Raw genomic sequence first — 168,929 nt, forward strand, 5'->3', positions numbered from 1 at the left:
CGTAATTCTTCCTTAAACCATTGTAGAGCATCATGATCAATTGAAATTTTCATCTTTGCTCCTCCTGGTTTACGCAAATTCTTTTTTTCCTAATCGCTGTTTTACAAAAATGACAAAAATAATTAAAGCTATTAATCCTGAAATGGCACTACCTGTAAATAAAATACGGTAACCAAACACTTGTGAAACAATTCCAAGTAAAATCGCACCTAATCCAATACCTAAATCAAACGCGGTAAAGAATGAAGCATTAGCAACTCCTCTTTTACTCGGAGCAACAATTGTAAGCATTGCTGCTTGCAAAGCAGGCTGTGCTGAACCGAATCCAACACCGTATAATGCCGCTGCAATAACTACACCCATTACACTATTTGAAATAGTTAAAACAACTATAGCTAAAATGGTAATACATAGTGCCGGGAGTATGATAAATACTTCTCCATATTTATCTAATAATTTACCTGAAATTGGCCTTACAATTGTTAAGGCAATTGCATATACAAGAAAGAATGTACCAGGATTCACATCAATTGATGATGCAAATAACGGTAAAAACGTTGTAATTCCTCCATATGCAAATGATAGAAAGAAAACAACAATCGTAATTGATAAAACGGATTTTTCAAACAGCTGAATTTTCCCATTTTCTTTTTGTGGTGTAAACGGCATTTTCGTGATTAATGATAATGCGACTGCCATAAAAGATAAAATCGTAGCTAAAAGGAATAGACCATGAAATGAATAATTTTGCACAACCCATAATCCAATCATCGGGCCGATTGCCATTGCAATTGTCATCGCCATTCCATACCAGCCCATTCCTTCTCCGCGGCGTGAATCTGGAATAATATCAGTTATTGCTGTTCCAACAGCTGTTGTAGAAACTGCCCATGTTACCCCATGAATAACACGTAAAACCACTAAGATTATAATAGTTGATGCTAAATTATAGGAAAACATTGTTAGTCCAAAAAAGATAAGACCCCAAATAATAAAAGATTTCCTGCCATATTTATCTAACATACCTCCAATAATCGGGCGTATTACAACTGCGGCTATCGTAAACATTCCCATCATCAGTCCAACTTGCGATTCATTCCCACCTATTTCTTTAATAAAGAGCGGGAGCGTTGGAACAAGCAAATAAAACCCTGTAAATAAAAATAACATCGCGATAGTCATTTGGATAAATGATTTCGTCCATAATCGTTCCATTAAAATACCTCCATAAACACGTAAAATATTACGATCAACACATCCATTGTATATGCTTCATATTCCTTTTCCCTCCGCTATTAGACGTATCTTTTCGTAATAAATGGTCCACCATCAATTCACATTGGTCTTACGACTTTGTACGTATGTTCTTTTCGAAAGTCCTAGATATATGTACCTTTATACGTGTTAAATGAATATACTACTTTATCATTGCAACTTAGGAGTGTGATTGTTTTCATGTGGGTATCACCAAGAATAACCGTCGTTGTCCCATCAGTTCCCTCAGTGCATGTGCCTGCCGTCCATACAGCCAGTTCAGATGTTGGTATCGAGCTCCCCGCTTCCTGGCAACAATATCAGCTCCCTGGCCAAGTAAGTCCGTCATTTTGGCATCAAGGCGCACATCCTGGTAGTACTACCTTTTATAACCCCAGTTATGCTCCATTACCTCCGACTCAAGTCTTTTATCATTTTCCATCAATTTATTTTCAAAATTTCTATGGTACTTTTAACATTTAAAAATAATATTACTCTTTATAATACAAAAAGCACCAAAGAAACCGTTTTTCCCGGTACCTTTGGTGCTTTTAAAACGCATTATTTATTGTCCATTATTGGAAGGAGCCTCTCCTGTATTCCCGCCAGTAGTTGGTGGGGTTGGAGTTTCTTGGCCACCTCCAGTGGTTGGTGGATTTGGAGTTCCTTGACCACCTCCAGTGGTTGGCGGATTTGGAGTTCCTTGGCCACCTCCAGTAGTTGGTGGGGTTGGAGTTCCTTGACCACCTCCAGTAGCTGGTGGGGTTGGAGTTCCTTGACCACTTCCAGTAGCTGGTGGGGTTGGAGTTCCTTGGCCACCTCCAGTAGTTGGTGGATTTGGAGTTCCTTGACCATTTCCATTGTTTTGTTCATTTTGCTTATTCTGTTCCTCTTGTTTCTTTTGCTCTTCTTGCTTCTTAAGTTCATCTTGCTTCTTTTGCTCTTCTTGTTTCTTAAGTTCTTCCTGTTTCTTTAATTCCTCTTGATTTTTCTCTTCTTCAGTTTTTGGCTGTTGGTCTTGTTTTGGTTGTTTCGTTGTATCCGGTACGCTCGTATTTGGAGATGAATCACGTTTTTCACCTTTTATACGGAGCTCATCACCCTCTTTAATAACACTACTTGGCATTTTAAATTGTGATGTATCTGTAGCTAACTCACCCATCATTTCTTTGAAAATCAACTGTGCAATTTTCGTATTTTTACTACTAATATAATCGTCTTTACTATCTTTCATATATCCAGTCCATACTGCCATCGTATACTGCGGTGTATATCCTGCAAACCAACTATCCCGAGTTGCACTTTCTGGAATGTTGTATTTCGCTATTTGTTCTGAAGCATAGTTTGTTGTACCTGTTTTACCCGCGATATCTAAAGAACCTACATTTGCAGATGTACCAGTACCTGATGTAACTACAGAACGAAGCATATCAGTAATCATATATGCTGTAGAATCCGCCATAACTTGTTTTGGTTTTTGTCCAAAACTTTGTGACTTGCCATCTGGATAAACTACTTTCTTAACAAAATGCGGTTTCGTATATTTACCATCATTACCAAATGCCGCATAAGCACCCGCTATTTCAGTTGGTGATACTTCGTTTGTACCAATCGCTGTAGATTCTGTCGGTGCTTTATTAAATGTAATACCTAGTTTCTCAGAGAAGTCTTTCGATTTATTAATTCCCACTTCTTTTGCAGTTTTAATCGCTGGAATATTACGTGACATTTTTAATGCATCACGCATTGTAATTGGTCCTAAATGATTTCTATCTGCATTTCGAACTTCTTGACCACTTGAATACTTAAATGGAGAGTCATCAATTTGATGATAGGTAGCCCATTTTAAATACTCAATAGCAGGAGCGTAATCAAAGATTGGCTTCATTGTAGAACCAGCTGCACGATCTAATTCGATTGCCATATTATGCCCTTTAAATACTGCTTTATTCTCACCACGCCCACTACCTATAGCACGTACTTCACCTGTTTTCGTATCCATAAATGTGAATGCACCTTGAAATTTATCATTTGGGTAATTAATAATATTTGTATTTAAAATATTATCAGCCAATTTCTGTGCTTTTGGATCCAACGTTGTATAAATTTCTAAACCATCAGAACCAATATTAGCATCTGGTAATTCTTTTTCTACTTCTTTCACAACCGCATCCATAAATGCAGGATATGGCATTGTTTGTTCAGTTACAGTCTTAAGCCCATCTGTTACTGGAACTTTTGACGCTTCTTCCATTTCTGCCTTTGTAATATAACCATGTCGATTCATTAAGTTTAGTACAGTATTTCTTCTTTCTGTTGCCCTTTCGACATTTTCTTTTTTCGTTGGATCATAGTTATTCGGTGCTTTCGGCAAACCGGCAAGCATCGCAACTTCTGGTAATGTTAAATCTTTCAATTCTTTACCATAGTAGTTTTGCGCTGCTGTTGCGATTCCATATGAACGGTTACCTAAATTAATTTTATTTAAATACATCTCTAATATTTCATGTTTTGAATATTGTTGTTCTAGCTTATACGCTAAATATATTTCCTGAACCTTACGCTTTGACGTTTTTTCCATCGATAAGAAGTAATTTTTAATAACTTGCTGCGTTATCGTACTTCCACCTTGAGAGCCATAATCTCCTTTAAGACTAACTAAAACCGCACGTGCAGTACCCTTAAAGTCTACCCCGCTATGCTCGTAAAAACGTGCGTCTTCTGTCGCTAAAAATGCATTTTCTACTAATTTAGGAATTTGATCATACGTAACATTCGTTCGCTTTTCTTTCCCATATTCATATACCAAATTCCCGTCTTTATCATAAATTTTTGAGGATAACGGATTAACAAGTTTTGATTTCTCAAGTTTTGGCGCATCCTTTATCATAACGAAAAAGGTAGCAACCCCTGCCACTAAACCTACAATACCAAGTAGTAAACAACTGATTAAAAATTTACGAAAAAACGATGTTTTACCTTTTGGTTTTGTTTTTTTAGAAGCTGGCTGTTTTTTCTTTTGAACTTGTCGTCGCTCCTCTCGAGAACGATAATTTTCTGACATGTTACTTTCTCCTGCCTTTCAATTCTCCCGTTGATTTACATGAAATATTGAGGTCACCTTCACAAATATACTTATATTTAGAAAGTTTATTAACCGGAAGCATTCAATATTTTCCCAATTCACAGATTATAAATTTTAGAATACTTCTTATACAAACTATATTCACCTCTATTTTTTTCTAATAATACTGCCCCTTAAAGCATAGAATGTAAGAAGTGAATTTTTAATACCTCGTATAAATAATATACCTTTTTTTCAAATGGTCAATATTTTCTTATTTATAAATCAAAGGTGAAATAAAAATAGCACAACTATATGTACTTCGTGTGAACTTCCTTATAATTACGTATAACGAACATTTAATATCTTACATATAAGTATAATACCCCTTTAATTATAAGGATTTCAATACCACAGTCCCCTTGCCTACAAGAAAACATCTTAAATGAAAAGTAAGGAGTTGCGTAATGATGAAATTATCTCCCGTTATATCAAGAAATATAGTTGCCGTTGGCTATAACCCTTTTTCAATGATTTTAAGAATCCAACTAAAGAACAGTATGTATGATTTCTTTAACGTACCAGAAAGCATTTACACCGGTTTATTAAACGCACACTCTAAAAGTTATTATCATAATACCTTTATTAAAAATTCTTACCGCTATACTAAAATTTAAACTTGATTGGCATACAAAAAAGAAAGGCGAATCAAATCCCCTTTCTTTTTTGTATGTTTCCACTCGCAATTTACCTTCTATTTCTTTTATTAATTTCATCGTACGCTTGAACTTGTCTTTTAAGTCGCCTATCGGCTTTTTTATCATGTACAACAAGAACTGCGTGTATCGCTCCTGGAACCCAAAAAATCAAGGTTAAAATGAAATTAATAATCGCTTGAAACGGCTTTCCGCAAAATAAAACAGCTACCGGTGGAAGTAGAATTGCTAATAAGTACATCATGTCTGAAAAACTCCTTAATGTTTATTTTTCAATTCTTACCCATCCATCTCCTACACTATCAAACCTATGAAATCATGTTATTTCTAAAAGCGTATATAAGAACTCATCATTACAAAATCACATATAATAGTATAACTAAATGAGGAGCCTCTCACTAACGTTAACAAGCTATTTTCACCTGTTCGTTTATATGTATATTCTACGCCAATATGAAAAAGCCTACAAAAAGAATTATCACATCAATCTTGTCCTACTTCTAAAGTTGAAATACTCCAAACTTCATTTAAATGAGTATTTCATTGCCTTTTCTTAGATTCCACTCGTTGTTCCTCTACTATTTCAGTTAATCCAATTGCTGAAATTACAGTACCTATTGCCTGTATCCAAATACCTATTAGCCCTATTATACGTTGATCTTCTTTATCTATATTACTGTCTTCATTTCCCTTTTCTTCTTTTGATATATTGTGAATACCTTCATATGCTTGTAATCCTGCACCTAAACTTTGCATTGAATTCCCTAATACAATAATCCACTGTATTCCATTTATCTCATTCAATGCTACTTCTACTCCTAAAAAAGCTCCAATTGATTGCAAACTATTCCCAGTAATTATAAGAAAATCATTTTCTTTCATTTGTTCATTTAGATTCAAATACGCTCCTATTACATTCGAAATATTACCTAAAGCTAATAACTCAATCCCCGTTTTCGCTAGCGCTTTATTTTTATTATCTATAGTTACATCTTGCTTCTCACATTTATCTTCATCTTTCGCATCAATAGTTGCTATAATTTGCAATATATATCCGAGGGCTTGTAATGAACTCCCTACAATAACAAGATCCGACTCAATCTTTTCTTCTCCTGCAAACCCTCTAGTTGTTCCAATAGCTGCTATAAGATTTCCTCCTACTTGAAACCATGCCCCTGTCAATTCTAAATCGCGTAGGTTCATTTTCCATCACCTATATTAAAATTTTCTAGTACATTCTAAATAAACAAATATCACCTTTAATTCATTATTTTATTTTTCATATGTAATTTTGTGCATCACATAATGTACTAATAATAAAAAAGAGCACCTTTCCGGTGCTCTTTTTTAGCAAGGAGTTTCTCGATGAAGATGTAATAAGCAAATGCTTCTTATATACTTCAATATATGCTTGTCCTTTAAAACTGTGAATACAATATTTAATACCTATCTGAACAATAACTCTATGCCGGACATGTCAATGAATCTCCGTTTTTATCTATTGTTATATTTAATATATAATGAATTGCTTTATGTGACCACATTGCAGGTGTAGGAGATTCTTTTACATATTGAGGTGCACATGAATGAAGCATTGGAGAACTAATACTTCCACCAGGATCTAATGCCACTACAGCCAAGCCATTTGGCAGTTCCATCGCCATAGATTGAGTGATACCTTCAATAGCAAACTTCGAAGCACAATATGGCGCAAGTTCAGCCTCGCCTTCTCTTCCCCAACTAGAGCTCATATTAATAATAATTCCTTCTTTCCTAGCTATCATCGCCGGGACGAACGCCCTTATGACATTTACTACCCCGTTCACATTTACACTCATTACACTTTCAAATTCTTGAGCGGTAATTTTCCAAAGTGGTGCATTTTGATTAACAATCGATGCATTATTTATTAACAGATCGGGAGCCCTATATCTATTAAGAATATAACTTGCCCATTTACTAACTTGGTGAGAATCTGAAACATCAATTATTTGAAAATCATGTGTAGCACCGTAATATTTATTAAGCTCTTCAATTTTATCTTTCGAACGTCCACACCCAACTATGTTCCAGCCCAATTCATGAAACCTATCAACCATTGCACGTCCTAACCCTTGCGTTACTCCAGTAATAATTACAAGTTTTCCAATGTCGTTTCGCTCCAATTTCCTCTCCTCCTTTCAATTTATATTACTCTTTTCATTCTTATTCAACCTCTCACTTAAGTATCAATTCATTTCATACTTTAGAAGTATTTTTGATATTACATATTACAAACAAAAAGAGTAACCATCATAGTTACTCTTTTTGTTTGTATCGTTATTATTTTAAAATTGTATCTTCTCTTTCCTACATTTCTCACATCGATAAATATAGGCTCCACCTTAATGAAAGTATATTTATGTTTACATTTCGATTTTTCAAATACTTTTCAATCCACTTTTTCAACTTAACAGAGCCCATCTCTATCAAAGAATTTCCACCTAGTCTTGTAACATACTTTTATTTAAATTCTCAATCTCATTTTGCAACTTTTTAAATTGCTCAAAATGCATTGTTATAGATTGAATACTATTCCTTTCAACATTTTGCTTCACTAATAAAACGCCTGTATCGTGAAAAATCGCTTCAAGTTCTTTCCTTATAGATACTTTCGTAATATATGCTGTTTTAATTGCCGATAAAATTGCTATTTCATTAAACTTTAATTTTATTTCATTAGGACAAAATGCTTTTTCGATCAATGTAACATCATTACTATAAATAAAAGCAACAAGTTTACTTGATTCTGCATCTGTTAAATCCACTATTTTTATAACATTATCCATTACATTTCGCCTCCTTTAATTCTATATATATTAATTATCCGAATTTATTCTTTTTAAAATTCAACTCTTCGTTAATTTTAACATACTTTTTGCTCGATTGATTAAACAAAGCTTCAAACATTTTTCTATTCCGGAATATTTGTCAAATGAACCAATTAGACTATACCTTCATATAGTAATGCAAACAATTACTTATAAAGTAGGTGAAAATTATGCCCTCAATTGTTGGGAATTTAGTTGTACAAAATAGTAACGGATCTTTTAACTTAGGTGATTTCTACAACGTTTCTCCAAAAGAGAATACGAAAGCTTATAACGGCTCTGGCGCGTCTAACGTTGGTTTCGTAGTGAACACTTTTAGTGGGGTTAGCGCGACTAATACATTTGATTCTGATCTAGCAGATCAAAACCAAGTTGGTACAGCCTAGCCTAACCAGATCTGTAATCATTTTTGTATAACATTTTAAAATTTGTCTATACTATACTCAGGCTGATACACAGCTATCGTCGATTTTTTGAGTGCCAATCTTTTTCTCCCTTTCCCTGGGACTAAGCAGCTAGCTTGCAGCTAGCTGCTTTTTCATTTAGTTCTTCACCTCTTCAAAAAAATTAGGATTTTACAGGTAGCCTGACTAACAGCCCAATTATGAGGTGTAAATCTAATTGTCCGCAAATAGCTGGCTAAATTAAAGAAGCTAAACTTCAAAATTCAGCTTCTTTTAAGTTATATCAATTATGTCCCTTGTAGAAAATATATATGTTTTATAAAATGCATCTGTACATTTTACAATTTGTTGAATTGGATTTATATGAACCACTGTCATATAACTCGTAAGTATGTATCCTTCTTCAAAATATGTCACTAACATCTCTTCTTCAGACAATAATGAAGTTAATAATTTGTCTGAAATACTTTCTTTCGCTTCATTCGTTATTAGCGGTCTTTGAACTTTTAATTTCTCTCCAATAATTTTTCTCATACTTAATAATTGTTCCGACATTACTGTAAACGGAACCCACTCTCTTCCTTTTTCCTGTATCTTTACATAATTCATTTTCTTTACTCCTCAATTTTCTACATCTATCTATTCATAAAAATAGAAACTTTACTTCTAAATACACTTCATCCATCTCTTATTTATATGTAGCGTAGCTTTCTAATTCAAAACTATTTATGCATTTGTAAAAATCCCCACCCCAAAAGAACGTTTGTTCTAATTATACACGAACGAACGTTCTTTCGGAAGTGCAACATGTAAATTTTCAAACAAAATGCAACTTTAATCTATGAAGTTTATTCATACTTATTGATTACTTCCTTTTATTAATCAAATTTCTTTGCACTTCCTATCACATCATAGAATACGTGCAGCAACAATAAAAGCGACTCCACCTAATGTGAAGTCGCTTTTATTGAACTAATTATATTTCTAATTTTACTTTTCTATCCTAACTAACGTTCTTTCTGGAATACAAATTTCAGCTACATCTCATTAACCATCCTTCAACAAAAGCATATATTTTTATTATGAACGAACCACAAAGCTTTAGAAACTTATGATGTAAAACAATTCATTCCTCATAAGTTTCATATATATCGACAATTACTACCATTTATCCCGCTATTTGCAGGCAGTAAGACTCACACTGATGAATGTTTCACTTTCTTTATTGAATAAGCTTGGGTTGCATTATAATATGTAATTCTCTCTCTGTTTCTGTTTTTTTCGGATTTCGATAGTATTCCAGTTTATATTCTAATACTTCATACTCAACCATCCCAATCTTTATCTCTTTTGTTTCTTTTAATACAGCTAATAGAACGCTTATATTTTCATTAGATGATTCAAAAATTTTCCCTCCGCCTTCTCTCTTAAAAATAACTTTCATATATTCTCCTCCAAGTTAATTTAATAATCTAGTAAATATAAAAATATTCATCCTATTTTAATAAATAATTTATATCATCATTAAGAACATCCTTTTGTAATAAATGTTCAACATGTCACTTCCTATAAAGTTAATTTATACTCCAATAAATATGATATGTACCCTTCTTTAAATTATGTCCCCTATTCAATTTCTAAGAAAATATATTTAGTTTATATTTAACAAAATTAATTAACTAAAACATTATCATTTCAACATTTTGCGAAGTAATTGCTTATTCCTTTTTATTTACACCAAAATTTTCTATTGTAATTCTTAATATTTAAATGTAATATTGTATTGTCTTACTATCTATTTATAACTCACACACTAACGAGAAAAGGGAACTCTATATGAGTTCCCTTTTCTATTGAAAATTAAAAAACAGAAATATAGCACTATGCTAAATCTCTGTTTTTCTTCTAAACCTTACTTCTCATCTAAGAATTTAAATGTATCTTTAAATTCATTATCTGTTACTTTAATATCCGCTTCTTTCAATAGATCATTGATTACTTGTTGTTTCCATTTACCTGTCGTATCTTGTAGTCTTTGTTGTTCTAAATCTTTTCGAATCGTATCTTTCACTTCATCAAATGGTTTCAATTCTTTTTTATCCGTCACCTTTATTATATGATAACCATATGATGTTTTTATTGGCTCACTTACTTGTCCTGCATCTAATTTATATGCAGCTTCCTCAAATTCTTTCACAGTTTGACCAGGGGCAAAACCAGCTATTTCTCCGCCCTGTTCCTTTGAACCAGTATCTTCTGAATATTGTTTCGCTAGAGCAGTAAAATCTTCACCATTATTTATTTTCTCTTTTACTTCTTTCGCAGTTTTTTCATCTTTCACTAAAATGTGACTTACCTTCATTTCTGGTTTATGGCTATCTTTCACATCTTTATCTGTGACAGTCGCTTTAATCGCTTTTTCAAGTGCAATTTCTGGCTTCATTCTCTCTTTTAATTCATCTTCATTTTTTAATCCTACTTGCTCTAAAGCCACTTTAAACTTGTCACCCATTTGTTCCTTCGCTGCGTCTACTTGTTTTTTAGCTTCTTCATCTGAAACTTCATATTTATCTAGCAATGCCTTATTTAACATCATTTGAGATAAAGTACTTTTTCCATATGTTTGCCTTAATTCTTTACTTAACTCTTTCTCTGTCACGTTTCCTACTTTTGATGTTGCAACATTTTCTGAGGAACCACACGCAGACAATGTTAGTGCCACACATGTAATAATAGTTCCCATAAATAGCTTTTTCTTTTTCAATTCAAATACCTCACTTTGATAAATGTATATTAGGAACTATACAGTGGTATTGTGAAATTAATGTGTTTTCCACAAGTATTTCTCTTCATGCCAGAGACAAGCTTTATTAAATACAAAAGCCGGCATAAAGCCGACTTTTTAACATCATTTAATCTGCACATGTTCTTCTTTGATCCATTTGTTCCCACCTATATCTATATATCCATCTTGACGATTCCAAATACGATAAGGGACCTTCCCATCAACCGCACCTGTATCATTCCCGTTTGGTCCATCGTACGTTCTAATTTCATATCCAGGTGTGTATTTTGAATATGCATAAAACCATTGTACATTAAAATGTTCTAACTTAGCCCACTGTTGTTCACCGCCTAAACAAATCATATCTTTTTCGCCACCTCCCCAATAACCTTTAAAGATTAAATATGGGATTTTTTTCGTAAGTCTTCCTGTAAACTGTGGATTCGCAGGATTTTCATATAAATTAATACCGTATCCATCATTATATTTTGAAACTGCAATACCAATTCCATTTGGTTGCTTACTATCTCCAATACTAGATTGATTTGTTTGATTTGAACCAATAAACCAAGAAAGATTTTTATTCCCAATTAATTGATTTAAATCACATTTTCCAATACCAGGAACATTTCCTGAATCAGTATATTGCCAAATATCACAAGGATATGCTGGTTTATTCCCTCCGTAACGAGGAATCCAAATAAAATCAGCATCAATATTGCGAGCTCCAAATGATACATACGTGTGATGTCCTACATATAAACCAATTTTTTTTGCACCTAATCGGCGTAATTCATCAATAAATGCTTGAGTCCCGCCTTGCATATCTACCATTGTTTGAACTTCTACATCTGCCACCCAAAATTTGGCGTTTTTATCGCCACGATTCCAAAAATCTTGCGCTTCTTTTTTTGCATCTGAAATAGATATAAAACGGCAAAATGCATAATTCCCAAATGGAATGCTACGTTTCTTCATTTCTTCCACATAACCTTGATACATAAAATCGACCGTATTTGAACCATCTTGAACTCTAGCAATAACTAAATCTAGCTGAGACGCTGCAATATCCCAATTAATATTTCCATTCCATTTCGAAATATCTACAATATAACCCATTACTAATCAACTCCTTTTTATTATCTTATTCAAAGCTTGTATTATTGCTAGACCCATATGCCTAATAGCAAGCTTCTATAAGACAAGTAAATATATTTTCATCATTTTTTAAAACTAAATAATTTCTTTTTATCCGTAATAAACAAGTTCTTCTTTTTTGCATTTGTAAACGATAGACTTGCGTTTATTTCATACTAAATATTGGGATAAAACTATAAATACTGTGCATACTATATATAAGCAATTTTTGCTTATACTCATGAATGACCTCCAAGATTTTTCAATCTCCCTGTAAAAAGGCAGCTAACTAATAAAAGCTGCCTTTTATTAGTTCCTTTATGTACAAGAAAAAGACATTTTCGATTCAGGAAAATGTCTTTTCACATTTTAATAATACAATTTTGGTGTTATATCCTTATTTTCTATATTCCCTTCAATAACAAATCGTACATCATCATTGCTTGTAACGCAGCTTGTAGAGAATAAAATAGGGATATCGCACACAACGTCGTTCATTACATCATGAAATACATTGGCAGCAACACCTGTAAACGTTTGGCAAAGATTTGAGATATCATCGTTAAAAAATTGAATAACTTTCGCAGCAAAAACTGGAAAAATAACATTCGCTCCACCTGGTAGCTGTGGCTGTACAACAACTTGTTGAAAATAAGGATTGTTTTCTAGCGCTACTTGAAATAAATGTGCAATTTCAAATGCATCTAGTGGACATGGAAGCGGATTTACAATCACACTTTCTTCGTTACTAACAACAACTGTTACACTTACATTTCCAAATTGTACGAAAGGTTTAAGAAGCGTAGCTAATGCTATCGCTTTTTCATCACTCATAGCTTGTACTAAAATAATAAAGTTCCCACCAACTGGAATAAGCGGACCCACTGTTACAGTCGGATCAGCGCCTATAGAATTTTTAAGCTCATTAAAATACGTAATCCACGGTGGTAAAAGCTCAACTTGTACATTTTCTTCCATTCTTTCATTCTACCTTCTTATACAATTATCTTTACCATAATATGTAATTGTCTTCAAATTGCATAAGGCATTTATATTATTTTCTTACGTTCACTATTTATAATAATAAATCAATTTAAGAAAAGTATGCTATGTTTCTTTCCTAACTTCAAGTATTATGCTGGAATGAGATTCCGTGTACCAATACGGCATCTATAATAAGCAACTACACTAAATTTACATATTATATTTATATGTCTTCATAATCAAAAGAAGATTAACACATAAACCTTCTATAATAAGGAGCTGATTTCGTGAAAAAAAAACCTATCGTATTCAAAGTTCCCCCAAACTCAAAATTAAAAGTTACATTCTTCGGTCCTTGCGAAGAAGTAATTACAAACGTATCTTTCATTAATCAACTACTCACCCCAAACTGCCATACCATATCTCAATATCCTGACTTTAAGAAATACGTAACTGAAGTACGATCATTGTCAAATTGTTAATCGTATAATTTCGTACTTTTTTATAATGAATACTACGTCAAAAAAGAAATAGATGGAGCCGAATCTTTCAAAAGATTCAGCTCTTATTTTCATTTCACATAAACATAGCTTCATTAGAAAACTAAAATAACTCATTAATTGCTTATTTGTTGATATTTTGTTGATTTTTTACACGTTTTAATGAGATGAGCATATATTATCGTATGGTGATCATCCACTCATAAAACCTATCTTTCTTTTGAGCATACTTTTATGTATGCTCTTTTTTTATTCTTCGCTTAATAGCTTATTTTATTAAAATCCCCGTTTATTTATGTATATCGACATCCAATATTTCTAAAGATAATTTTCTAATTATACATTTACCACAATGCTATAAATATAAGTTTAATAATTTATCTGTAGCTATATTTTCAATATCACTTAAATCAATAAAATATTGAAGTTGCCACAGTTGACTCTTCTTAGCTTGATTACTAACAGGCTTATCCCAAATAGGGTAAACCCTCATAGCCATTTTCCCTTTTTGATTTTGAGTTTTTAATATTTTTTCTTTTAGAAGAATCTCTTTTGGAAAAATAAATTGTCCTAGTTTACTTTCCGCTATACAAGTGATAACTAAAAGGTTAGGAGCCGAATCATAAGAAAATGCCTGGTTGCTCATGGAGGCATTCTTCTCCCAAAAAGAAACAAATTGTCCAATCTTATTAGGCGTAATTTTTGATACCCTAAATCGTATGCTTCTATTATTTAGCTGAAATACCCACCCTGCATATTCTGAATTTTGCTTTTCTTCTTTTCGTCTAGTAATTAATAGATTATTAGGCTTGTAAATCATTTCATCTAGTTTTTCAATTATATTACTAAAATTTGTCATGTAAACGCACCTTTTTTATTTTTCAGTATACCAAGAACATTCGTTCTTGCATATCAAACTTAAACAAATGATGGCTTTGAATAGTCTTTCAAAGATTATTTGATCTACTCCATCCATAACTTCAAATTTACTTTTATAGTATTTATTACATTACCCTTCCAATTTATTGTATTTTTCATTATTATATTAATATATCAACAAAAAACGAGGTACATATTACATGAATCCATCCAAAATTGACTTCGGCTCCATAGAGCAACCTTTCTTCCTATTAGTTTTATATCTTATCGCAATTCTTTTAACACTCGGCATTACATTTAGTATATGTCATTCCCTTTTACTAAATTTAAATGCACCGAGATGGATAGCAAAACTGTTAGCTATCGTATTAACTCTAGGTGTTGCTTATCAAGTATTTACGAACTTATTTTAATATATTACCATCTAAACAACTTTAACTAAAAGGCCCTACCATAAGGTAGAGCCTTACAAAAAAAGATAGTCCATAAATAGTTATAACTTCTCTTTTATTTTATTGGAGATGGGAATCTTGCAGCCTCAAAATGAGAACCATCTTCAGTACTACTAATAACCCCATCTATACTACTTTGTGCAAAAATCTCGACAATATCACCTGCATGTAATTGAAGTATTGTTGAAACACTTACGACATTACCGAAATTTATTGGACCAAAAAAGTCGTTATCTATAGCAATTGCCGCATTTCCATTCACTCGAACTTCTACACGCGCTCTATAATTTAAATTTGTATCGTTCGGAAAGAAACCAATCGTTCCAATTACGGAATAAACGCCTCTAGTCTTCGGAGTAAACTCTGATGTTGCCGGGTTATATTCATTCGCTAAATCAAATTGTTCATTTTGAAATAATACTTTAACAAAAGTATTGGCTGGAAGGTTTTGATCAACTGTATTTACAGCTCTAAAAGCGGATGCTCTTACAAGGTTATTCTCCTTATAATCGCAAGAACAGTCATCACTTCTTTTACCGCACTTATTATAATGATCACTTCTTTTTTTACAGCAATCATGATTTTTCTTTTTGTAACTCTCACAATTCTTACAATAGTAATAACAAGACATATATAGCGCTCCTTTCTACTCTATTACTGCATACTATGCAAGCTAGATTTGAAAAGTTTAGACTAATTGTTGCTATTACAAAAAATAAGAATGCTCCTCCATAAGGCAGAGCGATTAGAAAGTATAGCTTTTAAAAACAAAGCACTCATATAATATTACGGTTATATCAGTAATATAAATTATCTAGTTTCATCAACTCGGATTTTCAGAAAAAAACTCCTCCGTTCGATTTTATTATTATTAAATAGATTATATTGTTCAGTGAAATATGTAATATTTCATATTTTATTATTTTAATATCCTTTTATTACCGGTAAGGTGATAACAATCGCTTAAATCCCCTTTAAAATCAACAATATCCCCTATACCAAATATTTTTCTACTCTCTAGTATTATTTTTAAACATTATATTCAAATATTATTATTGTAAATTATTGACCTGTACAAACGTAAAATTTTTGTGTATTCTATGGACAAGGAGTAAGGTAAGAGTTACTCTTTGCCATTTTAGGAAAGGCCCTGTTGGAGACAACAGGGCCTTTTTTCATGAACTAAATCGGTAAGATCCCCTTACCAGTAAGCTTTCTTTACCTAAACATCATGCATTTCTTTTTGCATACACCGCTACTCTTCTTCGACTGTTTCGTTTACAATCATCAGACACTATTTAACAGTACATAGTTCATTTATCCAGCGCTTTCAAAACAGCTTGTACACCGTTAAAATACTTCATGCACTACAAATAAATTATCCGTTCTTGTACAGGGTGAGTATAAATTTTGGAATGTCCTGATATTAAATTACTTACAAGGTTTCATACCACTTATACTTTTGGAGACGGGAATCTTGCAGCTTCAAAATGCGTACTATCTTCTACATTACTAATAACTCCAGCTACGCTACTTTGTGCAAAAATCTCGACTAAATCCCCTGCACTCAATTGAATTATGGATGAAACAGCTACAACATTAGCAAAGTTTATTGGACCAAAAAAATCATTATCTATTTCATAGACACCATTTATCAAACACTCCATGTTTCTTCACCCCTTGAATATTTTTTAAATAAAAATACATACTATTTTCAAGCCGTCGTATCCACGGCTAGTACTTCTTTCTTTTGTTACAGTAGTAAGCAGGCAGGTTCTTCACCTATCTGCTTTCTCTGTATATTTTTTTAGATATCGAAAATACTACCTACAAGCTGTTTGAACTAGCAGCTTCACTCTTCTTGTAATGGGAAAGCAATTTATCACAATTAGCTAACTCATTCAACTCACAGGCAGACAACCAAAATTGTTGTCTGCTTTTTGTATGGAATTTTTCATTTTGCATATACTACTTTTGAGCCTGTTTACCAACGCAAGCCATTTTGGTGTTTTGAATTCCGACTAAGCTTTTATGTTGCACAGATTATTACATCTTTGACAACACTGGTTAAAAGCGCGTTTTCTGGTTATTCGTAGTTCTAGTCCAGAATAATTTTCCTCCTATAAAGGACAGCAGGTACGACTGCTCGTCCTTTTTTATTGCCCCAAATACTTTTGTAACAATTCCAACGCTTCATTAATGCTCCCATTTAAATCATCAAGTTCAGCATCTTCTGGACAATCCTGCAAAATCACTACCGCTCGACTTATAACATCTTGTAACTTTTCGATATCGATAGAAGTTGTAATAATTCCCTCTTGTTCTTGCGGATCAGCTTTGCCGTAGCCATTGTGCATGGACATCAGGTTTTCTAGCATCTAGCTCACCTCCTTAAAAAATGCAGGATTTTCCTTTCCATTATCGAATTAGTAATGTTTGAAAAGGGGGTGTAATATGGCAGAAATTAAAGTAGGACTTACACAATTTCTAGACTTCACACTGAAAAGTAGTGCAGCTAAAACAAACTTTGTAAAAAATCTAAAATCTCAACCGGAATACCAACCAGCTTTTGATTACTGGAAACAATTACGAGACACTGTTATTAAATTTCATCAAAACGAACTACCTTTTGAATGTTTCGAAACATTAGTGCAAACGGTTGATCAGAAGAAAAAGCAAAACTACATTGATGTCATAAAACAGTACAAAAAATTTATTAAAAACAAAGACGTCTCTTGGTTCGATCCAGGTAAATCACATTGGATATCAGATGATTTAATCGTCCGCTCATCACCTGAACTCGGCTTGCTCATTAATGATGAGCCGCATCTTATCAAGCTGTTTTTCAAAGGAAAAAAAGAGCGAATTGATAAATACAACATCAACTCAACGCTGACATTATTAAACGAATCAACATTTTCAAATGAACATAACGATGTGAATTATACGGTTCTTAACATCCAAAAGAACAGAATGTATACGAATAACTCTATTAATAATGATCATTTAATAGCGCTTGAATCAGAAGCTAACCAGCTTTGTTATATATGGAATAAGATGTAAAGGGTACTATTCATCTCTTTCAATACCTTTTTCATGCATAATTTGGGCACAATTTTCACAGATCCTATCAGTTTCGTTTAATTGAAGCTCACCTTCTTGTTCCTCACAAACAATGCAGGGTGGGCGTTTTTTCGAAAATAGTTTCTTTAACCATTTCCGCATCCTAACTCACCTCCTCCGAAAGAGTGATATAATGAGCTCTTTCCACTAAATCAGCGTTAACACCCTGGCTTTTTAACCGATGAAGAAGTTCTTCGTTTTTTAGAACATGCAAAAGAAAGCCGTTATTATATCGCTTATCTTCTTGCTATTACATGTGGAATGCGTAAAGGTGAAATCTTAGGTTTACAATGGAAAGACATTGATTTTGAGAGACGAACGTTATCTGTTAACCGTTCCCTCTCTCACATTACAAAGGGATTCCATGAACTAAAAACCTCTTCAGGAAAGAGATTGCTGATTTTGCCTGACATTACTTTAATAGCACTAAATGACCATCTGCAAAAAATCTCTGAGGAAAAAGAGCGATATGGTGAAGACTATAATGACTACAATTGGGTCTGCCGTTTCAGAAGTTTGACACAGCTCTGGAAAAAGCTTATAAAGAAAAGTGAGGTTCCTGATATTCGGTTCCATGATCTAAGGCATACCCATGCAACATTAATGTTGAAACAAGGTATACATCCGAAGATTGTGAGTGAGCAATTAGGACATAACAGAGTAGGTATCACACTGGACACCTATTCACATGATGTACCAGGACTTCAGGAAACTGCGGTAGATCAATTTGCAAACGAATTATTCGGAAAGAAAAAACTCTTGTTAGAAGTTTTCGTTTCTGGGCAAAAACACCGCCTAAATAACCCCAAATATTATAAGTGAAAAAGGAGCAACAAAACATGAGAGAAATCAAGTCTGACAAGGAATTCAAAGACATCATCGCAAGCGAGGAGCCAGTAGTTGTTAAGTTCTTTACTACATGGTGCCCAGATTGTGTACGTATGGACAATTTTATCGGAGATGTAATGGAAGAGTTTAATAAGTTTGAATGGTATTCTATTAATAAAGATGAGTTCCCAAGTATTGCTGAAGAGTATCAAGTAATGGGCATTCCAAGCCTACTTGTATATCAAAATGGCGAAAAGCTAGGTCACTTACATAGTGCAAATGCAAAAACTGAAGAGCAAGTTACTGAGTTTTTAGAAGCGTACTAAGAAACGAAAACCCTCTGAAAAAATATTTTTCAGAGGGTTTTAATCTTTTTTCACAATTATCTTTCGTAGTTGTTTCGTCATTTCTTTAGAAGTGTAATATACGGTTTCCTCATGACCAATGTACATAATTACACTCCTATCCCCTTCATCTCCAAGGTAAAGATGTATACCGTTTGTATCACCACTTTCATATGTAATTAATACATCGTATTGTGGTTTTTCGCCGCTTCGCTTTTGTTTTTTCGTGTTATTAAATAGATTATTAATCCCTTTGATTATTTGTTTGTCTTCTATACACATAAAATAATTTTCATTTAATCCACCGTATCCTTTAAAAGTGGATATTGATATTTTAGAAATATTTTGTTTCTTCACGTTTTTATCATTTGATGAATTACATCCAGTCATTATAAGAAAAATACATAGTAAGAAAAGTATGCGTTTCTTCATCCTCCTACCCTCCTATCTCTTACATTGTAAATGAATCCCAATTTCATTCATACCCTTACTTTGTACTTTTCAACATATTTTTCCTTAACGAAACTTTGTTATCCCCTTCTTAAAAAGCTATAAAACGTCAACAATGTTTGTATAGACCCACACGAGTTTCGTTTGATACTCTATGTATAGAAAGAAATTCCTTGTAGAAAGGCGAGTGATTAAAATGGATTCTCTTTCTCATAAAGAAGCTGATAAAGGTGCTATTGTCAGCATTATAGCTTACATATTTTTATCCTCTATGAAAATCATCATCAGTTATATTACCCTCTCTAGCGCATTACGTGCTGATGGTTTGAATAACTTAACGGATATTGGTGCTTCTTTAGCAATATTAATCGGCCTAAAAATTTCTCGTAAGCCTCGTGACCCAGATCATCCATATGGGCATTCGCGTGCAGAACAAATCGCATCACTTGTTGCTTCCTTTATTATGGCAACGGTCGGATTAGAAGTTGTGATTAGTGCAATTCAATCGTTTTTAAATCCGAAACAAGCAGCGCCTAATGTACTCGCTGCATGGGTTGCTTTATTTTCTGCCGTCGTAATGTATTTCGTATATAAATATACGAAAAAGATTGCGATTCAAACAAAGAGTAAGTCGTTAGAAGCCGCTGCAAAAGATAATTTATCAGATGCTCTCGTAAGTATTGGTACAGTAATAGGTATTGTCGGATCACAGTTCAAAATGCCTATTTTAGACCCTATTGCCGCTTTAATTGTCGGTCTTATTATTTGTAAGACTGCGTGGGAAATTTTCGTAGAAGCTTCTCATATGTTAACGGATGGAATTGATCCTGAAAAAATGGATGAATACGCTGATGCCATCGGGCATATTTTCGGTGTAGAACATATTGTAGATATTCGTGCTCGTATGTATGGGAATCAAACGTATGTAGATATTACAATTGAAGTAGATGCTCGAATGGATGTTAGCGAAAGCCATTGTATTACTGACAATATTGAAGATATGCTTCGAAAGAAATTCGGAATTTACCATGCTCATATTCATGTGGAGCCCATGCAAAAAGAACCTATTATGACATAGGTTCTTTTTTAATGAACGCCTTATGAAATATAACACATAAAACGAGCCAGCTACCGCCCGCTGCCCATCCGGCTAATATGTCAGATGGATAGTGCACGCCAAGATAAATTCGGCTAACTGAAATAGATAATACAACGAAGCTTGCTATAAAAATAATCAGCAACTTTTTATGCAATGAAATACGATCTTCTGTAATGGTGACATATGCAATAAATCCTAAAAAAGCAGTAGCATTCATCGTATGACCGCTCGGAAAGCTATATCCAGTTGCTGTAACAAGCTGCGTCACATCAGGTCGTGCTCGTTCATACCATAGTTTGAGCATACTGTTCAAATAACGTGATCCGTAATAATTAATTGTTAGAAGTAATGCACTTAATATTTTTTTTCTAAGAAGAAAATACATTACAAGTATAATGAGTAACGGGAAATATATTCTTTTTGAACCGATAAAGGACACCCAAGTAAAATAGGTTGTCAAATAATCGTTTCGGAAACTTTGAATAAAGTGTGCGACTACATTATCAAATTTTTCAATACAAGCGGTATGATACGAAAGTGATAGTGCGACAAAACAAATGAGTAGTGTACAACTTAACAAGTATAAATGTCGGTATCGTTTCACATACATAACCTCACTATGCAAAAAAATGGAGCGGTTGTTTTAGTTTTCCTCTCCATTTCTTTTTTATGCATAGTTTATTAAAAAATATTATTGTTAATTTTTTGCTGCATCGTTGGAATATCTTCACTTGTTACCGAAAAGCGAATAACCTTCTCATCAAGATCTAGCGCTTCTGCGAATAAACCAGCTAATCCACGTGATTTTCTATCTACTTCCATAATAATTTCCAATCGGTCGTGGGCACTTGGCAAAATTAATAATTCTAATTCATCTAATTTCCCATAATACTCTCCGGAAACTGGAATAAACTCAAATTCTTGCGCGAATGGAACTTGCTTACGTAATCGATACGGTAATTCTTCGCATTCTATATGACGCGCTTTAAAACCTAATTGTTTTACACTATCTAATACACTGTTCAATAGCGCATTCGGCAACACTTGAATATAATCACGGTCACTTGGATCAATACTACGTTTAATATCAAGGCCTGTATGAACCCAAACCGTTTTCATTCCAAGTGTTAGTGGTGCTTCAATTGGCATTAAAAATGAAAATGGAATTTCCACTTTTTCATTTGGCTCTATAGAAAATGGATCTGTTAAACGAACTCGCTCTAAATCATACGTTGTCGTTACTTTTTTATCATCTACTTCTCTTACATATGACGTCGACAACGTTAAGTAAATGCTTTCAATTTGTTGGCTAACTGAACCTCCAGTTATATGAACCTTCCCTACTATCTCTTCTCCAACTATATACTCATCTTTTTCAAGAACAGTATCTACTTTTGCACTACCAATACCAACGCTTGCTAAAAACTTTTGAAACATGGAGTCTCCATCCTTTCTAAAGCGTAAGCTACATCTTTTTTCAAATCTTGTACATTTTCATAGTATGGCGCTTTTATTTGTAACATTCGCATTAGCATGGCGCGATTATATTCTTCCAGCACTAACTCTTCATACCAAGGTTTTTCCTTTTTTTCAGTCGATTCATAGCCAGCATACAATAAAAATAATACGAAATGACCGAGCGCATAAAAATCGCTACGAAAGTGAACTTCTCGCATCAAAGCTTGTTCACCTTCATAAGTTGTAGCTCGCTCATCACCCTCACCTTTCAATTTAGCCAATCCAAAATCAATAATACTAATCTGATTTTCTTTCATTAATATGTTTGGAATGCGTAAATCTCGGTGAATAATACCTTTACTATGAAAATACGAAACAATTCCTAGTACTTCATATAAAATTTCAAAAACTTCACGTTCATCATATACTTGCCCACCTAAGAAAATATAATCTTCGAAATTTTCTCCCGGCATATAATCCATCACAAAAAAGTTCTTTTTCTCCCATATGAAATGATCATGTAGACTAGGAATTGACGCATGATTTAATGTTTGTAAAATCACTTTCTCTTGCTCAAATGATTTTCTACCAGACTCATATCTTTGTTTACTTTGTCTTAATTGTTTTAAGACTTTATATTTATTTATTTGTAAATCATTAACGACATATGTAACCCCATAACTGCCCATTCCAATTACTGATTCAATCTTATAACGCTCTGCAACGATTGTATTTTTTCGCAGTGGTCTATCAAATAAAGCTAGTATACGACACCATTTCATCAGCTACTTGAAAAGAAGCTACGGCTTTTACGTTTTCTTTTATAATGCTGATGCCCATAACCAGATGAACGTCGTTTATTATCGCTACTTGAATACGAGCGCCCTCTATGACGATAATCACTACTTGAATACGAACGATGTTTTTTCTTTCCTAATAAAGAATCGATAATTTTTTTGAACATCCCTTCACCTCTTGTATAAAATTCCCTTTTAATTATACCAACAATTCTTGTCTATATTTGTGACAAGTTTGTAAAGAGTAAAAAACGACGAGTTAAGCCCGCCGTTACTTTCAATCTTCCTCTTCATCAAAAACTTCATCAATCATGCATTTCTCTAATAAATACTCAAATGTAATATCTGCCAGGTCCTCAATTTCTTCTCTTTTTGGAACGTACCCTCTTTCAATTAGTCGCTCATAAAAAAACTCCGCAATCTCTTCCGTGTCAATTACGACTTCAATTTCCTTCATGAGCATCACTCCTTTATTTCTGTTTTATGAAAAAATCTCAAAATTATGTATATGAGATTAGAAAAATAGTTTTTCTTTTTTTATAAGTCATATCATGTAGGTAAAGGGCATACGATGTTAGTACAAGCTATCCAAAGGGGGAAATAATAATGGAATACCAATACGAAGTAGAGCAAACAAAAGAAGAGTTCATGCATGAAGATCAATGGGCAGACTCTCTTATTAAATGGCTTTTTATTTTTTTAATAATTGTAGGCATACCTTATACTGCATATGTTGTTGTTCAATTTATTCTCTCTTTCTAGTTAACTATTTTTTCTCTGTCAATTTAACTAAATAATTTTGAACAACATCCATAACAATTTTATATTCTTCATCTTTAAATGTATCGAATAATAAATGATAATCATTATAAATATCTAATAACCCATCAATAATTTCTTGGCGATTCGTCTTTACACTTACTTTTTTCGAATTGTTAATTGACTTCAATTTTCCTAAATCCAATTTATTCATACCAGCTTTATCTTGTTTCATTTTCTTCAAAATTGCATTTGCCGTTTGTGCATTGGCAAGTAATGTTAAATCCGATTCATCAGCTTCTAACCATTCACCATCAGTAATTCGTGACAATTCATATATTGTATCTTCCCATGCATCATTTTTATATCTCCATACTTCTGTACGAAAACCAACAATACGAAAAACATCTTTATCATATCCAGTTACTTGCACGAGATCACCAAACGTAAAGTTATAATTTAATTCAATCCACTCTGTGTCGCCCTTTTTCATTTCTTGCTCTGTTACATGCTGCAAAGTTTGTTCTACATAAAATCCATCGTGATTATTTACTTCGTATACGTAAACTCCATCTAAAATCTTCATATTTGTAATTTTTCCAACGGTTCCATATAGCGTAATCACGACTATGTCCCCTACGTTATATTTAGGTTGTTTTTTCCTTGCCATCTATATCTCTCCTTTTTTAAACGTCGTGATTTTGATAACAGTATATGCAACCTACATAAAAACGCTTATCACAGAAGCTTATATTCATAAATTTTTTCAATAAAAAAGTAGAATTTGTATATAACTCAAAAAAGCTAGTATTTAAACTAGCTTTCATTTTCCTAAAACTTCATATCGTTATCTCTCTTGTATATATAAATCCCATGCTTCATCAAATATAGACATACTTTCTAGCATTCCACTTAACTCTAAGTATGAACTAATTACATCATAGTCTTCAGATTGCTTCGGAAAACTTAAATCATCATACATCGCCTCTGCTAAATCTGATATTTCATTTTTAAATAAAGCTGCACGGTGCTTCATCATATAATGGTAAAATGTCTTTTTCAAAAATATTCCCTACCTTTCTAACTCGGGTACATTATACAAGGCGAAAAAGAAAAAAACCAGCATAAAAGCTGGTTAAAAGTCGAAATAGTTCCTTTTTAATAAACGTGGTCTTCCCATCAACTCTTCGAATGTTAGTTGTTTTGGCAAATCTTTCGTATAAATTAAAAACAACTGATCTTCAATTTCTTTTACAGTATGGTCTGATTGATAGTCCATTCCACATGAGGAACAGGTAATACATGGTGTCTTTTGGATTTCAATGGCTTTCGTACCATCTGGTAACTCCCAATATACAGTATTCAAGCTTTCTGTCGCTTCTGTACTGTCACACCACATACAATTCATACTGCGTCACCCTCATTTTTTTTGTCATCATCTAACTTTGCCATTTGCGCTTGATATTTTTTATCTTTTAATTGATCACGCTTATCACGTTTATCTTTTAAAGAAGCATGCGTTTCATTGACTTCATAATCTTTACGGCGATTCATACGTTGTAAATCATCTGGAACAAGATTAAATTTCTTATCACTCATCAATCCTGCAACACCGATATCAGAACGTTTCTCTTCATAGGTCGGATAAATTTCTTTAAAGTAGCCTTCTGCTCTTCCTGGGATATAGTTTTCTGGTTCTGGATACGTTGTAATAACCCCTTCAAAGTTACGAAGAACAACTTTATCCGCACTTTGTGAAATTAAATAGTTTGGCTGAAGCGCAATTTTTCCGCCTCCGCCCGGTGCATCGACAACGAAAGTTGGTACTGCGTAACCAGACGTATGTCCACGTAAGCCTTCAATAATTTCTAATCCTTTAGAAACTGGCGCACGGAAATGACCGATACCTTCTGATAAATCACATTGGTAAATATAGTATGGACGAACACGAATTTTCACTAAATCATGCATAAGTTTTTTCATAATTGGAACGCTGTCATTAATTCCAGCTAAAATTACAGCTTGATTTCCAATTGGAACACCTGCATTTGCAAGCATTTCACATGCTAGTTTCGATTCTTCTGTAATCTCAATAGAAGTATTAAAATGCGTATTTAACCATACTGGATGGTATTTTTTAATTATGTTACACAGGTTTTCTGTAATACGCTGTGGGAATACAACTGGTGCTCTCGTTCCGATACGAATAATTTCAACATGCGGGATTGCTCGTAAATTCTTTAATACATATTCTAAAATTTTATCATTAATTAGAAGTCCATCACCGCCAGAAATTAAAACGTCACGTACTTGTGGTGTTTCACTAATGTAAGCAATCGCATCATCTAATTGCTTTTTCGGTACGCCCATTCCAATTTGTCCACTAAAACGACGACGTGTACAGTAACGACAATACATAGAACATTGATTCGTTACTAAAAATAGTACGCGGTCTGGATAACGATGCGTTAATCCTGGAACTGGTGAATCTTCATCTTCATGAAGAGGATCTTCTAAATCATATTTTGTTTTATATAACTCTTCCGAAATCGGTACTGATTGCATCCGAATCGGACAGCGTGGGTCATCAGGATTCATTAGCCAAGCATAGTACGGTGTAATGTTTAACGGGATCGTTTTCGTTGAAATTTTAACGCCTTCTTCTTCTTCAGGTGTTAAGTTAATTACTTTCTTTAAATCATCTAAAGTTTTGATCGTATTCGTTAATTGCCAAACCCAATCATTCCATTGTTCTTCTGTAACATTTTTCCATAATTCAATATCCTTCCAGTGACGATTTGGTTTGTATACATCATGTAACATTGCTATTCCCCCTTTTTATACGCTCATCCTTTATATAAGCAATAATTATGCCAACTTCATATTCTTGATAAGTAAATGCGAGAAATACCCTATTATATAAGAGAATAAATATTTTTAAGTGCTGTACTAAAACGATATTTACTATCATATTCATTACTTGTTATATATGTAAACGCTCTTTTATTGGTGCAAACACACAAAAACCGCCGATTATTCGGCGGTTTTGTCGTACTTACTCAGTTTATATTGAAGCGTTTGACGCGGAATACCTAACATTTTTGCTGCTTGCAAAATATTCCCTTCCGTTTCAATTAACGCTTGATCTATTAATTCCTTTTCCGTTTGATGCAGAGCTTCCCTAAGCGGTAATATACTTTTCTTCTTCGGAAGTTTCTCTTTCCAAAATATTCGTGGTAAACAATTTGCTGTTAACGAATTTCCTTCCGTAATAATGACAGCATGTTCAATCGTATGTTTTAACTCACGAACATTTCCAGGCCATTGATAAGCTTGTAATCGTTCTTTCGCGTCCTTATCAATTTGAAGTACACCCTTTTTATAACTTTTATTATATTCTTTCAAAAAGTAAGACGCTAATAACAGTACATCCTCAGTTCTTTCGCGAAGCGGCGGGATATATAATGAAAACACATTTAATCGATAGTATAAATCAGTGCGAATTTTATTTTCTCTTAAACATACTTCTGGAGGCTGATTCATTGCAGTAATAACGCGAACATCTACTTTTCTCGTCTTATTATCACCAATTCGGCGAATAACTCCATCTTCTAATACACGTAGCATCTTTGCTTGTAAATCGAGTGGCATTGAATTCAGTTCATCTAAAAACAATGTTCCTCCATCTACAAGTTCAAATAATCCTGCTCGTTCAATTGCCCCTGTATAGCTTCCTTTTGTAGTTCCAAACAATAAGCTTTCTAATAGCGACTCTGGCAAAGCTGCGCAGTTTTGTGCAATAAATGGCTTATTTTTCCGTTTAGAAGCTTCATGAATCGCTTGCACAAATAGCTCTTTCCCTGTTCCTGTTTCACCATATATTAAAACATTTGCATCAGTTGGGGCTACTTTTTGAGCTAACTCTTTCGTCTGTTTAAAGCGGGAATCATTTGTCACAATAGTCTCGAATGCAACATGTTTTTTCACCATTTTTTTGCTAGTCGACCGTTTTATTTTCGATTGTAAATCTACGATTGTGTCAGTAAGCGTTTGAATTGTAGAATAATCTTTCGCAATTTCAACAGCACCGGCAATATTTCCATCTATAAAAATAGGTAGCGTCGTATTTACCGTACAAACGTCTTCCCCATTTAAATTTTGATAATGCTGAACTTGATGTACAATTGGTTTTTTCGTATGTAACACTTTCATTAGCGTACTCGTTTCCCTAGATAATGAAGGGAATGCTTCTAATAAATGTTTTCCTAACACATTCTCAATTTTCGATCCATCATGTTTTGCAGCAACTGTATTATAAAAGATTGTAATACCATTTTCATCCACTGCATGTATTGCCTCATCAATACTGCCCAAAATCGCTTCAATGACTTCTTGTGTCGAAACTGCTAGCAATGTCATCCCCCCTCTTGCCGAAAATCCGGCAAATACATGCCGGATTTTCGGCATTCCTCTGTGCGATTATAAGCATGACGATTCCGTTCTATTATTTTGATGAAATTTGTATATATTTCTATTGCTTATTTATGGTTAAGTGAAACTTTAATCAGTGGGGCTTTATTCATCCCCACTGATTATTAACCCGACTCCCACCTAACTTCTTTGCTTTACAGCCGAATTTTGAGGCGGGAGTCTTACTGCTTTCGAATAGCTGGATAAATCTTTCACCCATATATTCATATCTTCCAACTTATCAAAAATGTAGCAATTATTCGCGAGCCTTCCCGTATATGTATAGCCTAATTGATGAAAGGCTGCATTCATACCGAAAGATAGCGAGCGAGCAATTGTATAGGAACAAAAAATAGATTTTTCTTGGAGCTCTTCCTCCAATTTAATTAACAGACTTTTCATGAAACCATGTTTTCGATATTCAGGTAATGTAGCACAATTCGTTAATTCTGCATTACCTTCTTTCACGTTCATTTCAGCAGATGCTGTACTAATAATTTTCCCTTCGAATTCATAAACATAGTAAATTGTATCGTCTTCCTTCATCGTCTGCTTTACATAACTCGCTTCATTTAAAGGTGTCGGATAAACCTCAAATACTTTTCCAAAAACATTTGCTAATTCTTCCGCGTCCTCTTCTATCGCTTTTCTTAACACAAATTCCTCTGGAACTATTTTTTCTTTCACTTCTTTTGCTTTTACACCACTTAAAATGGTATCTTCCTCAGTCCAATGAATACTATTTCGTCTTTCATCATTATGATATTTCACGAAGAAATGCGCATCGTGTCCTTGAAAATAATGAGGTATCGTTGCTTCCAGTAAGAAACCGAAAGAGAGCCATGTTGAAACATGCTCTCCCTTTCCTTTAATAATACATTTAGTGAAAGAATGTTTCTCTGCTAATTCATCGATTGTTTGTATAATACGTTCAACATTTCCTGTATAGTGATCAACTCTAACACGTTTATTAAAATAATCTAAAACACCTTCTACTGTGTAATGCTTTGTCTGTTCACTAAAAGATTCATAGTATTTCATTTCTTCACCTCACACCAATCTAGTAATGTAAATGCAATTATTTTTGCGGCAGCAATCATTTTATCAACTTCTATATATTCGTTTGGATAATGTGCCACTTTCGTCTCTCCTGGACCAAATACTATCGTTGGTACGTTAGCGATTTGTGTGAACAAACCGCCATCTGTTCCCCATGGCGAAGCTTCTATAATCGGTTCGTTCCCTTCGATTTCAACAAAGTTATGTTGAAGCGTTGTAATAAGTGGGTGATTTTCTTCTAGTTCACCAGGAACCCATCTTGCTCCAAACCATTCTACTTCTACAGGATTTTTTACAAACCAACTATCCACATCTTTTAATTCACCAATCCAGCCTTCAAACTCTTCTTTTGCTGCCTCTATAGTCTCATTCGGCGCAATACCACATCTTCCTTCTAAAATTAATGAATCGGGAACAGAACTTGGCCAGCTTCCCCCTTCAATTTTCCCAACGTTAATTGGAATTGGAATCGGAATCCCCTTAAATAACGGATCTGTAATTCGACCATTTCTCTTCTCTTCTAATTTTCTCAAATGATCTACAACAAACATACTTTTTTCAATTGCACTTACTCCTTCATACCGTGTACCACCGTGTGCTGCTTTTCCCTTTATATGTAGACGAAACCACATTGACCCTTGTTGTTTCGGAAAAAACTTCATATTAGTCGGCTCAGGAATAATAACGCCATCTGCCTTATATCCTCGTAAAATAGCAGCTAATGTTCCTGCCCCCCCGCTCTCTTCTTCTATTACACTTTGAAAATGTATATCACCTTTTAGTTCAATACCAGATTCAATAATCGCTTCCATCGCAAGCATAAGTGAGACATTGCCGCCTTTCATATCTGTTGTTCCACGTCCATATATGCGGTTTCCTATTTTCTCTCCACTATATGGATGATGGTCCCACTGATTTACATCCCCTTCTGGCACGACGTCAATATGCCCATTTAAAATCATAGATTTCCCTTCGCCACTTCCTTTTAAAGTCGCTACAATGTTCGGGCTATCTGTAAAGCTTGTACGAGGTGATACGAAATAAGGGTGATCTTTCATTTCATTAAAAGCAGGCTCCCAAATATCAAGGTCTAGACCTAACTCACGCAACTTTTCAATAACAATTGCCTGCGCACCACTTTCATCACCAGATACGCTCTTTTCTTGAATTAATCGTGTTAAAAATTTTACACTCTCTTCTTCATGACTCTCAATATAATCACAAACCTGTTTTTTTAATTGCTCCATATATTACAACTCCCCTCATTCAATTACTAGTAAATTTGAGCTTATATGAAAATCAGCTGTCGTATGTCGTTTTACATCTTCTACAGTGTACGGACTCATTAATTCTTGTAAGACAAGTCCTCTTGGAGTCACTTCCATGACAGCCATGTCTGTAATAATTAAATCTACACATTTTTTCGAAGTTAATGGCAATGTACATTCCGAAACAATCTTTGCATTTCCGTATTTATCAACATGATTCATCACAACAACGACCCGCTTCGCTTTTTGTGCTAAATCCATCGCTCCTCCAATACCTGGAACGCGTTTTCCTGGTACAATCCAGTTCGCTAAATCACCATTTTCACTTACTTGTAACGAACCAAGTATCGTAACATCAAGTAATCCTTTTCGAATCATGCCAAATGCTATGCAGCTATCGAAATAACTTGCTCCTGTAATAAGAGATGTTGGTAAACCAGCTGCGTTACATAAATTCTCATCTTCATTCCCTTTACTTGGCGTTGGTCCCATACCAACAATACCGTTTTCCGCATGAAACATAACATTCATATCTTCCGGCAAATGATTCGGGACAAGCGATGGAATCCCAATACCTAAATTTACAAGCATACCATTTTGAATTTCTTTCGCTGCACGTCTTGCAATCTTATCTCTTACTTCTACGCCCATACCCATTTCCAATTCACTCCTTCCGATGGCACGATATAATTTACAAATACACCTGGGACGACAATTTCTTCTGGATCTAAACTTCCAAGTGGAACAATTTCTTCTGCTTCTACAATCGTTATGTCACCAGCCATAGCTACGTGTGGATTCATATTACGAGCGCTTTTATCAAATACAAGATTGCCAAACGGATCCGCTTTTTTCGCATATACAATTGCGACTTCAGCCGTTAAAGCTGTTTCAACTAAATATGTCTTTCCATTCATTTCAACTGTACGTTTTCCTTCTTCTACAATCGTATCAACACCAACGTCAACTAAAATACCACCAAGTCCTACACCACCAGCGCGAATACGCTCTGCTAGTGTTCCTTGCGGAGAAAATTCAATTTGCAATCTTCCTTCATTTAATTGTCTTCCCGCATTTGGATTTGACCCAATATGAGAAGTAACTAAAGATTTAACCCTTTCATTCGTAACAAGACGACCGATTCCTACATCAGGAAATCCAGTATCATTTCCTATTAAATTTAAATTTGTAATGCCTTTATCTAAAACAGCTTGAATTAAAGATGGAGGAGATCCGATCCCTCCAAATCCCCCAAACATTAATGTCATATCATCATGGAACAAAGACATTACTTCCTCTATTTCTTTTAATTTATCGAATGTATTTGTAATAGTTGTCATGCGATACTATGCCCTCCTTTTTGCATCATCTCTTCCACGCTCTTTACAAAAATTGAAAGTAATTCATCTAACTCGGAATATGTAGTTGTCATTGGTGGTGCAACAAGCAGTGCACTATCCTCTTTTCCTGCTTGCCCTGAAACAGCTTGGTATAAGAGCAGTCCATTTTTAGCCGCAACTGAAATAAGCTCCGATGCTTTTGTAAACGGTTGCAATTCTATTCCAATTAGCAACCCTTTTCCACGCACATCGGCAATGATTGTCGATTGTTGCTGAACTTTCTGTAACCCTTTTATTAAATACTCTCCCTTTTCCGCTGTTTTTTCAGGTAAATTATGTTTCTCCATATATTCAATAACAGCTAAAGCCGTTGCTGCAGACAATGGATTTGCACTTAGCGTATGCCCGCTCATAACAGAGCGTGTTCCTCGTAAAATCGGCTCCATAACGCGGTCACTTACAATTGCTGCTGCCATCGGTGTATAACCCGCTCCTAGCCCCTTACCAAGGGTCATAATATCCGGCTCTACACCCCAGTGCTCCATCGCAAACCATGCGCCAGTACGACCAAGTCCAGTCATTACTTCATCCGCAATAAATAAAATATCGTAATGACTACAAATATCTTTAATTACTTTATAGTATTCTTTCGGCGGGACAATCGCGCCTCCAGCAGCTCCGATAATCGGTTCAGCAATAAAAGCTGCAATATGCTCTGCACCAATTCGATCAATCGCTCTTTCTAGTTCAGTCGCACAAGAAAGTTGACATGTTGGATATACCTTTTGTACAGGACATCTGAAACAATATGGAGCTGGAATAGTCGGATAATCTTCCAAAATAGAAACGAAACGTTGTCTGCGCAGTGGATGCCCAGACATAGATAAAGCTCCCATTGTAATCCCGTGATAGCTCATCCACCGTGACAAAATTTTATGTTTCCCTTGAATGCCACGCTCCTGAAAATGCTGAATTGCGATTTTCATAGCTGTTTCATTTGCTTCTGTACCACTATTCACAAAAAAGCTCCAGTTCAAATCTCCTACACATAAATCACTTAACTTCTTCGCTAATTTTTCAGCTGGTTCACTCGTAAACTGTGATCTATAAACGAAAGCGATCTCCTCTGCCTGTTTTTTAATAACTTCTGCTATCTCTGCTACGCCATGTCCAATACCTGCCGTAATCGCTCCAGACGAACCATCAAAATATTTATTTCCGTTTTGATCATACAAATACACACCTTTTCCATGTGAAATCATCGGATACGGCTGACCAACAAGTGGTTTAATTAAGTAATCGCGCATAGCGCTCCCCCATTTCTCCAATTTGTATATGTATATGAAGAAAATTGACGTTTCTTTCATAAAAAAGAATCCTCTGCAAAAGCAGTGAATTTATCAAAAAACTATTATAAAATATACAAATGAGTGCTAAACATTATTTTAAAAACAGAAAATTCAGAACTTAAAACGAAGACCAACCCTTACCTGTACGCTTAAATACCCCTCCCTGATTAAGATAACAACAAATTGAATATTTTTTTAACATAATATCAGCTTCCCTCAATTGCTGACATTGTGTAAACTTCGACGGAACTCCCATTATTCTCCTTCCTATTATCCTACTTTATATTGCATATTTTCAAACAAAATTCGACATTTTACTTCGCCTCATTTATCGTAACTATTACTTAACAAATAGTACCACCTGTTTAGAACAATAAAAAAAGAACCGATTAACCACATTAATCAGTTCGGCACGACGCTCTTTTATCGGTATTACCTTATCCAACGCATCACTAAAATTAATAGAAATACTCATAATGCAAATCCATAATTCGTCCCACAGCCTATAACACCAAATCCTCCATAACTTCATTCCCAATAACTATTGGGATATCCACATCCCAAGGGTTCCACCCCTTCCATCAAAGTCAAACTACCTTTCCTTTATAATTTATGTAGGACAATTATCGATTTGTATGTGTGTTTGCCTATAAATAAAAAAATCCCCATTTTAACTTTTCCTTCTAGAAAGGCAAGTTTTTTGCATAACCTCTTTCTAGCTTCGCATATATTTGTAATGATGATAAAGGAGGAATGTTCATGACTCAATCCGAAATTGAAAAATACGGACACGAAGCTGCACGTTACGAACAGCTCGCTCGTTACTATCAATATAGCAATCCTAAAAGATATGTAGAACTCTATATGAAATACCATGATGCAATTACAAAACTTGTACAAGCATATGAAAAGAGAGATTCACAAGAAGCGACTTTACCGTCACATATGAGAATCTTCCACACAGCTCCCCATACACCAGCAGTTGATATTATAGTAAACGGACAAAAGGTTATTAAAAATATTTCTTTTAAACAATTCAGTCCTTATTTATCATTAGTGCAAGGTAAATACCGTATTGATATTGTCCCTGTTGGAAACGAAACTCCAATATTCTCAGCATTAGTACCAATAATGGGGAATCACACTTATACCCTTGCAGCGGTCAATAGCGATAATCATCTCCAATTACAACCTATTCTTGATAATACTCATTTACCATCTGGTCAAGCAAAAATACGGTTTGCACATTTTTCACCAGACACTCCAGTTGTAAATGTAAATTTAAAAGATGGGGATCATTTATTTGAAAATGTACTCTTTAAACAAATAACAGATTTTTTACAAGTTAGCCCTGGTACAGCAGATATTGAAGTTTCACTTGCTGATACAAAAAAAGTACTATTAACTATTCCAAAATTCAACGTTGAACCAAATACAATTTACACAATTTCAATAGTAGGTTATTCAACTAAGGATCCAAAATTAGAAACCGTTATACTTACAAATTAAAACAGTCTACACCATTCGTATGGTGTAGACTGTTTACTTTTGAAACGTAATTTGAAATTCTGTCCAATCGTTATTCGAACGACACAATATGGATCCGTTATGCTTTTCTACAATTTGTTTACATACAAATAGTCCAATACCAGTACCTAACTTTTTAGTAGTTACAAATGGCTCAAAAATGGTTTCTACATTTTCTGCTGGAATAATCGGCCCATTATTTTTAATAACAATGCGAACATCTTGATCCTCTTCAAATACATCAATGATAATTTTCCGCTCTTCTTTCCTTGATTCCAGAGCATCAATCGAATTCATCAAAATATTTAAAACTACTTGCTTCACTTCACTCCGGTAACCAACGAGCGGAATTTGGTACGGCAAATTTTTTTCAATCGAAACATTTGCATTCACCAAACTCGGATACAAAAACTGTATAATATCTTGAAACAAATCATTCAGCCAAAATCGTTCAGATTCATTCCACATTTCTTTTTTCGATACAAGTAAAAATTGCGAAATCCTAAAATTCAATTGATCTAATTCATGCGAAATAATATCTAAATACGATAGATTAGGATGGTCCGTCTTCAATAACTTTACAAATCCCATAATTGATGTTAGTGGATTACGAAATTCATGCACAAAACTAGCCGACATTTGCCCTAAAATCGTAAGCCTTTCTTTATGTGTTTCATTTATATATTGCTGTTTTTCTTCTAAATTCTTCGATATAATTTCTGAGTATTTTAAAACGGTATAATAAATTAATTTGTCAAAACAAGTATGTATTTTGGCCATAATCGGTTTCAGTTCACGGGCGCTTACATCCAATTCGCACATTGCCTCAAAAAGTTCATTTCTTCCCACATTTGCATTGTAAACAAAATCTCCAATATTCGCATCTGCACCTGCACGCTCAATAGCCATTTTCTCACATAATGGTTGAAGATAATTAATGTCTTTATCTTCCATAACAAGTTCGATAATTAACTCTAATAAATTTTCTCCATTTTGAACAACTTCTTGTTTAAATGGATCTTTTTCGGAAATTATCATTTTGTTTTTCCAGTTCTCTACGAATTGGTGCCTGTTGTTTTTCAAGTGCGAACAAAATACTTCTTTAATATCCTTATCGATTGGAAAAACCTCCATTCACTCCATTTCCATACGACGAATACCCTTTATATTTCGAATATTAACACAAAAAACCCATTTCGTTAATAGATTTTTGTCACATTTTGTTAATTTCTGTTGATAAAATTTATTTTTCCTTTCTTATTTAAATAAGTTGTATTCATATATCCCTTTTCCCTTCTCATTTTTTTAATTATTTTCCTGTTCAAAACTACTTTTTTTGCATCCTTTTTAATTCTTGCGTACAATAAGAAGTGAAAGGTGTGAAAAATATGGTAAATAAAAATGTGGAAGACTATCTCCAAGAAGGCATATATGGCCAAAAGCAAAACAAACCAGAAGAACGTAATATGTACTTAACTACATTACGTGAGCGTATAGAAATCGCTTTAACAATCGGTCAAGTAATGCAAAGTAATGTGTATACAGAAGTAACAGGTAGCATGCGTTCTTCTCAATCATTACAACTATTCCTAAATGGTAGCATTGCTTACCCACATTTATCAAAATACATTAAATTAGCAAATGAAAAAAATGTACCTTTTACAATTGTTCAAAATAAAGGCACAGCAACGCCAATCGGTTTAGTACTATCTCATAGCACTGCTGTAGATAAAGAACATATTTATGTCGAAGATGATATTTTCAAACAAGAAATGAAGTAAAATAAAAGGTACGCCTGATTAAAAAGGTGTACCTTTTATTTTTTAATACATATTAATTTCATTTCTGTCATTTCTTCTATTGCATATTTAATCCCTTCACGGCCTGTGCCACTCTCTTTCACACCGCCATAAGGCATATGATCTACTCTGAACGTTGGAATATCATTAATCATGACACCACCGACTTCTAATTCATCAATTGCACGCATTGCTTTACATAGATTGTTTGTAAATACACCTGCTTGTAATCCATAACGTGAATTATTTACTTGTTCTAAAGCCTCATCAAATTCTTTAAATGTATTTACAGTCATAAGTGGACCGAATACTTCTTGGCACTGAACAGATACATACTCTGGAACATTTGTTAATACAGTTGGTTCAAAAATCCTTGCATCACGTTTGTTACCACCGTATACAACATTAGCTCCTTCCTTAACTGCCTCTTCCACCCATGAATTTATACGTTCTACATCATTTTTTGAAATAAGTGCCGATACATCTGTCTCTTCATGAAGCGGGTCTCCTACTACAACGTTTTCCATTGCTTTCATTAATTTTGTAATAAACTCATCCATTTTGCGTTCATGCACAAAAACACGTTGTACTGAAATACAAACTTGTCCATTATTCACAAACGCGCCCCATTTTACACGTTCAATTATTTCGTCTGTCAATTCAACATCTTCATCAATAATTACTGCAGCGTTCGATCCTAATTCTAACGTCACTCGTTTCAACCCAGCTTTTTCCTTAATTCCAATACCTACTTTCGGACTTCCTGTAAAAGTAATACTAGCAACGTTCTCATCTTTTACTAATGCCTCACCTACAACAGATCCAGGTCCAGAAATTATATTGAAAGCTCCCTTTGGTAAACCAGATTCTTCAAATAATTCTACCAATGCATAAGACGAAAGTGGCGTTTGATCGGCAGGCTTTAGCACAATAGTATTTCCAGCCGCAATTGCTGGGCCTACTTTATGTGCTACTAAATTAAGTGGAAAATTAAACGGTGTAATAGCACCAATAACCCCAATTGGTTGTCGAATTGTATACGCTATACGACCGTCTGCTCCTGGCGCAGCATCTAATGGTAGCGTCTCACCATATATTCGCTTCGCTTCTTCAGCTGCAAACTTATATGTTTGAACAGTGCGATCTACTTCTCCCCGTGCAGCACGAATTGGTTTTGCAGCTTCTTTTGCGATAATCTCTGCAAACTCTTCTCTTCTCTCATCCATTTTTTGTGCAACCTTTTCTAAAATAGTTGCACGGTCGTATGCAGATAATTTTTTCATTTCTTTCATTGCATTTTTAGCCGAAACTATTGCTTCCTTAACGTCATCTTCTGTACCTTGCGCAATTTCCGCTAATGTTTCTTCAGAATATGGTGCATATAATGGTTTATACGTCTCTACTGATTTCCATACCCCATTTATATATAAATGCTTTTTCATAGTGGTTCTCCTTCCAAATATATGTATACAATAATACATTTCATTTATTTCACCTGGTGAAAGGTCTGACTTATGTAATTGTATCATAGCCCTAATACAGCAAAAAACATTTTTCTCAAAAAAAACTCTGCTACAAAGCAGAGTTTACGAACTAATTTGTTCTTGGAGCGAAATCTTTTTTTCATCTCCTACAATAACAATCGATTCTGAAGGTTTCGTTACTTCTAACCTCTTAATATAGTGTCCATCTAATTCTTTCACACAAAACTTATAATTTTCAATTTCAATGGTATCACCTTCGGAAATCTCAATATTTTTTGTTAGGATCCAACCGCCGATCGTATCGACATCATCGTCGTCAATAGTCAAACCTAATAATGCATTCACTTCACTAACAAGTACTTTTCCTTCTAAAATTGTTTTCGTGTCACTAACTTGTTGAATTTCCGGCTGTTCATCAGTATCAAACTCATCTTGAATATCCCCTACAATTTCTTCTAAAATATCTTCAACGGTTACAAGACCTGATGTACCACCATATTCATCAATTAATATAGCGATATGTGTCCTTTCTCTTTGCATTTTTAAAAATAGATCATGAATTGGGATAGATTCAATAACTAAAATAATTGGCCTAATATATTGCTCCACTGTCTTTTCACTAACAACTCGATGCTTCACAAAATCTGTAAATATATCTTTAAAATTTACAAAGCCTATTACATGGTCCTTATCACCATCAACAACCGGATACCTCGTATATTTTTCATGGGACATTTTTTGTAAAGCCTCTTCAGCAGGCATTTCTTTATTTAAAATATTCATCTCTGTTCGTGGTACCATTATTTCTTTCGCAATCCGATCATCAAATTCAAATATTTTATTCACATACTTATATTCAGATTGATTAATCTCACCATTTTTATAACTTTCTGAAACTAACAACCGCAATTCTTCTTCTGAATGCACTTCATCATGCCCTTTTGGTGGTTTCAACCCAAAAAACTTTGTAATTAACCGAGCTGATCCATTTAAAAGCCAAATGAATGGGAATGCAATACGATAAAACAAAATGAGTGGCTTAGCAACAAAGAAACTCACTTGTTCTGCTTTTTGAATCGCGAATGTTTTTGGAGCTAACTCTCCTACTACCACATGGAAAAATGTGATAAACAAAAACACTAAAATTATAGCGAAACTGTCTGCGAGTTGAGTAGGGACGTTCCAATTTGCAAACAACACATCAAACATGTGCTTTAGCGCAGGTTTACCAGACCACCCAATCCCAAGAGCTGTAACAGTTATTCCTAATTGACAAACTGATAAATATTCGTCTAAGTTTGTAATGATTGTTTTGACAGATATTGCACGATTATTTCCTTCTGCAATTAAATAGTCAATTCGTGAACTCCTCACTTTAACAATTGCAAATTCTGCTGCAACGAAAAATGCCGTTAAGGCAATTAAAACAATCACTATACTTATACTATATATGTCCAAATACTTTTCCTTACTTACAGTGTAAGCAAGGAAGCCACCTCCTACTTAAATTTATTCAAGTGAAGTAAGCATTCTGATACTCTAATAAAATTCTACATTAGTAACCACCTTTTTATATATTATATGCATACATAAAAAAGATATTTATAATTATGATAATCTAATTAGCTTATTATCGTCAAACTATAATAAGCCCAATTTTCCGATAACTGAAAATGATTTATATAGATCGTATGTGCTAAACAGCTAAACTTCGTGAAAAAACACTTTCTTTGCCGATTCCACACTTCTTTTGTCACACCTGAAGGGAACTTGCTACATAACTAGAAATCATTCAACAGGATATATATAGGAGGGATTATTTTGGAATATAAAACACCATTTATCGCAAAGAAATTAGGTGTTAGCCCAAAGGCTGTTGTCCGGATTGCACAACAATTAAATCTTACGATAAAAAAAAATAAATATGGTCATTTTATTTTCACACAAGGTGATTTAGATCTAATGTTAGAATACCATCGTTCTCAAATGGACCAGCCTCAAAACTCTCAAACTACTCAAAAAACATCTTCAAATGATGTAGAAAAATTAAAAACTCAAGTAAACACAATTGTTCAAAACACATCATCGAATGATTTTGAGCAATTAACAGCTCAATTAACCACAATTACGAGAAGACTAGATCGAATGGAAGAACAAATGCAAGATAAAGCAAATGATGTCGTTACATACCAACTTTTACAACATCGCCGCGAAATAGAGGAAATGTTAGAACGTATTCAAAAACTAGAAGCTGCCCTAAAAAAAGAAGAACCAATATACATTACTCCTGATGCAAAACCAACATATGAAAGAGAAAAGAAACCGAAGCGTCGTAAAATGATTTTTAGTATATTTGGACTATAAAATTTTAGACCCTTATTACAAAAATAAGGGTCTACTTTTTCGTATGAAGAAAGATGACTGTAATATGACACCCTTCTTCATACTATACATATTCATATATTTTCATTTTGTTAACATAATATTTTTACTGTATTCTGCAATAAGTACCTGCGCATGAGCATTCCCTTGAATAATATCACGGAATTCTTTCAAAGAATACAGATGTGTAGCCCCTTTTCGAGCATGAATTCGCACTGGTACACCTTGTAAAGTATCATGAAACTGGAATGGACTATCTATCGGTTCAATTGGAAAACCGAGTGTAAGTAAATACATATACATTCTTTTTGTAACTGCTGCAATATACCATTCGGCTTTTGTCTCTAACGCATGTATAAATAAAATAGCTGCCAGCCTTTTGAAATGTCCTCTCCCCCGAGACGTTTTCGCAATACTTAACTTTCCTATTTCATACACATTTTTCAAATCTTTCACTAAATCATTTTTAGAAAACGGATAGAAAAACTCAGAATTTGATTGTTCAGGTACTGCAAACTTAATACATTCTACTGTACCAATATGATGTTCATCTTCTATTAATAAAAATCGTGATGGATTTAAATTACGTTCTACAAACATTAAGTTTCTTTCTTCACAAAAATCTCCCCACAGTTGCTCGAACCAAAAATGTTCTTCCTTTGTTTGAACACGCTGGAACATATTTAACCGCCTTTCCCATCGCCGCTCTGTTTTTGATAACGCTTTCACTTACTATCATATAAGAACAAATCTTCGTATGCAACTAAAAATATTTATGTCTTATTATATTCTGCAAATTGAATTAAATTCCTATTTCACACTCTTTTCCCCCGCATGTACCATTTCTTACTTTCTTATACAATCATACATACAAAGAAAGTTAATTGCTCTAATGAAAGCTGTTTATCATTTCAAGTTCGCCCCATGTTACGCTTCTTTCCTTATGGCATATAATTCTTCTTAACCTAAAGAAATCCTTCATTAAAAAGGATTCCTTTTACATTTTATTACTTTTTAACCATTTCTCAAAAATTTGAATCATCCCATGCTTCCCAGCCAACTTCTCTTCTCCCTGTTTCGTTTTATATGGATATAGTTGTAAAAATACTCCACAACCAGATTCAATTTTTTTACTATGCATATGGCTACCTGGATATACACAAACCACTTCATAAATCGCTCTTCGCTTAAAAATTCGTTTACCATTCTGTTCTTCTACATACTTAATAGACCAGTATTTATACATTTGCTCAGTTGCTTTCGTATTACCGACAGGCTGAAAAATATTGTACATAGGGCTGTATTTCACTTCGATAATAATAGAAGATTTATATACATGCTTCTCTTCTGCCTTTACATAACAATCTAAACGAATATCCGGCTTCTTTGTGTCCTCTCCGTTATAAAAATTACTTCCTTTGCTTAGTGCAATAAGAGGGTGTGTTTCAATTAAATCATTAAACGCGACGTGCACTTTTATATCATCTCGATGTAAAATCACTGTCGTTCCATCTTGTAATCCGTCTAAATAAAAATGTTCTTGTATTTGTTCACGGATAGGATTCTTATCTTCAAATCCGATTTGTTCTAATATAGAAATAACGATAAAAAAAGCGTAATACTCATACACTAAAAACGTTGGTTTATATACGAATAATAAAGATGGCGGTTGCTCCGTATGTTGCGGTAACAATTCTAAATGGTGGATTAATTGTTGATGTGGTATAGATAAAGTGCTCGAATTAATGGTAGCTGTTTCAGAAACTTCCCTCCAAAATGGAGAATACAATAAATTTCGAAAGTATTGCACACTTTCATATACGATATGAGCTAATATTTTATATTCTTGTATTTTCACAGAACTTTTCCGTAAATCTGCTTCTTTCAATAAATGTAGATTTCTATATTTTTGTTTTTCCCTATCCGTCACGGATCCATTTCGTTCAATCGTTTTCATAATTGTTTTAACAGCTTGAAATTCGTCTGACTTTTTCTTCTTTTCTCCTTCTAGTATTTCAATAGTTTTACGTAAAAAACTTTCTGCTTCAAGTAAATAATAATAGAATTGCATCGTTTTAAATTTAAGAAATGCATTTTCAATACTATTTTTTTGCTCCTTAAATTTACGGTTGTAATATTTCGCATAAAGCTTTCTTTCTGTCATAATGGCAGTTTTTCTCGTTGTCTTCCGCTCTTTCGTTTCCCAATCATATTCGTGTACAAATTCCGCATTCGATTCTACTTTCTTAAAAATTTGTTTTATTCTTTTCATTTTTTGTGGCAACTTTCTTAACAATACCAAATAAGAAGAATCTTCAATATCGCTAAGTGCTGAGAAAGTTTTCTTGTAATAACCTCTATCTAAAATTAACTCATTTAAAATTGACTTTACATAATCTTGAATCATTTCAAATTGGTCATCAAAAAAGTTTTTAGGAACAACTTGAAACGCACCATAATAAGTTTTATCTTCTATACGCACTTCAAAATGATATAAGCCACAGCGCCAAGGGTAAAAAAATTCAGTTTTTCCATGTTCATACACTAATACTCTTTGTTTTTTTTCATTTAATTCATATTGTGACTCTTTTATATTCTTTTGTCCCTCATATACTTTATTCCATATGAATGTAATATCCATTGGATTTTGATAATGGAAATGCAATTTCAGTGGTTTTAATTCCTGTACTTTATAAATACATTGAACTAATGCTGTAGTAGACGTACAAAGCCGGTTTAAAAGGATAAAATCGCCTTTCCCCTCAGTACCAATAATTAGCTTCAATACAAACGGGAGCGTTTCTTTCGTATCGACGATTGCTGTTTCATAACGCTCCTCATTTTGCATAGCCATACAGCTCCAGTTCTCTACGCTTTTGTCTTATATAAGCTAAAGAATGTTCAAATGTAGATACACGATTTGCAAGCGGAGACTGTAAAAGTGGTATCAATGTCGCTCCCCTTTTTGCTTCTTCAGAAAGTAGAGAGCCCACTGTCATTTCTGTCCCCCTTAATTTCGTTAATACACGCTGCTTTATTTGCAAATCAAAACCTTCTTCCCTGCTAATCATATAGGATTGATTATTTTGGAACGGTATATTTTGCAAATACGTAGCGATTGCGCTTGCACATCGGAAAGAAATTCCTTTTGATATATCGTGTGATGATAATACATCATGTAACTTATCCAATAACTCTAATTCCTCTTCAGTATACACTTCGATCATCTCTTTATTCCTAAACCAATTGAGTCGAAATTCTCCCGTTGTTACTTTCAACGGGGGTTGCTGAACAACTTTCTCATGTTCTATACTCATCTCGCAAAACGGAATTTTTTGTAATGTAATCAAATTTGTTCGATCTAATAATCGATCGGAAAGCTCTTTCGTCGTTTCATCAAAATTTACAGTGCCTACGAAAATAATATTCTCACCAATTTCCACTGAAGGTGGAATTTGATTTTCTATTTCTTGTACTTTCTCATACAAACTCAAAATACGATTTTTCTTTTCAAGTTGAAGAACGGATAGAAACGGAGTAAACCAATGCTCAATATGTGACATGTTCATTTCATCGAACACAATTATATACAATTGATTCGGATTTTCTTTAGCCTTTAACAATGTCCGAACTAACTTCGTTTCACTTTCAATAAAATTACCATTCGGATGAAGGTAACCGAGAATATCATGTGGTTCTTGATACGATGGTGAAATCGGAATCCAAATTAATTCTTCCCCATAACGTAACCCAAGTGATTCTGCATAAGCTTGCACAAAGCGTGATTTCCCAACACCTGGTATACCACCAACAATTGTTAACATATTGGTTTTAATACTAATGTGAAAATTATATATATCTGTATCATCCAAATATAACCCTTTATTACGAACCATACTTTGTACATACTGCAAAAAAGAGGATTCACGCTCATCCCATTCCCAGTCATCCTTTTGCATTTTAATATCTTCTACTTCAACTAACTTACCTTCTTCAGCAATTCGTTTATTTAGTTGGTCATACACATTTTCACTTACAAAATATAAATGATCATCTACTGCTATTTCTACATGTTTCATCCAATCGTTTATTTCAATATATTTGCATTCTTTTCTTTGCTCAAAATATGAAATTGAACTTATTGATGATTTTAACGATAAATTTCCATATAGCCTTCCTTCATGCCACAATAATTCTGGAGGCTCAAAGTCTTTTGGTAATTTAGGCATAAGAAATGATAAATAACCGTTGCTTAACTTCCGTTCCAAAGACGCTCTCTTTTTATAATTTGAGACCTTTGGTGAAGGAATCAATTTATATGAAGATGCTATTTCCCGAGGCTCTTCTGTGCATATTAATTCCAGAAATAAATTTCCACGATCATAATAAAGACGAAACATAACCAGTTGCTTTTCTAATTTATGCTTCTTTAAATCAGTAAAGATTTTTTCATTCTTTTTATTACTGCATAATCCTTCAAACAAATATTTTCCAGTCGGAAATAACTCTTGTAAAGTTAAAGGTATTGAAGAAAGACATTGTACAAAGAAATTTTCTCCATTCTTCTCTCCCTCAGCTTTTGCAAACTTCCCAATAAACCTCATATAATACATTCGCTTTATAAAACTTGGATGAAGAGCTTTATGTAATTTCAACGTAGTCACCTTCTTTTTTTCATACTATTCTTATTGTATGAACTACAATCTAAAACTAGAAATAAAAAACCTGACGTCATCCGTCAGGTTCAAAATTAAAACGTATATTAATGAGAAGGAAATGCTTTTTTTTCTTGTAAAATGGCATTATGAGCGATTTTCATTTTAGCAAGTACGTACCGTAATCGATCTTCGGCATTTTCATCTTTATTTTGCTGCAAACTCGCCAAATTCTCTACAGAACTCGCTAAATTTTCAATCACGCCTCGAAGTTCAGGATGATGATTAAAAAAAGATTCTTGTACTAATACTTTCCTTAAATCACTAGCTAAATCCATAATTCTAGACAACTGTTCTTTTTCTTCCATTTTCATCCCTCCTGAATATCTTATGTATTAAATATTCTCTAGACAAGGAAAAAAGCCCTTTAAATTAAAAGGACTTTTACATTTTTATAGTTCCTGTCAGTAACATATAAAGTGATGTAATAGCTGCGATAACAATTGCCCACATCACATATCGCTCTTTGCCTGCAAAACAACGATTCCCTTTTTCTTTTCTTGCAAACATATACACGAGAATCCCAATACCATATACGATTGAAACAAGCAATAAATTCTTTAAACCAGCTGCATAAATTAACCATACAGAGTATAGGGAAGCAATTAATGCTAACAATCCATTTTTTACTCTCGCAACTTTCAGCTCTTTCGTGATGACTAATTTCAATTGAAATAGCGCTGATAATAAGTACGGCAGTAATATAGATGTTGACGCAATAAAATACATAATTTGATATGTCGATTGTGAAAACAGAACGATTATAAATATAGTTTGGGCAACGATATTTGAAATCCACAATGCCATATGCGGCGTTTGTTTCTTATTTGTTTTCGTAAAGACTTTCGGAAACACGCCGTCTTTTCCTGCTACGTGAGAAATTTCAGAAACAAGTAAAAACCAGCCAATTAATGTACCTACAAGTGACGCAACTAATCCAATATTAATTGCCATTGCACCCCATGGCCCAACAACATGTTCTAATACATGTCCCATTGAAGGAGTCTCTAATACTGAAAGTTCTTTTCTTGTCATGGCTCCCATTGACAGAACAGAAATTAAAATATAAATAGACATTACTAAAATAAGTCCAAGTACTGTCGCTTTTCCAACGTCTCTACTATTTTTAGCTCTTCCTGATAATACAACTGCTCCTTCAACCCCAATGAACACCCAAAGGGTTACAAGCATTGTATTTTTCACTTGACCTAGTACAGAGGAAACTGAGATAGTTCCTTCGCCCCAAAAGTCATGTGTAAATGTATCCCAGCGAAACGCTGTTACCATCACGACAATAAATAATAAGATCGGGACTAATTTCCCAATCGTTGCGATAACATTCATAATGGAAGCTTCACGAATTCCAAATAAAATTAGAAAATGCAATGTCCATAATAAAAGTGATGCACCTACGATTGACGCAACATTATTTCCGCCTTTAAAAATTGGGAAGAAGTAACCTAATGTACTAAACAGTAACATAATTGTTGCAACATTTCCTAAAATCCCTGCTAGCCAGTATCCCCAAGCACTGTTAAAACCAATATATTCACCGAATCCAGCTCGTGCATAACTATAAATTCCGCCCTCAAGCTCCGGTTTTTGTCTTGCTAACGTTTGATATACGAGCGCAAGTGGAATCATTCCCATTGCTGTAATACACCAACCAATTATCGTTGCACCACTATTTGCTCCTACTGCTAAATCATGCGGTAAACTAAAAACACCGCCACCAACCATCGTTCCAACTACTAATGCGATTAACGGAAAAAATCCTAACTTCTTTTCTATTTGTACCACCCCATCTGTCATTCTAGGTGTTATGTTCGTTCAACTATTAAAGTCACCTTTTTCTCTAATAGACGTTTCTCTTATATTTTTTCAGGAAAACATTACTTATTCTAAAAGAAAATGAAGAAAAATGGAATACTTTTTTGAAAAAATGTATAAGTATGCACAAAAAAACCGTTCATTTTGTAATGAACGGTCATTTCATACATATAAAATTGTATATTTATTGTAAAATTAACGAAGTAACTTCTCTTTTTGTAAAAATTGTTTTGCGACTTCTTCGCTACTTTTCCCATTCACATTTACTTCATAATTCATTTTTCTCATTTCTTCATCTGTAATCTTTCCAGATAATTTATTTAATACTTTTTCGAGTTCAGGATATTTCTGTAACGTCTCTTTTCTTAATAATGGTGCTCCTTGATAAGGCGGGAATAGTCCTTTATCATCTTTTAGCACTTTAAGCCCATATTGCTCCAATTCACTATCTGTTGAATATGCATCGATTACGTTAACATCTCCCGATTGTATTGCACTATAGCGCAGTTTCGGTTCCATCGTTTTAACATTTGAAAACTTATAGTTATATAATTTTTGCATTCCTTTATAACCATCTTCACGATCAGCAAATTCTAATGTAAATCCTACTTTAGCTTCCTGTGCAATTTTTCCTAAATCAGAAATTGTATTTATGTTATTTTGATCTGCTATTTTTTTCGGCATGGCTAGTGCGTATGTATTGTTATACTCCATTGGCTTTAACATAACCATATTATATTTCTTTTCCATTCCAATACGAGCTTGTTCATATACTTCATCACGATTTGTACTTTTCGGTTCTTCTTTCACGAAAGTAGATAAAGCTGTACCTGAAAATTCCGGGTATATATCTACTTCACCTGATTTTAACGCTTCAAATACAAATGCTGTTTTTCCAAGGCCCGGCTTTAATTCCACTTGTAAATCTGTATCCTGTTCAATAAGTTGCTTGTACATTTGAATTAATATTTCTGGTTCAGATCCAAGTTTACCAGCAATAACTATGTCTTTCTTTTCGGTATTCCAAAGAAATGGAGCAGCTATCATTACTACAACTATACATATCGTCAATATAACGCGCTTAGAAGAGCGTTTCGGGCTCTCAAGTATACGAAGTACTATATCAAAGAATAAAGCGAGTAACGCAGCTGGTACGGCCCCTAAAATGATAAGCGCATGGTCATTTCGATCTATGCCTAATAATATGAGCTTACCAAGCCCACCAGCGCCTATTAAAGCAGCTAATGTAGCCGTTCCAACAATTAATACCATCGCTGTACGAATACCAGCCATAATAATTGGCAATGCGAGCGGAAGCTCTACCTTCCATAATCTTTTCCAGCTATTCATCCCCATAGCTCTCGCCGCTTCTATAAGTGATTCATCTAATTCCCGTATTCCTGTATATGTATTTCGTAAAATAGGTAATAGTGCATACACAACTAATGCGATTATAGCTGGCAGTTTTCCAATTCCTACTAACGGAATTAATAGTCCAAGTAAAGCAAGTGAGGGCACTGTCTGCATAACAGCAGAAGTCCCTATAATAAATTCAGCCATTCGTTCTTTTCTCGTTAATATAATGCCGAGCGGCACTGCAATAATTACTGCAAAAAATAGTGAAATAAGCGATATTTGTAAATGCTCACTTAATGCACTTAGCAATTCTACTTTTCGTTCTTGGAACGTTTGAATAAAATCAGTCACTGTTTAGCCTCTTTCCTTCATTTGTTCAACAATGTAATTGACAATATGACGACTTGTTAACGCTCCAACATATTGACCATGCTCTTCAACCGGCACTGACTCTTCAGTTTGTAAGCGGACTAGTGCTTCTTGTAATGACGAATGTAAAGATAAAGCATTCCCTTCAACTCGTATCCCCTCGTCTAGCGGCAATAGCTCTTCTATACTCTTCCCCTCATACCAAGGTCGTCCACGATTTCCAATGAACTCCTCTACAAACTCATTTTTCGGGTTATGTATAATTCCTTCTGGTGTATCTAATTGAACAACTTTTCCTTCTTTCATTACACAAATACGATCACCAAGTGATAAAGCCTCTTGCATATCGTGCGTTACGAACACGATTGTTTTTTGAATCTTTTTTTGCAATTGTACGATATCCTTCTGAAGCTGCTCCCTACTTAACGGATCTAACGCACTAAATGGTTCGTCCATAAGTACAATTTTCGGGTTTGCGGCTAATGCCCGTACGACACCAACACGTTGTTTCTGCCCTCCCGACAATTCATCTGGCATGCGATCACGATATACATCTGGATCGAGCCCAACCATCTGTAGCAAGTCATCGACACGTGCTTTTATTTCCTTTTTGGTCCATTTTCTCATTTCAGGGACAACTGCAATATTTTCAGCAATTGTCATATGTGGAAACAGCGCAATCTGCTGCAACACGTACCCTATATTCCAACGTAGTTCGTTTATGTTATATTGTTGAATATCTTTTCCATCGATTAAAATTGATCCTTCCGTCGTTTCAATTAAACGGTTAATCATCTTCATTGTCGTTGTTTTCCCGCAACCACTCGGACCAATGAGAACAAAAAATTCTCCTTTTTTAATTTCTAAATGCAATGAATCCACTGCTTTTGTGCCATCTTCATACGCTTTTGACACATGATTAAATTGAATCACAGACACAACTCCTTTCATGTTGTTTCCTTTATTTTGATGGAATATAGCATTCATTTCAAATGATACGCTTTATTATACAAAAAAAGAGCTCTCATTTGAGCTCTAACGGTCGAACAATATTGTTTTCATAATTGCAGCATATTCACGCACATACGCTTTTTTCTTAGAGCGTCTCGGTGTTTCAGCAGCCAAAGCTTCCATCTTTATCCCTAAATGCTTTGCAATTATTTTCGTTCGATATAAATGATACGTATTACTTACAACTACCGCATGCTTTACATCATATAAATCCATACTAAACTTTAAATTTTCATACGTATTTGTAGAGCGGTCTTCCATTAAAATACGATTCTCATCTATACCATGTACCATTAAATAGTTTCTCATACTGTGAGCTTCCGGTATATCTTCATCTTCCCCTTGACCACCTGAAACAATTACTTTCACCTCAGGGTGAGCATGTAAATATTCCAACGCTATATCCAAACGATTTTGAAGAGATAAAGACGGTCTATCTCCAAATAACTTTGCACCTAATATAAGAACGTATGGAGAGTGATTACTCAATTTTTCACGAGCAACTTTATTCATTCGAAACGTCATATAAATGATGTATAGCGGAGGTAGTAATAAGATTATAAGCAATATCCATTTGTTCATAAATAAGTTAGCACTCCCTTTCTTTTTATTATATAGAAAAAGAAAAGGAGGCAGAAGTATTTTTTAAACAATTGATTTAGTAGACACATTCGCTTCCATTTTACGTTTTGAAATTACATAATAAAAAGCAATCCCTAATGATAGGATCAATATACAGCTTAGTACGTAAAACAGGATCATTACCCCTGCTTTAGATACGCCTGCCGTAAACAACATTAATAATACAATTCGAATTCCTGTACCAATTAATCGAAATAAGCTGTCCACACGTCCCATTACTTCATTTGGGATTTCTTCCATCATCAATACATTTCTCGCCACTCTTGTTCCAGCATTTCCAATCGCATGAAAAATCGCAAGTCCATATAATAACATAATGGAAGGCTCAATAATCATTGCGGTAATTGAAATTACATAAATAACCATCGTCATAACGATTGAAATTTCTATTTTGACATATTTCATCATGATTGGAATACTTATTCCTGCAAGAACCGCTCCGACACCGTACATCATACCTTCAATTGCGTATACAGAGGCACTAGCTTTGAGTATATCTGAAATATATACTGGGATTAAATAATTTGCCATCATGACACCGATAAACGGCATATAAGTCGCTAGTAAAAACCAAAATAACTTAGGGCGCTTTTTCATAAAGTGAATTCCTTCGAACAATTGCTTCTTAAATGTTACTTTCCGTTTTACTTCTTTTTTCTTTACATACGGTATACATAAGAAAAGAAAAAATGCTCCTACAAAAGTTAACATATCCACTAAAAAGATCCATTTCAAAGAAATAATCTCAATTAAAAAGCTAGCAGCCGCTCCTGAAATAACTTGCGTTAATTGTCCTTGTATCTCCATCGTGCCACTTAAACTTTTATAATGTTCAGATTGAAATATTTCTTGGTTGAATGCAAAAATTGTAGGATAGAATAATAGATAATAGAAAGAACCTGCTATATAAATAATGATGTAATGAATAGAATTGTATGATTGCCCAGCAAATCCCCAAATAGCCATCATTCCTATAATCGCTATCCCAATACCTTCGTTACATAACAACAAAGATTTTCTTGAAAAACGATCTATACTTTGCCCAATAAATGGCGTTAATAAAAACATTATGAGAGTCGCAACGATAGAAACATAACCAAACGTTGTCTCTCCTCCACTTTCCTTAATTAACAACCACGGAATCGTTATCATAACAATCCCGGAACCAATAGCGGATAAACTATTGGCTCCTAGAATGTAATACAAGCGAGAATCATGATAAAGAGAGGACATATCACTCAACTCCTAATTGTTTTTTCACCTCTTTATATACGCTCATATATGCTTTTAATTCTTTAACTAAATCATGAATTAATGGTTTTGCATCTTCTCCAAGTTCACTATCTTGCACATGTAATCCATCAAGCACGACTTGTTTTGGAATTGCGTTTGCGTAAACACCTCTAGCGACAGTGCGCATACTATTTAATGCGTTTATTCCCCCTTTACCTCCTCCAGCAACTGCTAGTAATGCGACGGGCTTATGGATGAATTCACTGCTACTTAAGTAATCTAACGAATTTTTCAGCGCTCCGCTCATCGCATTATGATATTCTGGTGTACATAGTACTACACCGTCTGCTGCTTTCACTAAAGCTTTTAATTTTTTAACTGCTTCCAATTCACGTTGTGATTCTTCCCCATTATATAAAGGCAATTCCGCTACTGCTAAATCGTATAACTCCCCTTCAAATTGCTCTGCAATATATTTTGCCACGACGCGAGTTCTACCGAATTTTCTTGGTGTACCGTTAATAACGACTAGTTTCATAATTATTTCTCCCCTTTGTTTTCAAGTTATATTTATATATTATCAGAAATTTCTATACAAAATACAGTAAAAAGGGGTAATAGCTTTCATAAAATAGTATGAGAAATAAAAAAGAACTCATACTTTCGTATGAGTTTCACAAAACTAATATTCCCTATTTTTTCACAACCTCATGTCCACCGAATTGATTACGAAGTGCAGAAACCACTTTTCCGTGGAATGTATCATCTTCTTGTGAACGGTAGCGCATAAATAATGACATTGCGATTACTGGTGCTGCAGCTTGTAATTCAAGCGCAGTTTCAACAGTCCATCTCCCTTCTCCTGAAGAGTTCATTACACCTTTAATACCATCAAGTTTCGGATCATCTGCAAATGCCTTTTCAGTTAAGTCCATTAACCAACCACGGATAACTGATCCATTTGCCCATACTTTTGCAACATCTTCATAATTGAAATCAAAATCACTTTTATCTAACACTTCAAATCCTTCAGCGATTGCTTGCATCATTCCATATTCAATACCGTTATGAACCATTTTTAAGAAATGGCCACTTCCAACGCGGCCTGCATAAGAATAACCGTTTTCTACTGCTAAGTCTTTAAATAAAGGTTCTAGTTGATCATAAATTTCTTTTTCTCCACCAACCATTAAGCACGCACCGTATCTAGCTCCTTCCACACCGCCTGATGTACCAATATCTACGTAATGTAAGCCAAAGCTTTTCGCTTCTTCAGCACGACGCAACGTATCCTTATAGAATGAATTTCCACCTTCAATAACGATATCGCCTTCCTCTAATAATGGATATACATCTTTTAGTACTGACTCGACAACTTCTCCTGCAGGTACCATTACCCAAATTGTACGAGGTGCTTCTAGTTCAGCAATCATTTCTTTTAACGTATGACGAGCAGTAATCCCTAATTCCCCTGCCTTTTCAACAAGCTCATTATTTACATCGTATACAACTACTTCATGCTTGTCTTCATGTAAGTGTTCAGCTAATGGGAATCCCATTTTTCCTAATCCAATTAAACCTAGTTTCATATTAATCAATCTCCCATTCTATACAAATATATTTAATAACGAAATTAGCCCAAGTGCTACAACAGATAATATTGTCTCCATTGCAGTCCATGTTAATAATGTTTCTTTCACAGTCATTCCGAAATACTCTTTAATCATCCAAAATCCAGAATCATTTACATGCGATAAAATTAATGACCCTGCACCTGTTGAAAGTGCCAGTAACTCTACATTAACTCCTGGTGTACTTGCTGCAATCGGTGCTACTATTCCTGCTGCTGTCATCATGGAAACAGTAGCAGAGCCCGTCGCGATTCGGATAAGTGCAGCAATTCCCCAACCTAATAATATCGGTGAAATATGCGATTCTTTCGCCATCTCCGCAATTGTAGTTCCGATCCCAGAATCTAATAACACTTTATTAAATGCGCCGCCTGCACCGATAACTAACAGTATGTTTGCAATTGGGCCTAAACAATCATTTGTAACTTGTAAGACTTTGTCTTTAGAAAACCCTTTTGCATAGCCAAGACTAAAGAAAGAATATATCGTTGCAATTAATAATGCCACTATTGGATCTCCAATAAAATGCAATACTTGTGCAAGTTGGCTTGTTTTATTTAATGCTACTTCCGCTATCGATGCACCTAGCATAAGAAATACTGGAAGTAAAATAGTAAACAATGTATTTCCGAAGCTAGGAAGTTCCTTCTTCTTATCTCTTTCAATAAATTGCTCCGCTATATCTAACGGTACTTCTTTATGTATACGAGCACCAATCCATTTCCCGTAAAGCGGACCTGCAATTATTGCAGTTGGAAGTCCGACAATTAATGCATACAAAATTGTCTTCCCTACATCTGCTTTAAATATCCCTACCGCTGCCATAGCTGCTGGATGCGGTGGAACAAGTCCGTGTACAACCGAAAGACCTGCTACTAGCGGAATACCGATTGTAATAAGTGATACCCCTGTTTCTAACGCAATTGTAAATACTAACGGAATTAATAGTACAAATCCAACTTGGAAAAATACCGGAATCCCTACTATAAATGCAACGAACATCATTGCCCAGTGAACACGCTTTTTCCCAAAACGTCCAATTAATGTGTTAGCAATTCGTTCAGCACCGCCAGACTCAGCCATCATTTTTCCAAGCATTGTTCCTAAAGCTAAAACAATCGCCAAAAACCCTAACGTATTACCAAGACCTAATTTAATAGAATCGATAATCCCTGGATGTTGTGGTGAAGTTCCAATTAAGGGCATCCCCATTGCTAGCCCTACACCGATTGCTGTTAAAATTAACGCGACAAATGGATGCCATTTTACTACCGTAATTAGTAAAAGTAATATGACAACAGCCGCTAGTACGATTCCAACTACCATTTCTCCCAATCCCCCTATTGTTTACGTTGGAAAGCAGCTATACAATCAAATTCTTCTTTCAAACGATTGTAAAGTCGTTCATACATATAAAACATCTCTAAATATAAAGCCGTATTTTCTTTATTCGGTACATGGTGATGGACAATATCAATCCAATCCTTCACCTCTTCAAGCGAATCAATTTTCCCAATTGCATACAAAGCAAGTGCCGCTGCCCCAAGCGCAGATGCTTCATGACTTTCTGGAACAAGTAATTCTTTCCCCATCATGTCAGATAACATTTGTCTCCAAAATGCAGATTTCGCAAAGCCTCCTGAAACACGTATTTCAGTAAGTGGCCCTGTACAATCTCGAATGGCAAGTGCTACTGAATACACACTCATACAAACACCTTCCATAACTGCTCGTATAAAATGTTCTCGTTTATGCTGAAGGTTTATGCCGAAGAATGTACCACGAGCATTTGCATTCCAGTAAGGTGCACGTTCCCCAGATAAAAACGGTAAAAATAGCAATCCTTCTGCTCCAGCTGGTACACTTTCTGCATACTTAATTAATAAATCATAAGGATCAATCCCAAGCTTCCTTGCAACTTCTTGCTCTGGACTACCGAATTCATCACGTAGCCATCTTAATAAAATCCCGCCATTATTCGTCGGTCCACCGATTACCCAGTGCTCATCTGTTAATGCGTAACAAAAAGTTCTTCCTTTTTCATCTGTATTAACACTTGATGAAATTGTTCGAACCGCACCACTTGTCCCAATCGTAATTGCAGCTGAGCCAGGTGATATAGCACCGACACCTACATTTGCAAGAACACCATCACTTGCACCAATAACAACTGGAGTATCCTCACAAATCCCCATCTTTTGTGCTAATTCCGGCTTCATTCCCGATAAAATATATGTAGTTGGTACAGGTGTTGATAATTGTTCTGGTGACATATTTAACATAGTTAAAACATCTTCATCCCAGTTTAATGTCTCTAAATTAAATAACCCTGTAGCAGATGCGATAGAATAATCAACTACATAGCGTGAGAACAGTTGATAAATGACATACTCTTTAATAGAAATAAATTTATGAGCAGTTCTGAATAAATCCGTTTCTTCTTCTTTCATCCACAGTAATTTAGAAAGTGGTGACATCGGATGAATTGGTGTACCAGTTCTTCTATAAATGTCATGACCATTCATTTGTTGTAAGAGCTTTTCTGATTGTTTTGTGCTTCGATTATCTGCCCAAATGATAGAGCGCGTTAACGGCGCACCGTTTTCATCTACTGCAATTAAGGCATGCATTGCTGTACTAATCCCGATAGAAGAAATATCTTCCGGTAATACATTACCCCTCTCAATGGCAACGCTTACAGTTTTGTATACAGCAGCACATATTACATCAGGATCTTGCTCCGCCCATCCGACGTTCGGTTGAATGATTGGATAATCAATTGCATGTGAAGCAACGACTTTTCCTTTTTCAGTGAATACAACCGTCTTCGTACTAGTGGTACCGATGTCAATCCCGATTACTCTCCCCCTTGTTTCCATGCGAACCTTCCCTTCGTTTCTAGCAAAATTAGATCTAGTAAACCGTTTACATGAATTAGTATATAAAATATTTTTTCATAAATCAAGTTTTACAAAGAAAATTTTTTTCATCATTAAATGCAAACCTCTCATTCCATTTCACTTACATACTACATTTAGCTTTTCCGTGCGGTAAAGTTGCGTTATATTCGTTACGCAACACACTCTTTTTCTTTCATTAACAACACATACATAGTCCTCCACACGTTCTACTCATTTGCATGAAAAAGGAGCTAAAAAGCAATATTCATTATTAGGGGGCACGTGACATCACCATCAAGCTAAGAAAAGCAACTACCTCCACAATGGGAATTTTGTGCATTTTGCTCTTTTTTATTGTTTTAGGTTCCTTAGACCTTTTATCTTGATAGACATAGAGCGCGGGTCCCTACTATCACTTTGTTAACTTGTAAATATATGTTCCATACTATAAAATCTAATAGTATTTATATTTTTCAGAAAAATAAAACAATAATACGAACTTTATTGTATAATGTTGTAAAAAGATGTCGGAGGGATTTAATGTTAAATAAAATATCTCAATTCACAATAAAGCTTTCATCGATTCTTTTATCACTCTTACTATTATTAAATTTACCTTATTTATTTATCACTCAACAAGGATTTACCTTTCAACCAATTCATTTTTTTAATCAGATCGTTACTATGTTAAAACAGGTTTTCTCCCCTGAATCATTAGTAGTTATAGGATCAGACCCGAAATTTGGTAGTTTCAAAAAAATACCATTATTTCCAACTGTTTTAGAACCTTACATATATTCATTTACTGTATTATTTTTAGCCTTTTTTCTTGCGCTCTTTATATCATCTAGTATGGCATTTTTTTATTTTTTAGCAAAAGATTATATAAAAAAATGGATAAACCGATTTGTGTTTATATTAGAAGCTGTCCCTGATATGATGATGATGATTTGTTTGCAAATGTTTTTCATATGGGTACTTCAGAAATTCGGGGAATCTCCTGTCACCATTATTTCTTTTAATGAAAATCGAGCTTATTTACTCCCTATTTTATCTTTAGCGGTCTTACCTACATTACAAATGTTTCGGATGATGGTGTTATACATAAAAGAAGAACATAGAAAACAATATGTAGAGGTTGCATATGGAAAAGGCCTTTCATCAAGTTATATACTGAGGATTCATTTATTCAAAAATATATCTATCCACTTCTTCCACCATTTAAAAACAATTTTTGTTTTCTTACTTTCTAACTTGTTCATTTTAGAATTTGTTTTTAATATGCAAGGCATTATTCAATTTTTATTTAGGAAGGCGTTTATTTCACCTCCTGCTGCATTTATCATACTTGTCATGATTATTTTACCGTTTTATACCCTTTTCCAAATAATCTCTTTTATGATGAACAGATGGCAACAGCAATTGAAAGGAGTAGCTCTATGAAATCTATTTGGAAATCCAAACGCTTTTTAATCGGTTTTACTTATCTTTTCATACTTATTTCAGCTAGCTTTATTTATAGTTGGTTCTTTAAAGATAACATCCCAAAACCTCCTCAGTTACTTTACAATGACAATAACGAATTACTTGGAAAGGCCCCCTTTCCACCATCGTTAATGCCTCCTTTTGGAACTGATCGTTTTGGAGAGTCTGTTTTCTTACAAATTGTAGAAGGAGCAAAATTCACCATTTTATTTGCCGTAGCAATTAGCTTCCTTCGAATTTTATGCGGAACATGTATAGGAATCTTCTTAAGTTTATATGCTCCAAAATTCAAGAGATTTTTCCAGTCATGCTCAGAAGTTTTTTATTACATCCCAACTCTATTTATCGCTTTCATACTCATCACGCCCGTTAATATTGTAATCATATCAAATGCTGATAGATTAGATCCAAATATTTCATTTATGTTTTATCAAGTACTCGTACTTATTTTCGTCGCTCTGCCTACACTTTCTTTATATATATCCTCAGAGGTTGATGAATTTATGAAACGGGATTACATTTCAAGTTCACAATTAATGGGTGCTAGCCGTTTTCATATTATAAAAAAACACTTACGAGTCTTATTGCTTGACCGCATATTTGTGTTATTTATGGAACATATTGTCCAAACACTCATACTCATTATCCATTTAGCGTTGCTTGACATTGTAATTGGCGGGGTACAAATGCGAGAAATGAATCAAGGTGAATACAAACCTGTTTCTCTATCTAATGACTGGGCAGGCCTTATTGGATTAAATCGTTATGAAATGAATCTTTCATGGTGGATTATTTTTTATACTCTCGTTTCATTCTTTATTACGATTCTTTTTATTAAGCTTATGACAATCGGGATTCAAGATGCACTGAAAGCAAGAGATTCGCAAGTTGTAGCAATTCAATCCGTTCCAGATCATAAAAAATTTGTTAAACATAAAGATTCTTTTTCGTTTGCAAATAAATTGAACCTTTAATCATTTCTCATCAATCGGGCATTAATCGGCATTGATATTAGTGGAATATAAAGAAGATGATCCCTGTTGGAATACAGGGATCATCTTCTGAATGCCGTCTAACTTTTTTTAATGTCCTTTGCTAGACTCATGCTTTTTATATTTAAAGTGAATTATTTGCAATCACAATTATGCTGTTTAAAATCGATTACCATACGTCCTTGAATTCTACCTTGTTCCATTTCTTCGAATACACCTTGTACTTCATCTAAAGGACAAGTTTGAACAACCGGCACTACTTTTCCTTCTGCACCGAACATAAATGCCTCCTCTAGATCCTTACGAGTACCTACTAGAGAGCCAACTACTTCAATTCCGTCTAGTACAAGTCGGGGAATGTTTAAATCCATAGTTTCTACTGGTAAACCTACCGCAACTACTTTACCGCAGGCACGTACTGCATCAACCGCTGAGTTGAATGCTACTTTAGAAACGGCTGTTACTACAGCAGCATATGCCCCACCAAACTCCTCTTGAACAATCTTATCAGCTGTACCTTGAGTAATTGGGTTGATAGTCATATCGGCACCAACCTCTTTTGCCAAGGCTAATTTGTCGTCATTAATATCTACTGCAATTACCTTTGCACCAAATACATTTTTAGCATATTGGATCGCTAGGTTACCCAATCCACCACAACCATAGATTACGATAGGTTGACCAGGTTTAATGTCTGATACTTTAATAGCTTTATATGTAGTTACGCCTGCACATGTAATAGATGATGCTTGAGCAGGATCTAATCCTTCTGGTACTTTCACTGCATAATCAGCTGTAACGATACATTGTTCCGCCATACCACCATCTACTGAATAACCAGCATTTTTAACTTCACGACAGAATGTTTCTCTACCAGTTACGCAATATTCACAACGTCCACAAGATTGGAACATCCATGCAATACTTACACGGTCACCAAGCTTAAGTGAAGTAACATCATCAGCAAGTTTAGTAACAATACCTACACCCTCATGGCCAAGAATACGACCGTCCGTGTTCCCAAAATCATGATTTGCAACGTGTAAATCAGTGTGGCAAACTCCACAATACTCTACATCTACTAACGCTTCGCCTGAGCGTAACGGACGTAATTCTTTTTCAATCACTTCGATGTTCGATTTGCTGTTTTTATTAACCACTACTGCTTTCATATGTGATCTCCCCTTTAGTGTTTTAGAGTTTTAGTGAGTTCATCTCACAACTACTGTCCTCACTATTTCGGCTAATTATTGCACCAAATTTAAATGTTCAATCATCATTACAGGTTCATCATAACATGGGATTTTATAAACAAATTGCGAAATATTGAACAATATTTGAATTATTACTCAAATGTTTTTTTGATTTTATATGCAAAGAATATAGAGGTTTTAAAAATGAATATAAGTAAGTGGTATATTTCTCTGCGCAATTAGAACAACTAGATTTCAAGGATACATCAACAGACTATTCACCAATATAAAAAGCCCTTCATTTGAAGGGCTTTTTATATTCGCTTCATCGAAATTGTTTCACGTATACTTTGTAAATTTTGCAACGTTTCTTCTTGGCGTTGTAATGATAAACCAACGTATAAAGTATCTAACAAACTTAACTGCGCTAATCTTGATGAACTTGCTTCTGTACGAAATTCAGTCTCACGCGTCGAAGTATATAACGTTATATGAGCAAGTTGGCTTAATGCCGATTTTTGATAGCTCGTAATCGCAATAATTTTGGCTCCTCTTGTTTTCGCTACTTCTAATGCTTCAAGTAATCCTTTATTACTGCCCGAATGAGAAATTGCAATGACCACTGCTTCTTTTGTCAGCAAGCCAGCTCCCATAATTTGAAAATGAGAATCCGTATGAGCAATACAAGAAATACCCGTTCTCATAAACTTATGATAAGCATCCATCGCAATAATACCCGACCCACCATTTCCATAAAACTCAATTCGTTTCGCTTCATTCAGCGTATTTACTGCCTGTTCCAACCCGTTATCATTTAACAAATGCAATGTATCTTGCAGTCCTGTAATATGTGAATGAAAAACTTTTTTAGCAACAGTGACCATATTATCTTCTACCGATACTTCCTCATGAATATTTTGCATCGGGGTATGTACAATCTCACGAGCTAATGTAATTTTCAAGTCTTGAAACCCTTGAAAACCTAGGTGTTTGCATAAGCGGAATATCGTTGCTTCGGAACTATTCGTAACTTCCGCTAATTCCGTAATCGATTTATGTACAACATCTTGTGGATGTTTCAAAATATGTTCGGCAATACTTCGTAATTTCGGTGATAAACCATTTACCGAAGCCTGAATCTTTCCAATCCCACTTTTTGTACCAGGCATAGCGTATCTTCCCCTTCCATAGTAGCTTTATCCCGTATTAACGGGCAGTAAGACCCCCACCTCAAAATTCGGCGAATGCAAGAGAGTTAGGTGGGAGATCCACTGCCCGTAAAAGCCCGATTGGTTCAACTAATAATCAGTGAGGATGGACAACCCCCACTGATTATAGTTTCACTTTATTGTACCTAATTATTGAAAGAAGAAAAACCTCTATTTGGCGCATCACTATACATTTTATTTGCTCCTATGTATTCTACCGTAACATATGACACAATTATTCATACTTATTTCTAGTTTTCCCCATGCTTTACTGCGTATAATGCAGCTTGTGTGCGGTCATCTACTTCCAATTTAGCCAATACGTTAGAAACATGTGTTTTAACCGTTTGTTCTGTAATATAAAGCTCCGCTGCAATTTCCTTATTACTTCTTCCTTTCGCAATTTCACGAAGTACTTCTTGCTCCCTTTTCGTTAACATAGAAAAAGGATTTTCTTTTTCTTTCTTGACTGCTGGTCGCCCTAATAACGCAGGTGTTACCTTTGGATGAAAATTCGCAGTTCCTTGATATACCGCAACAATTGACGCAACGAGTTGATCTGGCTGCACCTCTTTTAATTGATAACCATCTGCCCCAGCTTCTAATGCTGGTAAAACGTAATCTTGTTCTGAAAAACTACTGAGCATAAGAATTTTTATTGTTTCATCATATTGTTTTATACGTTTTGTCGCTTCAATACCGTCCATTATAGGCATTGATATATCCATTAATACTACATCTGGCCTTTCTGTTTGGACAAATGTTAATGCTTCTTCACCATTTCCTGCTTCCCCAATAATTTCAAATTCTTCTCTCGTCTTCAAAAAGAATATGAGTCCCCTTCGAACGATATGATGATCTTCTACAAGTAATAATTTAATTTTCACTGACGTTCTCCCTCTCAAACTGGTAATTGAATTTCTATCTTTGTCCCCTTTTCCGGTTCTGCTTTTATTCGAAAAATTCCCCTCATTAATTCAATTCGTTCTTTCATACTTTTCAAACCAAGTGCTGACTCTCTTACTTGATCCTGTATAAATCCTATTCCGTTATCTTCTATGTAAAAGTGCAGCTTATTATCTTCAATCCTTAAATGAACACATACTTTTTCACACGAAGCATGCTTTTTACAATTATGTAATGCCTCTTGGCTTATACGCCATAAAACTTCTTCTATTTCATCTTCAATTAAAACCATTCCATCAATTCGAACTTCCACTTGAATCCCTAACAGTTTTCCATAATTTTGAATCGCTTCTGCTAAACCTTTTTCTAATCCTTCAGGTCTTAATTGCCAAATTAATAACGTCATCTCTTGTAATGCTTCCTGTGATAATTCTCCAATATAACTTAACATCTCTTGCAAATCTCTATCTTGCGTCATATTTAGAGTCCCTTTCGCTGTTAGCATAATTGAAAATAACAATTGTTTAACGGAATCATGTAGGTCACGTGCCAATCGATTTCTTTCAGCTACAACTACGTATTTACGTTCTTTTTCCACTAACTGCATACGTTGTATTGTCGTTCCAATTTGAAACGCAATTGATTCTAATAATGCTAATTCTTCCTCTGAAAAATGTGTTTTTTGAGGCGAGGCCACATTTAATAGACCGAATTTCTCTGATCCAGCTCGCAGAGGAATTGTCGCATGATGTGTAACGTCTTCTGTTTCACCCCAATTACATTCAATCGCATCTTCAATACGTTTACATTCAATAATATTTGTCGCTTTTTCCAATCTCCCATTCACAAAACGTTCTACGCACCAACAGTCACCTTCACACATCGGTTTTTTTTCTTGCCATGTAAGAGCTGGCGGTAAGTTTTTGTCTACAAGCATACGATGCTTTCCTCTTTCATCAATAAAGAATATCCACCCTGTTTGTAAATTCATAACTTGTAATAATGTATGTAGTACTTTTTCTAACATTTCCTGCAAGTTTGTTGCTTCATTTAGTAATTCAGCAATTTCTTTTAATGCTTCTAAACGATGCATCTCTTTTTCTTCAAAGTTCATTCTCATCACCAATTACTATTATAACATTAAGAAATTTCTAAATTCCACAAACAAAAAAGAGCACAATTCTCGCTACAGAATTGCGCCCAGGTGCAACAGTTACTTTTTTAGGAGAGATTATTTAATCCCATAAAGCTCATCGAAATCTATCGATCTACAAACCCGAATTGTAAATATACTTTCCAATCACGCCTCACGAACTGACCTTGGATCTCCAATCAACTAATTTTCTTTACCTGTCTGGCAAAAACTGATTTCCATGGGTGTCCTGTAATTTTTCAGTGGTAACGAACATGTTCGCTGCTGGCATTTGTACTTGATTTTTATGGAATATATACATTAGTTCAAACCTTACTTGCCTTGAGGTTTCAAAATAATCTTCTGGCCTAATCAAACCTGTAATACAAAATTCATATCCAACATATTTAAGGTTAGGATTTAAGTCTGTAACACCAACATATTTAAATGGTTCAACAACCTCATCTTCTACTCTATAAAGACTTGGAGCCAACTTTTCATTACACATAACACAGACCTCTTCTAACAATTCCTTAACCCTTATAGGATCTTCCTGATAACTTACAGTAATCCGTTCAATTACTCGCATCCATCCTTTATTAAAATTTTGTATCGTTCTAATCTCTCCGTGTGGTATGGTAAGGAGTTTTCCTGACCATTCACGAATTTGCATAAAACGAATACTAATTTCCTCAATAGTTCCTGAATTTGTCCCGTTAAAAGTAACAAAATCGCCAACACGAAACTCTTTGTCCGCTAATCTTGCAAAGCCTAATATGACATCTTTTAGCATCTGTTGTGCAGCAAAACCAATGACAACTCCCGCTATCCCTGCACCTGCAATAATACTTTTTATATCTACAAATTGACTAATTAAATATATGATCAGACTGATGATAATTATATATCTAAAAATAGATCGAATTACACTTTGAATCGTCTGCTCTACCTCTTCATCAAAAAAGCTTGATTTTCTAAAAAACCAATCAATAATGCGGTTTATGACAAAAGAAATAATCATAAGAACTAAAGCAAATAGTAAAAACCTTAAAAGTAAAAACTCCCTTACATAATTAAAAAACTCTTCAGTATACGTTAATAAACTCATCCATCCACTTCCTTACTAATGAAAAATTCATACAGCGCTGCTTTATTGTAAATACGTATTTATCATCTCAACACTTGTTTTCGGAACATCTTTTATTCTGATCTTAAATCGTACTTTCTTAACTATGTATTTGTATTCATTGTTCATCTTCAACAATATAACCCTTTAATCAATCTTTCAACTTCAGATGTCCTTTTCTATTTACTATAACCCTTTTTAATCCCCTAAAGGGAGATTACAACAGAAATTTTTATAAACGACTTTCTTTTAAGTCCGCAATACTCACGTCGTTAAAAGGAATATATTCACATAGCACCGAATATTTCATTTGATACTTTTATTCTCACGGAGGTTACAAACAATGGGATATATCGAAGAACTAAGAGAAGCTGTTGGATCAAGACCACTCAACTTAGCAGGAGTTGCTGTAGCTGTTTTCAATGAACAAAGACAAATATTACTACAACAAAGACGAAATGGCATTTGGGGTGTTCCTGGAGGCTTTGTGGAGCTTGGTGAATCAACAGAAGAAGCTGGAAGACGAGAAGTACTTGAAGAAACAGGTATTGAAATTGGTACCCTTCAGTTAATAAGTGTATTTTCAGGTAAAGAATTTTTTGTGAAATTACCGAACGGAGATGAATTTTACCCTATAACAATCGCTTACCTTTGCAAAGACATTACAGGCGGCTTGTTAAAAGCTGATGGAGTCGAATCATTACATGTACAATTTTTTGATTTAAACCAACTACCAGAAAAAATTAGTCCTTTCATAAAAAAACTAATTCAGCAACAACTCATCTCAATTTAAACGTAAAAAAAGAGACCTTTTTGAAGGCCTCTTTTTTCACTTCACTTCTGCATTTAAACAAGATTTAAAATGTCCAAGTGCATATTCATGTCCTTGCGCATTAAAAGATGCTACTGCTTTTTCATAAACCACAATTTGAAACCCTTTATTATAAGCATCTACTGCCGTATGAAGAACACAGATGTCGGTACATACACCTACAAGATGAACTTCTTCTATTCCTCGTTCTCTTAGCTTCATTTCTAGATTTGTTCCTGCAAAAGCACTGTAACGTGTTTTGTCCATATAGTATATATTTTCTGCATCTTTATGTTTTTCATATACATCTTGCAATTCTCCGTATAAATCTCTTCCCATTGTGCCTGCTATGTTATGTGGTGGAAATAGCTTCGTTTCAGGATGGTGTGTATCTTTTTCTTCATGTTTATCGATAGCGAACACTACATAATCCCCATTTTCGATATATTGCTTCGTTATATGTACAAGTTCTCGCTCGATTTCTTGACCTGGTTTCCCACAAGTTAAAGCACCTTTTTCAGCTACAAAATCATATGTATAATCAATATTTATAAGAGCTCGTTTCATTACTACTATCTCTCCTTCTTCTGTTTCACAATAAACAATAGAAAAATTTGTTTTACGACATCATATGCTTTATTCGACATTTCAAATGAAATACCTACATTTTTCTTATAAAAACTTATCTTAAACCTAGTTTATCATAGTACAGGTAAACGATGACGCAACATACAATTCTCATGAATTTTATAATTCAGCGTAATTTGAATAATCTCTTGTATAGTAAACCAGATTACTGAAATCATCATACTAAAAAAGACAATAAGAACGAATCGCTTCACATCTTCAACCACTTCCTCTTCCGTAGTAGTAAAGAGTAATTTCCTTACTACTCATTCGTACTAGAAAGTATAACAAATTATTCTCTATGACTTAATTCAATCCAAATTAAAAAGTACACTACTTTTTTGAGTAATGTACTTTACATTCATATTATGACGCAGGCTTCGTTTCAAACGTCGCTTGATTAAAGCTAATGACTTTTCCTTTTGGGTCATTGTTTTCAAACTGAGCTGCAGTAATCGTATGACTACCTGTCTCAAGCGTCTTTTCTTTTAATTGTACTGTTGTCTGTGTTGTACTAGTTACTTGGTGTTTATCTGCAAATATTTGATCTACAAATACAAATGTTTCTTTATCATTTTGAAAATTGGAAAGTTCTAATTCGACTTGCTGAATTAAAGTATCCTTTTTTATGAATACAGTTGGTATATTGCCATTTTCAGAAGTACCATCTGGAGTAGTTACTTTTACTTTCCCGTCTCCGATTGGCACTGCTCCTTCAGGAAATACGACCATATTCTCATCACTTGCATTTACAACTTGTTCTTCCTGGTTTGACTGTGCATCTTCTTTTTCCTTTGGAACACCACAGCCTACTAATAACAATACAGACAATCCAGTGATTATGAATTTCTTCAAAATTCATCCCCCCTGTTATTTCATTATAATTTATTATACAAAAATAACTTCTTAATTTTAAAACTAGTTTTTAACACTTTCATGAACAAATATTAGCTTGCTCACGATTACTGTACCATACTTTCATTTTAAGAACATTAATTTTTTTAAAGAAATAAATAGTAATTCCACTCTATTCATCATTTTAGCCCAATTCACTAAAGAAATATCCATTCAAAATAAAAAGACATTGTCATTTCAATGTCTTTTCTACATAACATTTAGAAAATAAATGTTGTAATTTCATCAACTTCTTTTCGAGAAAGTTTCTTCGGCTTATCTTTCGGAAACCCGAGTGAAATTACCATATTAATTTGTTTTTGAGGCTCAATTTGTAAATATTGTCGCAGTTCATCTTGAGCTAATAATACAGGTCCTGTCATTGGACAAGTGCCAAGTCCTCTCGCATGTGCAGCCAACATTAAGTTTTGTGCTGCTAGACAGCTACTCTTAATTCCTTCCTCTTCCCATACTGAATCAGGAACGAAGGCAATTGGATCAAATATCTTTTCACGAAATTTCGACTCGTACGGCGTTGCTAAACATACGATTAACACTGGCGCCTCCGAAAAAGCAGTTGCATAAGGTCCAAATGAACGTGTTAATAACTTACCTGCTTTTTCTTCTCCATTTTCTGCTGCTTTTGCCGCAAGTTTATGTAATGCATCCCATGTCATTTGTTCAATTTCTTTAATTTTCTCTCTGTTCATAATGACCAAGAACTCCCACGTTTGTGAGTTCGTATCACTCGGTGCATAACGAGCACAATCAATAATTTCTTTTATATCACTAGTGGGTACTTCTTGTTCTGTAAACTTTCTAACACTTCGTCTACCGTGAATTACTTCTTTAAAATCTTCATAATTCATATATTAAATCCCCTTTTTACAGCGTTTTCAAAACTTGTCCTATGGTTGAATTATATCATGAAAAAAAGCTGGGGGAATACCAGCTTTTTCCCTCATTATTAATTTGTCACTTTAAACAAACTAATACTTTCTTCATATGCAGCTTGTAGTTTTTTCGTAATTGGTCCTCTTTCGCCGCTTCCAAACTTCTCATCACCAATTTGAACAACAGGGAATATTTCAAGTGGTGTCGCTGTAAAGAAACATTCGTCAGCCTCGTATACTTCTTGCAATGAGAATTCACGCTCTTCTACTTCAATATGTAAAGCTTTCGCTAATGTAATAACGTAGCGACGAGTAATGCCGTGTAGAATGAAATTATCGGCCGGATGTGTAATTAATTTATTATTTTTCACCATAAAGAAATTCGAATGACACCCTTCTGTTACAACTCCATCTCGTACTAATATCGCTTCTTGATACCCTTGCTCGTTTATTTTATTTTTAATCATGATATTAGGTAGAAGGTTCAAAGATTTTATATGACAAAACTTCCAGCGTATATCCTCTTCTACAGTAACCTTTATTCCTTGTTCCATAGTAGCGATAGGTCTTGGAAACGAAACAATATTCGCAAAATATGTTGGCTGTAAATCTTTTTCATACACATGATTTCGAGCTTGAGCTCCACGTGATATTTGAAGATACACATTCCCATCCTCTTGAAATTGATTTCTTTCAATCATTTGATGAAGTTCTTCAACTAACTCTTCCTTTGTAAACGGCGGAACAATATTTATTTCCCTCATAGATTTAAAAAAGCGTTCCAAATGTAAGTCTAATAAATGAGGCTTCCCATCGTATAGCCTAAATACTTCATATATGCCATCACCAAATTGGAGTCCTCGCTCTTCTAACGCAACCATCGGCTGTTCTTCTTTCGTATTTACAATTCTTCCGTTAAATAAAATCCAATCTTTATGAGTAGCTTTCATTCCTTCCCACTCCTTTATTCCATGATTGGTTTTATTGTACAACTTATCCATACTTAAAAGAAGGAATTTTCTGTATTTAATTAAACAAAAAAGTACATCACCTATTTAAAGTGATGCACTCAACCATTATGCCCTCCTAATTGAAAGTGATTATCAATAATATTTAAAAGAGTAATGCATACCTTACATATTGCCAATGCATATATCAGAAAACTTTTTTAAATACATATAATTCAGACGCTATTCCCCATTCGAAATACATATATATCCGTCTTTAACCCTCATTTTTTCATTCGAAACATTTGAAAAATCAATGACCATAAGAAAGTAATTATTATTCCATTCAACAAATAACATAAGTAATACAAAAACATGTCTCCATCTCAGCAATAAGATGGGGACATGTTCAATTATACTTTTCAATATTGATTATATTTAATATATGATGGATCATTATACACCCACTGATTTCCACCAAGGTTCAACCAACCGTTTTGATTAATATATACTAAATAAGATTCCGGATTATTTAATTTACGAATAACTGAAGAAGATGTTGATGGACCACTTCTTAAATTCACATTTGTTCCTTGTATATATGCAACACCAATTGCGCTTCCATCACTATTGCTCGCCTTTACAAAATTAATGTACGAAGGGTCATTATACACCCATTGTCCATTTCCTAAGTCTAACCATCCGTTACTTTCCTGATATACGACATACGATTCTGGGGAGTTTAGTTGACGAATAACTGAAGAAGACGTTGATGGGCCACTTCTTAAATTCACATTTTTCCCAAGTATATAGGCAATGCCCTTCGTTTGTGGAGTTGGCTCTGGGTTTGGAGGTTGTGGATTTGGAGGATTCGGATTTGGAGCTACTCCAAAAATAGCTGCTATTCCGTTTGCATATGCTTGGCTTAAATCTTCAATAAATTGTGGGTTTTTCAATAAATTAGCATCAAACGTTGTATCAATAAAGGCAGTCTCTGTTAAAATTGCATCCATTGCAGTCTCCCTTAGTACCGCATAATTTGCTTTTTTTGCTCCTCGATCACGAAGGCCGTATTTTGTTAATACAGGATTGACTGCTGCATGCATCTTTTGTTGCTTTTCATATGCGGAACTACTATTAGATAGCGCATTGTAAATATAACTTTCAAATCCAGTGCCACCACCACTATTAATGTGAAATGAGATAAAATAATCTGCACCAAATGAATTAGCAATATTAGCACGTTCTGATAAAGAGATAAACACATCACTATCACGTGTCATTTTAATATTGATTGGATAATTTGCAGATAAAATATCTCGCACACGTCTAGCAATTTGAAGTGTTAACTCTTTTTCCACTAACCCATTACCAACAGCACCAGAATCATATCCACCATGCCCTGCGTCTATAACAAGTTTCATATATCTTTTTCGTTCCTTTCTTTATTGTAATAAGCTTTCATTTCTACTCGTCCTATTTTATGTTAATTGTACAAGTTCCGTTACAAGTACAAATAAAAAACCCCCTTATGTAAGGCGGTTTCTATCACTTTTTTTTAACCAATTTAAAATGAATATGTATGATTGATAGTGGATGTAACGTACGCAAAATAAAAGAAGCAAAAGAAATATTCCAACACCGCTATATAGCAAACCAAACTTCAAAAAGATGTTCAAAAGAGGCGGGAAATGAGATGCGTTTTGTAATACAAATAACATGCAAAACAAAATTACAAACACAGGTATATATTGTAATTCATACGGCCTTCTCTTCTTATACATTCTTTTTCGAATGAAAATCTGGCATAACTCTGCTACAATAAAGCAACTTCCAACTAATACAAGACCAGAAGTTATTGTCATACGTCCACCTACCTTATATTCATTTCATCAAGTCATCAATATTCACTATATTTTTTTTACACATATTCCATTTTCTTCAATAAAGCCAGATCCCTCTATGAAAGATTTAGCTTGTTCCGTAAACATCTCTTGCAATACTTTTATTTCTTTCACATTTCTCTGTTTCATCATTTCTTCAAATGTAAAATACGTATTTGTCCCGTATCCATAACCTTGATAATCAAAATGAATAATTAATTGTGACAAAATAGCACTCTCTTCTTGAACGCTATAATCTATTACACCAATATATGTATCATCAACTTTTACACAATACTGAACCTTTTTCTCATCTAAGCTGTGCGAACGAAACATTTCTTTAACAACGCTTTCATTTTCTACATTTACTTTCTCAAACGTAATCATATGTTGTCCATCCTTTTACTATTATTGTATCAATAATAAATGCAATTTATGAAAAAAACCTTAAGATCGAATGCGACCTTAAGGTTTTTTTATTAAACTAAGCTATACGCACGCTTTGTTTCTTCGTGGAACGTATTCGTATCGTATTTATGCTCAACATAAATTTGATGCCATACCATAAACGCAAGTACAGTCCAAATTTTACGGCTATAATCACCTTTATCTGCACAATGTGCTTCCAGTAAGTTTAACACATACTGTTTTTCGATTAAATGCTCAGTTTTGCTTTCTTTAATAATATTTACAGCCCAATCGTGCATTTCATCTTTTAACCAGTGACGAATTGGTACTGGGAATCCAAGCTTTTTACGATCTAACACGTGATCCGGAACAATTCCACGAGCAGCTTCACGTAATATAGCTTTCGTTGTTCCGTTTGCAATTTTAAATTCTGTCGGAATTTTAGATGCAACGTCAAATACTTCTTTATCTAAGAACGGTACACGAAGTTCTAATGAATTTGCCATCGTCATTTTATCAGCTTTTAATAAAATATCGCCGCGTAACCATGTGAACATATCAATGTACTGCATTTTACTTACATCATCATAATCTTTAATTTCGTTATACAATGGTTTCGTGATATCCATATAGTTAACACTTTCATCGTAATACTTCATTAATTCAGCTTTCTCTTCTTCACGGAAGATTTTCGCATTTCCATAGTAACGCTCTTCGATTGGCGTACATCCACGCTCTAAGAAGCTTTTTCCTTTAAACCCTTCTTTAAGAGCACCACTTAATGCCTTTAGAACGCTCTTTCCTGGGCTAGGAATGTAAGAGAACATTTTTAAAGAGTTTGGCTCACGATAAATGTTATATCCACCAAATAGCTCGTCTGCACCTTCACCAGAAAGAACAACCGTTACATGTTTACGCGCTTCTTTCGCAACGAAATACAATGGTACAGCTGCTGGATCCGCTAAAGGATCATCCATATGCCAAATAATTTTTGGGAACTCATCCATAAATTCTTGCGCTGTAATGAATACGTTATGGTTTTTAACTCCTAATTTCTCAGCAGTTTCTTTCGCAACATCAACTTCACTGAAACCGCGTTGTTCGAAACCAATAGAGAATGTTAATAGATTTGGATTCATTTCTCTTGCGATAGAAGCAATAATAGATGAATCGATACCACCAGATAAGAAAGAACCTACTGGTACATCACTACGCATATGTACTTTTACAGAATCGTATAATACATCACGAATTGCTTGGATATGCTCCTCTTTCGTTGCGCTTGAAGCGTTGAAATAAGGATTCCAGTAGCGATGGATTTCCATCTCTTTACCGATTTCTTTTACGAAGTAATGACCAGGCTCAATTTTGTTAACATCAATTGTTAATGTTTCTGGCTCTGGACCATATTGGTACGTAAAGTAGTGTTGTAGTGACTTTGGGTTTACCCCTTTGTCTTCCATTACATGCATAATACTTTTCTTCTCAGATGCGAAGAATGTAGTATCACCTTGTTGTGCGATGTATAAAGGCTTAATACCGAAGTGGTCACGTGCACCGAAAAGTTTCTTTTCTTCACGATCCCAAATCATAAATGCGAACATACCACGAAGGTAGTCTACACATTTTTCTTTCATATGTGCATACAATGCAATAATAACTTCTGTATCAGATTGTGTAGCAAAAGTTGCACCTTTTTCAAGTAACATTTCACGTAGTTCTACATAATTGTAAATTTCACCATTAAAAATAATTACATATCGATCATTTTCATAAGTTAGCGGCTGATGTCCTGCCTCTAAGTCAATGATACTTAAACGGCGGAAGCCAAATTGTACATGTTCATCACGAAAATATCCTTCGTCATCTGGACCGCGGTGGAAAATCATCGTGTTCATATTTTCAAATTGATGTTTTTCTGTTTCTGAAAACTCTCTAGGGTTTTCACATAAACATCCTACAAAACCACACATACTTCTTACCCTCTTTCAGTTTTCATTCTGTCTCAATACTACTATATCAACCCTATTTATACTAGCATAATCAACTGAATATGGCGACCAAAAACTATAAAAAACTCACTCCATTTCACATTTTTAACATTTTTTTATGAAAACATGAAAACTAGGCACTCACCTTTCTCCGCTTTTGTCATATGATATTGCAAATTGATTTCTAGGAGGGAATACCATGAGTGAAGAAAAAAAAGATTCTTCTCGCCCACCGGTTCGTAATTATTTAAAACAAATTGATGATTTTTTCGAACAAACACCTCTTCGTGGCGTAATTGCTGATTTAAATCATTTTTTCCAAAAAGGAAACCGTTTATTAACATTCCCAGTAGATTTATACGAAGTTGATGACGAACTCGTCGTTACAGCCGAACTACCAGGTATACAAAAAGAACAAATTCAAATTGAAATACAAAGCGAGTACTTAAAAGTCTCTGTAAAAGAAGATATACTTGAAGAGACAGAAGAAGAACAAACATCTCATAACTATTATCGCCGAGAACGTTCCATTTCGGAAGCGTCAAGAATTATTAAGTTACCATATTTAATTAATAAAAAAGCAGCGAAAGCTTCTTATCAAAACGGTGTATTAGAAATTCGTGCAACAAAATTGCCACAACAGCATGACATTTTATCCATAGACTAAAAGACAAAAAAGAAGGGTGCTTAGCACCCTTCTTTTTAATCCACTAATCGCTTCATATCACGTATAATATCTTCGTATGGCGTATTACTAATGCCACTATATTTTTTCATTACTTTTCCATTTTGATCAATTAAATAAAAAGATGTACCGTGCATTACTTGCCCATTCTCTGGCTTATCTACAAGCGATTGGAAGTTATCTTTTGAAAACTTTGTAATATCCTCCAGTGAATAACCCGTTAACAAGTTCCAATTACTTGTATCTTCTGTAAACTTTTGAATGAATGCTTTCAAATTTTCTGGTTTATCAAGGTCAGGATCTACACTAAACGAAACAAACTGAACGTCTAATTTCTCTTCCTTCGCCATTTTCTGTAATTTCGCCATATTAGCAGTCATTGGCGGACAAACCGTTTGACAGTTTGTAAACATGAAATCAGCTACCCAAACTTTCCCTTTTAAATCTTTTGTACCAAAAGGCTTTCCTTCTTGATTTGTAAATTGGAAAGTTTCTAAATCCCAGTTTAACGGTTTACGTAATTTTGAACCTGAACTGCTACAACCTGCAAGTACAAAGAGACAAAATACAACCATAAGACCAATTAACTTTTGATAATGCTTCATTATTAAACCTCTTTTCTCTTTCCTTAATTTATGTAAGTTATGTACATCATAACAAAAGTAAATACTATGAGAAAATTGTTTACTTCATTTGTTCACGAAATCGTACGAATTTACGTATGTTACTTCTTTATTTCAAGCTAATTACTAGACAAAATATATTTTACTACAATTATTTCTCTAACCATTATTTGCGAAACGAAGTTCATTGTTAAATTTGTAAATAAATCTCCCTATTTTTTTACAATTACTTAAACATTAATCCATGTTAAACACTGTATTCCTTAACAACATTTCGGTACAATACAACTACAACGATTTTAAATGAGGTGATGTTCATGGCAAAGCGCTATGAAAATATGGATAATGCAAGTACAAAAAAATCAATTCGCTCCTTCTTACGCTGGCGTAAAGAGAGAAAGCATAGCAAAAAAGATTTTTCTTTTCTAATAGAACAATCACCTGTTAAACAAAGTAAATTTCTGCTAAATAACTTAAAAAAAACGACTGTCACATGGATTGGTCATTCAACTTTCCTCATTCAAACGAACGGCTTGAATATTTTAACAGACCCAGTATGGGCTAATAAATTAAAGTTAGTTCCACGACTTACTGAGCCAGGGCTCACTATAAAAGAACTACCTAAAATCGATATCGTTCTTATTTCACACGGTCATTATGATCATTTAGACTTTTCATCTCTTCGCCAACTAAACGATGATATTTTATACCTTGTTCCTATTGGCCTAAAAAAATTATTTACTCGTAAAAAATTCACCAATGTAGAAGAATATAACTGGTGGGAAAGTACAACAATTGATGAAGTCTCTTTTCACTTCGTACCTGCCCAGCACTGGACGAGAAGAACATTATTTGATATGAACACCTCTCACTGGGGAGGATGGATCATTGATAGTATGACTTCTTCAGAAACCATTTATTTTTGTGGTGATAGTGGTTATTTCCAAGGATTTAAAGAGATCGGCAAACGTTTTTCAATCGATATTGCACTTATGCCAATTGGTGCCTATGAACCAGAATGGTTTATGAAAGTGTCTCACGTTTCACCAGAAGAAGCTGTGCAAGCCTATCTAGATATAAAAGCTACACATTTCATTCCAATGCACTACGGTACTTTTGCTTTAGCAGATGAAACACCAAGGGAAGCAGTGACACGACTACGAAATAACTGGAATTTACGAATGCTACCGTGGGAACAACTACATGTTCTCTTTTTAGGCCAAACTTTCACTTATAGCCCTATTGTCCCAGATAAAGAACCAGTAAAAATTGCAGAAACCTCTCATGTATAATAGAACTAATTTTTCCGAGTAATTTATCATATACTTTAAAAAATCGAAAAGGGTGTTTTCCATGAAAGATTATTTACAGACTCGCTATATAATTAGCGGTAGCGCCTGTCTGGCCCTTCTCATTTCTTATTTTCTGTCCTGAAATGATAAAAAAGCTACTTGAAAATTCATTTCAAGTAGCCTTTTTATTACTCTGCTAAATACATAAAACCAATTGCTCCTGGTCCTGTATGAGTACTGATAACTGGTGTTGTATAGAAAATCTCTGATTGAGTGAATCCATTCACTTTTTCAACAACAGCTTTTACACTTTCTGCTAAAGGAATTGCTTTAGCATGTGGAATCGCAACAGCTTTCACCACTTTTCCAGCAGTATCTTCCTCGAATATTTTAGCCAATGTTTTTACAATCTGCCCTTGGCTACGTACTTTCGTTACCGGATTATATACGCCGCCTTCTAAACTTGCGATTGGTTTAATATTAAGTAAAGAACCAATAAGTGCTTTACCTTTACCAATGCGCCCACCTTTTACTAAGTTTTCTAATGTATCTACAATTACGTATAAACGAGTATTTTTTCTCACTTCATCAATACGTTTTAAAATAGCTTCTAATGAGCTTCCTTCTCTTGCCATTTTAGCAGCCTCAATTACTTGATATGCTAATGCATGGCTAATGAATTGAGAGTCAACAACCGTTACTTTCGTATCTGTCATTGATGCAGCACTATTTGCTGTTGCAACTGTGCCACTCATTCCACCTGTCATATGAATGGAAAGTACTTCACTTCCATCTTCCCCTAACTTTTCATACATTTCTACAAATGTACCCATAGCTGGTTGTGATGTTTTTGGTAATTCTTCTGATTTCATCATTTCTTCAATAAATTCATCCGGCTGCAAATCTACTCGATCTAAGTATGTTTGTCCATTTACAGAAATAGATAATGGTAAAACATGAATATCATACTTCTCAATTATATCTTTTGATAAATCTGCCGTTGAATCTGTTACAATTTTAATTTTTTGCATATTATATTCTTCCCTTTCCAATACGCTCTCCCTGTTATTATACTAGCATTCCCGATGCTTTCAACAATTTCGAATAAATTTCACCAAATTAATTATATTTTTATACCTAAAATGAAAAAGACAGAGCTTACCTAACTCTGTCCCTGCTGTGTATTATGCATTCTTTTCAAGAGTATTTGTCTTATATACATTTGAATAATCATTCCACTTCAAACAACTTTGTAAATATTCACGGAAAGAGTACGAGAATCTTGGGTTTTTATGTTTTTGGATTTTTGCAATAAACAATTGAAGACGAGACTGAATTAGAAACGCTAATGGATGCTGTGTTTGTAGGACAGGGATTTCAAATATTTTAATACAATTCCCTGTTGCATGAGTGAAATAAAAACTTTTCGTAATCACAATATCAATCCTCTTTTTCGTTGGATTTTTGAACTTCCTCCACTTTATTCTTTAACACGTTTTTTAGTGTAGGTTTCCTATGAATACTAAAATATCCTTAAGCTGCCCCATTTAGAAGTTAATACTTCATTTATATCCACCTAATTCGAACCCTGTCCTATATATCCTTTGAGACGGGAGTCTTATTATCCATATATAGCTTGATAACTTCAGTATAAACTTATAAAAGTGAAAAGTTTGTCTAAATTTTGGAGATTCTATAATTTTTTCCTTCTATATATTGTATACAATTATAGCTAGAGTATAACAAATAAATTAAAAAGTGCCTTTATAACGAGGCACTTTTCGACTGTATTTCTTCTTCTCTTTTCTGTTTTCGTTTACTAACTATCTTTGATAAAGCGATACTAATTTCATAAATACAAATAAGCGGTACCGCTACTAAACTATGTGATAAAAAATCTGGCGGCGATATACACGATGCAATTATAATCAACACGACATAAGCATATCTTCTTATTTTCTGAAGAAATTCTGCCGTTAGAAGACCTATACTCGTTAAAAACATAACAACTACAGGTAATTCAAATATAACAGCAAACGGAACTGTTAAATTTAATACGAAATGAAAATATTTTTCCGTTGTAAACATCGTATTAAACATCTCATTACCAATTGTAGTTAGGAAATGAAATAAAAATGGCATGACGATAAAATAACCGAAAGATAGGCCTGCTATAAATAATATAGACAATACCGGTATATACATTAATGTCATTTTTTGTTCATTGGGATGTAAACCTGGTTTTACAAATAACCAAATTTGTATCGCAGCAAAAGGAATTGTACAAACGATAGCAAATACTGTAGCAATCGAGAAAAAAATCCACAACACATCACTTGGACCGAGAACAGTTAATTTCATTGGTAAATCTTTTACAAGCCAAAAATAAATATCCTTCGTAAAAGTAAATCCAATAATTAAAAATAATACAAAGGATAATACTGTATATATTACTCGTTTGCGAAGCTCAACAATATGTTCTACTACGCTCATTTCTCGATCTTCCATCTCGTTCACCACACTTTATTTATCCATTCCGAGAAAAACTTCATCATATTCTTTTATTTATTTTTTTCTTTCTCTTGAAATGCCTCATCAGTCAATTCTTTTGTTGATTTTTTAAATTCCTTTAACGTTTCCCCTAAAGCTTTCCCAATTTCCGGTAACTTTTTTGGGCCAAATAAAATTAACACTGCTACTAAAATTAAAATTAACCCTGGAAAGCCAATATTTGAAAACATTTCCCCATCCCCTTCATTAGTAGATTTCTTGTCCTACTATTCCATAAGTTCATTTTGTCAAAAAATTTTGTAAACGTCAATGTATCCGTTGTCTTTTGTCAAAAAAATTCAAAAATAAAATCAATTATACAAATATCATTTTCTATTCCTTTTGTATATGATATGGTTAAGGAAAATGTAACTTATCTTAATACAGTGAAAGGGATTAACATTATGACGCAAAAAATTACAAGAATGACCCAATTTGTAAAAGAAGAAATTGCGAATGCAATTACCCATGGTATCGGTGCCATTTTAAGCATCCCTGCCTTAATCATATTAATTATTCATGCTTCCAAACATGGTACAGCATCTGCTGTTGTTGGCTTTACCGTTTATGGCGTAAGCATGTTCCTGCTGTATTTATTTTCTACATTGCTACATAGTATTCATCATCCAAAAGTAGAAAAATTATTTACCATTTTAGATCACTCCGCCATCTATTTATTAATTGCCGGCACGTATACACCATTTCTACTCATTACACTGCGTGGCCCGCTCGGTTGGACTTTACTCGCAATTATTTGGACCCTTGCGATTGGTGGAATTATTTTCAAAATTTTCTTTGTTCGTCGCTTTATTAAAACGTCAACATTATGTTATATCATTATGGGTTGGCTCATCATCGTTGCTATTAAACCCCTTTATGAAAATTTAACCGGTCACGGCTTCTCACTACTATTAATAGGTGGCATTTTGTATTCTGTCGGAGCTATATTCTTCCTTTGGGAAAAGCTTCCGTTCAATCATGCCATTTGGCATCTCTTCGTACTAGGCGGTAGTACAATGATGTTTTTCTGCGTACTGTTTTATGTCTTACCCGCAGCATAAAAAAAGTTTCAGCTTGTTTAAGCTGAAACTTTTTTTATTACTTATGTAATTGAGATGCAATAATATCTTTTGTATGCTGGGTTAACTCTTTAGCATCCATACTTGCATATTCTTCAGGTGTAATTGGCTTAGAAATTGTTAATGTTGCATGAGCTGGTTTCATACGATTTCCATTAGCCTCAAACATCTTATATGTACCATCTAAAGTTACTGGTAATATAGATACACCAGATTTTACAGCAAGGTGAAAACTCCCTGCTTTAAAATCACCGATTTCGCCACCCTTACTTCTCGTTCCCTCTGGAAAAATTACGATAGAATGTCCGTTCTTTAACAATTCAATTCCATCTTTAATTGCCTTAAGAGATTGACGGCGATCGCTGCGGTCCATGAACACACAATTCATTAGTTCCATCCATGTTGGTACAACCGGAAACTTTTTAATTTCCGCTTTTGAAACGAATCCAATTGGCTTATTTAAGTAACCTAGTAAAACAGGAATATCCATATTACTTTGATGATTACTTACAACTAGCACCGGCTTGTCTTTCGGAACATTTTCAAGTCCCTTTACTTCTACAGTCGATCCAGTTACACGCACCATTTTCTTACCAAACCAGTTTGTTGTTTTATACACAACACTATCTTTTTCTTGCGGTGACATCGTATTTGCTTTTCTTTTAATACGCCACAACCTTGGTGTAATCGCAATTACGATTAAAATTAAATAAAAGATTTTAAAAAACGTTTGAATCATACAGAACCCCCACCTATTATCATTCCGACCTTCATTATACTAGACAAACGAAGGAAAAAGAAGAAAAAATGTCCAAACAACAAGTGTTTGGACATTTTGAAGTTTTCTATATTAGAAACGTTTTGCTAATTCGCGTGCATTTACAATTGCTGCTTCTTTAATGTCTTGTGCTTTTTCAGGATTTGCATTCATTCCCTCAACTGCAATGTATTCAGTATCATTTACACCGATGAATCCTAATACTGTTTTCAAGTGATTGCGACCGAAGTCCACAGCTGCGTATGCTCCTTCAGAATAAACGCCACCTGTAGCTTGAATATGAAGTGCTTTTTTGCCTTCTAATAGGCCAACTGGACCATTTTCAGTATATTTGAATGTTTTACCTGCGATTGCTAAGTTATCTAAGTATGCTTTCACTACTGGTGGATAGCTAAAGTTCCACATTGGAGTTACGAATACATAACGATCTGCATGCATAAATGTTTCTAGGTTTGTGTTCATTGCTGCAACTTTTTGTTGTTGAACTTCCGTTAAAGTTTCAAAACCTTCACCTGCTGCAAATTTACCCCAAGCAGCAAATACATCTGCATCAATTGCTGGTACAGTAGTATTGAATAAATCAATTGTTACAACTTCGTCTTGTGGATGTTCGTTTTTATATGCTTCGATGAAAGCTTCTCCTACTGCCATACCGAAAGAACCTTCTGCTGAATTTGGATTTGCTGTAATAAATAGTACTTTTGTCATTGTATTCTCTCCCTTTTACACTTTATCTTTAATTTGAGATTTATATTTAGAAAGTAAATAACTTACCTTACGTAAGTATGATACAAAAAGTTGTACGTAATGTCAATAAAAATAGCTACTTTTTTTTCGTAAGTTAATAAGTTATATCGCTTTATTTTACTTTCGTATATAAATATTAAGATTTTATCAACATAAAAAACTACCTCCATATTATATGGAGGTAGCCTTCATCAATTATTATTTTTGAAAAACATGTTTCACTTTTTCAGCTGGAATATTACTTCCACCTCTACCTTTTACGTCTTCAATCATCATTGTAATGACCATTTCAGGTGAATTTAAATCAAACGCAGCGAACCAACCTAGTTCTTTTCCTTCTGCCTCTTTTGATACTTTTAATTCTGCTGTTCCTGTTTTACCAGCAAGGGTCATACCATCAATTTTCGCAATTTTCCCCGTACCATCTGGATCGTTAATTACTTTCGTTAAAGCCGTTTTCAATATATCTTGAGTTCCTTTAGAAATCACATTTTCTTTCCAGGCCTTTGGTTGTTTATCTGTTTTAATAAGATATGGCGACGGAATCGTTCCATCATTTACAATCGGTGCATACGTTAAAGCTAAATGAAGAGGAGTCATTAAGACTTGTCCTTGTCCATATCCTGTATCTGCCATTTGGATATCATTTTTTATGCCATCATTTGCGATTTTAGAAGCTGGGAATCCGTATTCAATTGGTAATTTCTCATCAAATCCGAATTTTTTCGCCTCAGCCATGAATTTATCTTTTCCAATTTTCAAAGCTTCTTGTGCGAAATAAATATTATCCGAGTATTTCATTGCCTTATCAAAATCAATCGGATTTGCATCTTTTACACGTGTTACGTAATAATTGCCCCAAGAAGAATCTTTCGTCCATTTCAGTCCTTCAATTTTCAATTCTTCTTTTGGATCGATTGTTTTTGTTTCAAGTCCAATTGCACCTGTAATCGGCTTAAATACAGAACCCGGAACCGATAATTGTGTAAATCGATTCGTCATTGGTTTTTTCGGGTCATTATTCCAAGCTTCACGTTGAGCTTTTGATGTCCCTCTCGCAATAAGATTAGGATCGTATGCCGGACTACTTACAAGTGCAATTGTTTCTCCACTTTTCGGATTAATTGCTGCACTTGAACCAGCTTCGCCCTTCATTTCATTATACGTTTTTTCTTGAACAGCACTATCGATAGTTAAAGTTATATTTTCTCCATCAGCAGCGTCTGTTTTTGCCAAGTTTTTAATTTCTTTTCCTTGTGCATCTTCTACAAAGACACGGCCACCTTTTTTACCGTGTAGCTTTTCTTCTAATACTTGCTCTAATCCAGCCTTACCAACTGGATCATCGGCTTGATAGCCTTTCTTTTGAAGTGTTTTTAAATCTTCAGCATTTACCTTTCCGATATAACCAGTTAGATGAGCTGCCGCTTCCCCTAACGGATATGTACGAACATTTACTGGTTTTGTTGAAACACCTGGTAAATCAATGTACGTATTTTGTGTTACCCCTTCAGGCAATATTCCAATTGGTACGAGATACCCTGGTTTTACCCATTTAGCAGCTAGTTTTTGATCAATTTCTTCTACAGACATATTCAACAACTTCGCTACCGTTTCTTTCGTTTGGGGAGCAGCATCCCCTAATTTTTCTGGAATCATTCCGATTTCAGAAGCTTTACCATTCGTCGCAAGACCTTTTCCATTACGATCGTAAACTTCACCACGTTTTGGTTGTGTTGTCTGCATACGCACTTTACTATCTTTTGTCATGCCTGGGAAAATAAAATCAGGAGTCCAATCAATTTTCCAAGATTCTTTATCTCCATCTTTCTCTTTCACCATTTTTGCTTCATGGCCAAAAGAGATATTACCACCAACTGTATCCATACTTACTTTAAAAGGAACAGGGCCTTCATCTTTTTTATCTTCTTTTACTTCCCCTGTTTCTACCTTTAAGTCTTTCACTTCGATACCAGAATAAATCTTTTCATATTTCTCAGTAAACTCTTTCTTTGAAATATCTTTTTTTGCATTTTCTGATAGTTGGTCATACATATCTGCAAATTTTTGTTTATTCCATGCTTTTACATATGTATCAAACGCTTCTTGTGGTTTTTCTTCTTTACCACATCCAACTAACATGAATGTTAGGCAAAGAAAAAGAATCCCCCATATTTTTCTCAACTGATTCTCCTCCTCTTTCTATATTAATACTTTTGAAAATTTCAGCATTTTTCACATGCTACCTTTCATTATAGCACTACCGAATCACATCTATAAAGATACATCTAATAATACAAATAAAAAGGTTGATGTGAATATTCACATCAACCTCTCTCCTATTGTTGCTTCTCATATATATGGTAATAGTACGTATACGGATTTTTTTCATCCGTAACACCCTGCTCGACAAAAACTTCTTTCCAATTCGTCATATCCATTTCTGGAAAGAACGTATCTCCGTCAAAAGCATGATGAATCTTTGTTATATATAATTTCTCCACATACGGTAAGAACAGATCGTAAATTTGCGCCCCGCCAAAAATAAAGATTTCTTCTTCATTTTTACACAGTTCAAACACTTCTTCCACAGTATGAGCAACTTCGCAACCTTCTACATGATAATCACCGTTACGCGTTACAATAATATTACGTCTTCCAGGCAACGGTCTACCGATCGCTTCATAGTTCTTTCTTCCCATAATCAGCGGGTGACCCATTGTCGTTTTCTTCACGTACTGTAATTCACTTGGCAAATGCCAAGGTAGTTTATTATCTTTACCAATTACTCTATTTTCGTCCATTGCGACCATAAATGAAATAATCATCTTTTCATCTCCTCTACAATTATACTGCAACTGGTGCTTTAATTGCTGGATGTGGCTCATATCCTTCTATTGTTAAATCGTCCATTTCAAAATCAAACACAGATTTCACATCTGGATTTAATGTAAGTTTAGGGAACGGACGTGGTTCACGTGCCAACTGCTTTTCTACTTGTTCAAAATGATTTGTATAAATATGTGCATCACCAATTGTATGAACAAACTCTCCTACTTCAAGACCACATTCATGTGCAATTAAATGTGTTAAAAGTGAATAGCTTGCAATGTTAAATGGAATTCCAAGGAAAATGTCACCGCTTCTTTGATATAACTGACAAGAAAGCTTTCCATCTGCTACATAAAATTGGAATAGCGTATGACAAGGCGGTAAAGCCATACTTGGTACATCTTCAGGATTCCAAGCAGAAACAATTAATCGACGTGAATCTGGTGTTTTCTTAATCATTTCAATTACATCTTTTAGTTGATCAAGTGTCTCGCCAGCTGTCGTTTTCCAAGCACGCCACTGCTTTCCGTATACGTCTCCTAAATAACCATATTTATTCGAAAAATCATCATCTTCTAGAACGTTCTTTTTAAACAATTCCATTTGCTCATCGTATTGCTTCTTAAATTCCTCATCTTGTTGAGAGCGAAGACCGAAATCTGTCATATCGGGACCATTATATTCGTCACTGTCTACCCAGCTTTTAAACGCCCATTCATTCCAAATATTATTATTATGTTGCAATAAATAACGAATATTTGTATCACCTTTCATAAACCAAAGTAATTCACTTGCTACAAGGCGAAATGGGACTCTCTTTGTCGTTAATAAAGGAAATCCTTTACTTAGATCGAAACGCATTTGGTATCCAAATACAGATACAGTACCCGTTCCCGTACGATCTTCTTTCTTCGTACCGTGCTCCATTACATGACGGCATAAATTTAAGTATTCATATTCAGCATGTTTCATATGTAGGAAAACCTTCTTTCAATCTTATATGCAATTTATCATAACATGAAAAACAGCGAATTTAATAATCTTGATAAATAAAAATCATTTCAGTAATTCTTACAAAATTATTAACTTTCCATATTTAAAAAGGTTTTCATTTTCTATTACCGAAAGTATAGTGCGGTAGGACAAAATTTATATTTGGAGGTTAGAAGTATGTCTAAAATTGAAACTCCTGTTTTAAGTACGTTACAACATAAGGTTGAGAAGATGATGAAGGATTTACACGTTCCTGGCGCTGCTGTAGCTGTTATAAAAGATGGTGAGGTCATTATTTCAGAAGGTTTCGGCTATCGTAACATAGAGAAAAAAGAGGCTGTTACTCCGCAGACACGATTCGCAATCGGTTCCGCAACGAAAGCATTCGGTACACTTTCATTAAGCTTATTAGCACAGCAAAAAAAGTTTAACTGGGATACTTCTGTCCAAACTTACGTACCTAACTTCTCTTTATCCGATATGCTCGCTAACTCGCAAGTTACAGGACGAGATTTAGCTTCTCATCGTACTGGGGTAAGTCGTCACGATGCTCTTTGGTACAGTTCTTCCTTAACTCGAAAAAATCTTGTTGAAAAAATAAAACATTTATCACTTGATGCACCGTTTCGCACAGCATTTCTTTATAACAACTTAATGTATGCGACAATTAGTTATATTGCGGAAAACATTACGAATCAAACATGGGAGCAATACGTTACAGAACATATTTTAGAACCATTAAATATGAGGCATACAAACTTCTCTGTTACAGACTCACAAAATACAGATGATTATGCATTACCTTACGCTGAAGAAAATGGTGAAATGAAAGAAATTCCATTCCGAAATATTGATACAGTTGGAGCAGCTGGATGTATTAACTCTACTATTGAAGATATGGCAAAATGGGTTCTGCTTCATTTAAACGAAGGAAAAACAGAAAATCATGATTTGATTTCTACTGAATTACTCCAAGAAATGTATACACCGCATACTCCAATCCCGGATCAGCCAATGTTATCAACAAGTGATTCTCCATTAAATAGCTATGGACTCGGTTGGTTTATTAGCGCTTATCGCGGTTATAAACTGATTCATCACGGCGGTAATATTGATGGATTCTCTGCACTTGCGTCATTCATGCCAAATGAAAACATCGGTATTATCGTGCTAACAAATTCCGGACAAACCTTACTTCCTACTTATATTACAAAACATATTTACGACGAACTTCTCGGACTAGAATTTATCGACTGGCATAATCGCGCTGTAGAAGATAGTGAAAAAATGAAAGAAATGATGAAAGAGACAAATGAATCACTTCCTGAAGCAATAAATGGGACTATCCCTTCTCATAAATTAGATGACTACGCCGGAACTTTTGAGCACCCTGCTTATGGAACACTGAAAATATACAAACAAGATGATTCCTTACATGTACAATTCATGGATACGGAAATTAAACTACAGCACCATCATTACGACATCTTCTCAGCATCAATTAGTTTATTCCAAATGAAAATGGGGCTTTTATTCGCTTATGATATGAATGTAAATGGTGAATTCCCGACTCTTCAATTACATGTACCTACAATGTTAAGTACTCAACCTCTTACATTTACGAAAATTAAATAGTTAATTTAATAGAGGGAAGCTTGCGCTTCCCTCTATTATTTTGGAATTAGAAATCCATCCGTAAACCGATAATTCTATTATTCAATTGAATGAATAAATTAAGGCTAGCCCAAATACTAACTTATTAATCAAAAACAACTTAATGAAAAAGCTATCCATTAATTGTTATATAATCTCAAGGAAATAACTTTTTTATTATCGATTTACTGAATATGGAAGAACATCAGAGTTATTGGTGCGTTTATTTTTCTTATCTCTCCAAATAAATTTTTTCAAACACATAAACACAGTTACTGAAATAGCGACTCCAACTGTAACATCTGAAGCAAAATGAGCTCCTACCATATTACGACTCATTGGTACTAGTATCATCCATAAAAGAATGAGAATCCAAACACCTATTTTTTTTCTTTTTAGTGAGGCGAAATATTCTGGTAACAAGCTAAACCAAATGATTAACGCTGCATTAGCACTATGGCCTGAAGGGAACGACATAAACTCATCACTTTTGGCGATTCCTTGAGGTATAAACCATTTTGAAAATCCTTCAAACGATCCAATAGAAATCATATGACGATAACGTTCTCTACCCCATCCTAATTTTATTAGATTGAATGTAATTAATACAATAACTACACTTAATAATCCAATTAATGCAATGTCTCTCAATCTTGTATCATCATATTTACTCCACGATTTAGAAATCATATAACAAGCTATAATAAAGCAAATCATAAAAATTGGAATTAAAAATTTTGAAATGGTTAAATAATGTACTAGCATAAATGACGCTATAAAAGCGAATAAAAGAGTGATTACTCCATAGCCAATTCCAGATAGATAATACCCTCTTGAACTTTTATTCTTTCTAGTTTTAAATAAATACATACTAGAAAATAAGGCAATAAGCATCGCTGGAATTTCTCCTATAGCTTGTAAAAAAAGAGCGATTTTATTAGTTGGTTCATATAGACTATTGGATATTTGTAAGTCTGTAAATGCAAAGATACATAGTAAAATAGCGAAGCTGGAAATTAATATCACTTTTCTATTTTTCATCAATTCTCCTACTTTCCACTATGTTTTAATATAAAATTCCCCATTTCAATTGCTAAATCTTCACTTTGAGGATAGACACCTACGTTATCTCCATAAGCGTGCCCCAATCCTCGATAAAGAACTGTTTCAGTATCAACTCCTTTTTTAGTTAATTTAGCTGCATACGCTAAACATTCTATCATTAAAAAATCATGCTCTCCTACCGTAATAAATGTACTTGGATAGTCTGGAGATACATCAACATATGGACTTAAATACTTAGAATTAATTTCTTTCGTACCAAGTACTTCTGACATACCTCCAGCCATTGAATGCATAATAGTAAGCATTTTTTCTAATCCTTTTCTATACTTAGGAGCAATTTCATATTTGTCTATACTCCAAGAATAAAATTCATCTTCATAGTCACACATATTAAGTGTAGGGTATAGAAGTAGTTGTCCCTTAACAAGATTTCTACCATCTTCCATATCTCTAGTAGTACAATACTGCGTTAAGTTACCTCCTGCACTATCACCAGCAACAAAGATATTATTCTTATCACCGCCTAATGTGTCAGCATTCTCATAAATCCACTTTATAGTAGTGTAACAATCTGTATGCCCAGTTGGAAAAGGATTTTCTGGAGCTAATCGATAATCCACCGAAACGGCTAGTATATCTATTTTCTCTACTATCAATTTCACAAGCTCTTCTACCACATCTGGTGATCCTGCCATGAATCCGCCACCATGAATAAAGTATAAAATTGGTGCATTCTCTCGTTTAGAACTACTGTTATAAATTCTTATCGGAATATCAAATCCATCTTCTGCTTGAACAGTTTTATGCATAATATTAATGTCTTTAGTGACAATGGGAACACTTTTAATACCATTAAATTGTTTTCGCATATTCTTTACTGATTTTTCAGAAGCATCCATTTTCATCATATTTTTAGGCATAAACCTCATTACATTCATTTGAACCTTTGTGTCCTTATAAAGACGTGGATCCATAGCCCCTTTTTCATCACAATCTGGTATGTTTTTTACTACAACTTTTGCCCCCTGTACGTTGATAGTTTCTTGTTTTTTTTGAATTTTTTCTAAAAGGTCTAAGTCATACTTTCTAGTCATCCAGTATTCATCCTCTCTTATTTTAAGCGCTTTCATTTATTCGGATTATATAAATCCCATTTGAATCTTACTTCATCTGCTATCACTAAATTAAAAACGTTCCATGTACAAAATGTAACATGGAACGTTTTTTTATTGTTGTTCATATTTGATTCAATTATTGTCATTTTTTGATATAATTTTCTTTCTATACTGTAATGGTGTATATCCATATTTGTCTTTAAACTGTGAAATAAACGATTTTACATTTGGAAATCCGTGTTTTACTGCTATATCTTGTATAGAATTTGTACTTCTAATAATATCTTCATAAGCTTTATAGAGCCTGTATCTCGTTAAAAAAGTGGTGAAATTTGATCCGAACGATTTTTTGAACATACGAGAAAAATGTTCTTCACTTACAAAAAAGTGTTTAGCCACATCCTTCAGTTTAAGTTCTTCACCATAATGTTTATAAATATACGTAATCATTTCTTTCTGTTTATTTCCAAGTTGATAATTATTGTCTATACTCTCTCCATCTTTGCAATATCGCAATAGAATATACACAATTTCATAAATTAGACTATTAATTTTTATGTAACTTAAATCATCAGAATTTGTGACTAACTCCTTTAATTCATAAAATATTTGCTGGAGGTTAGTTTTCTGAACAACTGATTCCTTTATATTGAATTTATATTTATCAAAATCTCTATTTACCTCTTTAAGAAATTCATAAGAAATAATTAACATCATTACTGCACAACTTGTATTTTCAACTTTTTCGAATTCATGAACATCGCCACTATTTACAAAAATAAATTCACCAGCGGATACTTTCTTTTTTTGCCCATTCTCATACAAGACAACTTCTCCATATACGACTAGGCTAATTTCAATACTTCTATGCCAGTGAGGGGGAATATAATGGTGAAAATCAGCCGGAAACCTTGCACTATCTATATATTCAACCATTCCTGGAATTCTATCACGTAATTTTATTTCTTCATATTTTCCTTGCCTGACTTTCAATTGTCCACCCCCTTTTTATATTATAAAGTAGACGTCCGAATAATGATTCATTTCAATAGGACCACCTATAACCTTCACTTTATTACCAGCAAGAAACTTTGCTATCCAAAATTCAATATGATGAATACCTGCTCAAAGTTTATTTATATTAAGAATGTGCCGCCTGTACTACTTGCACAATTTCCCCTGGCGTATTCACCATATAATCTGGCGCGTCTCCTTTTACCGTCTCAATTACATCATACCCCCACGAAACCCAAATGACATTCACACCAGCTTTTTTACAAGCTGCAATATCACGTTGTTCATCACCGACATACAACATATCTTGTTCTGTTAGATTTTTCGACTTTAAAAATCTTTTTATCATTTTATCTTTACCAAACAAATTTTTAGAACAATACACTTCTTGAATATTTTCTATGCCATTATTGGATAAAAATGCCCTAATATGCTCTTCTGAGTTCGAAGATATAACCGCAATCCCGTAGCCTTTTTTATGTAATTCATCTAATACATCCTTCATCCCATGGAATAAAACGAGATCTTTTATGGCAGGTTGATATAATTTGTAAAATTCTAATGCTAATATAGGTAGTTTATAAAGTGGTACATCAAGCTTTTTACATCTCTCAGACATAGTTAATTTTCGTAAAGGCTCAATCTCTTCCTCACTAACTGTCTTATATCCATGCTTTTCAGCAAGTTGATTATAAATTGGTACAAATATATTTTGTGAATCTACTAATGTGCCATCAAAGTCAAAAACAATGTATTTTTGCATTCCCATACTCCCTTTGTTTTTTTCCTAAACCTATGCTATTCAACAACATAAATGCCTTACCCTTTCATACACATAAAAAAAGAACAAGATTTTCTCTTGTTCTCATTAAGACAACCATTTCGGCGGTACATTCGTATTCCAATAAATATTTCCTAACTCGTGGTGTCCTGAGTATCCATCATCAAAACGATGATAATGGAAATTAAAATAATATCCATCTTGCGGTGGATGATCTCTCCTCACATGAAATCGCAGTAAGTCATTTCCTGATTTCGTGTCATAAACATGAAAAATTTTTTCATTATTTCCGCCAGCTGGTCTTTGGGAAATTGCTAATGATTGTAACGATTCTTCTGGCACATCATTGGCAAGTTCCGCGATTGCCTCTTCAATTTTAGGTAATACAACATCTTTAAATTCATCTTCAATTACAGGCCCAATTTTAGAGCCGAATTTTTGCATAGATTGCTTCTCTGCTTCTTGCATCGCATAGTTAACAAAAGTATCGGTGGTTAACCTGTCATTCGCTTCTTCATATGTATAGGACGTACTCTCCAAATTTTGTTGCCCAGCTGTGCTCGTAGGCTTGTCCGCAGCTTTGGCATTATCAAGCAATATGGAAGGAGGCGTCACTAAACCAAATGTAAATACGGTAATTAATGCGACTAAGGTTTTTCTAAACCAATTTGGCATTTATGTTCCCTCCCCTTTCACTCATTATATTTTATATAACGGTTGTTTCTTCTATTATACAAAATGATTGTAATTTTTGCACTTTACAATTTTGTTAACGTTCACATATTTTTCACTTGAATATGAAATTGTAAGATTTCATACACTATAAATACAACAACAATGAGGAGGCGATCAGATGACTTTAGATGTCGTGTACTCCGCCGCAAGCATACTCCTTTTAGTATATTTTATTTATCAGTGTGTTACAGACTAGAAAAAGAGCCATTTCCGGCTCTTTTTCTATGGTAAAAATACAATCCAACCAATCCATACTATAAAAATAATCCCGGCAATTACAGCTGGTAATAAATAAAAATGAGAAAGTATAACTATTCCATACAAAAGTATTACTGGAAGTAATAAATAGCGATCTGCCTTCCATCTTAACAATAGTAATTTGCCTTCATCACAATATAAATGAAGAAACATTTTTTTCGTAAATTCATTCCAATAATCGCGTGCATAACGGGAAATTGCAACTAACGTAAATACGAGGATAATAGCTGCAATCCACCTCGGACTCATCATAATACTTACCGTGCTTATACATACAATTTGAATATAAAATATTCGTGCACTACTTGTACGGAAAAATTCTTTCAAAAAAGATTCAACGATACGCGAATCAGCTTTTTTCCCTAAAATTCTTTTAGAATGTGGAAACATCCACGGTTTTTTATTCGAACTGCTCGGCTTAGCAGCATGGCCACCGACTTGCATAATACCGCTCGTCCAACGCATACTTTCTTCTTTTTCTTTCTCAACTTCTTTAAAAAAGGAATTTTTATAATTCATCTTTACTTTTACTAATACTATAGCTAGGAAAACTGCTAAACCGATAAATAGTATTGAATAAAATGGATTTTTATAAGTAAAAAATAGACTCATTCCAAAAAAGGATAAGCTCATAGAAAATATTACATTTTTTATAATCCATAAAACCCATCGTTTCCCGACACGTATATTTATAAATCTCGTCAACAACGACAACATAAATCGAAATACAGTAAAGAATGTCCAAAATAATACGATTTGTATCTTTGTCACTCCGATACTTTTCATTAACACTGGTAACATAACAACTACTACCATTACATTCGTTATCGCTATTCGAATAAATGTATATATCATGCCATACTGAATTAATTTTCGCATATGAGTTGGATACGAAATTAAAAATAAACTATCTGCTTGTTCAAAAAACGAGCGTACACCTCTTGAATATGTTACAAGATAAAATGCGAGTAAGCCTAATCCGAAATACACCGTCTCTTCCATCGATAATGTTTCCATCCATAGTGATCGATAATAGATTCCCATAAACATAAGTGCTGGAATAATAATATATAACGCAACTGTCCAATCTGTTACCGAACGTATGGACTTCCATTTCCGCTCAAGTTCATGGCGTAATCTTTTATAAAATTGTTTTTTAATCATGCTGTTCACGCCTTACGATTACATCAAAACAGTCTAATAATGAACTCCCCGGTATTTTCGCTAACGTTTGAATAGCCTCTAGATGTCCATCTGCAACTAATGTACCTTGTGAAATGAGCAAAAATCTCTCACAAATTCTTTCAGCAGTATCCAATACGTGCGTACAAAGTAAAATTCCTACCCCGCGCTCTTTTTCTTTATATAAATAACTTAAAAACTCTTTCGTAGCTACTGGATCTAATCCGATAAAAGGTTCGTCAATTATATAAAAATCTGGCTTAGTTAAAAACGCCAATATAAGCATCGATTTTTGTTTCATCCCTTTTGAAAACTTTGATAAATACTCATGCTTATGCTTATCCATTCGAAACATATGTAATAATTCTTCAGCTTCCCTTTCCCAGCTTCCTACTTCATTCTCACGGGCAGCCATTAATAATTCAATATGTTCCCAGAGCGTCAAATAATCATAATATGTTGGATGTTCCGGCACATATGCATATGGGTTTTTCTTTTCACCAAATGATATTTCACCATTCATATTTACAAGTAAGCCTAGCATCGTTTTAATCGTCGTACTTTTCCCGGCACCATTTGCGCCAATAAGAGCAACTAATTCACCTTTTTCAATTGAAAAAGCAATATCATGAATTGTTTTTTCACCTATTTCATATCCAGCTGAGCGGATATTTACCTTCAACATACATTCCCCTTCTTTCCATTTCCAATATAATCAAGGAAAAGAATAACATATAGCTATCTATATATCATTATAAAATATTTGTTTTCATAGCAGGAAAAAACATTTTTTAACAGAATATTAAATGTTTGATTACATTTTATTGGAGTGAATAATATGTCTTTTCAAATTCGTGAAGCGACGATAGATGATATAGATGCACTTTGTTCTTTAACGAAAGAATTAAAAGGTTCCTCTATTTCCTATGAAGATATGAACAACCGATTGCAATTCGTACACATGAGTCCTTTTGATTTTTTATATGTTTATGAGGAAGAAGAAACTATATTTGGATTACTTGGGTTTCGTATACGCGAAAATTTAGAAGATGTAACTCGTTATGGAGAAATTTCAATTATTAGCGTCGATTCTACAATACGGCGGAAAGGCATTGGACAAGTGTTAATGGATTATGCAGAACAATTAGCAAAGAAGCATAATTGCATTGGAACATGGCTAGTTAGCGGAACAAAAAGAGAGGAAGCACATCCTTTTTACAAAAAATTAGGTTATGAAGTAAATGGATATCGATTTGTAAAACATTTTTAAATTGAAAGGAATAAAACTATGACAAATATTGAAGCAATTTTCATTGATCGTGACGGTACAATTGGTGGTGACACTACAATACATTATCCAGGTTCTTTTACATTGTTTCCTTTTACAAAAGAGTCCTTACAAAAACTAAAAGCTAAAAATATAAAGATTTTCTCTTTCACAAACCAACCAGGTATCGCAGATGGAATAGCGACCGTAGCTGATTTTGTACAAGAATTAAAAAGTTTCGGCTTTGATGATATTTACATATGTCCTCACAAACACGGTGCTGGTTGTGAATGCCGTAAACCAAGTACAGGTATGCTGTTGCAAGCAGCTGAAAAACACGGGCTTGATTTAACAAAATGCGCTGTAATTGGTGATCGCTGGACTGATATTGTTGCAGGAGCAACAGTAAATGCGACAACGATATTAGTACGAACAGGCGCTGGATATGACGCTTTACATACGTACCGAGACAAATGGGCACATATTGATCCAAAATACATTGCAGAAGACTTTGAAGATGCTACAAATTGGATTTTAAATCAACTCTAATACAAGTTAAAAGAGACATTTTCAAAATGAAAACGTCTCTTTTAATCTTATTATTTTTTTAAAACGTTAACTCATAGTGGAAATAACGATTATCTCTCAAATAACCATTTTCAGCGTATAATCGCTGTGCTGATAAATTATCAATCTCTGTTTGTAATTTTACACCTTTTGCTCCATTTTCTAATGCGAATTCTCTCGCAGCTTCTAATAATTTTTTACCTGTTCCGGCTCCGCGCTTCGCCTTTTGTACAAACAGATCATTTAAAATCCATAATTCTTTCATCGAAATGGAAGAAAATGATGGATATAGTTGCATGAACCCAATATATTCACCGTCTTCAACTGCCACGAAAATAACGGATTCTTTTCTCTCCATTCGATTTTGTAAAAATACTTTTGCACCTTCTAAATCGGAATCTTGTCGGTAAAACATACGATAGTTATTAAAAACTGCTGCTAGTCCATCTAAATCTGCAATTGTTGCCTCATATATTCTCATTTTACTCCATTCCCCTTCCAATACTGTCTCATTATATCTGTTGCCCATTTAGGCTGTTGTATTTCTTCTTTCGGCATAAACTCTTTCATTATTGGCTTTATATCCAATATAGGGGTTCCATCAATAGCATCTAGTCCCTCCACAATAATTGATTTACCTTCTCTTTTTATCACCTGTACAATTGTCACACCTATGCGATTCGGACGATTTTTCCCGCGCTGTGCAAAAATGCCTACTTTAGGATAATCATTATTATTTCTAGGATGTCTAGCAAAATATTGAATTTGTTCATCAGTTACTTTATGAAAATAAAAAACAACTTCAATATGAGAAAAATCTTCAATCCCTTGTATACTTTCCTCTGTATACATTTCAGTTAAAGTAATACAGGATCTTACTTCTCCCCACTCATCATCTTTTATTTCCTTTCTGTCATTATGTACAAATGCGATTGCTTGAACTGAAAACATACGCATCCCCCCTTAAATGTAACCACTTACATTATAAAATATTTTCTGAATGTTTTCCAGATACACGAACTAAGTTTACATAATATAATTATAATCTATTTCTCAAAGCGAAATTTACTGCTTCAATTGCATGTATATGAGTTGTATCAAATATCGGAACTGATACGTCTTCTTGCTTTATTAATAACCCTATTTCTGTACAACCTAATATGATTCCCTGCACTCCTTGTTGCACTAACTCTTCTATAACACTTTTATAATACATTCTAGATTGAGATGTTATTTTTCCTAAACATAATTCTGTATATATTACTTCATTTATCTTTTCTCTATTTTTTTCTGATGGTACTATTACTTTGATATCATTCTCTACTATACGTGACTTATAGAAATCTTGCTCCATTGTATATTTGGTTCCAAGTAGACCAACCGTTTGAATACCTTTTCTATTAATTTCTTTTGCAGTTGCATCAGCAATATGTAATACTGGAATGTTAATATTCTCCTTTATTTTCTCAACCACTTTGTGCATTGTATTTGTGCAAATAATTATAAAGTCTGCTCCCCCCTTCTGCAATGAATACGCCGCGTTCCCTAATATTTCTCCTGCTCCATCCCAATCTCCGCTAGACTGGAATCGTTCAATCTCTTCAAAATCTACACTATTAATCAGGCATTTTGCTGAATGTAATCCTCCTAATCTACTTTTTATTTCTTCATTTAGAATTCGATAATATTCCGAAGTTGATTCCCAACTCATACCACCTATAAGTCCTATCGTTTTCACAATTAACACCTCTTCAATATTTTTTTACGGACATAATAACAATAAATCATTGTATGTTTTTTACAGAATGAAACAAGACTTTATAACAAATACAAAGTCTTGTTTCTATCCATAATCCCACTTCATTATTGATTTATACTCTATTTCATTTCCAAGGAAATTTTTATTGAATTTTCAGAAATTATTTATTGGATTTTTCGGAAAAAGATTCATAATGATAATTAAAACACTCTCGATATAACTGTTTGATTTCATCATAAGAAGGGACTCGTGGATTGTTTCCTGGGCTACCACTTACAATTGCATCTGTCGCCATTTTAGAAATAGCATTTTCAAACTCAATTTCATCAATTCCATATTCTTTTAAATTTGGAATGCAAAGATCAAAACAAAGTTTCTTTATTTCAGCAAGCGTGTAATTCGCTACTTCTTCCTCAGAATATGAGTAAAGATCTTTGTTTAAATTGCGTCCAATCTCGGCTAACCTTTTCACTGCACTTGTTTTTGTGAACTCTAAAACTGTAGGTAATAGTATGGCGTTCGATATACCATGTGGTACATGAAATAGTGCACCTACTGGTCTTGACATACCATGAACTAACGTAACTGATGCATTTGAGAATGCAATTCCAGCTTGTAATGAAGCGATCATCATTGCTTCCCTTGCTTCCATATTATCTCCATCTTCATATGCAATACGTAAATATTTCATAATACTTTCAATAGCCGAAAGAGAAAGTACATCTGTAAGTGGTTGTGAAAATTTAGAAATATATGCTTCAATTGCATGGCATAATGCATCTATACCTGTCGCTGCCGTAATATGAGGTGGTACCGAACTTGTTAATATCGGGTCAATAATCGCTACTTGCGGGGTAAAACTCGGATGCTTCATCATCATTTTTACATCTGTTTTTTTATTCGTAATTACTGCTACACTTGTTACTTCTGACCCAGTACCTGAAGTTGTTGGAATTGCAATGAGTGGTAGTGGATCATTTTCTATTTCAACATCTTTTTGGACGTAATACTCAATTGCTCCACCATTAGTATGTAACACCGCTACTGCTTTCGCAGCATCAATACAACTTCCACCACCAATACCGATAATAAAATCACACTTTCCTTCTTTACAAATCGTTAACGCTTCTAATACGTGTAAATTTGTAGGCTCAGCATTCACTTTGTTATATGTAATAACAGTAATACCTTTCTTATTTAGCTGTTTTATGCACCTTTCAACATACCCTAATTTCTCCATAATTGTATCAGTAACTATAAAAGCTCTTTTCCCAAACTTCTTTGATTGTTCCCCCAGCTTTTCAATCGAATTTCTTCCATATAGTACAGACTTCGGCATACGAAACTCAGCAACTTCTTGCAAGTACTCCACCCCTTCTTCCCCTTATTAATGTTTTAGTTTATAAAATATCAACTAAATAAATCTTTACAATTCATATAGTATCTATTTTTAATAAATTCCTGTAATAGTATAGAATGCGATAACTAAAAACACAGCAAGCGTTTTCAAAACTGTAATAGCAAATATATCTTTATATGACTGTTTATGTGTTAAACCTGTTACTGTAAGAATAGTAATAATAGCCCCGTTATGTGGTAATGTATCCATTCCTCCTGATGCCATTGATACGATACGGTGCATAACTTCTAATGGAATATCAAATTGATTGGCTGCTGCAATAAATTTATCCCCCATCGCACTTAAAACAATCCCCATTCCGCCTGATGCTGACCCAGTAATACCAGCCAAAATATTCGTCGTTACTGCTCCATTTACTAATGGATTCGTGAAAGTTGCAGAGATGCTATCTCTCATAATTGCAAAGCCTGGAAGTGCTGCAATAACACCACCAAATCCAAACTCAGCTCCTGTATTCATTGTTGCAAGTAGCGCTCCACCAATACTTGTATTCAATCCAGCTTGAAATCCAGTTACTACTCGTTTCCAATATAATAAAAGCGTTGTTAAAATCCCTATTATAAGTGCCAATTCTACAGACCAAATTCCAACTACCGCACTTAATTCAACTTTTCCAAATGCTTTCATACCAATAGTTGAGAAATCAAAGCCATTCGGATACCACTTCGGTATCATGATTGTGAAAACTTTATTCATTACACCTACTAAAATAAGTGGTACAAATGCAATTACTTGCTGTACTCTTGTAATTTCAATACTGCTTAGTACCGGCATATCTTTTTGTTCTAATTGCAAAGATGCTGCCATTTCAGTATTCCCATCGTTAAAACCAAAATACCCTTCACCTGCTGCTTTTGCCTTCTTACGCCTACTCTCTAAATATAATAAACCTAACGTGAGAACAAAAATTGCCCCTACAATACCAAGTATCGGTGCAGCATAAATGTCCGTTTTAAAAAATGTTGTAGGTATTACATTTTGAATTTGTGGTGATCCAGGAAGCGCATCCATTGTAAACGTTACTGCTCCAAGGACAATCGTTCCAGGTATTAAGCGCTTTGGAATATTAGCTTGTCGAAAAAGCTTAGCTGCAAACGGAAATATAGCAAATACCACTACATATACACTAACACCACTATACGTTAAAATAGCACCCATTAAAACAATCGCTAAAATCGTACGTTTTTCTCCAACCAACTCTACAATCGTCTTTGCAATAGAATCAGCAATTCCTGACATTTCTACTACTTTCCCAAAAATTGCTCCAAGTAAAAACACCGGGAAATATAGTTTAATAAACCCTACCATTTTCTCCATAAAAATATTAGAAAAGAAAGGTAATACAAAACTAGGTTCTGTCAAAAATACCGCAAATAATGCAAAAATCGGTGCAAATAAAATAACAGAAAACCCTCTATACGCTACAAACATAAGTAAGCTAAGTGCTAATAATATAATAACTAGCTCCAATTATATCCCTCCTTTAAACTGAAAATTCAATCTTTTGTTGATAAACTTCTACTAATCTTTCATTTCTGACATCCCTCCTCTAATTCATACAAATTTTTCATACTAAAATGTCTAATTATACATATTCGATTACATATGAAAAATCCCTTTAAACAAAAACGATTTCATCGTCATACGTTATAAAGGGATTGTTAGTCTCTATTTTTATTTTTTTATTAAACTATTTTCTATACAAAAATGGTGTAGTTCTTCTATATCCTTCGCTATATGAGTCGCACTAACTTCAATCAACTCATTTTCACTACCATAGCCATATAAAACACCAATTGAAGCAATTCCATTATGATTTGCACCTATTATATCGTGCTTTCTATCTCCAATCATGACAACTTCCTCTTTATTAAGTCCTTCATTCTGTTGTAAAATATGAGCAATTATTTCTTCTTTTTTTATTCTCGTTCCATTTAAATTACTTCCAATGATATCTTCAAAATAATTCGTTAGTTGAAAATGCTCTATTACTTGTCTAGCAAAAATAGTAGGCTTTGAAGTAGCTATAAATAAACGATTTCCGGTATCTTTTAATTGTTTTAGGAGATTTGGAATACCCTCGTATACACTATTCTCCAACAACCCACGTTGCTTTAAATACTCCCTGAAATAAAAAACAGCTCGTTCAACTTCTCCTTCATTCATATTATATCTCTCTACGAATGATTGCTGAATAGGAGGACCAATAAATGAATCTAACTCACTTACATGTAATTCTTCAATTCCAACCTTTTCTAGCGCGTACAAAACTGAATTTACAATCCCCTTTTTAGGATCCGTTACTGTTCCATCTAAATCAAATAAAAATGTTGTATACATATTTAATCCCCCACTCATCCTACTTTACATGTAATACTGAAGGTTTTTTACTACTCTACCTCTACTATACTATCATTATTTATTTTTCGAAAAATTACTTTTTCTATGTTACATAGTTTCAGTTACAAAATACGGATAGATATGATAAAGTAAAAAAGTTACAATTAATTCAATAGAAACTGGTGAAACAAATGTCAATTACATTAATTTTTATAATGGCTTTCACAATTGTCATCCACGCAGTCGAAACTAGTTCTTATAGTATTCGCTTAGCTGGCGTCCGATTAAAAAAGATTGCCGTTTCCTTATCTGTCGTAGGAATAGTATTACTCATTTCAAGAACATCAAACTTGCTACAAGCCTTTTTAATTGGCGGTATTGTCGATGAAGCAAAACTAGATTCTTCTATTGATTTAGAGCATATTATACGTCTCGTTTTATTATCTGCTTCTGTCGGTACATTGCTCGCGATTATACTTTATCCAACTTTGACAAAGCTATTTGGATATGTCATTCAAAACTTTGAAACAGATGGTTCATTCATTCGAATGATGAAAACAAATAACATTCAAAAATTAAAGTACACAAAAAAATATGTACGCTTCCCTAAATTCGAAATGATTCATCGCATGAGGATCGGTGGTATCCCAAAGCGTATTATGCTTATTAACATGTTTGCTACTGCCATTTATACAGCGGGTGTCCTTTCAGCCCTTTACGCTTCCTTTTTAAACCCAGATTACGCAACAAATGCAAGTACAGCTTCCGGCCTTGTTAATGGTTTTGCTACTATTTTATTAACAGTACTACTCGATCCACGCATTGCTTTATTAACAGAGCGAGCTTTACAATCAGAAAAGGGTGCTGAAGCAATGAGTAAAATGTATGGTTGGCTAATGATTTCTAGACTTCTCGGCACCTTATTAGCGCAACTTTTATTTGTACCAGGTGCTTACTGGATTTTATGGATTATTGAGCTTATGCATTAATTCACTCTCTAAAAAAAGTAGGTGTAATATCAAATGACTATTAAAACCGAACAAGATATTATCCAATTGATACAAAATGATCCGTGGATGATGAATGTATTACAAATGGCAAAATCACTAGGGCTACCTGATTGGTGGATTTGCGCCGGGTTTGTTCGTTCTAAAATTTGGGATACTTTACATAACTACGAAGTACGAACAGCTACACCAGATGTTGATGTCATCTATTTTGATCAATTACATAAAGATGAGACATACGAACAATCGTTAGAAACGAAACTAATGAATATTGATACTACTATCCCTTGGTCAGTAAAGAATCAAGCTCGTATGCATGTGGTGAATAACATACCACCATATTCTTCTTCTATTGATGCTATTTCTAAATTTCCCGAAACAGCAACCGCTTTAGGAGTTACGCTTGACGAACAGAACAATGTCATATTAACGTCTCCATGCGGAATTGAAGATGTGCTTTCATTACAAGTGAAACCTACACTTCATTTTCTTGAAACGAAAGAACGAATACATATGTACAAAAAAAGAGTTATGAAAAAGAATTGGCAAAGCAAATGGCCTAACATTACAATCACTTATCCAGAAATTTAAAAAGGGTGCTTCTCATTATTAGAAGCACCCTTTCTTTTTTTATTTCAAAAAATCAATGACTGTTTCAGCGAATCGATCTGCTTCTTCACAATGTGGCGTATGACCACTCTCTTCAAACACGATATACTTACCATTTCGAGCATCTCGATTAAATACTTCAATTTGCTTTTCACACGTTACTACATCATATTTCCCTACAATTAGCAGCATAGGATTTTTCACTTCTTGCAGTTTTAATAGAAATGATTTATAAATCTCTCCCTCATCTTTTAATCTTCTAAAGTGAATCTCTGAACGTCTTGCAAATTCTCCCCACTCTTCATCACTATATAAATTATAGTCAGTTTTATCCTCCTTATTTTCATAAATCTCCATTCGTTTTTCTTCTAATTCACCACTTAATGTTATATAGGCCTCTAATAACTCTTCTGGACTAGCATTACTTTCTGAAAAATCTAGGCATTCTTTCGCCTCTTTTTCTTTTCCATACCTCTTCAATAGCTGTGCTGTCTTTTGCAATAAAGCTCTACTTGTTAATGAAAAATCAAAAGTTGGCCCTTCAAATATTATTTTCTCTATTGAATTTGGATATGTCGCCGCATATAACAATGCTAAATATCCACCGAAAGAATGTCCAATTACAGACCATTTCTCAATTCTTAATACTTTTCTTAGTTCCTCACAGTCTTCAATTAGATCATTTAGTCCAAAAGGTTCTTCTTCGGTAATTACTTCTGAACGACAAACCCCTCTTTGATCTATCATAGTTACATATAAGGAGTTTTTTAATCGTTCCGCTTGATGAAATGAAAACTCATAACAACTTTCACCTGGACCACCGAGCAAGTATAATACTGGTTTATTTTTAGGGTTTCCATGTGTTTCAACGTATAGCTTTTCCCCTCTAATGTTCATGTATTTCCCAAATTCAATCAAATTCGTCTTTATGATCATCACCTCATTTTTCACTGAATATTATAACATTTCACTTTAAATAATCCCTATTACATTTAAAAAGACGATAATTATTGCAAGTGGCGCTACAAATCGAAGTAAAAACACCCAACAAGTAAATACTTTCTTTCCGTAATTTCCACCTACAAAAAATTCAGCTTCTAACACTTTCTTTTCCATTTTGAATGATACGAAAATACTAATAAATAATGCTCCGAGCGGCATTAATATATTACTAGATAAGAAGTCTATCGCATCAAAAATGTTCTTCCCAAAAATCGTAATATCACTCCATACTCCAAATGATAAAGCAGATGGTATACCTATTAGGAAAATGCAGAAACCGATGATCCATGATAGTTTATTTCTTCTTTCTTGTTCACCATTTGCTAATGCTGAAACAACCGTCTCTAGTAGAGAAAATGCCGATGTTAATGTGGCAAATGTAAATAGCGCAAGAAATACTGTTAAGAACAATCCTCCTAATGGGATTTGACTAAATACAGATGGTAATACGATAAATAGTAAGCCTGGTCCTTCTGTCGGCTCCATTCCTAATGAAAATACTGCCGGGAATATAGCAAGTCCTGCAAATAAAGAAACGAATAAATTCAATCCAACAATTGTTATTGCTGATTTTGGTAAACTTTCTTTTTTATTTAAATACGAGCTATACGTAACCATAATTGAAATTCCGATACTAATCGCAAAGAATGATTGACCCATTGCGAACAAAATACTTTCTGAAGTAATCTTTGAAAAATCTGGTTGTAAGAAAAACTTCACACCTTGCATCGCATTATCAAGTGTTAATGAACGAATAATAAGAGCGACAAATAATACGAACAATGCTGGTAGCATATATTTACTTGCCTTTTCAATTCCGTTTTGTACACCTTTTGATACAACCCATATCGTTATGAACATAAAAGCGAAATGGCCCATAATAGCCCAAACGGGATTTCCAATTGTTTCAGTAAATAACGAACCGTAATTTTGTCCTGGAGTAATAAGTTGTCCTGTTACTCCTCGGAAGAAATAAATTAAAACCCAGCCACCTACAACGCTATAAAAAGATAACAATATAAAACAAGTTCCAACGCCAAGACGTCCAATCCAGTGCCATCCTGTATTTGGTGCGATACTTTTAAATGCTCCAACTGCTTGTTTCTGTGTACTGCGTCCAATCATAAATTCAGCTATAAGTAGCGGTAGTCCAATTAATACAGTAAATAATATAAAGATTAAAAAGAATGCTCCTCCCCCGCTCTTTCCAGCGATATAAGGAAACTTCCATATTGCGCCAAGTCCAATTGCTGATCCTGCTGCTGCCATTATAAAACCTAATTTCGAAGTCCATTGCTCCGTCTGTTTCATCTTATTTTCCTCCTAATTAAATCTTTTTATATAAATAATTAAATTTTATAAACCTATCCAAATAAACCCTCCATTTCTTTTTCTATAAAATAAAAAATGGCCCAGCATCTCTTTATATAAAGAGACGCTAAGCCATTTGCTTAACGCGGTACCACCCTTATTGATTCCATTATGAATCCACCTTAGTAGTAATCGTTTGATTACAAACCTAATATCGAAGGTTAACCGTTAAGATTTACTAAGAATGTGATTCCGTTCCACCTTACTGCTCCTAGGCGAGTTCAGGATGTCATTTGACTATGTCGCACCAACCCATAGCTCTCTGCACAAATACATGACCTTACTACTCCTATTCAACACATTTTAATATTTAGAATATATTTTCTTTTGAAATTAATATGAAGTATATCGGTTATATTTGTTACTGTCAAGGTATATATTAATTTTTTGCCGAAAAGGTTTTTTATAAACTTTCAATGTAAAAATGGAAGAACAGTGAAAAAGAATCTTCGCGATAATCGCGAAGATTCTTTTTTATGGTGTAAGACGTGTACAATCTCTCGGAAAAGCACTTGCCTCCCGTACGTTTGTTAGTTCTAAAAGTTTATATACGATTCTTTCTAATCCAATCCCAAATCCACCATGCGGCGGACATCCGTAACGAAACGTATTTAAATAAGATTGGAATTTTTCCGGATGCAATCCTTTTTCTTTAAAAGAATCAAGTAACATATCATAGTTATGAATTCGCTCCGCACCTGAAGTTATTTCTAGCCCTTTATACAATAAGTCAAATGAATCTGTAATAGCTGGATTCTCTTTATTTGGCATCGTATACATCGGCCGTGCTTCTTTCGGATAATGTGTGATGAAGACAAAATCGCTATTATATGTTTCTTGTACATATTTCCCTAGTAACTTTTCACCTTCTGTATCTAAATCCCCAATCGGCGATTCTTTCCGGTACTTCCTTTTCAAAATTTCTTGTGCTTCTGATAATGTAATTTTAGGTATTTCAGTAATAACAGGCATTGTAATTTGTAATAGCTGCAATTCTTTTTCACACTTTTCTCCTACTTGTTGAAACATATATCGTAAAACATCTGTTTCTAATTGCATCACTTCATAAAAATCATTTATAAATCCAAGCTCTACATCTAACGATATATATTCATTTAAATGTCGTGAAGAGTTATGATGTTCAGCCCGGTACACAGGAGCAATTTCAAAAACACGTTCGAGTCCTCCCGCTACCATCATTTGTTTATAAAATTGTGGTGATTGAGCTAAATACGCTTCTTTTTGGAAATATGGAAGCTTAAAAACATTTGCTCCTCCTTCTGCCCCTTGTGAGACAATTTTCGGAGTAAATACACGTGTGAAATCGTTCTCTATTAGAAATTCACTAAAGCTTTGAACGAGTGTCGATTTCACTTTAAAAATCGCCGCGATTCGCTCATGTCTTAATGATAATACCCGCTCATTCAACAGTTGATCTAAGCCAACTTGTAGCTTCTTTTTATTTATTTCAAATGGAAGTGGTTCTGCACCATTTAAAACTTTCACCTTACGTGCAAGTATTTCAACACCTAATTCTGTTTTCGGTGTCTCTACTATTTCTCCAAGTATTTGGACGACACTTTCAACATCTACTCTATATCCAGCTAACTCGTTTTCTAATACACATTGAATAACTCCCGTTCGGTCCCTTAATAATAAAAAACTAACATTCCCTAGATGACGAATCTTTTTTACCCACCCTTGTAGTAATACAACCTTTCCGCTATGCTCCGTACATTCTCGTGTGAGTGAACGCTTCATTATTTGATCCATTATATTTCCCTCCACTAATTTTATTTTTATTTACGTTATTGTTATTGTCATCATCATCATCCACGGTCACTCACCTCCTTTCAAAGAATACAAAAATCCGCCCCTATAATAGGGACGGATTTTTCCGCGGTACCACCCAAATTGTCATAATGACCATCTTAGTCCTGATAACGGTAGGTACCGTTTGCTTTTACTAATAATCACGTTCAAAGCAACACTCACAGGTGTCTTTCCATCATGCGGTATCGCAATCTTTCCAGCAGCCGATTGCTCTCTGTAGACCCTTGCATCATGTACTTTTCCTAATCATCACTTTTTATATTTACAGAGTATTCTATCTCTTTATTTTATAAAACGCAAGCGTTTTTAGAAAAATATTGCGATTTCTCACTATACAGACCCCTTCTAAAGATATGTAATACGAACATTGAACTCTATACAATTATCATTTGATAGCTTAGAAATATTTTATCCTTCTCAAATTCTTTCAATTGAACTTTTTCCATTTTATTACATAAAATCCACATTTCCCACGCATATTATTATTAAAGTTTTATCGGAGGTGTACATATGAAAAAAACAATTAGTTTCTTTCTCCTATTATTATGCTTAGTTGTAGTTAATGAAGCATATGCCTATTCACCAAAATCTTTACCAATCTCTCAAAATTCTGATCAATGGCAAGTGAATATTGATGAAGTGAAAAAAACGAGTGGAAAATTGTTGCAACCTAAAAAAGGTGTATTTCAAACATATCATTTCTCTGTAAAAAATCTTGGGAAAAATGAAGTGTATAATGTACAAGTTGAAGCTTTTCGGAATGAACCAAATACGAAAACAAAGTATGAACTCTTTTCCAGAAAAGAAGGTCGTCTAGCAAGTGAAAAAACTGGATTTGAACATGCTAATTTTCCTGTTTCCACAAAGGCAGATGAAATTGACGTTATGATTACTTGGCAAGAACATCCTTTCCAATCCATGCGAAACGGTCAAAAAGTTGAATCTAGAAAATTTAAAGAGCATTTTGTTTTTAAAGAAGAAGTAAAGTAAACTCATCAACCTTTGTTCGTAAGTCGATATATGTCCATTATCGCTGATATAATTTAATTTACTAGTACCAGTCCTCGAACAAATTAAAAACGTCGTGGCTTATAAATGCCACGACGTTTTATATTAATTCGTACTAATTCCTCTCGCTGTCCAAATTCGATCAATTTCAGCTGCGTGTTGTCCGCCGTATAAAAGAGCATCTGCTTGCTTAATCGCTTTCGCTCCATCACGGAATTTCGCATTTGGCGTTAATGACCAATGTGATTGTAAAATAATTTTTGTTGCTACATCCCGTCCAAAAGCTTGCGCCATTTCATATTGACCTTGAGCCCATATTTCCCCGTCATTATGCACTTCATTCGTTATATCTTTCGGATATACTTTATTCGTATCTAATCGGCGTAAGCACGTTGGATCTGAAGTAGAATAAGCTGTCGCATCCCATTCTCCAATGCAAGCTTTCCCGTATCCTGTCGTCGATACCGCATCTTCATAAGTAGCACCTAAGAAATCTCCAAATCCTTCTCCCATCGCTCCGCCTTCTGGGGAACTACCGAAGCCAGGTACTTGGTTATCTTGAATCGAATGTCCATATTCATGCGCGATAATGCCAGCATCTTCTGCATCATCTACTCCGCCAGTACCGAAAGTTAAAGCTTTCGTTGATGGAGAATAGAATGAATTATCGTCAGTTGTACCATTTACATTCACTTTAATCGAACGTTTATTAATATTTTGAAAGCCTAATCCTTGAATGTAACGCTGTAATGTATCAATATGATAATACGACATAACATCTTCAAAGCTATCATTTGCACGTGTATAGTTAAATTGTAAGTTTGTAGATTTCGTCTTCGCTTTTGATGAAATTGTTACATACTCCCCAATTAAAAACCCACTACCATCTAAACCTTTTAGAGTAACGGTTTTCAATTGATTCGTTAGAGCTGTTGAATCTGCATCTTTATTATCCTTTAACCCTGCTAAACTACCACTTGATACGACAGGATTAGGTAAAAATACTTTCCCTGTTCCTTCTGCTTTTCGGTTTATATCAACCTTTTTAATTAACTTTCCATTTTCCGCGTCAATAAATGTTTCCCATGCTCCGAAAGGTTTATTCGAATGGACTAAAACTTTGTATACTGGGATAGCTACTCCATCCTCAATAATATATCCAAATTCTTTCTCTGTAGGAGCCCATAGATTTTGCTCACTTTCTCCTCCAACATACGCCATTGATTTTTGTTCAGCATCTTTTTCACTAATCTTATTCGCTATTTCTTTCACACTTTGAACCGCCTGGTAATCAGACACAGCAAGTACTCCTTGTCCCTGTCCATTAATAGTAACTGTTATTTGTTTAGAAAATACAGGAGCACCATTGACTACTTGTTGGAATCTAACATATGAAGCTACTGACGTTTCTGTTGTAGAAATATATTGTAAGTCTGAAAGGTCTGCCTTCAATCCATATTCCGTAGCATGTCCTTTTAAATATTCAATTGCTTTTTTCTGTGGTGAATAAGCTTCTAGCTTTACTTGCTGTTGTTTTTCCAGTGCTGAAACAGTAGAAATTGTCCCCATTACTAATGGCACAGTCATTGCCATTGCCACCATTTTTTTGTTTAACATAGAACCACTCCCCCTAATAAATTGAAACCTTTACCCCATTCCTATAAGGCTATTTACTGTCCACAAGTAACGAAATAAAGTGAATCTACGAGTAATTCTATACGAGCAATTCTATTACCTTTACATTTAAGGTGAGTGAAATTTTCTCAATATTTATGTGTAAAATGAGAAAAATACTGTATAAATATATTTTCTTAACTTTATACTTTTTAAAATTATGTATTAAAAAATCGATATTTTTTACCTAACGGTAGGTTTAAAATAAAAATAATTCATGATATGTTTTATGAAAGGAGGCGTTACAATGAGTAAAAGTGAAGAAACACTCTCTTCAATAACAGAGGCAAGTTACCGTTTATTCGCTGAGAATGGTATTGCTAAAACAACTAACTTATTCGATGATTGCCGAGGACGTTGGTATCGCCAAGCCATCTATTTATTATTACTTTAAATCTAAAGATGCTTTAATCGAAAGTATTTTTAATGAATTATGCGAAGCGATGCAGTTCTCCTCATTCTTTCGTACAGAAGAATTTACGAAAAAGAATTTCATTGAGAAATGTATTGAAATTGGCTTTAAAATGATAGACGAACAACAGAAAGATCCTTATTTTAATCGTGTATTACAAGAATATGTATTACTATCTTCAAGAAACGATATGTACAAAGATCGATTACTAACTGTACAAACAGAATATTTAAACGGATTTGAATCACTCCTAACAAAAGCAAATGAACTTCAACTCATCCAAAATAAAAATCTAGTTTCAAAAGCTCATATGTTGGCATTAGTACTTGATAATATCGGAAACTTCATGATGTTTGATGTAAATATGAATTATAAACAAATATGGATTGAAGCTGTCCACAACATATTCGAAAAAAGTGATTCATATGAAAACTAAAAAACGAATTATCGGCTTAGATTTTGCTAGAGCGTGGGCGATGCTTGGAATGTTACTAGTTAATTTCATGGTGATAACAGGGGCGGAAGGAAATGGACCTCCTCTGTTAAAAACCTTTATGTCACTTTTTGAAGGTAGAGCTTCTGCCTTGTTTGTTATACTTGCTGGGATTGGCATAACTTTAATGACTAAATCATCTGTCGCTAGCCAAAAGAAAATAAAAATCAATACCAGCCGAATATTGATTTGGAAACGATCACTATTCTTATTTATTTTAGGATTATTATTGTATGTAATGGAATGGACGGGAGATATTTTACACTACTACGGCGTTTACCTTTTCATCGCTGCATTACTAATTACTGTACGAAGAACTATGTTAATATGGCTTTCTATCATTATTTTACTTACTGCACAATATCTCCAACTTACTTTCAACGCCTTCGAAGGATGGGGAGGCACAATTCCATTTATAAACTATATAGACTTTTGGACCTTTAAAGGATTTCTTCGCAACTTACTTTTTAATGGCTATCACCCTATTTTTCCTTGGTTTTCATTCTTCTTAATCGGTATGATAATTGGCAGATTAGATCTTCATAATAGGAAAATTAGACATAGATTTCTCTTACTCGGTATAACAGTAACGATAATTATAGAGCTGTTGTCCAAAGCATTAACTCACCTTTTTATCCCATACATTGGTGAGGAAGCATCTACATTTTTGTTTAATACAGGCCCTATTTTACCAAATATGTTATACGTCGCATCTGCTGCAGGATCCGCTATTGCTATATTAATAATTTGCCTCCATCTTACTGAAAAATATGAAGAGAATTGGTTTATTACATCCATTGTACAAACCGGCCAATTAACATTAACTCATTATGTAAGTCATGTATTTATCGGTATTGGGATATTGATTCTATTAAATAGAATGGAACATCAAACACTATTATTCGTTTTACTATTTGCTACTGGATTTTTCATTTTCAGTGTTTTATTTAGCGTGTTATGGAGAAAGAAATTTTCTAGAGGCCCTATCGAATGGATTATGAGAAAATTGGCCGGATAAAGTGAAACTTTAATCAGTGGGGGTTTTGTCCATCTCCCACTGATTATTAACCCTCACCAATCGGGCTTTTACGGGCAGCCCGACTCTCACCTCGCATTCGCCGAATTTTGAGGTGGGAGTATTACTGCCCATAAATAGCGGAATAATCTCCTAGCATGCAAAAAGGAAGTTGGAATGATTCCAACTTCCTTTTTTCTTTAATTAGCCGCGTTTAATTTAATTCGCACTTTTGTCTCACCTAAAGAAAGTTCATCGTCCTCATTCGTTAAGTGACCAAATGTAAATTGCTTGACGAGTAAGTTTTCTTCCAATAAACCTTTATGATTCGTTAACGTTTGCTGTAGTTCTTCTTCTGTATCAAGAATTACATCCACTCGTAAATTAACCGGTAAATTCAACTGCTTACGATATTCTTGAACTGCACGAATAAATTCACGTGCTACTCCTTCTTGTAACAATTCCTCAGTTACATTCGTATCTAACATAACCGTATATTGTCCGTTAGTCGTATTTGAGAATCCTGATTTCGCAACTTTCTCTACTAATACATCTTCAGCCGTGACGATTACTTCTTCCCCTGCTGTTGCTTCATATACTGTTTTCTCTGTTGATACAAAATTTTGTACTTCTTCTTGTGATAATTGTTTTAACCACCCGTTTACTGCATTCACATTTTTACCAAACTTCGGTCCCGCTGTTTTAAAATTCAACTTTAATTGATATGATGTGTATTTCGATTCATCCAGTTCAACATGGAATGCTTTCACATTTAGCTCATCCATTACGATATCACGATAAGATTCCCAATCGATATCATTTTCGTTATGCTCAAGTAATACCAGCTCTGCTAACGGCTGTTTTACTTTTAATGAATGTTGATTACGATTACTTCTTCCAAGTTCAACAACTTGTAAAACAGCATCCATTTCTGCTTCTAACTCAGGCTGGATAAGTGATTCGTCTACAACCGGATAATCTGCTAAATGAACGCTGCTTCCTTCTAAATTCAGATGAATATCCTCCGCTACAAACGGTGTAAATGGTGCGATTAATTTACTAATTGTTACAAGCACTTCATGAAGTGTTTCATACGCAGCTGCTTTTTCAGGATTCATACCAGATTCCCAAAAACGATTGCGTGAACGTCTTACATACCAGTTACTCACTTCATCTACAAGAGCAGCAATTTCACGAGCTGCATTCGTAAATTGATAATCATCAAGTGCAGTTCTTACCTTTCTCGTTGTGCTATGCAATCTTGATAACACCCATTCATCTAATTTCGTACGTTTAATTTCATACTTTTCTTTCGGATTATATTCATCTAAACTTGCATATAAAACATAGAAGCTATACACATTGACTAACGTATCTACAAATTTAGATTTCGCTTCTTGTACTGTTCTTTCAGAAAATCGTTTCGCATTCCACGGCGCACTATCAACGAGTAGAGCCCACCTTAAAGCGTCAGCACCAAACTTCTCTACTAAATCAACAGGATCTAGTGCATTCCCTTTACTTTTAGACATTTTCTGTCCTTCTTCATCTAGAACATGCCCTAATGATAATACTCGTTTATATGGTACTTTCCCTGTATATAGTGCTGATACCGCTAATAAACTATAAAACCAGCCGCGTGTTTGATCAATTCCCTCCGCAATTACATCTGCTGGAAACTGTTCTTCAAATAACGCTTTATTTTCAAACGGGTAATGATATTGCGCAAAAGGCATGGAACCACTATCAAACCAAACATCAATTACTTCTGGTGTTCGATTCATTGTACTTCCGCATTTCCCGCAGCACACTTGTACTTCATCTACATATGGCTTATGCAATTCTAAATCTTCAGGTGTTTCTTTTGTACTATGCTTTCTTAATTCAGCAATACTTTTCGGTGAAAATTGATGATCACAACTTTCACATTCCCATACGTTTAACGGTGTTCCCCAATATCTATTTCGGCTAATATTCCAGTCCACCATATTTTCTAAAAACTTACCAAAGCGTCCGTACTTCATATGATCTGGATACCACGTGACAGAATCATTATTTTGTAAAAATGTTTCTTTAATCTCAGTAGTGCGGATTAACCAGCTTTCTCCTGCATAATAAAGTAACGGTGAATCACAGCGCCAACAGTGTGGATAGCTATGCTCATATTTTTCTTTATGATATAGTAAACCTTCCTTCGCTAAATAACGAACGATATCAACGTCACAATCTTTTACAAATTTCCCTTTCAAAAATGGTACTGCTTCTGTATACTCACCTTTTTCATCTACAACATGTAAGAACGATAACCCTTCACTTTGAACGACTTTATAATCGTCCTCCCCATATGCTGGAGCGATATGAACGAGTCCTGTACCACTATCTGCAGTTACAAAATCTGCTGCAATTACGTGGTACCCATTTGTAACTTCCTTCATCGGAAACGGTGCTGTATATGAAATATTTAATAATTCTTCTCCTTTATGAACAGAGACTACTTCATAATCTTCTTTTAGCACTTCTTGCACACGATCTTTTGCAACAATGTATACATACCCTTCTTGTTTCACTTTAACGTATTCCATATTTGGATGTACGGCAAGTGCAACATTTGCGGGGAGTGTCCACGGTGTTGTCGTCCATCCAAGGAAATATTCATTTTCACTATCTTTCACTTTAAACTTAACTGTCGCGCTTAAATCTTTCACTGTTTTATACCCTTGTGCAACTTCATGTGAACTAAGAGATGTTTGACAGCTTGGACAGTACGGTGAAACTCTATGCCCTTTATATAACAAACCTTTTTCATGAATCGTCCCTAAAATATTCCATACACTTTCGATATATGGATTCTCTAGAGTAACATACGGATCATCCATATCTACCCAATATCCAATGCTCTCCGTGAATTCACGCCACTGCTTCTCATATGTGAATACACTCTCTTTACACTTTTGAATAAATGGTTCAATTCCGTACTCTTCGATTTCATGTTTACCTGAAATACCAAGCTGTTTTTCTACGCCTAATTCTACAGGTAATCCATGTGTATCCCATCCGGCTTTTCTTAAAACTTTATATCCAGCCATCGTTTTATATCTCGCTACTAAATCTTTAATTGCCCGCCCAAGTGCATGGCCGACGTGTGGTAATCCGTTCGCAGTTGGTGGCCCTTCATAAAACACAAAAGATTGTGCACCTTCTCGATTCTGAATTGATTGCTCGAAAATACTTTGTTCGTTCCACTGCTTACGAATACGTGTTTCTCTCCCTACAGCTGACTCTTTTACATCTACTTTTTTCATGTACAATCACTCCTTTGAATTTTTTAAAAGCACACAAAAAACCCGTCCCTATGAAGTAGGGACGGGTTTACCCGCGTTACCACCCTAATTCTATTAGCTTTTCACTAATAGCACTTAGCAACGTACTAACATACGCGTTCTTTGTAACGGTAGACATCCGTCCGAGCTTACTTTATTCAGCCACGGCTCCTCGGAGATGATTTTCAAATAACGTCTGCACACCGGATTTCAGCAATACACCGGCTCTCTGGGGAACAGCTCACTATTTTACTCTTTCTCGTCTTCAGATTTGTATACTTTATTAAAAGTTATTTTATGTCATTCAACAATTAATTGTCAACCAATTCAAAACATATTTTTATTTATACCCTCTTGCTCTATTCTTATACAATTACTTTTCAAATTCTCGCAATCCAGCTAAATCTTCATCTTCCTCTGCAAGTTCAGCGAAAAATCCTGTTTCATCTTCACGAAGCACAATTTCAAGTTCATCTCTTGCCTCTTCATTTCTGTTTAATAATGTTAAATAACAAGCATGATCATATCTTGCTAACAAGTTAGTAGCATCAATTGCTAATATTTCACTTGTTATTTTTTCTGCCTTTGTCGTTTGCCCATCTCTATGATACGAAGATGCTAAAGCTAGAAGAATTGCCGTTTCATTTGGATGATGTATAGAAGCATCTTCTAATAAATAAATCGCATCCTCATACCTCTCTTGACTTTGATATACTTCTGCTAAAGCAAGGAATCCTCTACTTACAAATGGTATTTTCTCAATTAATTGCAAGTAAATTTTTTCGGCTTTTCTCCCTTCTCCGGTCTTACATAATACATTCGCTTGTAAAAGAAGAGTATCATAATCATCCGGTAGCTCTCGAACCATTTGTTTCGTTAATTCAAAAGCATCTCGTAACATAGCTTCTTCTTCACACTCAATGAAAAGATTTACAAGTTGCTTCGCTACGTCATAATCCCACTTATTTTCTAACGATGTTTGTAAAATCTCTATCGCTTCTTTATTCATCGCCGCATTCTCATAAAATATTGCGAAACGCTGCGCTACCATACTATTTTTTGGGTTTAACTTCAAGGAGATTTCAAATAAATCAATAATAACTGTAATCATTGAAATTTCCTGCGCACGATTTTTCATGCGATAAAATGCTCTTGTAAATATAGATTTTTTCGGTTGCTCATTTTGCTGCCTTTCTACTAATCTTTCGGCAACCGCAGTAGCTGCATACATAAATGCTGTACTTCTTTCTGCTTTTTTCACCTTTAGCGTATGAAGTACGTCTCGTATTTGGGATAATTTTTTATGTTGTTCCATTGCTTTTACGTACACACCAAATATACGTTCACTTTCCAAATCTTTATGCATTACTTTCAGCGCAACTTCGATTGCTTCTGCACTCTGCTTTTTAACTAGCACTTTCGCATAATGATATAGTACTTCCACATGCTCTTCATCTATTTTCATTGCATATTCGATATATTCTTTTTCTTTATCTATGTCATTCATCGCGCCAAACACGTATGCAATCGCATCTAAACGCCATGTTTCAGGAACTTCTTCCGCTAATTTTTCTAATTCAACTAGCAATTCTTCCTGAAGATTCATTTCTAATGAAAGCTGCGCTAAATATTCCATATTTATATGCATTGGTTCTTCTTTCATCGCCTGGACCATATGATTTTGTTCTTTGGAACGATTCTCTTCTTTTTCGTATATTTCAGCAAGCTGCAAATGTACACCTAAGAAATTCTTATCCATTTCTAAACATGTTTCATACGCATGCTTCGCTTCTTGAAATTGTCCTAACGCCATGAATGTTTCACCGATACGGAAATACGGCAATGAATCTTGTTTTTTCTTAAGTGCATCATTATACCGTTTTATCGCCTGATCATACTGTCCAATAGATTCATATAAAACACCAGCGTAACAACCGTATTCAATTACATCCGCTTTTTCTTTTTCTAACGTTCTTAAAAATGCTATGCCTCGTTGTACAAAAGCTGTGTCTTTTATTCGATTTACATACTCATCCAACACGCTCGCTATATTAGCGTATACTCTTCGTATACCATTCTCTAATTTAGAAAGTGCAAGTTTTAACTCTTTTTCATCCTCGCCTAATGCAATTTCAGCATCCCATAGCACCATGCCAGCATTCATAAGGAAATCTTGATTGTCTTCAAATTGCTTATTGATACTAACAAGATAGTTTTTTGCATCCTTATATTGTTCTTTTGCCATATAAACTTGAATTAAACCGAAATGGGAATATACATCTTCATTATTTTCTTCTAAAGAACGCTTATATATAGTTTCCGCTTCTTCAAGTTCATCATTTTGAAAATGCACATCTCCTAAACGAACATATAAAGATGCCTGATCTTCACAATTTTGAATTCCTTGTAATAGAATTTCCTTCGTACTTTTCTCATCATCCAAATCTGATTCATAGATTTCCGAAAGCTTCGTATATAAATACGCTGCCGTTTTATCTAATTGAATCGCTACTTTAAGTCCTTTTACCGCCAAATAAACTTTCCCTAAATGCTGAGCACATCTTGCACGTTCATACCATATGTGAGCTTCATACTTATATTCTTTTAGTAAATCATTAAAGAATCCATATGCTTCTTCATATCGTTCTAAATCTATTAAAATTAAACCGTGATTTACAAGTGTAAACCTTTCTGGGCTACGTTCTATAGCTGTTAAAGAATACTCTAGCCCCTTTTCGGATTGATCCATATACATGTATGATAATGCTAAGAAACTCCACGCAACTGGTTGATCTGCATCCAATTGTAATGATGAACGAAAACTAGCAATCGCTTCTGCATAATTATCTTGCTCAAAAGAATAACGTCCATTTATAAAATGATACAACGCTTGATTGCTTTTCTTCTCCACACTTTGAAGCATATGTCCTGCTTTTTCCATATCTTGCAGACGAATAAAACACTGTGCACTATGCAATTTCACAAAGTCAGAGCTCGGAAACTTTTCCATTAATTTTTCTATACAAAACTGAATAAAATCTTTATCTACTTCAGCATCTAAATGTTTAATCGTATATAGCCAAGTGTTTGGATTTTCACTTGTTTCTTTTAAAAATAGTACTAACTTTTCAATTCCCTCTTTATCTTGCTCAGCTAAATGATCTGTAAGAGAAAAGATTGTTTTATAATAAGTGTGTTCTTCCTCATTTAAAAATGAAAGTTGTTCCATTCTATCTTTTGGTATAAACGTAATAGCTAAACAATCTGTATAACGATATTTTTCTTGCAACTTATCATATTCCACAAGAATCGGTTCCAAGAAATTCGGATCTTGAATATAAAAAGCTTGCAGTACATCGTCATAACCAGAAAGCACTTGTACATGGGAAGCGTGCTCAATATCTATACTTAATAAAACGGGAATACCTTGATTGAGTAACTTCTTATAATTTTCCTCATTCCCTTGAAAATAACGATATTCGTAACCTTGCTCTTCTATATATGTAACTGTATCTGAAAACTTAGAACCTGTTACATCAAAAATATGTTGTGCAATTTCATCTTGCGTACGTTTTTCTCCCCATACCCCTAACATCATTTCCAAACTAGTCGGAACGCAATAGTTATCCTTTTGTACAACCGGAACTATCGGTAAGCGCACCTTTTTTCCATCAGGATTTTTTTCTATATGATGATATAGAGAATTTTTTAAACTCTTTTCACTTTTCAATAGTGCTTGCAAATCGTGAATATTATTCATCTTATAAAATGCTTCTGCACGTAAATGTATAAAATAAGTTGTATATGCATGATGCGGAAGCATATGATTAATTTTATCTATTACCACTAACATTTCTTCATAGCGCTCTAAATCTAATAAATATTTTACTTTTTCAAAATAGAAATATGGTACTTGAGGGAACTTTGCAATCGCATCATTAATGAGTTGTAATGCTCGCTGCTGTTCACCTTTATATGCATATAATTGCGCTAATAAGTACGTAGCTAACTCTTCACAATCTTTATGCTGCTGACCGGATAAAAGTTGTTCCTCTGCTTTCTCCCACTCACCAGTCTGTATAAATAAGTAACCCCATTTATCAAAAACTGCACGCGTACTATGCTTTTCCGCCTTTTGCATATAGGCATAAGCCTCTTCATTGCGCTTCATATCTAACAAACATCTAACTAACGTAAAATATGCTTTCGTTAAAACATCCGCATCAGTTTCCTCTTCATTTACCTCTTCCAAAGAATCTTTTAATAATTGTTCAGCATCAAGGATTTTACGCTCATCAATTAACTCATCACAATATAAAGAGAGCGTTCTCATATTTGGGAATTTTTTATACGTATAACGAATTAAAAAAGAGCTATATTGATGCATCAACCCTTCATCAGCAAGACGAATTAACGTATCAAACTCCTTGGGTGACGAGACGTTAGAAAGCCAGTTCTTCACGTATGATAACTTATTCGTTTCTTTTATATGTGCAATTTCATTATTTATCTCATGTAATCCATCTACAAATCTCTTTTCTTTCAAACAAATTTCTAATTGTTTAAAATCTAGCATGCATTCACCTCAAATTATTATTTATACTGCCATTTGCAAGCAGTATTCTAACCTACTTGCTTAGATTTTACACATCATATAGTATGCATTCAACTAAAACCTCATATAATGAACGATATTATTTAATATTATTCAAGTTTATAACTAAATATCTTAAAACGATACTTTTTCTCGTTATATTGTTTAATTTGACGAAATAACATGTATTATTCGAAGATGGGTTTTATCTTCTTTTTTGAGGCTTCATTCAGTGAATGAAATTATATCAACGATTTCCTGAATATATCTATCGTAACTCAAAAAATATCAATGACTCGACAAGATATATCGATTTACCGACAAAAACGCCAATCATCCTCTCTACAAATATTTTAATTGATTTCGCAACAAAATTATAGAGTTCTTACACTTCGTATCATATAACTCCTTATAGTTAAGAGGTTTATTCAAAAAAGCAAAAAAACAAACCGAATAAATGATTCATCCGGTTTGTCTTTTTGTTTCTATATTACACTTTATTTTGTATATATCATTCACAGTTCATTACCAAAGTAACGTATATAATTGTCATTATACATTAAGTGGATTCTTTCCATTTCTTTTTACATCTCCTCAGGAGCCTCCACCCCAAGTAAACGTAATCCTTCTTTTAATACAACCGTCACAGCATAAGCTAATGCGAGTCTACTCTCTTTCTCTTCGTTCTCTTCTAATATACGAACATTACCGTAATATTTATTGAACGCTTGTGCTACATCTAATACGTATTTTGAAATAATAGATGGCTCATTTTTGTTGAAGGCCGCTTCAATTACTTGCGGGAATTTGTTGAGTAATTTTACTACACTCCAGCTATAATCATCTTTTAATGCAAAAGTACACGTTTCAAATTCGACACTTTCTTTTCTTAAAATAGAGCAAGCACGCGCGTGTGTATATTGTACGTACGGTCCTGTTTCTCCTTCAAATTTCAACATATTTTCTAATGAGAATTCGATATTATGCATACGCTCATTTTTCAAATCGTGGAAAATGACTGCCCCAACACCGACTTGTTTTGCCACTTCTTCTTTTTGTTTTAAATTAGGGTTTTTCTCTTCAATATTTTGTTTCGCAAGTGCAACAGCTTCTTCTAGCACTTCTTCTAATAAAATAATTCTGCCCTTTCGTGTCGACATTTTCTTACCATCTTTTAATATGAACCCGAACGGTACATGTTCCATACCATCGACCCAGTCATAACCCAGCTTTTTTAATACAGTGAAAAATTGATTGAAATGTAAGCTTTGTTCTGGGCCTACAACATATAACGCTTTATCAAATTCGTATGTGTTTTGACGATACAAAGCCGCTGTTAAATCACGTGTTGCGTAAATAGTTGCACCATCTGATTTTCTAATTAAACATGGCGGCATACCTTCTTCTTCTAAATTAACGACTAATGCCCCTTCTGATTCTTCCAGTAAGTCGTGCTCTTCTAAAATCCCAATAAAATCTTCCATTTTATCGTTATAGAAAGCTTCTCCTTGAAAGTTTGTAAATTCCACACCGAGAAGTTCATAAATACGAGAAAATTCTTTTAAAGACTCATGACGGAACCAATTCCAAAGTTCGACTGCTTCTTCATTTCCTTCTTCTAGTTTTTTAAACCATGATCGTCCTTCTTCTTCTAGTTCTTTGTTCTCTTTTACTTCTTCATGAAACTGAACATATAACTTAAATAACTCACGTATCGGATCCTCTTTAACTACTTCTTCATTTCCCCATTTTTTATATGCGGTAATTAACTTTCCAAACTGTGTTCCCCAATCGCCAATATAATTGATTCCTACAACTTCATATCCACATTTTTCAGCGATATGTTTCAGCGAATTTCCAATCATTGTAGAACGTAAATGCCCCATTGAAAAAGGTTTCGCGATATTAGGCGAAGAATAATCGATTACTACCGTTTTTTCACATCCAAAGTGGTTTTGACCGTACTCTTTTTTCTCCGCTAAAATCGTTTTTAATACTGCGTCAATTACAGTTTCACGATTGAAAAATACATTTACATAAGGACCAACAGCTTCTACTTTCGTAAAGAACGGATCATTTAATTTCTCTGCAATTTCCTTCGCGATAATGGCTGGTGATTTTTTATATTGCTTCGCAAGTGAAAAACACGGGAACGCTGCATCACCGAATTCATCTTGTTTTGGTGTTTCGATTAAATCTAAAATTTGATTTTGCGTTAATTCGTTCGTAATAATATTTGATAAGCTCTTCGCAAACTGCGTTTTATATTCCATACTGTAACCTCCTTATTTTTTAAAACACAAAAAACTCGTCTCTAAAAAAGAGACGAGTTTTAACCCGTGGTACCACCCTTGTTGTTCATTCCGAACCACTTTCCCGTTTATAACGAGGACAGGGGGCCTCGGCTTACTCTACTATTCATTCAAGAAGCATCTCCGAAGTGCGCTTCATCTTTTTCTTCCGCACTAGGCTCACACCATCCCTAGCTCGCTTTCCTTCTGAAAAAGACTACTCTCTTCATCACAGACGGTATATTTAATTAATTATTGCTTATTATACATCTTTTCAAACAATTAGCAAGGGGCAATTACACCAAAATGAAACTTTGCACTTTTTCTTTTGTATACGTGAAAATTGTGTTTTTCAAATCTAGAACTACGGAAATGATCTTTCAGAACGACACGCTTTCTCGCCACACGCTTCGCTTCCACAATTGTTTCATCAGTAATATCATGATACAAAGCAAAGTGTTTTAACCCTTTAATTCCATCTGATTCTATGACAGTTTCTTCAAACATCGGATCAAGGTAAACAACATCATAGCTACTATCTTCACATTGTGTTAAAAATGCGAAATGCTCGGTTTGTTTTACATCGATTCTTTGCATTGCCTCATCAATTTCAGAAACGGATGAAGCCCAAGTTTTTAAACCACTTTTCATGATATAAGCCATATATTCATTTCCTTCAAGTCCTGTTACTTTTCCACTTTCACCAACAATATAGCTAGCTACAATACTATCTGATGCCATACCGAGCGTACAATCTAATACCGTCATTCCATTTTCTAATTTAGCAGCTTGTACAAACGGATCGTGTTCTCCGCGCATTAACCTTTTCACACGAAACATTGCTGAGTTTGGATGAAAGAAAAAAGACTCTTCCGTACCTTTTGGATAAATAGCTAATCGGTTCTTCCCTGCGACAAGCACATCTTGTTCATACTGCTCATGCAGTTTGTGCACAGGTATATCATTACGTAAAACGAAAGAACAATTTAATTCTTCCGCTACCTTATTTGCATAAGCCGTCATTTCTTTATTTGTTCTTCCTGCTGTTGTTACTATCATTTTTTCACCTCTATATAAAGAAAAGAGGGAGATTCACTCTCCCCCTACTTTAGCAATTCTTTTCGAAAGCTTGTTCTAAGTTTGTAATAATTTCGTCCATAGTTGCACCTTCAATTTCATGACGGTGAATGAAGTGAACAACTTCTTTTCCTTTTAGTAATGCCATAGATGGTGAAGATGGAGGAATTTCTCCGAAGTATTCACGCATTTTTGCAGTAGCATCTTTATCTTGACCTGCAAATACAGTTACAAGATGCTCAGGTTGTTTTTCAGCACGAACAACCGCTTGACCAGCTGATGGGCGTGCTAAGCCAGCTGCACAACCACAAACAGAGTTTACAACTACTAAAGTTGTACCTGTTGCGTTTTCCATAAATTCTGTAACAGCTTCTTCTGTAGTTAACTCTTCAAATCCAGAACGCACTAATTCTTGGCGCATTGGAATTACCATTTGGCGCATATATTCTTCATAAGCATTTGACATCTTGTAATCTCTCCTTCAACTTTCATTCCAAATTCATCATATCACGCTCTATTAATAGGTGCAAAAGAAAGATAATGATGATTTCATTTTTTTGTAGGGATTTCACAAACCCCTTCACGGCAATGTCCAACTGGGGCAAGTTTTCTATTGTTAGCGATATATTCGTATACTTTACTTCCAAATCCGAGTACGATAGATAGTTTTATAAAAGGCACTGCAAACCAATAAGATGGGACAGCCTTTGCTAATACGTTAATGCTATGAATTCCGTCATACCACTTATTATTTTTTAAAATATACAATCTTTGTTCCATCTTACTTTGTAATGCCTGAGAAAGTTCATACTTCTCAACTACATCTTCATCGCGAAATGAAACAAATTTCATCTTACCCTTTTTATCTAATTTTTTCGTACGCTCTGCAACTGCTGTACACATCGGACACCAACTATCATAGAAAACAATCATAAACTATTCCCCTTTACGAGACTCCGTCATTTGCTTCCATACTGATCCTTTTGCTTCTTCGCCGCCTTCAATACGTTCTAAAGCTAAACGCGCTTGCATCGCCACTTCAAACTCTGGATCATCTTGCGCTGCTTTTAATGCTGGAATTGCACTTTCATCACCAAGTTCAAATAAGAACATTGCCGCACGCCAACGTACTAATTTACTTGAATCTTTCAGAGATTTAATCATAACGAACATCGCTGCTGGGTCACCTACGTCCGATAAGCAATCTCCCGCTGTACGGCGAACACTTACAGAACGATCTAATAACGCTTTATATAATAACGGCAATACTCCATCACCTTTTACCATACCTAAATAAGCTGTTGCTAAACGGCGGATTGATACTTTCTCATCGTCTAGCACCATTTTCAATACCGTCATATCCTCTTCCGTTGGATCCATTTGTTCTAAAGCTGCAAAACGGTTTTTCCAGTCAGAATCTTTCATCATCGCTTCTGTTACTTTATATGGCTCACGCTTTTGAATCGTTACTTCAACAGCACCTGCTTGATCTAATAATTCTTTAACCGTTTGATTTACACGTTCTTCTGAATAAGCAGCAACAATTTCTTCTACTACTTCTTTCCCGATTTCTTCAAAATTACCGTAACGTGTACTTTGTTCTACCCATTTACGCTCTTTCACAACGTTAGGTGCAGACATTTGCACTTTCATAATTGATTCTTTAAAACGATCAGGTAAGCCAACACGCTCTTCTGTCGTTCCATCTGTTAACTTCACTTGCATCGGAATTGTAAAGAACATTTGAACAAACACTTTTACTTCTCCAAAATGAGAAAGTTGCTGTTCTTCACTTTCTTCTACTACTTCTTCTCCAAATACAGCACGTACCTGTTGTAATAAAACTTTCCAGTCATACTTCGCATTTCGTTCAACTGCTAAAAAGTCTGCTACATGATACACACCTTTAATGCCTTCAATTTTCAAAATTTCTTGCACTTGCACTGGTGCGTGTTCTTTATTTTCATTTGTATAATTATTACGTGCCCCTGATGGTAATACTTCATTCAAAATAACTTTCATTGTATTTGGACTTGGCGTCGGTTCAATTGCTTTAATTTTCACGTAAAATAACTCTCCTTTATTGCTTGTTCTTAGCTGTATTGTAACATGTTATCACTCTATACTCCTACTCGGATGCTTAATTTTACTAATTCCTTTTCTACATTTTATAGAAGTTTAATTATTTCTATTTTCACCTATTCGTTCGAAACTATAGTTAAAAGTCTAATTGACAATAACCCAAAAAGGTATTAACCTTAACTCATAAAATGACCTCGGTCATTTTATGAACGAAGTCATTTAAGTGTGGAGGGATAACAAATGAATAATGTCATAATTATTGGTGGTGGTATTGCTGGTCTTTGCGCAGCAATCTCCTTACAAAAAACAGGATTAAATGTAAAAGTGTATGACAAAAATATTGAACCTACTGTTGCTGGTGCAGGTATTATCATTGCCCCAAATGCAATGCAGGCACTTGAACCATACGGAATTTCTGAGCAAATAAAAAAATTAGGGAACGAAAGTGACGGTTTTAACCTTGTGTCAGAAAAAGGATCTATATTAAGTAAATTGACCATTCCAACTTGTTATCCAAAAATGGACTCCATTCATAGAAAAGATTTACATCAATTGCTTCTTTCAGCACTACAAAAAGGTACTGTCGAATGGGGAAAAGAATGCGTAAAAATAGACCAAAATGAAGAAAACGCCTTAAAAATATTATTTCAAGATGGTAGTGAAGCACTCGGTAATATACTCATTGCTGCTGATGGTATTCATTCTGTCGTTCGAAAACAAGTAACACAAAGCGATGGTTATCGTTATGCCGGATATACGTGTTGGCGCGGCGTAACTCCAGCTCATAATCTTTCTTTAACAAATGATTTTATTGAAACTTGGGGAACAAACGGTAGATTTGGTATCGTCCCTCTTCCCAACAACGAAGTATACTGGTATGCGCTCATAAACGCTAAAGCTAGAGATCCAAAATACAAAACTTACACAACAGCAGATTTATATAATCATTTCAAAAATTACCATAGTCCTATCCCAGATATTTTAAACAATGCATCAGACGTTACTATGATTCATCGTGATATTGTAGACATCAATCCAATGAAACAATTTTTTGACAAACGCATCGTCTTTATTGGGGATGCTGCCCATGCACTTACACCTAATTTAGGTCAAGGAGCTTGTCAGGCAATTGAAGATGCTATTATATTGGCTGAATGTATCAAAAGAAACGCCCACTATCGTCAAGCATTTATAGAATACGAACAAAAAAGACGAGCACGAATTGAAATAATCTCAAATACTGCGTGGAAAGTTGGAAAAATGGCGCAAATAGAGAGTAAACCTTTAGCTATACTAAGAAACCAAGTAATGAAACGTATCCCAAAATGGGTTTCTGAAAAACAAGCTCATGAACTATACAGTTTTCATTTATAACAAAAAACTATAACGAAAAGTGGCGAAAAGTATGAACAGAATTCTTTCTATCCTTCTTTCAACTGCATTAATTATTAATTTACTTGGGTGTACTTCTTCTCCTTCAAATAAAGAAGTTTCAAAACTAGCATTGAAAACAGATGAAATAACAGATGTAAAGTTGTTAAATGTGAAGGAAAATAATACAGTAAAAGCCGAAACAAATAATAAAGGGTTTATTGTACAAATGCTTAAGTCTATTCAAGCAGGTACACCTAAAGAGGTTTCTTTAATTAAACAAACTATGGAATCCGTATCAAGTAAAATGGAAATTGTATATGAAGATCAATCTATAAAAACTTTATTAATTTTGGTAAATGATGACGATACAATTACAATAATGGAAAACTCTAACCCTACATCCACAAAGGGCGTTCAAATACAACACGACCCAAACACTCCCATGATTGTATTAAACTTCATTAAACAGTAAATTTGTTTATGAAATACAATTTCGTTTGAGATTATCTAATAAACAGATATAATTGTTTGTGTTAGGAGTAGATTATATGCTTAGAGAAACGAGAAAAAAAGAATTAAAAGAACTTATATTCCTAAAAGCAGTACAACTCTTTCAAGAACGTGGGTACGAAAATGTAACGGTTCAAGATATTACTACTGCATGCGGGATTGCAAAAGGAACTTTCTTCAACTACTTTCCGAAAAAAGAAAACATATTATTATTTTTAGGTGATTCTCAAATTGAACTATGGAATGAAAGTTTAAAAACATATGCAAATGTGGAACATCCGAAAGAGCGAATCAAACTTGTTTTAGGAGATTTACTGGATCGATTTACTGGACATGGTGAATTAATGAAGCATGCCGTCTTTGAAATTATTAAATCTAACTACTTAGTAGAAAATGAGTTAAAAAGTATACACCAGCTACAAGAAAGTTTGTCTTCTATTATTACAGAAGCGAAAGAGACAGGAACATTACACAGTCCATGGGATACAAATATCATCACTTCTACTATTATGAGTACTTATTTTTATACACTAATGTCCCACTCGCTATTACATGCTAATGAAACAAGTGCGAAAAATATACTTAATCAACAGTTGGATATTGTTTGGGAAGGTATCAATCAAAAATAAAAGAGGGCTCTGCTACAAAGCCCTCTTTTATTTTAATACTCCTTATTTCTTATGCGATGCCCCCTCCCGCCTTCTCTCTAAAAATGTAATACTCTCAGTCACAACTTCAGTTCTATATACTCTCTTTCCTTGCTCATCATCATAATTACTCGTATGAATACGCCCGGTAATCCCAACAAGTGAGCCCTTCATACAATATTCTGTTACATTTTCAGCCGATCTTCTCCATACGACACAATTTATAAAATCAACTTGTTGTTCACCTAAACTATTTCGAAATCCTCTATTCACTGCAACACATATTCGTGCATACGCGACTCCTTGTTTTGTGTAGTATAATTCTGGCTCCTTTGTCAATCTACCGATTAATACAACTCGATTCATCATAAGTTATACCACCTCACATGTTTTTCTTCATTGTAAAGAAAAATATTTGAAGGATAAAATGTGCAAAATGATATGTTTGTAAGTAAAAAATATTACTTTATATCTTATAAAAATAAAAAAGAAACCCTACATATTTCAAATATGTAGGGTTTCCAAAAACATTATACTTCACTGCAAGATATGTAATACCCTCCGCAAGCCATCTTTATTTCAACATGGTACAATACATTTTCTAAGTAGAAAGCGATTGGTTTTACTTTACTCTCAAATGTTAATTGTTCATTACATTCAGCCGCATATCTTTCAATAGCTAAACAAATGACTTCTACTGATGGATATGTTAAAGCTTCATCTAGTTCTATGAAAAAACTTTTAGAAAATAGTTTTTTCATAATCCCTTTTTTCTCTTTCATCATATTCCATCTCCCTTCAATTCAAGTCGCCAACATCCATATTTTCAATTTATCTTTGAAAATAAAAAAATCCTGCACATTTCATGCAGGATTTTTTTATTAGTCATTTTTCGTAAAGTAAGAAACAAAACGAAGAATTTCCAAGTATAACCATACTAGAGTCATCATTAGACCCATTGCACTGTACCATTCCATATATTTTGGAGCTTGGCTACGTGCACCACTTTCGATTAAATCGAAATCTAGTAATAAATTTAATGCAGCAACTACGATAACAACTGCACTAATGATAATACCAATTGTACCACCCTGGTGAATATACGGAACAGTTACACCGAACATGTTTAGTAAGAATACGATTAAATACATAACCATAATTCCCATTGTCGCCGCAATTACACCTGTACGGAATTTATCAGTTACTTTTACTACGCGCGTTGCATATAAAACTAACATCGCAAATAGAATAGAAATTGTTAGTAATACAGCGTTTAAAACGATAGTATCGCCAAATTTCATTGTATAAACCGCTGAAATACTCCCTAACACTACCCCTTCTACCGCTGCATAGATTGGCGCACCGATAGGTGCTATACGCGGGAAGAAGATAGACGCAAACGCAACGATTGCCGCAATAACTAAAGCACCAATTAATACTGGCATCTTCATCGTACCTTGCGTCATCTGTATGTATGAATAGACAGACGTTGCAAGCAGCAAGATAAGCATGATAAACGTTTTGCCTACTGTTCCGCCAATAGTCATCGCAGAAGCATTTGCTCCTTCTTTACGGAATGCCTCTTTTTTCAACATTGGATTAGATGTTCTCATTTTTACCCTCCTAAAATAGGTTCTACCAATAGTGTAAAGTTTTTCTCTTTACTTTTCAATATATGCAGCTTGTTTTTATTTTAATCCTTCAACGATGTCGGATAGTTCACTCCATCTTTCCATCATTTTTTCTAGCTCTTCTTCAGTTTTCTGCTGTGCTTCAGATAATTCTTGTGCCTTTGTGAAGTCAGATCCAACTTTCGCAAGTTCTTCCCCAATTGACTCAATTTTCTCTTCTAGTTCTGCAATTGTATCTTCAATTGTTTCCCATTCACGCTGCTCATTGTAAGAAAGTTTACGCTTACGTTGTTGTTTCGGAGCTTCTTCTACTACTTTTTTCTCTTTCTGAACTTCTGCTTTCTCAATAAGTTCTTTCGTCTTTTCCATTTCTAAATAGTCCGTATAACTACCTAGGAATTCACGCACTTCGCCCTCGCCACTAAAGATGAACAATTCATCTACTACTTTATCTAAGAAGTAACGGTCATGCGATACAGTTAAAACGACACCTGGGAAATCTTCTAAATAATCTTCTAGCACTGTTAATGTTTGTGTGTCTAAATCATTCGTAGGTTCATCAAGTAATAGTACGTTTGGTTCTCCCATTAAAATACGTAATAAATATAAACGTCTTCTTTCACCACCAGATAGTTTACCAAGCGGTGTACCATGTGAATGCGTCGGGAATAAGAAACGTTCTAACATTTGAGATGCACCAATGACTTTTCCATCTGTTGTATGAATGACTTCCGCAATTTCTTTAATATATTCAATCATACGCTGATTTAAATTCATCTCTTCATTTTCTTGCGTATAATAAGCAACCTTTACAGTTTGTCCAACTTCAATTTCACCACTATCAGGAGATAGTTTGCCTGCGAGCATATTTAATAGAGAAGATTTTCCGCTTCCATTCGCTCCAATAATCCCGATACGATCGCCTGGTTTCACAATATGGTTAAAATTATGTAGTACCGTCTTTTCGCCAAATTTTTTCGTTACATCTTTTAACTCAAGTACTTTCTTTCCTAGACGACTTCCACTTAGTGCAATATCAACTGACTGTTTTGCAGCTGGTCCTTCTTGTCCCTTCAGCTCATCAAAACGCTGAATACGCGCCTTTTGTTTCGTAGAACGGGCTTTTGCACCACGGCGAATCCAAGCAAGTTCACGACGATATAAATTTTGGCGTTTTGATTCTTGTGCCGATTCTTGCTCTTCACGAAGTGCTTTCGCTTCTAAAAATGTACTATAGTTTCCTTCGTAGCTATATAGTTTACCGTTATCTAATTCAAAAATACGGTTTGTCACACGATCTAAGAAATAACGATCATGGGTTACAAGTAATACCGCACCTGTATATCTTGCTAAATATTCTTCCAACCATTCAACTGTCTCATGGTCAAGATGGTTCGTAGGCTCATCCAAAATTAATAAATCAGGTGTTTCAATAAAACATTGTGCCATTGCGATACGTTTTTTCTGTCCACCAGATAAATTTCCAACAGTTGCAGTGAAATCTGTAATTCCTAATTTCGTTAAAAGAGATTTCGCATTTGCATTTGCTTCCCATGCACTCATTGCATCCATACGTTGCTGCACTGCAAATAATTGTTCCTGTACTTTTTCATTACTTGGATCTTTTTCGATATTTAATAGTGCTTTTTCATAATCACGAAGAAGACGAATTAAAGGTGTATCACCATGGAACACTTGCTCTAATACTGTTAGTTTTTCATCAAACTCTGGTTGCTGTGATAAATAACTAATTGTATAACCACGTGAATGCGTCATATCACCTGTATCAGGAGTTTCTAACCCTGCAATAATTTTTAATAATGTCGATTTACCAGTACCGTTTACACCAATAATTCCGACACGTTGTCCTTCTGTAATACTACATGATAGTCCATCAAATAACGGTTTTTCTCCGTATGATTTCGATAAGTTCTCCACAGTTAACATTTTCATATTTGTGCATTCCACTCTTTCATAAATTGTTCAATAAACTGTTCCATATAACGATGACGAACTTCAGCCTCTTGTTTTGCCGCGTTCGTATTCATTAAGTCTTTTAATTTTAAAAGTTTTTCATAAAAATGATTTAAAGATGGATCGTTATTTTTTCGGTATTCATCTTTCGTCATCACTTCTCGAGGAGGAATAGTTGGATCATACATTAATCTCCCTTTCGCTCCTCCGTATGCAAATGTACGAGCTATTCCAATTGCACCAAGAGCATCTAAACGATCCGCATCTTGAACAATTTTCCCTTCCAATGATTCTACTTTACCACCATGTCCACCCTTAAAAGACATATTCATAATAATGTGAAGAATATGTTTACTTTCCACTTCTTCAACATGTAACTCGTCTAACCAATCAGAAACTTTTTTCATTCCTGCGTCTTCACTCTCATTTAACTTCTCATCTGCTACATCGTGAAGTAATGATGCCATTTCAATTATAAAACGATTTCCCCCTTCTTGCTCGGATAAAGAAATCGCCAATTTATGTACGCGTTCAATATGATACCAATCATGCCCACTCGCATCTTTTTCTAAAATATGCTTTACGAAATTTATTGTTTTTTGTATTTGTTCTTGTTTTATCATTTTATCTTCACCCAATTACTTATTGTAACACGCCCGCATTTTTTCATCACATATTTTCTTGTCGGCCCATACACTAGGTGGTAGGCATCATTATGAAGGAGGAATAAACATGTTCTATAATAATCAACCGCAACCGCCTTACCCACAACAACCTTTTTCCCCTCAACATCAGGAACAAAGATATACTGAACAATATGGGGAGCAAGAAACACAACATCAAGAGCCCCAATACGAGCAAAATCCATACGCAACACCGCAAAATCAAGGGGATGAATATCCTCAAAACCCTTATGACACACGTCCAAATTATGAATATCCTCACAATCCATACGTAGCACAACCTAGCCAAGAACCTCAATTTCAAGGTAATCCATATGGGACGCAACAACAATATCAACAAAATCCATATCAACAACAAACGTATCAACCAAACTATGACCCACGTGTCTCACCGCCAGCACCGCCAACTATCGATCCTACACAACCGCAAATTTTACCGCCTGGGCCAACACTCGATATTACGCAGCCACAAATTTTACCACCAGGACCTACACTCGATATTACACAGCCACAAATTTTACCACCAGGACCTATTACAGAACCAACGCAACAACAAATTCAACAAGTTGTCGGTACACAATTTTTACCTTTACAGAAACCTGTACTTGATTTCGTAAAACCTTGGGTAGATTACGGTTTAAATGAAGCGAAACATACATCACACAAACATGCTTTAACAGAAGTTGCTGCGATTATGTTCTTAGTTGGTAAAGGATTCAACCCAACGATTGCTCATTATATTGTAGAATCTTGGGAGAAGAATGAACAGTTTTAGAATTGTTTATTTAAAAAAACATAAAAACTTCAAAAATGCCAAATCCCTTGATAGTCAAAGGATTTGGCATTTTTAAGTTTCTAGAAAAATCCGCTAAATATAAGGGGAAATTAAAAGTCATGAATCCGGTACAATACTGTTTCCACGCCCAAGGAACTGCCAAATGAAATAACGTGTCTAACTTTTTGGCGTCTATTGGCCTTTTCTAATCCCTTATATTAGTGCTCGCTATTAAGACCTTTTCCTTCTAGGTCCTACAATTAATTTGATTGCTGTTCTTTCTTGATTATCGATAGTAACCTCTTGAAACGCTGGAACAAGAACCAAATCAATTCCACTTGGAGCGACAAAACCTCTTGCAATCGCAATCGCTTTAACCGCTTGATTTAAAGAACCAGCCCCAATCACTTGGATTTCCACCTTGCCACTTGTTCTTAGTACACCTGCTATTGCACCTGCAACTGAATTTGGACTTGATTTTGAAGATACCTTTAATATATTTTCCATGTAAGTTGCTCCCTCTATTATTTAATCGCTCTTTTGTTACGGTTTTACATATTTTAACGTATCTTTAACTACTATTCACACCAAAAGCAAACAATGCTTCCTATGTACATGAATTCGATACCTTTCGCCTTCTTCCTGCCCAACTGCATAAATAAAAAACGACGACTAAAGACTCTAATATACAAACATTTAAATAGGGGACATTCGCTAAACGACAATATCATTTCACCTGAAAATAATAATGTTGCTTTTTCAAGTGCAATTAGTATAATAAGCGTTTTCTCAATACTTCAATCTATTTAGAACTTCAGTTCATTTTTCTACCAAATTATTAATCTTTTCTTCTTCAAAAATCGTTACAGATATTATTCTAATACTATATTTCATCATTTGAGTGCTTTATATTCCAAATCTACCACCTTATACAGGACAAGCATACACGCCACTAGTAGTTCATTTACATAGACTACTATGTGTCTTAAATTTATTAATAATAGGAGGTACTATATTGGGTTCATACTATCGTTCTTCAAGTTCGTATAAAAGATGTTCATGCCACTCTTCTTCTAGCTCATCTAAAAAATGTTCATGCCACGATTCATATAAACCGTCAAAGCCAGCTTACGGCACTTTCTGGCAAACTGAGTTTATAACTGTTCCTTTTGGCGGTTCTTTTCCATTTAATCACGTTGGCCCTTTGGCAGGAGGAGTTTCCTTACTAAATCCAACTACTATACAATTTAGTAAAGCTGGTGATTATAGAATTTCTTTCATTTCAAGTATTAACACTACTTTAAATCCTGTATTTCCACATATTCCAGTCATAACTATATTTTTAAATAACAATCCACTTGCTAATAGTCAAGGTGATTTCGCTTTTCAAATGAATACTTCATCAAATAACGAATGCCTTCAACTAGTTGGCGAAACTATTGTTACGGTACCAGCTAATGCAGCTCTTCAACTTAGAAATAATAGTGGTTTTAATCATCAAAGTATTGTAACTTGTGATAATGGTATAAATTCAGTTGAATTAACCGTTACAAAACTAAGTTAATACTATTAACTCACATTCAGATGCTATTTCAGCATCTTTTTTTATTTCATAACGTTTTTTGATCCCTATCGTCCCCTTATAAACGTAAACTCTCATTTCACTTTTCTATTCATCTAATAAACATGAAAAGGTGCCGAAATCCTTCTACCACAAGAATTCGGCACTTTTTTTATTAAAACCTATTCATTCTTTCCTACTTCTCCACATAAACCGACTTAACTATCGTACGATTATAAGGTTGTCCTTCCTTATTCATCCCTTTTATATCAATTGTAACGTTATATACACCCGGCTGTTCTATATTTTTCAAAGCACCTGTAAATATATTTGCATTAATATTTTGCGATTCATTTGATTCAGAAACTAACTTTCCATCTTTATTAATTACTCTTACTGTTACTGAAAGATCCCCTTTCATTTCTGGAGCTGTAGGTGATTTTTTGAGTTTATATTCTGCTTTATTTACTTTAACTTTTGCCGGCATTTGAAGGACGAACGGAGCATCTTTTTTGTAATCGGTTATGATTAAATATGCATCTTTCGGCTGCTTCGCCATCATTTTAACTTGCCATTCTCCTGCTTCCATTTTATCAAATTTAAATGTTCTTATAGTCGCTCCTTTAAAGAGAGATTCACCTTCACCAGTAGATACAGCACTATCTTTATTTGTATAAACTTTTCCTTTTGGAGATATTAGTTGTATTTCTACATCCGAAGAAGCTGTTAAAATAGAGACTACCCCTTCTGCTTTTTTATCAACTGCGACAGTTTGCCCTACCCACTGATTTTGTGACAACTCTCCTCCTAAAATAGCTTGATTAGAAGTTTTGTTTAATTGTTCTACCTTTTCCTCTGAACTATTACTCGGGGCTAATAAAGCCGGTACTGGTACATTTGCTGTCCGTAAATATGGTTCAATTCGTGCGAAAACAGCTGAACCTTTTCGTATATTATCATGATCAAATCGTGAATCCGTAAATAAATGTGTTCCATATGGTAACTTAGCACTCCATTCGTTCACTAATCCATCATTAGAACCGTATGATGACAAATACAACCCGCCCATAGATAATGCTGAAAAAACAGGTCCCCAGCTTGTCCCAGTAGCCGTATAGTAACGGTTTAATTTAGCTGCAGGATTATTATCTATTGTAGAACGAAACTTTGCCATTTCACCTATTTGCAATGAATATGTCCCATCATCTTTTTGACCTAATATAGAGGCAAGCCATCCTGCCCACCAACTATATGATAAATCCGCTAAATTTGATCCGTAATGCGGAGTGGCAAGCGTAATAACATTTCCAACAAATCGATTCGCTCCATATCCAACTAACGCAGCTTGTGTATCGATACCACCTTTACTATGAGCTACAACATTTACTTTTTTACCAAAATGACTATAAATTTCTTCAAGTTTTTGTGCTAACAATTTTCCATTGTCCCATTGGCTAGCTGACCCTTTCCCCGCAGCATCGTATAATTGAATAAATACAGTTTGATAGCCTGCTTTCAAAGCGTATTCGTACATATCATTCAAATCATGATATACTGTCTTTCCATACCAACTATCCGCATTACCATTTCTTCCTTGCACAAAGAGAATTGGTGGTTTACTCTCATCATAATTAGCAGGTTTCTGACCTAAAAACCATTCTCCAGGAGTAAATACTTCTTTATCTGGAAAACCAGTCTTAAGCTCTGTTACAACCTCCGCGTGTACATTTGTACTAAAAACCATCGGACTCATAAAACACAGTACAATAAATAATGCGATACTCCTTTTCATAATTCCCATTAAAATCCCCCTTTTCCTCTCAAAGAAAGCGTTACCATCCCATTGAACACCAATTGTTTTAAATTCCATTTAATCAATTACTTTTACGATACATTAGAATAAGAAATTAATAGCCGCATTCCTTTCTTATCAAACGTTATTCTCTCAACATTCCTTCATTCCTTTTTGCAATAAGCGTTTTAAATATTTCTCAATAAATCTTTCTCTTTACAAAAAAAGCTGCGTATAAAAGGTCTCTTTAATAACCTTTTATACGCAGCTTCTTTGTTTAAAATCCGATGATATACTCATCATCATATTTATCGTATTGCAAACCAGCTCCGATTCTCAATTCTGTAACTTGATCTCTAAGAAATGGTGCATCTTCTATTTTACTAGTTGCAATTTCAATCCCATATTTTTTTGTTAAATGCGCTAACTCTATTAAAAACCATTCTCTTCGCAACGCGACTGGAATATCATACGTTCGTCTTTTCATATATACAGCACCTCGTCTATTTTCATTATTAAAAAGAGTACCACTTCTACTTTCGATACACTTTTTAAAACTATCGTTCATCATCAAAGACCAATGAAACATTATAGTATATGCATGTCCGTTGTAAACGTGCTATGGCAAAAATAATATTAAAAAACTAAAAAACCTCATTTAGTTTACATAAAAAAATTATGTAATAGTAAAAGGGGAAGGCTTGTCCCTCATCCTTTTACTATAGGAATCTAAATTAAGAACATCTTGGTACACCTAAAGCTAAAAATAACCCTGCCACTCCTGCTGTAATTGGCACTTTCAACGTAATAACATCATCTACTTTTGTTACTAAAAAGTAAGCATTCCCTTCTTGTAACACGCAATTCACTAATAATTGAAATTCCATTCAAATCTCCTCCTTTCAAATGGGATACTATAATCTATGAAAATCTTTTCAAAAGGTAATAGGAATTAAATCCATTTTTCTTTATATATAAAATAATTGTTTGTTTATCTATTAAAAAATAATATAAATTTTTTTATTTTATTAAAAACCCTGTAATTCCCAATGAATTTTTATATAATCAATAGAGAAAATCTTACAAATGGAGGTATGAAAATGGCTATTTTGAGTAATATTGGTGTAGCTTTATTTTTGATTGCCATCATTCTTTTAATCTTATGTATCATTTCATTCTTTAAGAAAAATGGAAAAACAAAACAATATGGTCGTCCAACTGTTATTCTTTTTATGATTTCAATTATCTTAATAGTGACCGGCACAACAAAATCTGAACACCCAATCGCCGAATTTTTTGCTATTTTAAGTTTCATTCTATTTATTTTCTTCCTTGTTCTTGCAATATTATCTGTTATTAAGAAAACAGGTGTAGCAAAAAAACAATTTATTATTACAGCTGTTTTATTTGTCATTTTTGTTGCGCTATCAGGTATTTCAGGTCCTTCTTCTGAAAAAACGACAGCAACGAATAAAAAAGTTGCTTCTAATAGTGAAGAGAAACAAGATGACGAAAAGAAAAAGGAATTAGAAAAGAAAGAAGCGGACGAAAAAACTCGTAAACAAGAAGATGAAAAACGCCAAGTTGAAGAACAAGCTCGTAAACAGGAAGATGAGAAACGCCAAGCTGATGAGCAAACCCGCAAACAACAAGAGGAACAAAAGCGCCAAGCTGATGAACAAGCTCGCAAACAACAAGAGGAACAAAAGCGTCAGGCCGATGAACAAACCCGTAAACAACAAGAGGAACAAAAGCGTCAGGCTGATGAACAAGCTCGTAAACAACAAGAGGAACAAAAGCGTCAGGCTGATGAACAAGCTCGCAAACAACAAGAAGAACAGAAACATCAGGCTGATGAACAAGCCCGTAAACAACAAGAAGAGCAGCAAAAAGCACAGCAAGCTCAAACACAACCAGCTACAGGAAATACTAGTAATGCATATTACAAAAATTGTGATGCAGTTCGAGCTGCCGGCAAAGCTCCTTTATATAAAGATCAACCAGGATATAGCCGTAAACTAGATAAAGATGGCGATGGAGTTGCATGTGAATAATAGTGATAAAAAAAGAAGCTTAGTAGAAGCTTCTTTTTTTATCACTATTATATATTACATCTAATTACTCTTCCTCTTGCTTAAATAAAGTGAAACTTTAATCAGTGGGGGTGGGTTCCATCCCCCACTGATTATTAGTTGAACCAATCGGGCTTTTATGGGCAGTTGATCTCCCACCTAACTTCCTCGCATTCGCCGAACTTCGAGGTGGGAGTCTTACTGCCCGTTAATGCGGGATAAAAATCATTTTATTATTCTCAAAAATGACACATATTAAGTGATTTAAATCACCACATTGATTTTAATTTATCGCTATTCTTGATTTAGATATTACATTTAAACTTTATGGAGGCATTCATATGAAACATACATTTACTGAAACTTCAATTATCGGTGAGATTGTAACACAATTTCCGAAAGCTAGTGATCTTTTTAAATCATATAGAATAGACTTTTGTTGTGGTGGAAATAGACCAATTATTGATGCAATTAATGAAAGAAATTTATCGGCAACAGAAGTAATTACAGAGTTAAATACGCTTTATCATAAAACGAAACTATTAAACGAATCTGAAATTGATTGGAAAAATGCTTCTTATCGCGAATTGATTGATTATGTTATAAATAAGCATCATCGCTATTTAAATGAAGAGTTGCCACAGTTAAGTCCATATGTGACGAAAGTATTGCGCGTTCACGGGGCAGGTCAGCCTCATTTGGCTCAAATTCATAAGTTATTTCATGAACTAAAGATTGAGTTAGAACAGCATTTAATTAAAGAAGAAACGGAAGATTTCCCATTAATTTTAGAATTCGAACAAAATCCAACTGATAAAAACTATGCACAGTTACGCAAAGTAGTAGATGAGTTGGAAAATGAACATAACCACGCTGGCAATATTATTAAAGAATTTCGTAAAGTGACAAATGACTTTACTCCTCCAGAAGGAGCTTGCGGCACTTATCGCCTTGTTTACCAGCGCCTTGAAGCTCTAGAATCTGACTTATTTGAGCATATTCATTTGGAAAATAACATTTTATTTCCGCGTGCAATTACAAAAGCATAAATAAAGTACAGGACATGAGTATAAATGCTCATGTCCTGCTTTTTCATTGCGTAAAAAACATTCACACTTTTCTTAATGGAGGATTCTTTACTCACAACTGATTATTCCGCCTTTCTTTCCACTAAAAAAACGTATTCTCTCATAAAATGAAATTTCTAATTAGGTGGGATTCTCTTCATTCCCTCACCTCTCTACCCAACCAAATATCTCTTTCGCTTCTCCCTTCACATAAATCCGAATTTTAACAATTTGTGAATCATTATAAAAATGTGATAAATATCACATCTTCCTCTTTTTTGATTTTCTATAATGGAAATATAATTCTTTGTTCAATTTTTCACATAAAAGGGGAAATGAATATGAAAAAACGTTTAGTTATGATCGGAAATGGTATGGCTGGAATACGCTGTATGGAAGAAATATTAAAACATGATAGTGATTTATATACTATTACTATTTTTGGAGATGAACCACATCCAAACTACAATCGCATTATGCTCTCTCATGTTCTACAAGGCAAAACAAATATGCAAGATATCATTATGAATGAATATAGTTGGTACGAAGAAAATGAAATAACTTTATATACAAACGAAAGAGTTCAAAGTATTGACCGAGAAGAAAAAGTCATTGTCACAGAAAAAAATCGTATTCTTACATACGACAAGCTCATTATCGCAACAGGTTCTAGTGCTTTTATATTGCCTGTTGAAGGTTCCACCCTTCCTGGTGTGACTGGATTTCGAACAATTGAAGATACACAATTTATGATTAATACTGCTAAAGAAAAGAAAAAGGCCGTTGTCATTGGTGGTGGATTACTTGGTTTAGAAGCCGCAAGGGGCCTCATTGACTTAGGAATGGACGTACATGTTGTTCATTTAATGCCGGGCTTAATGGAGCAACAACTAGATAGCAAAGCATCTTCCCTTCTGCGTGAAGATTTAGAAGCGCAAGGCATGAAATTTCTCATGGAAAAGAAAACTGTAAAGATTCTTGGTACAGATCATGTTGAGGGTATTCAATTTGAAGATGGTGAAATTGTAAATTGTGATTTAATCGTAATGGCTGTCGGAATACGTCCGAATACTCAAATAGCAAAAGATGCTAGTTTAATTGTAAATCGCGGCATTGTAGTCAACGACTATATGAAAACAAATGATGAGTCCATTTATGCAGTTGGAGAATGTGCGGAACATGACGGTATCGCATATGGACTTGTTGCGCCTCTTTATGAACAAGGTGCAATATTAGCAAAACATATAACGAATTTACAAACTGATGGATATGTGGGCAGTATCGCCGGTACACAATTAAAAGTTGCAGGTTGTGACTTATTCTCTGCTGGCCAAATTTATGAAGATGATCAAACGAAAGCAATTTCAATCTTTGATGAATGTAAACGTTCCTATAAAAAAGTATTAATTCGTGACAATAAAGTCGTTGGTATCGTTTTATATGGTGATACTGCTGATGGTACACGCCTCTTTAGCATGTTAAAGAAAGAAGAAGACATACAAGAATATACAGCAGCTTCCCTTCTTCACAAAGCTGGTGAAGAAAGCGAAATTAACGTTGCTACTATGAGTGCGGATGACACTATTTGCGGATGTAATGGTGTTACTAAAGGAGCAATTGTTCATGCCATTTTAGAACAAGACTTAACAACTTTTGAAGAAGTTAAAGGATGTACGAAAGCCGCGGGGTCTTGTGGTAAATGTCGCCCACTTGTTGAACAAATTTTATCTCATACACTTGGAGATACTTTTGATGCCTCAGCACAATCTGCCGGTATGTGTGGATGTACAACTTTTTCACGTGATGAAGTCGTAGCGGCAATTCATGAGAAAGGTTTAAAATCGCCAAAAGAAGTACGAAATGTTCTTGATTTTGCACATGAAGACGGATGTTCGAAATGTCGTCCTGCTTTAAATTACTATTTACGTATGGCGATTCCAGAAGAATATGCAGATGATAAATCATCCCGTTACGTTAATGAAAGAATGAATGGTAACATCCAGCATGATGGTACATTTTCTGTTATTCCACGTATGTACGGAGGCGTTACAACCGCAGATGATTTAATGAAAATTGCGGAAGTTGCGAAAAAGTATGATGTTCCTCTTGTGAAAATTACAGGCGCAAGTCGAATCGGTTTATATGGTGTTAAGAAACAAGATTTACCTAACGTTTGGGCTGACCTAAATATGACTTCTGGATATGCGTATTCAAAATCTCTTCGTAATGTAAAATCATGTGTTGGTTCTCGTTTCTGTCGTTTCGGTACGAAAGATTCATTAGGACTTGGTATGCTACTTGAACAATCATTAGAAATGGTAGATACACCTCATAAAATGAAGATGGGTGTAACGGGTTGTCCACGTAACTGTGCTGAAGTACTAACGAAAGATTTTGGCGTTGTTTGTGTCGAAAATGGATTCCAACTTTATATCGGCGGAAATGGTGGTACAGAAGTACGTGAAGCTGATTTTGTAATGATTGTCCCTACTGAGGACGATGTGCTTCGCATCGCTACAGCTTACGTACAATATTATCGTGAAACTGGTATTTACGGAGAGCGCACTGCCTACTGGACAGAACGATTAGGCTTCGATCACATAAAAGAAATACTACAAGATACAAGTATGGTCACTATGCTAAATGAACGTTTCCAAACAGCTCGTAGCACATATAAAGAAGCATGGGGACAAGCACTAGAAACGAAGTCATTAAAAGCGATGTATGAAGTAGAAACTGTGAAATAAGGAGCCGTGATCCATATGTTACAAACGAAAGAAAAAATAAAAGTTATGCGTGCAGACGACCTTCCTATCCAAATTGGTAAAGAGGTGCAAATGAAAGACATGTCTATCGCCCTATTTCGTCTTTCAAATGGCGATATTCGAGCTGTAGAAAATCGTTGTCCTCACAAAAATGGACCGTTAGCGGAAGGAATTGTATCTGGGGAATTCGTCTTTTGCCCACTGCATGATTGGAAAATTTCATTACTAACAGGTGAAGTTCAAAAACCTGATGACGGTTGTATTCAAACGTACGAAGTAGAAGTTTTTGATGGGGATATTTATATATACATGTAATTTACAAAAGGAAGCCTTCCCTGGCTTCCTTTTAAATAAAAATAGATGAGGTGCGAATATGAACGGATATGTATATTTAGTTGGTGCAGGACCGGGTGATGAAGGGCTTATTACAAAAAAAGCGATAGATTGCTTAAAGCGTGCAGATATTGTCTTATATGACCGCTTATTAAATCCTGCCTTTCTTAGTTATACGAAAGGAACATGCGAACTTATTTATTGCGGAAAAATGCCGAAAAATCATACTATGCGACAAGAAATGATTAACGCACACCTCCTTCAATTTGCGAAAGAAGGAAAAATCGTTGTCCGTTTAAAGGGCGGAGATCCATCTATTTTCGGCAGAGTTGGTGAAGAAGCAGAAACTTTAGCAGCAGCGAGCATTCCATATGAAATTGTACCAGGTATTACATCCAGCATCGCCGCTAGTAGCTATGCAGGTATCCCCCTCACCCACCGTGACTACAGTAATAGCGTCACTTTACTAACTGGACATGCAAAAGGTCCTTTAACCGATCACGAAAAACACAATTCATCCCACAATAGTGATACTATCGCCTACTACATGGGTATAAAAAACTTACCTACAATTTGTGAGAACTTACTACAAGCAGGAAAGAAAGAAAATACGCCAGTAGCAGTCATTGAATGGGGTACAACTGGGAAACAGCGCGTTGTCACAGGGACACTATCAACAATTGTTCATAACGTCAAAAACGAAAATATTTCTAACCCTTCTATGACGATTGTTGGTGATGTTGTTACCTTGCGGAATCAAATCGCTTGGAAAGAACATAAACCATTGCACGGCAAAAAAGTTTTATTTGCATCTGCAACAAATAAAGAAAGTTCAATAAAACAAATGTTACAAGAATCCGGTGCAGAAATATATCAAATTCCAACTTTCAAAAAGGAAAAATACACATTAACCTCTGAACAAATCAATGAAATTTTTAACGTTGATCGCCTTGTATTTTGTTCAGCTGAGAGTGTAGAAATCTTGATGCAATCATGCAGTAAACATCATAAAGATATTCGTTCCTTACAGGCAGAACTACAATATATGAACGGTGCCACTCAAGAAAAACTGATGCAATATGGACTATTAAGTAAACAAGCACAGTTTTCTTCCGATACAACTGTTTATTTAGGCCGAAATATTAACCGAATTGCTTTTATTCAAGAAAAAATGGGTGCTGGATCTTATATGATGACTCATGAGTATACAATTGATCATCGCTTCGATGAAATTCATTCCCGTATGCTTTCTGAATTCTCATGGGATAGCATTGTATTTGAAGGGCGTGCTTCCATTGATACGTTTCTATCAGAAGTAAAACGCCTTGGCTTTATAGATACCCTTACTCTTCCCTTCTCATATACCGATGTTCCAACTTTACACTATGCGAATAAAGTCGGGTTTCATAACGTAGATCATCAATTACAAGAAATCGTTATAAAGAAAGACATGGTAGCACGATGAAAGGAATTATTTATGTCGGACACGGTAGCAGACTACAAGAAGGTAACGAACAATTCATTCACTTTATTCAATCTGTTATGAAAGAATGTAACGAAAGGATTCAAAAAATAGCTTTTCTTGAACTAACAACTCCTACCATTCAGGATACAGTTACAGAAGCAGTAATAGAGGGAGCGACTGAAATAATGATTGTACCTGTTTTATTATTTGCCGCAGCTCACTATAAACGTGATATTCCTTTTGAAATAGAGCAAATGCAAAAGAAATATCCACATATAATATTTTCAGTTGCGCCACCTTTTAGTACACATCCACATATGGTGGAACTTGTCGTTAAAAGAATACTTGAAGCAATGCCAATCCAAGGTAGTGAAATTCTACTCGTCGGCCGAGGTAGTAGTGATCCTCAGCCTATATATGAATTACAACAAATTGGAGCAGCTGTCGAGCAGAAAATCGGTATGCCAGTATGTTGTGCCTTTTTAACGAAAGGAACCCCCTCTTTTACTGCTGAGCTTAAAAATATAACATCGACTGCGTCAAATGTATATGTTATGCCGTACCTTCTCTTTACCGGATTGTTGCTTCAGAAAATTAAGTTACATACAAAAAAATATGATCACGTTACGACTTGTAATTGTCTTCAATTTGATACATACATGAAGTTAGCATTGTTAGAACGAATGGAGGAATGTGTGTATGTATAACATGTACCCTCTTATGTTTAATTTAAATAAAAAAGTGGTCGTTATAATTGGTGGAGGTAAAATTGCATATCGAAAAGCGTCTGGATTAAAGGATACAGGCGCTTTTATCACCGTTGTTAGCCCAGAGATTTGCGAAGAAATGAAGGGGCTTCCGTATATTACTTGGAAGCAAAAAACTTTTACTAATGATGATATTAAAAATGCTCATCTTATTTATGCAGCTACAAATCAACATGCTGTAAATATGATGATCAAACAGGCCGCCCATGATTTCCAATGGGTTAACGTTGTAAGTGATGGTACAGAATCATCATTTCACACACCTGGTGTCATCCGAAATGATGAGCATGTTTTCACTATTTCAACTTCAGGTAAAGATCCATCGTTTACAAAGCGTATGAAACAGGAACTAACCTCTATACTTCCTAAGCTTATAAAAAAGCTTTCTCCTACTAACAAATCGTAATCTATCTCTTAAGTGAACTATTAATTAATTTTGGACAAACGTTTTTTATAGACGTTTGTTCTTTTTATTTATTAGACAGACAATTGACACCCCCACCTCTAAGGGGGCAAGCTGACTAACGTCAGTGGGATTCTTGCTACCAAAGGCGAAGTCCATTTCTGGTATCACAGACGTGTAAGATGGCGAGGTGCCTTTATCTTCTTGTTCCGTTAGTGCTCCCGTTTGCTGAATTAGATTTGAGTTCATACTTTTATCTCTTTATTTCTTTATCTGTAGGTAAAACAATTGCAGCTATTATATAAATTAACACTGTTATTCCGCTAGTAAAAAAGGCTGACAATGCAGTTACTATTCGAAGGATACTAACATCAATTCCATACTTATCGCTTAAGCCGCCTAATACACCTGATACTTGTTTATCTTGAGTGGACTTATATAATTTTTTCATCTAAACACCCCGATCCAATTAAATATTTGTATTCTAAAAATTAGTTCTACCTTTAGAAGAGATTTAACATTTCTTCAACTAACCTGCCCTTTAATTGAATAACATCTGATATCTATATTTTAACATAAAATCCCATAATTCTTCTGTTTTTCATTTTAAAAGCACACTATTTTAGAACACAGGCTTTGATTAAGATTGAGGTAGTAAATGAAATTATATCGACTTAACGATAAAACTTGACGAAGCCTATTACTAAAAGAACCGTCCCAGAATACTTTTGGACGGTTCTTTTTTCCTTATTAATGATTCTTTAACATCACTAACAGCTTCTCTTGGCTATACATCCACACGGTGATGATTAAACAAGCAAGTGCGACTTCTGATAATGCCATAAATCCAATTGCATAATGACCTGTCAGTTGGAATAGTAGTGTTAAAATTAATGGTGGGAAGAATCCTCCTAGTCCGCCTAAAGCTGACACAACCCCATTTACAATCCCTGCTTGTTCAGAGAAGTACATTGGAACAAGTTTAAAGATTGTACCATTTCCAATGCCTGCACAGAATGCGACTAGTAAGCAGCCAAATGTATACACGTTCATACTAGGCATAAATGATAAAATAATACCTGAAAGTGTTAAGCCGATAAATACGAAGATTAATATTTTAAATGGATTAAACTTATCACCGAGCCAACCGCCAATTGGGCGCATCATTGTTGCTAATACGATGAATCCAGCTGTCCGCATACCTGCATCTACTTTCTCTAATCCGAAGTGAGATACTAAAAAGTTTGGTAAGTATACTGTAAATGCAACAAATGATCCGAATGTTAAAAAGTAAAAGATACATAAAAACCAAAGTTTTTCATTTTTATATACACCTTTTATTTGTTCCATTAATGGTGTATTCACCTTTTTTTCCTTACGATCGCCTAATAAAAAGTTCATAAGTGCAAATGCTGCAAGTAAAACTAAATAACACTGTACTGTCGTTCTCCAACCAACTGAAGTTGCAATAACAGGTGCTAAGAAAGAAGTAATTGCTGTTCCAGCGTTACCCACACCATAAATACCATTTACAAAACCGTGACTCTCTTTCGGAAAGTATTTCGGTAAAGAAGTTACCCCTACTGAGAAAACGGCTCCACCGATTCCTACAAATAATCCACCAATAATTAAATCCATCATTGAATTAGCAACACTAATATAAAAGACAGGAAATAATAATAGAATAAAACTAATAAAGAATAATTTTCTTGCTCCGAAACGATTTGTCCAATAACCAATTGGAATGCGAAGAATAGAACCTAAAATAACCGGTACTGCTGTGACCATAGAAATTTGTCCCGCAGTTAATGGAATATCCGCTTTAATATATGGCATTAATGATGATAAGATGACCCATACCATAAAACCGATAACTAGATTAGAAGTTTGTAAACTTAATTGAAAATTAGGACTTTTCATCCTGTTCCCTCCTATGTATGCATAATTATATTAATTCCCTCCAGTCTAATCACGTACTCACATGATTAGACTGAAAAGAATCAACCACCACTTACCGGCGGAATCATTGCTACTACATCGCCAGTTTGAATAATGTCGTCCTCATTTGCGTATTCTTCATTGATAGCGACCATAATCTGGTTTGAAATTGTTATGTTGTATCCTTTAACAAGAATATCTTTTAGCTCAGCAACCGTAATCTTTTCACAATCTATTTGCAAAGCTGGCTTACTTGCTTCTTCTTGCAAATGTGCAAATAATAGTACTTCAATCATGTTCTCATCTCCTTTTCAGGCTCGCCATTTACATATGCTACTTTCTCTAGCTGATCACCTATCCATGACTCACCATCTTCCCAAAACTCTTTCTTCCAAATCGGAACAACTTGTTTCATTCGCTCCATAATATATTCATTCGCCTCGTAGGCTGCTTTCCGATGTGGTGTAGAAACAGCGACAACAACAGCAAGATCAGAAATTTGCAATGTACCAATGCGATGTGTAATTGCCACATATGTCCCAGGCCACTTCTCTTCTACTTCGGCACCAATTTTCGCAAGCTGTTTTTCCGCCATTGTCTTATAAGCTACATACTCTAAATATAGCGTACGACGTCCTTTCGTAAATTCTCTAACAGTACCAATAAAAGTAGTAACAGCACCACATTCACATCGAATTACTTTACTTGTAACATCTTCAATTGAAATAGGTGTATCAATTACTTCATAATACGTATATGTCATCTTGCACCTCTTATCTTTGTTTAAATCATTTCTTATACAGATCTAATCTGCGGAGAAGCCATCAATCTATTTTTCTATTACTTGTACGATCGAAGCGGTTCTTCCCATGGCCACTCGCTTCCTACGTTTGATTCTAATAACAGTACCGAAACAGTTATCCCTGCTTCAAACCCTCGTGTTCCGCCCGGTAAAACGATAAATGCATTCGCCTCTGCAAGTGAAGAAATTGCACTTGATTTATCTAAGCCAACTGGTGTAACTTGCAATTGACCATCTACAATTTCTACTCTCCCTCTTACAAAACGAGTAAATGGGTTTGCTTTCGGAAAATCATTTTGTAAAATTGCTTCTGCACGATATACGTGCGCATCTTTCCTATGTAAACATGTTTGAATGACAGGTCGAACATATAATTCACAACCGACATAACAAGCAGAAGGGTTACCAGATAGACCAAATAATAGTTTTCCTTCTAGCTCAGCTACAGTTGTCACGCTTCCTGGTCGCATCTCTATTTTATTGAAAAGTACATTAGCTTGTAATCTCTCATAAATAGCAGGTAAATAATCATAGTCTCCTACTGAAACCCCACCAGTTGTAATTAAAATATCGACTTCTTTCATTGCTTTTTTTACAGTCTTATAACACGTCTCTAAATCGTCAGCAAATTGTCCATAATACCGTACAACTCCACCTGCTCGTTCAATTTGAGCAGCTATCATATAGGAGTTACTATTTCGAATTTTCCCTTCTTTCAGTTGTTCGTGTACTTCGAGCAGTTCACTTCCTGTCGTTATAATCCCAATAACCGGCTGTCTTACAACATGTACTGAACTATAACCGAACGTAGCAAGAAGCGCTGCTACTCCAGGGTTAATAACAGTTCCTTTTTTCACAAGTATGGCATTTTGTTTTACATCTTCTCCTTTAAAAGAGATGTTATCACCGGCGACGAAAGAGCGTTTTAATTTTATATAAGTCTTTTCATTTTCTTCAAACGCTTCCGTCAGCTCTAGCATAACAACAGCATTACACCCCGCTGGAATCGCGGCTCCTGTCATAATACGGACAGCTTGAAATGCTTTCACCTCTTCTGTAAAAACAAAACCTGCTCCGATTTCACCAACAACTTCAAACCGAATAGGGTTACTGCTACTTGCTTCTTTTGAATCTTCCGCTCGAATTGCAAACCCGTCGTATGGAGAGCGATCAAAATGCGGGACATCATGATCTGCAACAACATCTTCTCCAAGAATTCTGCCATAGCTTTCTATAAGAGAAACTTTTTCCGTTTCACCTAGATAGGCATACTCCATTACACGTGCGACTGCTTCTGCCACTGGAATTGGCATACGTTTTTCTAACATTCTTTTTCACCTCGTTTTGATAAGAAGAAACTTTCTTTCTATTCACCCTATATATTTTGCGTATAATCGTTTTGCCATTTTCATATCATTAGTCCCATGAATAAACGCCCTACCGTCTGTAAATAAAACGAAACGATAGTCATCAATTAGAAACGATAGTAAATGCGGAGTTTTTTGGACATTCACACTTTTTTGTAAGCGCTTTTTAATTTCTTCTAAATTAAGAATCCCCTTTACTCCCGGACGGATTTGAACTGTATTACGCCCGCATAACACTTCAGTTTTCATTTGTGCTTCAAATGTTAAACTTGGGTACGTGCGTACATTGCCACAAGCTGAACATGTACTTTTTTTCTGTCTATTTACTTTTAACGAAAGATATTGATTGTTCCAAATATCAAACGATAACATTGTTCCTCGCAGCGCCTGATAATCATCCACCAATATTTTCATCGCTTCTGTTACTTGATGAGCAACAACCATTTGTACAGCTGGCTGAATGATTCCTGCTGTATCGCATGTTGCACCACCCATAGGATGATCCATTAGGCAGCGAAAACATGGTGTTTCCCCCGGAAGAATTGTATACGTTACACCGTAACTCCCAATACATCCACCATATATCCAAGGTATATTTTCTTTTTGTGACATGTCATTTATAAGTAGACGTGTATCAAAATTGTCAGTCGCATCTAATATGAGATCCACTTCTTTTGTTAACACTTCCATCTCTTGCATTGTGACATCCGTTACAACTGGTACAATTTCTACTTCAGAATTAATCTCTCTTAAATGTTCTGCCGCTGCAATTGCTTTTGGTTTACACTGCTGTGCATCTTCTTCTGTATATAACTGTTGCCGCTGTAAATTACTCCATTCAACGTAGTCACGGTCAGCAATTGTCAATTTCCCAATTCCCATCCTAACTAGTGCTTCCGCATTTGCAGCTCCTAGTGCACCCGCACCGATTAGGAGCACATGCTTTTCTCTTATTTTTCTTTGTCCCATTTCACCAATTCCAGAAAACAATACTTGCCTTGAATAACGCTCTTGCATAGGCCATCCTCCTTTCGTTATCCACCAATATAAGACATTTCAACTTTTGAACGTTTTTTTGTACTTTCTGCCGTTCGTTCATCTGAATATCGGTCTTTTCTATACGCCCATGTATGTTGTAGAATTTTTAATAGTGATTCATCAGAGATATTTTCTCTAAGAAGCGTTCGTAAATCCGTTCCATCTGCTCCGAATAAGCATGTGAAAAATTTACCGTCTGCCGAAATACGAGATCTCGTACAAGAAGAACAAAATGACTCAGAGACAGAAGTAATAAATCCAACTTCTGCATTGCTCCCTACATATCGATACAATTTCGCAACTTCTCCAAAGTAACGAGGCTCGACGGGCTCAATCGGATATACACGATTAATTTTCTCTATTAATTGTTCCTTCGTAATTACTTGTTCAAAGTTCCATCCGTTCGTACTACCAACATCCATAAACTCGATAAAACGGAGCTGAATTTCTTGTTCTTTAAAATAACGAGCCATAAGAAGAATTTGACTATCATTCATCCCTTTTTTTACGACCATATTTACCTTTACTTCTAATCCAGCTGCTTTTGCTGCTTCAATTCCTTTCAATACAGGTTTTGTACTTACATTTCGTCCATTAATTTTTTGGAAAACATGATCCTCTATCGCATCTAAACTAATATTTACACGTTTTAATCCCGCTTCTTTTAGCGCTTTAGCTTGTTTTGCTAAATGAATACCGTTTGTTGTGAGTCCAATATCCGTTAAGCCATCTAGCTTTGCAAGCCTTGCAATTAGCTTCGGTAAGTCTTTACGTAATAAAGGTTCGCCGCCAGTTAGCCTAATTTTATGGGCTCCCATATTTATAAACAATCTCGCTAATCTTTCAATTTCATCGAACGTTAATAAAAACTCTTCCTGTAAAAAAGCGTAATCAGGTCCGAACACTTCCGCCGGCATACAGTACGTGCACCTAAAATTACAACGGTCAATAACTGAAATACGTAAATCTTGAAGTGGCCGTTCTAAAGAATCTCTCATCTTCTCGTGCATCTATATCCCTTCTTTTCTACTGTAATCCTTAGTAAGTTTTCAATTTTCTATTTGCCTTCATTATAAAAAAGAAGCTACATATTCAATGTGACTTTTCTCACATTACTTTCCCCATTCAAAAAATCTTCACAAATCCGTTCGAATTTTGTTCACATCTCTAGTCCCATTCTCTTTACATACTGAAATTTCTTAAACTAAAAAACTTATATTCATATAATCCCTTACTACAAGTAGCTTTTTAGAAATTTAAGGCCGTTTCTCCTTATGGTCATTGAAATTTTACTTTATTCCCAAAAATATCTCTTGCATTTTCATCATACTTACATTCAAAATAAGAAATATATTGTTTATGAGAAGAAAGGTGATCGCTGTGGCAAACAGTATGACATTATCTCAAGATTTAAAAGAATTACTTGCATCTGTTGAATATAAAATGCAGATAAAAAAAGGATGTTTTATTTTTCAAGAAGGTATGGAAGCAACAGATCTCTATATCATCCACTCCGGAAAAGTACAAATCAGTAAACTAAGTGCTGACGGGCAAGAATTAACACTTCGTATTTGTTCGCAATATGACATTATTGGAGAACTAACATTGTTCACGGACAATGCGAAGTATTTATTAAATTCAAAATGCCTTGAAGATGTTGAAGTAGGCGTTATAAAGCGTGAAGCCTTAGAAAAAGCATTACTCCAAAAACCCGCTCTTGTATTTGAATTTATGAAATGGATTAGTGAACATTTAAGAAGAATGCAAACGAAATTCCGAGATTTAGTATTACACGGCAAAAAAGGTGCCCTATATTCTACTCTCATTCGCATGACAAATAGTTATGGTGTGTTAAAAGAAAATGGTATTCTCATCGATTTACCATTAACGAATCAAGAACTTGCGAATTTCTGTGCAACTTCGCGTGAAAGCGTAAATCGAATGTTAAATGATTTGAAAAAAAAAGGTACAATTTCTATTCATAAAGGAAAGATTACCATTCATGATTTACAATTCTTAAAATGTGAAATTGCTTGTGAAGATTGCTCTGCCTCTGTTTGTAGCATCGAGTAGCATCTTATTTAGATGCTACTCTTTTTTCATATTAAGCTACTAGTTATTCGTCTGCTATCCCCTATATCAAGAAAGACGAGGGCTTCAATTAAACCTCGTCTTTCTTGATATATTATTAAATAGGTATAGCAGCATTATTTTTTCAATTCATTAGGAATACGTCTTCTGTAAATAACGTAACTACGGCTTAAATATTTAATTGGGGCACTAAATACATGTACAAGTCTTGTAAATGGCCATACTGCGAAAAGCCCCATCGCTGCAATAATATGAATTTTAAACCATACAGGTACTTCCGTCATATATTCGATCTTTGGTTGGAAAATAAAGAGACTTCGGAACCAAGGACCGATTGTTGTACGATAATCAAATCCGTTTGAATCGATATTTAAAAATGTTGAAGAAAGTCCTGCTAGCATTACGATAAGTAATAAAATAAGCGCAATATAATCTCCCTTTGTACTCGTTGCAATGATGCGTTTTACTGTTACACGGCGATACGTTAATATAATTAAACCGAGGATAGAAGCAACACCTGCCGGAAGTCCGAAACTAATTGCTACTACATGATACATATGCTCAGAAATACCTATTGAACGGTATACGGACTCTGGAATTAAAATCCCCATAACATGACCGCCAATGACGAACATGATCCCAAAGTGGAATAACAGACTTCCGGTTCGGAGCATTTTCTTCTCTAATAGTTCGCTAGATTTTGATGTCCATCCAAATTGATCATAGTTGTATCTGAAAATATGCCCACCGATAAAGATTGCAAAAATGATATAGGGAAACAGCACCCATAAAAATTGATCCATCATTTTGACAACACTCCTTTCTAATTCACTTGTACTCCCCAGGCATCGATAGCAAAGAGAACGGCTGCAAGAATTGCTTCGTACATACAGTTTGCTTCTTTTAATTGCCCGTGCAACGCTTGTATATTTTCCTTGTATTTACTCATAATTGGTTCGCTATCTTGCTCGTTTGCATTTGCAAGAAACTCAAGTAGAAGCGGTAAATAATCAGGTAGTTCTTTATCTGTTACGTTAAATCCAGATTTTTTATAGTGCTGTTTTAACTCTAACAATTCAATTCCACGCTCTCTTTGTTCACCTGTTTTCATGTAAGTAAGATACATATTTGTCTTCTTTCCAAAGTCGAATGTATAAACGTAAGAATCAATAAGTTGATTGTCTGTTTTATCTAGCGCTCGTTTTATAAATGTTGTAAGTGATACTCTGATTTCTTCCTGTTCAATTTCTTGAATCTCTTCCTGTAATTCTAGTAAAGCTTCTCTCCAACCTAATTCAGGATAGGAGAGAAGAAAAGAAGAACAAGAAAAAGCAGTTTGTAAACTTTGTTTCATAATTTTTTGCCCCCTTTATTTAAGAAATTGTCATACAAGAGCCTGGGCCACCTGTGAAGGACAGACCACAGCTTCCTTGTTCGCTATATAAATCTGCAACCTGTTCGCGGTGAGACGTCGGGATGACGAAGCGATCTTTATATTTTGCGATCGCAAGAAGACGATACATATCTTCTACATCCTCTTTCGTTAAACCAATTTCTTTTAATACTGCTTCATTTGGTTCTTTATTAATTTGCAATGCTCTCATATGTGTTCGCATGACAGCCATTTTTTTCAATGTAAGACGAATATGTGATTCATCTCCTGCAGTGAGTAAATTAGCTAAATATTGAATTGGAATACGCATATTATCGATAGCAGGAAAAATCTCTTCTGCTTGCCAGTTACTTCCTTTCCCCTCCACCATATTCATAATTGGGCTAAGCGGCGGGATATACCAAACCATTGGCATTGTACGATACTCTGGATGAAGAGGAAGAGCAATTTTCCAATCAATAATCATTTTATAAATAGGTGACTCTTGAGCCGCTTTCATCCATTCATCAGGAATCCCTTGTTTTTTTGCTTCCGCTATTACTTCTGGATCATTTGGGTCTAGGAAAACAGTTAACTGAGATTCATATAAATCTTTTTCATTTTCAACAGAAGCCGCTTCTTTTACTTTGTCAGCGTCATATAACATAACCCCAATATATCGAATACGTCCTACACATGTTTCAGAACAAATTGTAGGCATACCAGCTTCAATACGCGGGAAACACATTGTGCATTTTTCTGCTTTATTTGTTTGCCAGTTAAAATACACTTTTTTATACGGACAAGATGATACACAAAATCTCCATGCACGACATGCATTTTGATCCACAAGGACAATCCCATCTTCTTCACGTTTATACATCGCGCCAGATGGACAAGACGATACGCAAGATGGATTCATACAATGTTCGCATATGCGTGGTAAATACATCATAAAGACATTCTCAAAATCCGTCTTTATCTCTTCTTCCATTTTCTTTACGTTCGGATCTTGTAACCCTGTTATATGTCCACCAGCTAAATCATCTTCCCAGTTTGGACCCCATTCAATTTTGTCAATAAATTCACCCGTAATTGCTGATTTTGGACGAGCAACTGGTTGATGCTTACGCTGCGGGCTATTTGTTAATGTTTCATAATCATAATTCCAAGGTTCAAAGTAATCATCGATTGTTGGTTGATCTGGATTGTGGAAAATATTCATAAGACGCTTCATTTTCGAACCGGATTTCAGCTGAATTTCACCATTTTTCAATTCCCAGCCGCCTTTGTATTTCTCCTGATCTTCCCATTGTTTTGGATAACCAATTCCAGGTTTCGTTTCTACGTTATTGAAGTACATATATTCAGCACCTGGACGATTTGTCCAGGTGTTTTTGCATGTTACGCTACAAGTATGGCAGCCGACGCATTTATCTAAGTTCATTACCATTCCGACTTGCGCTTTAATCTTCAAGCCAATCTACCTCCTTCAGTTTACGGATTACGACATTTAAGTCACGCTGATTCCCAGTCGGACCATAGTAGTTAAATCCATAGCTTAATTGCCCATATCCACCAATCATATGTGTCGGTTTAACATGAATACGGGTTGGACTATTATGCGTTCCCCCGCGGGTGCTTGTTAATTTCGTACCAGGCACGTTAATGTGACGATCTTGCGCATGGTGCATAAATGCCATTCCCCTCGGTATACGGTGCGTTACAACAGCACGCGCTACGACAACCCCGTTACGGTTAAAGCATTCAATCCAATCATTATCAGCAACGCCAGCTTCATTCGCGTCATCTTTGTTCATCCAAACAGTTGGACCACCTCTAAACAGCGTTAACATCGGTAATGAATCGAAGTACATACTATGAATCGACCACTTATTATGCGGTGTTAAATAGTTTAATGTAATTTCTTTCCCCTCTACTTCAGGGCGAGATTTACGAAACGGTTTATGTTGCAGAATTGGTTTAAATGTTGCCATCGTTTCACCAAATTCTTTCATCATGTCGTGATCTAAGTAGAAAGATTGGCGACCAGTTATCGTTCTCCAAGGGATAAGACGCTCAACATTTGTTGTAAATGGTGAGTAACGGCGTCCACCTTTTTCAGAACCCGTAAAGGCCGGAGAAGTAATTACTGTTTTGGGCTGCGCTGTAATTTGTTCGAATGTGAAGCATTCTTCTTCACGTTCTTCTGCCAAATCACGTAGTTTTAAATCGGTTTGTTTTTCAAGTGCTTCCCATGCTTTTACAGCCATATGACCGTTTGTTGTAGAAGAAAGTGTTAATACCGCTTCAGCAGCATTGATTGCTTCTTTTATGTCTGGGCACCCTTTCGCAATAGAATCAGTGCGAATAACTCCTAATCGACTCTTTAATTGCTCATATTCTTTTTCTGCCGACCAAGAAATCCCTTTCGTACCAATCGGTTGTTTTCCGGCATTTGGTCCAAGCGCTGTCATTTTGTCATAAATCGTTTTATAATCCCTTTCGACAACATGAATTTGCGGCATTGTTTTACCTGGAATAGGTTCACACTCACCTTTGCTCCAATCTTTAATCTTGCCAAGTGGTTGCGCTAATTCTTGCGGTGTATCGTGAAGAAGTGGTGTTGCAACGACTTCTTTCATTGGTTCAAGATCGATTTTCTTCGCTAAATCTGACACAGCTTTAGAAAGAGCGGTGAAAATATCCCAGTCAGAGCGTGCTTCCCACGGTGAACTGATTGCTGGATTAAATGGATGTACAAATGGATGCATATCTGTACTGCTTAAATCATGCTTTTCATACCAAGTTGAAGCAGGTAAGACGATATCAGAATAAAGTGCTGTACCAGCCATGCGGAAATCTAAGTTAATTAGTAAATCAAGCTTTCCTTCTGGTGCATCTTCATGCCACTTAATTTCTTCTGGTCGAATTGAATCACTATCGTCATTCATTAATCCGTTTGTTGTACCTAATAAATGTTTTAAGAAATATTCGTGGCCTTTACCGGAACTTGAAATTAAGTTTGCACGCCATACGAATAAATTGTGCGGGAAGTTATTTTTGTTATCTGGATCTTCAATTGCAAATTTCAGTTCTTTTTCTTTTAATTTTTGTGCAACATATTTTCCGATTTCTTCTTGCGTTGTTGCACCTGAAGCAACAGCTTCTTTATATAATTCAATTCCATTTTTCTCGAATGTTGGATATGAAGGCAACCAGCCAAGTCGTGCCGCTAATACATTGTAATCACCGTGATGTTGATAACGTGAATTGCCCTCAATTGGTGATGCTAAATGTCCAACAGGTGTATCTTCATAACGCCATTGATCTGTTACGAAATAGAAGAATGAAGTACCGTTTTGTAATTTCGGTGGCCCTTGCCAATCTTTTGCCATCGCGATTGTTTGCCACCCTTCTGCTGGTCGTAATTTTTCTTGACCAACATAATGTGCCCAACCGCCACCGTTGACACCTTGTGCCCCAACGAGAAGAACAAGATTTAAAACTGCGCGATAAATCGTATCAGAATTAAACCAATGGTTAATACCGGCTCCAACAATAATCATCGAGCGACCATTCGTATCAACTGCATTTTGTGCAAACTCACGAGCGATTTGAATAATGAGCTCTCGTTTTACTCCTGTCATTTTCTCTTGCCATGCAGGTGTAAACGGTACATCATCATTGAAATCTTTTGGCTCTTGCCCGCCAAGTCCTCGGTTCACACCGTAATTTGCTAACGTTAAATCGTATACAGTTGTAACGAATACTTCCCCCTCTTCTGTCGTAATTTTTTTTACCGGAATTGTACGTTCTAACACTTTATTTCCATCATCAGAGAAGTACGGAATTTGTACAGTTTCAACAGCATCTTCCATACCAAGTAAAGAAAGACGTGGATCAATCGTTTCACCTGTCTGTTCATCTTCTAAACGCAAGTTCCATTTCTTTTCGTTATCCCATCGTGACCCCATTGTGCCATGAGGCGTTGCAAAATCTTTCGTGTTCTCGTTCCAAAGTACAGGTTTCCATTCTCCTAACTTTGTTTCGCGTCCAATATCAGAAGCATTTAAGAAACGATCAGCAACGAATTGATCTCCTTTTTGTTTCAATGTGACAAAGAAAGGAAAATCAGTATATTGCTTCGCATACTTTGTGAAGTATTCCACTTGATTATCTACGTAAAATTCTTGTAAGATCACATGCCCCATTGCCATCGCAAGGGCACCGTCTGTACCTTGCTTCACACTAATCCAATCATCAGCAAACTTTGTGGACTCAGCGAAGTCAGGACTTACAGAAACGACTTTCGTCCCTTTATAACGAACTTCTGCTAAGAAGTGAGCATCTGGCGTTCTCGTCATCGGTACATTTGAACCCCATGTCATAATGTAACCAGAGTTATACCAGTCACTACTTTCTGGCACATCAGTTTGATCACCCCAAATTTGCGGAGAAGCTGGTGGTAAATCAGCGTACCAATCATAGAAACTAAGCATCGGCCCGCCCATAAGTTGCATAAAACGGCTACCAGCAGCATGACTTAACATCGACATAGCTGGAATTGGTGAAAAACCAACATTTCGGTCTGGACCGTATTTAATTACTGTATAAAGTAAAGAAGCTGAAACAAGTTGTAATACTTCATCCCAATTCGCTCGGATGAATCCCCCTTTACCGCGCGCCTCTTTATAAGCACGTGCTTTTTCAGGGTTTTCCACAATGCTTTTCCATGCGTCTAGTGGAGATTTATGATTTTGTAGTTCCTCTTGCCACATCTCCCAAAGAACACCACGTACATATGGATATTTCACACGAAGTGGGCTATAAATGTACCAAGAAAAGCTCGCTCCACGTGGACATCCTCGTGGTTCAAAATCCGGCATATCAGGACCTGTTGTTGGGTAGTTAAGCTCTTGCCCTTCCCATGTTACAATTCCATCTTTCACATAAATGTTCCAACTACAAGAACCAGTACAGTTCACACCGTGTGTAGAACGGATTACTTTATCATGTTGCCAACGCTTTCTATACACATTTTCCCATTCACGATCTTCATATGTTTCTTGTGTATGATTATCGTTATAACGATCTATTGGTGAAAAATATTTTAAACGTCTCATTAGTGCTGAAGGTTTCTTCTTCATAATGTTCACTCCTTTAATACGTCTCTCTTACATACCCTTACTATAAAAGAGGTTGTAAAATACAGATGTGACATTTCGCACAGTTCAAGAGATTGTCATAAATTCAGTTGGAAATAAGTTTGAGAGAAAGTATTTGTAAATAAAGGTTTCTTTGCTCCGTTGTGAAGGTTTATGACCAATCGTGATTATTAGGAGAATAGTATTTAGAAGAATCACCTTTTTGCAAAAGAAAAAAACGCAGGAGAAATTCCTACGTTTTTCTTTATAAATATATACTAAAAAGAGTTTTGATATTATTTCAATAATGCTATAAGGATACGATTATAAATTGTATGTAAGGAATTTATTTTTCTTCAACAATACTATTTTATATCAAGACCTATTTCACATAAAACTAGAAATCATTATTTACTGTTTTGCCCTTGTTTACGGCAACAATTATACTAGATATAACCCGCATTAATAATCTGAATTTTTCTGAAATTAAGTATAGGATTTCCTTTGAGGACATAGAAATTATAAAGTATATTACCATGATTTTTTAGCATATAAGTTCTCAATATGAACTTATATAATACCATTACGAATTACCTCTTAGATTACTATCATACTGCAATAAAATGAAGGAACTCCTTTTCTTTAACATAAAAATGAATTAGAAAAAGATAATAAAATTAGGAGGGTTACGATGCCTCAGCTTGATTCATTACATCCCATTGTAGAAAAAATAATCAACAATATTGAAAAATTAATGGTCGGAAAACGAAAGGCAACGATTTTAGCTTTGACAGCTCTCTTAGCTGAAGGTCATGTACTATTAGAAGATGTTCCCGGTGTCGGGAAAACAATGCTAGTACGTGCTTTTTCTAAATCAATTGATGCCGATTACAAGCGAATTCAATTCACACCTGATTTACTGCCGTCAGATGTAACGGGTGTTTCTATTTACAATCCAAAAGAGCTCCAATTTGAGTTCAATCCTGGACCAATTATGGGGAATTTTATACTTGCTGATGAAATTAATCGTACATCTCCAAAGACACAATCTGCCCTACTTGAAAGTATGGAAGAAGGCAATATCACAATAGATGGCACTACAAGACCGTTACCAAAACCGTTCTTTGTAATGGCTACACAAAATCCGGTCGAATATGAGGGGACATACCCTTTACCAGAGGCTCAGCTCGATCGTTTCTTGTTAAAGCTAAAAATGGGATATCCTACACCAGAAGAAGAATTTGAAATTTTAAACCGGATGGAAAAAACAAATCCACTCTCCCATTTACAAGCTATTACTACAATAGAAGAATTACTATATTTACAACAAAGCGTACGGGAAGTAAGCATGGACAAAGCAATCAAGCATTACATTGTAAAGCTTGTTAATCAGACTCGTTCTTATAGTTCTATACAGCTAGGTGCAAGTCCACGCGGCTCAATTGCTTTAATGAAAGCTTCACAGGCTTATGCATTCATCCATGGCAGAAATTATGTCATCCCAGACGATGTTAAATTTTTAGCTCCTTACGTGTTAGCTCACAGACTCATTCTAAAAATGGAAGCAAAATTTGAAGGAATAACAGGAGAACAAGTTATCTCAAAAATCGTTGCAAGAACTACCGTGCCGACTCAAAGGACGAAGAACCTTTGATGAAACGACTACTACGAGCACTATATCACGTTACGAAGTTATTGCTAATCCCTTTATGCCTAGTCTTAACATTTGTGTATGCTATGCTTCAAGGAGGATTTGTAAGTTGGTTTTTGTTTTACAGTATGCTTCCTATTGGCCTTTATTCACTACTACTCCCCTTCTACGCTTTACGGGATGCTGAAGTAAAACGAATAACAAACCAAAACGAATATGTAGCAGGAGAACAATTTTTAAGCACGATTACAATAAAAAGAAAATTTCCTTTTCCCTTACTTTATTTAGTTATAGAAGATGAACTACCACCACAATTTACAAGTTGTAGACAAACAAAGATGAATAAGGTAATACTCTTTCCAGGATTAAAACGAAATATTTCGTTTCAATATGTTATTGACACAATCCCTAGAGGAGAGCACACTTTTTCAAGCGTACGTGTCAAAACTGGCGATCTATTCGGTATGATGGAGAAAGAAGTAACTTTTTCAGTTACAGATACATTTTTAGTCTATCCCCAGTATGTAGATATAACGTATCGACAATTGGAAAATCATTTCGAACAAGGAGCGCTTTCAGCAAATATAAATTTAGCAAAAGACTCTACAGTCTCTGTCGGTGTCAGAGACTATAAACCTGGTGACCGCTTTTCATGGATTGATTGGAAAGCAACTGCACGAACAAACAATATTATGACGAAAGAGTTTGAACAACAGCGCAGCCATAATATCATGATATTCATGGACAGAACTGAGTCCCCTCTATTCGAATCAGTCGTAACGTTTACTGCCTCTATTGTGAGGGCTGTCTTGAAGCAAAATTCACCAGCGTCATTCGTATCTGTCGGAAAAGAACGAACTATTTTCCCTTTAGACAATGGAGATAGTCAGTTGCAACAAATCTTTTTTCATTTAGCGAAAGTACAAGCAGACAGTGTATTCCCGCTCTCCCAGAGTGTAGAAATGGAATTAAGAAAAATTTATGAGCCCGTAACGATTATACTCGTGACAAGTGATCTTTCTCCCGATATTCAAAAGGCGGCTGACTGTGCTGCTATTAAAAATAGAAAATTAATGGTGTTTGTCGTGAAAGAAAAAGCGAATCAACTCTCACATCGAGAACTAAGTATTCTAGAAACTCTACAAAAACGAAAAATATTTGTAAATGCGGTTTATGAAAACCGGTATACAAACGCGTTTTTTGAGGTGAGCAAATGATAACATTACAAACAAAATACAAATGGGATATGAGCAGATTCTTCATGCATGTATGTGCACTTCTACTTTTACTAGAATGGCTAAGACCCCTTATAGGTATTACAAACGTAGGTAGATTAGATATTTTTGTAATATTTATAGGAATTTGCTTCACTCTCTCTTTTTTTCAAACAAGATGGCAGATTCCAATAAAGATCGTCACAATCTTATTCATCATTCATTTCCTACATTATAAAAAAGCTTTTATAAATCCATTTTGGCTAACAACATTTTTTTCTGAACTTTCTCTAAATTCCTCCCTGTTTTTCCAGGGAAATTTGCTAGATATTGCTCCAGTTTTTCCAACACTTTTATTTTTTTTATCATTTTGGTTTTTGAGTTCTTTCATCTCTTTTTGGGTAATTCATAAAAAACGTGGGTTGTTATTTCTTATATTGACTATTATTTATATCACAATTTTTCATAACTTACATTTATACAATGCAAACTACGCTATTATTCGTACTGTTGTCCTCGGCTTTTTTATGCTTAGTCTTCTTCACATAGAACGAATAAAAGAGATGGAACACTTACAAAATTATGCTAGAGAAATCTCAAAACTACTTAGACCTCTTACAATATTTATTGTATTGTCAGCAACCATCGCATACTTTGCTCCAAAATTTGGCCCTCAATGGCCAAACCCAATGGATTTTTTAAAATTCAACACATCCGAAGCAAGTAAAAAACAAGAAGTTTCTAAAATTGGGTATGGTTTAGATGACTCACAATTAGGCGGTCCTTTTAAGGCGGATCCTACAATTGTTTTCACAGCACAAACGCAAAACAAACAATATTGGAGAGTAGAAACAAAAGATTTTTATACAGGAAAAGGCTGGGAGGTTTCTGAAAATCAAAAAAAGGTTTCTTTTAAAAATAAAAACGACGTCGTGAGCTGGTACGAACAAAATACAAAAACGGAGACAACTGAGGCAACAATCACCATGCAAAAAAGTTATCCTCACCTTACCTATCCAGCAGGATTAGTATCAGTTGAGGCTTCTTCTGATGTATCATACAGCGTTGACCCATTTTCAGAAAAAATCTATACAATGCACGGAGACTCTTCTACTACTTTAAATTCGTATAAAGTAACATATGAGATCCCGGAGTTTTCCATAGAAAACTTGAAAACTGCAAAACCGAATGAAGGTCAAGAAACAAGTCCTTATTTCATGACAAAGTACACACAACTTCCCGAATCATTACCGCAGCGAGTAAAAGACTTAGCTGTTAATCTAACAAATGATAAAGACAACCGATATGATAAAGTATTAGCTATTGAAAATTACTTCACAGACCATTCTTTTGTATACGAAACAATGAATGTCTTGTTCCCTGCCAAAAACCAAGATTATGTAGATCAATTCCTTTTCGATACAAAAAGCGGCTACTGCAATAATTTTTCGACATCTATGATCGTGTTACTTCGTTCTGTCGGGATTCCCACTCGCTGGGTAAAGGGCTTTACAGAAGGAACTCTTGAGAATACATTTGCTAGTACAGAAGGTGAGAATGTTTATAAAATCTCGAACAATAACGCACACTCTTGGGTCGAAGTATACTTTCCAAGATATGGATGGGTCCCATTCGAACCAACAAAAGGATTTACCAATCCCTATAATTTTATAAATAATACTCCTGTTTCTACTTCACAAAATAGCGAAGAAAACAATTCTAATAACGAGCAAATATACCAACGGAACAATGAAGCAAAGCTCAAAAGTTTAATAGAAAATACAGAAGAAGCTCCTACTAAAAAGATCACAAATTCTAAAAATGGATTTTCTTGGTGGTACGTATTCCTCTCTGCAATACCAATTAGTATTATAGGATACATTCTCTTCACTACTAGAATGAAATGGATTACATTTTTTATTATTCTTTTCTATAAATATCGAAATGATGATGCTGTTTATAGAAAAGCTTACGGTGCACTTTTAAAACAATTTGCGAGAATCGGCATACCACGGGGTGAAAGTCAAACATTCCGAGAATACGCTCTCCGCATCGATACACTTTACAACTCGGCCGATATGCAACAACTTACTTTCAGTTATGAGAACGCTATGTATCAAAAGGGACAGGCCGCAGCCGAATGGAAGAAATCCGTACACTTATGGGAAGTACTTATGAAAAAAGCAGCTTCTCTGCCTAAATCAAATGACTACGATAGAGTGATTTAATCTTGATAATGTGAGTTTAAAGAAAACACCTCAAAGACTAAGAGCTACTTTGAAGTGAATCCGAATAGTGGTACATGAAAAAAACACCTCCTGAATTCACATACTAAGTATGCAAATTCAATGGAGGTGTTTTTTAATCAACATAATCAAAGATAGCTAACTACTAATTATTAGCCAAGTACCTTTTCAATCTCCGCCTCTAAATCCACCGGCTTCGTCTGCGGTGCAAAACGCCCTACTACTTTCCCGTCTTTTCCAATTAGAAACTTAGTAAAGTTCCATTTTACTGCTTTCATACCGAGTAAACCTGGCGCTTGTTCTGTCATGTATGTATACAGAGGATGAGCCTTATCACCTTTTACATCAATCTTTGCAAACATCGGGAAGTTTACACCGTAGTTCAATTCACAAAAGCTTGTAATATCCGCTTCTGTGCCAGGTTCTTGTCCTCCAAATTGATTACAAGGGAAACCGAGTATTTCTAGTCCTTGGTCTTTATATTTATCATATACTTCTTGTAATCCTTTATACTGTGGTGTAAATCCACATTTACTAGCTACATTTATAATAAGAAGTGCTTTTCCTTCGTAATCTTTTAACGATTTTTCTTCACCTGTTATTGTTTTAGCTGAAAAATCATAAACTGTCATTGTTTCTACCCCTCTCTTCACTATCATTCTATGTTTATACTATACTACATTCGTGAATATACAGCTCTTATTACGTACTTATAAGCTAAAATGATAGCGCTTTATTTACGTTCGAAAATTCGACACAAACTACTAGACTTTTATGATGGAAAGTTTTACAATTGAATTGTGAACAAAATGTGACAGTTTATATTCCATTATAATAGAAAAGGATGGTGTTCGTTATGAAAACTGCACAACATGAAATGATTTCAAATCGCGAGTTTTATTTCGTACTATATATGATGTTATTGTATGTTACTGGTTGGGTAATCGATGTGAATGGTTTATTCTTAAGCTCCTACTTTAATTTAGCAGGAGAGATTACTCTTCCGTTAGTTGGCGGTATTGTTGGACTGTTCGTTATGTCTATCAATAAAGAACAAACGAAATAAAGTGAAACTTTAATCAGTGGGGGTTCTTCATCCCCCACTGATTATTAGTTGAACCAATCGGGCTTTTACGGGCAGTTAATGCGGGATAACGACATTAGAAAAAGACAGAAGACGAGGCTTTCGTTTTCTGTCTTTTCTTTTTTAGCGTATAATAGATACATACAATATATAAGGAGTGGTAAGTATGAAAAAAGTAGAACAATTATCTTCTCACCTATATCTTATTGATGATTATGACTTACAACATAATGAACGAACAGGTACTTACGTTTTATTAGGTGACGATATTACTTTAATTGAAACTTGTGCAGCCCCTTCTCTTCCCTATATTTTAGACGGCTTACAACAATTACATATTGATTTAAACGATGTAAAAAATATAATCGTTACACATGTTCATTTAGATCATGCAGGCGCAGCAGGGTTAATGATGGAAAAGTGCCCAAATGCTACTTTATATGTGCATCCTCGCGGTGCTCGTCATATGATTGATCCTACAAAACTCATTCTAGGTGCAAAAGCTGTGTACAAAGAAGATTTCGATAAACTTTTTGATCCAATTCTTCCTATAGAGGAAGAACGTGTTCATATTGTGCAAAATGGTGATACATTAAAAATTGCAAAAGACCGCATCCTTACATTTTATGATACACCGGGACATGCGAAGCACCATATTAGCATTCATGATTCATTAACAAACGGCATTTTTACTGGCGATACAATTGGAATTTATTATAGAGAGCTCGCAGACCTTGGTGTAGAGTTATATCTACCGTCAACGTCCCCTTCACAATTTCAGCCAGATGCGATGATTGCTTCTAAAAATCATATTCAAAGGATGAATGTAGATACTATTTATTTCGGCCATTACGGTGCATCATCTCATGTTACAGAAGTATATAACCAACTGGATCATTGGTTACCTATTTTCGTTCATACTGGTAAAGATGTCTTTGAAAAATATAATGATTTCGATGAGGCGACTAAAGCATTACAAACTCTATTAATGGATAAAATCTCTTCTCACCTTACAAAATTAAACGTCCCATCAAATCATTCCGTTTATAACATTCTACATCTAGATATAGAAATTAGCGCAATGGGCATTATTGATTATTTCACGAAGCAAGAGAAAGCAAACACCACTATTAACTAACAGTAAAAGAAGAGATATACAACAGTAGTTATTGTATATCTCTTCTTTCTTTGAATATATTTTTAGTAAAGGATGGTGGAATGGAATGCAAAAAGTGATGCTATACCTCTGCTTTACATTATTTATCGTCTTATTATTATTTATCGGAGTAAAAATTCAATTTTATTTAGATACAGACGCGCAGGTGAACTTTAACATTTATCCGAGGCTATTCTACTATACACTCTTTCCTCTTGTAGTCGGCATTTTATTACGATTCCTTCAATCCATTAATCGTGAAACGAGTAAACAAAACTGGAGCTTTCAACCAGATAAATTTATCGCTATTACAGTGCCTACACTATTTATTTCTTTTTCTCCAGCTCTACTCTTTTCACCACTTGGCGAATACCTACCTTATTTAGCTAATATTATTCTCGTGAACACCACTTTCGTTACTATAATTAGCTTAATTGCGGGTTATTCACTATTAGATTGTTTTATACAAAAAGACAAGGCGAATAGTAAGGAATATAACTAAGTGATTTCCCACTTTCACTTTATTATGCAAGTCAAGGTAATTCTGCACCTGACTTGTATGCAAAAGAACCTAATGATTAATTTTTAAGTGTCGTTGGTTATGGTGGTTTATTTATAAGTGCAATACTCCTTGTTAGAGTTGCTATACATGCGGTAAGGAAATTTAAGTAATAACAAAACGAGTATGAAATCGCATAGATTTTATACTCGTTTTTTATTGTTCATATATTTAATTGGTAATAGGAAATTTATGTTAAACTAAAGAAAGTCGTGCACTAAATCAAAATACATTTCAAACAAGGGAGACTTATTATGAAATTAGGGACTTTCTCGTTTCTAACGTTTATCGCAAGTATATGTTCTTTCTTTGTTTTAAGAGGACCTAATGCGAATTTAACATTAATTATTGTGCTTCTAAGTATTCTTTCATTACTCGGTATTATTTTTGCGATCGCATCAAAGAATTGGCTATTTAAAATAGTTGGTACGGCATTAAATGGAGTAATGCTAGTATTTGTATATTTCTTATTGCTAGCAAAAGGAATAGGTGGTTAATATATTTACGTTTCAATAAGAAAAGCTCACCTTTTCATCTACATACTCCATAAATTGTTCTGCTTTAATAAATCTTTCTTTATACGCTTCAGGTACTTCTTCTACTGTTATCCCACCACTCGATTTCGCTTTTACTAATACAGTTTGATATGCCATTAATGCCTCCATATATTGTTCATACTCTTCAGGAGTTAATACTTCTTTACTAGATTTATGGCCATTTAATTTATCAAAATACGGCTGAAGCTCCATTTCTACCTTTTTCAATTCCTCTTTTTTAGCTGGTGATAATTGATCATAATCAATATTACCGTTCGAATCCCCGTACTCAAGCTTTGCATTTGTTAATTTTTTTAGTTCTTTTGTAAACTCTTCATATTCCTTCGCACCCATTTCATCTTTCGCTTGTGATAACTTTGCATTAAAACGCATATACGCTTCTAATGTCACTGTTCCGGCATGTTTTTTTAGGTTTTCAAAAGATCCGTATATACCATCTGCCATAATAGATTGATACGCAAAGCCGGTTGTCGGGATTAAGAATGCTGCTGCAAGCACTCCTGCGATAAGACGTTTCTTCCTCTTACTCCCCCCGCGCTTCATTTTTATTTGAACGATCACTTTTTCTTTTAACTCTGGCGGGGCTACAATCCCCTTTGCTTCTTCTTGTATAGATTCTCTAACTCCACAATCTAAACTCATTTCACATTCCCTACCTCTCCTAAAAAGATTTCTTCTACTTGCTCTTTTTGACGTAGTTTCTTTAATGCCGCATGAATTCTAGATTTCACAGTACCAATTGGAATATGTAATATTTGTGCTACCTCTTCTTGTGCGTAATCGTGTAAGTATCTTAAGATAATAACTTGTTTCAATTTATACGGTAATTTATGAATGAGTTCGATTAGTTTTTGATTTGATATTTTACTTACAACATCACTAGAAAAATCAATTTGTACTGGTTTTCTTTGCTCTTCTGCTTTTTTTACAATTCTTATCCTCATCCACCTCTTTCTTCTATAAGAATGAATTTGTTTAATCGCAAGTCCAATTAGCCAAGGACGAAATAGCTTCTCCCTATCGTATTTACGAAGTGATTCATATAGCTGTATGTATATTTCCTGAACGACATCATCTACATCTGCTTTATCCTCTATTAAAAAATGTGCTGTCTTATATACTTCTTGTATCGTTTTATCATACAATTCGCTATACGCTTCTTTATTGCCTGATAAAGTTAATTGGATTAAATCTGCATACACTGTTTCATCCTTCATATACCACCCCTCCTTTGTCCTACACTATATATTGGCAAGTAAACGACATTTCGTTCGATTTTTTCGAAGTTTTTTTGTATCAATTAATATAATGATCTAACAACTTCATAAGCTTCACTTATAGCCTTGCATAACAATTATATAATTTTCCAATTCCTAGTGAAGATTTAAAATGATATATATAGTCAAATTTAGGAGGGTGTATGATGAAAGCTATCGTTGTAACTTCATTAGGTGGCCTGAAGTGATGAAATATACTGATGTGGATATGCCGACTATTTCAGAAAATCAAGTATTAATTCGTGTTGTTGCTACAAGTGTTAATTTCGCCGATATTAAATCACGCTATGGCAAAAAAGGAAATACAACATTGCCTTTTATTCCAGGAATAGATGCAGCCGGTATTGTAGAACGTGTAGGTTCCCATGTGAAAAACATTCACCCTGGACAGCGTGTCATTGCTTTTCCTCAAAATGGCTCTTACGCTGAATATGTTGTCGCGAACGAAAATCTTACTTTCGTTTTACCTGATGAAGTCGATTTCCAAACTGCTGCGGCTTGCCCTATCGTATCTTTTACAAGCTATAATTTACTCGCAAATGTATCCAGAATTCAACAAGGTGAATCTGTTCTAATCCATGCAGCTGCTGGTGGAATTGGTACTACAGCGATTCAACTTGCAAAACTATTAGGAGCTGGAAAAGTTATCGGCACTGTTGGAAGTGCAGCAAAAAGAAAAATTGCTTTAGATGCTGGCGCTGATTATGTTGTTTGTCATCAAGATGAAGATTTTGTAGAGAGGGTAACTCAGCTTACAAACGGAGAAGGCGTCAATATTGTTTTAGATTCTATTTCTGGTACTGTGTCCGAAAGAAGTTTAGAATGCCTTGCTTATTACGGTCGTCTCGTCCATTTCGGCAATGCTAGCGGAGAAATTGGTAGTTTTCAAACGAAAGATTTACACGCAAGTTGCCGTTCTATACTTGGTTTCAGCTTTGGCACTACACGGAAAAAACGTCCTGAATTGCTTCAAGAAACTGCGAATCAAGTTTTCCGTTATTTACGCGATGGAAGTTTACAAATTAAAGCTACGAAATCTTTCCCTCTTCAAGATGCAGGGAAAGCACATGAATGGGTCGAAAGTAGACAAAGTACAGGGAAAGTAATACTACACGTTCAGACAGCTCCCTAAAATGAATACATGAAATAGAGGTGTTATTCATGGGATCACGAATTATGCATATCATTATCGCTAACGGTATTGCTGAGAAACTTTCTATTCAAGATAAAACTTCTTTCTTACTTGGTGGTGTAGCTCCTGATGCTGTTCATTCAAAAGAAGAAAAAGGAACTTCACATTTTTACGCTGGTACAACGAAGAACTATACGCGAAGAATAGATTATGATTCATTTATTCATAAATATGAAGATCATATGGATTCCTCTTATATTTTAGGTTATTATAGCCACCTCATTGCCGATGATAATTGGCTAAGTGGATTTTTTCTACCTTGGCTAAAAAACCGAATTGAGAACGACGAAACTATCGCACCTATGTACTATAACGATTTTAAATTATTGAACGCACAATTGTTGCATCATTACGATAAAGAACAACAGCTCTTCGCCCTACTTAATCAAGAGGCGAACATTGTGAATATCGAGGAGGTTTCTAGAGAGAATGTTTTAGCTTTTCGGCAATATATTTTTGAAGATATGCTATACCCTGAGCAACACTTGCACGAAAACTTACAAGTGTTTTCATTTGATCAAATCGTTGGTTATATTGAGACTGCTATTGAAAAAGGAACATTTTATATAGAACAACTCTCTAATAAAAAATTCACTTCAAATATTTAATCCCCCTCATTATATACAAGGGGGATTTTTACATAACTATATAATTATTTATTTTTTTCCATTACAGCCCTTTCCGAACGAGAAAGTCCATCGCCTTTAGGCATGGGATGAAAGTGAGGTTGGATACGGAGTACCACTAAAAATCGTAAGGTTCGTGGTACTTTAAGTATACAAAGTATAGGTAGTTTCATTGGGTATTTTTGTTGTAATTTTCCGAAAATAAATGATACATTGTAACTAGAATCAATGATGATAGAAGTACGTTTCAAAGTGTTTGAGAGAAAAATCTCCTCGTCTCATGTAGGTGCAAAGTTTATGGACAAGTTCTTATTTTGTTTCTATTGCTAGAAATGTATCAAATGAAAGATGTTGAAAATTAAACAACAAGGGGATGAAACGTATGTCACAGACCCTAACAGTGAAAGTGAAATTGATTCCAACAAAAGAACAAAGTCGGTTATTGGAAGAAAGTAGTCGTGAGTATATCAAAGTCATGAATATGCTTGTATCGGAAATGGTTGAAA

Annotated in this window: 165 protein-coding genes, 6 pseudogenes and 4 other annotated features (1 of these 175 only partly in view); of the genes and pseudogenes, 51 read left to right on the forward strand and 120 right to left on the reverse strand. The window is 34.7% G+C overall.

Annotated elements, in window-relative coordinates:
• Together FT637_RS30625 and FT637_RS15960 are read right to left on the reverse strand one after the other, a co-directional pair.
• On the reverse strand, positions 1-53 hold the 5' end (the start) of the coding sequence (locus FT637_RS30625) for a hypothetical protein (RefSeq protein WP_193647124.1). It extends 112 nt beyond the left edge of the window; 53 of the gene's 165 nt are visible here — the first part of the coding sequence; the start codon lies at positions 51-53; its stop codon lies beyond the left edge, outside the window.
• A 16-nt stretch (positions 54-69) separates the two neighbouring features.
• Positions 70-1,215, reverse strand: coding sequence for an MFS transporter (locus FT637_RS15960; protein WP_193647125.1), 1,146 nt, complete (start codon positions 1,213-1,215; stop codon positions 70-72).
• Between the two features lie 240 nt (positions 1,216-1,455).
• Here FT637_RS15960 and FT637_RS15965 point away from each other — a divergent pair, with 240 nt between their 5' ends.
• A complete protein-coding gene (locus tag FT637_RS15965) occupies positions 1,456-1,737 on the forward strand; it encodes a hypothetical protein (RefSeq protein WP_193647126.1) in 282 nt (93 codons plus the stop codon).
• Positions 1,738-1,819: 82 nt separating this feature from the next.
• On the opposite strand, the gene FT637_RS15970 is transcribed toward FT637_RS15965, so the two are convergent.
• Positions 1,820-4,318: a transglycosylase domain-containing protein gene (locus FT637_RS15970; protein ID WP_193647127.1), complete on the reverse strand. Its 2,499-nt coding sequence runs from the start codon at positions 4,316-4,318 to the stop codon at positions 1,820-1,822.
• Between the two features lie 467 nt (positions 4,319-4,785).
• Between FT637_RS15970 and FT637_RS15975 the strand changes: the two genes are divergently transcribed.
• Positions 4,786-4,995, forward strand: coding sequence for a KTSC domain-containing protein (locus FT637_RS15975; RefSeq protein ID WP_193647128.1), 210 nt, complete (start codon positions 4,786-4,788; stop codon positions 4,993-4,995).
• A 70-nt stretch (positions 4,996-5,065) separates the two neighbouring features.
• Here FT637_RS15975 and FT637_RS15980 read toward each other — a convergent pair whose 3' ends face one another.
• The 4 genes from FT637_RS15980 to FT637_RS15995 form a co-directional block, all read right to left on the reverse strand.
• Positions 5,066-5,278 (reverse strand): YqaE/Pmp3 family membrane protein, encoded by a 213-nt coding sequence (locus FT637_RS15980; protein WP_002065263.1) that lies wholly within the window; start codon positions 5,276-5,278, stop codon positions 5,066-5,068.
• A gap of 296 nt (positions 5,279-5,574) precedes the next feature.
• Positions 5,575-6,237 carry a DUF6944 family repetitive protein gene (locus FT637_RS15985; protein WP_193647129.1) on the reverse strand — a complete coding sequence of 221 codons (663 nt, stop codon included), beginning with the start codon at positions 6,235-6,237 and terminating at the stop codon, positions 5,575-5,577.
• Positions 6,238-6,497: 260 nt separating this feature from the next.
• Positions 6,498-7,199 (reverse strand): SDR family oxidoreductase, encoded by a 702-nt coding sequence (locus tag FT637_RS15990; RefSeq protein ID WP_193647130.1) that lies wholly within the window; start codon positions 7,197-7,199, stop codon positions 6,498-6,500.
• 318 nt (positions 7,200-7,517) lie between these two features.
• Positions 7,518-7,862: a hypothetical protein gene (locus FT637_RS15995; RefSeq protein ID WP_193647131.1), complete on the reverse strand. Its 345-nt coding sequence runs from the start codon at positions 7,860-7,862 to the stop codon at positions 7,518-7,520.
• A gap of 212 nt (positions 7,863-8,074) precedes the next feature.
• Here FT637_RS15995 and FT637_RS16000 point away from each other — a divergent pair, with 212 nt between their 5' ends.
• On the forward strand, positions 8,075-8,290 hold the full coding sequence (locus tag FT637_RS16000) for a spore germination protein (RefSeq protein WP_098387464.1): 216 nt from the start codon (positions 8,075-8,077) through the stop codon (positions 8,288-8,290).
• Between the two features lie 291 nt (positions 8,291-8,581).
• Here the strand turns inward: FT637_RS16000 and FT637_RS16005 are convergent, their stop codons facing one another.
• From FT637_RS16005 to FT637_RS16025, 5 genes are all read right to left on the reverse strand, one after another.
• Positions 8,582-8,917, reverse strand: coding sequence for a YolD-like family protein (locus tag FT637_RS16005; protein WP_193647132.1), 336 nt, complete (start codon positions 8,915-8,917; stop codon positions 8,582-8,584).
• Positions 8,918-9,530: 613 nt separating this feature from the next.
• Positions 9,531-9,752: a hypothetical protein gene (locus FT637_RS16010; protein WP_078174218.1), complete on the reverse strand. Its 222-nt coding sequence runs from the start codon at positions 9,750-9,752 to the stop codon at positions 9,531-9,533.
• A 468-nt stretch (positions 9,753-10,220) separates the two neighbouring features.
• A complete protein-coding gene (locus FT637_RS16015; RefSeq protein ID WP_193647133.1) occupies positions 10,221-11,072 on the reverse strand; it encodes a peptidylprolyl isomerase PrsA in 852 nt (283 codons plus the stop codon).
• A gap of 144 nt (positions 11,073-11,216) precedes the next feature.
• The gene (locus FT637_RS16020; RefSeq protein WP_193647134.1) at positions 11,217-12,212 is read right to left on the reverse strand and encodes a glycoside hydrolase family 25 protein; all 996 of its coding nucleotides are present in this window, start codon (positions 12,210-12,212) and stop codon (positions 11,217-11,219) included.
• A 387-nt stretch (positions 12,213-12,599) separates the two neighbouring features.
• On the reverse strand, positions 12,600-13,208 hold the full coding sequence (locus FT637_RS16025) for a hypothetical protein (protein ID WP_193647135.1): 609 nt from the start codon (positions 13,206-13,208) through the stop codon (positions 12,600-12,602).
• 293 nt (positions 13,209-13,501) lie between these two features.
• On the opposite strand from FT637_RS16025, the gene FT637_RS16030 reads away from it, so the two are divergent.
• The gene (locus FT637_RS16030) at positions 13,502-13,696 is read left to right on the forward strand and encodes a hypothetical protein (RefSeq protein ID WP_193647136.1); all 195 of its coding nucleotides are present in this window, start codon (positions 13,502-13,504) and stop codon (positions 13,694-13,696) included.
• Between the two features lie 373 nt (positions 13,697-14,069).
• On the opposite strand, the gene FT637_RS16035 is transcribed toward FT637_RS16030, so the two are convergent.
• Entirely contained in the window at positions 14,070-14,573 is a 504-nt protein-coding gene (locus tag FT637_RS16035; RefSeq protein WP_193647137.1) for a MepB family protein, read from the reverse strand.
• 220 nt (positions 14,574-14,793) lie between these two features.
• Between FT637_RS16035 and FT637_RS16040 the strand changes: the two genes are divergently transcribed.
• Entirely contained in the window at positions 14,794-15,006 is a 213-nt protein-coding gene (locus tag FT637_RS16040; protein WP_193647138.1) for a hypothetical protein, read from the forward strand.
• A 94-nt stretch (positions 15,007-15,100) separates the two neighbouring features.
• On the opposite strand, the gene FT637_RS16045 is transcribed toward FT637_RS16040, so the two are convergent.
• The 3 genes and pseudogenes from FT637_RS16045 to FT637_RS16055 all read right to left on the reverse strand — a co-directional run bounded on the left by FT637_RS16045 (position 15,101) and on the right by FT637_RS16055 (position 17,423).
• Positions 15,101-15,676 carry a C1q-like domain-containing protein gene (locus FT637_RS16045; RefSeq protein WP_193647139.1) on the reverse strand — a complete coding sequence of 192 codons (576 nt, stop codon included), beginning with the start codon at positions 15,674-15,676 and terminating at the stop codon, positions 15,101-15,103.
• Between the two features lie 823 nt (positions 15,677-16,499).
• Positions 16,500-16,685, reverse strand: a pseudogene (locus FT637_RS16050) (hypothetical protein); the annotation flags it as partial.
• Positions 16,686-17,201: 516 nt separating this feature from the next.
• Positions 17,202-17,423 (reverse strand): hypothetical protein, encoded by a 222-nt coding sequence (locus FT637_RS16055; RefSeq protein WP_193647140.1) that lies wholly within the window; start codon positions 17,421-17,423, stop codon positions 17,202-17,204.
• Positions 17,424-17,499: 76 nt separating this feature from the next.
• On the opposite strand from FT637_RS16055, the gene FT637_RS16060 reads away from it, so the two are divergent.
• Positions 17,500-18,108: a hypothetical protein gene (locus FT637_RS16060; RefSeq protein WP_002012636.1), complete on the forward strand. Its 609-nt coding sequence runs from the start codon at positions 17,500-17,502 to the stop codon at positions 18,106-18,108.
• Between the two features lie 6 nt (positions 18,109-18,114).
• Here the strand turns inward: FT637_RS16060 and FT637_RS16065 are convergent, their stop codons facing one another.
• Positions 18,115-18,270 (reverse strand): hypothetical protein, encoded by a 156-nt coding sequence (locus FT637_RS16065; RefSeq protein ID WP_193647141.1) that lies wholly within the window; start codon positions 18,268-18,270, stop codon positions 18,115-18,117.
• A gap of 129 nt (positions 18,271-18,399) precedes the next feature.
• Between FT637_RS16065 and FT637_RS16070 the strand changes: the two genes are divergently transcribed.
• Together FT637_RS16070 and FT637_RS16075 are read left to right on the forward strand one after the other, a co-directional pair.
• Complete coding sequence (locus FT637_RS16070; RefSeq protein ID WP_319805952.1) at positions 18,400-18,990, forward strand: site-specific integrase; 591 nt, start codon at positions 18,400-18,402, stop codon at positions 18,988-18,990.
• A 17-nt stretch (positions 18,991-19,007) separates the two neighbouring features.
• Entirely contained in the window at positions 19,008-19,322 is a 315-nt protein-coding gene (locus FT637_RS16075) for a thioredoxin family protein (RefSeq protein WP_001206934.1), read from the forward strand.
• 39 nt (positions 19,323-19,361) lie between these two features.
• Here the strand turns inward: FT637_RS16075 and FT637_RS16080 are convergent, their stop codons facing one another.
• Positions 19,362-19,772, reverse strand: coding sequence for a hypothetical protein (locus FT637_RS16080; RefSeq protein ID WP_193647143.1), 411 nt, complete (start codon positions 19,770-19,772; stop codon positions 19,362-19,364).
• Between the two features lie 214 nt (positions 19,773-19,986).
• Here FT637_RS16080 and FT637_RS16085 point away from each other — a divergent pair, with 214 nt between their 5' ends.
• Entirely contained in the window at positions 19,987-20,868 is an 882-nt protein-coding gene (locus FT637_RS16085) for a cation diffusion facilitator family transporter (RefSeq protein WP_193647265.1), read from the forward strand.
• On the opposite strand, the gene FT637_RS16090 is transcribed toward FT637_RS16085, so the two are convergent.
• From FT637_RS16090 to FT637_RS16110, 5 genes are all read right to left on the reverse strand, one after another.
• Positions 20,858-21,493: a phosphatase PAP2 family protein gene (locus tag FT637_RS16090; RefSeq protein ID WP_002148169.1), complete on the reverse strand. Its 636-nt coding sequence runs from the start codon at positions 21,491-21,493 to the stop codon at positions 20,858-20,860. The genes FT637_RS16085 and FT637_RS16090 overlap by 11 nt on opposite strands.
• A gap of 77 nt (positions 21,494-21,570) precedes the next feature.
• Entirely contained in the window at positions 21,571-22,326 is a 756-nt protein-coding gene (locus FT637_RS16095; protein ID WP_193647144.1) for a sporulation protein, read from the reverse strand.
• Positions 22,308-23,129 carry a serine/threonine protein kinase gene (locus FT637_RS16100; RefSeq protein ID WP_193647145.1) on the reverse strand — a complete coding sequence of 274 codons (822 nt, stop codon included), beginning with the start codon at positions 23,127-23,129 and terminating at the stop codon, positions 22,308-22,310. The genes FT637_RS16095 and FT637_RS16100 overlap by 19 nt, the downstream gene beginning before the upstream one ends.
• A complete protein-coding gene (locus tag FT637_RS16105) occupies positions 23,129-23,311 on the reverse strand; it encodes a hypothetical protein (RefSeq protein ID WP_002141661.1) in 183 nt (60 codons plus the stop codon). Before FT637_RS16105 ends, FT637_RS16100 begins: the two co-directional genes overlap by 1 nt.
• A gap of 110 nt (positions 23,312-23,421) precedes the next feature.
• Positions 23,422-23,601, reverse strand: coding sequence for a YozD family protein (locus tag FT637_RS16110; RefSeq protein WP_002012644.1), 180 nt, complete (start codon positions 23,599-23,601; stop codon positions 23,422-23,424).
• A 149-nt stretch (positions 23,602-23,750) separates the two neighbouring features.
• Between FT637_RS16110 and FT637_RS16115 the strand changes: the two genes are divergently transcribed.
• Positions 23,751-23,906 (forward strand): DUF3930 family protein, encoded by a 156-nt coding sequence (locus FT637_RS16115; RefSeq protein ID WP_002018281.1) that lies wholly within the window; start codon positions 23,751-23,753, stop codon positions 23,904-23,906.
• A 4-nt stretch (positions 23,907-23,910) separates the two neighbouring features.
• Here FT637_RS16115 and FT637_RS16120 read toward each other — a convergent pair whose 3' ends face one another.
• From FT637_RS16120 to FT637_RS16165, 10 genes are all read right to left on the reverse strand, one after another.
• Complete coding sequence (locus FT637_RS16120) at positions 23,911-24,573, reverse strand: hypothetical protein (RefSeq protein ID WP_002119090.1); 663 nt, start codon at positions 24,571-24,573, stop codon at positions 23,911-23,913.
• A 177-nt stretch (positions 24,574-24,750) separates the two neighbouring features.
• Positions 24,751-24,966 carry a YozE family protein gene (locus FT637_RS16125; protein ID WP_002119089.1) on the reverse strand — a complete coding sequence of 72 codons (216 nt, stop codon included), beginning with the start codon at positions 24,964-24,966 and terminating at the stop codon, positions 24,751-24,753.
• Positions 24,967-25,038: 72 nt separating this feature from the next.
• Entirely contained in the window at positions 25,039-25,311 is a 273-nt protein-coding gene (locus FT637_RS16130; protein ID WP_193647146.1) for a YokU family protein, read from the reverse strand.
• The gene (gene ablA, locus FT637_RS16135) at positions 25,308-26,726 is read right to left on the reverse strand and encodes a lysine 2,3-aminomutase (protein ID WP_193647147.1); all 1,419 of its coding nucleotides are present in this window, start codon (positions 26,724-26,726) and stop codon (positions 25,308-25,310) included. Before ablA ends, FT637_RS16130 begins: the two co-directional genes overlap by 4 nt.
• 210 nt (positions 26,727-26,936) lie before the next feature.
• Positions 26,937-28,322 (reverse strand): arginine utilization transcriptional regulator RocR, encoded by a 1,386-nt coding sequence (rocR, locus tag FT637_RS16140; protein ID WP_193647266.1) that lies wholly within the window; start codon positions 28,320-28,322, stop codon positions 26,937-26,939.
• A 192-nt stretch (positions 28,323-28,514) separates the two neighbouring features.
• Positions 28,515-29,414: a putative beta-lysine N-acetyltransferase gene (ablB, locus tag FT637_RS16145; protein ID WP_193647148.1), complete on the reverse strand. Its 900-nt coding sequence runs from the start codon at positions 29,412-29,414 to the stop codon at positions 28,515-28,517.
• The gene (locus FT637_RS16150; protein ID WP_193647149.1) at positions 29,411-30,679 is read right to left on the reverse strand and encodes a peptidase; all 1,269 of its coding nucleotides are present in this window, start codon (positions 30,677-30,679) and stop codon (positions 29,411-29,413) included. The genes ablB and FT637_RS16150 overlap by 4 nt, the downstream gene beginning before the upstream one ends.
• A gap of 15 nt (positions 30,680-30,694) precedes the next feature.
• Positions 30,695-31,357 (reverse strand): CoA transferase subunit B, encoded by a 663-nt coding sequence (locus FT637_RS16155; RefSeq protein ID WP_193647150.1) that lies wholly within the window; start codon positions 31,355-31,357, stop codon positions 30,695-30,697.
• Positions 31,342-32,040 (reverse strand): acetate CoA-transferase subunit alpha, encoded by a 699-nt coding sequence (gene atoD / locus FT637_RS16160; RefSeq protein WP_193647151.1) that lies wholly within the window; start codon positions 32,038-32,040, stop codon positions 31,342-31,344. The genes FT637_RS16155 and atoD overlap by 16 nt, the downstream gene beginning before the upstream one ends.
• Positions 32,037-33,347: an aspartate aminotransferase family protein gene (locus FT637_RS16165; RefSeq protein WP_193647152.1), complete on the reverse strand. Its 1,311-nt coding sequence runs from the start codon at positions 33,345-33,347 to the stop codon at positions 32,037-32,039. The genes atoD and FT637_RS16165 overlap by 4 nt, the downstream gene beginning before the upstream one ends.
• Before the next feature lie 801 nt (positions 33,348-34,148).
• Here FT637_RS16165 and FT637_RS16170 point away from each other — a divergent pair.
• Positions 34,149-34,898, forward strand: a complete 750-nt coding sequence (locus FT637_RS16170; RefSeq protein ID WP_193647153.1) for a DUF4397 domain-containing protein — start codon at positions 34,149-34,151, stop codon at positions 34,896-34,898.
• A gap of 33 nt (positions 34,899-34,931) precedes the next feature.
• Here FT637_RS16170 and FT637_RS16175 read toward each other — a convergent pair whose 3' ends face one another.
• Positions 34,932-36,050, reverse strand: coding sequence for a BA2291 family sporulation histidine kinase (locus FT637_RS16175; protein ID WP_193647154.1), 1,119 nt, complete (start codon positions 36,048-36,050; stop codon positions 34,932-34,934).
• Between the two features lie 254 nt (positions 36,051-36,304).
• On the opposite strand from FT637_RS16175, the gene FT637_RS16180 reads away from it, so the two are divergent.
• Complete coding sequence (locus FT637_RS16180; protein WP_193647155.1) at positions 36,305-36,697, forward strand: YueI family protein; 393 nt, start codon at positions 36,305-36,307, stop codon at positions 36,695-36,697.
• A gap of 35 nt (positions 36,698-36,732) precedes the next feature.
• Here the strand turns inward: FT637_RS16180 and FT637_RS16185 are convergent, their stop codons facing one another.
• Complete coding sequence (locus FT637_RS16185) at positions 36,733-38,157, reverse strand: aldehyde dehydrogenase family protein (protein ID WP_193647156.1); 1,425 nt, start codon at positions 38,155-38,157, stop codon at positions 36,733-36,735.
• A gap of 144 nt (positions 38,158-38,301) precedes the next feature.
• Positions 38,302-39,657, reverse strand: a complete 1,356-nt coding sequence (locus FT637_RS16190; RefSeq protein ID WP_193647157.1) for a hemolysin family protein — start codon at positions 39,655-39,657, stop codon at positions 38,302-38,304.
• A 363-nt stretch (positions 39,658-40,020) separates the two neighbouring features.
• Between FT637_RS16190 and racA the strand changes: the two genes are divergently transcribed.
• Positions 40,021-40,563, forward strand: a complete 543-nt coding sequence (gene racA, locus FT637_RS16195; RefSeq protein WP_193647158.1) for a chromosome-anchoring protein RacA — start codon at positions 40,021-40,023, stop codon at positions 40,561-40,563.
• A 102-nt stretch (positions 40,564-40,665) separates the two neighbouring features.
• Here racA and FT637_RS16200 read toward each other — a convergent pair whose 3' ends face one another.
• The 13 genes from FT637_RS16200 to gntK form a co-directional block, all read right to left on the reverse strand.
• Entirely contained in the window at positions 40,666-41,262 is a 597-nt protein-coding gene (locus FT637_RS16200; protein ID WP_193647159.1) for a hypothetical protein, read from the reverse strand.
• Positions 41,263-41,578: 316 nt separating this feature from the next.
• Positions 41,579-43,429, reverse strand: coding sequence for a hypothetical protein (locus FT637_RS16205; protein WP_193647160.1), 1,851 nt, complete (start codon positions 43,427-43,429; stop codon positions 41,579-41,581).
• Positions 43,419-45,236 (reverse strand): AAA family ATPase, encoded by a 1,818-nt coding sequence (locus FT637_RS16210; protein WP_193647161.1) that lies wholly within the window; start codon positions 45,234-45,236, stop codon positions 43,419-43,421. The genes FT637_RS16205 and FT637_RS16210 overlap by 11 nt, the downstream gene beginning before the upstream one ends.
• Before the next feature lie 107 nt (positions 45,237-45,343).
• A complete protein-coding gene (locus FT637_RS16215) occupies positions 45,344-45,604 on the reverse strand; it encodes a hypothetical protein (protein ID WP_002085825.1) in 261 nt (86 codons plus the stop codon).
• 76 nt (positions 45,605-45,680) lie between these two features.
• Positions 45,681-47,108, reverse strand: a complete 1,428-nt coding sequence (locus FT637_RS16220; protein WP_002085826.1) for a basic amino acid/polyamine antiporter — start codon at positions 47,106-47,108, stop codon at positions 45,681-45,683.
• A gap of 213 nt (positions 47,109-47,321) precedes the next feature.
• Complete coding sequence (locus FT637_RS16225) at positions 47,322-48,833, reverse strand: ABC transporter permease/substrate-binding protein (RefSeq protein ID WP_002085827.1); 1,512 nt, start codon at positions 48,831-48,833, stop codon at positions 47,322-47,324.
• Positions 48,834-48,836: 3 nt separating this feature from the next.
• Entirely contained in the window at positions 48,837-49,784 is a 948-nt protein-coding gene (locus FT637_RS16230) for an ABC transporter ATP-binding protein (RefSeq protein WP_193647162.1), read from the reverse strand.
• Between the two features lie 102 nt (positions 49,785-49,886).
• Positions 49,887-50,444, reverse strand: a complete 558-nt coding sequence (locus tag FT637_RS16235; protein ID WP_193647163.1) for a YdcF family protein — start codon at positions 50,442-50,444, stop codon at positions 49,887-49,889.
• A gap of 63 nt (positions 50,445-50,507) precedes the next feature.
• Entirely contained in the window at positions 50,508-51,737 is a 1,230-nt protein-coding gene (locus FT637_RS16240) for an MFS transporter (RefSeq protein WP_193647164.1), read from the reverse strand.
• 1 nt (position 51,738) lies between these two features.
• Positions 51,739-52,275, reverse strand: a complete 537-nt coding sequence (locus tag FT637_RS16245; RefSeq protein ID WP_002031805.1) for an NADPH-dependent FMN reductase — start codon at positions 52,273-52,275, stop codon at positions 51,739-51,741.
• Between the two features lie 154 nt (positions 52,276-52,429).
• Positions 52,430-53,326, reverse strand: a complete 897-nt coding sequence (gene gnd, locus FT637_RS16250) for a phosphogluconate dehydrogenase (NAD(+)-dependent, decarboxylating) (RefSeq protein ID WP_002136122.1) — start codon at positions 53,324-53,326, stop codon at positions 52,430-52,432.
• Positions 53,327-53,344: 18 nt separating this feature from the next.
• Entirely contained in the window at positions 53,345-54,694 is a 1,350-nt protein-coding gene (locus tag FT637_RS16255; protein ID WP_002136120.1) for a GntP family permease, read from the reverse strand.
• 14 nt (positions 54,695-54,708) lie between these two features.
• On the reverse strand, positions 54,709-56,247 hold the full coding sequence (gene gntK / locus FT637_RS16260; protein WP_193647165.1) for a gluconokinase: 1,539 nt from the start codon (positions 56,245-56,247) through the stop codon (positions 54,709-54,711).
• 561 nt (positions 56,248-56,808) lie between these two features.
• Here gntK and FT637_RS16265 point away from each other — a divergent pair.
• Positions 56,809-57,711, forward strand: a complete 903-nt coding sequence (locus FT637_RS16265) for an ABC transporter permease subunit (protein ID WP_193647166.1) — start codon at positions 56,809-56,811, stop codon at positions 57,709-57,711.
• Complete coding sequence (locus tag FT637_RS16270) at positions 57,708-58,727, forward strand: ABC transporter permease (RefSeq protein WP_193647167.1); 1,020 nt, start codon at positions 57,708-57,710, stop codon at positions 58,725-58,727. Before FT637_RS16265 ends, FT637_RS16270 begins: the two co-directional genes overlap by 4 nt.
• Positions 58,728-58,879: 152 nt before the next feature.
• Here the strand turns inward: FT637_RS16270 and adhP are convergent, their stop codons facing one another.
• From adhP to FT637_RS16295, 5 genes are all read right to left on the reverse strand, one after another.
• Positions 58,880-59,917: an alcohol dehydrogenase AdhP gene (gene adhP, locus FT637_RS16275; RefSeq protein ID WP_193647168.1), complete on the reverse strand. Its 1,038-nt coding sequence runs from the start codon at positions 59,915-59,917 to the stop codon at positions 58,880-58,882.
• Positions 59,918-60,252: 335 nt separating this feature from the next.
• Entirely contained in the window at positions 60,253-61,107 is an 855-nt protein-coding gene (locus tag FT637_RS16280; RefSeq protein ID WP_193647169.1) for a MurR/RpiR family transcriptional regulator, read from the reverse strand.
• A gap of 290 nt (positions 61,108-61,397) precedes the next feature.
• Entirely contained in the window at positions 61,398-62,033 is a 636-nt protein-coding gene (locus tag FT637_RS16285) for a response regulator (RefSeq protein ID WP_193647170.1), read from the reverse strand.
• Positions 62,034-62,047: 14 nt separating this feature from the next.
• On the reverse strand, positions 62,048-63,145 hold the full coding sequence (locus FT637_RS16290; RefSeq protein WP_227493837.1) for a GAF domain-containing sensor histidine kinase: 1,098 nt from the start codon (positions 63,143-63,145) through the stop codon (positions 62,048-62,050).
• A gap of 253 nt (positions 63,146-63,398) precedes the next feature.
• Positions 63,399-64,292, reverse strand: a complete 894-nt coding sequence (locus FT637_RS16295; protein ID WP_193647172.1) for a mechanosensitive ion channel family protein — start codon at positions 64,290-64,292, stop codon at positions 63,399-63,401.
• Positions 64,293-64,653: 361 nt separating this feature from the next.
• Between FT637_RS16295 and FT637_RS16300 the strand changes: the two genes are divergently transcribed.
• Positions 64,654-65,103 carry an NUDIX hydrolase gene (locus FT637_RS16300; protein WP_193647173.1) on the forward strand — a complete coding sequence of 150 codons (450 nt, stop codon included), beginning with the start codon at positions 64,654-64,656 and terminating at the stop codon, positions 65,101-65,103.
• 36 nt (positions 65,104-65,139) lie between these two features.
• Here FT637_RS16300 and FT637_RS16305 read toward each other — a convergent pair whose 3' ends face one another.
• The 9 genes and pseudogenes from FT637_RS16305 to asnB form a co-directional block, all read right to left on the reverse strand.
• Positions 65,140-65,688: a cysteine hydrolase family protein gene (locus FT637_RS16305; RefSeq protein ID WP_193647174.1), complete on the reverse strand. Its 549-nt coding sequence runs from the start codon at positions 65,686-65,688 to the stop codon at positions 65,140-65,142.
• Positions 65,689-65,803: 115 nt separating this feature from the next.
• A pseudogene (locus FT637_RS16310) lies at positions 65,804-66,018 on the reverse strand (hypothetical protein).
• 96 nt (positions 66,019-66,114) lie between these two features.
• Positions 66,115-66,603 carry a hypothetical protein gene (locus FT637_RS16315; RefSeq protein WP_193647175.1) on the reverse strand — a complete coding sequence of 163 codons (489 nt, stop codon included), beginning with the start codon at positions 66,601-66,603 and terminating at the stop codon, positions 66,115-66,117.
• 260 nt (positions 66,604-66,863) lie between these two features.
• On the reverse strand, positions 66,864-67,511 hold the full coding sequence (locus FT637_RS16320) for a nitroreductase family protein (protein ID WP_193647176.1): 648 nt from the start codon (positions 67,509-67,511) through the stop codon (positions 66,864-66,866).
• A gap of 98 nt (positions 67,512-67,609) precedes the next feature.
• Positions 67,610-68,485 carry a D-amino-acid transaminase gene (gene dat / locus FT637_RS16325; RefSeq protein WP_193647177.1) on the reverse strand — a complete coding sequence of 292 codons (876 nt, stop codon included), beginning with the start codon at positions 68,483-68,485 and terminating at the stop codon, positions 67,610-67,612.
• A 419-nt stretch (positions 68,486-68,904) separates the two neighbouring features.
• Positions 68,905-69,906 carry an N-acetylmuramoyl-L-alanine amidase gene (locus tag FT637_RS16330; RefSeq protein WP_193647178.1) on the reverse strand — a complete coding sequence of 334 codons (1,002 nt, stop codon included), beginning with the start codon at positions 69,904-69,906 and terminating at the stop codon, positions 68,905-68,907.
• 105 nt (positions 69,907-70,011) lie between these two features.
• Complete coding sequence (locus FT637_RS16335; protein ID WP_193647179.1) at positions 70,012-70,347, reverse strand: hypothetical protein; 336 nt, start codon at positions 70,345-70,347, stop codon at positions 70,012-70,014.
• A gap of 45 nt (positions 70,348-70,392) precedes the next feature.
• Entirely contained in the window at positions 70,393-70,752 is a 360-nt protein-coding gene (locus FT637_RS16340) for a GNAT family N-acetyltransferase (RefSeq protein ID WP_193647180.1), read from the reverse strand.
• A gap of 92 nt (positions 70,753-70,844) precedes the next feature.
• Positions 70,845-72,746 (reverse strand): asparagine synthase (glutamine-hydrolyzing), encoded by a 1,902-nt coding sequence (gene asnB, locus FT637_RS16345; protein WP_193647181.1) that lies wholly within the window; start codon positions 72,744-72,746, stop codon positions 70,845-70,847.
• 217 nt (positions 72,747-72,963) lie between these two features.
• Between asnB and FT637_RS16350 the strand changes: the two genes are divergently transcribed.
• Positions 72,964-73,431, forward strand: a complete 468-nt coding sequence (locus FT637_RS16350; RefSeq protein WP_193647182.1) for an Hsp20/alpha crystallin family protein — start codon at positions 72,964-72,966, stop codon at positions 73,429-73,431.
• Between the two features lie 35 nt (positions 73,432-73,466).
• On the opposite strand, the gene FT637_RS16355 is transcribed toward FT637_RS16350, so the two are convergent.
• Complete coding sequence (locus tag FT637_RS16355) at positions 73,467-74,054, reverse strand: SCO family protein (protein ID WP_193647183.1); 588 nt, start codon at positions 74,052-74,054, stop codon at positions 73,467-73,469.
• Positions 74,055-74,389: 335 nt separating this feature from the next.
• Between FT637_RS16355 and FT637_RS16360 the strand changes: the two genes are divergently transcribed.
• Positions 74,390-75,364, forward strand: a complete 975-nt coding sequence (locus FT637_RS16360; RefSeq protein WP_193647184.1) for an MBL fold metallo-hydrolase — start codon at positions 74,390-74,392, stop codon at positions 75,362-75,364.
• 188 nt (positions 75,365-75,552) lie between these two features.
• On the opposite strand, the gene FT637_RS16365 is transcribed toward FT637_RS16360, so the two are convergent.
• From FT637_RS16365 to FT637_RS16380, 4 genes are all read right to left on the reverse strand, one after another.
• Positions 75,553-76,395 carry a DegV family protein gene (locus FT637_RS16365; protein ID WP_193647185.1) on the reverse strand — a complete coding sequence of 281 codons (843 nt, stop codon included), beginning with the start codon at positions 76,393-76,395 and terminating at the stop codon, positions 75,553-75,555.
• A gap of 153 nt (positions 76,396-76,548) precedes the next feature.
• Complete coding sequence (locus FT637_RS16370) at positions 76,549-76,800, reverse strand: DUF2535 family protein (protein ID WP_002012715.1); 252 nt, start codon at positions 76,798-76,800, stop codon at positions 76,549-76,551.
• Between the two features lie 328 nt (positions 76,801-77,128).
• Positions 77,129-77,872: a twin-arginine translocase subunit TatC gene (gene tatC / locus FT637_RS16375; RefSeq protein ID WP_012260868.1), complete on the reverse strand. Its 744-nt coding sequence runs from the start codon at positions 77,870-77,872 to the stop codon at positions 77,129-77,131.
• Between the two features lie 53 nt (positions 77,873-77,925).
• Positions 77,926-78,105, reverse strand: a complete 180-nt coding sequence (locus FT637_RS16380; protein WP_002012719.1) for a twin-arginine translocase TatA/TatE family subunit — start codon at positions 78,103-78,105, stop codon at positions 77,926-77,928.
• 213 nt (positions 78,106-78,318) lie between these two features.
• Between FT637_RS16380 and trhA the strand changes: the two genes are divergently transcribed.
• Positions 78,319-78,975, forward strand: coding sequence for a PAQR family membrane homeostasis protein TrhA (gene trhA / locus FT637_RS16385; RefSeq protein WP_002118985.1), 657 nt, complete (start codon positions 78,319-78,321; stop codon positions 78,973-78,975).
• 37 nt (positions 78,976-79,012) lie between these two features.
• Here trhA and FT637_RS16390 read toward each other — a convergent pair whose 3' ends face one another.
• The 5 genes from FT637_RS16390 to FT637_RS16410 form a co-directional block, all read right to left on the reverse strand.
• Complete coding sequence (locus tag FT637_RS16390) at positions 79,013-79,732, reverse strand: lysophospholipid acyltransferase family protein (RefSeq protein ID WP_193647186.1); 720 nt, start codon at positions 79,730-79,732, stop codon at positions 79,013-79,015.
• 111 nt (positions 79,733-79,843) lie between these two features.
• Entirely contained in the window at positions 79,844-80,479 is a 636-nt protein-coding gene (locus FT637_RS16395) for an FMN-dependent NADH-azoreductase (RefSeq protein ID WP_193647187.1), read from the reverse strand.
• Positions 80,480-80,716: 237 nt separating this feature from the next.
• On the reverse strand, positions 80,717-82,702 hold the full coding sequence (gene pbpC / locus FT637_RS16400) for a penicillin-binding protein 3 (RefSeq protein WP_193647188.1): 1,986 nt from the start codon (positions 82,700-82,702) through the stop codon (positions 80,717-80,719).
• 155 nt (positions 82,703-82,857) lie between these two features.
• Positions 82,858-83,346 (reverse strand): dihydrofolate reductase, encoded by a 489-nt coding sequence (locus tag FT637_RS16405; RefSeq protein ID WP_193647189.1) that lies wholly within the window; start codon positions 83,344-83,346, stop codon positions 82,858-82,860.
• A 19-nt stretch (positions 83,347-83,365) separates the two neighbouring features.
• Positions 83,366-84,322: a thymidylate synthase gene (locus FT637_RS16410; protein WP_193647190.1), complete on the reverse strand. Its 957-nt coding sequence runs from the start codon at positions 84,320-84,322 to the stop codon at positions 83,366-83,368.
• Positions 84,323-84,520: 198 nt separating this feature from the next.
• Here FT637_RS16410 and FT637_RS16415 point away from each other — a divergent pair, with 198 nt between their 5' ends.
• The gene (locus FT637_RS16415; protein WP_193647191.1) at positions 84,521-85,978 is read left to right on the forward strand and encodes a serine hydrolase; all 1,458 of its coding nucleotides are present in this window, start codon (positions 84,521-84,523) and stop codon (positions 85,976-85,978) included.
• A gap of 195 nt (positions 85,979-86,173) precedes the next feature.
• Here FT637_RS16415 and FT637_RS16420 read toward each other — a convergent pair whose 3' ends face one another.
• The 7 genes from FT637_RS16420 to FT637_RS16450 form a co-directional block, all read right to left on the reverse strand.
• Positions 86,174-87,037 (reverse strand): phosphatase PAP2 family protein, encoded by an 864-nt coding sequence (locus FT637_RS16420; protein ID WP_193647192.1) that lies wholly within the window; start codon positions 87,035-87,037, stop codon positions 86,174-86,176.
• Positions 87,038-87,045: 8 nt separating this feature from the next.
• Positions 87,046-88,155 carry an alpha/beta hydrolase gene (locus tag FT637_RS16425; RefSeq protein WP_193647193.1) on the reverse strand — a complete coding sequence of 370 codons (1,110 nt, stop codon included), beginning with the start codon at positions 88,153-88,155 and terminating at the stop codon, positions 87,046-87,048.
• Positions 88,156-88,308: 153 nt separating this feature from the next.
• Positions 88,309-89,169, reverse strand: coding sequence for an AraC family transcriptional regulator (locus tag FT637_RS16430; RefSeq protein ID WP_193647194.1), 861 nt, complete (start codon positions 89,167-89,169; stop codon positions 88,309-88,311).
• Between the two features lie 148 nt (positions 89,170-89,317).
• Positions 89,318-89,953 (reverse strand): HAD family hydrolase, encoded by a 636-nt coding sequence (locus tag FT637_RS16435; protein ID WP_193647195.1) that lies wholly within the window; start codon positions 89,951-89,953, stop codon positions 89,318-89,320.
• A 105-nt stretch (positions 89,954-90,058) separates the two neighbouring features.
• Positions 90,059-90,646 carry a YpjP family protein gene (locus tag FT637_RS16440; protein WP_193647196.1) on the reverse strand — a complete coding sequence of 196 codons (588 nt, stop codon included), beginning with the start codon at positions 90,644-90,646 and terminating at the stop codon, positions 90,059-90,061.
• Positions 90,647-90,928: 282 nt separating this feature from the next.
• Positions 90,929-92,128: an ABC transporter permease gene (locus FT637_RS16445; RefSeq protein WP_193647197.1), complete on the reverse strand. Its 1,200-nt coding sequence runs from the start codon at positions 92,126-92,128 to the stop codon at positions 90,929-90,931.
• Entirely contained in the window at positions 92,121-92,831 is a 711-nt protein-coding gene (locus FT637_RS16450) for an ABC transporter ATP-binding protein (RefSeq protein ID WP_193647198.1), read from the reverse strand. The genes FT637_RS16445 and FT637_RS16450 overlap by 8 nt, the downstream gene beginning before the upstream one ends.
• Before the next feature lie 153 nt (positions 92,832-92,984).
• On the opposite strand from FT637_RS16450, the gene FT637_RS16455 reads away from it, so the two are divergent.
• Positions 92,985-93,416, forward strand: a complete 432-nt coding sequence (locus FT637_RS16455; RefSeq protein ID WP_193647199.1) for a GNAT family N-acetyltransferase — start codon at positions 92,985-92,987, stop codon at positions 93,414-93,416.
• An 18-nt stretch (positions 93,417-93,434) separates the two neighbouring features.
• Positions 93,435-93,962, forward strand: coding sequence for an HAD-IIIA family hydrolase (locus FT637_RS16460; RefSeq protein WP_193647200.1), 528 nt, complete (start codon positions 93,435-93,437; stop codon positions 93,960-93,962).
• 58 nt (positions 93,963-94,020) lie between these two features.
• On the opposite strand, the gene FT637_RS16465 is transcribed toward FT637_RS16460, so the two are convergent.
• The 6 genes from FT637_RS16465 to FT637_RS16490 all read right to left on the reverse strand — a co-directional run bounded on the left by FT637_RS16465 (position 94,021) and on the right by FT637_RS16490 (position 99,499).
• Positions 94,021-94,461 (reverse strand): GNAT family N-acetyltransferase, encoded by a 441-nt coding sequence (locus tag FT637_RS16465; protein ID WP_193647201.1) that lies wholly within the window; start codon positions 94,459-94,461, stop codon positions 94,021-94,023.
• Positions 94,458-94,931, reverse strand: coding sequence for an SAM-dependent methyltransferase (locus FT637_RS16470; protein ID WP_193647202.1), 474 nt, complete (start codon positions 94,929-94,931; stop codon positions 94,458-94,460). Before FT637_RS16470 ends, FT637_RS16465 begins: the two co-directional genes overlap by 4 nt.
• 88 nt (positions 94,932-95,019) lie before the next feature.
• Positions 95,020-95,718 carry an aspartate/glutamate racemase family protein gene (locus FT637_RS16475; protein ID WP_193647203.1) on the reverse strand — a complete coding sequence of 233 codons (699 nt, stop codon included), beginning with the start codon at positions 95,716-95,718 and terminating at the stop codon, positions 95,020-95,022.
• A 181-nt stretch (positions 95,719-95,899) separates the two neighbouring features.
• Entirely contained in the window at positions 95,900-97,102 is a 1,203-nt protein-coding gene (locus FT637_RS16480) for an iron-containing alcohol dehydrogenase (protein WP_193647267.1), read from the reverse strand.
• A gap of 87 nt (positions 97,103-97,189) precedes the next feature.
• Positions 97,190-98,629, reverse strand: coding sequence for a GntP family permease (locus FT637_RS16485; RefSeq protein ID WP_193647204.1), 1,440 nt, complete (start codon positions 98,627-98,629; stop codon positions 97,190-97,192).
• A 204-nt stretch (positions 98,630-98,833) separates the two neighbouring features.
• Positions 98,834-99,499: an HAD family hydrolase gene (locus tag FT637_RS16490; RefSeq protein ID WP_193647205.1), complete on the reverse strand. Its 666-nt coding sequence runs from the start codon at positions 99,497-99,499 to the stop codon at positions 98,834-98,836.
• Positions 99,500-99,690: 191 nt separating this feature from the next.
• Between FT637_RS16490 and FT637_RS16495 the strand changes: the two genes are divergently transcribed.
• Together FT637_RS16495 and FT637_RS16500 are read left to right on the forward strand one after the other, a co-directional pair.
• The gene (locus FT637_RS16495) at positions 99,691-100,488 is read left to right on the forward strand and encodes a lipid II flippase Amj family protein (protein WP_193647268.1); all 798 of its coding nucleotides are present in this window, start codon (positions 99,691-99,693) and stop codon (positions 100,486-100,488) included.
• A 33-nt stretch (positions 100,489-100,521) separates the two neighbouring features.
• Positions 100,522-101,097: a nucleotidyltransferase family protein gene (locus FT637_RS16500; RefSeq protein WP_193647206.1), complete on the forward strand. Its 576-nt coding sequence runs from the start codon at positions 100,522-100,524 to the stop codon at positions 101,095-101,097.
• Positions 101,098-101,136: 39 nt separating this feature from the next.
• Here FT637_RS16500 and FT637_RS16505 read toward each other — a convergent pair whose 3' ends face one another.
• The 3 genes from FT637_RS16505 to aspS form a co-directional block, all read right to left on the reverse strand.
• Positions 101,137-102,051 (reverse strand): alpha/beta fold hydrolase, encoded by a 915-nt coding sequence (locus FT637_RS16505; RefSeq protein ID WP_193647207.1) that lies wholly within the window; start codon positions 102,049-102,051, stop codon positions 101,137-101,139.
• 36 nt (positions 102,052-102,087) lie between these two features.
• Entirely contained in the window at positions 102,088-103,428 is a 1,341-nt protein-coding gene (locus FT637_RS16510) for a sodium-dependent transporter (RefSeq protein ID WP_193647208.1), read from the reverse strand.
• A gap of 117 nt (positions 103,429-103,545) precedes the next feature.
• Positions 103,546-103,794: a binding site (T-box leader), on the reverse strand.
• Between the two features lie 168 nt (positions 103,795-103,962).
• Positions 103,963-105,261, reverse strand: a complete 1,299-nt coding sequence (gene aspS, locus FT637_RS16515; protein WP_193647209.1) for an aspartate--tRNA(Asn) ligase — start codon at positions 105,259-105,261, stop codon at positions 103,963-103,965.
• A gap of 107 nt (positions 105,262-105,368) precedes the next feature.
• Positions 105,369-105,580: a binding site (T-box leader), on the reverse strand.
• Positions 105,581-105,831: 251 nt separating this feature from the next.
• Here aspS and FT637_RS16520 point away from each other — a divergent pair.
• The gene (locus FT637_RS16520) at positions 105,832-106,311 is read left to right on the forward strand and encodes a hypothetical protein (protein ID WP_193647210.1); all 480 of its coding nucleotides are present in this window, start codon (positions 105,832-105,834) and stop codon (positions 106,309-106,311) included.
• Between the two features lie 123 nt (positions 106,312-106,434).
• On the opposite strand, the gene FT637_RS16525 is transcribed toward FT637_RS16520, so the two are convergent.
• Entirely contained in the window at positions 106,435-107,946 is a 1,512-nt protein-coding gene (locus FT637_RS16525; protein WP_193647211.1) for a M36 family metallopeptidase, read from the reverse strand.
• Positions 107,947-108,250: 304 nt separating this feature from the next.
• Between FT637_RS16525 and FT637_RS16530 the strand changes: the two are divergent.
• A pseudogene (locus FT637_RS16530) lies at positions 108,251-108,851 on the forward strand (TetR/AcrR family transcriptional regulator).
• Positions 108,841-109,926: a DUF418 domain-containing protein gene (locus tag FT637_RS16535; protein WP_193647212.1), complete on the forward strand. Its 1,086-nt coding sequence runs from the start codon at positions 108,841-108,843 to the stop codon at positions 109,924-109,926. The pseudogene FT637_RS16530 and the gene FT637_RS16535 overlap by 11 nt, the downstream one beginning before the upstream one ends.
• A 197-nt stretch (positions 109,927-110,123) precedes the next feature.
• Here FT637_RS16535 and ileS read toward each other — a convergent pair whose 3' ends face one another.
• The 7 genes from ileS to FT637_RS16570 all read right to left on the reverse strand — a co-directional run bounded on the left by ileS (position 110,124) and on the right by FT637_RS16570 (position 123,269).
• On the reverse strand, positions 110,124-113,225 hold the full coding sequence (gene ileS, locus FT637_RS16540; protein ID WP_193647213.1) for an isoleucine--tRNA ligase: 3,102 nt from the start codon (positions 113,223-113,225) through the stop codon (positions 110,124-110,126).
• 54 nt (positions 113,226-113,279) lie between these two features.
• Positions 113,280-113,518, reverse strand: a binding site (T-box leader).
• 98 nt (positions 113,519-113,616) lie between these two features.
• A complete protein-coding gene (locus tag FT637_RS16545) occupies positions 113,617-117,819 on the reverse strand; it encodes a tetratricopeptide repeat protein (protein WP_193647214.1) in 4,203 nt (1,400 codons plus the stop codon).
• Positions 117,820-118,421: 602 nt separating this feature from the next.
• Positions 118,422-120,110: an arginine--tRNA ligase gene (gene argS / locus FT637_RS16550; RefSeq protein ID WP_193647215.1), complete on the reverse strand. Its 1,689-nt coding sequence runs from the start codon at positions 120,108-120,110 to the stop codon at positions 118,422-118,424.
• Between the two features lie 45 nt (positions 120,111-120,155).
• Positions 120,156-120,370, reverse strand: a binding site (T-box leader).
• Positions 120,371-120,410: 40 nt separating this feature from the next.
• Positions 120,411-121,187, reverse strand: coding sequence for a class I SAM-dependent methyltransferase (locus tag FT637_RS16555; RefSeq protein WP_193647216.1), 777 nt, complete (start codon positions 121,185-121,187; stop codon positions 120,411-120,413).
• Between the two features lie 49 nt (positions 121,188-121,236).
• Positions 121,237-121,671, reverse strand: coding sequence for a BrxA/BrxB family bacilliredoxin (locus FT637_RS16560; protein ID WP_002148361.1), 435 nt, complete (start codon positions 121,669-121,671; stop codon positions 121,237-121,239).
• An 83-nt stretch (positions 121,672-121,754) separates the two neighbouring features.
• Positions 121,755-122,138 carry a thiol-disulfide oxidoreductase DCC family protein gene (locus tag FT637_RS16565; protein WP_193647217.1) on the reverse strand — a complete coding sequence of 128 codons (384 nt, stop codon included), beginning with the start codon at positions 122,136-122,138 and terminating at the stop codon, positions 121,755-121,757.
• Between the two features lie 3 nt (positions 122,139-122,141).
• On the reverse strand, positions 122,142-123,269 hold the full coding sequence (locus tag FT637_RS16570; RefSeq protein ID WP_193647218.1) for a conserved virulence factor C family protein: 1,128 nt from the start codon (positions 123,267-123,269) through the stop codon (positions 122,142-122,144).
• Between the two features lie 258 nt (positions 123,270-123,527).
• Between FT637_RS16570 and FT637_RS16575 the strand changes: the two genes are divergently transcribed.
• From FT637_RS16575 to FT637_RS16585, 3 genes are all read left to right on the forward strand, one after another.
• The gene (locus FT637_RS16575) at positions 123,528-124,661 is read left to right on the forward strand and encodes an FAD-dependent oxidoreductase (RefSeq protein ID WP_193647219.1); all 1,134 of its coding nucleotides are present in this window, start codon (positions 123,528-123,530) and stop codon (positions 124,659-124,661) included.
• A 31-nt stretch (positions 124,662-124,692) separates the two neighbouring features.
• Entirely contained in the window at positions 124,693-125,133 is a 441-nt protein-coding gene (locus FT637_RS16580; RefSeq protein ID WP_227493834.1) for a hypothetical protein, read from the forward strand.
• A gap of 76 nt (positions 125,134-125,209) precedes the next feature.
• Entirely contained in the window at positions 125,210-125,800 is a 591-nt protein-coding gene (locus FT637_RS16585) for a TetR/AcrR family transcriptional regulator (protein WP_193647220.1), read from the forward strand.
• A gap of 42 nt (positions 125,801-125,842) precedes the next feature.
• Here FT637_RS16585 and FT637_RS16590 read toward each other — a convergent pair whose 3' ends face one another.
• The 5 genes from FT637_RS16590 to FT637_RS16610 all read right to left on the reverse strand — a co-directional run bounded on the left by FT637_RS16590 (position 125,843) and on the right by FT637_RS16610 (position 130,046).
• Positions 125,843-126,187, reverse strand: a complete 345-nt coding sequence (locus FT637_RS16590; RefSeq protein ID WP_193647221.1) for a single-stranded DNA-binding protein — start codon at positions 126,185-126,187, stop codon at positions 125,843-125,845.
• A gap of 161 nt (positions 126,188-126,348) precedes the next feature.
• Positions 126,349-126,603 (reverse strand): DUF4318 domain-containing protein, encoded by a 255-nt coding sequence (locus FT637_RS16595; protein WP_193647222.1) that lies wholly within the window; start codon positions 126,601-126,603, stop codon positions 126,349-126,351.
• 96 nt (positions 126,604-126,699) lie between these two features.
• Entirely contained in the window at positions 126,700-127,431 is a 732-nt protein-coding gene (locus tag FT637_RS16600; protein WP_193647223.1) for a Bax inhibitor-1/YccA family membrane protein, read from the reverse strand.
• Between the two features lie 75 nt (positions 127,432-127,506).
• The gene (locus FT637_RS16605; RefSeq protein ID WP_193647224.1) at positions 127,507-129,402 is read right to left on the reverse strand and encodes an ABC-F family ATP-binding cassette domain-containing protein; all 1,896 of its coding nucleotides are present in this window, start codon (positions 129,400-129,402) and stop codon (positions 127,507-127,509) included.
• Positions 129,399-130,046, reverse strand: coding sequence for an HD domain-containing protein (locus FT637_RS16610; RefSeq protein ID WP_193647225.1), 648 nt, complete (start codon positions 130,044-130,046; stop codon positions 129,399-129,401). The genes FT637_RS16605 and FT637_RS16610 overlap by 4 nt, the downstream gene beginning before the upstream one ends.
• A 109-nt stretch (positions 130,047-130,155) precedes the next feature.
• Between FT637_RS16610 and FT637_RS16615 the strand changes: the two genes are divergently transcribed.
• On the forward strand, positions 130,156-130,881 hold the full coding sequence (locus FT637_RS16615; protein WP_193647226.1) for a hypothetical protein: 726 nt from the start codon (positions 130,156-130,158) through the stop codon (positions 130,879-130,881).
• A 231-nt stretch (positions 130,882-131,112) separates the two neighbouring features.
• Here the strand turns inward: FT637_RS16615 and FT637_RS16620 are convergent, their stop codons facing one another.
• Entirely contained in the window at positions 131,113-131,388 is a 276-nt protein-coding gene (locus FT637_RS16620) for a stage V sporulation protein S (protein ID WP_193647227.1), read from the reverse strand.
• Positions 131,389-131,896: 508 nt separating this feature from the next.
• Here FT637_RS16620 and FT637_RS16625 point away from each other — a divergent pair.
• On the forward strand, positions 131,897-132,445 hold the full coding sequence (locus tag FT637_RS16625; RefSeq protein ID WP_193647228.1) for a preprotein translocase: 549 nt from the start codon (positions 131,897-131,899) through the stop codon (positions 132,443-132,445).
• A gap of 193 nt (positions 132,446-132,638) precedes the next feature.
• Here FT637_RS16625 and FT637_RS16630 read toward each other — a convergent pair whose 3' ends face one another.
• The 3 genes from FT637_RS16630 to exsG form a co-directional block, all read right to left on the reverse strand.
• Positions 132,639-134,243 carry an esterase/lipase family protein gene (locus FT637_RS16630; protein WP_193647269.1) on the reverse strand — a complete coding sequence of 535 codons (1,605 nt, stop codon included), beginning with the start codon at positions 134,241-134,243 and terminating at the stop codon, positions 132,639-132,641.
• A 268-nt stretch (positions 134,244-134,511) separates the two neighbouring features.
• On the reverse strand, positions 134,512-134,721 hold the full coding sequence (locus FT637_RS16635; protein ID WP_142395861.1) for a hypothetical protein: 210 nt from the start codon (positions 134,719-134,721) through the stop codon (positions 134,512-134,514).
• Positions 134,722-134,968: 247 nt separating this feature from the next.
• Positions 134,969-135,121, reverse strand: coding sequence for an exosporium protein ExsG (gene exsG, locus FT637_RS16640; protein ID WP_000395676.1), 153 nt, complete (start codon positions 135,119-135,121; stop codon positions 134,969-134,971).
• A gap of 213 nt (positions 135,122-135,334) precedes the next feature.
• Here exsG and FT637_RS16645 point away from each other — a divergent pair, with 213 nt between their 5' ends.
• The 7 genes from FT637_RS16645 (at position 135,335) to FT637_RS16675 (ending at position 143,109) form a co-directional block, all read left to right on the forward strand.
• Positions 135,335-136,288, forward strand: a complete 954-nt coding sequence (locus FT637_RS16645) for an excalibur calcium-binding domain-containing protein (protein ID WP_193647229.1) — start codon at positions 135,335-135,337, stop codon at positions 136,286-136,288.
• Positions 136,289-136,647: 359 nt separating this feature from the next.
• Positions 136,648-137,355, forward strand: coding sequence for an iron-sulfur cluster repair di-iron protein (ric, locus tag FT637_RS16650; RefSeq protein ID WP_193647230.1), 708 nt, complete (start codon positions 136,648-136,650; stop codon positions 137,353-137,355).
• Between the two features lie 359 nt (positions 137,356-137,714).
• Positions 137,715-140,120, forward strand: coding sequence for an NADPH-nitrite reductase large subunit (gene nirB, locus FT637_RS16655; RefSeq protein WP_193647231.1), 2,406 nt, complete (start codon positions 137,715-137,717; stop codon positions 140,118-140,120).
• Positions 140,121-140,135: 15 nt separating this feature from the next.
• Positions 140,136-140,453: a nitrite reductase small subunit NirD gene (nirD, locus tag FT637_RS16660; protein WP_193647232.1), complete on the forward strand. Its 318-nt coding sequence runs from the start codon at positions 140,136-140,138 to the stop codon at positions 140,451-140,453.
• Positions 140,454-140,511: 58 nt separating this feature from the next.
• Entirely contained in the window at positions 140,512-141,936 is a 1,425-nt protein-coding gene (locus FT637_RS16665; protein ID WP_193647233.1) for a uroporphyrin-III C-methyltransferase, read from the forward strand.
• Entirely contained in the window at positions 141,933-142,643 is a 711-nt protein-coding gene (locus FT637_RS16670; RefSeq protein ID WP_193647234.1) for a sirohydrochlorin chelatase, read from the forward strand. Before FT637_RS16665 ends, FT637_RS16670 begins: the two co-directional genes overlap by 4 nt.
• Entirely contained in the window at positions 142,636-143,109 is a 474-nt protein-coding gene (locus tag FT637_RS16675) for a precorrin-2 dehydrogenase (protein WP_193647235.1), read from the forward strand. The genes FT637_RS16670 and FT637_RS16675 overlap by 8 nt, the downstream gene beginning before the upstream one ends.
• 250 nt (positions 143,110-143,359) lie before the next feature.
• Here the strand turns inward: FT637_RS16675 and FT637_RS16680 are convergent, their stop codons facing one another.
• The 7 genes from FT637_RS16680 to moaA form a co-directional block, all read right to left on the reverse strand.
• The gene (locus FT637_RS16680) at positions 143,360-143,557 is read right to left on the reverse strand and encodes a PspC domain-containing protein (RefSeq protein WP_193647236.1); all 198 of its coding nucleotides are present in this window, start codon (positions 143,555-143,557) and stop codon (positions 143,360-143,362) included.
• 299 nt (positions 143,558-143,856) lie between these two features.
• Complete coding sequence (narK, locus tag FT637_RS16685) at positions 143,857-145,026, reverse strand: nitrate transporter NarK (RefSeq protein ID WP_193647237.1); 1,170 nt, start codon at positions 145,024-145,026, stop codon at positions 143,857-143,859.
• 80 nt (positions 145,027-145,106) lie between these two features.
• Positions 145,107-145,340 carry a molybdopterin converting factor subunit 1 gene (gene moaD, locus FT637_RS16690; RefSeq protein ID WP_193647238.1) on the reverse strand — a complete coding sequence of 78 codons (234 nt, stop codon included), beginning with the start codon at positions 145,338-145,340 and terminating at the stop codon, positions 145,107-145,109.
• Positions 145,337-145,807, reverse strand: a complete 471-nt coding sequence (locus FT637_RS16695) for a molybdenum cofactor biosynthesis protein MoaE (RefSeq protein WP_193647239.1) — start codon at positions 145,805-145,807, stop codon at positions 145,337-145,339. The genes moaD and FT637_RS16695 overlap by 4 nt, the downstream gene beginning before the upstream one ends.
• 77 nt (positions 145,808-145,884) lie before the next feature.
• The gene (gene glp, locus FT637_RS16700; RefSeq protein WP_193647240.1) at positions 145,885-147,174 is read right to left on the reverse strand and encodes a gephyrin-like molybdotransferase Glp; all 1,290 of its coding nucleotides are present in this window, start codon (positions 147,172-147,174) and stop codon (positions 145,885-145,887) included.
• A gap of 42 nt (positions 147,175-147,216) precedes the next feature.
• Positions 147,217-148,230 (reverse strand): molybdopterin-synthase adenylyltransferase MoeB, encoded by a 1,014-nt coding sequence (locus FT637_RS16705; protein WP_193647241.1) that lies wholly within the window; start codon positions 148,228-148,230, stop codon positions 147,217-147,219.
• 17 nt (positions 148,231-148,247) lie between these two features.
• Positions 148,248-149,261 (reverse strand): GTP 3',8-cyclase MoaA, encoded by a 1,014-nt coding sequence (moaA, locus tag FT637_RS16710; RefSeq protein WP_193647242.1) that lies wholly within the window; start codon positions 149,259-149,261, stop codon positions 148,248-148,250.
• 370 nt (positions 149,262-149,631) lie between these two features.
• On the opposite strand from moaA, the gene FT637_RS16715 reads away from it, so the two are divergent.
• Positions 149,632-150,324 carry a Crp/Fnr family transcriptional regulator gene (locus FT637_RS16715; RefSeq protein ID WP_193647243.1) on the forward strand — a complete coding sequence of 231 codons (693 nt, stop codon included), beginning with the start codon at positions 149,632-149,634 and terminating at the stop codon, positions 150,322-150,324.
• Between the two features lie 134 nt (positions 150,325-150,458).
• Here FT637_RS16715 and narI read toward each other — a convergent pair whose 3' ends face one another.
• Genes narI through FT637_RS16735 form a run of 4 tightly spaced genes read right to left on the reverse strand, consistent with a single transcriptional unit; the run spans position 150,459 to position 156,864 of the window.
• On the reverse strand, positions 150,459-151,148 hold the full coding sequence (narI, locus tag FT637_RS16720) for a respiratory nitrate reductase subunit gamma (protein WP_193647244.1): 690 nt from the start codon (positions 151,146-151,148) through the stop codon (positions 150,459-150,461).
• 17 nt (positions 151,149-151,165) lie between these two features.
• Positions 151,166-151,696: a nitrate reductase molybdenum cofactor assembly chaperone gene (gene narJ / locus FT637_RS16725; RefSeq protein WP_193647245.1), complete on the reverse strand. Its 531-nt coding sequence runs from the start codon at positions 151,694-151,696 to the stop codon at positions 151,166-151,168.
• Between the two features lie 19 nt (positions 151,697-151,715).
• Positions 151,716-153,191, reverse strand: coding sequence for a nitrate reductase subunit beta (gene narH, locus FT637_RS16730; protein WP_193647246.1), 1,476 nt, complete (start codon positions 153,189-153,191; stop codon positions 151,716-151,718).
• Positions 153,181-156,864 carry a nitrate reductase subunit alpha gene (locus tag FT637_RS16735; protein ID WP_193647247.1) on the reverse strand — a complete coding sequence of 1,228 codons (3,684 nt, stop codon included), beginning with the start codon at positions 156,862-156,864 and terminating at the stop codon, positions 153,181-153,183. Before FT637_RS16735 ends, narH begins: the two co-directional genes overlap by 11 nt.
• 688 nt (positions 156,865-157,552) lie before the next feature.
• On the opposite strand from FT637_RS16735, the gene FT637_RS16740 reads away from it, so the two are divergent.
• Genes FT637_RS16740 through FT637_RS16750 form a run of 3 tightly spaced genes read left to right on the forward strand, consistent with a single transcriptional unit; the run spans position 157,553 to position 161,954 of the window.
• Positions 157,553-158,515: an AAA family ATPase gene (locus FT637_RS16740; protein ID WP_193647248.1), complete on the forward strand. Its 963-nt coding sequence runs from the start codon at positions 157,553-157,555 to the stop codon at positions 158,513-158,515.
• On the forward strand, positions 158,515-159,729 hold the full coding sequence (locus FT637_RS16745) for a DUF58 domain-containing protein (RefSeq protein WP_193647249.1): 1,215 nt from the start codon (positions 158,515-158,517) through the stop codon (positions 159,727-159,729). The genes FT637_RS16740 and FT637_RS16745 overlap by 1 nt, the downstream gene beginning before the upstream one ends.
• Positions 159,726-161,954: a DUF3488 and DUF4129 domain-containing transglutaminase family protein gene (locus FT637_RS16750; protein WP_193647250.1), complete on the forward strand. Its 2,229-nt coding sequence runs from the start codon at positions 159,726-159,728 to the stop codon at positions 161,952-161,954. Before FT637_RS16745 ends, FT637_RS16750 begins: the two co-directional genes overlap by 4 nt.
• 170 nt (positions 161,955-162,124) lie before the next feature.
• On the opposite strand, the gene bsaA is transcribed toward FT637_RS16750, so the two are convergent.
• Positions 162,125-162,604, reverse strand: a complete 480-nt coding sequence (gene bsaA, locus FT637_RS16755; protein ID WP_193647251.1) for a glutathione peroxidase — start codon at positions 162,602-162,604, stop codon at positions 162,125-162,127.
• A gap of 224 nt (positions 162,605-162,828) precedes the next feature.
• On the opposite strand from bsaA, the gene FT637_RS16760 reads away from it, so the two are divergent.
• The 5 genes and pseudogenes from FT637_RS16760 (at position 162,829) to FT637_RS16775 (ending at position 165,268) form a co-directional block, all read left to right on the forward strand.
• Positions 162,829-163,038, forward strand: coding sequence for a DUF3925 family protein (locus FT637_RS16760; protein WP_193647252.1), 210 nt, complete (start codon positions 162,829-162,831; stop codon positions 163,036-163,038).
• Positions 163,039-163,222: 184 nt separating this feature from the next.
• Complete coding sequence (locus FT637_RS16765) at positions 163,223-164,194, forward strand: MBL fold metallo-hydrolase (RefSeq protein WP_193647253.1); 972 nt, start codon at positions 163,223-163,225, stop codon at positions 164,192-164,194.
• Between the two features lie 85 nt (positions 164,195-164,279).
• Positions 164,280-164,714, forward strand: coding sequence for a hypothetical protein (locus tag FT637_RS16770; protein WP_193647254.1), 435 nt, complete (start codon positions 164,280-164,282; stop codon positions 164,712-164,714).
• A gap of 59 nt (positions 164,715-164,773) precedes the next feature.
• Positions 164,774-164,884, forward strand: a pseudogene (locus FT637_RS30630) (ABC transporter); the annotation flags it as partial.
• Between the two features lie 141 nt (positions 164,885-165,025).
• Positions 165,026-165,268, forward strand: coding sequence for a hypothetical protein (locus FT637_RS16775; RefSeq protein WP_193647255.1), 243 nt, complete (start codon positions 165,026-165,028; stop codon positions 165,266-165,268).
• A 12-nt stretch (positions 165,269-165,280) separates the two neighbouring features.
• Here the strand turns inward: FT637_RS16775 and FT637_RS16780 are convergent, their stop codons facing one another.
• Both FT637_RS16780 and FT637_RS16785 read right to left on the reverse strand, forming a co-directional pair.
• Complete coding sequence (locus FT637_RS16780) at positions 165,281-165,970, reverse strand: DUF3600 domain-containing protein (protein ID WP_193647256.1); 690 nt, start codon at positions 165,968-165,970, stop codon at positions 165,281-165,283.
• Positions 165,967-166,545: a sigma-70 family RNA polymerase sigma factor gene (locus FT637_RS16785; protein ID WP_193647257.1), complete on the reverse strand. Its 579-nt coding sequence runs from the start codon at positions 166,543-166,545 to the stop codon at positions 165,967-165,969. Before FT637_RS16785 ends, FT637_RS16780 begins: the two co-directional genes overlap by 4 nt.
• 206 nt (positions 166,546-166,751) lie before the next feature.
• On the opposite strand from FT637_RS16785, the pseudogene FT637_RS16790 reads away from it, so the two are divergent.
• The 3 genes and pseudogenes from FT637_RS16790 to FT637_RS16800 form a co-directional block, all read left to right on the forward strand.
• Positions 166,752-167,737: pseudogene (locus tag FT637_RS16790) on the forward strand (quinone oxidoreductase family protein).
• Positions 167,738-167,766: 29 nt separating this feature from the next.
• On the forward strand, positions 167,767-168,405 hold the full coding sequence (locus FT637_RS16795; protein WP_193647258.1) for a zinc dependent phospholipase C family protein: 639 nt from the start codon (positions 167,767-167,769) through the stop codon (positions 168,403-168,405).
• A 400-nt stretch (positions 168,406-168,805) separates the two neighbouring features.
• Positions 168,806-168,929: pseudogene (locus FT637_RS16800) on the forward strand (RNA-guided endonuclease TnpB family protein); the annotation flags it as partial.

This window comes from Bacillus cereus (genome assembly GCF_015071065.1).
GTDB classification, from domain to species: Bacteria; Bacillota; Bacilli; order Bacillales; family Bacillaceae_G; genus Bacillus_A; species Bacillus_A cereus_BA.

Excerpts from the sequence above, each read along its gene's own strand:
- FT637_RS16410 (WP_193647190.1), bottom strand. The coding sequence starts at position 84,322 with ATGAAACATGCTGAATATGAATACTTAAATTTATGCCGTCATGTAATG.
- FT637_RS16110 (WP_002012644.1), bottom strand. The coding sequence starts at position 23,601 with ATGAAGGAAATTGAAGTCGTAATTGACACGGAAGAGATTGCGGAGTTT.
- FT637_RS16585 (WP_193647220.1), top strand. The coding sequence starts at position 125,210 with ATGCTTAGAGAAACGAGAAAAAAAGAATTAAAAGAACTTATATTCCTA.
- FT637_RS15975 (WP_193647128.1), top strand. The coding sequence starts at position 4,786 with ATGATGAAATTATCTCCCGTTATATCAAGAAATATAGTTGCCGTTGGC.
- FT637_RS16115 (WP_002018281.1), top strand. The coding sequence starts at position 23,751 with ATGGAATACCAATACGAAGTAGAGCAAACAAAAGAAGAGTTCATGCAT.
- FT637_RS16490 (WP_193647205.1), bottom strand. The coding sequence starts at position 99,499 with ATGTATACAACATTTTTATTTGATTTAGATGGAACAGTAACGGATCCT.
- FT637_RS16415 (WP_193647191.1), top strand. The coding sequence starts at position 84,521 with ATGTCTAAAATTGAAACTCCTGTTTTAAGTACGTTACAACATAAGGTT.
- FT637_RS16695 (WP_193647239.1), bottom strand. The coding sequence starts at position 145,807 with ATGACATATACGTATTATGAAGTAATTGATACACCTATTTCAATTGAA.
- FT637_RS16085 (WP_193647265.1), top strand. The coding sequence starts at position 19,987 with ATGGATTCTCTTTCTCATAAAGAAGCTGATAAAGGTGCTATTGTCAGC.
- FT637_RS16300 (WP_193647173.1), top strand. The coding sequence starts at position 64,654 with ATGGGATATATCGAAGAACTAAGAGAAGCTGTTGGATCAAGACCACTC.
- FT637_RS16565 (WP_193647217.1), bottom strand. The coding sequence starts at position 122,138 with ATGATTGTTTTCTATGATAGTTGGTGTCCGATGTGTACAGCAGTTGCA.
- FT637_RS16240 (WP_193647164.1), bottom strand. The coding sequence starts at position 51,737 with ATGTCCTCTCTTTATCATGATTCTCGCTTGTATTACATTCTAGGAGCC.
- FT637_RS16175 (WP_193647154.1), bottom strand. The coding sequence starts at position 36,050 with ATGGAGGTTTTTCCAATCGATAAGGATATTAAAGAAGTATTTTGTTCG.
- gnd (WP_002136122.1), bottom strand. The coding sequence starts at position 53,326 with ATGAAACTAGGTTTAATTGGATTAGGAAAAATGGGATTCCCATTAGCT.
- FT637_RS16560 (WP_002148361.1), bottom strand. The coding sequence starts at position 121,671 with ATGTCAAATGCTTATGAAGAATATATGCGCCAAATGGTAATTCCAATG.
- FT637_RS16545 (WP_193647214.1), bottom strand. The coding sequence starts at position 117,819 with ATGCTAGATTTTAAACAATTAGAAATTTGTTTGAAAGAAAAGAGATTT.
- FT637_RS16270 (WP_193647167.1), top strand. The coding sequence starts at position 57,708 with ATGAAATCTATTTGGAAATCCAAACGCTTTTTAATCGGTTTTACTTAT.
- FT637_RS16780 (WP_193647256.1), bottom strand. The coding sequence starts at position 165,970 with ATGAGTTTAGATTGTGGAGTTAGAGAATCTATACAAGAAGAAGCAAAG.
- FT637_RS15970 (WP_193647127.1), bottom strand. The coding sequence starts at position 4,318 with ATGTCAGAAAATTATCGTTCTCGAGAGGAGCGACGACAAGTTCAAAAG.
- FT637_RS16130 (WP_193647146.1), bottom strand. The coding sequence starts at position 25,311 with ATGAATTGTATGTGGTGTGACAGTACAGAAGCGACAGAAAGCTTGAAT.
- FT637_RS16520 (WP_193647210.1), top strand. The coding sequence starts at position 105,832 with ATGAAAAAAACAATTAGTTTCTTTCTCCTATTATTATGCTTAGTTGTA.
- FT637_RS16380 (WP_002012719.1), bottom strand. The coding sequence starts at position 78,105 with ATGTTTTCAAATATTGGCTTTCCAGGGTTAATTTTAATTTTAGTAGCA.
- dat (WP_193647177.1), bottom strand. The coding sequence starts at position 68,485 with ATGAAAGCTACTCATAAAGATTGGATTTTATTTAACGGAAGAATTGTA.
- FT637_RS16740 (WP_193647248.1), top strand. The coding sequence starts at position 157,553 with ATGCCTCAGCTTGATTCATTACATCCCATTGTAGAAAAAATAATCAAC.
- FT637_RS16305 (WP_193647174.1), bottom strand. The coding sequence starts at position 65,688 with ATGAAACGAGCTCTTATAAATATTGATTATACATATGATTTTGTAGCT.
- FT637_RS16435 (WP_193647195.1), bottom strand. The coding sequence starts at position 89,953 with ATGCAAAAATACATTGTTTTTGACTTTGATGGCACATTAGTAGATTCA.
- FT637_RS16535 (WP_193647212.1), top strand. The coding sequence starts at position 108,841 with ATGAAAACTAAAAAACGAATTATCGGCTTAGATTTTGCTAGAGCGTGG.
- FT637_RS16000 (WP_098387464.1), top strand. The coding sequence starts at position 8,075 with ATGCCCTCAATTGTTGGGAATTTAGTTGTACAAAATAGTAACGGATCT.
- FT637_RS16440 (WP_193647196.1), bottom strand. The coding sequence starts at position 90,646 with ATGCCAAATTGGTTTAGAAAAACCTTAGTCGCATTAATTACCGTATTT.
- FT637_RS16500 (WP_193647206.1), top strand. The coding sequence starts at position 100,522 with ATGACTATTAAAACCGAACAAGATATTATCCAATTGATACAAAATGAT.
- FT637_RS16675 (WP_193647235.1), top strand. The coding sequence starts at position 142,636 with ATGTATAACATGTACCCTCTTATGTTTAATTTAAATAAAAAAGTGGTC.
- nirB (WP_193647231.1), top strand. The coding sequence starts at position 137,715 with ATGAAAAAACGTTTAGTTATGATCGGAAATGGTATGGCTGGAATACGC.
- FT637_RS16235 (WP_193647163.1), bottom strand. The coding sequence starts at position 50,444 with ATGAACAAATGGATATTGCTTATAATCTTATTACTACCTCCGCTATAC.
- FT637_RS16360 (WP_193647184.1), top strand. The coding sequence starts at position 74,390 with ATGGCAAAGCGCTATGAAAATATGGATAATGCAAGTACAAAAAAATCA.
- FT637_RS16590 (WP_193647221.1), bottom strand. The coding sequence starts at position 126,187 with ATGATGAATCGAGTTGTATTAATCGGTAGATTGACAAAGGAGCCAGAA.
- FT637_RS16670 (WP_193647234.1), top strand. The coding sequence starts at position 141,933 with ATGAAAGGAATTATTTATGTCGGACACGGTAGCAGACTACAAGAAGGT.
- FT637_RS16060 (WP_002012636.1), top strand. The coding sequence starts at position 17,500 with ATGGCAGAAATTAAAGTAGGACTTACACAATTTCTAGACTTCACACTG.
- FT637_RS16220 (WP_002085826.1), bottom strand. The coding sequence starts at position 47,108 with ATGACAGATGGGGTGGTACAAATAGAAAAGAAGTTAGGATTTTTTCCG.
- FT637_RS16080 (WP_193647143.1), bottom strand. The coding sequence starts at position 19,772 with ATGAAGAAACGCATACTTTTCTTACTATGTATTTTTCTTATAATGACT.
- FT637_RS16395 (WP_193647187.1), bottom strand. The coding sequence starts at position 80,479 with ATGACAAAAGTACTATTTATTACAGCAAATCCAAATTCAGCAGAAGGT.
- FT637_RS16495 (WP_193647268.1), top strand. The coding sequence starts at position 99,691 with ATGTCAATTACATTAATTTTTATAATGGCTTTCACAATTGTCATCCAC.
- narI (WP_193647244.1), bottom strand. The coding sequence starts at position 151,148 with ATGATGGATCAATTTTTATGGGTGCTGTTTCCCTATATCATTTTTGCA.
- narJ (WP_193647245.1), bottom strand. The coding sequence starts at position 151,696 with ATGAAACAAAGTTTACAAACTGCTTTTTCTTGTTCTTCTTTTCTTCTC.
- atoD (WP_193647151.1), bottom strand. The coding sequence starts at position 32,040 with ATGACAACTATTACAAATACATTCGATAAATTAAAAGAAATAGAGGAA.
- FT637_RS16620 (WP_193647227.1), bottom strand. The coding sequence starts at position 131,388 with ATGGAAAATATATTAAAGGTATCTTCAAAATCAAGTCCAAATTCAGTT.
- asnB (WP_193647181.1), bottom strand. The coding sequence starts at position 72,746 with ATGTGTGGTTTTGTAGGATGTTTATGTGAAAACCCTAGAGAGTTTTCA.
- FT637_RS16120 (WP_002119090.1), bottom strand. The coding sequence starts at position 24,573 with ATGGCAAGGAAAAAACAACCTAAATATAACGTAGGGGACATAGTCGTG.
- FT637_RS16020 (WP_193647134.1), bottom strand. The coding sequence starts at position 12,212 with ATGGGTTATATTGTAGATATTTCGAAATGGAATGGAAATATTAATTGG.
- moaA (WP_193647242.1), bottom strand. The coding sequence starts at position 149,261 with ATGCACGAGAAGATGAGAGATTCTTTAGAACGGCCACTTCAAGATTTA.
- argS (WP_193647215.1), bottom strand. The coding sequence starts at position 120,110 with ATGGAATATAAAACGCAGTTTGCGAAGAGCTTATCAAATATTATTACG.
- FT637_RS16705 (WP_193647241.1), bottom strand. The coding sequence starts at position 148,230 with ATGCAAGAGCGTTATTCAAGGCAAGTATTGTTTTCTGGAATTGGTGAA.
- FT637_RS16155 (WP_193647150.1), bottom strand. The coding sequence starts at position 31,357 with ATGGGTATGGGCGTAGAAGTAAGAGATAAGATTGCAAGACGTGCAGCG.
- FT637_RS16025 (WP_193647135.1), bottom strand. The coding sequence starts at position 13,208 with ATGGAAGAAAATGTACAAGTTGAGCTTTTACCACCGTGGATTACGTAT.
- FT637_RS16555 (WP_193647216.1), bottom strand. The coding sequence starts at position 121,187 with ATGATAGTAACAACAGCAGGAAGAACAAATAAAGAAATGACGGCTTAT.
- FT637_RS16510 (WP_193647208.1), bottom strand. The coding sequence starts at position 103,428 with ATGAAACAGACGGAGCAATGGACTTCGAAATTAGGTTTTATAATGGCA.
- FT637_RS15960 (WP_193647125.1), bottom strand. The coding sequence starts at position 1,215 with ATGGAACGATTATGGACGAAATCATTTATCCAAATGACTATCGCGATG.
- FT637_RS16525 (WP_193647211.1), bottom strand. The coding sequence starts at position 107,946 with ATGTTAAACAAAAAAATGGTGGCAATGGCAATGACTGTGCCATTAGTA.
- FT637_RS16775 (WP_193647255.1), top strand. The coding sequence starts at position 165,026 with ATGAAATTAGGGACTTTCTCGTTTCTAACGTTTATCGCAAGTATATGT.
- FT637_RS16185 (WP_193647156.1), bottom strand. The coding sequence starts at position 38,157 with ATGAAAAAGCATTTATATATAAATGGGGTATGGAAATCAGTAGAGACG.
- moaD (WP_193647238.1), bottom strand. The coding sequence starts at position 145,340 with ATGATTGAAGTACTATTATTTGCACATTTGCAAGAAGAAGCAAGTAAG.
- FT637_RS16665 (WP_193647233.1), top strand. The coding sequence starts at position 140,512 with ATGAACGGATATGTATATTTAGTTGGTGCAGGACCGGGTGATGAAGGG.
- bsaA (WP_193647251.1), bottom strand. The coding sequence starts at position 162,604 with ATGACAGTTTATGATTTTTCAGCTAAAACAATAACAGGTGAAGAAAAA.
- FT637_RS16450 (WP_193647198.1), bottom strand. The coding sequence starts at position 92,831 with ATGTTGAAGGTAAATATCCGCTCAGCTGGATATGAAATAGGTGAAAAA.
- FT637_RS16150 (WP_193647149.1), bottom strand. The coding sequence starts at position 30,679 with ATGGAGCAATTAAAAAAACAGGTTTGTGATTATATTGAGAGTCATGAA.
- FT637_RS16750 (WP_193647250.1), top strand. The coding sequence starts at position 159,726 with ATGATAACATTACAAACAAAATACAAATGGGATATGAGCAGATTCTTC.
- FT637_RS16245 (WP_002031805.1), bottom strand. The coding sequence starts at position 52,275 with ATGAAACTAGTCGTTATTAACGGTACACCAAGAAAATTCGGTAGAACT.
- FT637_RS16575 (WP_193647219.1), top strand. The coding sequence starts at position 123,528 with ATGAATAATGTCATAATTATTGGTGGTGGTATTGCTGGTCTTTGCGCA.
- FT637_RS15980 (WP_002065263.1), bottom strand. The coding sequence starts at position 5,278 with ATGATGTACTTATTAGCAATTCTACTTCCACCGGTAGCTGTTTTATTT.
- exsG (WP_000395676.1), bottom strand. The coding sequence starts at position 135,121 with ATGGAATTTCAATTATTAGTGAATTGCGTGTTACAAGAAGGGAATGCT.
- FT637_RS16420 (WP_193647192.1), bottom strand. The coding sequence starts at position 87,037 with ATGAAAAATAGAAAAGTGATATTAATTTCCAGCTTCGCTATTTTACTA.
- FT637_RS16290 (WP_227493837.1), bottom strand. The coding sequence starts at position 63,145 with ATGCATCGTTTAGAAGCATTAAAAGAAATTGCTGAATTACTAAATGAA.
- aspS (WP_193647209.1), bottom strand. The coding sequence starts at position 105,261 with ATGGATCAAATAATGAAGCGTTCACTCACACGAGAATGTACGGAGCAT.
- FT637_RS16610 (WP_193647225.1), bottom strand. The coding sequence starts at position 130,046 with ATGATAAAACAAGAACAAATACAAAAAACAATAAATTTCGTAAAGCAT.
- rocR (WP_193647266.1), bottom strand. The coding sequence starts at position 28,322 with ATGACATTGCTAGCAGTTTCGACACAAGAAGTCATTGAAGCGATTTTG.
- FT637_RS16595 (WP_193647222.1), bottom strand. The coding sequence starts at position 126,603 with ATGATGAAAGAGAAAAAAGGGATTATGAAAAAACTATTTTCTAAAAGT.
- FT637_RS16075 (WP_001206934.1), top strand. The coding sequence starts at position 19,008 with ATGAGAGAAATCAAGTCTGACAAGGAATTCAAAGACATCATCGCAAGC.
- FT637_RS16765 (WP_193647253.1), top strand. The coding sequence starts at position 163,223 with ATGAAAAAAGTAGAACAATTATCTTCTCACCTATATCTTATTGATGAT.
- FT637_RS16745 (WP_193647249.1), top strand. The coding sequence starts at position 158,515 with ATGAAACGACTACTACGAGCACTATATCACGTTACGAAGTTATTGCTA.
- FT637_RS16045 (WP_193647139.1), bottom strand. The coding sequence starts at position 15,676 with ATGTCTTGTTATTACTATTGTAAGAATTGTGAGAGTTACAAAAAGAAA.
- FT637_RS16055 (WP_193647140.1), bottom strand. The coding sequence starts at position 17,423 with ATGCTAGAAAACCTGATGTCCATGCACAATGGCTACGGCAAAGCTGAT.
- FT637_RS16680 (WP_193647236.1), bottom strand. The coding sequence starts at position 143,557 with ATGAAAAAATTATATAAGTCCACTCAAGATAAACAAGTATCAGGTGTA.
- ablA (WP_193647147.1), bottom strand. The coding sequence starts at position 26,726 with ATGTTACATGATGTATACAAACCAAATCGTCACTGGAAGGATATTGAA.
- FT637_RS16630 (WP_193647269.1), bottom strand. The coding sequence starts at position 134,243 with ATGGGAATTATGAAAAGGAGTATCGCATTATTTATTGTACTGTGTTTT.
- FT637_RS16605 (WP_193647224.1), bottom strand. The coding sequence starts at position 129,402 with ATGAAAATGTTAACTGTGGAGAACTTATCGAAATCATACGGAGAAAAA.
- FT637_RS16200 (WP_193647159.1), bottom strand. The coding sequence starts at position 41,262 with ATGTTCCAGCGTGTTCAAACAAAGGAAGAACATTTTTGGTTCGAGCAA.
- ablB (WP_193647148.1), bottom strand. The coding sequence starts at position 29,414 with ATGAAATACTATGAATCTTTTAGTGAACAGACAAAGCATTACACAGTA.
- FT637_RS16205 (WP_193647160.1), bottom strand. The coding sequence starts at position 43,429 with ATGCAAAATGAGGAGCGTTATGAAACAGCAATCGTCGATACGAAAGAA.
- FT637_RS16735 (WP_193647247.1), bottom strand. The coding sequence starts at position 156,864 with ATGAAGAAGAAACCTTCAGCACTAATGAGACGTTTAAAATATTTTTCA.
- FT637_RS16165 (WP_193647152.1), bottom strand. The coding sequence starts at position 33,347 with ATGCGCGATTACTTAATTAAACCACTTGTTGGTCAGCCGTATCCGATG.
- FT637_RS15965 (WP_193647126.1), top strand. The coding sequence starts at position 1,456 with ATGTGGGTATCACCAAGAATAACCGTCGTTGTCCCATCAGTTCCCTCA.
- FT637_RS16645 (WP_193647229.1), top strand. The coding sequence starts at position 135,335 with ATGGCTATTTTGAGTAATATTGGTGTAGCTTTATTTTTGATTGCCATC.
- FT637_RS16600 (WP_193647223.1), bottom strand. The coding sequence starts at position 127,431 with ATGAGAACATCTAATCCAATGTTGAAAAAAGAGGCATTCCGTAAAGAA.
- FT637_RS16170 (WP_193647153.1), top strand. The coding sequence starts at position 34,149 with ATGACTCAATCCGAAATTGAAAAATACGGACACGAAGCTGCACGTTAC.
- FT637_RS16180 (WP_193647155.1), top strand. The coding sequence starts at position 36,305 with ATGGTAAATAAAAATGTGGAAGACTATCTCCAAGAAGGCATATATGGC.
- FT637_RS16095 (WP_193647144.1), bottom strand. The coding sequence starts at position 22,326 with ATGTTTCAAAAGTTTTTAGCAAGCGTTGGTATTGGTAGTGCAAAAGTA.
- FT637_RS16635 (WP_142395861.1), bottom strand. The coding sequence starts at position 134,721 with ATGAAAAGACGAACGTATGATATTCCAGTCGCGTTGCGAAGAGAATGG.
- FT637_RS16615 (WP_193647226.1), top strand. The coding sequence starts at position 130,156 with ATGTTCTATAATAATCAACCGCAACCGCCTTACCCACAACAACCTTTT.
- FT637_RS16040 (WP_193647138.1), top strand. The coding sequence starts at position 14,794 with ATGAATCCATCCAAAATTGACTTCGGCTCCATAGAGCAACCTTTCTTC.
- FT637_RS16255 (WP_002136120.1), bottom strand. The coding sequence starts at position 54,694 with ATGGTAGTTGGAATCGTACTAGCGGCTGTTGTCATATTACTTTTACTA.
- FT637_RS16280 (WP_193647169.1), bottom strand. The coding sequence starts at position 61,107 with ATGCCTGGTACAAAAAGTGGGATTGGAAAGATTCAGGCTTCGGTAAAT.
- FT637_RS16445 (WP_193647197.1), bottom strand. The coding sequence starts at position 92,128 with ATGATTAAAAAACAATTTTATAAAAGATTACGCCATGAACTTGAGCGG.
- trhA (WP_002118985.1), top strand. The coding sequence starts at position 78,319 with ATGACGCAAAAAATTACAAGAATGACCCAATTTGTAAAAGAAGAAATT.
- FT637_RS16005 (WP_193647132.1), bottom strand. The coding sequence starts at position 8,917 with ATGAATTATGTAAAGATACAGGAAAAAGGAAGAGAGTGGGTTCCGTTT.
- FT637_RS16760 (WP_193647252.1), top strand. The coding sequence starts at position 162,829 with ATGAAAACTGCACAACATGAAATGATTTCAAATCGCGAGTTTTATTTC.
- FT637_RS16320 (WP_193647176.1), bottom strand. The coding sequence starts at position 67,511 with ATGAATTATGAAGATTTTAAAGAAGTAATTCACGGTAGACGAAGTGTT.
- ileS (WP_193647213.1), bottom strand. The coding sequence starts at position 113,225 with ATGAAAAAAGTAGATGTAAAAGAGTCAGCTGTAGGGAGAGAAACACGT.
- FT637_RS16405 (WP_193647189.1), bottom strand. The coding sequence starts at position 83,346 with ATGATTATTTCATTTATGGTCGCAATGGACGAAAATAGAGTAATTGGT.
- FT637_RS16770 (WP_193647254.1), top strand. The coding sequence starts at position 164,280 with ATGCAAAAAGTGATGCTATACCTCTGCTTTACATTATTTATCGTCTTA.
- FT637_RS16350 (WP_193647182.1), top strand. The coding sequence starts at position 72,964 with ATGAGTGAAGAAAAAAAAGATTCTTCTCGCCCACCGGTTCGTAATTAT.
- FT637_RS16460 (WP_193647200.1), top strand. The coding sequence starts at position 93,435 with ATGACAAATATTGAAGCAATTTTCATTGATCGTGACGGTACAATTGGT.
- FT637_RS16465 (WP_193647201.1), bottom strand. The coding sequence starts at position 94,461 with ATGAGAATATATGAGGCAACAATTGCAGATTTAGATGGACTAGCAGCA.
- FT637_RS16010 (WP_078174218.1), bottom strand. The coding sequence starts at position 9,752 with ATGAAAGTTATTTTTAAGAGAGAAGGCGGAGGGAAAATTTTTGAATCA.
- FT637_RS16065 (WP_193647141.1), bottom strand. The coding sequence starts at position 18,270 with ATGCGGAAATGGTTAAAGAAACTATTTTCGAAAAAACGCCCACCCTGC.
- FT637_RS16390 (WP_193647186.1), bottom strand. The coding sequence starts at position 79,732 with ATGATTCAAACGTTTTTTAAAATCTTTTATTTAATTTTAATCGTAATT.
- FT637_RS16100 (WP_193647145.1), bottom strand. The coding sequence starts at position 23,129 with ATGAAATGGTGTCGTATACTAGCTTTATTTGATAGACCACTGCGAAAA.
- FT637_RS16785 (WP_193647257.1), bottom strand. The coding sequence starts at position 166,545 with ATGAAGGATGAAACAGTGTATGCAGATTTAATCCAATTAACTTTATCA.
- FT637_RS16455 (WP_193647199.1), top strand. The coding sequence starts at position 92,985 with ATGTCTTTTCAAATTCGTGAAGCGACGATAGATGATATAGATGCACTT.
- FT637_RS16295 (WP_193647172.1), bottom strand. The coding sequence starts at position 64,292 with ATGAGTTTATTAACGTATACTGAAGAGTTTTTTAATTATGTAAGGGAG.
- FT637_RS16265 (WP_193647166.1), top strand. The coding sequence starts at position 56,809 with ATGTTAAATAAAATATCTCAATTCACAATAAAGCTTTCATCGATTCTT.
- FT637_RS16505 (WP_193647207.1), bottom strand. The coding sequence starts at position 102,051 with ATGATCATAAAGACGAATTTGATTGAATTTGGGAAATACATGAACATT.
- FT637_RS15995 (WP_193647131.1), bottom strand. The coding sequence starts at position 7,862 with ATGGATAATGTTATAAAAATAGTGGATTTAACAGATGCAGAATCAAGT.
- FT637_RS16330 (WP_193647178.1), bottom strand. The coding sequence starts at position 69,906 with ATGAAACTTGTTATAGACGCAGGGCATGGTGGATATGATTCTGGTGCT.
- gntK (WP_193647165.1), bottom strand. The coding sequence starts at position 56,247 with ATGGAAACAAGGGGGAGAGTAATCGGGATTGACATCGGTACCACTAGT.
- FT637_RS16580 (WP_227493834.1), top strand. The coding sequence starts at position 124,693 with ATGAACAGAATTCTTTCTATCCTTCTTTCAACTGCATTAATTATTAAT.
- narK (WP_193647237.1), bottom strand. The coding sequence starts at position 145,026 with ATGAAAAGTCCTAATTTTCAATTAAGTTTACAAACTTCTAATCTAGTT.
- FT637_RS15985 (WP_193647129.1), bottom strand. The coding sequence starts at position 6,237 with ATGAACCTACGCGATTTAGAATTGACAGGGGCATGGTTTCAAGTAGGA.
- nirD (WP_193647232.1), top strand. The coding sequence starts at position 140,136 with ATGTTACAAACGAAAGAAAAAATAAAAGTTATGCGTGCAGACGACCTT.
- FT637_RS16035 (WP_193647137.1), bottom strand. The coding sequence starts at position 14,573 with ATGACAAATTTTAGTAATATAATTGAAAAACTAGATGAAATGATTTAC.
- FT637_RS16470 (WP_193647202.1), bottom strand. The coding sequence starts at position 94,931 with ATGTTTTCAGTTCAAGCAATCGCATTTGTACATAATGACAGAAAGGAA.
- tatC (WP_012260868.1), bottom strand. The coding sequence starts at position 77,872 with ATGGAAGATCGAGAAATGAGCGTAGTAGAACATATTGTTGAGCTTCGC.
- FT637_RS16365 (WP_193647185.1), bottom strand. The coding sequence starts at position 76,395 with ATGCAAAAAATTAAAATTGTAACAGATTCAACGGCAGATTTATCAAAA.
- FT637_RS16795 (WP_193647258.1), top strand. The coding sequence starts at position 167,767 with ATGGGATCACGAATTATGCATATCATTATCGCTAACGGTATTGCTGAG.
- adhP (WP_193647168.1), bottom strand. The coding sequence starts at position 59,917 with ATGAAAGCAGTAGTGGTTAATAAAAACAGCAAATCGAACATCGAAGTG.
- FT637_RS16355 (WP_193647183.1), bottom strand. The coding sequence starts at position 74,054 with ATGAAGCATTATCAAAAGTTAATTGGTCTTATGGTTGTATTTTGTCTC.
- FT637_RS16105 (WP_002141661.1), bottom strand. The coding sequence starts at position 23,311 with ATGTTCAAAAAAATTATCGATTCTTTATTAGGAAAGAAAAAACATCGT.
- ric (WP_193647230.1), top strand. The coding sequence starts at position 136,648 with ATGAAACATACATTTACTGAAACTTCAATTATCGGTGAGATTGTAACA.
- FT637_RS16425 (WP_193647193.1), bottom strand. The coding sequence starts at position 88,155 with ATGACTAGAAAGTATGACTTAGACCTTTTAGAAAAAATTCAAAAAAAA.
- glp (WP_193647240.1), bottom strand. The coding sequence starts at position 147,174 with ATGTTAGAAAAACGTATGCCAATTCCAGTGGCAGAAGCAGTCGCACGT.
- FT637_RS16340 (WP_193647180.1), bottom strand. The coding sequence starts at position 70,752 with ATGATTACGTTTGAGAAAGTAAATGTAGAAAATGAAAGCGTTGTTAAA.
- FT637_RS16215 (WP_002085825.1), bottom strand. The coding sequence starts at position 45,604 with ATGGAAGAAAAAGAACAGTTGTCTAGAATTATGGATTTAGCTAGTGAT.
- FT637_RS16335 (WP_193647179.1), bottom strand. The coding sequence starts at position 70,347 with ATGACAATAACTTCTGGTCTTGTATTAGTTGGAAGTTGCTTTATTGTA.